The organism is Photobacterium profundum (assembly GCF_003026285.1).
Taxonomy (GTDB): Bacteria; Pseudomonadota; Gammaproteobacteria; order Enterobacterales; family Vibrionaceae; genus Photobacterium; species Photobacterium profundum.
Genome location: NZ_PYOD01000002.1, coordinates 346029 through 576714 on the forward strand (window position 1 = coordinate 346029; position 230686 = coordinate 576714).

General features: G+C 40.9%; 182 protein-coding genes, 6 tRNA genes and 5 pseudogenes (2 of these 193 only partly in view). 71 read left to right on the top strand and 122 right to left on the bottom strand.

Annotated features, from left to right (window positions below; all coding sequences use genetic code 11):
• From C9J48_RS06400 to C9J48_RS06440, 9 genes are all read right to left on the bottom strand, one after another.
• Nucleotides 1-698, bottom strand: partial view of an EH signature domain-containing protein gene (locus C9J48_RS06400; protein WP_006229060.1) — the beginning only. Its footprint begins 1360 nt before the window's first position; 698 of the gene's 2058 nt are visible here — the first part of the coding sequence; it begins with the start codon at nucleotides 696-698; the stop codon falls past the left edge of the window.
• Nucleotides 685-1344, bottom strand: coding sequence for an OmpA/MotB family protein (locus tag C9J48_RS06405; protein ID WP_006229059.1), 660 nt, complete (start codon nucleotides 1342-1344; stop codon nucleotides 685-687). The genes C9J48_RS06400 and C9J48_RS06405 overlap by 14 nt, the downstream gene beginning before the upstream one ends.
• A complete protein-coding gene (locus C9J48_RS06410) occupies nucleotides 1344-3419 on the bottom strand; it encodes a hypothetical protein (RefSeq protein ID WP_006229058.1) in 2076 nt (691 codons plus the stop codon). Before C9J48_RS06410 ends, C9J48_RS06405 begins: the two co-directional genes overlap by 1 nt.
• A gap of 7 nt (nucleotides 3420-3426) precedes the next feature.
• On the bottom strand, nucleotides 3427-3765 hold the full coding sequence (locus C9J48_RS06415) for a hypothetical protein (RefSeq protein WP_006229057.1): 339 nt from the start codon (nucleotides 3763-3765) through the stop codon (nucleotides 3427-3429).
• 21 nt (nucleotides 3766-3786) lie between these two features.
• Nucleotides 3787-4878, bottom strand: a complete 1092-nt coding sequence (locus tag C9J48_RS06420) for an HNH endonuclease signature motif containing protein (RefSeq protein ID WP_006229056.1) — start codon at nucleotides 4876-4878, stop codon at nucleotides 3787-3789.
• On the bottom strand, nucleotides 4878-5588 hold the full coding sequence (locus tag C9J48_RS06425) for an OmpA family protein (RefSeq protein ID WP_036802896.1): 711 nt from the start codon (nucleotides 5586-5588) through the stop codon (nucleotides 4878-4880). Before C9J48_RS06425 ends, C9J48_RS06420 begins: the two co-directional genes overlap by 1 nt.
• 2 nt (nucleotides 5589-5590) lie before the next feature.
• The gene (locus tag C9J48_RS06430; protein ID WP_006229054.1) at nucleotides 5591-7348 is read right to left on the bottom strand and encodes a hypothetical protein; all 1758 of its coding nucleotides are present in this window, start codon (nucleotides 7346-7348) and stop codon (nucleotides 5591-5593) included.
• A gap of 699 nt (nucleotides 7349-8047) precedes the next feature.
• Nucleotides 8048-8124: transfer RNA gene (locus C9J48_RS06435), tRNA-Asp, on the bottom strand.
• A 41-nt stretch (nucleotides 8125-8165) separates the two neighbouring features.
• Nucleotides 8166-8256, bottom strand: a tRNA-Ser gene (locus C9J48_RS06440).
• A gap of 535 nt (nucleotides 8257-8791) precedes the next feature.
• Here C9J48_RS06440 and C9J48_RS06445 point away from each other — a divergent pair.
• Nucleotides 8792-9514 (top strand): YebC/PmpR family DNA-binding transcriptional regulator, encoded by a 723-nt coding sequence (locus C9J48_RS06445; protein WP_006229052.1) that lies wholly within the window; start codon nucleotides 8792-8794, stop codon nucleotides 9512-9514.
• A gap of 88 nt (nucleotides 9515-9602) precedes the next feature.
• Here C9J48_RS06445 and C9J48_RS06450 read toward each other — a convergent pair whose 3' ends face one another.
• The 6 genes from C9J48_RS06450 to C9J48_RS06475 form a co-directional block, all read right to left on the bottom strand.
• Nucleotides 9603-10262, bottom strand: a complete 660-nt coding sequence (locus C9J48_RS06450) for a PAS and helix-turn-helix domain-containing protein (RefSeq protein ID WP_006229051.1) — start codon at nucleotides 10260-10262, stop codon at nucleotides 9603-9605.
• A gap of 103 nt (nucleotides 10263-10365) precedes the next feature.
• On the bottom strand, nucleotides 10366-10746 hold the full coding sequence (locus C9J48_RS06455) for a c-type cytochrome (RefSeq protein ID WP_006229050.1): 381 nt from the start codon (nucleotides 10744-10746) through the stop codon (nucleotides 10366-10368).
• On the bottom strand, nucleotides 10747-11235 hold the full coding sequence (locus tag C9J48_RS28190; protein ID WP_006229049.1) for a hypothetical protein: 489 nt from the start codon (nucleotides 11233-11235) through the stop codon (nucleotides 10747-10749). It lies immediately after the preceding gene.
• Nucleotides 11235-12455 (bottom strand): sulfite oxidase, encoded by a 1221-nt coding sequence (locus C9J48_RS06465; protein WP_006229048.1) that lies wholly within the window; start codon nucleotides 12453-12455, stop codon nucleotides 11235-11237. Before C9J48_RS06465 ends, C9J48_RS28190 begins: the two co-directional genes overlap by 1 nt.
• Nucleotides 12448-12849, bottom strand: coding sequence for a c-type cytochrome (locus tag C9J48_RS06470; protein ID WP_006229047.1), 402 nt, complete (start codon nucleotides 12847-12849; stop codon nucleotides 12448-12450). The genes C9J48_RS06465 and C9J48_RS06470 overlap by 8 nt, the downstream gene beginning before the upstream one ends.
• Nucleotides 12850-12995: 146 nt before the next feature.
• Nucleotides 12996-13169, bottom strand: coding sequence for a hypothetical protein (locus C9J48_RS06475; RefSeq protein WP_181320801.1), 174 nt, complete (start codon nucleotides 13167-13169; stop codon nucleotides 12996-12998).
• An 877-nt stretch (nucleotides 13170-14046) separates the two neighbouring features.
• On the opposite strand from C9J48_RS06475, the gene C9J48_RS06480 reads away from it, so the two are divergent.
• Together C9J48_RS06480 and C9J48_RS06490 are read left to right on the top strand one after the other, a co-directional pair.
• On the top strand, nucleotides 14047-14346 hold the full coding sequence (locus C9J48_RS06480) for a helix-turn-helix transcriptional regulator (RefSeq protein WP_006229045.1): 300 nt from the start codon (nucleotides 14047-14049) through the stop codon (nucleotides 14344-14346).
• Nucleotides 14347-15782: 1436 nt separating this feature from the next.
• Nucleotides 15783-16274, top strand: a complete 492-nt coding sequence (locus tag C9J48_RS06490; RefSeq protein WP_006229043.1) for an outer membrane beta-barrel protein — start codon at nucleotides 15783-15785, stop codon at nucleotides 16272-16274.
• Between the two features lie 546 nt (nucleotides 16275-16820).
• Here the strand turns inward: C9J48_RS06490 and C9J48_RS06495 are convergent.
• A complete protein-coding gene (locus tag C9J48_RS06495; RefSeq protein ID WP_006229042.1) occupies nucleotides 16821-17726 on the bottom strand; it encodes a DUF808 domain-containing protein in 906 nt (301 codons plus the stop codon).
• Between the two features lie 394 nt (nucleotides 17727-18120).
• On the opposite strand from C9J48_RS06495, the gene C9J48_RS06500 reads away from it, so the two are divergent.
• The gene (locus C9J48_RS06500; protein WP_006229040.1) at nucleotides 18121-19242 is read left to right on the top strand and encodes a helix-turn-helix transcriptional regulator; all 1122 of its coding nucleotides are present in this window, start codon (nucleotides 18121-18123) and stop codon (nucleotides 19240-19242) included.
• Nucleotides 19243-19555: 313 nt separating this feature from the next.
• On the opposite strand, the gene C9J48_RS06505 is transcribed toward C9J48_RS06500, so the two are convergent.
• A complete protein-coding gene (locus C9J48_RS06505) occupies nucleotides 19556-20974 on the bottom strand; it encodes an aminotransferase-like domain-containing protein (protein WP_006229039.1) in 1419 nt (472 codons plus the stop codon).
• Between the two features lie 399 nt (nucleotides 20975-21373).
• Nucleotides 21374-22630 carry a D-amino acid dehydrogenase gene (locus C9J48_RS06510; protein ID WP_006229038.1) on the bottom strand — a complete coding sequence of 419 codons (1257 nt, stop codon included), beginning with the start codon at nucleotides 22628-22630 and terminating at the stop codon, nucleotides 21374-21376.
• A 112-nt stretch (nucleotides 22631-22742) separates the two neighbouring features.
• Between C9J48_RS06510 and C9J48_RS06515 the strand changes: the two genes are divergently transcribed.
• The 4 genes from C9J48_RS06515 to C9J48_RS06530 all read left to right on the top strand — a co-directional run bounded on the left by C9J48_RS06515 (nucleotide 22743) and on the right by C9J48_RS06530 (nucleotide 28429).
• On the top strand, nucleotides 22743-23693 hold the full coding sequence (locus tag C9J48_RS06515; protein WP_006229037.1) for a LysR substrate-binding domain-containing protein: 951 nt from the start codon (nucleotides 22743-22745) through the stop codon (nucleotides 23691-23693).
• A 474-nt stretch (nucleotides 23694-24167) separates the two neighbouring features.
• Entirely contained in the window at nucleotides 24168-26090 is a 1923-nt protein-coding gene (gene speA / locus C9J48_RS06520; protein WP_006229036.1) for a biosynthetic arginine decarboxylase, read from the top strand.
• Between the two features lie 150 nt (nucleotides 26091-26240).
• Complete coding sequence (gene speB, locus C9J48_RS06525; RefSeq protein WP_006229035.1) at nucleotides 26241-27164, top strand: agmatinase; 924 nt, start codon at nucleotides 26241-26243, stop codon at nucleotides 27162-27164.
• Nucleotides 27165-27256: 92 nt separating this feature from the next.
• Nucleotides 27257-28429: a cation:proton antiporter domain-containing protein gene (locus tag C9J48_RS06530; protein ID WP_006229034.1), complete on the top strand. Its 1173-nt coding sequence runs from the start codon at nucleotides 27257-27259 to the stop codon at nucleotides 28427-28429.
• Nucleotides 28430-28590: 161 nt separating this feature from the next.
• Here the strand turns inward: C9J48_RS06530 and C9J48_RS06535 are convergent, their stop codons facing one another.
• From C9J48_RS06535 to C9J48_RS06555, 5 genes are all read right to left on the bottom strand, one after another.
• A complete protein-coding gene (locus tag C9J48_RS06535) occupies nucleotides 28591-31662 on the bottom strand; it encodes an efflux RND transporter permease subunit (protein ID WP_006229033.1) in 3072 nt (1023 codons plus the stop codon).
• Entirely contained in the window at nucleotides 31659-32744 is a 1086-nt protein-coding gene (locus C9J48_RS06540; protein ID WP_006229032.1) for an efflux RND transporter periplasmic adaptor subunit, read from the bottom strand. Before C9J48_RS06540 ends, C9J48_RS06535 begins: the two co-directional genes overlap by 4 nt.
• A gap of 2 nt (nucleotides 32745-32746) precedes the next feature.
• Nucleotides 32747-33700 (bottom strand): efflux RND transporter periplasmic adaptor subunit, encoded by a 954-nt coding sequence (locus C9J48_RS06545; protein ID WP_242610789.1) that lies wholly within the window; start codon nucleotides 33698-33700, stop codon nucleotides 32747-32749.
• A 727-nt stretch (nucleotides 33701-34427) separates the two neighbouring features.
• A complete protein-coding gene (locus C9J48_RS06550; RefSeq protein WP_006229030.1) occupies nucleotides 34428-35651 on the bottom strand; it encodes an HlyD family secretion protein in 1224 nt (407 codons plus the stop codon).
• The gene (locus C9J48_RS06555) at nucleotides 35644-36036 is read right to left on the bottom strand and encodes a hypothetical protein (protein ID WP_050764821.1); all 393 of its coding nucleotides are present in this window, start codon (nucleotides 36034-36036) and stop codon (nucleotides 35644-35646) included. Before C9J48_RS06555 ends, C9J48_RS06550 begins: the two co-directional genes overlap by 8 nt.
• Nucleotides 36037-36220: 184 nt before the next feature.
• Here C9J48_RS06555 and C9J48_RS06560 point away from each other — a divergent pair, with 184 nt between their 5' ends.
• Nucleotides 36221-37234 carry an AraC family transcriptional regulator gene (locus C9J48_RS06560; RefSeq protein WP_006229028.1) on the top strand — a complete coding sequence of 338 codons (1014 nt, stop codon included), beginning with the start codon at nucleotides 36221-36223 and terminating at the stop codon, nucleotides 37232-37234.
• 18 nt (nucleotides 37235-37252) lie between these two features.
• Here the strand turns inward: C9J48_RS06560 and C9J48_RS06565 are convergent, their stop codons facing one another.
• Nucleotides 37253-37747 carry a hypothetical protein gene (locus tag C9J48_RS06565; protein ID WP_006229027.1) on the bottom strand — a complete coding sequence of 165 codons (495 nt, stop codon included), beginning with the start codon at nucleotides 37745-37747 and terminating at the stop codon, nucleotides 37253-37255.
• Between the two features lie 286 nt (nucleotides 37748-38033).
• Here C9J48_RS06565 and C9J48_RS06570 point away from each other — a divergent pair, with 286 nt between their 5' ends.
• Nucleotides 38034-38969, top strand: coding sequence for a universal stress protein (locus C9J48_RS06570; RefSeq protein ID WP_006229026.1), 936 nt, complete (start codon nucleotides 38034-38036; stop codon nucleotides 38967-38969).
• 250 nt (nucleotides 38970-39219) lie between these two features.
• Here C9J48_RS06570 and C9J48_RS06575 read toward each other — a convergent pair.
• Nucleotides 39220-39375 (bottom strand): annotated as a pseudogene (locus tag C9J48_RS06575) (DDE-type integrase/transposase/recombinase); the annotation flags it as partial.
• 174 nt (nucleotides 39376-39549) lie between these two features.
• Entirely contained in the window at nucleotides 39550-41037 is a 1488-nt protein-coding gene (locus C9J48_RS06580) for a BCCT family transporter (RefSeq protein WP_006229024.1), read from the bottom strand.
• A 512-nt stretch (nucleotides 41038-41549) separates the two neighbouring features.
• On the opposite strand from C9J48_RS06580, the pseudogene C9J48_RS06585 reads away from it, so the two are divergent.
• Nucleotides 41550-42423 (top strand): annotated as a pseudogene (locus C9J48_RS06585) (alpha/beta fold hydrolase).
• 338 nt (nucleotides 42424-42761) lie between these two features.
• Here the strand turns inward: C9J48_RS06585 and C9J48_RS06590 are convergent.
• Nucleotides 42762-43805 (bottom strand): GMP reductase, encoded by a 1044-nt coding sequence (locus C9J48_RS06590; RefSeq protein WP_006229021.1) that lies wholly within the window; start codon nucleotides 43803-43805, stop codon nucleotides 42762-42764.
• A 349-nt stretch (nucleotides 43806-44154) separates the two neighbouring features.
• Here C9J48_RS06590 and C9J48_RS06595 point away from each other — a divergent pair, with 349 nt between their 5' ends.
• Nucleotides 44155-44502: a hypothetical protein gene (locus C9J48_RS06595; protein WP_006229020.1), complete on the top strand. Its 348-nt coding sequence runs from the start codon at nucleotides 44155-44157 to the stop codon at nucleotides 44500-44502.
• 129 nt (nucleotides 44503-44631) lie between these two features.
• Here the strand turns inward: C9J48_RS06595 and dcuC (C9J48_RS06600) are convergent, their stop codons facing one another.
• The 10 genes from dcuC (C9J48_RS06600) to C9J48_RS06645 form a co-directional block, all read right to left on the bottom strand.
• The gene (gene dcuC, locus C9J48_RS06600; RefSeq protein WP_006229019.1) at nucleotides 44632-46020 is read right to left on the bottom strand and encodes a C4-dicarboxylate transporter DcuC; all 1389 of its coding nucleotides are present in this window, start codon (nucleotides 46018-46020) and stop codon (nucleotides 44632-44634) included.
• 470 nt (nucleotides 46021-46490) lie between these two features.
• Nucleotides 46491-46673, bottom strand: a complete 183-nt coding sequence (locus C9J48_RS06605) for a winged helix-turn-helix transcriptional regulator (RefSeq protein WP_242610788.1) — start codon at nucleotides 46671-46673, stop codon at nucleotides 46491-46493.
• An 83-nt stretch (nucleotides 46674-46756) separates the two neighbouring features.
• Nucleotides 46757-48535: a choline/carnitine O-acyltransferase gene (locus C9J48_RS06610; RefSeq protein ID WP_006229018.1), complete on the bottom strand. Its 1779-nt coding sequence runs from the start codon at nucleotides 48533-48535 to the stop codon at nucleotides 46757-46759.
• A gap of 174 nt (nucleotides 48536-48709) precedes the next feature.
• Complete coding sequence (gene choV, locus C9J48_RS06615; RefSeq protein ID WP_006229017.1) at nucleotides 48710-49912, bottom strand: choline ABC transporter ATP-binding protein; 1203 nt, start codon at nucleotides 49910-49912, stop codon at nucleotides 48710-48712.
• A 2-nt stretch (nucleotides 49913-49914) separates the two neighbouring features.
• Complete coding sequence (gene choW / locus C9J48_RS06620) at nucleotides 49915-50763, bottom strand: choline ABC transporter permease subunit (RefSeq protein WP_006229016.1); 849 nt, start codon at nucleotides 50761-50763, stop codon at nucleotides 49915-49917.
• A gap of 120 nt (nucleotides 50764-50883) precedes the next feature.
• Nucleotides 50884-51834, bottom strand: coding sequence for a choline ABC transporter substrate-binding protein (locus C9J48_RS06625; protein WP_006229015.1), 951 nt, complete (start codon nucleotides 51832-51834; stop codon nucleotides 50884-50886).
• A 155-nt stretch (nucleotides 51835-51989) separates the two neighbouring features.
• Nucleotides 51990-53684, bottom strand: a complete 1695-nt coding sequence (gene betA, locus C9J48_RS06630; RefSeq protein WP_006229014.1) for a choline dehydrogenase — start codon at nucleotides 53682-53684, stop codon at nucleotides 51990-51992.
• A 99-nt stretch (nucleotides 53685-53783) separates the two neighbouring features.
• Nucleotides 53784-55244, bottom strand: coding sequence for a betaine-aldehyde dehydrogenase (gene betB, locus C9J48_RS06635; RefSeq protein WP_006229013.1), 1461 nt, complete (start codon nucleotides 55242-55244; stop codon nucleotides 53784-53786).
• A 51-nt stretch (nucleotides 55245-55295) separates the two neighbouring features.
• Nucleotides 55296-55880 carry a transcriptional regulator BetI gene (gene betI, locus C9J48_RS06640; RefSeq protein ID WP_006229012.1) on the bottom strand — a complete coding sequence of 195 codons (585 nt, stop codon included), beginning with the start codon at nucleotides 55878-55880 and terminating at the stop codon, nucleotides 55296-55298.
• 605 nt (nucleotides 55881-56485) lie between these two features.
• On the bottom strand, nucleotides 56486-57307 hold the full coding sequence (locus C9J48_RS06645) for a GNAT family N-acetyltransferase (RefSeq protein WP_006229011.1): 822 nt from the start codon (nucleotides 57305-57307) through the stop codon (nucleotides 56486-56488).
• A 638-nt stretch (nucleotides 57308-57945) separates the two neighbouring features.
• Here C9J48_RS06645 and C9J48_RS06650 point away from each other — a divergent pair.
• Complete coding sequence (locus C9J48_RS06650) at nucleotides 57946-59994, top strand: ATP-binding response regulator (RefSeq protein ID WP_006229009.1); 2049 nt, start codon at nucleotides 57946-57948, stop codon at nucleotides 59992-59994.
• Nucleotides 59995-60043: 49 nt separating this feature from the next.
• Here the strand turns inward: C9J48_RS06650 and cqsA are convergent, their stop codons facing one another.
• The 5 genes from cqsA to C9J48_RS06675 form a co-directional block, all read right to left on the bottom strand.
• On the bottom strand, nucleotides 60044-61225 hold the full coding sequence (cqsA, locus tag C9J48_RS06655) for an alpha-hydroxyketone-type quorum-sensing autoinducer synthase (RefSeq protein ID WP_036802880.1): 1182 nt from the start codon (nucleotides 61223-61225) through the stop codon (nucleotides 60044-60046).
• A 302-nt stretch (nucleotides 61226-61527) separates the two neighbouring features.
• Nucleotides 61528-63357 (bottom strand): methyl-accepting chemotaxis protein, encoded by a 1830-nt coding sequence (locus tag C9J48_RS06660; RefSeq protein ID WP_036802566.1) that lies wholly within the window; start codon nucleotides 63355-63357, stop codon nucleotides 61528-61530.
• Between the two features lie 396 nt (nucleotides 63358-63753).
• Nucleotides 63754-64125: a VanZ family protein gene (locus tag C9J48_RS06665; protein ID WP_006229006.1), complete on the bottom strand. Its 372-nt coding sequence runs from the start codon at nucleotides 64123-64125 to the stop codon at nucleotides 63754-63756.
• Nucleotides 64126-64137: 12 nt separating this feature from the next.
• Nucleotides 64138-64800 carry a hypothetical protein gene (locus tag C9J48_RS06670; protein WP_006229005.1) on the bottom strand — a complete coding sequence of 221 codons (663 nt, stop codon included), beginning with the start codon at nucleotides 64798-64800 and terminating at the stop codon, nucleotides 64138-64140.
• Between the two features lie 185 nt (nucleotides 64801-64985).
• Nucleotides 64986-72077, bottom strand: a complete 7092-nt coding sequence (locus C9J48_RS06675) for a tandem-95 repeat protein (RefSeq protein ID WP_006229003.1) — start codon at nucleotides 72075-72077, stop codon at nucleotides 64986-64988.
• A 309-nt stretch (nucleotides 72078-72386) separates the two neighbouring features.
• On the opposite strand from C9J48_RS06675, the gene C9J48_RS06685 reads away from it, so the two are divergent.
• Genes C9J48_RS06685 through C9J48_RS06710 form a run of 6 tightly spaced genes read left to right on the top strand, consistent with a single transcriptional unit; the run spans nucleotide 72387 to nucleotide 81480 of the window.
• A complete protein-coding gene (locus tag C9J48_RS06685; RefSeq protein WP_006229002.1) occupies nucleotides 72387-72713 on the top strand; it encodes an Hpt domain-containing protein in 327 nt (108 codons plus the stop codon).
• A gap of 31 nt (nucleotides 72714-72744) precedes the next feature.
• Nucleotides 72745-74082 carry an HlyD family type I secretion periplasmic adaptor subunit gene (locus C9J48_RS06690; RefSeq protein WP_006229001.1) on the top strand — a complete coding sequence of 446 codons (1338 nt, stop codon included), beginning with the start codon at nucleotides 72745-72747 and terminating at the stop codon, nucleotides 74080-74082.
• A 6-nt stretch (nucleotides 74083-74088) separates the two neighbouring features.
• A complete protein-coding gene (locus C9J48_RS06695; RefSeq protein WP_006229000.1) occupies nucleotides 74089-76338 on the top strand; it encodes an ATP-binding response regulator in 2250 nt (749 codons plus the stop codon).
• Nucleotides 76259-77719, top strand: coding sequence for a TolC family protein (locus C9J48_RS06700; RefSeq protein ID WP_006228998.1), 1461 nt, complete (start codon nucleotides 76259-76261; stop codon nucleotides 77717-77719). Before C9J48_RS06695 ends, C9J48_RS06700 begins: the two co-directional genes overlap by 80 nt.
• Before the next feature lie 12 nt (nucleotides 77720-77731).
• A complete protein-coding gene (locus tag C9J48_RS06705) occupies nucleotides 77732-79342 on the top strand; it encodes an ATP-binding cassette domain-containing protein (RefSeq protein ID WP_006228997.1) in 1611 nt (536 codons plus the stop codon).
• Nucleotides 79339-81480 (top strand): ATP-binding cassette domain-containing protein, encoded by a 2142-nt coding sequence (locus tag C9J48_RS06710; RefSeq protein WP_006228996.1) that lies wholly within the window; start codon nucleotides 79339-79341, stop codon nucleotides 81478-81480. Before C9J48_RS06705 ends, C9J48_RS06710 begins: the two co-directional genes overlap by 4 nt.
• Nucleotides 81481-81685: 205 nt before the next feature.
• On the opposite strand, the gene C9J48_RS06715 is transcribed toward C9J48_RS06710, so the two are convergent.
• From C9J48_RS06715 to C9J48_RS06730, 4 genes are all read right to left on the bottom strand, one after another.
• On the bottom strand, nucleotides 81686-82948 hold the full coding sequence (locus C9J48_RS06715) for a DEAD/DEAH box helicase (RefSeq protein ID WP_006228995.1): 1263 nt from the start codon (nucleotides 82946-82948) through the stop codon (nucleotides 81686-81688).
• Nucleotides 82949-83428: 480 nt separating this feature from the next.
• Nucleotides 83429-83519, bottom strand: a tRNA-Ser gene (locus C9J48_RS06720).
• A gap of 157 nt (nucleotides 83520-83676) precedes the next feature.
• Nucleotides 83677-84807 (bottom strand): ROK family transcriptional regulator, encoded by a 1131-nt coding sequence (locus C9J48_RS06725; RefSeq protein WP_006228994.1) that lies wholly within the window; start codon nucleotides 84805-84807, stop codon nucleotides 83677-83679.
• Nucleotides 84808-84884: 77 nt separating this feature from the next.
• Nucleotides 84885-85709, bottom strand: a complete 825-nt coding sequence (locus C9J48_RS06730; protein WP_006228993.1) for a glycerophosphodiester phosphodiesterase — start codon at nucleotides 85707-85709, stop codon at nucleotides 84885-84887.
• A 245-nt stretch (nucleotides 85710-85954) separates the two neighbouring features.
• Here C9J48_RS06730 and C9J48_RS06735 point away from each other — a divergent pair, with 245 nt between their 5' ends.
• The 5 genes from C9J48_RS06735 to C9J48_RS06755 all read left to right on the top strand — a co-directional run bounded on the left by C9J48_RS06735 (nucleotide 85955) and on the right by C9J48_RS06755 (nucleotide 90747).
• On the top strand, nucleotides 85955-87025 hold the full coding sequence (locus tag C9J48_RS06735; RefSeq protein WP_006228992.1) for an ABC transporter ATP-binding protein: 1071 nt from the start codon (nucleotides 85955-85957) through the stop codon (nucleotides 87023-87025).
• Entirely contained in the window at nucleotides 87022-87882 is an 861-nt protein-coding gene (locus C9J48_RS06740; RefSeq protein WP_006228991.1) for an ABC transporter permease, read from the top strand. Before C9J48_RS06735 ends, C9J48_RS06740 begins: the two co-directional genes overlap by 4 nt.
• Complete coding sequence (locus tag C9J48_RS06745; protein ID WP_006228990.1) at nucleotides 87879-88718, top strand: ABC transporter permease; 840 nt, start codon at nucleotides 87879-87881, stop codon at nucleotides 88716-88718. Before C9J48_RS06740 ends, C9J48_RS06745 begins: the two co-directional genes overlap by 4 nt.
• Before the next feature lie 23 nt (nucleotides 88719-88741).
• Complete coding sequence (locus C9J48_RS06750) at nucleotides 88742-89854, top strand: extracellular solute-binding protein (protein WP_006228989.1); 1113 nt, start codon at nucleotides 88742-88744, stop codon at nucleotides 89852-89854.
• A gap of 71 nt (nucleotides 89855-89925) precedes the next feature.
• On the top strand, nucleotides 89926-90747 hold the full coding sequence (locus C9J48_RS06755) for an inositol monophosphatase family protein (RefSeq protein WP_006228988.1): 822 nt from the start codon (nucleotides 89926-89928) through the stop codon (nucleotides 90745-90747).
• A gap of 30 nt (nucleotides 90748-90777) precedes the next feature.
• Here C9J48_RS06755 and C9J48_RS06760 read toward each other — a convergent pair whose 3' ends face one another.
• Both C9J48_RS06760 and C9J48_RS06765 read right to left on the bottom strand, forming a co-directional pair.
• Nucleotides 90778-91221: an NUDIX domain-containing protein gene (locus C9J48_RS06760; protein WP_006228987.1), complete on the bottom strand. Its 444-nt coding sequence runs from the start codon at nucleotides 91219-91221 to the stop codon at nucleotides 90778-90780.
• A gap of 241 nt (nucleotides 91222-91462) precedes the next feature.
• Nucleotides 91463-91553 (bottom strand) — tRNA-Ser (locus tag C9J48_RS06765).
• Nucleotides 91554-91949: 396 nt separating this feature from the next.
• Here C9J48_RS06765 and C9J48_RS06770 point away from each other — a divergent pair.
• On the top strand, nucleotides 91950-92147 hold the full coding sequence (locus C9J48_RS06770) for a hypothetical protein (RefSeq protein ID WP_006228986.1): 198 nt from the start codon (nucleotides 91950-91952) through the stop codon (nucleotides 92145-92147).
• Between the two features lie 63 nt (nucleotides 92148-92210).
• On the opposite strand, the gene C9J48_RS06775 is transcribed toward C9J48_RS06770, so the two are convergent.
• Together C9J48_RS06775 and C9J48_RS06780 are read right to left on the bottom strand one after the other, a co-directional pair.
• On the bottom strand, nucleotides 92211-93794 hold the full coding sequence (locus C9J48_RS06775; protein WP_006228985.1) for an SgrR family transcriptional regulator: 1584 nt from the start codon (nucleotides 93792-93794) through the stop codon (nucleotides 92211-92213).
• Entirely contained in the window at nucleotides 93784-93978 is a 195-nt protein-coding gene (locus tag C9J48_RS06780) for a hypothetical protein (protein ID WP_006228984.1), read from the bottom strand. Before C9J48_RS06780 ends, C9J48_RS06775 begins: the two co-directional genes overlap by 11 nt.
• Nucleotides 93979-94356: 378 nt before the next feature.
• Here C9J48_RS06780 and trxC point away from each other — a divergent pair, with 378 nt between their 5' ends.
• Complete coding sequence (gene trxC, locus C9J48_RS06785; RefSeq protein WP_006228983.1) at nucleotides 94357-94797, top strand: thioredoxin TrxC; 441 nt, start codon at nucleotides 94357-94359, stop codon at nucleotides 94795-94797.
• Between the two features lie 277 nt (nucleotides 94798-95074).
• Here trxC and C9J48_RS06790 read toward each other — a convergent pair whose 3' ends face one another.
• Nucleotides 95075-96310: a RidA family protein gene (locus C9J48_RS06790; RefSeq protein WP_006228982.1), complete on the bottom strand. Its 1236-nt coding sequence runs from the start codon at nucleotides 96308-96310 to the stop codon at nucleotides 95075-95077.
• Between the two features lie 778 nt (nucleotides 96311-97088).
• Here C9J48_RS06790 and C9J48_RS06795 point away from each other — a divergent pair.
• Nucleotides 97089-97946 carry a hypothetical protein gene (locus tag C9J48_RS06795; protein WP_006228981.1) on the top strand — a complete coding sequence of 286 codons (858 nt, stop codon included), beginning with the start codon at nucleotides 97089-97091 and terminating at the stop codon, nucleotides 97944-97946.
• Between the two features lie 14 nt (nucleotides 97947-97960).
• On the opposite strand, the gene C9J48_RS06800 is transcribed toward C9J48_RS06795, so the two are convergent.
• The 3 genes from C9J48_RS06800 to C9J48_RS06810 are packed head-to-tail and all read right to left on the bottom strand — an operon-like array spanning nucleotide 97961 to nucleotide 100289.
• Nucleotides 97961-98407 (bottom strand): GNAT family N-acetyltransferase, encoded by a 447-nt coding sequence (locus C9J48_RS06800; protein WP_006228980.1) that lies wholly within the window; start codon nucleotides 98405-98407, stop codon nucleotides 97961-97963.
• A gap of 53 nt (nucleotides 98408-98460) precedes the next feature.
• Nucleotides 98461-99600: a flavin monoamine oxidase family protein gene (locus C9J48_RS06805; protein WP_006228979.1), complete on the bottom strand. Its 1140-nt coding sequence runs from the start codon at nucleotides 99598-99600 to the stop codon at nucleotides 98461-98463.
• The gene (locus tag C9J48_RS06810) at nucleotides 99597-100289 is read right to left on the bottom strand and encodes a cupin domain-containing protein (RefSeq protein WP_006228978.1); all 693 of its coding nucleotides are present in this window, start codon (nucleotides 100287-100289) and stop codon (nucleotides 99597-99599) included. The genes C9J48_RS06805 and C9J48_RS06810 overlap by 4 nt, the downstream gene beginning before the upstream one ends.
• Before the next feature lie 246 nt (nucleotides 100290-100535).
• Between C9J48_RS06810 and gcvA the strand changes: the two genes are divergently transcribed.
• Nucleotides 100536-101447 carry a transcriptional regulator GcvA gene (gene gcvA / locus C9J48_RS06815; protein WP_006228977.1) on the top strand — a complete coding sequence of 304 codons (912 nt, stop codon included), beginning with the start codon at nucleotides 100536-100538 and terminating at the stop codon, nucleotides 101445-101447.
• A 108-nt stretch (nucleotides 101448-101555) separates the two neighbouring features.
• The gene (locus tag C9J48_RS06820; protein WP_036802559.1) at nucleotides 101556-102005 is read left to right on the top strand and encodes a DUF3429 domain-containing protein; all 450 of its coding nucleotides are present in this window, start codon (nucleotides 101556-101558) and stop codon (nucleotides 102003-102005) included.
• Nucleotides 102006-102467: 462 nt separating this feature from the next.
• On the opposite strand, the gene cspE is transcribed toward C9J48_RS06820, so the two are convergent.
• From cspE to C9J48_RS06835, 3 genes are all read right to left on the bottom strand, one after another.
• Nucleotides 102468-102677: a transcription antiterminator/RNA stability regulator CspE gene (gene cspE, locus C9J48_RS06825; protein ID WP_006228553.1), complete on the bottom strand. Its 210-nt coding sequence runs from the start codon at nucleotides 102675-102677 to the stop codon at nucleotides 102468-102470.
• Nucleotides 102678-103369: 692 nt separating this feature from the next.
• Entirely contained in the window at nucleotides 103370-104299 is a 930-nt protein-coding gene (locus tag C9J48_RS06830) for a carbamate kinase (protein WP_006228974.1), read from the bottom strand.
• A 576-nt stretch (nucleotides 104300-104875) separates the two neighbouring features.
• A complete protein-coding gene (locus C9J48_RS06835) occupies nucleotides 104876-106132 on the bottom strand; it encodes an adenylosuccinate synthetase (RefSeq protein WP_006228973.1) in 1257 nt (418 codons plus the stop codon).
• A gap of 137 nt (nucleotides 106133-106269) precedes the next feature.
• Here C9J48_RS06835 and C9J48_RS06840 point away from each other — a divergent pair, with 137 nt between their 5' ends.
• Nucleotides 106270-107181 (top strand): LysR family transcriptional regulator, encoded by a 912-nt coding sequence (locus C9J48_RS06840; protein WP_006228972.1) that lies wholly within the window; start codon nucleotides 106270-106272, stop codon nucleotides 107179-107181.
• Between the two features lie 98 nt (nucleotides 107182-107279).
• On the opposite strand, the gene C9J48_RS06845 is transcribed toward C9J48_RS06840, so the two are convergent.
• From C9J48_RS06845 to C9J48_RS06855, 3 genes are read right to left on the bottom strand one after another with little or no spacing between them, the layout of a single operon-like run.
• Complete coding sequence (locus tag C9J48_RS06845) at nucleotides 107280-108563, bottom strand: quaternary amine ABC transporter ATP-binding protein (RefSeq protein WP_006228971.1); 1284 nt, start codon at nucleotides 108561-108563, stop codon at nucleotides 107280-107282.
• A gap of 1 nt (nucleotide 108564) precedes the next feature.
• Nucleotides 108565-109455 carry an ABC transporter permease gene (locus C9J48_RS06850; protein ID WP_006228970.1) on the bottom strand — a complete coding sequence of 297 codons (891 nt, stop codon included), beginning with the start codon at nucleotides 109453-109455 and terminating at the stop codon, nucleotides 108565-108567.
• A 60-nt stretch (nucleotides 109456-109515) separates the two neighbouring features.
• Nucleotides 109516-110514: an ABC transporter substrate-binding protein gene (locus tag C9J48_RS06855; RefSeq protein WP_006228969.1), complete on the bottom strand. Its 999-nt coding sequence runs from the start codon at nucleotides 110512-110514 to the stop codon at nucleotides 109516-109518.
• 393 nt (nucleotides 110515-110907) lie between these two features.
• Here C9J48_RS06855 and yidA point away from each other — a divergent pair, with 393 nt between their 5' ends.
• The 3 genes from yidA to C9J48_RS06870 all read left to right on the top strand — a co-directional run bounded on the left by yidA (nucleotide 110908) and on the right by C9J48_RS06870 (nucleotide 114167).
• Complete coding sequence (gene yidA / locus C9J48_RS06860) at nucleotides 110908-111717, top strand: sugar-phosphatase (protein ID WP_006228968.1); 810 nt, start codon at nucleotides 110908-110910, stop codon at nucleotides 111715-111717.
• Nucleotides 111718-111937: 220 nt separating this feature from the next.
• Nucleotides 111938-113110, top strand: coding sequence for an HlyD family secretion protein (locus tag C9J48_RS06865; RefSeq protein ID WP_006228967.1), 1173 nt, complete (start codon nucleotides 111938-111940; stop codon nucleotides 113108-113110).
• Entirely contained in the window at nucleotides 113100-114167 is a 1068-nt protein-coding gene (locus tag C9J48_RS06870) for a DUF2955 domain-containing protein (protein WP_006228966.1), read from the top strand. Before C9J48_RS06865 ends, C9J48_RS06870 begins: the two co-directional genes overlap by 11 nt.
• Before the next feature lie 165 nt (nucleotides 114168-114332).
• On the opposite strand, the gene C9J48_RS06875 is transcribed toward C9J48_RS06870, so the two are convergent.
• From C9J48_RS06875 to C9J48_RS06900, 6 genes are read right to left on the bottom strand one after another with little or no spacing between them, the layout of a single operon-like run.
• Nucleotides 114333-115223 (bottom strand): helix-turn-helix transcriptional regulator, encoded by an 891-nt coding sequence (locus tag C9J48_RS06875; RefSeq protein WP_006228965.1) that lies wholly within the window; start codon nucleotides 115221-115223, stop codon nucleotides 114333-114335.
• A 59-nt stretch (nucleotides 115224-115282) separates the two neighbouring features.
• Nucleotides 115283-115492, bottom strand: coding sequence for a hypothetical protein (locus C9J48_RS06880; protein ID WP_006228964.1), 210 nt, complete (start codon nucleotides 115490-115492; stop codon nucleotides 115283-115285).
• Nucleotides 115492-116730, bottom strand: a complete 1239-nt coding sequence (locus C9J48_RS06885; protein WP_006228963.1) for a 4Fe-4S binding protein — start codon at nucleotides 116728-116730, stop codon at nucleotides 115492-115494. The genes C9J48_RS06880 and C9J48_RS06885 overlap by 1 nt, the downstream gene beginning before the upstream one ends.
• Nucleotides 116731-116770: 40 nt before the next feature.
• Nucleotides 116771-117097 carry a VcrB family reductive dehalogenase putative membrane anchor gene (locus C9J48_RS06890; RefSeq protein WP_006228962.1) on the bottom strand — a complete coding sequence of 109 codons (327 nt, stop codon included), beginning with the start codon at nucleotides 117095-117097 and terminating at the stop codon, nucleotides 116771-116773.
• Nucleotides 117097-118617, bottom strand: a complete 1521-nt coding sequence (locus C9J48_RS06895; RefSeq protein WP_006228961.1) for a 4Fe-4S dicluster domain-containing protein — start codon at nucleotides 118615-118617, stop codon at nucleotides 117097-117099. Before C9J48_RS06895 ends, C9J48_RS06890 begins: the two co-directional genes overlap by 1 nt.
• Before the next feature lie 15 nt (nucleotides 118618-118632).
• Complete coding sequence (locus C9J48_RS06900; protein ID WP_036802872.1) at nucleotides 118633-119742, bottom strand: tetratricopeptide repeat protein; 1110 nt, start codon at nucleotides 119740-119742, stop codon at nucleotides 118633-118635.
• A 416-nt stretch (nucleotides 119743-120158) separates the two neighbouring features.
• Here C9J48_RS06900 and C9J48_RS06905 point away from each other — a divergent pair.
• Nucleotides 120159-120520 (top strand): annotated as a pseudogene (locus C9J48_RS06905) (FadR/GntR family transcriptional regulator); the annotation flags it as partial.
• 707 nt (nucleotides 120521-121227) lie between these two features.
• On the opposite strand, the gene C9J48_RS06910 reads toward C9J48_RS06905, so the two are convergent.
• The 3 genes from C9J48_RS06910 to C9J48_RS06920 form a co-directional block, all read right to left on the bottom strand.
• Complete coding sequence (locus C9J48_RS06910; RefSeq protein WP_006228958.1) at nucleotides 121228-123486, bottom strand: SGBP N-terminal domain-containing protein; 2259 nt, start codon at nucleotides 123484-123486, stop codon at nucleotides 121228-121230.
• A gap of 117 nt (nucleotides 123487-123603) precedes the next feature.
• Nucleotides 123604-125031 carry a melibiose:sodium transporter MelB gene (gene melB / locus C9J48_RS06915; RefSeq protein ID WP_006228957.1) on the bottom strand — a complete coding sequence of 476 codons (1428 nt, stop codon included), beginning with the start codon at nucleotides 125029-125031 and terminating at the stop codon, nucleotides 123604-123606.
• Nucleotides 125032-125143: 112 nt separating this feature from the next.
• Complete coding sequence (locus tag C9J48_RS06920) at nucleotides 125144-126499, bottom strand: alpha-glucosidase/alpha-galactosidase (RefSeq protein ID WP_006228956.1); 1356 nt, start codon at nucleotides 126497-126499, stop codon at nucleotides 125144-125146.
• A 334-nt stretch (nucleotides 126500-126833) separates the two neighbouring features.
• On the opposite strand from C9J48_RS06920, the gene melR reads away from it, so the two are divergent.
• Both melR and C9J48_RS06930 read left to right on the top strand, forming a co-directional pair.
• Complete coding sequence (melR, locus tag C9J48_RS06925; RefSeq protein ID WP_006228955.1) at nucleotides 126834-127841, top strand: transcriptional regulator MelR; 1008 nt, start codon at nucleotides 126834-126836, stop codon at nucleotides 127839-127841.
• A 181-nt stretch (nucleotides 127842-128022) separates the two neighbouring features.
• Nucleotides 128023-129876 (top strand): ABC transporter ATP-binding protein, encoded by a 1854-nt coding sequence (locus tag C9J48_RS06930; protein ID WP_006228954.1) that lies wholly within the window; start codon nucleotides 128023-128025, stop codon nucleotides 129874-129876.
• Between the two features lie 479 nt (nucleotides 129877-130355).
• Here the strand turns inward: C9J48_RS06930 and C9J48_RS06935 are convergent, their stop codons facing one another.
• Complete coding sequence (locus tag C9J48_RS06935) at nucleotides 130356-131252, bottom strand: LysR family transcriptional regulator (protein ID WP_036802870.1); 897 nt, start codon at nucleotides 131250-131252, stop codon at nucleotides 130356-130358.
• Nucleotides 131253-131484: 232 nt separating this feature from the next.
• Here C9J48_RS06935 and C9J48_RS06940 point away from each other — a divergent pair, with 232 nt between their 5' ends.
• Both C9J48_RS06940 and C9J48_RS28195 read left to right on the top strand, forming a co-directional pair.
• Nucleotides 131485-132579, top strand: a complete 1095-nt coding sequence (locus C9J48_RS06940) for an alcohol dehydrogenase family protein (RefSeq protein WP_006228951.1) — start codon at nucleotides 131485-131487, stop codon at nucleotides 132577-132579.
• Nucleotides 132580-132694: 115 nt separating this feature from the next.
• A pseudogene (locus C9J48_RS28195) lies at nucleotides 132695-132909 on the top strand (hypothetical protein); the annotation flags it as partial.
• Nucleotides 132910-133146: 237 nt separating this feature from the next.
• On the opposite strand, the gene C9J48_RS06945 reads toward C9J48_RS28195, so the two are convergent.
• A tRNA-Ser gene (locus tag C9J48_RS06945) sits at nucleotides 133147-133237 on the bottom strand.
• Between the two features lie 479 nt (nucleotides 133238-133716).
• Here C9J48_RS06945 and C9J48_RS06950 point away from each other — a divergent pair.
• Nucleotides 133717-134910: a NupC/NupG family nucleoside CNT transporter gene (locus C9J48_RS06950; protein ID WP_006228950.1), complete on the top strand. Its 1194-nt coding sequence runs from the start codon at nucleotides 133717-133719 to the stop codon at nucleotides 134908-134910.
• 167 nt (nucleotides 134911-135077) lie between these two features.
• On the opposite strand, the gene C9J48_RS06955 is transcribed toward C9J48_RS06950, so the two are convergent.
• The 7 genes from C9J48_RS06955 to C9J48_RS28200 form a co-directional block, all read right to left on the bottom strand.
• Nucleotides 135078-135698 carry a response regulator transcription factor gene (locus C9J48_RS06955; protein WP_006228949.1) on the bottom strand — a complete coding sequence of 207 codons (621 nt, stop codon included), beginning with the start codon at nucleotides 135696-135698 and terminating at the stop codon, nucleotides 135078-135080.
• 4 nt (nucleotides 135699-135702) lie between these two features.
• Nucleotides 135703-137439, bottom strand: coding sequence for a sensor histidine kinase (locus C9J48_RS06960; RefSeq protein WP_006228948.1), 1737 nt, complete (start codon nucleotides 137437-137439; stop codon nucleotides 135703-135705).
• A gap of 17 nt (nucleotides 137440-137456) precedes the next feature.
• Entirely contained in the window at nucleotides 137457-138104 is a 648-nt protein-coding gene (locus tag C9J48_RS06965) for a TorD/DmsD family molecular chaperone (protein ID WP_006228947.1), read from the bottom strand.
• A 41-nt stretch (nucleotides 138105-138145) separates the two neighbouring features.
• Nucleotides 138146-140566: a DMSO/selenate family reductase complex A subunit gene (locus tag C9J48_RS06970; protein ID WP_006228946.1), complete on the bottom strand. Its 2421-nt coding sequence runs from the start codon at nucleotides 140564-140566 to the stop codon at nucleotides 138146-138148.
• A gap of 20 nt (nucleotides 140567-140586) precedes the next feature.
• Nucleotides 140587-141423, bottom strand: coding sequence for a dimethyl sulfoxide reductase anchor subunit family protein (locus tag C9J48_RS06975; protein WP_006228945.1), 837 nt, complete (start codon nucleotides 141421-141423; stop codon nucleotides 140587-140589).
• Between the two features lies 1 nt (nucleotide 141424).
• The gene (locus C9J48_RS06980; protein ID WP_006228944.1) at nucleotides 141425-142057 is read right to left on the bottom strand and encodes a DMSO/selenate family reductase complex B subunit; all 633 of its coding nucleotides are present in this window, start codon (nucleotides 142055-142057) and stop codon (nucleotides 141425-141427) included.
• A gap of 653 nt (nucleotides 142058-142710) precedes the next feature.
• On the bottom strand, nucleotides 142711-142965 hold the full coding sequence (locus C9J48_RS28200; protein WP_242610786.1) for a hypothetical protein: 255 nt from the start codon (nucleotides 142963-142965) through the stop codon (nucleotides 142711-142713).
• Between C9J48_RS28200 and C9J48_RS28405 the strand changes: the two genes are divergently transcribed.
• Complete coding sequence (locus C9J48_RS28405) at nucleotides 142943-143266, top strand: helix-turn-helix transcriptional regulator (protein ID WP_373456041.1); 324 nt, start codon at nucleotides 142943-142945, stop codon at nucleotides 143264-143266. The two genes, C9J48_RS28200 and C9J48_RS28405, sit on opposite strands and share 23 nt — an antisense overlap.
• Nucleotides 143267-143384: 118 nt before the next feature.
• On the opposite strand, the gene dcuC (C9J48_RS06990) is transcribed toward C9J48_RS28405, so the two are convergent.
• A complete protein-coding gene (gene dcuC / locus C9J48_RS06990) occupies nucleotides 143385-144848 on the bottom strand; it encodes a C4-dicarboxylate transporter DcuC (RefSeq protein ID WP_006228942.1) in 1464 nt (487 codons plus the stop codon).
• A 10-nt stretch (nucleotides 144849-144858) separates the two neighbouring features.
• On the bottom strand, nucleotides 144859-145995 hold the full coding sequence (iadA, locus tag C9J48_RS06995; protein ID WP_006228941.1) for a beta-aspartyl-peptidase: 1137 nt from the start codon (nucleotides 145993-145995) through the stop codon (nucleotides 144859-144861).
• Nucleotides 145996-146194: 199 nt separating this feature from the next.
• On the opposite strand from iadA, the gene C9J48_RS07000 reads away from it, so the two are divergent.
• Nucleotides 146195-147100, top strand: coding sequence for a LysR family transcriptional regulator (locus C9J48_RS07000; protein WP_006228940.1), 906 nt, complete (start codon nucleotides 146195-146197; stop codon nucleotides 147098-147100).
• A gap of 134 nt (nucleotides 147101-147234) precedes the next feature.
• On the opposite strand, the gene C9J48_RS07005 is transcribed toward C9J48_RS07000, so the two are convergent.
• Nucleotides 147235-147325, bottom strand: a tRNA-Ser gene (locus C9J48_RS07005).
• A 337-nt stretch (nucleotides 147326-147662) separates the two neighbouring features.
• Between C9J48_RS07005 and C9J48_RS07010 the strand changes: the two genes are divergently transcribed.
• Nucleotides 147663-148043, top strand: coding sequence for a YgiW/YdeI family stress tolerance OB fold protein (locus tag C9J48_RS07010; protein WP_006228938.1), 381 nt, complete (start codon nucleotides 147663-147665; stop codon nucleotides 148041-148043).
• 25 nt (nucleotides 148044-148068) lie between these two features.
• Here C9J48_RS07010 and C9J48_RS07015 read toward each other — a convergent pair whose 3' ends face one another.
• Nucleotides 148069-148962, bottom strand: a complete 894-nt coding sequence (locus tag C9J48_RS07015; protein ID WP_006228937.1) for a LysR family transcriptional regulator — start codon at nucleotides 148960-148962, stop codon at nucleotides 148069-148071.
• Between the two features lie 175 nt (nucleotides 148963-149137).
• Between C9J48_RS07015 and C9J48_RS07020 the strand changes: the two genes are divergently transcribed.
• From C9J48_RS07020 to C9J48_RS27840, 3 genes are all read left to right on the top strand, one after another.
• Nucleotides 149138-150010, top strand: coding sequence for a DMT family transporter (locus C9J48_RS07020; RefSeq protein WP_006228936.1), 873 nt, complete (start codon nucleotides 149138-149140; stop codon nucleotides 150008-150010).
• A gap of 15 nt (nucleotides 150011-150025) precedes the next feature.
• A complete protein-coding gene (locus tag C9J48_RS07025; RefSeq protein ID WP_006228935.1) occupies nucleotides 150026-150538 on the top strand; it encodes a YgjV family protein in 513 nt (170 codons plus the stop codon).
• Between the two features lie 170 nt (nucleotides 150539-150708).
• Nucleotides 150709-150882 (top strand): hypothetical protein, encoded by a 174-nt coding sequence (locus C9J48_RS27840; RefSeq protein ID WP_165481760.1) that lies wholly within the window; start codon nucleotides 150709-150711, stop codon nucleotides 150880-150882.
• A 79-nt stretch (nucleotides 150883-150961) separates the two neighbouring features.
• Here the strand turns inward: C9J48_RS27840 and C9J48_RS07030 are convergent, their stop codons facing one another.
• The 8 genes from C9J48_RS07030 to C9J48_RS07065 all read right to left on the bottom strand — a co-directional run bounded on the left by C9J48_RS07030 (nucleotide 150962) and on the right by C9J48_RS07065 (nucleotide 159168).
• A complete protein-coding gene (locus C9J48_RS07030) occupies nucleotides 150962-152095 on the bottom strand; it encodes an ABC transporter ATP-binding protein (RefSeq protein WP_006228933.1) in 1134 nt (377 codons plus the stop codon).
• 14 nt (nucleotides 152096-152109) lie between these two features.
• Entirely contained in the window at nucleotides 152110-152853 is a 744-nt protein-coding gene (locus C9J48_RS07035) for an HAD family hydrolase (protein ID WP_006228932.1), read from the bottom strand.
• Nucleotides 152843-154369, bottom strand: a complete 1527-nt coding sequence (locus C9J48_RS07040; protein WP_006228931.1) for a CehA/McbA family metallohydrolase — start codon at nucleotides 154367-154369, stop codon at nucleotides 152843-152845. Before C9J48_RS07040 ends, C9J48_RS07035 begins: the two co-directional genes overlap by 11 nt.
• Nucleotides 154370-154454: 85 nt before the next feature.
• Nucleotides 154455-155738, bottom strand: coding sequence for an extracellular solute-binding protein (locus C9J48_RS07045; protein WP_036802867.1), 1284 nt, complete (start codon nucleotides 155736-155738; stop codon nucleotides 154455-154457).
• 6 nt (nucleotides 155739-155744) lie between these two features.
• Complete coding sequence (locus C9J48_RS07050; protein ID WP_006228929.1) at nucleotides 155745-156662, bottom strand: carbohydrate ABC transporter permease; 918 nt, start codon at nucleotides 156660-156662, stop codon at nucleotides 155745-155747.
• A gap of 11 nt (nucleotides 156663-156673) precedes the next feature.
• Complete coding sequence (locus tag C9J48_RS07055) at nucleotides 156674-157537, bottom strand: carbohydrate ABC transporter permease (RefSeq protein WP_036802865.1); 864 nt, start codon at nucleotides 157535-157537, stop codon at nucleotides 156674-156676.
• A gap of 237 nt (nucleotides 157538-157774) precedes the next feature.
• Complete coding sequence (locus C9J48_RS07060; RefSeq protein ID WP_006228927.1) at nucleotides 157775-158650, bottom strand: LysR substrate-binding domain-containing protein; 876 nt, start codon at nucleotides 158648-158650, stop codon at nucleotides 157775-157777.
• A 173-nt stretch (nucleotides 158651-158823) separates the two neighbouring features.
• Nucleotides 158824-159168 carry a DMT family transporter gene (locus C9J48_RS07065; RefSeq protein ID WP_278044552.1) on the bottom strand — a complete coding sequence of 115 codons (345 nt, stop codon included), beginning with the start codon at nucleotides 159166-159168 and terminating at the stop codon, nucleotides 158824-158826.
• 370 nt (nucleotides 159169-159538) lie between these two features.
• Here C9J48_RS07065 and C9J48_RS27845 point away from each other — a divergent pair, with 370 nt between their 5' ends.
• Nucleotides 159539-159676 (top strand): hypothetical protein, encoded by a 138-nt coding sequence (locus tag C9J48_RS27845; protein ID WP_006228925.1) that lies wholly within the window; start codon nucleotides 159539-159541, stop codon nucleotides 159674-159676.
• 378 nt (nucleotides 159677-160054) lie between these two features.
• The gene (gene lplA, locus C9J48_RS07070) at nucleotides 160055-161071 is read left to right on the top strand and encodes a lipoate--protein ligase (protein WP_006228924.1); all 1017 of its coding nucleotides are present in this window, start codon (nucleotides 160055-160057) and stop codon (nucleotides 161069-161071) included.
• Nucleotides 161072-161101: 30 nt separating this feature from the next.
• Here lplA and C9J48_RS07075 read toward each other — a convergent pair whose 3' ends face one another.
• The 4 genes from C9J48_RS07075 to C9J48_RS07090 all read right to left on the bottom strand — a co-directional run bounded on the left by C9J48_RS07075 (nucleotide 161102) and on the right by C9J48_RS07090 (nucleotide 163770).
• Nucleotides 161102-161488 carry a hypothetical protein gene (locus tag C9J48_RS07075; protein ID WP_006228923.1) on the bottom strand — a complete coding sequence of 129 codons (387 nt, stop codon included), beginning with the start codon at nucleotides 161486-161488 and terminating at the stop codon, nucleotides 161102-161104.
• A 241-nt stretch (nucleotides 161489-161729) separates the two neighbouring features.
• Nucleotides 161730-162986 (bottom strand): PTS ascorbate transporter subunit IIC, encoded by a 1257-nt coding sequence (gene ulaA / locus C9J48_RS07080; protein ID WP_006228922.1) that lies wholly within the window; start codon nucleotides 162984-162986, stop codon nucleotides 161730-161732.
• Between the two features lie 9 nt (nucleotides 162987-162995).
• Nucleotides 162996-163283, bottom strand: a complete 288-nt coding sequence (locus C9J48_RS07085) for a PTS sugar transporter subunit IIB (RefSeq protein WP_006228921.1) — start codon at nucleotides 163281-163283, stop codon at nucleotides 162996-162998.
• 43 nt (nucleotides 163284-163326) lie between these two features.
• Nucleotides 163327-163770 (bottom strand): PTS sugar transporter subunit IIA, encoded by a 444-nt coding sequence (locus C9J48_RS07090; protein WP_006228920.1) that lies wholly within the window; start codon nucleotides 163768-163770, stop codon nucleotides 163327-163329.
• A 385-nt stretch (nucleotides 163771-164155) separates the two neighbouring features.
• On the opposite strand from C9J48_RS07090, the gene C9J48_RS07095 reads away from it, so the two are divergent.
• Nucleotides 164156-165181 carry a LacI family DNA-binding transcriptional regulator gene (locus tag C9J48_RS07095; RefSeq protein ID WP_006228919.1) on the top strand — a complete coding sequence of 342 codons (1026 nt, stop codon included), beginning with the start codon at nucleotides 164156-164158 and terminating at the stop codon, nucleotides 165179-165181.
• Nucleotides 165182-165279: 98 nt separating this feature from the next.
• On the opposite strand, the gene C9J48_RS07100 is transcribed toward C9J48_RS07095, so the two are convergent.
• The 3 genes from C9J48_RS07100 to C9J48_RS28335 all read right to left on the bottom strand — a co-directional run bounded on the left by C9J48_RS07100 (nucleotide 165280) and on the right by C9J48_RS28335 (nucleotide 167613).
• Nucleotides 165280-166221, bottom strand: coding sequence for a cation diffusion facilitator family transporter (locus C9J48_RS07100; protein WP_006228918.1), 942 nt, complete (start codon nucleotides 166219-166221; stop codon nucleotides 165280-165282).
• Nucleotides 166222-166343: 122 nt separating this feature from the next.
• The gene (locus C9J48_RS07105; RefSeq protein WP_006228917.1) at nucleotides 166344-166964 is read right to left on the bottom strand and encodes a DNA-3-methyladenine glycosylase I; all 621 of its coding nucleotides are present in this window, start codon (nucleotides 166962-166964) and stop codon (nucleotides 166344-166346) included.
• 220 nt (nucleotides 166965-167184) lie between these two features.
• Nucleotides 167185-167613 carry a hypothetical protein gene (locus C9J48_RS28335; RefSeq protein WP_036802546.1) on the bottom strand — a complete coding sequence of 143 codons (429 nt, stop codon included), beginning with the start codon at nucleotides 167611-167613 and terminating at the stop codon, nucleotides 167185-167187.
• Nucleotides 167614-167800: 187 nt separating this feature from the next.
• Here C9J48_RS28335 and nagE point away from each other — a divergent pair, with 187 nt between their 5' ends.
• The 5 genes and pseudogenes from nagE (at nucleotide 167801) to C9J48_RS07135 (ending at nucleotide 172811) form a co-directional block, all read left to right on the top strand.
• The gene (gene nagE, locus C9J48_RS07115; protein ID WP_006228915.1) at nucleotides 167801-169159 is read left to right on the top strand and encodes an N-acetylglucosamine-specific PTS transporter subunit IIBC; all 1359 of its coding nucleotides are present in this window, start codon (nucleotides 167801-167803) and stop codon (nucleotides 169157-169159) included.
• A 169-nt stretch (nucleotides 169160-169328) separates the two neighbouring features.
• Nucleotides 169329-170006 (top strand): response regulator, encoded by a 678-nt coding sequence (locus C9J48_RS07120; RefSeq protein ID WP_006228914.1) that lies wholly within the window; start codon nucleotides 169329-169331, stop codon nucleotides 170004-170006.
• Nucleotides 169987-171300 carry a sensor histidine kinase gene (locus tag C9J48_RS07125; protein WP_006228913.1) on the top strand — a complete coding sequence of 438 codons (1314 nt, stop codon included), beginning with the start codon at nucleotides 169987-169989 and terminating at the stop codon, nucleotides 171298-171300. Before C9J48_RS07120 ends, C9J48_RS07125 begins: the two co-directional genes overlap by 20 nt.
• A 79-nt stretch (nucleotides 171301-171379) precedes the next feature.
• Nucleotides 171380-171637: pseudogene (locus C9J48_RS07130) on the top strand (transposase domain-containing protein); the annotation flags it as partial.
• Nucleotides 171638-171935: 298 nt separating this feature from the next.
• Nucleotides 171936-172811, top strand: a complete 876-nt coding sequence (locus C9J48_RS07135) for a GGDEF domain-containing protein (RefSeq protein ID WP_006228912.1) — start codon at nucleotides 171936-171938, stop codon at nucleotides 172809-172811.
• A 73-nt stretch (nucleotides 172812-172884) separates the two neighbouring features.
• Here C9J48_RS07135 and C9J48_RS07140 read toward each other — a convergent pair whose 3' ends face one another.
• Both C9J48_RS07140 and eptA read right to left on the bottom strand, forming a co-directional pair.
• Nucleotides 172885-173241 carry a diacylglycerol kinase gene (locus C9J48_RS07140; RefSeq protein ID WP_006228911.1) on the bottom strand — a complete coding sequence of 119 codons (357 nt, stop codon included), beginning with the start codon at nucleotides 173239-173241 and terminating at the stop codon, nucleotides 172885-172887.
• Nucleotides 173242-173374: 133 nt separating this feature from the next.
• Entirely contained in the window at nucleotides 173375-174997 is a 1623-nt protein-coding gene (gene eptA / locus C9J48_RS07145; RefSeq protein WP_006228910.1) for a phosphoethanolamine transferase EptA, read from the bottom strand.
• A 433-nt stretch (nucleotides 174998-175430) separates the two neighbouring features.
• Here eptA and C9J48_RS07150 point away from each other — a divergent pair, with 433 nt between their 5' ends.
• A complete protein-coding gene (locus C9J48_RS07150; RefSeq protein ID WP_036802543.1) occupies nucleotides 175431-177281 on the top strand; it encodes a ricin-type beta-trefoil lectin domain protein in 1851 nt (616 codons plus the stop codon).
• 99 nt (nucleotides 177282-177380) lie between these two features.
• Nucleotides 177381-178655, top strand: coding sequence for an SGNH/GDSL hydrolase family protein (locus tag C9J48_RS07155; protein WP_006228907.1), 1275 nt, complete (start codon nucleotides 177381-177383; stop codon nucleotides 178653-178655).
• Nucleotides 178656-178793: 138 nt separating this feature from the next.
• Here the strand turns inward: C9J48_RS07155 and C9J48_RS07160 are convergent, their stop codons facing one another.
• The 3 genes from C9J48_RS07160 to C9J48_RS07170 all read right to left on the bottom strand — a co-directional run bounded on the left by C9J48_RS07160 (nucleotide 178794) and on the right by C9J48_RS07170 (nucleotide 182414).
• Nucleotides 178794-180125, bottom strand: a complete 1332-nt coding sequence (locus tag C9J48_RS07160) for an SLC5/6 family protein (RefSeq protein WP_006228906.1) — start codon at nucleotides 180123-180125, stop codon at nucleotides 178794-178796.
• A 546-nt stretch (nucleotides 180126-180671) separates the two neighbouring features.
• Nucleotides 180672-181049, bottom strand: a complete 378-nt coding sequence (locus C9J48_RS07165) for a RidA family protein (RefSeq protein WP_006228905.1) — start codon at nucleotides 181047-181049, stop codon at nucleotides 180672-180674.
• Between the two features lie 78 nt (nucleotides 181050-181127).
• Complete coding sequence (locus tag C9J48_RS07170) at nucleotides 181128-182414, bottom strand: L-cysteine desulfidase family protein (protein WP_006228904.1); 1287 nt, start codon at nucleotides 182412-182414, stop codon at nucleotides 181128-181130.
• Between the two features lie 275 nt (nucleotides 182415-182689).
• On the opposite strand from C9J48_RS07170, the gene C9J48_RS07175 reads away from it, so the two are divergent.
• On the top strand, nucleotides 182690-183097 hold the full coding sequence (locus C9J48_RS07175) for an ester cyclase (RefSeq protein ID WP_006228903.1): 408 nt from the start codon (nucleotides 182690-182692) through the stop codon (nucleotides 183095-183097).
• A gap of 143 nt (nucleotides 183098-183240) precedes the next feature.
• On the opposite strand, the gene C9J48_RS07180 is transcribed toward C9J48_RS07175, so the two are convergent.
• The 5 genes from C9J48_RS07180 to C9J48_RS07200 all read right to left on the bottom strand — a co-directional run bounded on the left by C9J48_RS07180 (nucleotide 183241) and on the right by C9J48_RS07200 (nucleotide 189737).
• Nucleotides 183241-185139, bottom strand: coding sequence for a propionyl-CoA synthetase (locus tag C9J48_RS07180; protein ID WP_107281072.1), 1899 nt, complete (start codon nucleotides 185137-185139; stop codon nucleotides 183241-183243).
• A 49-nt stretch (nucleotides 185140-185188) separates the two neighbouring features.
• On the bottom strand, nucleotides 185189-186640 hold the full coding sequence (locus C9J48_RS07185) for a bifunctional 2-methylcitrate dehydratase/aconitate hydratase (protein ID WP_006228901.1): 1452 nt from the start codon (nucleotides 186638-186640) through the stop codon (nucleotides 185189-185191).
• 44 nt (nucleotides 186641-186684) lie between these two features.
• A complete protein-coding gene (gene prpC / locus C9J48_RS07190; protein WP_006228900.1) occupies nucleotides 186685-187845 on the bottom strand; it encodes a bifunctional 2-methylcitrate synthase/citrate synthase in 1161 nt (386 codons plus the stop codon).
• Nucleotides 187846-188008: 163 nt separating this feature from the next.
• A complete protein-coding gene (gene prpB, locus C9J48_RS07195) occupies nucleotides 188009-188878 on the bottom strand; it encodes a methylisocitrate lyase (protein WP_006228899.1) in 870 nt (289 codons plus the stop codon).
• Nucleotides 188879-188975: 97 nt separating this feature from the next.
• Nucleotides 188976-189737 (bottom strand): GntR family transcriptional regulator, encoded by a 762-nt coding sequence (locus C9J48_RS07200; RefSeq protein WP_006228898.1) that lies wholly within the window; start codon nucleotides 189735-189737, stop codon nucleotides 188976-188978.
• 270 nt (nucleotides 189738-190007) lie between these two features.
• Between C9J48_RS07200 and C9J48_RS07205 the strand changes: the two genes are divergently transcribed.
• Nucleotides 190008-190937, top strand: coding sequence for an aromatic alcohol reductase (locus C9J48_RS07205; RefSeq protein WP_006228897.1), 930 nt, complete (start codon nucleotides 190008-190010; stop codon nucleotides 190935-190937).
• Nucleotides 190938-191107: 170 nt separating this feature from the next.
• Nucleotides 191108-192481, top strand: a complete 1374-nt coding sequence (locus tag C9J48_RS07210; protein ID WP_036802540.1) for a Na+/H+ antiporter NhaC family protein — start codon at nucleotides 191108-191110, stop codon at nucleotides 192479-192481.
• Between the two features lie 339 nt (nucleotides 192482-192820).
• Here C9J48_RS07210 and ygjK read toward each other — a convergent pair whose 3' ends face one another.
• The 6 genes from ygjK to C9J48_RS07240 all read right to left on the bottom strand — a co-directional run bounded on the left by ygjK (nucleotide 192821) and on the right by C9J48_RS07240 (nucleotide 203292).
• The gene (gene ygjK / locus C9J48_RS07215) at nucleotides 192821-195562 is read right to left on the bottom strand and encodes an alpha-glucosidase (protein ID WP_006228895.1); all 2742 of its coding nucleotides are present in this window, start codon (nucleotides 195560-195562) and stop codon (nucleotides 192821-192823) included.
• Nucleotides 195563-196102: 540 nt separating this feature from the next.
• Nucleotides 196103-198433 (bottom strand): putative bifunctional diguanylate cyclase/phosphodiesterase, encoded by a 2331-nt coding sequence (locus C9J48_RS07220; protein ID WP_006228894.1) that lies wholly within the window; start codon nucleotides 198431-198433, stop codon nucleotides 196103-196105.
• 29 nt (nucleotides 198434-198462) lie between these two features.
• Nucleotides 198463-199383 (bottom strand): transporter substrate-binding domain-containing protein, encoded by a 921-nt coding sequence (locus tag C9J48_RS07225; RefSeq protein ID WP_006228893.1) that lies wholly within the window; start codon nucleotides 199381-199383, stop codon nucleotides 198463-198465.
• 60 nt (nucleotides 199384-199443) lie between these two features.
• Complete coding sequence (locus C9J48_RS07230; RefSeq protein ID WP_006228892.1) at nucleotides 199444-200847, bottom strand: aminotransferase class V-fold PLP-dependent enzyme; 1404 nt, start codon at nucleotides 200845-200847, stop codon at nucleotides 199444-199446.
• 257 nt (nucleotides 200848-201104) lie between these two features.
• Nucleotides 201105-202148: a DUF2955 domain-containing protein gene (locus tag C9J48_RS07235; RefSeq protein WP_006228891.1), complete on the bottom strand. Its 1044-nt coding sequence runs from the start codon at nucleotides 202146-202148 to the stop codon at nucleotides 201105-201107.
• Nucleotides 202138-203292 (bottom strand): HlyD family secretion protein, encoded by a 1155-nt coding sequence (locus C9J48_RS07240; RefSeq protein WP_006228890.1) that lies wholly within the window; start codon nucleotides 203290-203292, stop codon nucleotides 202138-202140. Before C9J48_RS07240 ends, C9J48_RS07235 begins: the two co-directional genes overlap by 11 nt.
• Nucleotides 203293-203553: 261 nt before the next feature.
• Between C9J48_RS07240 and C9J48_RS07245 the strand changes: the two genes are divergently transcribed.
• Both C9J48_RS07245 and C9J48_RS07250 read left to right on the top strand, forming a co-directional pair.
• On the top strand, nucleotides 203554-203868 hold the full coding sequence (locus C9J48_RS07245; RefSeq protein ID WP_006228889.1) for a hypothetical protein: 315 nt from the start codon (nucleotides 203554-203556) through the stop codon (nucleotides 203866-203868).
• 139 nt (nucleotides 203869-204007) lie between these two features.
• On the top strand, nucleotides 204008-205015 hold the full coding sequence (locus C9J48_RS07250; protein WP_006228888.1) for a helix-turn-helix transcriptional regulator: 1008 nt from the start codon (nucleotides 204008-204010) through the stop codon (nucleotides 205013-205015).
• Nucleotides 205016-205569: 554 nt separating this feature from the next.
• Here C9J48_RS07250 and C9J48_RS07260 read toward each other — a convergent pair.
• Together C9J48_RS07260 and C9J48_RS07265 are read right to left on the bottom strand one after the other, a co-directional pair.
• The gene (locus tag C9J48_RS07260) at nucleotides 205570-207060 is read right to left on the bottom strand and encodes a SulP family inorganic anion transporter (RefSeq protein WP_006228885.1); all 1491 of its coding nucleotides are present in this window, start codon (nucleotides 207058-207060) and stop codon (nucleotides 205570-205572) included.
• 373 nt (nucleotides 207061-207433) lie between these two features.
• A complete protein-coding gene (locus C9J48_RS07265) occupies nucleotides 207434-208318 on the bottom strand; it encodes a LysR family transcriptional regulator (RefSeq protein ID WP_006228884.1) in 885 nt (294 codons plus the stop codon).
• 152 nt (nucleotides 208319-208470) lie between these two features.
• Between C9J48_RS07265 and C9J48_RS07270 the strand changes: the two genes are divergently transcribed.
• Nucleotides 208471-209451, top strand: a complete 981-nt coding sequence (locus C9J48_RS07270) for a zinc-dependent alcohol dehydrogenase family protein (RefSeq protein WP_006228883.1) — start codon at nucleotides 208471-208473, stop codon at nucleotides 209449-209451.
• A 178-nt stretch (nucleotides 209452-209629) separates the two neighbouring features.
• Nucleotides 209630-210637, top strand: a complete 1008-nt coding sequence (locus C9J48_RS07275; protein WP_006228882.1) for a substrate-binding domain-containing protein — start codon at nucleotides 209630-209632, stop codon at nucleotides 210635-210637.
• A 45-nt stretch (nucleotides 210638-210682) separates the two neighbouring features.
• On the opposite strand, the gene C9J48_RS07280 is transcribed toward C9J48_RS07275, so the two are convergent.
• The gene (locus C9J48_RS07280) at nucleotides 210683-212227 is read right to left on the bottom strand and encodes a methyl-accepting chemotaxis protein (protein WP_006228881.1); all 1545 of its coding nucleotides are present in this window, start codon (nucleotides 212225-212227) and stop codon (nucleotides 210683-210685) included.
• Nucleotides 212228-212788: 561 nt separating this feature from the next.
• On the opposite strand from C9J48_RS07280, the gene dhaK reads away from it, so the two are divergent.
• The 3 genes from dhaK to ptsP all read left to right on the top strand — a co-directional run bounded on the left by dhaK (nucleotide 212789) and on the right by ptsP (nucleotide 217070).
• Nucleotides 212789-213856 carry a dihydroxyacetone kinase subunit DhaK gene (gene dhaK / locus C9J48_RS07285; protein WP_006228879.1) on the top strand — a complete coding sequence of 356 codons (1068 nt, stop codon included), beginning with the start codon at nucleotides 212789-212791 and terminating at the stop codon, nucleotides 213854-213856.
• Nucleotides 213857-213873: 17 nt separating this feature from the next.
• Complete coding sequence (dhaL, locus tag C9J48_RS07290; protein ID WP_006228878.1) at nucleotides 213874-214500, top strand: dihydroxyacetone kinase subunit DhaL; 627 nt, start codon at nucleotides 213874-213876, stop codon at nucleotides 214498-214500.
• A 62-nt stretch (nucleotides 214501-214562) separates the two neighbouring features.
• Nucleotides 214563-217070 (top strand): phosphoenolpyruvate--protein phosphotransferase, encoded by a 2508-nt coding sequence (ptsP, locus tag C9J48_RS07295; protein ID WP_006228877.1) that lies wholly within the window; start codon nucleotides 214563-214565, stop codon nucleotides 217068-217070.
• A 67-nt stretch (nucleotides 217071-217137) separates the two neighbouring features.
• Here the strand turns inward: ptsP and dhaR are convergent, their stop codons facing one another.
• The 3 genes from dhaR to C9J48_RS07310 form a co-directional block, all read right to left on the bottom strand.
• Nucleotides 217138-219093 (bottom strand): dihydroxyacetone kinase operon transcriptional regulator DhaR, encoded by a 1956-nt coding sequence (gene dhaR / locus C9J48_RS07300; protein WP_006228876.1) that lies wholly within the window; start codon nucleotides 219091-219093, stop codon nucleotides 217138-217140.
• 182 nt (nucleotides 219094-219275) lie between these two features.
• Nucleotides 219276-221072: a phosphogluconate dehydratase gene (gene edd / locus C9J48_RS07305; RefSeq protein ID WP_006228875.1), complete on the bottom strand. Its 1797-nt coding sequence runs from the start codon at nucleotides 221070-221072 to the stop codon at nucleotides 219276-219278.
• Nucleotides 221069-221623, bottom strand: coding sequence for a gluconokinase (locus tag C9J48_RS07310; protein ID WP_006228874.1), 555 nt, complete (start codon nucleotides 221621-221623; stop codon nucleotides 221069-221071). Before C9J48_RS07310 ends, edd begins: the two co-directional genes overlap by 4 nt.
• 208 nt (nucleotides 221624-221831) lie before the next feature.
• Here C9J48_RS07310 and C9J48_RS07315 point away from each other — a divergent pair, with 208 nt between their 5' ends.
• The 3 genes from C9J48_RS07315 to C9J48_RS07325 all read left to right on the top strand — a co-directional run bounded on the left by C9J48_RS07315 (nucleotide 221832) and on the right by C9J48_RS07325 (nucleotide 225558).
• Nucleotides 221832-222449: a bifunctional 4-hydroxy-2-oxoglutarate aldolase/2-dehydro-3-deoxy-phosphogluconate aldolase gene (locus C9J48_RS07315; protein WP_006228873.1), complete on the top strand. Its 618-nt coding sequence runs from the start codon at nucleotides 221832-221834 to the stop codon at nucleotides 222447-222449.
• 122 nt (nucleotides 222450-222571) lie between these two features.
• Nucleotides 222572-224059 carry a PTS cellobiose/arbutin/salicin transporter subunit IIBC gene (ascF, locus tag C9J48_RS07320; protein WP_006228872.1) on the top strand — a complete coding sequence of 496 codons (1488 nt, stop codon included), beginning with the start codon at nucleotides 222572-222574 and terminating at the stop codon, nucleotides 224057-224059.
• Between the two features lie 68 nt (nucleotides 224060-224127).
• Complete coding sequence (locus C9J48_RS07325; RefSeq protein WP_006228871.1) at nucleotides 224128-225558, top strand: 6-phospho-beta-glucosidase; 1431 nt, start codon at nucleotides 224128-224130, stop codon at nucleotides 225556-225558.
• A 79-nt stretch (nucleotides 225559-225637) separates the two neighbouring features.
• On the opposite strand, the gene C9J48_RS07330 is transcribed toward C9J48_RS07325, so the two are convergent.
• Nucleotides 225638-227794: a metallophosphoesterase gene (locus tag C9J48_RS07330; RefSeq protein ID WP_006228870.1), complete on the bottom strand. Its 2157-nt coding sequence runs from the start codon at nucleotides 227792-227794 to the stop codon at nucleotides 225638-225640.
• 364 nt (nucleotides 227795-228158) lie between these two features.
• The gene (locus C9J48_RS07335; protein ID WP_006228869.1) at nucleotides 228159-228503 is read right to left on the bottom strand and encodes a winged helix-turn-helix transcriptional regulator; all 345 of its coding nucleotides are present in this window, start codon (nucleotides 228501-228503) and stop codon (nucleotides 228159-228161) included.
• A gap of 106 nt (nucleotides 228504-228609) precedes the next feature.
• Here C9J48_RS07335 and C9J48_RS07340 point away from each other — a divergent pair, with 106 nt between their 5' ends.
• Nucleotides 228610-229389, top strand: a complete 780-nt coding sequence (locus C9J48_RS07340; protein ID WP_006228868.1) for an SDR family NAD(P)-dependent oxidoreductase — start codon at nucleotides 228610-228612, stop codon at nucleotides 229387-229389.
• A gap of 140 nt (nucleotides 229390-229529) precedes the next feature.
• Here the strand turns inward: C9J48_RS07340 and C9J48_RS07345 are convergent, their stop codons facing one another.
• On the bottom strand, nucleotides 229530-230090 hold the full coding sequence (locus tag C9J48_RS07345; RefSeq protein ID WP_036802531.1) for a TetR/AcrR family transcriptional regulator: 561 nt from the start codon (nucleotides 230088-230090) through the stop codon (nucleotides 229530-229532).
• Between the two features lie 169 nt (nucleotides 230091-230259).
• On the opposite strand from C9J48_RS07345, the gene C9J48_RS07350 reads away from it, so the two are divergent.
• Both C9J48_RS07350 and C9J48_RS07355 read left to right on the top strand, forming a co-directional pair.
• Nucleotides 230260-230595: a hypothetical protein gene (locus tag C9J48_RS07350; protein ID WP_006228866.1), complete on the top strand. Its 336-nt coding sequence runs from the start codon at nucleotides 230260-230262 to the stop codon at nucleotides 230593-230595.
• A gap of 63 nt (nucleotides 230596-230658) precedes the next feature.
• Nucleotides 230659-230686, top strand: the start of a protein-coding gene (locus tag C9J48_RS07355; protein ID WP_006228865.1) for a hypothetical protein. It continues 308 nt past the right edge of the window; 28 of the gene's 336 nt are visible here — the first part of the coding sequence; its start codon is at nucleotides 230659-230661; its stop codon lies off the right edge, out of view.

Here is a 230686-nt window from a genome sequence, read left to right on the forward strand (position 1 = left end):
TATTGTGTAATTAGAGCATCGCAAAATACCACTTGCTGACGTGTCACTTTAAGGGAATGGAAGCATTGAGATAACCAACCTTCAATATTGTCATCAATACTGCGTGGTGCACAATTGACTAAGTATTCAGGTATGTGTTGAAGGTAGGTATTGGCGTTTGGCAGCATTAACTTTTTAACCAAAACTCTGGGTGGTAATAAGCGGTCAAAACACATCGCGGCTAACGCATTCCAATCTTTTCTTTTCACCGCATTTAGCCAATCAATTCTGCTTGCATCAAGCTCATTTAGCCCCGGAACACCTCTAACGATGTCCATGCTTTCCAGTAACGGTTTAACCACGGTGCTAGGCCGACCATCAATAGCTAAACCTGCTTTAAAGAACGCGATATTACCTAGCGTATCGTTGGTACAAATTGCTAACCAAATAGCGCGACAAGCATTCGCTACCTTTTGATCGTTAAATCCGATCCAATGTTGCTCATTTTCAACGACATCTAACCATTCGAGAATTGAAATTTCATGGCTACGCCCTTCATCGACCAAGGTAATTAATTGCTGTAATGACCGTGGTGGAAAAGCAGGTAATAAATCACCCGCGACAGACATCTCAAAAAAATCATCAAACGATAGCCTTTCGATGCTATTTTCAGTCGCAACTTTAGGTGCACTGAATGAAAACCCTTTATTTACCGACACTTTCCACCTCGGAGAAATTACCCAAGAATTCATCATCTTTAAACTGGAATCGGAATTTCACTTTACGATCAGCGGGATCGGTTTTGTCTGGGTTAGCTTCAATTGGTCCTCGACCGGAAATAGCGACTTTCTTAAAAAATGGTGATTTGTTCGCAAACATCATGCTACTTACGTATTTTGAAACGCTGTTTGCTCGAAGAACGCTCAGTTCCATATTGCGCGCGAATGCACCTTCTGAACTTGAATGGCCTTCTATAACAATTCGCGACACTTCTTCAGCTGTGGCTTCAGTTTGAAAAATAACATTAGAGTAAATGGGAATAAACTTATCTAAAAACACCTTACCTGATGCTTTCAATTTATAATCATTTAGATCAAACAAGATTGAATCCGTGATAGAAATATCACCCGTTGTTGCATCGGCGCTAACCTCAATGCCTGCTGTTTCAAGGGCATCATTAATACCTTTAATAATAACAATTCGAGTATTCTGGCTTTCTTCATGGGCTTGCGAAATTTGCACCAACGCACTGATCAACAGCAAGGCAAAAATCATTAAAAGCACCGACATTAAATCACCAACCGATAACCAAACACCCGACTCGTCAATGTCTGAATTACGTCTCACGGCTCTGAGGTTTCGCATTATGCTTCGGCCTTATCTGCTTCAAACTCACGACGTTGAACTTGTGAATTAATTAAGTAGCCCGCAGCTTGCGATAGTTTATTGTGGATATTACTTGCCGACTCATCGAAGCCTTTAAAGAAGGTTTCAAAGCTATCATTTGCACGGGTAAAGTAGTCATCCATTGCCTTTGGTAAACCTTCTGTTACATCATTGAAGGTAGAGGCTGCTTTTGAATATTCTCGCTTAAGGTGTGCAATCTCTTTACTCATTGTTTGCGCGACATCTTGAAGTTCTGCCATCTTAGAGGCTTCATTCAAGCCAATAGCTTTAGCTACACGTTCAATAGTTTCTGCTGATTTTTGCAGTTGTTGGTGCTGTATTGTAAGTTCTTCAAGCAAGCCATGGCGTGTTTTGTATTCGCTTTCGAATACTGTTTTAAAGTTATCAACAACGCCATTTAAACCATCACGTTGTTTGCCAAGGCTTGTTTCTAATAGGTTGTTTTGCTGCTCAAAGTAGTTGGTTAGATTATCTTGATATTGATTACGGAATGCATCCAATTCTTGCTGAACAGTTTGGGACATCGATAGCACTTTTTTATCAATATCGCCAAGCCCTGAAATTAGTTCCGATTTGGCATTGCTCATCAAGCTGCTTGCTTCTTCGCCCACGGTTTCAAGCACTTTAGTTTGCTTATCGAATATTTCTTGAGACTCTTTTAATAATGACCCGATGCGACTTTCAACGTTATTAAATAGGGCTTGTTCAGATGCTTGTCTTTCTTTAAGAGACTGATCCATTGATTCTTTAATTCCTTCAAAGGCAACAGCTGCACGCCCAGCGCTCTCTTCAAAAGCAACTTGCTGAGCCCCCATACCTTGAATACCTTTGTTTAGCATCTCATCGACTTGGGTTGCAATTGTAGACATTGCACCTTGAGTATCATCTTTAAAGCTAGAAAGAATACCTTTTAATGACTCTGCAAACTCTTGAAGCTTGGTCATTGTTTCTTTCTGGAATTGATTAATAGTCTCGACCGTTTCAGCAGTACTCGTTATGACTTTTCCAACATTTTCATTCAGTTGCTCAGAAACTTTGTTGTTTTCTAATACTGCCGCTGATGTTTTTTCTAACTCAACAACAACAGGAGTAATTAGCTCAGCCTTCATTTCGGCAATAATGGTTTGCAGTAATTCTTTTTGATTCTGCTCTTTGATGTCTTTTAGTAACGTTAGCTCATCACGTATTTGAAGCATGGCTGGCGTGAGTTGTTTTTCAATCGAATGGGTCACAGCAGAAGAAATGGTATTCGCCATTTTATCGCCATCAAACGACTGGCTTAATGCACCAAACTGACCGATGACTTCTTTAAAGTTACTACCCATAGATTCCATTGCGTTAGCAGATCGAAGCTGTGCCTCAATAGCCTCTTGTTGGCGATCACTCGATAAATTTTTCAGGTAATTAATAACATTGGCTTCCACATAATGGTTAGTAAGATGATTACCAAATGACGTGTAATATGAACCAATAAAATGCGACGACACTTTCATCCAAATCATAAAGATTGCAGAACATAGCAAACCAACCAACGAGGTATAGAATGCTGTATTCATACCTTCAAGCAACTTCATCGCGGTAGATAGCAATTCACTCGAGTCACCACTCATCGAAAAGCCACTTAAACCCAGCGTAATACCTATAAATGTACCTGTAATACCAAAGCTGGTTAAAATCGCAGGAATTAGCTTGTATTTCCCTTCATCAACCTCTGGTTTCATTTGGCTAATTGGCGATTTTGACAGCAAATGGTTGCCTTGCATTTCAACATAAAGTTCATCATCTTTACGCTCATACAGCAGGTGATCAGTTACCCAATTCTTTTGCTTTTGACTAAGGTCACTCACCTTTAATGTTTGGTTGTTAACTTTTCCCGCAATGGTTTCAAGGTTAGAGAAATCAGTGCGAACAGACAAAATCGATTGCACGCTCTTAATCATTGATATAATAAAGATAGCCAAAATTGCGATAACAATAACGTCGGTTGTAATAAAGCTTATAGCGCTTGTAATAAAAGCAAGTATTGGTGACATGGTATTCTCAACGATTAAGGAAGGATTGAATTTCTTCTGGGGTAAAAATATCTTGTGCTATACGCGCAGGTAAATGCTCTGCATCATTTCGGATTGCACCGTTGACGACGACTGACGATGTTAAGCGTACGCTATAAAGCAATTCACCATGTTCATCATTATCTGAAGCCACTTTTAAGGAGCTCTCGAAAGGAAACTCTCGAAGCAACGTTGCTTGAAGTGATGATTTAGTCCATCGCAATGATTTCGTAACAGCAAACTCATTAGAAAACTCATCTTTCGAAAGCTTCCATGCATGGTTCACGGTTATAATTCTTTCTAGAATTTCATCTAAACGTAATATCATTAATTTAACGTGTCCATTGGCTTACCAGCGTAAATTGCTTGCTTGTGATTTATAGTTAGCTAAAAATTCATCTGCACTAACAACATTCCAACCTTCATTATTAGCTTCTTCTCTATCATGATTAGAAACCGCAATTCCAAACTTGTGTTTTGGCCAGGCCAATTCAAGCTTTGCGACAAGTTCGCCAAACTCATCACCAACGTAATAACCTACATCTGGTAACTTCGTACCAAACTGCTGACAAGCATGAATAGCACCATGTAAACCAGGGTCTGCAACAGCAAGTAATGCATTCCACCCACTAAGCTGATTGAGTAAGCCTTGTTCTTGGCGTAAGTCATTAATCAATTGACGTATGTCATGCGCGACAAACATGTGATCGTGTTTTGCTTGCTTACTATGACAATCGACACATAGTACTTTTAGGTTAGAAGGCTTATTATCGGATTTAACACCATTAATATGATGTGTATGAAGATGAAGGCGATGCTTGCTCATGTCTACCAAGCATTCTTCACACTTAAATTCTTTTTCAACTTTATAATGTGATGAGACGCGCTGCCAATCATCGGTATAGCCAGTTTGTGCAGATGCAGCTTGACGCTGTGGCATGTGAGGAAAGAATGAGCTATATGTTGAAAAGAACTTATTAAGGTCAAAGTTTTGAACAATAGGGTAAATACTAGAGCCAGTATTACACCCTTTATAGTTCAATTGACGTAAACAGTTTTGGCATACCTTTAATCGAGCTTTTGTTTCTCCTCTGCCAGAGCCATTAGATACAATAAACTCTCCAGATGTATCATTCGTTACAACGTATCGTTCGAACCTACCACTCGATCTCATACTTTTGAGCGTACTACAATCTGAAACATGAAAACGAGCACTATTACCATTTGCTTTAATGTACAACAAGACCTGACGGCCTTTATAACTCAATAAACCTGAGTCAATTTCAACATCTTTTAACTCGACATCTTTACCTACGCTTAGCTCAAGGTCTAATTTATCGATATTTGTCGGCTCATACTCTAAGGAGAAACCACCTTTTTCTTCTGGTTCCATAAGCTGTACTGCAGCAAGCAGGCCTGAAAAATTAACTGATAACTTCATTAGCCCCCCAAAATCTTGCGAATTTGAGTTTCAGCATTAGTGATAACCCTAAATGATACGCGTCGAGATTTTTTCTCATCTTCGATGCCATCTGTATTTACAATTGTTTTCGAAGACGAATAGCCTACAGCAGCTACATGCCCTTTTACCCAGTCATAATGATTTATTTTTACGGGTTCTAACGCCATTACATAGCTTAAAACAGTTCGTGTTCGAGACTGTGATAAACGCATATTGTTGAAATAGGCTTCACTGTCTGTTGAGCCATTGTTCCAACGACTTGAGGTATGGCCTTCGATTCTGACTTCTTGAATACTTGGCTTATAGGTATTCAAAGCCTGTAAATACCGTGGGAAAAAATCATCTAAGATCACTTGAAATTGAGGCGTTAAAGATGCTCTTCCGTTAGCAAAAAGAACCTCTGGAGCAGTAAAGTTAAAGCTTAGACTTTCACGATCAATCTCTGCTCCCCATTTGTTTAAATCAGATTCAAATTCATCAAGCAACGCAAGATAAATTGCTTGCTGATTTTCTTCATAAGTCACCGCGACTTCTTTTATTTTATCGCGCTCAATCATTGCATCACGCATTAATGCCACAGAGATAAACAAGAAAACCATCATCAAACCAGCCATCAAATCAGATACTGACATCCAATGCTCACCAGTATCAGACTGCTGCTTCGATCTACTTCCAAAAACTTTCTTCATCATTAACTCGCCATACGAGATGAACTAACGACATTATTCATTTCGCGAACCAATTTCTGGTAATCACGTGTAAACTGTTGAGTAATAGTCGCAAGCGCTTGTCCCATTTCATTCATGGTACGGTTAATCTCTTGCTGCATTTGCGAATCAAGATACTCGACCTGTTTTTCAACAGCGCTGCCAGTTTGACCGACACTTGTCGTAATTTGCTCTTCAAGGCTATCGAACGTGCGCTTCACAGCTTGCGCTTGGATTTGGAATACTTCTTCTAATGAGGTTTCTAAACGTTGCTGCATCTGATTAATCGCTGCAACTGAAGCATCTTGGGCGGCTTTCGTGTCACGCGCGAGTTCATTATTTGCTGTTGTGAGTATCTTACCGGTTTCTGCTGAGTCTTCTTTAATGCCTGAAACTAATGCTCGTATTTCACCATTCAGTTCAACCATCATATCTTCTAGATTTTGGCGAACATTATCAGTGGTATCTGAAATATTATTTGCCATCTGATTAAGAGTGCCTGATGCACTGCCAACATTCGTTGTAATGTCTTGAGCACTTTCAGCTAGCTTGCCACTAATATCTTGAGCCCCACGCATCAGTTCTTCTGAAACCTTACTAGCGCCACCTTCGATTTCAGTTTTCATTGTATTGATACTGGTATCGGCTGTCTGACTAAAATTATCAATAACACGTTGAGATTCAACTAACATATCTTCGTAATGCTTTGACGCAGCTTGCACTGATTGACCAATCGTCGAAATTGTTTCATCCATGTGTTCACGGATTTGGGGCATAGCTTCTACTGCTTTATCACGCAGATCTTTGAAAGCTTCTAGGCGTACTTCCAGCTCGGTAACTTGACCATGGCCTAGCTCCATAACTGTATGAAGTTTTTCCATTGTTGCTGGAATCGCTTCTGCACGCTCATTAATACTTGCCACTGACTTTTCAGTTGAAGATATTGCATCAACACCCAGTTGATATTTATCAGCCATATCTTCAAGTTGATGGCGGTAGTTTTCCTGCCAATCAACCAGTTTTTTCACTGACTCATCAAGACGTTTAAAGTTCTCACCAAATTGCTCTGTCAACTTTTCATTAAAATCTACAATGACTTCCTTCAATGCATTAATGACTTGCTCTGTAGCTGACTTCGACAATAAGTCACCAAATTCATCCATTTTTTGCCATAGCTTAATTTGAAAATCATCATGACGGCGATCAACAGACTTAGCATGCTCAAGCATCACTTTATTTCCATCATTAAAATCTTGTCTCAATAACTTAATCTGTGATGATAATGAGGACTCTTCATCACCTTTTATTGATTTAATAATTTCTTCTGATGCTTCTAACTGCTTAGCCATAACGGTATGAATTTCTTCTGGCCCGATTTCACCGATATCATCCTCATTACCCTTTCGGCTGATAACACCAGATAATCCTTTGTAAACAATAGAGGTAGCCATACCCATCAAGCTCGTCAAAAATGCCGTTTTTAAGCCGTTAAGTAATAATTCAATACTTCCATCAATATTCTTAGGATCGAAATCCATTAAACCAACAACAATACCAGCGAATGTCCCTAAGATGCCTAACGATGTAAGTAAGTTGGGTGTATTGGCTGTAAAGTCATCAGCCACTCCTTTGAGACTCAATGCAATAGAAACAATAAAAACCAATAAAATCAGGTAAATAAAAGAATCTGATATGATATTAGCGTTTAACGTTGAAATAATTAATGATAGATATTCGGTCATGGTTGCTATGGCTTAATAATAATTGAAACAATTGTCAGTACAGCAGTAACTATCACTAGTCTGCTTTATAAAAATGGATTATAACTTTACAGTACGGCATACTCAATGTAAGTATTTAAAATAAAGATAATCAATAAGATATTCTTCTTTTACAAATATAATAAATCGTAAGCTTATGATTTATTATATTTGTAACAATGATCAAAGAGCGCATTCAGCTCTCATTATTATAGGTATGAATAAAAAATCAATGTTATTCATAAATACACAAAGAAGAATCATAAGTATAATAAAAACAAATAAAACCTACAATACATGAGACTTATCATTACCACTTGAATTATATGATTATTTTAAAAAACATAACAACTTAAGTTGCTTAATTGTTATATTTATTGATGAGTCGGTACTTGCAGAATTTAGCATGTAATAGCAGTGAGCATTATTTCAAAATACGTGCATTTTGATTAGAGACACAAATAATTTACAACACTGTGGCCCTCTAACTTTCCAAACAATGATTTACCTTTATTATTCAAGGGTAAATTTAATGTGGTCACCAGATGGTCACATTTTGGCCACAGTAGGCTTTTCATGCAATGAAGCGATAGAGTTTAATCATGAAACTCGTTAGTGATTACTTCCACCAAACTACAGATGCAAAAAAGCCCCAGCATTTCTGCTGAGGCTTCGTTGTGTTGGCGGAGCGGACGGGACTCGAACCCGCGACCCCCGGCGTGACAGGCCGGTATTCTAACCAACTGAACTACCGCTCCAATTCTGTATGATATTCGAAGTAAATCAAACATCTAGAATATGGCGGAGAGATAGGGATTTGAACCCTAGAAGGGCTATAAACCCTTGCCGGTTTTCAAGACCGGTGCTTTCGACCACTCAGCCATCTCTCCAGTGCGGTGAATAATACGCACTGCAGATTAAGCTGTAAACCCTAAATTGCATCAAGTGCTTATTTTTCAACCTAAATCGTCATATTTTTTTATTTCAAACAAAATCAGTGGTAAACAGGTGCTATTTATTAACCGACATGCTCATTATTCACCATAATCGCAGTCAGATTTACGTGTTAAAGAGTATGCTTTCCACATTGCCCTTTTTTGATTTATCACCACACCGACCAAGTAAGTGAATATCGAACGGTCATTTTACCAATATTCAGTAACTGATTTGTATTTAGTGGCACAATACGATGATTTCATAGAATCAATCCTTTACCGGCAAAGCTAGATTATTTACATAAAAGGTAAGATAGCGGTTAATAGAGTGGCTCAGAATGTCGTTATCGATGTTAAAAAAAGAAAATAAACCCATAAATGTCGAGTATTCAGACAAAAGACAACCAGATGACACTAGCCTACATACCCTGCTAACTGGTAAAATTCGGACCATCAAAGCCCCAAACACTGATTAAGAGAGTGATTCCTCATGGGAAGAAAATTCGAAGTACGCAAATTGTCTATGGCAAAAACGGCTGGCGCAAAGATCAAGGTTTACTCAAAATACGGTAAAGAGATCTACGTCTGTGCTAAGAATGGTAGTCTAGACCCAGACAGCAACCTTTCACTCAAGCGCTTGATCGAAAAAGCAAAAAAAGATCAGGTGCCAAGCCATGTCATCGAGAAAGCGATCGATAAGGCCAAAGGTGGTGCCGGTGAAGATTTTGCTACTGCGCGCTACGAAGGTTTTGGACCAGGTAACTGCATGGTTATCGTTGACTGCCTAACAGACAACAACAACCGTACTTTCATGGATGTTCGCCAAGCGTTTGTTAAGAACCATGCGAAAATCGGTGGACCAGGTACTGTTGGTCACATGTTCGAACACCAAGCTGTATTCCAGTTCGCTGGTGACGACGAAGATATGGTGCTTGAAAACCTAATGATGGAAGATGTTGATGTAAGCGACATCGAATGCGAAGACGGCGTTATCACCGTTTATGCTCCTCATACAGAATTCTTCAAAGTGAAAAATGCACTTGCAGCAACGATGCCAGATGTAACTGTCGACGTTGAAGAAATTTCTTTTGTTCCTCAAACAATGACTGAAATCAGCGGCGACGACGTAGCTGCATTCGAAAAATTCTTAGACGTGTTAAATGACTGTGATGACGTACAGAACATTTACCACAATGCGGAAATTGCTGAATAATCCATTTTATTCATTGCATTTAAAAGCCCTGAATCATTGCTGATTCAGGGCTTTTTGTTTTCTAGACTCAATATTTTTTTGCTCGTCGTTATTCATTAATCATAATCGAGACTGGTTGCTTCAATAGCTGAGCAGGAATAACTGATAACCATCCATTGCTACGGGCATAATCAATCAGCGATGCACGATTAGTGACACCAAATATGGCAAACCGGACGATTAGATTAGCAATTTGCTTTTCTACCGCTTTAGGTGTGCGGTGGATCATCAACGCAATTTGCTTTGTCTGGCGACCACGTAATAACCAAAACAGTACAATTTCCTGAGAAGGTGTAAGTTGCATTTCCCCCAGCCGTACAGAACTAAATGATTTATGGGATTTGTCGAACGTCATGATTTCAGCAAAAGCTTCGACACAAATCAGTTCTTTAAGATTAACTGCATTAAATTGCACTCCCCACGTTTCACCGTTAATGACAACTGGTCTCTTATTGAATGAAAATGCATCGTAACCATGCGCATAGTTATGAATATCTATGGTGCTAACTGTCTTATTACTTAGCATTACATGTCTATCTTGTTGGGCAAAGATGGATGCAAATTGGGCTGTGTCACATGGTAGGTCACAATCAAATAGCCCCTCTATCTCCTTCGGAGCATTGACCAACTGTCGATAGGCTTCATTCGCAAAAACAAATTGCCCACCTTTAGATTTAAGGCCTGCTGGAGTCGGGGTTGTGTCTAGCATGTGAATTAGGACGGATAAGTATGTAGTTTGATCTAAATTCACGCTAGCTATTTTAGCAAATAGTCATGCTAAAAAAGTAGTAGAAATTACCCCTTTTTAGGCGTTAGTTTAAATAAGCTTCCACTGTTTTTTTAAGATCTAACGGCTGTAATTGGCTGTAATAATAAGCTACGTCATATATATCCTTTTTAGACAAATGCTTAACTTGTGCCTGCATAAATAAGTCTTGGCGGGTATTGTGTTTAAACGCTGTTAGTTGTTTCACTAAATAAGTATATTTTTGCCCTTTAAGGTTCGGATAAATTTTGACATAAGGCACTACGTTATCACCATGGCAACCTGAACATTGATTATTAACGAGCTCAGCACCACGTTGCAAATTCGGTTGATACTCCGTAATTGCTGCTCTCTCAGCATCTTCCTGCGCCCAAGTACCAAACGACAATAAGAAACAGCCTAAGACAATATATTTTGATACGTGCATTCACCTACCCTCTTTAGGTGGCGGTGGTAATAATGTGGGATCCAGAGGTAATCGACGAAATTTTTCCATGTCCATTTTCACTTCACCGTAATTCGTACTCAGGTAATCCAGTACAGGATCCCATGTTTCGGATAAATCCCATAACCCTTGGGTGTCAACCATCCATTGAATAGTTTCGCGCCATACCTCTTTGGTGCCACTGTTTTGCGGAATAATCATACTGGTGTGGCACGCATTACACTGGTAGTTCACCACTTCCCAACCGGGTGCCATTATCAAGCCAGATTCAGGATCTACGGGGTACGTTTTCTTTGATATCACTTCCTTCGCGCTAATGTCTTTTGTATTGACCTCTTCGGCATAAGCTGTCGATATACTAATCAAGCTTGCGCTGAGCAGTAACACGCAACATATTGCCTTACCACGCGATAAATAAGCAGATACAAGCGACTGTTTCTGCTTCAATGCGTGCCTATCATTATGTTTCATTATGCAACCCTTACCGCAATGCGGTGGCATCCATTAAACATGTAGCCTTTAGGATTCCATTGAGGTTGAACAACAGGCTGTGCATCCCCTTGGTCATCAGTCGCTTTCGCCCAAATTTCGTAATACCCTTGCTGGGGTAAAGTCAGATTCAGAGACCACTGTTGCCATGCTGCCTTATTCACGGGCTTCGCTAGCGTTGCAGTGTGCCAATGGGCGCCATAGTCATAACTCACTTCAACTTTCATCACTTCACGAGTACCTGCCCATGCATGCCCTCGTATCTCGATAGGTTTACCTAGCACTAATTCGGTGCCAGTTTCTGGGAAAGTTATTAACGACTTTACGATCATCTCTTCAATGATTTTAAAATCTTTATTATCAACTTTTTCGCCTGGTGCAATCGGATGCTTAGGAATTTGATATGCAGGTGCTGCCATTTTATGACCATCATGCACTTGATTACGGACACTAATACCCACGGCACACTTTTGAGACACCGATGCAGGACGTCCACCAAACACCACTCTCAATGGATAACCGTGTAAATATGGGATTGCATCTCCATTCATTTCCCATGCAATCAATGCGTTATCACTCAATGCTGCTTTGATTGGTACACCGCGAGAAATCGCTTCACCTTTACCACTTAAATGCGTATCAAACCCTTTATTCCCGGTATAAACCGCATCATCTTTTATACCGCAATCTTTCAAAACGTCACTCAACAATACGCCAGTCCATTCTGAGCAATATACTGCCGAATTGTTCCATTGATTACCTTTCGCGCCAGGAAAGAAACCTTTTCGACTATTCCCCCCACACTCCAATGTGAGTTGTTGCGTATGGTGAGTAAATTTCGATTTTAGTTCAGCAATTGTATACGTTTTAGACGTTATTACCGATTCTCCATCCACCGTAAATGTCCATGTCTCAGGGTCAATACTATTGAAATCTGGCATGATGCCATTCCAACGGACAAAAGGAACATTAGCAGGTGTAATTGCAGGATCAAGCATATGTTCTGGTACAGTGGCATTCAGTGGGCTGGAATTCAGCACAGTGTAATAATCAGGTAAATCGCTGGCTTTATTCCATGTGAGGGCTGACGTCTCTAGAGGAGTCATACCTACTGGTAAATTCTCGGCAAATACCCATTTCGCAGGTAACAAAGAAGCGGCTGTTGTGGCAAGGGCGTTTTGAAGGAATGCACGTCTATTCATGTTGTTTTTCACTATTATTGTTATTGGTAGAAAGGGCTTGCGATGCCGTACCATGCTTGAACGAATAGAAATACTCAGCTAACTGCTGAATATCATCTTTCGACAAAAGCTGAGCGACTTTTGTCATGGTCATATCTTTACGCTGACCGTTTTTAAATTGCGTTAACTGCTGAACAAGGTACGCATTGTTTTGCCATTTCAAATCAGGAATGACGGTATATCCGTTTACTCCAGTTTTTCCATGGCACGCTTTACACATATTTTCTAAACGTTGATAATCTTGTGCGTCTGCTGTAGGGGTAAATACAAAGCCAAATAAAACAATAATAATGATGGGAACAATATTGACCTTATCTATCGATAGCCGTTGTTTTATATATCTCGACAGATACATTTAAAAACCCCTGATTAATTCTTTGTATTGACCTGAATCAATATTAAACAGGGTAGCAGGTGTAAATAGAATTCAAATATATCGAACAGCACGTTAAATATTTCTTAACCCTTACAGCCAACATCGTAAATTGGTCAACCTTAGACTCATTGCAATAAAACACCGTTAAACAAAGTGGGGGCTATTACATCTTCTGTCGGAATAGAAGCAACCGACTCTGTTATCGCATGCACTATATCGTGAGAATTAAGCACGCTACGAACAACAATACCTCCCCAGACTAAGAACATCGCTATCGTGCTAAGCACTACTAAAAACATATGGTGCTATACGTCAGGGATAACTGTGACCGAAATTTAATTTTAATATGAAACAACTAATATCACTTAATTATTTAGCACTGATCGTCCTATCAACTATCAGCGCCTATACTTTTTCGACTGAGATTTATGACTACTTCCAGTCTTACTACATACAAGCTATTTTTGCTGTTGTTGGGTGGTCCTTAAATTGGCTAAACACATATTTACGCTATACTTTACGAGTGGATACAAGGGAAAGGTTTCATTGCTTCTAGCTGGACACTATTTCTGGTGTGTCTTTTCATCAATTATCGTTTGTTTACACCGATAATTGACCCATTCGTTGTATTACAAAGCAAGCAAGTTGAATCATAATTTACACAAAGTCAGAGAATACGCTTAGCCATATAAATCATTTACGTGCTGAACTAGGCAGAATTAATAAAATAAATTTTGATAAAACTAGCCCGATTGCCACTTCTTTAGTGCTAGATTTATTAATGGGATTTACAAACTTATTACTGATTATTGCAACTAAAAATAAGAAAATGGAAGATATTTCATACATTAACATCAAGTAAAAACCGAATAATATAGAAGGCAATCAAAATCATTATTAAAAATATCGTTCATAATCAACACGTCATATTACCCATCAACGAAGTCATATTTAATAGCAATATCAAGCCTAGTTTTTCAGATATTTTCGTAAGAGATGTAAATTATAAAATCAAACATAAAACTGTAACAAAACACCGTACAAATATAGTCAAGCAAGATACTCAACAACTTAACGTCAAATGCTTGACGCATCACAAAAATAAAATAAAATCACCTTGCTCATAGAAAAATAGACAAAACTTACTTCGTTCACAAAAAATAAGACAAATGTATAATGAAATTATTGATAAGCGAGAAGATAAAGACAGCTAGAACTAGCCGAGATATAACGCAAGTAGATATGGCTAAGAAGCTTAATTTATCTAGGCAGACCTATTTAAATCTAGAGACGGGTAAAACGTCACCACGCTGTGACATGTTATTAGATATAGCTAACGTTACTGGGTATGAAATAGGTTTTTTCTATACACGTGAAGAAGGAAAAGAACATCCTGATTGTTATACCAACCAGCAGGTAATAGCAATAATAAGAGAAGCAGCAATTTACGCAGAAAGAAAATTAACAAATGTATGAGTCAGCTATGATTAATGTTATCACTAAAAATATGCGTTGATGATCAAATCAGTTTCTAAGCGGATCTAGCTCTAATTAACCGCATGTTATGCAATAGCTTTTCTTTCAGGTACACCAACTCTTATGGCTTTGTTTATAGCATTGGTAGGGCTTCGCCAACTTGAGCGTTGTAGCTACGGAGTGTCATTGTACCGTTGGTTAGTTCTTTGTATCTGACATGACAGTTTCTGAGAGCGATCTAAAATTATACCCAGAATGCACTTGAACCTCGTTGATCTAATGCTTTGTTGTATTATGTCCAATTATCAAAGCAATAACGCTATCTATTCTTGAAGTGTGAATATCGCGTATAACGTTGATGTTGCCATTTTGGACTATCTTTAATTAGCGCTTCAAGCTGTTTGGATGGTTCAAATAGAGTTAACGAGCCCTGCCTTACTTCAACCATTTCTCTGTCGTGGTCTGCTAAATCAATGGAAAGCTGTGCTGATGAATATGGGGCATAACCAACTTCTATAAGGTTGAATATCTTACAAAGGTTAATGCGCGTAAACTTCATCGACAAAGCAGAAAACTCAAGGATAATCCATCAAGGGTCTTCGCATCTGAGCTTGGTTGCTCAAATCTGCTACTAATGCTGGTACTTCAATCTTGTTTTTTGTAAGTTTTTTAATTTTTTATTAGCTGTCACTTTTTAGCTATTAAGTCAGCATCCCTGAATACAACCTTTGCCTGTTAGCGTGTCATGGCAGTGCTTACCACCAGCCCTGCAAACTCTTCATCGAAGTACAAACTGTATAAGCTCGCAGGCGACGCCATCAAAAATTTACCGTTCTTTTTTGCAACGAATATAACGAATGTTTTGACGTACCTAAAAAACCTACAAGTCACTTTGTCTTTTTGCTTAGACACCCGTTCAAAAAGGCAGTCAAAAGTCCAAACTTTCCAACCAGCTAATTCCAGTGGCTTCCCTTCTCATTCATCTGACATATGGCATATTGAATTGCAGAACTTAATAATTTTTTAGACATGCTCCAAGCATAAATTATATTCCCAGTCGCCGTCACTTCTTTCTATATATTTAAAGTGTCTTATGCATGCATTCTTTACATGGATACAAGAAGGTATTTCACAGTTAAAACTCGAAGTGGATAAACGTTTATCCAGTTACAATCTTACTCGTCTTAAAATAATGTCTTGTCGTATTTTTCGATTAAATATTCAATATCAAGCTCAGACATGAACCACCCTATTGGACGCATGCCATTGCCATCAATAAAACATTGATTTATATTTCTTCCGCGCTCTAAGGCAGCGTATTGTTTGCACTGAGTTACCTAATATTTATGACCTTTGAATTTCACTGGAAAAGGAATTCATTTTGCCCACAACTACAAGTGGGCTTTTTATTACTTAACACAAATAAGAGAATACAAATGAAAAAAGTACTTTTAGGAATGGCTATTATCGCGGCATCTGCATCAGTTCAAGCTGATAGCGCTGTTACTCTTGGTTACGCTCAATCTGCACTTAAAGAAGCATCAAACTCTAATGGTTTTGCTTTAGGTTATTCATATGTTCCAGCAGGTCAAAAGCTAGGTGTTATCACTTCAGTGCTTCACACAAGAGGCGATGACAACAGCAACGGCATCAAAACAAATTACACAATGACTTCATTATCTGTTGGTCCAATGTACTCAGTGACAGAATCACTTGATGTTTACAGCACATTAGGTTTCATGACTGGCAAGGCAGACATTAAAAGTGACTCAGTAAAAGGCACAGTGCGAGACACAGCAACAACGTTAGGTGCTGGTATTCAGTACAGCTTTGAAAATAACTTTGTTACTAAGCTTGGTATGGAAAAGACACTTAACAATGATATTGATGCAATCAACTTCATTATCGGTGGAGGCTACCGTTTCTAGGTTAATTATAGGCGCTGTTCTAGCGCTTTCTATGCTGACTGGCTGTGCAAGCACTCCTAAAAGTGCCGTTAAAGAGGTTGGCGGAATGATATTAACACCAATGTCTCACAGCCACCGCTAGAAATAAGCACATATGATAAAGCCCACTTAATCATGGGTTTTTATTGCCTGTAAATAAAGCAACTTTCATTTCACGCGAGTTCTCAAAGAAATTTATTCAGAGCTCCGTGTTTACTGAAAACCCTTGAGAATGTCGAATTGCATTCCTAAGCACCAAGGTCGAATAAACCATCTAGTTAATAAAAACGGTCTAACAATTAAAACAAAAAATAAGTAATAGGAACATTTAACGGTACAAAAAATGATATTAAAAATCATCGCAGGGTTCAAAAATAACGCTCTGGTTCATTGCTCTTCTGGGATATTTTTTTCAGAATATAACATTCTAATCAATCTCTCTGCAATTGGCTTGATTAGCTCGGTGACGAAATAGATGAATACTTATACGACCTATAGATAGAAAAAGCCCTCGTCATAAAACAAGGGCTATTTACCACGTACTTTCTGTACGGCAGTGACTACTGCTAAAACAATTATACCTGCTACTACCCCGACTACACCGTTAAACAAAGTGGGGGCTATTACATCAGCTGTCGGAATAGAGGTAACCGACTCTGTAATCGCATGCACTATATCGTGAGAATTAGGTACGCTATGAACAACAATACCTCCCCCGACTAAGAACATCGCTATCGTGCCAACTACTGCTAAAAATTTCATTAAATAAGGGGCGGCATTCACAAGGAAGGTACCAAATACACGCTTGATGGTTTTCTCTTCGCTGTTTCTTACCAAATACAAACCAGCATCATCTAATTTCACAATGCCGGCCACCAGCCCATACACACCCGCAGTCATTACTACCGCAATCAAACTGACCACCATTAATTGAGTAGGAAATGGGTGTGTTTGTACGGTACCTAAAGCGATAACAATAATTTCAGCAGAAAGAATAAAATCGGTTCGTATTGCCCCTTTTATTTTTTCTTGCTCAAACGCAACTAAATCAATGTTTTCATCTTCCGGTTGCTCTGATGTTTCTGATTCCTCTTTACCGTGTAAGAACTTATGAGTGATCTTTTCTACACCTTCAAAACACAAAAATAACCCACCGAGTAAAAGCATTGGGGTAATGAGCCAAGGCGCAATGGCACTGATTAATAACGCCGCAGGAACTAGAATTAGCTTATTCTTAAACGAGCCTTTTGCAACAGCCCACACCACAGGAATTTCACGTTCAGCCCGTACACCTGAGACTTGTTGTGCATTCAACGCTAGATCATCGCCAAGTACCCCTGCCGTTTTACGTGCCGCTACTTTTGTCATTAAAGCAACGTCATCTAAAACAGTTGCAATATCGTCTAGTAGGGTCAATAAACTTGCACCTGCCACTGGATCACTCCTTCTAAAAATTCACATTGAATAAATAATATTCTCTTTCCAGCATAGACCTTGATTCATAGCGTTAGTTTCAAGCTTATACATTTTTGACAAGAAACTCATACAAATAACGACTCAAAGACACCCAGCATCACTTTGCTAATACATTAGCAACAGAATTTTCACCAAAAGTATAACTACGCCTCGCACAACATTAGAGCATTTAATTACCATATTTGAATAACAAGCAAAAAGATGTATATTTTTTATATCAATATAACTGCGATATATAGTAGATTCGACTATAGCAAAACTACTACATTGGTACGTATGTCCAACTTAACAGACAATATTTAATCGAGCATCGTTTTTAACGATACTTATAATAAAATAATAACGGACAAGCATGACCAAATTTAATTTCGATGATTTAATAAAATCACTTTATAGCTCTTTGGTTGATCCTGATGGATTTAAACCTTTTTTATCAAAACTCATAGAACAATGTAATTTCCGCTCTGGTGCTTTAATCATGGCAAATATGGAGACAAGAGATGTCAATATCATCTGGATGGAAGGCCTAGAACTAGAAAACCTTCAATTATTCATGGAGCGTTTAGATCGTAAAGATCCACTAATAGAAGAACTAGTGAAAGCGGCGCCAGGATCGTTAATCATTGCAGGAGATGCAACGAGAGAGGTTGCAAGAATTAATGAACCCGAATTCTATCGTGATTGGATTTGTGACCTCGACATTCATTATGCTGCTGGTGCGGTCTTAACCATTGAAGGCAGCTGGGTTAGTCAAATGGTATTTCAACGACGCCATGATCAAGGCATGTTCTTACCTGATGAAATGGATATGCTGAAACAGCTTATTCCCCACATGCAGCATGCTATGCACTTACATCATATAAAGGTGGATCAAGATAAGCAGCGCTTACTTTCACAGCTGTTATTTGATCAAATACAGCAGCCCGTTATTCTGATAGATAGTACAAATAACGTCTGCCACTACAACCAAAAAGCAAGTGTTTTTCTATCTAAAAATTACCCGTTAAAAGTCGTTAATAGAAAACTTCAGTGCATTAAAGGCAATAAAAATACTGAGATCAACGTCGCTATTGATGAGTGCAGAAAAAATAACAACACCCAAACTGTCCATATTAAGACAGAAGATAACCACGTATTAGCACTTACTTTTGCTCCTTTGGTTAAAGAAAACAACAGTATTGAAAATGGTATCGCTATTTTTATTTACAATAGTGAACAAGCTCCTAACCTTGATTTGAAAATATTGCGTGATTTATTTAATTTATCTGACAAAGAAGGCAAAGTCTGTTGTGAATTAGTAAATGGACGATCTCCCGCCGAAATTGCTGATTTACACTACCTCTCATACGAGACAGTAAGAACTTATATTAAGCGTATAATGAAAAAAACGCAGACTAGCCGACAAAACGAATTGGTTGCTAAATTAATGTCCAGCCCTGCATTTTATCCTATCACTTCACCTTTAAATGTATAAAAAAGTATAAGCTAGTCTACAAAAGCATATTAATGTCCCCAAATGGGGACATTAATTTTCTGTTAATTCAATTAGTCTACAGCATATAAATTGAGTGACTTAAATTAGTCTCTATTTGACGTTACATTAAAATACAAACAACGCAACCTGGCTAGGTAGTTGATTTATTTGATATTGATTTATGACTATACATAGACTTAATGAATACGAAGAAAAGAAGCTAATACCATCTCAACATTTTTTAGTGACATCCGATAATTTCGCACGAGCCATGATTGGTGCGGATTTTATGGCCACGTAAAGTGGCCTTTTTTTATTTTTTAATGCAATTAGCGACAGTTTTCAAAGCCTGTTGAGTTCGTTCATCCCATGGATATGAGCAGTTAATTCGCATACAGTTTTTATACCTATCATCACTCGCAAATAATGACCCCGGTGCAATACTGATATTATGCACATCTAATAATCGTTGAAGTAGCTCTGACGTATTAATGTGCTTAGGCAGCACTACCCACAAAAAGTATCCACCTTCTGGTCGGGTAACCTGTGTTTCTCGTGGAAAATATTGCTCAATCGCATCTAACATTTGTTGTTGGCGCGCTTTCAATTGACGTCTTAATCGCCGTAAATGAATATCATAACCACCATGTAGAACATATTGTGCAAGTGCTAATTGATTAGGAACCGCAGTAGATAAGGTCGACATCAATTGAAGCTGCTCAATCTGCTTAGCATACCTCCCCGCGACTACCCAGCCCACTCGAAAACCTGGCGCTAAGCATTTAGAAAATGAACCACAATGCAGCACCATCCCGTTAGTGTCGTAAGCTTTAATCGGTGTTGGTTTCGACTCTGAAAAATACAGCTCGTTATACACATCATCTTCAATAAGCGGAATCATGTGCTTCATCAGCAGGCTATTAATCGCGATCTTATTTTCATCAGGCATTGAAGCTCCTAGCGGGTTTTGATATTTGCTCATCAACCAGCAAGCTTTAATGTCGTGGGTTTTGATCGCAGCTTCCAATGCGTTAACCGACATACCCGTTCGGGGGTGTGTCGCTATTTCTACCGCTTTTAAACGTAATCGTTCTACTGCTTGTAGGGCACCATAAAAAGCGGGGGATTCAATCGCCACAGTATCGCCAGGCTGTGTTACTGCCATTAAACTCAGTCCTAATGACTCCATGGCACCAGAAGTGATCACAATGTCATTGATTGATACATCAATACCATCTCGAATGTAACGTTTAGCTATCGCACGACGTAACGCAATATTACCCGGCGGCAAATCTGTCACAGTACTCTGTGCTGGCATTGTTTTCATGGTTTGTGCCAATGCACGACCAAGTTGTTTAAGAGGAAATAAATCAGGGTCAGGAAAAGCTGAACCAAATGGCATCACATCAGGTCGCTTACAAGCCGTTAGTACATCAAAGATATGCGCATTTATTTTAATTGAGCGATTCACAACTTGAGGCATGATTTGCAGTGGTTCAGCTAAACGATTTAAATGGGCAGTAACAAAGTAACCTGATTTGGGTTTGGCGTAAATCCACCCTTCGGTTTCTAACAACTCATAGGCTTTAAGCACAGTCATAGGGCTAATACTGTGTTTCTTACTCATGACTCGAATGGAAGGGATACGATCGCCAGGCAACCAAATTCGCTGTTCTATTTGCTGTTGTATTTCCGTTGCTACAGCGTGGTAGCGGGTCTGTTGGGGCGCCATTTTCCATCAACCTTAACGAATAGAAATATTATCTTGTCTGAAGAGATTATACCTATTCAGGTTAATGTTATGTTGTTTAAATAACGGCCTATCCTTGAAAAATAATATTGCTTGCCCAAAAGAAGATATAGCCCTCAATTCCCAATACCATACACACGGCAAAACTCAGGCACTTTTGATCTTCTGTTAATTGTTTGATATTCACTTTCCCACCTTATGTTCATCTTAATACGGTTTCACTAAGGCTTATTTGAACACAGCTCAAACACTTATAGGGTAATACAACCAACAGTGTTACAGGGTATAACAGTTGCTATAAGATATGAAAATTCTTAAATTGTTCTACCTCTACTCACTCATTAAGTAACCCCTGCCCTTCGAGCTGAGGCAACAGAAGCTTTAAAAATTGTAACGAGCGATGCTTAACCCATCAGGATCGATATCCGGTGTTACACCACTGATGACATCAGCGAGTAACCGTGCAGAGCCACAGGCCATTGTCCAGCCTAACGTGCCATGCCCAGTATTGGTGAATAAATTAGAAAAAGGGGTTTTGCCAATAATTGGCGTACCATCGGGCGTCATTGGACGCAACCCTGTCCAGTATTCCGCCTTGCTCATATCACCGCCATTTGGAAATAAATCTTGCACCACCATCGCGATAGTCGCTTTGCGTTGCTCACTTAAATCTAAATCATAACCAGCAAGCTCTGCGGTTCCTGCTACACGAATACGTTGCTCAAAGCGTGTCATAGCCACTTTATAGGTCTCATCCATCACAGTTGAAACAGGCGCTTGTGTCTCGTCGGTTACCGGTATCGTTAATGAATAGCCTTTTACTGGATAAACAGGAATAGCTAACCCCAATGGTGAGAGCAACGAAGAAGAATACGAGCCCATTGCCATTACATACGCATCAGCTTTCAACTCCCCCATGCTGGTTGATACAGAGTTAATCTTACCCTGCGTCTGGTTGAGCTTCTGCACGTCAACATTGAAATGAAATTTCACGCCTGCCTTTATCGCTAATTCAGTAAGTTGCTGGCAAAACTGATAACAATCACCCGTTTCATCATCAGGTAGTTGCAACCCGCCTACAAGCTTATCTTTTACACTTTCTAAACCCGGCTCGGCTGCAATACAACCTGCCACGTCTAGTTCTTCATACCGTGTACCACTTTCTGCTAGTACTTGAATATCTTTTACGACAGCTTCGATTTGTGCTGCATTTCGAAATACTTGTAATGTACCTTGCTGACGCCCTTCATAATTGATCGGCTGATGCTTTCTCAGATCAATTAAACAGTCACGGCTATAATTCGCCACGCGTAACATGCGTGCTTTATTAATTTGGTAACGTTCTTGATTGCAGTTCGCCAGCATTTTCGATGCCCATACATACAGATCGGGCGACAAACTTGGTTTAATCTTTAAAGGTGCGTGTTTTTGCGCCAGCCATTTTAATGCTTTAACTGGAATACCGGGGGCTGCCCATGGTGATGAATACCCGTATGATATCTGCCCTGCATTCGCAAAACTCGTTTCTTCTGCACTTTTTGACTGACGATCAATAACAGTAACATCATGACCTGCCTCAGCAAGATACCAAGCTGACGTTAATCCAATCACACCACAACCTAATACGATCACTTCCATACATACTGACTTTATTGATAACAAAATAATACATGCAGAATGTGCGATTTACATTTGATTAACAATCGATAAATATTAATATCTGTGTTTAGTATTTCTAAAGGCAGGTCAAATGAGCATGATTCGATTAAAAGGCAATGTGTTAGCAGGGTTAGCAACATTTGAAACAGTCGCGCGTTTTGGTAGCTTTACACAAGCCGCCGAACACCTGCACATTACGACAGGTGCGATCAGCCAACAAATCAGTCATTTAGAACAAGAGCTAAGCTTCGTACTGTTTGAAAGACACTCTCGAGGAATTCGTTTAACCAATGAGGGTAACCAGCTATACCTCGTGGTAAACCAAAGTTTGACCGATATTAGGGGTGTGATTAATCGAATCCAAAAAGCACATCATGCTGAAGGTGAAATACACCTTAAACTGACCCCCTCTTTTGCTTTTAAGTGGTTAGTGCCTCGCCTTCACGATTTCTATACTCAATACCCCGAGATTAAAATACATACCTTCGCTGAAGGAGCACTTGTCGATCACAACGATACCAATTTTGATTTAGCGATTGATTATGGGCAAACACCCTATCTACAAACACGTAATAAAAGCCAGGTATCGTTATTAATGGCAGAAAAACTCCTCCCCGTGATGAGCCCTGATTACATGAAAAAATTTGACTGGAATAACCCACAAGATACAAGTCAAAACATTTGGGAGAAAGTCAGATTACTTCACGATGCAATGCCATGGCAACATGCCGCTAAAGATGATGAATGGCGTTTTTGGTTTAAAGAAAATGGATTAACACCACTCAACGTAGATATCGGTCTTCAGCATGGGCATTATTTTAATCGTACCGACATGGCGATGGCTGCCGCAGCAGCAGGATTAGGGGTTGCTTTGGCTCGCTGTGCACTTGTAGAAGAAGACTTTTCGAAAGGCAGCCTAGTTTCACCTTTCGAGCCTTTGGATGCCAAAGCGGGTTATTACTTAATACAACACCATCACTCACCTGCCATTGAATGCTTTAAAGCATGGTTAAGACAGCAAATTAATTCATCTAATGCATAAAAAGAAACGTAACAGGCACAAGTAGCATATGAAAGTGATAAAACACCAACAATGCCAAATATCACTTTCACTATTATATTTCCAACAAGAAATACTTCACTTAACGATAAAACTTTTTTATTTGCAAAGGCGATTCATCAATTGTTTAATCCACCCAACACTTACTAAGTACGTTATCAGCCATAAAATCTTTACGTGCTTATATTCCATAAATAACACTAGGAATACCGTCGCTAATACTGCCCAGCGAGCTACGCATCTACGACCTTTCTTTATATCTTCCCGAGATAAAGAGAAAACCTTTTAAATCCGTGTATTACCAAGGTTGTCAGCTAATCATTTATGCTGCACAAAACGGTGTCTGCTCTAACGCAGATTAACGAAGTTGAATGTATTTTCAACGCCTTGGCCTATATAAAAGTGTTGCTGTGACCCCACAGTAATAGTCGTTATCATCAAAAGAGTGATGTGAAAATGAGTAATTGGTCAATTCATGATGCGCGTGAAATGTATAACACGCCCTACTGGAGCCAAGGTTACTTCGATATTAATGCGCAAGGTTCTGTTGTAGCTTGCCCTGATAAAAATGACCCAACGAATGCGATTGATCTGTCTAAACTAGCAGATGAATTAATTGCTGCAGGTGCTTCATTACCTGTACTGGTTCGATTCCCTGATATTCTGCAAAATCGCGTAGACAGCCTTTGCAGCGCATTTAATCAGTCAATCGAATCTTATGATTATCAAAATAGTTATCTTGCTGTTTATCCAATAAAAGTGAACCAGCAACAAGCCGTTGTCAGTGAAATTCTAAAAAGCCAATATGCAAAACAGCAGCGTCAACTGGGATTAGAAGCAGGCAGTAAGCCAGAACTTATGGCTGTATTAGCCATGGCGCAAGAAGCCAGCTCTGTGATTGTGTGTAATGGCTATAAAGACCGCGAATATATTCGCCTTGCGCTTATTGGTGAAAAGCTTGGGCACGAAGTGTATATCGTGCTTGAAAAAATGTCTGAGCTGAACATTATTCTTGAAGAAGCTAAGCAACTTGGTGTTACTCCTCGTTTAGGTTTGCGAGCGCGTTTAGCATCTCAAGGAAAGGGGAAGTGGCAATCAAGCGGTGGTGAAAAGTCCAAATTCGGCTTATGTGCTTCACAAGTCTTAACCGTAATCGACTTATTACGTGAACGCGATATGTTGGGGTGCCTGCAATTATTGCACTTCCACTTAGGTTCTCAGCTTGCCAACATTCGTGACGTAAGAAATGGCGTTGGTGAAGCAGGTCGTATCTATGCCGAGCTCAAAAAAATGGGGGTGGGTATTACAACGGTCGATGTAGGCGGTGGTTTAGCAATTGACTACGAGGGTACACGTAGCCAAAGCAGCTGCTCGATGAATTACAACCTGAGTGAATATGCTAATAATGTGGTTTACACCTTAGGCGATGTTTGTATCGAATACGATATTGCAATGCCGCGAATTATTTCAGAATCGGGACGAAACTTAACAGCCCACCATGCGGTACTAATTACCGATGTGATTGGTGTTGAAGGGTATAAAGCAGAAGATATCTCTGCACCTGCCGACGACGCACCACAGATTTTGCATAACATGTGGCGCTCTTGGAAAGAGCTATCAGAATCGACAAGTCACCGCTCGTTAGTGGAAATTTTCCATGATAGCCAAAGTGATTTATCTGAAGTGCATGCATCTTTCAGTATGGGATTAATCAACTTCATCGATCGCGCTTGGGCTGAACAAGTGAGCTTACGCCTGTGCTATCAATTAGAAAAACTATTATCAGCCAAGAACCGTGCACATCGTCCTTTATTAGATGAATTACATGAACGCTTAGCCGATAAATTATTTGTGAATTTTTCGCTTTTTCAATCATTACCTGATGCTTGGGGAATCGATCAGGTTTTCCCTGTATTGCCTCTATCGCAATTGGATAAAGCACCTGAAAGTCGCGCCGTGATTTTAGACATCACCTGTGATTCTGATGGTGCTATCGATCAATATGTTGAAGGGCAAGGCATCGAAAGTACGTTAGCCGTACCAAAATGGGATGATGAAAACCCCTATCGTGTAGGGTTCTTTTTAGTCGGTGCATATCAGGAAATTCTAGGTGATATGCATAATTTGTTTGGTGACACAGATACGGCAGTTGTACGATGTGATGGCGCTGGTCACTACGAAATCGAACACATTGAACGCGGTGATTCAGTCGGTGATGTATTACGCTATGTACATTTAGATGCTCGTGAATTCTTACGTCAGTATGAACTAATGGCAAAGGCGAACCTGCCTGAATCTGAGCACGCTGATATCCTTGGTGAATTGGCTGAAGGGCTAAACGGATACACCTACTTAGAAGATATGCGTAACAACAAATAGTCGTTACTCAATATCGTATTTTAATATCATATTTTGAAACCAAGATAGTTAGTCGTTATACCAATCTGAATAAGTAAATTTATGATCAGATACTTATTTAGGTTGGTATTATAATATCGGCTGACTATCTCGCATTGCCAGGAGACAACAGTGGCAACAATTGCAAATTACGCCGATTACTCATTATATTCCAATGCATTTGGGTTCTTACGACAGCCATTAAATTTCACACCACAGCAATCTGATGCCGATGTGATCATTACAGGTGTGCCTTTCGATCTTGCTACTACGGGACGTTCAGGAAGCCGAATGGGCCCCGGCGCTATTCGCCAAGCATCTATCAACCTTGCATGGGAAGGAAAGCGCTGGCCGTGGACGTTCAACTTAACCCAAGCCATTAAAATTGAAGATTGTGGTGATCTGGTTTTCGATTGTGGTGATCCTGCTCAAATGAGTGAGCGGCTTGAAATTCATGCCGATAGCTTAATACAGCAAGGAAAAACATTACTGAGTTTTGGTGGCGATCACTTCGTTACCTTGCCTTTATTGCGCGCACATGCAAAAAAATACGGTGAAATGGCATTAATCCATTTTGATGCGCATACCGATACTTACGATATGGGCAGTAAGTATGATCACGGTACAATGTTTTACCATGCACCGAATGAAGGGTTAATCGATCCTACCCATTCGGTTCAAATCGGTATTCGTACTGAACACAGTCATGCACTGGGTTTTAACGTTATTGATGCAGCGAATGCCAATGACCGCACGGTAGAATCCATTATTCAGCAAATTAAAGAGATAATCGGTACTCGCCCTGTTTACCTTACCTTTGATATTGACTGTTTAGATCCCGCTTACGCTCCGGGGACTGGTACACCAGTATGTGGCGGATTAAGTACCGATAAAGTACTGAAGATACTAAGAGGTCTTGTTGGTATTAATTTAATCGGAATGGATATAGTGGAAGTAGCACCAGCCTATGACCATGCAGAAATAACCGCACTTGCTGCGGCAACCATTGCGACTGATTTATTGCACCTTTGGGCAAGTAATCAAAACAAGAACTAACAATCACTTCTACGGGGAAGTCACCACTTCCCTGCTATTTAGCTCGATCAGTATTATCCTTTAAAGAGTCCGATTTCACGGATATGAGGGATATGCAGGTCAATCTCGATACAATCATCTTTGAATTATGTGCCATCGTGATAAGTACTGCGATATTAGGTACAGCATTTCTTTACGCCCGACAGCCGATCATTCTGGCTTATATTGCCGCGGGTATGCTAATTGGACCTCATGGGCTTGAGTGGATTCACAATGCTGGAAATGTGAGTCAAATCGGACACCTTGGCGTCATTTTACTGCTTTTCTTACTTGGGCTTAATCTTCAACCCAGAAAGTTAATTCGTCTATTTAAAGAAAGTGCCATGGTGACATTAGGTACGTGTAGTTTTTTCTTTTTATGCACTTTGGGTTTTGGTTTAGCCATTCAGCTCGCCCTGCATGATGCACTCGTTGCTGCTGCTGCTCTCATGTTTTCCAGTACGGTTATTGGATTAAAATTAATTCCGACCACAACACTGCATCACAAACGAATGGGTGAGATCATGACCAGTATCTTACTGGTGCAAGACATTCTCGCCATCACGGTTATTCTATTTCTCAATGTCGATAGTAATGACGGCATGATGCTCGCCTTTGGTATGCTCTTAGTAAAATTTAGCCTGATGTGTATTTGTGCTTATTTAGGTGTGAGATACGTTGTTCTACCCTTATTTAGTCGGTTTGATGTCATTCAAGAATACAGTTTCGTCACCACACTCGCGTGGTGTTTGCTGTGGGCAGAAACGGGGCATCAAGTTGGGCTATCTTATGAAAGTGGGGCATTCATTGCAGGGCTATCTATTGCTGTAAGCCGAGTATCTCAGGCTATTTCCATTCATTTAAAGCCTCTACGTGAGTTTTTCCTGATTCTCTTTTTCTTTTCCATTGGTGCACGTATGAATCTCACCACGGCCAATATCTACACATTATGGGGATGTTTATTCGGCGGTATATTAATCTTGATTAAAGCATGGGGATTTCGCTTCGCCCTACACGTCGCAAAAGAAAAAACCAGCATGAATAAGGAGCTCGGTGCGCGATTGAGTCAAGCCAGCGAATTTTCATTATTATTAGCCTATTCCGCCATGACAACTGAGCTCGTATCACAAGAAGGAATGATGTTTATACAAGCCGCAACACTAAGTACGTTTGTAATTTCAACCTATTGGGTTGTTAAATATTACCCTACCCCAATTTCAATGGCCAAAAATCTACGGCAAGATTAACGCAAGATAGTAATTAATAAATAGCTATAGTTTTAATTTTTTAAGTATTTACCACCGTATTGCTAGACTGGCTAGAACTTAAGCATAACTTTGAGATAAAACATAAAAATCCCCGAAGCATCAGATGCGTTCAGGGATTTGTATCTAGCAACGAGTCAGAATTAGAACTCTTTGTAACTACGGTACTTAATACTAAAGAAGATCGTATAGAGCACAGGCACGATGAGCAGCGTCAGAATAGTTGCAACACCTAAACCAAACATGATTACAGCAGCCATCGACTCGAAAAAAGCATCTGTAACCAGTGGCAACATACCTAAAATCGTCGTGATCGCCGCCATACAGACAGGACGTACACGGCTTACCGTAGATTCAAATACGGCCTTAAACGGTTCTTTTCCTTCTGAAATATCAAGATTGATCTGATCAAGTAGGACAATACCATTTTTAAGCAACATACCAGACAGACTTAGCATCGCAAGCAATGCCATAAAACCAAATGGCGTTCCCATTACCAGCAGACCCATAGTGATGCCTATCATGGCTAGAGGTACACAGCACCAAATAACCAAAGGCTTTCGTATCGAGTTAAACAAGAATACGGTAATAAGGAACATCACCATAAAACCCATTGGCAATGAAGCAAACAGCGCGGTACTTGCATCACCAGACGATTCATATTCACCTCCCCATTCTAGCTCATAACCAGGTGGTAGTTTTATAGCTTCTATCTGGGGGCGAACCTTGTTAAATAACTCGGCTGGTAAAATGTCATACTCAAAATCAGCATCAGCAAATATGGTTAAAGTACGTTTTCGATCGCGACGTTGAATAATTTGATCTTCAAATTTAACATCAAAACCATTTATTACCTGCTGCATGGGAACATAGACCGATAATGTCGGGCTCCAGATCAGCAAGCTATTGATAGACTCGATATTGACCCGCTCTTCATCTGGTAAACGCGCAACAATAGGCAAAAGATTAGTACCTTCACGATATAATCCTGTCTGTAGCCCCGCAAAGGCATAATTCAGGGTATGATCGACATCTTCCTTATTGATGCCTAAGCGACGAGCCTGAGTTTCATTAAACTTTGGTTCAATAAATTTAGTCCTTTCCCGCCAATCGTGACGTACGTTCACTGTCCCTGGGGTGGCATTAAATATTGCTATCACTTCAGTCGCAATATCACGCAGCACATCAGGATCGGAACCTTGGATCCTTGCCTCAATTTTTGCGTCTGTTGATGGACCTATCTCTAGTCGCTTAAACTTTAGCTGGGCTTGCGGGAACTCAGCCTCGATTTGTTTACGATATGTCGACATTACAGAATCAAGCATATCAAAGTCTGATGTCCGTATTGCTATTTGAGCAAAGGCTGCATAACTTTTTTGTGGTTCATAGGTCAGCATAAACCGTTGAAAACCTTTACCGATGGTGGATGATATAAATTCAACATTATCTAACTTACTTGCTATTTGCTCCATACCTGCAATGGCTTCACGAGTTTCACGAATATCTGTTCCCTCCGGCAACCAGACATCTACCAAAAAGATAGGTGTAGTTGAAGGTGGGAAAAAAGACTGTTTCACGTAACTGAAACCCATGATAGAGATGGCAAAAGCAACCACAACAGCCATTACCGATACCCAACGGAACCGCATACACACATCAAGCAAGGCTTTATAGCCGACAAAGAATGCACCTTTGTATGGATCGCTTTCTTCTTCACCGCTCGGCGCCACCGCTTCTTTACCAAAAAAGAGTTGAGCAAAAAATGGGGTTAAGGTAATTGCTGTAACCCAAGATAAGGTCAGTGAAAATAGCAAAACCCAGAACAAAGAGCCGGCAAATTCACCTGTAGAGTCAGGCGAAAGACCGATAGGCGCAAAAGCGGTAATAGCAACAATTGTTGCGCCCAACAGCGGCCACATCACCTGACCAACAATGGATTTAGCCGCCTCAAGCGTGGATTGACCACGTTGACGCCCCATCAGGATCCCTTCAACAACCACAATGGCATTATCAACCAGCATACCCAAGGCAATAATGAGAGCACCCAGAGATATTCGTTGCAGCTCTATCTCCGCCATTAACATCAGGATAAATGTGCCTAAACAAGTCAAAAAGAGAATTAATCCAATCAGGATTCCGCTCTTTACTCCCATGAATATCAGCAGCACAACAATAACAATCACGACAGCAGCTACTAGGTTCAAAATAAAATCCCGAACCGAGTTATCAACCTCCACAGGCTGGTTATACATAAACTCCGAAGTCATACCAGCAGGGCGGGCAAAATCAATATCTGCTAATTTATCATTAACTGCTTTACCTATCTCGACGACATTAACACCCTGACTGAAGGAGATACCTATATTGATCGCTTGGCTCTGGTCAAAAGTAACAAAGTGATCGGGTATTTCCTGAAATCCTCGATGGATCGTAGCGACATCTTTTAGATAAATGAGCTTATCTTTTGATGTGCCAGGAATAATTAAGTCACCTAACTCTTCGACAGATTGAAAAGCGCCTGTTGGACGTAAGCTTAAGTTTTCACCGGCAATACGAATATTACCGGAGTCGACGACCATATTCTGGGAGTTTAGCAAATTAGTAATAAGGGTTAGATCGATTTGGAACGAAGCCAGTTTACTTAATGATATTTCAATGAATACTTGCTCTTGCTGCTGTCCTTCCAGAGTGACTTTACTGACGCCCGAAACCAACTCCAATTCACGTTTCACATAATCGACATAATCTAACAGATCTTGGTAGCTATAATCATCGCCACGGACCATCATCATGACACCATACACATCACCAAAATCATCATTAACTAATGGCGTATGAACCCCAGGCGGCAATTGACCTGTCATGTCCCCCACTTTACGTCGCAGCTCATCCCAGATTTGAGGTAACTCATTTGGACCATAAGTATTTTTTATGGTCACTGTAATTTGGGACATGCCGGGAGTGCTAATGGAGACAATATCATCCACATACGACAAGGCCTGAATCGCCTTCTCTATAGGGTAAGTGACCTCTTCCTCTACCTCTGTAGCTGTGGCGCCTGGATAAACCGTTACGACAACTGCATCTTTAATAGTAAAAGGGGGGTCTTCCAATTGGCCTAAACCGAAGAATGACATTACACCGCCAATCAACAGGATCAGAGTAAACATCCAACTTATGATGCTGTTCTTAACAAAATAACTTGCAATATTCATCGTTCACCCTTCATCTGCTCAACTTTTTGGCCTTCGGTCAAACGTGAAGCTCCGTCAGATATGATCACTTCTCCATCCTTCAAACCCGCAGTGATTTCTATCATATCGCCCGAAAGAATACCTAAACGGACCTCTCGGAGCGTTACTGTCTGACTATCGCTTTGATATACCCAGACATTAGAAATTTGCTTATCCAATAACAATCCATCTTGCATCATCACTGCATTCACTGGCACCAGATACCCACGGCTATAGGTGTAAGTCATATTCTCTAAATCAACATTGACCTTAGCTTGCATGCCTTCAAGCACTTTATGCTCAGGATCAAAATCAACCGCCAAAGTGGCAATATAGCTGTGAGTCACAGGATCCTTGATCATGCTCACTTCCAAAGGTCGACCCTCAAACGTGATATCGGGATAAGCTTCAAAGGTCACATCAAAAAGATTATCATCTGTTCTATCCTCTTCCCGTATCGCAACAGAAATAATCATATCGGGTATTTGTACATCCACTTCGATCAAGTCCATTTTGTGCGTACTTAAAACAGAGACACCCGACTGGATATTTTCAAAAGCATCGAGGAATACATCACCAACTATGCCGTCAAACGGCGCCTTTAACTCGGTATACTCCAGCGTAAGCTCTGCCATACGAAACTCTGCCTTTGCCACTAAATACTCAGCGCGCATCTTGTCGAATTCAGCCTGCGACATCAGCTTTTTCTTTAACATTGACTTGCCACGTCGGTACTGGTTATAAGTCTGCTCTTTTTTGGCTCGGCGATCATTAAGCGCAATTTCGTAATCTCTCTTATCTAAAACCGCTAACAAGTCGCCTTTCTTAACCTGTGTTCCTTTCGAAACAGGGATCTCAGCAATTTTTCCATCAACACGAAAAGAGAGTTCCGCCAAATCATGTGCTTTAGCAACACCATTAAAGACTCGCCCGACTTCGTTCTTAGATTCCGGTAACTGGAATACCTCAACACGAGCTATTTTTTCTTCATATTCAATTTCGTCAACACAGCCCAACAAGGCGGTACTACTAAATAAAGTTATCGCTAAAATATTCCTTTTCATGGTTACAGCCCCCTCTCCTTAACCCAAGGCACTGCGGCTTGGCCATCTTGTAGTTCAATTGCACCGGTCGTCACTAGCCAGTCACCATCTTGTAAGCCATCTACCAGTCGGCCCTTATCAAGTTTTATTGCTACTTTTTCCAATTTAGCGCTCTCAGGTAACCAACGAAAAACAAAATTACTGCCATTATCCTGTACTAAAGCACCCGCAGGGATTTCAAGTAATTTATCATTGGCAGAACCAGGAATAGTGAGCTTCACCTTTGCATTCATGCCTGAAAGAACATTTACATGGTCGGGAGTCGGTAAAGTGAAAACAACGGTATAGCTTGCTGTTGATGGATCTGCGACTGTGCTCAGCTCTTTAAGGCTGGCTTCAAACCATTGTTCTTTTCCCTCAAAATTAATCTCGACTTTGAGTGCGTTTTCTTCTTGCTTTTGTACTCGTTGCAATGAGCCTATATATTGCTCAGCCAGCTGAAAGCTTACATCGACGAAGGATTCCGTTTGAATTCCCAACACCTGTTGTTTTTCTCTAACAAACTCAAATTCTTCCGAATAACGAGTTGAGATAGCCCCGTCATAAGGTGCCAGCAACTTAGTATAGTCACGATCGTTATTCGCCTTGTCTAAAGCTGATTTGGCGGTAGCTCGTTGGCTCTTAGACTTATCAAAATCATTTTTAGATATAAAGCCTTTACCCACCAACTGCTTAGATCTTTTATAAAGAACTCGCGCTAATTCATATTGTGATTTTGCAACCTGATATGCCTGCTCGTACATAGCAGGGTCTATCGTTGCCAATAGATCACCAGCCTTAACTTGAACCCCAGGTCTAACCAATATTTCGTTAATTTCACCAGCAACACGAAAAGAAAGTATTGCTTGGTCTGACGCCTGTACCTCCCCCGGTAAAATTCGTTCTTTTTGACCATCACCAATCTGGACCTGTATCATCTTCACTGGCCTAGGGTAATCAGGCTCACTCTCAATCTTTCTTTCATTACCGCAGGCAGTAAGAAAAGTTAGGCTAGTAATTAGCAAACAAGCCCTGAAGTAATGCAATTTCATACCTAAAAGATACCTTTTAGTGATATTTATAATATTTGCAAAAGTATAGTGTAAATATTAATCACAATTAGACTGAATTATATATGTGTAGTTAATTCCCCCTAATAATCCGACTTCTTAACTGTTGCTAATTTTAAATGTAGAACCACTACATCTATAAATAAGCGCCTTGCCTAGAGCCCAACCAATTCTCGCTGAAACGAGCATCTTGAGATAACTTGGGTATACACTTACATGGTAAGTTCATGCGAGAGAGATCATAGCAAGCAATGAAAGAGCGTGATGATAAAACGCTTATAGAAGGTTATGTGTAAGTGGAGGGTGCATATACGAATGCATTTAGCACTGTCGATGAATTTAAGAAGGTAGAACTTATACCAATCTAGATAAGTATCTGACCATTACTTATCCAGAATGGTATTATTCGCTGGACTAAAAATGATTGGTAATATTAAAAAAAAAGCTGTAACCCTTAAGCCTCAAAGAGTTACAGCGAACTACAGTCAGCATTTATACTGCAGAAAATGGTTAGCGGTTTTAACGCCTAAGTTTTTCACTTCGGTTTATTTTTCTAAGTGCATACCGAAGATGTTTATACGTTTTATCTGTCAACTTACATTGACCAAATGTAGAAGATTTGCGATTTCATTCGAATAATAATGCCTCGAATAACATCTAAGAATCCAAGGAAGCCAATGGGTTTATCTGCACTTATCCATGCCAAACCGACAGACCCAACTGGAATGTCATAACCATCGGTTTCATTAAGCTTTAATCGAACAAAATGGTGTTTATTCGCAACATTAGCACCTGTTACTTGTCGAACATTATCGTCTCGTGCTAATAAGCTACCCTGCGATTCACCCGTGGCCTCAATAATGCCTTCCACTTCTGCATTAAATACTTTTCCGGGATAAACAGCAGAAGTAAATTCAGCCATCTGCCCTGATTTTACATTACGAATAGCCTGGTGGTTAACTCGCATTAATACGTATTTTTCTTCGGTATACATCTGAATACGTGGCATAGCACCAACATATTGCCCTTCACGCATAATAAAATTCGTTAAATAACCATCAGCGGGGGCATGTACTTTCGTGTTATCTAAATTCCATTGTGCTTGCGCGACATTTTCTTGTTCGGTTACAACATCAACCTCATGGCTATTCACATTCAACTGCGATTTTTCAAAATCTAATTTAGCTTTGCTTACCGATAGTTTTGCTTTATCTAACTGAGATGCGAGTGTGATTTTCTTGGCTTTCGCCACTTCTACCGCCGTACTTTGTTCATCAAGCATGCTTTCAGTAATTGTATGATTAACAACTCTATTTTGCTCAATGTAACGATTATACGTTGTCTGTTTCCATCTCAAGTCTTCTTCAGCTGCATTAATTTCGTTCTTAGAAATTTCAATATCTTTCAATGACGCTTGGTATGACGATTCAAAAATACGGACATCTTCTTTAGAAATACTTAATGAAACTTCTGCTGAATTAAGTAATGACTCTGCTTTATTCTTCGCAATAACGTAAGGCTCATCATCAATTTCATATATTAATTGTCCTTCCTTCACCTTTTCATTAGGGCTAACGTAAATAGCTTTCACATTCCCCTTAATTTTGGTCGATGCGGGACGAAGTTGAATATGGGGGGATTGCACCAGTGAGCCACCAGACAGATCCATCGGAGCAAATGTGATAAGCCCAACCCATACAAACATCAACCAGCCTGTTCCACCTAAATAGGCAAAACTTTTCGAATACTTATTCCATGGCATACCCACTAAACGAAGTAAGTAAATAAACAAAGCCCAAACAGCTAAACCTTCAAGCATGCTCAGCCTCCTTATGTGTTGCGGTTACCGATGAAGCAGGTGTTGTTTCATGTTCATTTTTATATTCAGAAGGTGGGACACGTTCAAACTCATCATCTCCTTTCCAAATATCACGAATTCGACGCAATGCTTGCTCGCCATCTACAAAGGCAATAATGACAGCAACTACCCACACCCAGTGCCATAAGAAGCCAATCCATGTAAGGGCAGTAATCAATCCTATTTGGTGATGTTCTTTGCTTGCTGCTTTATGAATTGGTAATTCATGTATCTTCCAAAAACCAATACCAATAGCTGCCACAGTGCCGATCAAAACAACCGCGGCAACGACATGCAATGCTGTATCTACGCCAGTATCAACGAATGGCATACTAAAGAGGCTCATTTACAATCTCCAATTTCATGAGAGAAATTATTATTTCGTATTTTTATTTTCGAGCATTGTTATTGATATCACATAAGAAACACCAACAAAGGATAGAATAAATCAATACCAGCCAATTATTGATTTATTCTATCCACAATGTAATATTCAGAAACAGTTTAGTGTCATTCCAACGAGATAAAATATGATTGATATTCCATTTATCAGAACGGCTTTTTTACTGCCTCTCATTGCTGGTGTTGAAAAAAATTTTGGTCTTACTTCAAATGATTTAGGTATACCGAAGCGTATTATTGATGAGCCAATGTCATTAATTCCTCTCTCTGAAGTAATGACATGGTTAGAGAATATCGAACATAAAACAAACAACCCAGCCTATATGTTAGATATTTCCTCAGAGCTAAAATTTTCTAATATGGGATATATTGGAGAATGGTTTTTATCTTGCCCAGATCTCTCTTTAGCGTTTCGTCGTATAAACTATGGTACCTCGTGCTTACAGTCAGGTACGACATTCCACGGTGAGCAATCAGGGAAAATGATGAAGTGGTGCTATAACAGTAGCCAAACCAAAGGACGTGCTCGCTTACAAGACAGCTTGCGTGTCGCTATTATGTATATGCACGCGCTAAGATATTATATGGGAGAAAAATACTGCCCAATTTCAGTAGAGATAAGTGGCCCACCTTGCGGAAAAGGTAAAGCTGAAGCTTTCTTTGGTTGCAACATTCAATGGAATGCCCCCGAAACCAAGGTGTGGATCGATATGGCTATTTTAGTTACTGGCAATAAAAAGGAATTTTCGGTTACACGCCCAATCATAATGTCTAACTTACAACTTGATGATTTACTAAACATGCCTCAACCACAAGACACCGCAAAAGTAATATTTGAACTGGTCAATTACGCTCGATATTACGGTCGCCCAAATGTTGACTTTGTAGCCAAGCTTATTGGCTTATCACGCCAACAACTTCAACGCCGTTTACATGAATATGGTTGGAATTTTACTGTCATTACGAGCTACGTTCTGTGTAATTTAGCGATTAAATATATGATGGAAGGCATGAAAATAGCCGATATTGCTAAAGAACTCGGATATACCAACCCCCAGAGTTTTAGTAAGGCTTTTCAACAATATAGAGGGGTAACCCCCTATGAATACCAACAGAAACTACTCGAACGTAGTCGTTATTAAAACATATAACAAATAGAGTTAGGCGCGCTTTTGTTTTTCACACTGCATCGAAAAGTGATCTTCCGGTGTAATGTGATACCACATATCAAATTGCGCTTTTTCATCACCTTTCAATGTTGGCTTAAAGAAAATTCTGTAACCTGTAAGATCGCGGCGTTGATCATAATTGAAAGGGTCAAGATTATGTGGGTCAGAGATAATTTCACGTGTTAATTCTAAGGGTTTTAATACGTAATCATCCCCTTTCAACTCAAAACGATAATCAATAAATAATTTAAATTCTAACTGTGTTTTTCTCTCAGATTGATAACGCACCCATTCTTCAGACATCACCGTGCCATCATCACGAAAATCATACACTACCCAACTTTCTTCATTTGAGTCTGTCACTTCAGTCGGTTCACATTGCCATTTACCATTAAAAGAAAATTGCGATGAGGCTATTGCCGAAGATGAAATCAACATAAAAGGAAGTAATAACCCCAGCGTCGATACTTTTTGTTTAAATTGCATTATTGATCCTTCCTTGAGGCCGCTTCCTAAGGGTATTACATAACGGCAAACCTCAGTGTACAGTAAACCATGGATAATTTAATAACTCATCAACCCCAACTCATAAACACACGTAACAGTCTGCTATTACTTAAACGATTTCGAAGATGCTGTGGCATTAACCTCTTACATAATTTTTCATAGATTTTGATCTATGCTGTACATATTAATTATATTTTGACGTTATTCACTTCTGTGTGTGCCATTAAAATTGCTACTACCCCTTTAATTATTCTTGGGAGGCGTTATGAACTTCAATCAATTATTAATTCCCATTGCTCCAGAGCAGCCACTTGGCGACTCATTCCATCAAGCTTTGCGTTGTGCAAATAGCAATGCATCACAAGTAACACTACTAATGGTAATCGAAGAATTAGCCGAATTAAAAGAAATAGCTAATCACTCTGGCACGACATTAGACTTACTCGATAAAGCCACCGAGGTTTATCACGCCGAATTAAAACAACATGTACTCAATCTTAAGACTCTGTATTCCAATGTGAAATTCAACACCCAAATTCGAACAGGTATCCCTTTTATAGAGATCATCAAAAGCGCAAAAGAATTTCAATCCAAAGTCATCATTATTGATTCACATCGAAGCAACAAAGAGCGAGCTTGCCAATCGGGAAGTACAACTCGGCACTTAATGCGAAAATCCGAAATTCCAATTTGGTCAATTAGCCCCAATTCAACGCCGATTCGAAACGTCGTAGCCGCGATAGATTTTTCAAATCAAGATAACGAGGGTTTCACGGATAAAATCATTTCGTTAGCCATCGAATTTTGCACGTTAACTGGTGCAGATCTTACACTTTGCCATGCTTGGCGCCTCGAATCTGAAGGTTTTTTAAGAAAATGGAGTGGCTATACCGAACTCGATATTGCCCTTGTTGCCAAAAAAATGCGTGCCGATAGAGCAACGCGTCTGAAATCGCTTCTAATGCCCTATGAGAATAGTCTGGTCAATACAAAAGTGCGGCTACTGGAAGGTGATGCGAGAACCGTGCTTCCCCAGTTTGTAGACAATGAATCTGTCGATGTTGTTATTCTGGGCTCACTTTCCCGTTCAGGTGTTGCTGGCTTCCTTATGGGAAATACTGCAGAGTCGATGCTCAATCAGCTTAATTGCTCTGTTATCACCCTCAAACCTGATGCATTTCGCTCACCTGTACTTAGTTAGTAATGCCAGAGCAGTAAATAGAAATCTATTCTAAGGGCAATGAACAATGAGATGTGCGTGATATACCCAAGTCACCTCAATATGATGGGAAAAAAGCATGGGGTAACGCCTGCCACATGGGTCAAGCTCAGCTCACAATGATTACATTGACTCTTTGTTGGCACTTTAAAGCCGAACACTATAAGACTACTTGAAAAACGTTTCTTACAGCGAGGGCAAACCAATTTTAGTTGCCTGATAGAGATGAAAGTTAGAGTACCCCTCGGTCAGAATGGATAATGAGGTCTGGCTCAATCTCTCTTCGATTAAGCGCTATATTCAGTACGTCAGTGATCAACTGTTCAGTCATCGTTGCGTCTAATGACCAACCGACTATTGCCCTCGAATAAAGGTTCATTACTGTTGCTAGATAAAGCCACTATCAGATTTTCAATTATTCATGATCGCAACATATCACTTTATGCAAACAGAAAGATCTAACCCTACGTTCTTTAAGAATCTTTTTTGATAAACAGCCAGACAAGGACGCCGACGAATATAAAAACGTTAACATTAAGTAAGGTATCCACTAATTGCAGCGTCATTTGAAGGTCTCCTTTCTTAACTCTTTGATAAAACAGACTGCGATCAACAAAACAATGTAAACGAACGGCAAGGCACCCAAGGCGATGATGCTTTTGACGGCAGCGATGCTGTTGGAGAAAATCATCACCAACCCAAGCGCTCCCAGAATCCCCCCCCAAACAAGTTTAGTCTTCGTGGATGGATTGAGATCACCACCACTGGAAAACATGGAGAGTACAAACGCCGCACTGACCACGCTCGTCACCACGAAGAGGAAGGCTGCGATAACAGTGGCACCGATCGTCAGATCGGAAAAGGGTAACTTATCGAGGACAAAAAATGTGGTGCTATCGATGTGATTGTCAATCACATCCAGGATTGCCACATCCGTTTCCAATACCCCATAAAACCCGACACTACCAAAAACGCCGAACCAGAAGATCGAGAAAATTGACGGCACTAGAACCACTCCGAGGATAAATTCCTTGATGGTCCTACCCTTTGAAATACGAGCGATGAATACGCCCACGAACGGAGACCAGGCCAGCCACCATACCATGTAGGTGAGGGTCCAGGATTGAAACCAGTTGCCCGCAACCTCATCATAAAAGGTCAGAGTATGGAAACCCTGTGTCAGGACTCTTGAGAAGTATTCGCCAGCCCCTCCCATGATCCCACCCATAATGTAATGGGTGGGTCCGGCGAGGATGACGAAGAACATCAGACAGCCCGCGATGGCCATGGCGGTGTTAGAGAGCACTGCCATCCCCTTGCCAAGGTCAACCGTCAGCGGGCCGAGGTAAGCGATGATCAGCATCCCAAAAATGACCAAGCTGATGGTCATTCCCGATTTTTCCAACCCGAACAGAGACTCCACGCCGGCCTGAACCTGGAAAACGCCAATGGCGATGGAACCGCCCACACCGATGGCGATCGCGGTGATCGCCATAAGGTCACTGAAGCCGCCCACCCACTTCGGCCAGCCTCGATCGCCGAAGACATGCCGGATGGGAGCACTGATAAGATTAGGTGTTCCCTTACGGAAACTGAAATAGGCAATGATAAGGCCAACGGTGGCATAGATGGCCCAGGCATGGAACCCCCAATGGAAGTTCGTGGCAAAGAGTGCATTCTGTGCCGCATCTGGTTGGCTCATATTGGGTAGAAAGGATTTATAGTGGAACAGGGGTTCGGCACTACCAAAATAGAGAAGACCCACTCCCATACCTGCGGCAAAGAGCATCGTCAACCAGCTCACGGTGGAAAACTCTGGCCTGTCGTCATCCTTGCCCAGCCTTATGCTCCCGTACTTGGAAAAGGCTAACCAGATACACAGGTACACCAGCAGGCAGGCGGTCAGCATGATGAACCAACCTCGACTATTGAACATGATCCCGACCACCTTCGAAGAAAATTCCGCCAAACCAGCCGTGTCAGCGATACCCCACAGTGCAATCCCGCCAGTTAAAGACAATGAGAGCAGAAGAATTGGATTCTTGAACATGAGCATTCCTTTCGGTGCTGACCAATTAAAAAAGTTACCAGAGCTTCACAGGGTCAAGTCTTGCCTTTTGCATCAGGCTAATATCATGCTTTCTATAACCCATGCTCTACCAATTACTATATGAAAAAAGCGAGAGTTGCCCCCTTACTTTTGTTCTTAATCACGCAGGTACTCGCTTAACATGAACTCATAATGACTGTAGCATTGGACGCGGATTTTGCACTCCATTGCCTAAACTGGTTACATATAGCAAAGCACTACGAGGAATTACTTCCTCAGTTTGTTTGATAACTAACTTTGGGACAAAGGCGAGTCAGAGCAGAGCGCCCTGACTCGTCACTGGACAGAAACAATTTAGCAGAACCAAAAATGCCACTTCATTTGAGCTTCTACCTTTATCCTATTTTTATCAAAGCTAACCTTGACCTGTCTAAAGCTTCATAGTTTATAGTGCCTATATTGATTGAGAGGGGTATTTCCTGTGCTCCCTCAAAAGTAAATAGTGAGAAACTATGAAACGTTTAATTTTGACGATGACATTCTTAGTATTCATGTCATTAAATAGCGTGGGTGCTTTGGCGAGTAACACATATACTAAATACGGTGTTGCGATATCCAGCGATGGTGAACGAATCGCTTATGGTATCAGTGGGGGCGGAGAAACTGCGCTTATCTTCATTCACGGCTGGAGCTTAGACAGTAGGCTTTGGCAGAACCAGCTTGGTTACTTTTCACAGCAGTACCAAGTGATCACCATGGACTTAGCAGGACATGGGAACTCGTCCTTCACCCGAAAAGAATACACCATGGTCGCTTTCGCTAATGACATTAAAGCGGTAATCGAGAAAGAACAACTTGACTCTGTCATCTTGGTTGGACATTCGATGGCTGGTGGCATTATAGCAGAAGCAGCGAAACTCATGCCGAAGAAAGTGAAGGGGATTATTGGCGTTGATACATCGCAAAACGTGGCATTAGAGTTTCCACAAAGTGACCTTGATTTAATGACCAAGCCATTTGAAGAAGACTTTCAAGGTGGCATTTCGGTATTCGTTAAAGACTCACTGCCAAAAGAGGTAGATGCAGAATTGCTCCACTGGGTAACGCAAGAACATGGCGTCTGCTCCTCCAGCTATCGCGATCAACCAGTTCCGCCATTATCTAGGCCAATATGTGAGTGGTAAAGCGAGCCGTGTGTATGAGAGCGTTAATGTGCCAGTGGTACTAGTGAATGCTCGATTATGGCCAACCAACTCGGAAAAAAATAAGAAACACATCAAAGACTACAGCATCTACTACATTGAAGACTCTGGACACTTCCCGATGCTAGAGAAGCCGAATGAGTTCAATACAATCCTGATGGAAGCGGTTAAGTCAGTTAAATAGTTTTGTTCTAGTCGTTCACTAACAACTAATAATTAAGAACAAGGTCTCGCAATTGCGAGGTCTTTTTTATTGGGCGAAGGAAAACGGATTCGTCACTCTAGCTTGTTATGGGGCATAAACGCGTTAGAAAAAGGCTGGTGAAGGCACTTTCAAGTGCATCTAGAACCATTGGGGAGAGGAATAATAGCCATAAATATTGCCTCTTTCACCATATGTCGTAAACTTACAAAAGTATGGTACAGAAAGAAGCAATATCAAGTTATGGTTGTGATAAATATCAACTTATGGTGGTAAATATCACTTTATGGTTGTTTCAACAAAAAGAGGCAATATCGAGTTTATTCTTTACCGTATACGTTGTTTTCTTGCTCTTGTACGCGGATGAATGTAGTGCGCTTTGTTAGTTGCTTAAGCTGCGAAGCACCAACGTACGTGCAGGTAGAGCGGATGCCACCCATGATATCTTGGATAGTATTTTCAACAGGGCCACGGAAAGGCAATAGTACAGTTTTACCTTCAGCTGCACGGTACTTAGCCACACCACCTGAATGTTTAGCCATCGCTGACTCAGAAGACATTCCGTAGAATTTCATGAACATTTCGCCATCTTTCTCAATAACTTCGCCGTTGCTTTCTTCATGACCGGCAAGCATACCGCCAAGCATTACGAAATCAGCACCGCCGCCGAATGCTTTAGATACGTCACCCGCACAAGAACAACCGCCATCACCAATGATACGACCGCCTAGACCGTGAGCAGCATCAGCACACTCGATGATTGCAGAAAGCTGAGGGTAACCAACACCTGTTTTAACTCGTGTAGTACAAACAGAGCCTGGGCCAATACCTACTTTAACAATGTCTGCGCCAGCAAGGATGAGTTCTTCAACCATATCGCCAGTTACAACATTACCTGCACTAATTACTTTAGTTGGGAATTCAGCACGTACTTTTTGTACATACTCAACTAGGTGTTCTGAGTAACCGTTAGCAATATCAACACAGATAAAGATTAGATCATCAGTTAACGCCATGATGTCTTTCGTTTTTTGAAAGTCGGCTTCAGAAGTACCGGTTGAAACCATTGCGTTATTAAGAACGGAAGCATCGTTACTTTTAACGAAGCCAGCCCAATCTTCTACCGTGTAGTGTTTGTGGATTGCAGTCATCACATTATGCTTAGAAAGTGATGCTGCCATTTCAAAACTACCCACTGAATCCATATTAGCAGCAATGATTGGTACACCAGACCATTGACGACCACTATGTTTGAATGTAAAATCGCGGGTTAATTCAACTTGAGAACGGCTTTTTAACGTTGAACGTTTTGGACGAAACAGTACATCTTTAAAACCTAACTTCAAGTCTTGTTCGATACGCATGGTAATTCCTTAATCTTATCGGATATTGCTCAGCGAAGCGTTTACTGGCAGGTAATCGTTTTCGTCTTATGAGCAGGCACAAAAAAACCGGAGCGTTGGCAGACGCTCCGGTTTTCAGTATTATAGAGCCAGAAACTTTTTTAACAAGTCTAATAATACGATTTTTTTTATGATATCATCCGTTAGATTATATCTACAGAAAATGCGATTTCCCTCCTATTTTTATCTGAGTTTTCTTATTTTTTAATCAATCTCTTTCATTTTTCTCAAATCCTTGCATAATTCTTAATTCCTTCGTTTTTTCCGTCTATATTTCATACAGAAAGACGTTGGTTGTAAGCATTGCACAATGGATAGGTTAGTTGTTTTGAACAAAAGAAAAATAAAAAAAATATTCCCACTTGATTTTTTTGGGGAAGATGGCAGTTGGCGTTTTATTGTACGGGCAGAAAGCCCTGATGAAATTATTGATGCTATGTATTGGCGTGCATATATTTCGTGTCATCGTAAAGATTTTGATTTACTGCATTTAGCAACAGATAAGTTTAATTATAAGTACCATTACTCATCATCTGATTCTTCAGAGCTGCATTATGGTTTAGGTGGTGAACCAATGCGGGTGAATATGATGGGCCCTATAGTCCCAATTTCTGTGATTATTAAGAAATGGGGCAATGCTGTAAGTGTTGTTGCTTAATTTATTAATCTGATTAATCACCTCTACCGAGTATTAACAAAAAAGGCCTCTTTCAGTGGCCTTTTTTGTATCTAAAAATTAGCGTTGTACTTACCTACTATAAAATCATCTACTTGTGATTCGAAGGTATTAAAAGCTGGTTATGCTCACGAACACCGAAATCAAAATACCACCAAGCATAGGAACAGTTGTCCGTTTCGCCAATTCAAACGGTGACACATCTGCCACCCCTGCAATCGCCACCATGTTAGGGGCAATCGGTGAAATATTACGACTCATACCAGCAACAAACTGCATAGGTAGTAACATCATTACAGGGGCTATACCCATTTTACCTGCAATCTCTGGCACTAAATTGGCAAACGAGAAAAATGCAGCGTTACCCGACCCCATTAAAATTGCAGATACCATGATGATTGCCACCATCACGATAGTCATCAGTATCGGACCAAAACCTGCTGATTCAGCCGCATTCACGATCACATCAATCGCACCGATGGTTTTCAAACCTTGTGCAAAGGTTTGACCTGCGACGATAAATGTCACGACATTAGCAAACTGACGTCCCATACCATCAAAGAAGATTTGGATGGAATCGACAACCGCTTTAGCATTATCACGACGAACAAACTCAAAACCAAGTGTCAGTACAATCGATACCAGCATTGCTGTGGTCACGTCCATTTTAATGCTACTGATCATCAACTTGCTGAACGTAAAAATTAATACCAAAGGTATAACGGGTAAAATGGCATAAATCGTTGGTGCTGGTGCATTTCCCTCATATTGCTTCTCGTGCGTTTCTAATTTCTCATTCAAGTGACGATGCTCGCTGGCAATATGGCCACTTTGTACATCGAAATACTTCTGCACCACAATATGCAGCACAGCAATCACAAGTAACGCCGCAGTCGCTACCACCATTTGGTATTGCACGACGTAATCAACAACATCGATGCCAATAATTTCAGCAGCAAAATTTACATTACCTTGCCCAGGGCCCATTTCTACCGCCACTGCCGTTGCAATCGGCGCACATGCCGATAAACGACTTAAACCCACGCTACGCATTAACGGGTATAACGTCACCATTAGCAGCACACCCAAACCGGAAGCACTGGTAATAAAAATCGACAAAAATTCACCAATCACGAAACACATGGCCATGAATAAATACGGCATGTGTTTGATACGTGCCAACGGGCGGGTTAACACGCGAACCAATGCTTCTGATGCCCCGATTTCATGCATATAGAATGCGAAACCAGCGATAGCCATAATCTTTAAACCTAAGCCTGCACTTTGGCTCGAAAAGGTATTTTTAATAAACTGGAAAACATCAAGCCATTGCGATCCTGTCGAAGCACTTTCAGGCAAAGGTAAGTCCTGCCCTATCAACATGGCTGCGACCATTAACACAATACCACCAGCCATCAAAATGGCTTGAGCTTTATACCCTTTTAAAACAAATGTCGCGACAAAAGCCGTCACGATCAACGCTATAATAATAGATAACATACAATCCCTTAAGTACAGTCCTGCGAAGAATTCCGCCATAAATAAACCCGAATAAAATGAATAGCGCTCAGGGTTTTAACGATAAAGAACTTACCAACAAGCACCGTCATTTAGGATTATTCATGGAGAGGAAAATCAATCAATTTAATACGGGCGTAGTCTACAGCGGGAATTAAATAAATAGTGTGATTACACTAACGAACGCAAGGTAGAATAAACACACATGAAAAATGAAATAAAACACATAAGCCATTGAAAAACAATGGATACCCAAAAGGTAGCGTGCAACTCAATTTCTCAATATAATATTGACGATTTAACACTCGCATTTAATTTTAAAATAAAACTGCATCTATTGAAAATTTAACCTTCCGCATTGCCATCTTTTATTTAACAATCATATAACTATATTCTCATTAATTCAGGTAATCATAGAACTACAGAAAAAATACTATTACAGAGATCATTGATTACATACTGTTATCATTATTAGTACTTTTATTCCAAGAATCAGACTTAGCAATTATCTGATTAATGATTACCGCTAACTCTTTTCCTTTCGAGGTTAAACTATAATTAACCGTTACTGGAATCGTTTCTTGCTGCTCTCTGTAAAGACAATACAGATAAAAGCTGTTGGATGAATACCACAACAGCTTATTTATACATAAAAATGGTTCCCCATTAAGTACAACGCCATGCTATTTGTAAAAATAGTCTTTGGGGTACAGTTTTATCAGCTTCGCATCAAATCTGCCATTTCAAGCAGCGATTGCTCAATATAAACTCGCATCAAATCGAGTTTGTCCTGCATATCGGTTCGACTTGTTATATTGAAGCAGATGGAATCATTTCGCTTAAAGTATCTAATTCCGAAACCATCATCGACAAGCGGACCGTAACCAGCTAATTCGACACCATATTCTGAGGTGGTACTAGTACAAACCACACTGTGAGTCAGGGCCTGATATCCTTCGTTGGTAAAGATTTCTGGAAGCGTATCAATTCCGATGTCATGGCCAGCAACTTTATAGCGGTATTTAAGCGCGAGTAAATGGGTATAAATCCCATGGCCAAACCGACACTCATTTGCCCTTTCAACGTGCACTCGCGTCGCTTGAATCAGTGAATCAATCTTAGCCTGAATGCTACAATCGGGGGTGCGTATATTGTGAATAAACGCCATCGACTCGGGCGTAACGGTATATAGAACATCAAGACGCCCATCAAGAAAAGTTCTGGTCATTACAGCTTCATAAGCGCTGTAGCACTTTCCATAAAGCTTATGTTCCGCTAATTGTAACGCCAACTGAACGAATGCATCAGGACTCACACCAAATTGCTTGATCTGATTTTTGCCAAACGGCTTGAAATTCAACACCCTAATTTGGTTATTGGCCGAGTGCTGGACAAACAAATCAACGGCTGCACGAGTCGTCTGTGTTAGTACACTACCTAAATCAAACTCAACTTCTTTAACTCTTTGAGCCAAAGAGCCCTCGGTATCAGTAAAGGCATCCTTTTCATCAACAGAAACCTTATCAATCGTGTCATAGATATGTGCAACCAAACGAAGCATAACGGAACCATCCACCCCTGTATGCTCGAAATTGATCCCTGTTTTACCATTTTTAAAAACGATAAATTGCAGTGATTTATCGAAAAAACGATCGCTTCCATCTCCATGCAATAGCTGCTTTGATACTTCATTTATTTCATCTGGGGTATTTTCATCCAGACACAAGACAAAAGCAGCGTCTTCAATAACTGTCATCGATTCTCTGTTATTAATCGATATCTGAAGCAAATTTGCCCTGCTTTTTGCCCAAGTATCTCGCGGCATTGTTGTTAGCACGCCTACGTTTTGCCCTTCTCCTGAAATAGAAATAATGCAATCAAGATCGGATTCAATCGATGATGGCGATCTGACATTTCCTTTTTCATCAAGAATATCAACCTGAAATATACGCTGATTATGCATGGCAACAATGTGCTTTCTAGACGATGAGACTTTAAACTTATCCATCCCTTGTTGCGCTATTCTTATTGAGGAAAAAAGGTTTTTGTACTGGTTCATACAAAGCGGCATATCTTTTTGCATGTCAACCGTGAGCTCTTTTTTATCAATCAAAGAGATAAAATTATAAATGCTGACAATAAGCGCGGCGGCAATGTTAGCTTGTGAGCAGGTCTTTACATCAAGCTTACTTTTCAGGTAATAAAAAACATTACTGTTAATCGCCAAGGGACCACGTGATTCCAAATAAATATCTTGCCAAGCAGCAGCTGACCAGTTTGAAGGTGCATGTTTACTCCCCCATTTAATCAACTCATTTTGTAGTTTTTCGCCTTCTCCACCGGGTTGAAGAAATTGATCGATCACTTTTTTGGTTCTGGTTTGCTCTTTTTGTGTTAATAACGGCTCAGCCCACTCAATAAGCTTATGACAAGTTTTATTTAAGCTTGGCACTGGCATTATCGGCAACTCTTTTTGACAACTAAATGTATTTCCCATTAATTTTTAACTCCTTAGGGGTTTGTCTATTTTTAAAATGGGTTTTGTTGAGCGCGATTATTTCCACCGCTAAGCGGTAAATACAAAGTAACGCGCAGATTAAGCCTAAGCTCTAATAATGGCTTTTAAGGCATAATCCACGCTATGTAATATTGAAGGCTGGTATTGGTATATTTATGTGCAGGGTTCAGTTTCTAGGGAAATATGTTTGCCTAACAAAGCGTGATAGAAATTATTATCTTCCAATATGCCAATCAACGGACCATCCTCGGCCAACAAAACAGGTTGCCCCGTTCGATAACGGATTTCCAAACCTTCTCGCATGGATATATCCGGATTGGTTATCACTAGGCTATCTTGTTTCAACCCCTCAAAGCAGTCTCCCGCTTGCCATACATGCAATGGTAATGCCTTACCTTGACGGGTCACTGAAGTAACGTGCCCTTGAGGATCAGTACCGATGTAAGTTTCATCATGCTGGCTTAATACCAGTTGACTATTCTGCGATTCCAGTGCGGTTACCTCTGTCATCAAAGAACGACCACATAACACATTCAATGGATTCGTGTGAGCCACAAACTCCGCAACGTATTCTGAATTAGGGTTAAGAACGATCTCTTCCGGTTTACCGTGCTGGATCAAACGTCCCGACTCCATAATGGCAATTTTATTACCCAGTTTCAGTGCCTCATCCAAATCATGGCTGACGAATACAATCGTTTTATTCAGCGTACGCTGCAGTTCGATCAGTTCATCCTGAAGCTGACTTCTAATCAGAGGATCAAGCGCAGAAAATGGTTCATCCATAAGCAAGATATCGCTATCCATAGTAAAGGCTCTCGCTAAGCCTACTCGTTGCTGCATACCGCCTGATAGCTCGTGAGGATAATTATCTTTCCATTCAGCCAAGCCTACCATCTCCAACATTTCTTCCGCGCGGCGGCGACGCTCTGCTTTACTTATACCCTGCATCTCAAGACCAAAAGCAGCGTTGTCTAGCACTGACAACCAAGGCATTAAGGCAAATTTCTGAAAAACCATCGAAATACGATTTGTACGCAAGTGGCGTAGCGCTGCTTTATCGCAATTAGCAAGGTTAATTGGCTGGTCGCCATCCTGAATATTAAGAGAGCCGCGACTAACAATATTCAACCCATTAATTGCACGCAGTAAGCTCGACTTTCCTGAGCCAGATAAGCCCATCAATACACAGATTTCCCCCTTTTCTATATCAAGGCTAACATCATGCACGCCCACTACATCGCCGGTAGCATCAATGATTTCCTGACGGCTTTTGCCATCATCTAACATGGCTAATGATTTGGCTGTTTGCTTACCAAAGATGACATCCAGATTTTTAATACTAATAGCACTCATGGTTATCCCTCTCTACTCTGACTTGCTGGCGTTTTACACAAGCGATCCAAAATAATTGCAACCAACACGATAGCGAGTCCCGCTTCAAATCCCTGAGAAATATTCACAGTATTTAGAGCGCGGACAACTGGTTTTCCTAAACCATCAGCACCGACTAATGCAGAGATCACCACCATAGACAGCGACAACATAATACACTGCGTTATCCCTGCCATAATGTTTGGCATTGCCGCCGGAAGCTCAACTTTGAACAACAACTTCATTCGGCTGGCACCGAATGCTCTACCTGCCTCGACCAGTTCTTCTGGTACTCGGCTAATGCCTAAATAGGTCAGGCGAATTGGGGCGGCAATGGCAAAAATAATGGTAGAGATAAGGCCTGGCACAACGCCTAAACCAAATAACACCAAGGTTGGAATAAGGTAGACAAATGTCGGTATTGTCTGCATTAGATCAAGTATTGGTCGCATGATGGTGTACAGCCAGGGCTTATGTGCCGCGGCAATCCCTATAGGAACACCCACGATTACCGAAAACATTGTTGCACTTAATACCAGCACAAAAGTCTCTATCATCTCTTCCCAGTAACCAAGGTTCATGATCAGCAGCAGTGCTGCAACAACAAAGATAACTAATGAGAGGCTTCGGTGAAGGAACCATGCCAAAAGAGCAGTCATAACAATGGGAACTGCAGGCGGAAACCATTTAAATAAGTCGACCAATAGCATAATCATTGATTCGAGGGTGTATGAAAGCGAGTCAAAAAATCCTGAGGCATTATAGGTAAGCCAATCGACGAAAGTTGCCATCCACTCACCAAGCGGGATCTTATGCTCTGTAATAAAGTCCACTGTTACTCCTTAATGGTCTTAATTGTATTTGTATTTTTAAGTCGTTCTGTATGTAACGATAGCGCCGACTCACTGCCACGAATTACGGTGGCAGTAGAATCAGTCAATATTGGATTTATATTAGATATTCAGATAAGTCTTCACAGCTTCATCAGCATTGCTGCCATCACGTGCCGTTACTTTATCGAGCCATTGTTCTAATATTTGCGGGTTGGCTTTTAACCACGCTTTTGCTGCAGCATCTGGCTTGGCCTTGTCGTCTAAAATGTTCCCCATCAATTGGCTTTCCATTTCTAGGCTAAAGCTCAGATTTTGCAATAACTGACCAACATTCGAACACGTTTTCAGATAGCCTTGGCGAACATTAGTGTGAACACTTGCCCCACCATAGTTAGGTCCAAAAAAGTCATCACCACCATCTAGGTAAACCATGTCAAAGTTACTGTTCATTGGATGAGGTGCCCAGCCTAGAAAGGCGATCCACTGTTCGCGGTCAACCGCTCGTTTTACTTGCGACATCATGCCAGCTTCACTTGATTCAACTAAACGGAAGCTTTTCAGATCAAATGCATTCTGATCGAGCATGTCTTGAATCAGGCGATTACCATCGTTACCCGGTTCAATACCATAAATGCGACCACGGAATTCATCTTTGTGTTTTGCCAGATCGGCAAAGCTACGTACACCAGCATCGTAAACATATTTGGGTACAGCAAGGGTATACTTTGCCCCTTCTAAGTTAGCGCGAACAGTTTCAACTGAACCATCTTGGTGATATTTGGCAATATCTGCTTCCATGGTCGGCATCCAGTTACCTAAAAAAACATCGATATCTTTATTTGCCATGGCAGAATAAGTGACAGGTACAGACAACAGCTGCGTTGATGTTTCGTAACCAAGCCCTTTAAGTACTTCGCTAGTAACCGCAGTTGTTGCAGTAATATCTGTCCAGCCCACGTCAGAGAAACGTACCGTATCGCATTGAGCGGCAAAAGCTGTTGATGCAGAGAAACTTAATAATAAAGCGGTACTACTTATAATAGTGCGCTTAATGGCTGTATTCGTCTTCATGACTTTTCCTTTTATCCATATTTTTATGTTAAGGCTGCTTTATGCAACTATTAGTTTTTTTGATGTAACTATCAGTTTTTAGGTTGTAATAACCCATAGGAAACGTAAAACGTCCTCCTAGGGTTTTGTCGCTAGCTAGTTAATTATTGTCTTTGCTAAGGAAACGCTGGGCGTTGAGCGGTACCGTTACGTTGTTCTGTTTCCCATTTCGGCGCGATCCACGTCGGCGCGTTCGATGGTGAAAGTGGTGTATTTCCTAAGATGGTATCGGCTGCTTTTTCGGCGACCATAATGGTTGGAGCATTAAGGTTGCCATTAGGAATGGTTGGGAATACAGAAGAATCGATCACACGCAAAGACTCAATGCCTCTAACTTGACAATCTTTATTCAGTACTGTCATTGGATCATTATCTGATCCCATTTTGCAGGTACAAGACGGGTGGTAGGCACTTTCTACATTTTGGCGAACCCAAGCATCCATTGCTTCATCACTGGCAATATCTGCACCTGGTTGAATTTCTTCACCGCGATAATCATCCATCGCTGGCTGAGCCAGAATTTCACGGGTCAGACGGATGCAATCGCGCCAGTCCTGTTTATCTTGTTCGGTGCTGATATAGTTAAATTCAATGTTCGGCTTTTGGTGCGGATCAGCTGATGTTACCCAAATACGGCCACGGCTTTGCGGTTTATTCGGGCCGACATGGACTTGGAAACCATGACCATCAAAAGCTGCTTGGCCGTCATATCGCATGGCTGCAGGTAGGAAGTGATACTGAATGTTTGGCCATTTTAGACCTGCACGAGAGCGGATAAAGGCGCATGATTCAAAATGGTTGGTTGCCCCTAAACCATCTTTTTGCAGTATCCAACGCGTACCAATCAACCCTTTGCTAATCAACCCTAATTTACTGTTCAGGGTAATAGGCTGATGACAAGCATATTGGAAGTACACTTCAAGGTGATCTTGCAGATTTTCACCAACACCTGGTAAATCATGTTCAACAGCAATGCCTGCTTGTTCTAATACCGCTTTAGGACCAATACCTGATAATTGAAGAAGTTGCGGAGAACCGACTGAACCCGCCGATAGCAACACTTCGGTGTTAGCATAAACAGACTGCACTTTACCGCCAACTTCAATCTCAACACCTATCGCCTGTTTGTTTTTGATCAATACTTTACGAGTTACAACACCCTTTTTCACCGTCAGGTTGCTGCGTTTCATAGCGCGGCGAAGGTAAGCATTTGAAGTAGAGGCACGTACACCTTTATCAACGGTCATATGCATAGGGCCAAAACCTTCCTGCTGATAGCCATTATAGTCATCGGTTTTCGGGTAGCCTGCTTGTTGACCAGCATCGATAAATGCTTGATATAGCGGATTTAGCTTCATATCGTTACCATTGCAGGTGCCAACAGGACCATCACCTCCGCGGTAGGTATCTTCTCCATGAATCCATGATTCAGCACGACGAAAATACGGCAGGCATTCTTGGTAACTCCAGCCTGCAGCACCCTGCTCTACCCACTCATCATAATCGCAAGCATTACCACGCACATATACCATACCATTAATCGAAGAACTGCCACCCAGTACACGTCCTCTTGGACAATGCAGGCTGCGGCTATCAAGACCAGTCTCGGGTTGTGTTTCGAATTGCCATGCATATTTTTCACTGTTCATTGGGTATGACAATGCGGTTGGCATTTGAATAAAGATACTTCTGTCACTTCCCCCCGCTTCCAGCAGTAAGATGTGATGTTCGCCCGAAGCGCTTAAACGGTCGGCCAGCACACAGCCAGCAGATCCCGCACCAACAATGATGTAATCATACGTTGTGTTCATTTGATTTCCCTTTCGATTCTACAAATAAGATTGAAGCTTACTGCTGTTACCGATATCGACTGATTCTTTTGATACCAAACATTGCAGCTACCTGACGACTTAATCGTAAGGGCATTCAAGATCGCCAAGCTCAATCATCACGCTCTTGTTCTGGGTGTAATGGTTAAGTGTATCTATGCCATTTTCACGGCCAATCCCAGATTGTTTGTAACCTCCAACTGGCATTTGAGCTGGCGAACCACCCCAAGTGTTCACCCAACAAATTCCTGCTTCTATTTGAGCTATAACACGATGAGCGCAAGAAAGATTTTGGGTAAATAGACCAGCAGCTAGTCCGTACTGCGTCGAATTTGCTCGCTTGATGACTTCATCTTCATCAGTAAATCGTAGTATCGACATTACAGGACCAAAAATCTCTTCCTGAACCTGAGGCATATCATCGGTGCAATCGACAAAAATGGTCGGTTGAACAAAGTATCCCTTATCAAGCCCATTACTAGTTTCACGCTCCCCTCCACAAACAAGGCGCGCACCAGACTCTTTACCCACTTGAATAAAGCCGAGTACTTTTTCCAGATGCTCACCAGAGATAAGAGAACCGATTTGAGTCGACATATCGGCTGGGTCACCAATAACCAGTTTGTTGGTTCTGTGAACCAGTTGCTCAATGAAATCATCGTAAATTGCATCGTGTACAAATACACGGGTACCATTAGTACAGACTTCGCCTTGGGTGTAAAAATTAGCGAGCATTGCTGCGGAAACGGCGTTTTCCAGCTTGGCATCATCAAATACAATCAGTGGTGACTTACCACCAAGCTCCATCGTAATATCTTTGAGTGTACCGGCAGCATCGGCCATCACTTTTTTGCCAGTACCTGACTCACCAGTAAACGAAATCTTAGCAATATCTGGATGACGAGACAGCATTTGACCGACACGGTAATCACCTTGTACAACATTGAAAACGCCATCTGGCACTCCAGCTTCAGTGAAAATCTCGGCTAGTTTCAATACTGACAACGGCGTTTCTTCTGAAGGCTTAAATACCATGGCATTGCCCGCAGCCAATGCTGGAGCCGATTTCCACATTGCAATCTGAATGGGATAATTCCACGCACCGATCCCTGCGCAAACACCTAGTGGTTCACGACGAGTATAGAAAAATTGACTGTGGCCCAAATCTTGTTGCTGTCCTTGAATCGCAGCGGCAAGTCCTGCGTAGTACTCAATAACATCTGTACCTGTAACAATATCGACCTCGATTGCTTCTTGGATCGGTTTGCCCGTATCTTTAACTTCCAGTTCGGCCAGCTCATTATTACGCTCTCGAAGAATGGCCACCGCCCGCATCAAGATACGGCCGCGTTCAATACCACTCATTGCTGACCATACTTTGAAGCCTGCTTTCGCTGATGCAATAGCACGATCAACATCTTGAGCTGATGCTTGACCGATTTCAGCCAATTGTTCACCCGTTGCTGGGTTAGAGGTTATAAAAGTTTCGACTGATGAAACATCAGTTGCTTGACCATGGATGTAAAGGGACTTCATTTTCATCAAAATGCCTTGATAATTAGTTTTTTATTATGAGGTTGCGTGTCAGCTTGATTAAGGGACGAGTTGCTTTTCCAAATAATCAGAAATGATCTGCTGTGCTTTTTCGGGGCAAATCCCTTTAGGGTTCAGCGCGCCTCGCAGCCAGATCCCATCGATTAATGCAGCAATTCCCTGTGCGACAAAAAGGGCTTTTTCAGCAGGTAAAACTTGCTTGAGTTCATATCGAAGATGCGACAAAAGGCGACGCTCATTGACTCGCTGAAGTCGATGTAGATCGCCATCGTGCATTGACTGTGCCCAGAATGCTAACCATGTCTTAGTCACTTTGCTGTCGACTTGATAACCATCGAAATTAGCAGACACAATCGCCTTGATCCTCGCCGTAACATCGTTACTGTCAACAGCACGAAGATGCTCGATTGATGTGGCCGATAACTGACGTAACACCGTACGCATGGTTTCTTCCAATAAACCATGTTTACCACCAAAATAGTGATTAATGATCCCTGGAGATACACCGGCTTTTCGGCTAATCAAAGCTACGCTCGCATTCGATAATCCAACCTCATCAATAACGCTCATCGTTGCCTCGACAAGCTGCGGTCGACGTATTTCTGGCATCCCTACTTTTGGCATAAATGTTACTCAAATGTTTTTTAATTGAACGTTTAATTAAAAATAGACTTACATCTTCTCAAAAGGAAGTCAAAAAAATGTTTCGTGTAGTAATGAATTTTATACATTTAAAAACTCAAGATAAAACCATAAGATATTGAATAAAAAAGAAATATGGACAAAGCAAGAAAGAATCAATTTAATTGAAATGTTTTGTGTCGAAAGCAACTTACAATGATTTTGTTCAGCAAGGTTGCTGCGTTATTTCTTTTTAAATTGTCAAATTCCCCGTATTTACCTGACTCCATTAACATTGAGTAAGAGCCTGATCACTTGTTTCATTTTTCTCTATTGCACGAACCGACTAACGAGCTTTAGAGCGGCTGTATTCTCGCCACAAAAGAGATTAAGAAAACGTAAGGAAAAGCGGTGGTAGCGAACAGGCATTCTAGTCTAAAGAGCTGAAACTAAAAATCAGGGGGGAAGGAAATTAACGACTGTGGAGAATTGAGTAGTGGAAGTACTTTTAAAGTGAGTTTACTATGTGATTTCTGATTACATTATTGCTCTATAAATAAACAAAACAGGCCCATATCCGTTGTTGGTATGAACCTGTAAGCAAATAATTATGAACGATCAAAGTCAAACTGAATAATTCGATTTGAAGACACTAATCCCGCTCGTACCATTGCTTTTTGTGCACCAATATTACCACTTTCAGTTGAGCAGTTCGGTTTTAAACCTTGTTCCGTGGCTGTATTAATCAAGTGCTGCAGTACTCGAGTTGCAATGCCTTTCCCTCGCTCAGATTCTGCAACGATCATACCTAAATCTGCATAACCTGTTTGATAGTCATCAAATAAACGGCATTCACCTGAGGCTAATAGTTGACCATTTTTCCTGTAACTCCAAAGTTCTTGGCGTTGAATCAAATTTTCGTAATATCCCGATAACCATTGTTCAGGCGCTCCGATAGCTTTGGCTGCAAATTCTACAAAATCAGCAAGTTGCTTTTGCTCTGCTAATTTCATTTCTAATGGTTCTTTTACCTCAACGCTTCGCGCTGTGTTCTTCTGATACATTAAGGCATTTACCTTAAATAATGATGAAGAGTCTAACGATAACGAAAGGTAATCGGCTTCTGCTGTACTGACAAATGCACCATTAACTACACCAATTACAGAACTATTTTGTTGAGCAATCAAGGTAAACAGTTCTGTCGCTTGAGTTTTAGCTATTGGAGACAAATAAAATTGCAACATATAGCCTTCGCCGTTTATACAACAGTATCCAACAAGGCTATTGTTCTCGTAAAAACCAAAATGCTCAGACATGGGTACAAACCCGAAATGCCACATACCATCAAGTGGAGCTGAGGATAACGAAAAGTATTGTTTTTTCAGTTCACTGACTTCACTTAATGATTCAATTTTTTTTATTTCTAACATTGTTCTTTACCTACAAATAGATCTAAATATTACTGTACGCTGAACATCATCGTTCTAAGCTTAGCTTAACGGAATGCAATTCTTTGATGAGAGAAATAATAGAATATATGCTAATTGTAAGATTGAATAAAAACGACAGTCTGTAGAAGTAAATTCCGTTGATGCTAACTCAAAATGTCCCATCCCTGATTTTGAATGACAGAAAACACCTTCATTTTAAAAAGGACACCTACCCGTTAAATAACTATCGTGAGTATAATCAAGCGCTCAAGCGACGCGATAAGTTCGACATTAGGCTCTCTGAAGAGATCATCAATATTGGCAACATGATGAACGTGTTTATGGTGATACTCGGCTGATGTTTTAAGGTCAAAATGAAAAAATTTTGCGTGTATTGTCGCATGTTTGAGGAATGATTGAATATATCACCGTTTATTGTCTTGATTTTAATGCATTATATTCTTATTGACACTGGTTTTAATACGATCAGTGCTGTACTCATTTTTCAGTCGTGGAAATACTCGTTTCCCTGCGGCGATACTCATCAGTTTATTTATGGGTAATATCACGCCATGAGAGTCATGGTTACCTTGGTATGTTTAATGGTTAAGTTTTGTTAGTTGGGATGGTTGTCATTTATGAGCGTCAAAACAGCAATGCAAAAAGTTTATCAATATGCTGAACCCAACCTTTCTTTGGTTGGCTGGATGGGCTTTATTGGTTTTCCCCTCTACTATATTGTATGGGCATACATTTTTCCCCAACCCTATGAAAACCTGACGTTAAGGCTTGCCTGCTCGTTGCTTTTTTTGGGGATAGTTGTTCGTAAAAAGCTTAAACGTCAATGGCGTAATCGTATGCACCTCTACTATCAGCTGGTGATAACACTGTGCTTGCCATTCTTCTTTTTCTATATGTTGATAATGAATAATTGGTCGACTGTCTGGTTGATGTCATTTATGTCAGCCATTTTTCTGCATATCTTGCTAGTACACACCACCTGGGTGATGTGTACCCAGGCAATTATCGGAATAGCACTTGCCGTTGTCTGCGCGTGGATAGCACAAAGCTTCAGTCTAGATATTGCTCTTGATTGGAGTCACATGCCGATATTCCTCTTTACCTACATATTCGGGAACGCGTTCTATTTACGTAATCAAGTAGAGCATGAAACTAAAGTGTCGATAGCCAAAATGTTCGGTGCCGGCATTGCCCATGAAATGCGAAACCCACTGAGTGGTCTATGCTCCTCCATTAACGTCATCCAATCGCTTATTCCCAACCAAAAAGATGAGAAAAAAACAACATATCAGCTATCCGCAGAAGACGTTTCATTGTTGAATAATGTCAGCGATGCTGCAATGAAACTCATCCATGGCGGGAATGAGACCATCGATTTGCTTCTTGCCTCCGTTGATGAAAGCGCCGTGTCTCGCTCAACATTCAGGCATCATTCTGCTTTGGCTGTAGTAGAAAGTGCTATTGAAAGCTATAGCTACAAACAATCGAAAGATCAATTAGCCATTTCTTTGAATGTATGCAGCGATTTTGATTTTTTAGGTAACGATACATTGCTTCGATACGTCATGTTCAATTTATTTAAGAATGCTTTCCATCACCGTAATACTGAAGGTTTCTATATACATGTAAGACTTAAGACGGGGAAAGAGGAAAACCAAATAGTGGTGATAGACAACGGTCTTGGTATCACTCCAGATGTCATTGGAAAGATATTTCAAGATTTTTATACCACAGGCAAATCAGGTAATATTGGATTGGGATTGCCATTTTGTAAAAAGATGATGGTGTCATTTGGTGGGAGTATTCAGTGCAAATCAGAGCCTGGTGAAGGGTGCCAGTTTACGATGACATTCCCATCTGTTCAGTCAAAAATTGTCAAAGAGATTCGGGATGAGCTAATCAGTCAGAAATCCGTTGTTCTAGTGAGTGACAATGAGAGTCTGGTTGTCAGAACTCAAGATTTGAGCCGCTCTCTGGGTTTTGAGCTGATAGTGCTAGATGTAGCAGCCGTGTTGGATAAAAAGGAGCCTGAATATGATCTTCTTATTATTGATTTCGATAGCATGGACACACGGCACAATTATTTAGATCGTATCGAGTCATTACTGTCATTTACCGAATCCAACATTGTTTACTTGCTCCATCACCCAGTACAACGCTATAAAAAGCAGGGGGTCACCCCAGTCTGGATAGAAACAAAAACGTGGTTAAAGAATGCCGACTCAATCATTAATGGTTTGCTGTTTGACTCCCATGAAGATGTAAGTAAACCAGCTCAACCTCAAAATACAGTAGAACACACCAGACGCACTATCATGGTCGTTGATGACAGCGAGTCCTTACGTAAACTCACGGCCGTGTTATTGGAAAAGCAAGGGTTTGATGTCATCCAGTTTGGAGGAGGAAAGCAAGCCATTGAAGCTTTAAATACCGATCCTGTAGACCTAATCCTCATGGACATCGAGATGCCAGAGCTCGACGGTATAGAAGCTTCACGCCTTATCCGGGCATCAAATAAGAAGTTTTCGACAGTACCAATCATTGCTCATACTGGTGATGTCTCGCTAATCGCTCTAGATTCAATCAAGTTATCAGGTATATCAGACTATATCGTTAAGCCCGCAGACAAAGATCTGCTGTTAAAAAAGATCGCCGACTTGGTTTAATAGGGAGGGACCTGCGTTATGCAGGTCCCTTTTAGAGGCTATAGCTTAATCAAATAAATTCCAACGCCGTACTCTCAAAAGCTGCTTGGCATACCGTCAATACATGATCAACATCCTTTTCCGTCATATCAGCATTAACGGATAGTCGGATTATATTTCTGTTTTTGCCTGTAGCCGGACGACAAAATACAGCGCCAAATATATTGCGATCTTCAAGATAATCTCGGACCCGCTCGGTGTTTCTCTCGCTGCCACATTCCAGAGCAATAATTTGTGATTCGCTGCGAATACTAAAGCCAATTTGTTTAAGACCGACCCTTAATGCATTTGCCCGCTCAAACAACCGCTTGCGTTTTTCATCAGCGTGTTGAATTACCCTCAGTGTTGATTCCAGTCTGGCAACCTCTTGAGGTAGGACCGTTGAACTGAATATTGCAGGGTAAGCAATGAAGGGCAGAGTTTGAGCCAACTTTTCAGGTCCCAAAATCGCACCCGCGCGATAGGCGAATGTTTTTGCTAGGCTTACAGTTACAAAGTTAACGCGATCCCGTATTCCGAGTTCGTTGATTAACCCTGAACCATTGGGCCCATGTGTCCCAAGCGAGTGTGATTCGTCAACAACCAGCGCACAGCCATATTCTTCTGCTACTTCGTAGATAGCCTCTAGAGGGGCGATAGTTCCGATAGTGCTATAGACGGAATCGACTAAAATAATGCCGTCACCATACCGCTGGATCTGTTTGCGCAGGTGAGCGACATTGTTGTGCCTGAATGGGTGAATGTCTGCACCGGAAATACGCGCGCCTTCCCACAGAGACATATGGGCAAGGAAGTCGATATACACCGGAATCTTCGGAGCGCATATAGTTTGGAGTAGTCCCACATTGGCTGCCCAGCCAGACTGGGATAACAAGCAACTCCCCATTCCTAGGTATTGGGCCAGCTGCGTTTCAAATTCGGGTTTAGAGCTCTGATCTTGCTGGAATATCGCAGACATGACGACGTTATCATCATGTTCTGAGATCGCCTGCCGGTGGGCAGACTGAATATATTGGTTGTGAGACAAAGAAAGGTAATCGTTACTTTGCATAACCACTGCCCCTTCAGACGGCCTTTTTCCTAATACCAGATGCTTCTTGTTCTCATTCGGCTCAATTAGATCCTGAATGAAGGAATCTAGCCGTTTTTCGATAAAAAAAGGAAGATGTTTGTTTATTGATTTAGCGTTCATAGTCAGATCTCTTCTTAAATACTGAAAAAACGCCAGCGCTGACATCGCTTATCTTGCTGATTTTTTAGAAAGTAGTCACTAAAAAACGACTATAAGGGGACTAAAATCCCATTGAACGGAAAAATACGTTAACAACAATGCAGTACTTAAAACGACGAAATTAATTTACGATGAAGTGAATCAGTACGCCATGCATCTTTAATGCACAGAAGGTGGAAATCGAACAATACAAAAAAGGTCGCCTAGGGCGACCTTTTTGATGATTGCGTATTTGAAGTACTTTACCGAGGTAACGTCATCTCCTAAACATTAAAGCTAGCAATGGCTTTATCCAATTCCCTTGTCTGCTCTGCAATCGCACTGGCAGCCTGAGAGTTCTGATGTACAGCATTTGAATTATCTTCGGTAATATCACGAATAGACGTTACATTCTGGCTAATATCAGCAGCCACAATACTTTGCTGCTCTACTGCAGCAGCAATTTGGGTACTGTTATCCAATACCTGCTGCATATCATCCATGATTTGTTCAATCTTAATTTCAGCACTATTAGCCCGCTCAACACTCTGTTCACCTTGTGTGCGACAACTGGCAATTTGCTCAACAACAACCCCTGTTTGCTCTTGAACTGAGGTAATAATAGATGAAATCTCTTCCGTAGATTGCTGAGTTCGGGATGCAAGCGTACGAACTTCATCTGCCACAACAGCAAATCCTCTTCCCTGCTCACCAGCTCGTGCCGCTTCTATGGCTGCATTTAACGCCAATAAGTTGGTTTGTTCAGCAATACCACGGATCACTTCCAACACAGTACCAATATTGACTGAAAGCTCCGACAAATTAATAATCTCATCACTTGTTTTATCTAACTCGCCAGACAGTGAAGTAATATGCACTTTGGTTAGTTTGATCTCAGCTAAACCAGAATCCGCAGCTTGGCTGCTTCGATTAGCATTAGCTGCTGCACCTTCTGTTGTAGATGCGATCTCTTTTACAGTTTCTCCCATCTCAGTAACAGCCGTTGCCACCGAATCTGTCTCTAACTGCTGCTGAGCCAAAGCAGACTCTGTCGCCTGACTATTTTGCTGTAGCTGCTCAGAGGCTGCACCCAACTCGGTGATCGTAGACTGAACATTGCCAATCAGTTGTCGAACGCTCGCCAAAAGCCCATTAAAATTAGACGCCATGTCGGCCAACTCATCTTTACCGCTCTCATCAGCAACACGGGTTAAGTCATGACTACGAGAAATTTCCGACATTAATTTGGTTAGGTTGTTGATGCTACGTTGAATACCGTTACTGATATACAATGACAGCAAAGCCAACACAATAACCACTATCACAACAGATACTGTAATTATGGTCATTACGCGGCTTTTAGCTTCTGTAAGCTCACTTTCTAGCTGAGTTTCCAGATCTGAGAACATAGCTTCAACATGGTGAGATGCTGTACGGATTTGACCTCGTAAACCTTCATCGTGGGCAAAACCAATCAGCCTCTTCTGCTCACTCATCTGATTAAATGTATGATTGAACTGAACAAGCTCTTCTTTAAGTTCTAAATCTTGAATGCTACCAAGCTTCTTATATAAATCACGGTACTCATCAAGGTATTTACGCTCATTTGAAAACGCAAACAGCTCTGCTTTAAGGATAAGAGAATAAACAACACTCTCGATTGCACCTTCGTGAACAGCATGCTCCATCAGGCTATCAGACTGTTCGAACATTACTTTATACTGCCCCTCAGAATGCTTTAAACCAAGGTTTTGGTAGCTTCGAATCAGCTCAAGATAACTCGTTTTATAGTTTTGCATTTTGGGCATTAAGTTATTCAATTCCGGTACATTTACCGATAACTCATCCAGCTCGACATTCAGCGTTTGTGCCTTACTTTCAAAAATAGAATAGTTATCTAAAAATTTCTTTTGATATTTCAGATCTAAACGTGCCAAAAAATCTTTTTCATTTCGACGTAAATTAAGTAGTGAAACTTCTAACGATTTAACATCTGTAACCGTTTTGTCAATTTTCATTATACGTTCATTAGCAAGGTTCGTTACCGCTAATACTAATAACAAGGCAAGCACCGACAATCCAGTCAGGCAAAGTAATTTATGTTTTATCTTCATTTGGCACGCACTCTCAACTACACAATAAGGGCTGTAAAATAAATAAGCCGGATTTCTTGGTCATGCTTTAATAAGCTACTATTACACAAGCATTTTTTATTTTATAATGGTTAACACCTAACTTGGCTCTATTAATGTAACGGCAACACTAGTGAAAAATTTAGTAATAACTCGAAATTTTTATCATGAAAATAATTACCGACTATTAAATATGCAACTTATCATTTAATTTCATCATATTAAAGAAAGTATATAGAACCACCATAAGATTAATACTCAACACCTGGCAGTGCACGCACAGCCATAATAAATATATATTATCTCGAGTAATAGCTCTGTTTTAATATCCCTAGACAATAACCATATCGAAATAGGGGAGAACAACTCTATCGGAGACTATTTATTTACATTAGAAGTAAGCGGGAAGAACAGATTAATAATATTCGCCAATATAGCCCCACACATAAGACCACCTACATTGGCAGCTAAATCAAGCCACTCGCCATAACGGTTAACATAGGGTTGTATCAATTCTATTCCGCCACTCCAACAAATAAATAACACAGCAATAAATAGCCAATTTTTCGGTTTTCTTAGTGCAACCCCAAACATAAGTGCAGCATAAGCAATGAAATGATGTGTTTTATCCGTACCCGGAACATCAGGTAAACTAGGCTGTGGGCTGAGCGAAAGAAACGTAATAATAAATAGGAGAAAAAGCGTAATAACAATCCAATAATTGTAAACGAATCGAAAAAGAGAAGTCATCTAACCTAGCCCCTACTCATTCACTTTCGATTTAAGCTCTGTTCCTGCTTCACGAAGTATATTTATAGGTGATAAGATCACTCCTTTCACCGCGCCTTGTGTGGCTTGCTGTGTAAGTTGTTCACTTTTTTCAACGATTTCATCTACTTTTGCAACAACAACCGGAACTTCTTTACGCAACTGTTCAGATTCATTCAAAACGGCTGGAATTATATTTTGGCGATACGCTTTACTTTCAAGTAATACCATTGGAATCACATCTTTGCGATAGTTTTCTAGCTCCACTAATGTTTGCGGTATCGTTTTGTTACTGACCGTATCGACAACTTGTATCACAGCAGGCATTGTCTCAGATCTGATTACTTTAACTTCTTGTAATACTGATGGGATTTTTTGATCAACCGAAGCAACGGTTTGATTAACGTCATCGATAGTCGTTTTCAACTCAGCGACAAGTGTTAATGCCTGTGGCGTAATTTCTTCAAACGTCTTTGCTACCAGTAGCCACTGATCTATTTCCAGTTTTTCTGCAGTTTCATTTAAATCGCTCATTAATTGAGGATAGCTATCTACAACCGTCGTCACCGCACTGGTAAAAGAATAAATGGTGTAACCCAAATAGAATATTGATGTCGCTAATAGTGCTTGTATAACCATTCCTAATCGAGCCAACATATTCACATCCAATGTTTTATTTATGTCACCATACCTTAAGTAATTATAAAGAAACAATATATAATCACATCGTCAAGTATTGAGACATTCATATAATAAAAAAGCAAAAACAACTACACACTGTTAAGCGTATAGCTGTTTTTTAATTAACCTCGTCTAGTTACCTATACACAAGTAACGCGACACTATGAGTAATTGTCGTCCATCACGTTAGAATCATCTTGTTGAGCTGTATGTTCATCGTTTTCATACGATGCACTGTCATCCATAACATCAACGCCTTGGTCTCGGTTATCACCCTGCATCCAGTCTCCCTTTGAGTCGTCTTCATCATGCATACCGCGTGAATTATCATTGCCTCGATGTCCCGAGTGCATAGCATGGTCATCATCCACTTCAATCGTTACCGTGCCAGTCGCCCCTTCAATCGGTGTACCAATGTCTGATTGCCCTTCGAACGTAATTTCTTCTTTTCCTTCATTTTCATCGGCAAGTTCTATCTTCACTGGGCGCGATAAGTTACCACTGATCGTGTACGAACCATCATCATTCAAAATACCGTTTGAAATAGTTGCGCCCTCTGGCAGATTACTGATTTCAACTTGATCAACATCAGAGTTACTTGTGACATCATCAGGAATATCAATCCGTATAGTACTACCCGGTGCAGCTGTTATATCAGTCTCACTATCGTTAATAGAATCGTTATCTTGTTGCGCTGCTTGTGCATCTAACGTAACAGTCTGTGTATCATGGGTTTCTTGTGTAGAAGGTTCATTAGCTTGACGTGCTGCGGGTGAAGAAGCATCAGGATCTTCATACTCCGCCACATCAAGTTGCAACGAATGTATTGCTGCACTATTACCGTCTGTCGTGCTAACGTCGAGATCCAACTGACCATTAAAATCATCATCAGTCCAAAATACCCAATTATCTTCACCATTCTCGACCAAAGCACCGTCATCACCGTTGTAATCCATCGATGTAACATCCAATGATGAATCCAAGTTTAGCGCTACCAAAATATCGTTTTCAGCCAAATGTAAGGCACCAAATTCATCCAGTGTAAAATCGCTACCTTGTTTCGATGAGCCGTCTTCTGCTTCATTAATATTCACCGTAAAATGACTGCGAACACTTTCTTCACCATCAGTCGCAACGAAAGTAATATGCGCCTCACCGGTATACCCTTCAGCAGGGACAAACGTATATTCTCCTTCACTGTTGGTTTCTAACACACCTTGACCTGTAATTAATTGCACGGATTCAATACTCAGCGTATCCCCTTGTGCATCAGACAACTGTGCCAGCATGTCAACGTCATTAAACGTTAGCGTGTTTCCGGCTTCTATTTCTGTTGTTATAACTGCATCAACGCTTGGAGCTGTATTTACAGAATTTGTATTTAAATCAGCCTCTCCTGCTTCATTTACAGCAATAGAGCTTTGTACATCACTACTTTCACCGTCATGATTTATCTGATAAGCAAAATCAACGTTACCGCTTACCTCACCTGCTGGAGTAAATAGCCATGTGCCATCTCCGTTATCAACCAGCTCACCTTGGCTACGATCAATAAGATGTACACCGTGTACTTCATCTGAAGGTGATGTTTCAATATCATCAGCCATCGCTAAAAGATCGGCAGTAGTAAGAGTTAATGCCCCACTTTCAGCCACATCGAAGTCTGCATAGGTATCTGTCGGTTGGGTTATTTGGCTTGATGCGGTTTCACCATAATCTGCAGTCGTTGCCGACACAGTAATGAAGAAGTTACCAGAAAAGTCTTGTGGTGGAGTAATCGAAAGATCATTAAAACTCCATTCGGTAACATCAACAATTTGTCCTGGTTCTGTGATCATCACAGAATGTACACCATCAGAAACTTCAAATCCGACAGGGAAACCAGTAATAACTAAATGGCTTAACACTTCTGATGAGTCGATCATATCGACGTTCAACCCCAGTAAACCTGTGGTATCTTCATCAAAAACAAGTGGTCCATCATGATCTGTTGTTATCACGGCACCATCAGCAACAGGGCGGACAAAAACAGGCATGGTTAGCATTGTGGTTAACCCATCAGGGTCACTCACTTCTATTTGCAGTTCAGTTGTTCCTGCATAATCATCTGTTGGGGTAAATGTCCATGTTCCGTCTTCATTATCTTCAATCGTTCCACTTTCATCACCGTCAGTATTAATGATGCGAGAGATGACTAAATTATCTCCATCAATATCACCAAACAAATCCAACATATCATTGGCATTAAAGGTGAAAGCACCTTCTTCGTAAGTGGTTAAATGCGCATTACCGCCATTAAACGGTGCATCATTAACAGGTAACACATCGACTTTCATACCGCCATCGACCACATTGTTACCATCTGAAATTTGGTAATCTAACTCGATTAAACCATTAAAGTCAGGCGGTGTGATGAGGTGGTACATACCATCTTGTTGTAACTGTAGGCTGCCATTCTGGGGTTGTTTCAGCGACAAGCTTTCTAACGAGAGTTGATCGCCATCACCATCACTGGCTTGGCTTAAAATATAAGCAGGATCAATCACCAGTACCTGATCTTCATCAACATCAAAACTCAAGCTTGGTGCAACAGGAAGATCATCAGTTGGAGTCACGTTTACCGATACCGTTGCCGTATCGTAAGAGCCATTACCATCAGTTACGGTATAAGAAAAAGAAGCAGGTCCGTTATAATCAGAATCAGGGGTAAAGACTACATTACCATCGTCATCTAGTGATACTTCACCATGTGTGGCCTCTGTCGCTTCAACTACAGAGATAGACAAAGTGTCGCCATCGGCATCACTGTCGTTAAGCAGTAAGTCTGCAGCCTGAATAACAAGCTGACCGTCTTCTTCCACTTCAATAGCACGAGATGTAATCGCTTCGTTGACGTCAACTAACTGTTCGGTGATATCCAACGTTTGATCAGCAGTGCTGTGATTAAGGTCGAGGTTTAAGGAGTGACTGATTTCGCTACCGTCTGACTGAATCGTCGTCATCTGAATTTCTTCAGACATGGTGCGTGACACCGTCATGTTTTGAACAACGTACGTGCCGTTGCTGCCTGTTGTACCAAGGGTAAAGTGATGAACGGGTACATCTGTCGTAAACGCGTAAGTATCTTGGTATTCGCCAGAATCTCGATACCCGCCTTGCGCATCAATCAAATTGCCATCAGCATCAAACGCCTTGATTGTCACTTCTGTTGCATGGCTGCTGGTTTCATCAAAATACCCTCCCAAGCCATCAAGCTGGAAGGTGATCTGATTAACGTCTTCCCCTTCAACCGTTACTGTTAGCATTTCATTGGTATCTAAACCATTGCGGCTTTCGTTACCTATCCCGGCTCCTTTATGAGTTCCTGCACCATTCCACGCAGCAAGCTCTCCCGTATTCACTTGAGTCGTAATCGTAACGCCATCTTCAACATAGACCGCAGTATCACCATCAACGGTACCCCAATCTTCTACAGTAGCTTTACCATCAAAAATGCGCGTTGACGTATCACTGTCGAAGCTACCGACACGAATATCTCGCGTGTCAGCCTGAATTTCATCGGTATTAGGAGTGAACTGTACTTGAGTATCAGCTGGGTACGTTAAGCCCATAACCATATCAGCCCATTCACCGTCTTCATCCAAATACTGTACAGAACCATGATCTGGAGCTGCATCTAAGCGAATAAGCGGCTCCATACCATCAAGGCTATTGTCATCTTGTGCAACAACCGGATCATTAACCGGATTAACGGTTAAATCTAGCCCTGTAGACACCGTTTCTTGACCATCAGTCACATCGAATGTTAACTGTAAATCACCATTGAAGTTTTCTGCTGGCCTAATAGTAAACGAACCATCTTCATGGTTTTCAACTGAGCCGAAGGCTTCTAGCTCTAGGTTGATTGCTGTTAAATCATCACCGTCTACGTCTGATGCATGCATCAATAACTGTTCTTGCGTCAGCGTAATCGTGCCATCTTCATTTACGTTGTAAGCCACGTTTCCGGCTACGACTGGCGTATCGTTCACAGCAACAACATCAACCTCAGCAGTAGTTGTCGCGGTCGTACCCTCTTGATCTTTTACTGCGACATCAAAAGCGACATCACCATCAAAATTAGGGTTCGGAGCAAAAGAGTAATTACCATCACCATGATCAGTCAGTATCCCATCAGTGCCTGAATACGTAACAGCATCAATACTGACCTCGCCTTCCACATCACTTGAATTAGCAAGTAATTGGGCATCAGTAAAAGTGAGAATACCGTCTTCGTTAACAGAGTAAGAGGTAGAACCTGCGACAGGGGGATCGTTAACCGCCTCCACCTGAATATCAATATTCGCTGGGGTTAAGGCTGTGCCATCGCTAACAGTAAAACTGAGATCGACGTCACCATTGAAATTCTCATTCGGTGCAAAGGTATACGTGCCATCACCGTGATCAGTGAATACACCATCAGCTCCACCGTATGTCACAGAATCGACGGTTAAATCATCCTGATCGACATCCGAAGCATTCCGTAATAACTGATCATCGGTAAAAGTAATGGTGCCGTCTTCATTCATGGTGAAGGTTTGATCATCAACAACCGCAGCATCATTCACTGCCGCAACAGTCAATGTACCATCAGAAGATACAAGGCTACCGTTTTGATCGGATACATCGAACGTGATATTCAAATCACCGTTCACATCTTGGTTCGGGGTGACAATAAACGACTTATCACCGGTTTCACTGTCAATCACAGTTTTAAAGGTGGCGTTGTCGATAGCCAGATTGGTAATGATTATGTTATCACCGTCGACATCACTAGCATTCGTCAATAAAGCCGCTTCTGTAATAATGATTTCTGCATCTTCATCGGTATTAAATTGCGGTATGCTGTCAGCGTCGATCACAACCGCATCATTCACCGCTTGCACCTCAAAATCCAGCTTACTGGTCGTGGATGCTGTTTCTGGTGCCTCGCCCTCAGTGGTGCTGTTTTCGACAGTCGTAGAGGTTACTTCTAGTGACACCAAACCATTGAAATCCTCGGCACCTTGGAAGATCAAACTACTGAGATCCCAACCCAATACATCTGCACTGTTATCATCGCCGTTTGCGATAAAAGTGTTTACCCCATCCGTCAATGTGGCGCCATCAGGTAAGCCATCGATAATAATTGATTGTAGTGATTCAGATTCATCAGCATCCAATACTGCACTATCAATGACGATCGGCACGGACTGATCTTCAATAATATCTTTGACAACAGTGATGGCATCAAGCAGCCCACCGAGGCTGTTATCATCGGGGGAATCAAATTCTAAGCGTGGATTATCCGTTGTCGCGGTTAATTGATAGGTGTGGTTTTCCCAGCCCGCTTCTTCTGGGGACAAGGAATCAATCAATACCCCTTCAAAGTACACATCAACTTGCGAATCTGCCCCTTCATAATTCAGGCGCGCAGACATATCAAACGACAAGGTCACCACATCGCCAGCTTGCACATCAAGATTAGTGTACAGGTTAGACTCATCGCCACTATTGGCTTCAAGTTCGATCACGCCACCACGATCATCACCCACCCCGTAGACATAGTCTTGATGGATTTCGATATGGTTATTCTGGTTGTCAGTATGCCAACCTGTCAGTGTGCTGTCTTGACCGACACCGTACTCTGCTAAGGTCATGTCAGTCAGTGACACGCTTAATGACGGTACATCAGCATCGGGAGTAATCGTAACTGGGGCATTGAACATCGCATCAACTGTACCGTCATTCAATGTAATGGTTAAGTTAGCATCACCGCTGTAATCGGCATTAGGGGTATACACCCAATCACCATTATCGCTTTGAGTAACGGTTCCATGCTCATCCGAACTGATACTTGCTACTGATAACGCATCGTTATCCACGTCTGTCGCATTATCAATTAACGAGGCTTCAGTGATCACAATGCTGCCGTCTTCATTCACAATGTATGAAGTTTCTGCAAGTACGGGGGCATCATTAACGGCTGCAATATCAAGGCTACCAGAAGCGGGAGTCACTGCCCCATCGCTGTCATCGACATCGAAGGTGAAAGGCACATCTCCGTTATAATCGGCGGTTGGGGTGAAGGTAAATGTGCCATCGTCATTATCGATGACGGAGCCATATTGCGCATCAATACTCAGATTAATCGCGGTCAGATCATCACTGTCGACATCAGACGCATTTTGCAGCAGCATCTCTTGGGTGAAGGTGATGGCAGTATCTTCAGTGCCGTCAACCTCGGTGGGCGTAACAACGGCTGCATCATTAACGGCTGTAACATTCAGTGTTGCACCAGAGGCCACTTCGCTACCATTCTGATCTGATACATCAAACGTTACTTTCAACTCTCCATTTACATTTTCATTTGGCGTAACAACAAATGATTTTTCACCCGTTTCAGGATCAATCGCGATTTCAAACGTCGCATTCTCGATACTTAAATTTTCGACACTTAAATCATCACCATCAACATCACTAGCATTTGCCAATAACACATCTTCGGTAAGTACGATCTGTGTATCTTCGGCACCACCGAACATAGGTGCAATTTCATCATCAATAACGACTTCGTCGTTCACGTTATTAACTTGAATTTCTAACGTTTCTGAGGCGCTTTTAGTATCAAATTCATCTTCAACAGATAAACCAGCAGCAATAGCATCTGCAACATCAACCTCAAATGTTTCACTGGTTGTTACCGTGTCTACCTCTTGATTTCGAGCTTGTCCTCCTCGGCCACCTCCAGCACTTTGTTGCTCTGAGGTTATACCTTCTCTTGGTTTAGGCGTATCATTGCCACTACCAGAAGGTTGACCTTGTGGCGTATTTCCACCAACAGGCTGTGGTGCATTTCCACCAGCCACATCATTATTCTCATTATTATCGCGGCCATTATTTGTTGGTTCTTGTGCTGTTTTATTATCAACTCGACCTTGTGATTTATCCTCATTTGCATTGTGTTCTTCTGCACGGCGTTGCCCTCCTCGCCCTTCTCGACCTGCTCCTGAAGGGTTTTCACTCATTGCAGCATTAATTTCATCAGCTAAATCTGATGACTCAGCGCCGGTAGCTGTGGCTGCAGCAACGGTACTTTGCAAATTCTGTCTATCCTGACCGCGGTTTTCATCAGCCCCTTCATCTGGCGTGGCAATATTCTCAACAGCATCATTTAATTCATTGTCATCATCATTCTTTTTATCATGATGTTTACCGCCTTTATTTTTCGCCATTAGGAACCTCTATGAAATGCCGTCATTTGTATACAAAATAAACTTCCTTTATATACCTAAGAACAACAAAAAAGGTTTGGCAAATATATTGATGAGCGATTTGTTTTTAAATGAAAAAATAGTGATATTACGCACACTTAACGTCAAGAAAATGGCTGTATTACATATAAAATATCGTTCAAATAATGAATCTTCAATAATTTGCAGTTTGTCTTGATATATAGTCAAATCTAGACCATATATTACTTTTAGAAAACCATTTCATATTCTAAGTACGACGTGTCAACTGAAGAAAAAGGGAGAGTAATAATGATAAATTACACGGAATTCAGTAGCTCTATGGACAATGACGACGACATGATTTCGATGATCATCGATCTCTATAGTGAAGAACATGGTGATGATATACGTGTAATACAAAATAAATATGCAAATCAAGATATTGAAGGATTATTTCATACCATACATTCCCTTAGAGGCGTATTGCTCACTCTCTGTGAAGAGAAAGCCACACTACAACTAGAAACCATCGAAAACTTATGCAAACGTGGCGAAAAACCGGATGTACAACTTCTTAATGAAGCTTTAGAAGAAGTGGCTAGGGTTAACCAACAAATTTTAACGTTAACGGTATAGCAAATGGTCATTGTTTCAAGGAGTCGATGCAATGGGCATAGAAAAGCACATAAAAAAAGCGTTAATAGAATCTAAACACAATGACGACATAGAGATAGAAAATAATGTCTATATCAAGAGCGCAATGACAACCGTACATAAGTCGTTGCTCTTTTTGTTTGCCGCTTTTCTGTTACTCATCATACTAGCTTCGCAAGCCCAAATTGACATCGTCGTATCATCGCGTGGTGAAATACTACTCGATTCAGATATTGAGCGTGTACAACACTTAGAAGGTGGCATTCTCGACACGATCTTAGTCAAAACTGGCGATTACGTTTACGCAGGTCAACCCATTGCACGGCTTAAATCGGTTGATCGTAATACCCAGCTTAAATCTGCTACGTTAGATATCGTTGGATTAGAAATTGAAATTACCCGTTATTTGGGGCTAATTAACCAAACCCTTCCTGACTTCTCATCGTTTAGTGCTTATCCCTCACTGATCACACAAAACACTGAGTCATGGCAAAAAGAATTTCAGAAAAACACCTCAAACCAAGAACTAATGAGCCTTGATATTGAGCATAAAAAACGCCTTATCGCCTCAATGAAAAACCGTATTAACAGTTCTCGTAAGCAATTAGGGTTAATCAACAAGCAGCTCTCAATCAAAGAAACCCTCTATAAAGAAGAAATGGCGTCTTACATCGATGTACTCAATATGAAAGTACAAGAAACAAACATGTTACGAGAAATCGAAAACCTCGATGAAGCTCTAATGAACGAGCAGTTTCAATCTGCGCGGCTGGAAAAACAACTGAATGACACCATAGCTAGTCGTAATGCCGAATACCAAACACAAATAAACCAACTCGAAAAAGATCTTTCGTTGAAAAAAGCGCAACTACCACAGCATACCGACAAAGTAGATCGCTTAACGGTGTATTCACCCGTTGATGGCGTAGTCGACAAAGTACATTTCAACTTTAAATCAGCCGTTATACCTCCTAATGAGAGTATCGCTGACATTTCGCCAATCAAAAATACATTGCACGGCGAAGCTAAAATACCAAAGAAAGATATGGGATTTGTTGAGATAGGCCAAGAAGTGAAGTTGAAGTTTGATACCTATAACTTTGCCAAATATGGGTTCGTTTCAGGCACGATAAATTCGATTAGTCGTTCGTCATACGAAGAAGAGGAAAATGAATTCTATATTGCGAAGATCACTATTCAGCAGGATTTTCTTGAAAAATCTGGTGCAAAATACACGCTATCACCTTATATGGAATTCACTGCCGATATTAAGACAGGCTCACGCTACGCCATTGATTACGCATTAAAACCTGTAATGAGTGCCATGGAAGACGCATTTGATGAGAGGTAATTATTTGTGAACACATCAAAGAATAGAATCACTGGAATCTCATTCGTCTTACTTGTAGGGTTTATACTCGCGCAAACTCTAGTTGGTTGGCGTTGGCTGAATAATAACGTCGATTACACCAGCAGCCTACAATCTAACTTATTGCAAAGTTCAGCAGCACTGGTAAGTAAAACTGAAACGCTAATGCAAGCAGTCATTGGTTGTGAGAACACACAATGTGTACCTAGTTCCCTCCATATTGGTTTGCCAATTAGCGAACTACATCAACAACTCACTGACTTTGAACACCTTGCTTCCACCGAAAAGTCTAAAGTCAGCTTAGTTGGCAATGTTGTACATCCACAACTGCAAGTATCGATTGATAAATATCTGGCTAAGGGTGATATCACAGCCTTTCAACAATCGTTACTCAACAGCTATGTCGCACTACAAGCCGCTCATCAGAACCTCATTAATATTATTGAAGCCGATTATTACAACGCACAGCAACAGCTTTTTTATCAAGCTCTTCTGATTTTCGTACTCAGTATCTGCATGGCTATTGTTCTCATGTTAATGCAAACATCTCGTAGAAAGCAGATGAACAAGCACAATACTCACGCCCATCATGATGTTGAACAGCTTGCAACTCAGCTTGAAAACATCGATGCCAAGGGTATTCAGGCACGACTTAATAATCTCGAAACAACGCCGACAGAAAGGCGTATCTTCGCCAATCTGTCATCCATGTATCAAGATGTTGAATTTCAAAAGCGCAACGCCGATTTATACCGCCAACTTTACGCCCTTATTGGCTATGAAATTCGCGGTATGACAAACACTATTCAAGGTGGGGTACGCTTAATGGCACAAGATGCTGGCGAGAATGGTGCCGTAATGGCGCGTGATATTACGCTGGCAACAAATACCTTATCCGATCTTGCTGATAACTATAATCGATTAATTTCTGGTGGTAATAAGAGTCAAACAGGCAATGTGTCTTTTTTACCTTTCATGTCTGAATTGATTGTGCACTTAACCGCAAAAACACAGCAGTCACAACGTACCTTAGAATGCGACTTAGATGATAACTTACCAGAAGTCATTGAAGGGAATTCCACCAGCTTATTTTGGGTTCTATTCTTACAACTATCTAATGCTATATCGGCACAAAATGAAAAACACATATTATTGAGAATCCGCACTGAAGCGGCAGAAGACGTTGAACAAACCCGTTTGATCTTTGAAATATTATTCTTGCCAACCGATAACGTGGATCTTGCCAGAATCCAAGATACATCATGGGATCCTGTCGAAGAGAAAAGCGGCATTAATGATGAATGGTCTAAAGCGATTTTAACCAAGGTAAGTCGTTTTAAATCATTATGGTTTCAAGCCCCCAAAATACATCTCGACGGCTTACCAGTGCAATCTTTTCAGCAGCTGCATATTGCCATTGATATTACGCCAAAGAGCTTTTATCGCGTTGAACGTTCGCTTGAAAATAAACACATTATGATTTGTACCGATTCCCCACTACAAATCGATATCATGTCACGAATTTTAACTCAATATGGTGCAACGGTTGAGGTGATCCGCACCGCCAATGACATCTTCCAATCATTACCTGTTATTGGTAATTACGATGCCATTATTATCACCGATACGCTAAAAGGCATTCAGCTAAAATCTTTCTGTAAGACATTGCATTCACGTCTGAAAAAATCTGCTAAAACGAAATTATTTCTAGCAGCATCAGAATCAAGCACGGTGCAAGATACCCATTCATATGTTGATCGCGTGTTCTATACCCCGTTAATACCGTATGAGTTCATTCCTAACTTATCAGAAGCGCTTAAAGAAACTGAAGAAACCAATACACAAACACAAAGCACTTTCTTGATTGTTGAAGATGATCGCGTTCAGCAATTCTTATTGAAAAAGCTACTTAGCAAACAAGGCTATGACTCTCATACCGTTAGTGATGGTGCACAAGCTGTCGAATATATGAAAGAACATGGTGCCGACATTGTATTTATGGACTGCATTATGCCCGGTATGGGGGGGCTAGAAGCCACAAAATTAATTCGCCAGCGGGAAGAGGAAAAGGATATCAACCAACCCGCCACTATTATTGGCGCAACCGCACTCACCAGTGCAACAGAGCACAAGTCATGTATTGAAGCAGGGATGGACTATGTCATCAGCAAGCCGTATAAAAGTGATGAAATTATTAAAGTTATTAAAAAATACATGGCAATTAAGAAGATCTGTTAGCGTTTCAACCGCAGTGTCATGTGCTTTATTATTGGGGCTATCACCGCCCTTAACAGCCTCTGCTGCCAATTTATTGGACGTGGTCGATATAGCCTTACAAGAAAACTTGTCACTCAACAGTGCTGAAACTGGCTTACGATCATCACAATATGATCTCGATATTAACCGTGGAAAGTTTCTTCCTTCGTTAAATGTATCCGCTAATACCAATTGGAATGATGGTTCAACACATCAAACATCGGGGTCTAATACCGACAACAGTTATAATGACCACGGTGTTAACGTTACTTTGTCACAAACGTTATTTAACTTGGGTGATATTTATTCACACACCAACACACGTATTGATGTTGATATTGAAACCCTAAAAACCGAACAAACACGCCAAGCCATTATCCGAGATGCATCTACAACCTATTTTGAATACTTGAAAAGTAGCGCCCAAATTCGTGCGACCCAGGCAGAGTTGAACTCTTCAATCTCCCGTTTAAAATTAATAACGCGTAACGTCGAACTAGGGAATGTGGCAGGGACTGAAAAATACGAAGTATTAGCCCAAAAAGAAGGGACTGCAAACACACTACGTACTTTGAAAAAAGATCAAAAAGTCATACTGACTCAGCTTGAAACGATTGTTCAGCGCCCTTTGAATCCCGACTATGATCTGCAATCAACGATAGAATTCACCGAGATCCCTTTAGATCGAGAACGTCGCCTAAACGATATCTTGTATACCTCGGGTTATGACTTACTTATCGCTCAGCAGCAAGTCAAAAAAAGCAAACAAACCCTAAAAGAAACGGGGGCAACCTTTGCACCTTCACTAACGGGTAGTATCGGTTATACCTATGACGATACCAATGACGTCTCAGCCACTATATTTCCCGATAATGGGGTGACAGAAGAAGCCGTTTATACCCTAAAGCTCGATGTGCCGATTTTAAATGGCGGTCGTGATTACTACCGCTATGAACAAAACAAAGTCAACATAGAACGCACCGAAATTGATTTACAAGACAGTAAAAATCAAAGCCAACAGCAGTTCGATGAATTCATATATAACATTAACGATTATTCCGCGTCGCTAGCCAGCTTAAAAACCATCATTCAAGCCAATTACGCCTCTTATAATGGCATTCAAAAAGCCCATAAATTGGGTACACGTACAATCACCGATCTCCTTTCCGCTGAAAGTAAGCTGTATAGCAGCATCCGAGATTATGAAAGTGCCCGTTACGACTACATCATTAATTTGCTACAGCTTAACGAGCTGATTGGTAACTTGAACATGAATACAATAGGGAAAATAGCCGAACAAATGTCCCCCGTTAGCGATAGGAAAACCGACTCCCCTATTCCACTGCATCTCTTAATTCAATAAAAGGAGTAAACAATGAAAAGTCATTTATTTACTCGAAAGATCAACCCTATCGATAAAGTTTACTTGGTCTTTTCTACCGTCATGACCACGCTACTCGGTTTGGTATTACCTTTTTCTATTTTAATTATTTTTGACCGTATCTTACCGAATCAATCAACCAACTCGTTGATGTTATTATTTGCCGTTATTTTGACTGCCATCTTTATCGACTATCAGTTAAAACGCCAAGAAGAATACTTAGTATCAGTTATTATGAAACGGTTTGAAAGCCAGCTAACCAATAGTGTCTTTCTTGCTATTTGTGCCGCCAATATTGAACGTTTTAACCGTCTGGAAATGGGAGAATACCTCGAACGTATTTCGACGATCCCAGATATTAAACAGTTTTTCGGCGGGGAATCGATCAAAGCGCTGATCAACGGTGGTACTAGTGCTATAACCGTATTGATCATCTTTTTGATCAATATGTGGGCAGGCTTAGCCCTTATCATCGCTTCAAGCATTTTATTTGTGACTGCACGCTTTCTTGCTCAAAAGCGAGTCGATGTTTTATCACAACGATCTGATATCGAAGGGTTAACCAATTCCAAGATCATCGAGATCGTCTCTAATCCATTAGACATTAAAAGCCGTACCATGGAATATCGCGTAGAGAGCGTGATGGTCGAAATGATCGGAGAACGTGAAACCCAAAGCATTGAATACGAACGCCTTGAATCATCTTTCAATCTCACCTTAAACTTAATTCAACAACTCTCTGTCGCCTTAGTAGTCGTGCTTTGTGCGCGTGCGGTCATCAACTTGGAAATTAGCCAAGGGGTTATGGCAGCCGTAATTCTTCTCACCAATCGCTACTTTGCCCCTTACCAGCAAGTAATGAGAACCTTGAGCCGCTGGCGGGTAAACCAAATGCACATTGAGCGTATTTGTGAACTGCTGGAATTGGAAGCCACCGCCCATGAAGATGCTCCCTTACCGGCAGTAAATACCCTGTCGCTGCATACTCAACCAATAGATGGGATAAGCCTTCCACAAAATTTCGAGCTATCTAAAGGCAGTATTCACCTCTTCACGGGCCCGAGCGGCACGGGGAAAAGCCACCTTCTGCGCTGTCTAACACGGGATACTCACGATGATACGATCACGATTCACGTCAATGAACAGCCGCTAACTGATATTGAATATGCCACATGGCGTAATGACATCATCAAAGTCGACAAAAATACCACATTAGTCGAGGGGTCGATCATCGATAACCTCACATGTTTTCGTCCACACTTGAATAATGCCGCTTTTTCTTTGTGCGAAAACTTAGCAATAAAAAACAATATAGATGGTTTGAAAAATGGCTTTTATACCCAAATATCAAGCCACACTCAGTTACCATTTTCACGTCAGGTATTATTCGCATTATTGGTTGTTCGAGCCTTACTCAGTAGTAAACCAGTATTAATGATTGATGATATCGACATGGTGTATGACGAGCAGTTTGGACGTTTATTATTATCATGTATTGCACCAAAATCTAACAACTTCATCTGCATTATCGTCAGCAACAAATTGGGGCAGCTCGACACCCGTTTGGTTAAGCATAAATTAATGAAGAAGGTGGTTGTCGCATGAGCGTATTGATCGATTTCAGCAATACTGAAGAACGACTAGGCGACTTTGGATCCGCTAAATTCAAAGAGCGTTACCGTGACTCTCCAACCATATTAGGTATCGCTTATACTTTAGTCACGCTGCAGTGGGAAGGCACCCCCGAAATATTAACCGATGCCTTTATTCCTCAAGACAAAGACATCGACAGCTTTGCCAGTACCTTGTCACGGTTAGATTACGAATGTAAAAAACAACGCCACCAGAATATGCATCAGCTGGAGCATGTTTCTGTACCTGCTTTTATCGAATTCGATAATGTATGCACCATCTTTTTAGGTATTGAAAACGGCATGGCAAAGCTGTTCGACTACCGAAACAATGTACTGCTTGAACATGCGCTTACCAATGAAGCGTGTACGGTGTGTGAAATATCGGAATATTCGAAAATATTTCGAGAACCACCACCAGAATCCCAAGACAAATCTAACTGGATAAAATACGCGTTTTACCGTTATAACGATGAAATAAAAAGTTTAGTGCTACTGAGTTTGATCATCAATGTGCTTGGTGCCATGCAGCCATTTTTTATCATGGGAGTCTACAGCTTCGCGCTAACCTCAGGTTCTGAAACCACTCTATTCTGGCTAACAGCATTAGCGATATTTCTGGCGTTTGCTGAATATGGATTCAAACGTATTCGAATGAATATACTCGCAACATCAGGTAAAGATCTTGCTACTCATATATCCCAAAATGTCATTAGCAAACTGTTATGGCTACCCTATTCGATGACATCATCAGCAGGAGTATCATCACAATTAGCCCGTTTGAAAGACATCGACCAACTACGTAAATTGGTGACCGCAGAATCAACACTCAGCTACTTTGATATGCCGTTTGTCATCATCTTCATTTTGGCAATCACTATCATTTCAGGGACTGCCGCCCTTACCGTATTAGCAGGTATTGCTTTGATGTTAGTATTCTGCGTGTATTCACGCTATATCTACACCCAAGCAACAGCCAAAAGTTCGCGTGCCAATGCCATGGTGTCTTATCAATGGAATGAGCTATTACGCAGCATTAATACCATTCAGGGGTTACCATTACTGCGTGTTATTCGTTCACGTTTTCATGCCGCACATAACCAAAGTTTGGATGATGCTAAAAGTGTCTCGATAACCAACGGTAAAATCCAATCCATGGGGCAAGGGTTAATTCAAGCCATCGGTACAGCGAGTATCATCACTGCCGTCTTAGGCGTAATGGCGGGTGAAACAGAAGCAGGTGCAATGCTTGCCATCATCATCTTAGTGTGGAAAGCACTAGGGCCTATTATGGGGATTTATAACTCCATTACTAAGTTCAAAACCATTAAAGCTGCAAGTACGCAGATTAACGCGTTAATGTCGCTCAATGACGACCGTTATCATTTAGAAAAAAGCCCGCCAATTCGACATTTCAAAGGGAATATCGCCGTTAATGGCCTTAGTCACCGCTATCAAGGTGCACCGAATGGATTAACGAACCTAGCCTTTAACGTACAAGCTGGTGACAAAGTCTCGATATCGGGTATTTCAGGTTCAGGAAAAACGACTCTTCTCAGTATGTTGGCTGGATTGGAAGATCGCTATCAAGGCGGCATTTTACTGGATGGTTACAACATTAAGCAGTTTAATAATTTCCGCTATCGTAAAGCCATTAACTACATTCCCTTTGAACTGCACATTTTTGAAGGAACGCTGGAATCTAATTTCATCATTCATGACGGTGTAATTGCGAAACATCAGATGGAAGAAATTATCGACTTCTTTGACTTACACCCCTGGTTACCCGATGGGCTAGATACACATATGTCGTCAGATTATGTCGAGCAATTACCTAATGGCGTGCAGCAATCACTGCGGATGGCATTGGGTCTCGGTTGCTGTGATCAAGGGATCATTGTTATTGATGAGCCTTTTGTGGGCTGCGAAAAAGAATACGTGAAATACATCAATAAGTTATTTACTGAGAAACTGGCAGAAGCGACGGTCATTTTTACGACTAACGACAAGTCTTATATTGCAGCCTCAAATAACTGTTTATTACTTGATCATGATGGTGCGCAAAAATACTTTGGTTTCCCAGATAAAGTAATTCAGACGATTAAGAGTTAAGGCACTATTACACATTGCTATATCAAAGATGAAAGTACCATGACGGGTTTATGTGGTAATGCGCGGTATGAATAAGGAGGGAGAATAAACACCAACTCCCCTTAGCTTTACGGCTTAAAAAGGAATTGGTGGATAGTTCAATAGCCCTTTTTGATAAACCACTTATGCTTTATCTGGCTATCTGTATTCTGTCTTACTTTACGCTTTAGCGTCTGCCTTTAGGTATAGCATGGCTCGTTGGTTTATCTTGGCTATTTTGCTTGTTTTTAAAGTTCTTACGTCTTGCCGCAATTTTCGTTTCTGGCACGTAATTCAAAATAGAAACAGGCACTTCTTTTTGAGGAACAAAGCCTTCGATTTCTTTACGAACAATCAAATGACCAAGACGAGTTTCAATCGCACATAAGTGTCTGAAGTCATCACGTGATACAAATGAAATCGCCTCACCCGTTGCGCCAGCACGACCTGTACGACCAATACGGTGAACGTAATCATCAGCTTGATCAGGCAAGTCGTAGTTAATAACACGCGTAAGATCATCAATATCGATACCACGCGCAGCAATACCTGTCGCAACCAATAAACCAAGTTCGCCTGATTTAAAATCATTCAACAGTTTTTCACGCACTGCTTGGCTTCTACCGCCGTGAATAGCCTCTGCTACGATGCCACGCTTTTCAAGCTGGCCGACTAATTTAGCGGCACCATGCTTCGTTTGAATGAAAATAAGTGCTTGCTTCCACTCATTTTCTTTAATCATGTGGCTCAACAATGCTGATTTCTTATCTTTATCAACAGTGATCAACCATTGGTCAATTTTTGGTGTTGTTGTGTTTTCAGGTGAAACCGATATCTCAACTGGACGCTCAACTGCTGTTTTAGCTAAAACGCGTACTTGATCAGACAGTGTTGCTGAAAACAGCAGGTTTTGTCTTTCTTTTGGCAAACGTTCAAGGATTTTATTGATGTCTTCGATAAAGCCCATGTCGAGCATTCTATCGGCTTCATCCAGAACCAATACTTCTAACTCATCAAAATGTAACGCTCGTTGAGTATACATATCAAGAAGTCGTCCTGGTGTTGCAACCAGAATATCGACACCGTCAATCAGACGTTGCTTTTGATCTTTATAGTCAACACCACCGTACATCGCTAACGAAGTCAGCGATAGGTGCTTGCTATATTGAGTAATGTTCGCGTCAACCTGTACTGCTAATTCGCGAGTAGGTACAAGAATAAGGGCACGAATACGCTTTGCACGTATTGGCGGCATATCACTGAATTTTTCTAATAGAGGCAGTACAAAACTAGCCGTTTTACCTGTACCCGTCTGTGCGGCTGCAATCAGGTTTTTACCCGTCAAGATGACCGGAATCGCCTTCTCTTGAATCGGCGTAGGGGTCTCGTAGCCTAATTCGGCTACTGCTTTTAAAATCGGGTCGCTTAATCCAAGGTTGGAGAATGACATTTGGCGTCTCAGGTATATGAAAAATAAACAAACTGTTAGGCTAGGTGCACTTACAGCAGAACTTAGATCACATTATACATGAACCATGAGTAACAGGCATACCCTCATGTGTATTGCTTACCTTATATAGTTATACCTTGTTTATAGGGAAGAACTGTACTTTAAGCGAGGTAAACTCCAGACATAAAGAAGCCGCTAACAATGTAGCGGCTTCTTTGAATATGGTGGAGTGTTCTGGGTGAGGTGGATTTGGAACAAATCCCTCTTGCCACATGCGCTAGACGCAAAAAGGGCGGAGAGATAGGGATTTATTACTCGCAAGCTCGTACCCTTCGGGCTATTGCCTTTTCGCACCTTCGGTACGGGCAATGTGCTTTCGCTTCGCTCAGGTGAACCCTGTCTAGGATTCTGCATCCCTATCTTCTTGGGTAAAATCCAGACGTAAAAAAACCGCTAACAGAGTAGCGGTTTCTTTGAATGTGGCGGAGAGATAGGGATTTGAACCCTAGAAGGGCTATAAACCCTTGCCGGTTTTCAAGACCGGTGCTTTCGACCACTCAGCCATCTCTCCAACGCGGTGAATAGTACAGACGCTGAAGCTAACTGTAAACCCTTTCACTAACCAAGTGCACACGGCTTGAACAAAGAAAACAAAGTACAAACAAAACGTTTTAAATTACATCTAACAATAACGTTCAGAGAGCAAATATTGTTTTTCCTTTCATGTATTAAGCGATTTCCAAGGTCTGGAAGACCGGGTACATACATGCACCGAAAGAAGAAAGACTAGGTCCCACACGAGAAGGAGCGATGGTTGCCATCTCATAGTCCATACCGAACTGATCCCATAATTGATCGAGTCCAATTCTTCGAATCAGCTCAGTACTAATATGCTCGGGTGCCGAGCCCCCAAAAACTATACAGTCGGGATCAAACCAACCTAACGTCAGTAAAATAAGCGGCTTTAATTGCATTGCAGCATGATCAAGCCACTTTGACACAACAGGATGATCAATTGGGGGGATAGCTTGAATATTATCAACTAATGTTCCATTTTCAGCTAACAACTGCATTAGCTCACGCAATGATGGCCGACGAACTTCAGGTTCTTGAACTGAAAAATAAGTCCCTATTTCACCTGCATTTTGATGGCGACCTCTGAACAGCTTACCATCCATAATCACTCCACCACCGATGCCATGACCAATTTCAATCAATAACATATTAGTCACCTCGGGCCAATGACCCGAGAAGTACTCACCAACTGCCGACACGTTACAGTCATTATCAATCCAAACCGGCCATTCAAATACCTGCCCAAACAAAAGCGCAACGTCGACTTCGCGCCAATGAGAAAGCCATGGGATAGTATGTATAAACCGACCATTGCCCAGCTGCGGTCCCGGCATTGACACACCAAGCCCCAAAATACGTGATTGCTGAATACGGTGTTTTTCAATTAACCGTAATACTGCAGACTGAATCGCCTCCATGACATCTTCAATAGGACCCGATTCTTGATAATCGAAGCTCACTGTATCGACAAGGTGACCACAAAAGTTTGCCAGTGCTACTTCAATTTTATTTATATGAAAAGCCACTCCAAATGAAAAAGCAGCATACGGACTGAGCTGTAACGGTATAATCGGTTGCCCTCTGCCAGCTTTGATCCTCTCCCCTTCACTAATAAACTGCATCGAGAGTAACTCTTTGCAAATACTGGTAACGCTTCCGCTACGCATCCCCGATAGCTCGGTAATTTTAGCGCGCGAAACAGGCGCATGGTTACGAATAATGCTCAGTACTTTTTTTTGCCCAGGGGACAATTCAAGCTGGAGAGGCTTAATAGGAGAAAGCATATATTTAACTCATTTATTAGGCAGTTAGACTAGATAATTATCCCATATATAGCCTAACTTCCACAGTCTATTTTAATTTAAATCGCTTCTAAGCCAGCTTCATCAGCCAAGCGTTTAAGCATATCAATGTCATCATGACTAATCATGTCAATCAACCCTTCTTTCATCCAGCCAATGATTTCGCTATGAACATCATAACCAAAGTATTCATTAAACCACTGGGTAGTATCTTGATCTTTCGTTGGTAAATATAAGCGTGTTGTTAGACCTGCTTTCTTATACGCTCTCAAGTCATTAATGCTGGCATGAGGATATTCACAGCACACACAGCTCGCACGTGATTCCGTTACCGCTTTTAGCTGATCGTTATAGCGCGCAAGGGTGACCACTTGCAAATTGACTTCTGGCAGCAGGTCTTTCACCCGATTTACCAATGCATGATCAAAACCAAGCAGTTGAATATGCTCAATTGCATCAGGTACTGAACGCAAAATCTCGACCATCTGTTCAGAAAACTCTTGGTGACGCAAGCGTTGCTTGGCTTCAACAATCAAACCAACATTATTTTCAACCGCCCAGTTCAGCACATCAATAAAAATCGGCACCTTAGTACCTGCAAATTCAGGTGCAAACCAACCACCAAAATCGAGTGCCAATAACTCATCAAGCGTCATCTGCTCAACATACCCTTGACCGTCAGATGTTCTTGCAACACTTGGATCATGAGTAACCACAATGTGGTTATCCTTAGTCATTGCTACATCAATTTCAATGCAACTCGTATTCGCTTCAAGAGCCGCGATAAACGCAGGCATCGTATTCTCAGGGTTATTAAGGCACGAGCCGCGGTGGCTGTTAATCAGTACTTTACCTTTACTGGCAACATCAAAATCAAATGGCATGATTACAATCCTATTAATCTTTATTGAAAAGCTTAATCAAGACTACTTCATTTCAAACAAAAGTGTCAACACTAAATAACCACTGCGTAGAACTCAACACATAACACATTAATTGCAATATAAAACAACAAGATGTATAAATGCCCACAATCTAGATCACGTTTTTAAACTTTCTGACTTTTTTCTGAAACATTGAACACTTATCATCCACTGATAACAATTAAACTTTCAGGGAAAGGTTATTAATGACAATGCTTGAACTTCAAGGCGTTACCAAAAAATTCGGTAATTTCTATGCCTCAAAAGATATTTCATTCTCAGTTAAGACCGGAGAATTCGTCACCTTGCTGGGACCAAGTGGCTGTGGAAAGACCACGCTACTCAAAATGATTGGTGGTTTCCAACAACCTGACGGTGGGAACATCGCAATTGGTGGCGAAACAGTCAACAATGTACCCGCAGAAAAACGTAACACAGCCATGTGTTTCCAGTCTTATGCTCTTTTCCCTCACCTTAGTGTTTCTCACAACATTTGTTTTGGTATGGTGCAAAAGAAAGTGAGTCGAGCCGAGCAAGACAATCGCTTAGAGAATGCCTTGTCACAAATTGGTTTAATGGATCAAAAAGATAAGATGCCGGGACAACTCTCCGGAGGGCAGCAGCAACGAGTCGCATTAGCACGAGCGATGGTAACCCGCCCAGACCTCATTTTATTCGATGAACCACTGTCAAACCTTGACGCAAAAATGCGAGAAACCGTTCGTTTTGAAATAAAAGCATTGCAGAAACAGCATAACCTTACTTCCATTTACGTCACACATGATCAAGCTGAAGCACTTGCGATGAGTGACAAGATCATCGTTCTTAACGCAGGCAGTATTGAACAAATCGGCTCACCGCAAGATATTTACTACCGCCCGAGCAACCGCTTTGTTGCCGACTTTATTGGTGCAGCCAATATTCACCAAGCATTTGTCGAACCTACCGACCAAAATAATATCTACCGTGTTAGCTGCAACCTAGGCGAAATGACTATTGAATCGCAAGAGGCACCACAAGGCGAGCAGGTATATGTTTGCTGGCGTCCTGAAGATGCAGAGCTGTGCGATGCCAATTCAGAAAATAGCTTTGCAGTAGATGTGAGATCGATGGCATTCCAAGGTAATACCCTTGAAGTATTCGGCACAATCGGAACGCACTCTGAACAAGAAATCCGTCTCCAGCTCAGCGGCCGTGATCCTATCCAAGTGGGAGACCGTATTCATGCGTGCCTAACACGACAAGCGATTCGATTTTTGGAAGAGGTTACAGCATGAAGCCCTACCTACTTTTGATTCCTGGGCTGGGTGCTATCGTGTTACTTATGGGCAGTGCCTTGTATGTGGTTATAGCGCAAAGCTTTGGTATGTTTAGCTTCACTGGCGAAACATCAGCCACACTAGAGTACTGGCAGACCATGCTCACCGATCCTATTTTATGGCGCTCAGTAGAATACTCGATGCGTACCTCTTTCTTAGGTACATTAGGCGCAATCTGCCTAGCCTATCCCATTGCTCTATGGCTACAACAAAAATTGCCCGCAAAAAATATGGTTGTGGCCACCCTGCGTGCACCCATGTTTGTTCCTGGCTTAGTGGCGTCTTTCTTATTAATGAACGTGATTGCTTACCATGGCATCATCAACGAGACTCTACTGTCTCTGGGGATCATTGATGAACCGATGCGAATGGCCAATGATAAGTTCGGCTGGAGCATTATCATTCTACAAATCTGGAAAAACCTTCCTTTCGCCTTGATCTTATTAACGGGCTCTATTGCTAGCATCCGTACTGATATCCTTCATGCATCTCAAGACCTAGGAGCATCACGTTGGAAATCTTTTTGCCAAGTAATTTTCCCTCTGACTATCCCTGCGATGCAGGCATCTTCAATTCTAATTTTCATCGGTGCACTTGGTGATTTCTCGTTTGCCTCTGTGGCTGGATCACGTAGCAGCTACTCGCTAGCAATGCTGATGAACATTACTGCTACCCAATATTATGAATGGGAAAATGCGGCAGTGATCGCCATCATCATTATGCTGTTAGCAGCCCTTAGCGCAATGGTCATTACACTGGTTACCCAACCTTTTGCCACCAAAACAAAACCGCGACTACAGGAGGCTGTAGTATGAACACAATATCAGCGAATGGTAAAAAAATTGCCGTAATTTCTATTAGCTTCTTTTTTATCGTCAACATCATTTGGCTTGGAATGCCATTTGGGATGGCAATTATCTGGTCACTGGTTGATCCGGCGCATCCTTGGAGCTACCCCGACATATTCCCACAGGTATTGTCTTTTGGGCGTTGGATACAAGTATGGCAAACCACCTCGTTACCTGAAGCACTAGCTAACAGTTATATGGTTGCTCCAGCAGTTGCGTTGCTCACTCTTACCTTGGCGATGCCGACCGCTTACGCCTTCGGTCGATTAACCTTCCGCGGCAAGAAAATCGCTGAAATGGTCTCATTACTTCCAATGGTAATGCCATCCATGATTTTAGCGGTATTCTTCAGTTCTATGCTATTAGAGCTAGGGATGACCAATCCATACCTGAATATTGTGTTGGCACACACCGTATTGGCGTTGCCATATGCAATTCGTATTCTGTCGGCGGGCTTTAAGGCTATTCCACAAGATTTAATTGATGCTTGCGCCGATATGGGCACAGGTAAAGTAGGCATGTTCAAACATGCATTTTTACCTATGCTGAAGCCGAGTATTTTAGCCTCATTTATTTTTTGCTTAGTGATCAGTATTGAAGAATTCAATATGGCTTATGTATTAGGCGCACCTGATTTCATCACGATTCCAACGATTCTGTATTCATTTCTGGGCTATTCATTTATTCGCCCCGATGCGGCTGTAGTTTCACTGATCTTAGTGATACCTAACGTGCTTCTAATGTTGATCATCGAGCGGTTGCTAAAAGGGAACTACCTGTCTCAATCCACAGGTAAAGCATAATTTCTAGTGTAGAGGAAATACCTATGTCATTTAAAAAAGCAGTTTTAGGGACAGCACTGACTGTACTGGCAACCACTTCATTTTCGACGCTGGCGTACGACGTTAGCACGATGAGTTGGGATGAAATCGAGGTACAAGCAAAAAAAGAAGGCAACATCACTTTTGCCGTTTGGTACTTACAACCTCAATGGCGCTCGTTTATAAAAAACTTTGAACAAGAAACAGGTATCAAAGTACGAGTTCCAGAAGGCACCTCTGATGGTAACCGTAACAAACTAATGGCTGAAAGCCGCCGTGACAAAGGTAGCATCGATGTCATGGCTATCGGTGCTAGCGATATGACCATTATCAATAATGGCACAACACTGTTACCACTCGAGAAACTGCCAGAATATAGCAAGCTAACAACACGTAGCGAGGGGGTCGAATCTAATGGCTATGCCGTTACCTTCTGGGGAAATCAAACAGGTTTAGCGTATGATCCAACCCGTATAGATGAAAGTAAACTGCCGCAAACTTTCGAGCAAATGGAAACATTCATCAAAAACAACCCGATGGCGTTTGGTGTTAATGACCCCAATGGCGGCGGTGCAGGACAACGCTTTATTGAATCTGCGATCCGCCATGTTTCCGGTGAATCGTCAATGGGTGAAAAAGTTGACCGTAATATCGTAAAAAGCTGGAGCAAGACTTGGGATTGGTTCCAAAACAACAAAGAAGATATGCTGATCACAGCATCTAACGCCGACAGCCTCACCCGTATCAATGACGGTGAGATCTCCATAGCACCAGCTTGGGAAGACCACCTATCCGGATTACAAAATCAAGGCGCAATCACTGATCGTATCAAGTTCTATATTCCTGAATTCGGCATGTCTGGTGGTGGTAACTTTGTTGGCGCCCCATCTAATGGACAGAACAAAGCAGCATCACTGGTATTCATTAATTGGCTGACTTCTGCAAAAACCCAAGCTGCAATGAACAAAGCCTTTGGTATTGCTCCACAACACCCAGACTCAGACGCAAGTCACGCGATGATATCAGCGGAAATGCGACAAAATTCAACGGAGTCTTTCAATGCAAAATACGCAGCTGAGCTAAAAAAACAATTTACTCGTAATGTATTGATGCAGTAATAAACGACACGACAAACACAAGAGTAGAGGAAGCAAAAGCTTCCTCTACTCTTATATATCAAGGAAAAATAATGATCAGCCAATTTGTACTTGCCGAACTTATTAAGATTGTACGTGATGTAGCCCAAACTGAAATCATGCCACGATTTCGTAACCTCAGTAACGATGCTATTTCAGCCAAAGATTTTCACAGCGATTTAGTCACGATTGCCGACCAACAAGCCGAAGTCAAAATAACAGAAAGAGTCTCTCGACTTCTACCTGGTGCACTGATTATCGGTGAAGAAGCTGTTTCAGCCACCCCACAGTTGCTAGACAAATTAGCCACCGCAGAATTAGCCGTCATCATCGATCCTGTCGATGGCACATGGAATTTTGCCAATAATCTACCTGTTTTTGGCGTTATTCTTGCCGTTGTTATCAATGGTAATACCCAATTTGGCATGCTTTACGATCCTATGTCGGATGATTGGGTAATGGCAGAGCGTGGTAAAGGGGCCTTTTACCAACGTCCGGATGGATTCAGTCAACAACTCACCATCACAGCTGAAGCCGACTTCAATAAAATGACTGGATGTTTATCTTTATCAATGTTTGATGAAAACTTACGTCAACACGTTGCTAATCAAACTATTCACTTTGAACGCATCATGTCACTCGGTTGCTCATGTTTTGAATACCGCTTACTCGCCACCAGTAGCTTTTCCTTCGTACTGACCCCATCACTCAAACCTTGGGATCACGCAGCAGGACATCTTATTCATCAAGAAGCTGGAGGCTACTCTGCGCTAATGGATGGTCGTGTTTATCAACCCACTATTTATACCGGCAACCTTCTTCTTGCCCCAAACAAGCAAGTCTGGGAAAAACTTCATCAATATCTGTCGGAATGAAAGTAAAAACATTCAACAATACAGTAAAACTTACATTAGCGGCTCTGATGCCCAGAACGCTGATGTCAAAGTCGATGCATCAAGCTGACATACTAAATCACGTAAAATCTTAGGATATAATTGATGCATCTCGAGATCTTGAATGGGTACCCACAAGTATTCGAGGTGAGCTTCATTGCTTTGAATAGGGTCCGAACGGGATAGCGACGAGCAATTCAGTTCAAACAACATGCAGGATTCTACGTTAATTGTGCCCTTAGCATCCCATTGATTCTCCACTGCTCCAATAAAACGACCAGCTTTAACTGACAAACAAGCTTCTTCCATCAACTCACGCTCCAATGCTATTGGTGCTGGTTCTGCGTGATCGATATGTCCACCAGGCAGAAACGTTTTATCATCGCTAATCACGCGAACAAGCAGCACATGCCCATCACTGATCAAAATGCCACGAGCTGTATAATGAAAAGTCATTGCTACCCTTATATAAATGCTGTGGTGGCAGATTCTACCGGCTTTTCTAATGAATAGTAGAGCGCCTTAGGATTAACCTTCCTTTGGCACAAACTCCAGACGTAAAGAAGCCGCTAACAATGTAGCGGCTTCTTTGAATATGGTGGAATGTTCAGGGTGAGGTGGATTTGGAACAAACCCCTCTTGCCACATGCGCTAGACGCAAAAAGGGCGCTGATAAATCAGCGCCCTTTTCTAAATGTGGCGGAGAGATAGGGATTTGAACCCTAGAAGGGCTATAAACCCTTGCCGGTTTTCAAGACCGGTGCTTTCGACCACTCAGCCATCTCTCCTACGCGGTGAATAATACGTATAAGAGCTGAGGCTGTAAACCCCTAAATAGTCAATTGCTTGTGAATTAAACAATCACAATAAAAAAACCAATCAACTGCTTTAAAAACAATCAGTTCGAGCAGTTTGATTGCTGATATTTAAGCTTAGAATATACGATTAAAGCCGGTTGCATAATGGATGAATAAGCGAGAAAGAAAACTTGATCTAAAACCGTGTTTTTTACTGAGCATGAACGATCGAAGATACGCTCAAAAGCACCTTAGAAATAGTAAATTTTAGTGTTATTTTCACAAATACGAATTAGATCACAAACTCAATATTATGAGCTTAACGCATGCATTTTCATTTGATACACATATGTTGAATCCAACGCAGGGTTTCTTTCGGAGGTAATTGTGTCTATCAATTCTATCGACCACACAGAGATATCAGATGTATCTTCTAAGTGGGATTACAAAGATGAAACAGCTTCAAATCTTGCCTCAAAAAAGAAGCAGCAAGCTGAAGCAAGAAGACGTATCGAAGCATTAAAAGATATTCGAGAGAGCGGTTTAAGTATTGAAGAAGCTAGAGAACTAGGGCTTCTCCATTAAGTCACTTCTATCCCCTATTTCATTCAATCATGAACTAAAGCGCCATACGGCGCTTTGGTTATGTTAATGACTTTTAACCCATAGTTTTGAAAAATCACACCAACCAACATTGTTCACCCGTATACCTTGAATTTTTAGTGGTGCAGTTAATTTAAAACTTTCTTGCCTTATCACCGTTAAGATTCGATCATCAGATAACCAAGTCAGTATCGACCGTAATACACCTTCAGCTTGCTGTTTGTCTTGTGTCGCTTGTGCCTGATGAAGTAATGCCAATAATTTTTGATATAGCGGCTGTGATAAAATTTGTGACCACAAACTGTAGGTATAAAAAAATGCCAATAAACTGGTTAGGCTACAACCCTCAATCCGAATTCCCCCTAAACTGATATCAGCCTCTTTTTGTTGTTCACCAAAAGACACACAAGTAGAAGTAACATGCTGATGATTGGCTAATGCTTGATTCAATAACTGCGCATAGTAGCGACACTCATTATTATCATCGTAACTAAAGGTGATTGGGTAATAAATCTCGCCGAGAATAAGCCGCTTTTCTAGAAGAACATCGATAATAGCCTTGCTAACTACTCTCTCTCTCAACTGTGGGTTTTTAATCATCATATAAAAATAACCAACATCGTTACATGTCGTTATATAAGTTTGCTCAGGCTGATCCAAAAAAAATGAACCTTCACTACACAATTTATCTTTCGCCCAGTCAGGATGTATCCATAATTCAATATTCTCAATTAGGGCACTCTTCCCAGAATAATAGTTGTTTCTTTTTAATCGAAATAATCGAGATGATGCAATATCAATCATAAAAGAACCAGACCCAATGGGTGCTTCAGGGTTGATAATAAGGCGACCATACTGGCTTGGCATTATTGATGCCTCAGAACGCCCTAATAATGCAGCAAGATGCCAATCAGGTCTTGATAGAGAGACTCGAATAGATTCCGGTGACAACACATCAATACTTTCAATATGCTCGTATAAGGAACGCCAATAGGGATTATTAATTAACACCTGTAAGCTAATAACAATATCATCAACTTTCATTGGAGTTTGATCTTGGTATTGCACCCCTGACTGTAAATAAAATGTCCAATTCATCCCTTCTTCATCACTTTCCCAGTGGTGGGCAAGCGATGGCTTTATTTCACCAAAATCATCTTCTGTTAGACGCTGGAAAACATGCAATATTAAATGCCGTTCAGTTCTATCAAAGGCATAATGTGGGTGCAGTGTTTTTATTTCTCGATGAAAAGGAATACGAATCGCTTGGCTGTTATGTTGGGTCGATGAAATCAGGTATTTCTTAAGTTCAGACGATACATGCCGATCATTAAAGCCTGCTAGTTTAAATACTGACTCATGCTTTCCCGCTTCTAAGGCATCCTCCATCATTTGATAACAGGCATTGATGGGCTCTTGATTACACACTAATAATGAACGCTTCCCTCGCCCAGGTTCTGGTTGCCACACTAGCCATTCTAGTACCGACATTTGTTGCAACAAGGTACGCGCATGCCGGGAAGTGCACCCTAACGCAGCAGCAACATCAGCAAGTGTGGTTTCTGATTCACCGGGTCCAAAGTATTTAAATAACAGCTCATAGGTTTCTAGCTTCTTTTTATTGTTCATTTTTTTCTCTATGTAGTCGCTCTAACTCTGCCAGAGATAATGGTTTTCGCCGAATATCATAAATCTGTTCAAGACGATCCATTCTTTCTTCTAACGACATGTGAACGATTTTTGCGAGCAAACCGTTTTGTATTTCATCACACGCTGTTGCTTTAAAAAATACCGCTAAATGATGTCTCAACATAATAGTTACTTACCTCTTCAGAACAATGAGGTAACTGTAACGGTAGCTGATATAAGGAAACAGAGAACAAATTTTCCAACTGTTCCTCTTTTTAGCCTAAACACGGAGGTGACGCACATTAAAGTTACCACCGTATTCCCGTATAAATCTCAACTTACTTTTTTCTTAACCGTACCACTAGAGCCCAAACACCTATGCGCAACTCATAGATAAGGCCAATTGAATTAATAAGCATAGTCGTCTTTTTTTTCTGGGCGCAAGCCTGTAAATTACAGATATATACATGAGTTACCTTCATAGGCTGAATATAGAGCCTATGAAGACAACCTAGATAAAAATAATTCTAATAAGTAAACAGCCAGAAAACGGATAATAATTATGAATACAATGACAACACGTTGCCCACACTGTAAAGCGATGAATCGCATACCAACAGAGCGCCTTGAAGACACAGCAGCATGTGGTTCGTGCAAAGAGAAGCTATTAGATGGAAAGCCAATTGAAGGCACGACAAGCAACTTTTTATCGTTAATCCAGAGTGACACACCTGTTGTTGTCGATTTTTGGGCACCATGGTGTAACCCTTGTGTGGGCTTCGCACCCATTTTTGAAGATGTTGCTGCAGAGCGCTCTGGTAACGCTCGCTTTGTAAAAATTGATACTGAAACACAACAGGAACTTGCAGCCCAATATCGTATTCGTAGTATTCCAACCATTATGGTCTTCAAAAATGGTCAACTACTGAATAATTTGAACGGTGCGTTACCAAAATCGCAGTTTGATCAATGGCTTAATGAAACACTTGAACAAGCAAAATAACACAGACTAAGGCATCTATTACCCAAGCTGATTTTTTATATCTCGTCACGATGCTTCTGTAAGGGAGTGTCGGGCTGAAAAATGGATAGTGATGTGGTTACAATGAGTGAAATGCGGCCATAATCATAACTCATGGAGTGACTTTTCGATAAAGCCCAGTTAGTCATATGGTTAATCTATTGGTTTTAATAAGCAGGAAAGGACATCCAAAAGACCAAAGCGTACTTTGACTTTATGGATGCCCCGACCGACTTTATGTCTCGAAGACAAATGCCTGTTATGCTTGTGGAGGTGTACCTTCACAGTTAGAAACAACAGCATCAATTTGTACTAAAGCACCCATAGGGATAGCTGAAACACCCACAACTGTTCTTGCAGGAAGATCGCCTTTGAAGAAAGTCGTGTAAATTTCGTTTACAGCATCGATATCTTCAATATTTTTAAGTTGGATATTGATTTTAACTGTATCGTCCATCACATGGTCAACACTTTCAATAATTGCCTTAATATTGTTTAGACATTGTTCTGCTTGCGCTTTTACGTCACCAGCAACTAATTCATTTGTTTTCGGGTCTACAGGTAATTGGCCAGAAACATGATTGTAGTGAGAGAAAGCAACAGTGTGTGAGTATGTCGCTTTTGGTGCATTTTCCGTATTGCTTGCTTCGATTACAAGTAAGCTTGTGTCTTCAGGAAGTTGTGGTGGTGTACCATCACCATGTGATACAGATGTATCAATTTGTACTAAAGCACCCATAGGTAAAGCTGAAGCATTAACTATTGAGCGTACAGGGACATAGTTCGGGTAAAATTTTGCACAAACTTCGTTTACCGCTTCAACATCAGCGATATCTTTAAGGAAGATAGTTGTTTTAACTACATCATCCATTACGTGATCGATGCTTTCTAAGATTGCTTTAATGTTATTTAAGCACTGTTCAGTTTGCTCTTTAACACCACCAGCTACCAACGCACCTGTTTTTGGATCAATTGGTAATTGAGATGCAAGGTTATTATAGTGAGAGAACGCAACAGTCTGTGTGTATAGACCCTGTGGCGCATTTTCTGTGTTTCTTGATACTTTAACAAGAGCACAAGGTGCCTGTGGAGTTGTGCCTTCACCGTTTGAGATAAGCGCATCAATTTGTACCAAAGCATCACTCATCGGTAATGCTGCAACTGCAACTACCGTACGTGTAGGAAGAGCACTTTGGAAGAAAGCTGTGTAAATTTCATCGATAGCTTCAATGTCTGAAATATTCTTAACGAAGATATTCAATTTAACAACATCGTCCATTACATGGCCGATACTTTCTACAATTGCTTTAATATTGTTTAAGCACTGTGTTGCTTGGTCTTTTACAGAACCAACAACAATTTCGCCCGTTTTAGGATCAACAGGTAATTGAGCTGAAATATTATTATAATGAGAAAAAGCTACAGTTTGTGTAGATACAGAACTTTGTGGTGCATTCTCTGTGTTTCTTGAAAACTTAATGATATCGCCAGACATATAGATACTTCTCTTTAATAAATTTTATTTGAAGGAATAAACTAAGTGGCGCCATGGTAAGTGAAATTATTTAGGGGAAATGTGATAGGTATCAAAATATCATTTCACTAGAAATAGCTAATTGATAGAATGAATAGTCACTATACGATTAATTATCCGCGAGTATGCGAGTAATCTGGCTGTTATGTCATTTTTTTTACGAATGATTCGTTAATTATGAATATAATCTCAGTGATTTAAATGCTCTATTAGCTTATTTAAATCCAATTTTGATACGTTGTTCACAATAAACTCATGCAAACTCAAGAATAAGCGCCATTAGTGCATTATTTATGTCGTTATAAATGCATAAATTCCCTGAAGGGTTTCACTGAGTTCCTCTTCTTCGTAAGATAATAAGCCGACGAGATATAAATCGATGCAAAAACACAACAAGTCACTAACAAATACTTGATAAATTTAGTGATATAATCCCGTTTACACCACATGGTAAACGAGATAAAAAAGCGGATAGAGCCTTTCCGAAAAAGACCATTTACCGATACGAAAAGGTAGTGGTTGACTGCAATCACTCTAAACTCATCAGCACAGCACATACTGCCGAGCAAAACCACCGGAAAGTTGAAGGTAAGATTCTTCAGTGCGAGGGGGAATCTGATGAAGTAGCAAAGACCACATTACCTCACTTCTATATCTGTGCCTCAGATCTTTTCCAACGTATTTAAAATAGCCTTATATACTTAAAAATACTCCATGGGTCACTTTAAGGCGGAACGAAATGCTGAAACACTTTCACTTTCAATCTTCTATAGTGTTATTCATCTTATTCCTTGCCGGCTGTAGCTCAACCTCTGAGACAAGACCAGACCTACCTGAATACAGTTTTCTTGATTCCACCAAAAGCTTTCTCGAATTAAATAGCACCCGATCTAATGGAGCGGTGGTTGATAAAGGAAATTTTTATCCCAAAAGTGCGTATTCATTTAGCTACCGATATTGCGCTAATAGTGTGCAACAGGCGAAGAACGATATTGCCGAATACCTCGCTCTCGCCAAAAGAACCTGTGATGCCAACATTGGTACGTTAGTCCATCAAGAAACGGCATCATGGTGTGTTTACAATGCAAATACCGTTGAAGAACGCCCTATCTTTTCAGCGCGTATATCTAGCACAGAACTTTGGGCTGACTTGTGTTTAGATGGACCCTTTGTCACTTTACGAGTCATCGAAAATACCAATGCTCCTTCTAATGAATGGCTTGGTGCTGCTCAAATATTAGGTTATCAACCTTACTCAATACATCGTACACTTATTAGCGATAATGACGTTCTAGGCAGCACAGCGTATACATCACAACCCAACGTGACAGTACAGCCCCAAGTGTGGACAGAAGAAAGTCAGTTTATTTATACCAATAAAGGGCAAACAGTTTGCTTGTTTGAACAACCTAAAGGTTCGAGTTTAGGTCACACTTACCAAGGCACAGTAATGCAGGCCTACAAAGGACGGGTAAAAGTATTAGCAACAGCCAAGTTTAAAGGGGATATTCGGATCGCACCTGCGCTTGAAAGAGTCGATTGGTATAGTGAAGCGTACATAGATGCAGCGGCTAACTCTTGGTTCGTCTGTGGATGAGGTGGATTAACGTATTATAGAACACGCTTAAAAGGTATACATCCACCCGGTAAATCTTTTGAATTACCGATTTGTTCAAATCCCATCTTTTGATAGAAAGAGGCAGCATAGAACGAAGAGTTTAATTTAACCGTTGATTGAGGTGAACAACGCTTACATACAGCTAACGCATGTAAGATAAGCTGTTTTCCAATACCTTGATGATGAAAGTCAGGATCGACAAAAAGATTAGAGATATAACAAAAATCTTTAATTAATATCGTGCCAACAACTTTACCGTCAACACGATATATATAATGTGCTGTACTTTCTTGATGACACTTCCACCATAAGATTTCATCCACACTGCAGGCTATAAGCGAATCAGCCTCTGTATTTAATACATCGATACACGTTTTTATCGACTTACTAATTAACTTAATAATATCTGAAACATCTCTATCATTTACAGCTTCAATCAACGTTGTTTCTACTCATAATCCATAACTGAAAGGCTAGTATCCCCTCATTACCTTTAATTGTCCAAAACGGAAATACGAACAGCCTCTTCAGCAGCTTCTAATGCCCCTTCTATATAACCACCATTTTCAACGGCAGCTTCAGTGCCCGCGAAATACCAACCCAGATCATTCAATGCAGAGATATTCCTAGGTAACCCGTAGCTTGGGTGAGACGCTGGTGCCATTTGATCGGTCGTCGTTGCAGTGAATGCTTGCTGGCTCCAATCTACCAACTTTACATCTATAGGACTCGCTGCTTGTTCACCAAAAATTCGCGCTAACTGGCTGACTGCCATCGACTTAATAAGCTCGTCACCTGCCGATATTCTCGTAGTTGCATCAATCCCCACAAAACCAAACAGTACCCCGACACCTCCAAACGTCGATGCATCATGTATATCAACTAAAGGGCCGACTCTACTACTTGCAGAGCCTGATAAACCATTATTACGCCAAAAAGGTTTATCATACACCGCAAAAAATTTTGCATGAGCAGCCATCCAAGTAGGCGTCGAAGCAAATGCCTTTTCAATAGCAACAGGTAAAGCGGGTTGAAATTGAACACTCTCTGCAATTAGACGTAATGGCATCGCAAAAATAACGTTTTTGGCAATAATTTGCATATCGGTGGTATGCATTTCACCTACCTGCTTATCATCGTTCATCGCAAGAGTTACATGGGAATAAACACCCGTTTTAACGACATTTTTTACGGTCGACTGTAGATATACTTTATGCGCTGGCAGCTGTTTTTTTACACCATCAATCACTGTTTGCATTCCACCAGCAACACGCATTGATATTGGTGATCCTACAAGACCCGCCTCATAACGTGTTGCAGGCGTAGTTGGATCATTATCAAACATATAAGCCCCCTCCGCATATTGAGGGAATACCGGCAATAACAAATCATCGATTAACTGTGTAATTCGTGGATGCATTGACGGCCAAAACCATGATGGTCCCATATCAACACGATTTAAACTGGCATCATTGTGAGTGCTCTTCAATGTGGTAACAGACTCTGAGTAAATACGCCCACCAACACGATCACGCCCTTCAACAATGACATAATCTTTACCCAATTTCTCTAGTTGAAGTGCTGCATATAAACCACTTAACCCTGCGCCTACAATAATAAAGTCAGTTTTCATAGCGTATCCCCAGAGACAGCATGATTAAGCTGATGTAAATGGTGTCCCGTTTTTATCCACACGATACAACCTGTGTGCCCCACTTTCGCGTTTAATCTCTCCCCTATCGGTAAACGTAACCAATCATGCTTAGTATAATTTACGTCATCATGTTCACAGTCACCATCAATGATCAAGATTTCGATACCTCCAATGTTTTCTAGCATGATCGTTGAATGCTTATCCCAACGCTCTAAACGCACAACTTCATGCTTAAAGCTGTGTAATGATTGAATCGCAACACCCGTTCGCGCTTCATCTTTCACAAATAAGTGTTGTTGGGTGCCAATATGAACGGGTTGAATATCCCCTTCTTGAAACTGCCCTAGTTTCACAAAAATCATACAGCCAGGTTCAACGGAGGGCATATGAGATGTACCGGGAGGGTTTCTCATATACGTACCTATAGGATAACGGCCATGTTCATCGGCAAACTCACCATCTAACACTAAGAACTCCTCACCGCCATCATGAATATGGGATGAAAAGTAACTATTAGGTTCATAACGAACGATGGTCGTCGCAACAGCAATCTCACCACCATCACGCTCTAACATTTTTCGTTTTACTTCTTTTATAGGTGATAACGACCATTGTGACTGCTCAAAGAATGCATTCACTTTTTTCGTAAGATCGATATTGAGTTTCATGTGACTTCCTAGACTGGCTTCTCTTTATTTAGGTACATCATTTATGTGCACCCTATCTATACGTATACAATAAACATCTATACATAACGCATTCGGTATATAAGAAAGTTTGGCTTATTTTCGTATACTCAACAAATCATAACTTCTATACTTCCGTTAAAGATTTTCTTTACCGGAAGTATAATTAAAAGTCATTAATGGCTTTGGGTTAAGCAAGAGCTGATTAAAAAGTAGTGAGTATAAGCAATGAAAATTATCGCGCATTTGAACGGATTACGAGCTTTTGAAGCCTCTGCAAGGCATCTTAGTTTTTCTATGGCGGCAAAAGAATTGAACGTAACACCTGCGGCAATAGGTCAGCAAGTGCGGTTACTTGAAGAATGGTTAGACATAAAGCTGTTTAATCGCAGTGTAGTCGGATCAGCACGCTTAACACTTACCAAGCAGGCAGTTAAAGCGCTACCCGAAATCACACGAGGCTTTGAACACCTTTCAAGTGGGCTTTCCTTATTGCAAAAGCCTGCTAATAATCATCTTCTCACTGTTACCGTAAGTCCTGCATTTGCAGCAAAATGGCTCTTAATGCGTATTGATAGCTTCCAACTTCAACATCCTGAGTTTGATTTACGTTTAGATACGAACACACGTACTGTCGATTATTTTTCAGAGGGCATTGATATTGGTGTACGTTACGGAAAGGGGAATTGGGCTGGGCTATCAGCGGCATTGTTAATGAAAGAAAAAGTCTTTCCGGTATGCTCACCCGACTTGATTCAACAAGGGCTAAAGAAACCTAAAGATATACAACATTTTCCTCTATTGCATGATCAATCTTTACCCGAAGACAGTGGTTTTCCTACTTGGCAAGGGTGGTTAGAAAATCACAATATAATGGGGATAAACACCGACCGTGGACTTCGTATCAATAACTCTGCTTCTGTTATACAAGCAGCAGTAAGTGGGCAAGGCATTGCGTTAGGTCGCAGTGTATTAGTGAAAGACGATTTAGATTGTGGCCGGCTTATTCGTCCTTTTGCTGATTCACAATCCCCAGTCGAGCTTGCGTATTACGTAGTATGGAAGCCTGAACATGATAATACTGAGAAAGTACAAGCTTTTAGGTTATGGTTACAACAGCAGGCAAAAGAAATCACCTAGATCCCCACCATTTTAAATGGGTATATCTATAATTGCTGTTTTCTTTGTGCAAGTGCGTATAAGTGACTAATACTTAGTAATCGCTTACTCATTTTTCGAGCACACATAATGAAGACATCACCCGACAAAATAATGGTCATCCTAGGTTATATGGGACTTCTTCCTTTTGCGCTCAGTATTGCGTGTATTTGGTTGGATAAAACACTTTTTAGCCTTGCCCCTACAACGGTATTTATTGCTTACAGTGCTGTAATTTTAAGTTTTCTTTCAGGTGTGCTGTGGGGAAATGCGATTGATCACATGAAACACTCTCTAAGTCGCAATGCATTAATTTTAAGTCTCCTTTTCGCCTTGATTGCTTGGGGAACACTACTACATTCGCCTGAAGTGTATGTAATTTCAATTCTAGTACTATTGTTTGGTTTTGTGGCTGTATGGTTTTCTGAGATGAAAATAAGAGAAACAGAACATGAAGAAAATCCGAAGAATTACCAACAATTACGTAACCGCTTAACAGCATGTGTGGGCTTTATGCACCTTGTCGTACTGGTAAGTTAAACCTCATCATTTCAACACTCATAAATTCGCCGACTATCAAGGATAGAATAAATAGCCGTAAACGAAAAAAGGCTACCTATATAGGTAGCCTCTTAAAATTCTTTGATTCAGTTTTATGCTTTTTTAACAATAATCTGATCTGTTTCACGTGTTTGCTGAAACCAAAAACGCTTTCTGCCTGAAGATTTAGACATGCTAGTACCCTTTTAAATATAATTTTGCATCAATATGCGTGGAGCCTGAAACGATTTACTTATTTGATGTAATTATACGAAAGGAAACTTCTAGACATGAACTTATGAGGAAGATGTTGGAAATGTTTCTTATTGCACACGGTTGTATTACATTTAAATAGGTCTATTTTTAGGCCTGTTATTTACGATTGATCATTGCTTTACACTGAGCAATCGTAAATAAATGCTGGCTCGAAGCCAGCATTACTTCGAAGAATAAATCTTCTAATTATAAAGCTACAACGTTTGCAGCTTGAAGACCTTTCTGGCCTTGTTCAACTTCAAAAGAAACCTTTTGACCTTCAGCAAGAGTTTTGAAACCCTCTGAAGCGATAGCACGGAAGTGAACGAATACGTCAGCGCCGCCGTTGTCTTGAGTAATGAAACCGAAACCTTTCTCTTCGTTAAACCACTTTACGATACCAGTTGTGTTAGACATAATATGTCCCTTATAAAAATTCATTAAAAAATTCGCAGAGTTGCGATATTGCCAAGAAGTTGAATTATTAAATGTACGTGAAGCTAAGGGAAACACTGAGGACAAAAACTGAAAGCAAATGTATCTTAGGGTTTAACTTTTACTTATACTGCATTAATAACCCTGAACAACAGAGCGAGACGAATAATACCAGACTATTGGTTGCTGTAAAGCGTTTTTTTCATTAAACACAAAAAATATCTTAGGAGGGTTTTCCAACAAAGCTAACAATCTACATTGTTTGGCTAACTCATACTAAAGCAGCAAAGCCTGCCTTGATGATACCATTAACAACCTTTTCTTCGATGGGCGGAACCATTTCATTGCCGATGGGCTAAGGCGGCACGCATACCCAAACCGATACCACAGCCTGTAATCACAACAGAAGTCATAAGCAACACGGCGGAGGTTAATCATTACTGTATCTAAAATAAGTGCACGTCGCAGCCCTACACGGTCTTGTAAACGGTAGTTCAATTAATAATAAAGATTACAAAGCTAAAAATATGGCTGAAAAATTCACTTAATTTTTATTTTTATACTCAAGGTAACCTAGGTATATTTATACAGAGTAAATTAAAACTGCCTGCTTAACCTTTAAATAAAAGCTCAAGCAAGCAGTGTTTATTTTTCAAGCAGAAGATTATCTATTATTAATAATAGATAATACCTTCACCTTGAGTCACTAATGTACCAGCTTCATTCTTCAATATTTTATCTAAGTCAAATAGAGAACCAATGGCTGAATTGCCTCGTCCTGTTTCCACGAACTTACAAACAGCATCGATCTTTGGCCCCATAGAACCAGCAGGAAAAGTAAATTCAGATAAACCAGCAGGCGTTGCCTGTTTCATTTCAGCTTGATCTTCTTTTCCATAATTACGGTAGATTGAACCATCCGTTAAAATGATAAATAAATCAGCATCGAGTTTTTCTGCTAACAACTCTGCAGTCAGATCTTTATCGATAACACATTCAACTCCAGTGCTTTTTCTGTCTTCGATACTGACAGGAACTCCACCACCACCACAAGCGATAACTAAATTACCCGCTTTTAATAAGGTTTCAATCTGTTGTAATTCAACAATATCTTTTGGCATTGGTGATGGAACAACGCGACGATAGTATTCTCCATCAGGTTTGAACATCATTGGTGATGACGCCATGATCTCTTCAGCGCGCTCTGCTGTATATACAGGCCCAACAAACTTCGTTGGGTTTGCAAATGCAGGGTCTGATTTACTCACTTCTGTCTGTGTAACCAAAGTCGCTATCGCTAAAGAATCATCAACATTACGTAATTCTTGTTGCAGCATATAGCCAACCATACCGCATGTCTGCGAACCTAACACATCCATAGGATATGGTGTAGTTTCAGGCGAGTACTCTTGATATGCTGAGTTCTGCTCCATTAATAAACCTACCTGAGGTCCATTTCCGTGCACAACGACAATCTCATGCTCTTTAGCTATTGCTGCAATACTTGCTGCTGATTGTATAATATTCTTACGTTGATTCTCGGCAGTTAATGCTTGGCCTCTTGCCAATAAGGCATTGCCGCCTAATGCTAATACTATGCGCATATGATCGTATCTCTCTATATTTTAATTATTATATTTGAATGTTTATTCCATTAAATATTAACTTTAGTAATCACTGTCACTTTATAAGTTAATTATTTTTATAATGAATTTAACCTATCACAAAAACGTTGTTATTAATTATTTTGTAACCTTGCAGTTAAAAATCAATTAATCATTTTAAATGCTTGCGTAATTAATATATCGCTATAGTAGGGTAAAAGAAATGTCGGAAATGTGACAAATATCAAGATATATCATCACTAGAAACAGTCTGGGTTAATTAGAACTATTCATTATTCGATTAAATATCCAGCTTTTTTCACACAATCTCACTTAGGCGGTCTATTTTTTATGATTGATTCGTCACTAGTGAATATTATCTCAGCCACCTCCTTTTATATTCATTGGTATTTTGTTAAATATTGATAAGTTGATCACGATATTCATACCGTGTACCAATATCAGGTTAGCAGATCATCAACAATAGTGATTTTTATTGTGTAATTGTAAAAGCATGAATACAAAAAAGCCGTGAATATTCACAGCTTTTTTATATTTTTAAACAGTAATACCGATCTAGCGATTGATCATTTGATCACGCTCTGGTCCGACAGATACCATCTTCACAGGTACACCCATTAGCTCTTCAATACGTAATACATATTTCTGTGCGGCTAATGGCAAACTTTCAAATGTACGGCAGCCTGTAATATCTTCATCCCAAGCTTCTAATTGCTCGTAAATTGGCGCAAGAGTCGCAGTTTGAGGCCAAATTGGGTTTTCACAGTGTTCACCATCATAAGCAACACAAATTTTAAGATCTGTCATGCCACTTAGGCAGTCAATTTTAGTTAAAGCAACCTCTGTTGCAGCCTGCAGATCAACACCATTACGTGTTGCTACTGCATCAAAATAGCCCATATCACGTGGGCGACCAGTTACTGCACCATATTCGTTGGCAGCTTCACGGAAGTTATCTTGTTCAGCCATTGCTGTAATTAGCGTACCAGTACCCACTGATGAACTAAATGACTTGGCAACAGCAATAACACGCTCAGGACGTAACGCAGGCAAACCACTACCAATACCGGCATAAGCAGCAGTCACATTCGATGATGTTGTCCAAGGATATTCACCAAATACAAGGTCACGACCAGCACCAAGCTGGGCTTCGAACAATAACCCTTTATCTTGCGCTTGTAAGGCTTTTAGCGGCTCTGTAACGTTACAAATAGCATCTTGCCAAGGTGCTGACACTTCTAGTAACCACTCTGTCATTTCTTCTGCCGTTTGGCTAAATTCAAATGACGGGTACAAGGCTTTAAGTTGTGGCAATTTCCAATCTAACATGAACTTAATACGCTCAAGTAGTACTTCTGGTTGCTTAAGCCAACCGACCAAGATACCTTTCTTCATTACCCGGTCGCCATAAGCGGGTGCTATGCCCTGACGTGTTGAACCATATGCGCCATCACCTAAACGCTCTTCTTCTAGCGTATCTTCAATAGCATGGAGTGGAAGACAAAGTGTTGCACGGTCAGAAATGCACATTTTAACACTTACGCCGGCAGCTTTAACTTCTGCTAATTCTTCAGTTAAAGGCGCAGGGCTTATCACCATGCCTGGGCCTAGCACCGCAATACAGTCGGGATTGAACACGCCGCTTGGCAGTTGGTGTAATTTAAATGTTCCGAAGTCATTAACAACGGTATGGCCGGCATTGTTACCGCCTTGAAAGCGAATACTTGCAGATGCACCACCTGCCAAATAATCTACGATACGACCTTTACCTTCATCACCCCAGTTAGCACCAACAACAACAATAGACGACATGATTCATTCTCCTCAAAAGCGAAGTGCCTATCCTATGCCTTAAGGTTGAATATGAAAAATTAATTATAATTATCACCTTGATAAGAATTCCATATGGGATTATGGTGCAGATGTTCAAATAACAGATAGGTAGTCACATGCTAGACATCCATTGGTTAAACACATTTGTTACCCTGGCCAAGCTTGAACATTTTGGTAAAACAGCCATTAAACTTCATATGACTCAGCCTAATGTTAGCCTTCATATCAAACAGTTAGAAAAGAGTACGCATGTAAAACTGATTGAACGAAATCCATTTAGATTGACCCAAGCGGGCGAACGTTTACTGCAAAGTGCACAAAATACCTTAATGGAATTGCAGACTTGTCAGGCTGATTTAAATGCCCTCAATGATCTAAGCCAAGGCACATTGACCTTAGCCGCTAGTGATATCATTTCGCGTCTATTGTTGATCTCGCCTTTTCAATCTTTCAAAAAAGAATACCCAGGCATTGACCTATCGCTACTCAACACGACCTCAGCCCAAGCAGCCGACTTAGTGAAAAGTGCAAAAGCAGATCTTGGTTTTGTTATCGCACAAAAAGAAAGCCAGCCACTCCACTTCACTGAATTACATCAGGTGAAATGGTGTGCATTAGGTAATGGATTAAAAGAATGGCAACAAGGCAGTGTACAACAAACAGGGCAACAGCAAGCAGGGCAGCAACAAGAAGAGCCCACCCTAATTCTATTAGGGCACGATACCAGAACGCGTGACTTGATTGATTTGGCACTGCCAAGCCTGAAATTACCCAGCTATCGCGTCATGGAAGTTGGCAGTGTTGATGCACAAATCGACTGGGCAGAGGCTGGCTTTGGCGTTGCTATTATTCCTGCTTTTTCTCTGCACCCGAAGTTAAATCTTCAAACAACCATTACCCCACTACCCGACTTCCCAACCACCAGCTTGGGTTATATCGTTCGTCAAAACCAAGTTCTATCTCGTGCTATCAAACAACTATTGCATTGGGTCGATGAAGAGATACAACGTTCACAACATAGTACTTAAATTTGACGCTCAATAGATACGTTTAACACAAATACAAACGCCTCTGTCAGGGTAACCAACAGAGGCGCTTTAGTGTACTTCATTAAAAATTGATGTATTTATGCTGCTTTGCTGTTACCCGGTGTGGCATCTTTGCCATTAAGGGGCTTTTTTGTATCACTATCAGTCTCTTCGTCAGATGCAGTACTTTGTTCACTCAGAACGTCAGCTAAAGTTGAACGCGACAATCGCCCTTCCACTTCACCCTCTGCATTCAATACAGGTAACGGGTGATCGCTTTCTAATGTTTCAGGAATCACCGCTTCCAACAATGCATCCGTTTGGATTGAAGGCACGTCTTCCAACATAGATTCATCAATTGCATTGCCATAATCAGCTTTCTCTACATTTTCGAGAGTTTCTTGCGTGATAACCCCTTGGTAACCCTCATCGTTAATGTAATAACCGTAATCATCTTTAGCTTTACGCATTTCTGCGACAGCTTCACCAATCGTTTCAGCCGAAATTCTCACGACTTGTGGCTTCATCACCGTTTCTACAGTCAAGGCACGTGCACGGTTAACATCTTTAACAAATGCTTCGACATAATCATCGGCTGGGTTCAACAATATATCGACAGGCTCACCTTGTTGAACCAATACACCATCACGCAAAATGGCAATTTTATCACCCAAGCGCAGTGCTTCATCTAAATCATGAGTAATAAATACGATCGTTTTATGCAGCTTTTCTTGTAGCTCAATAAGCTGATCTTGCATCTCGCTACGAATCAATGGATCAAGCGCTGAAAAAGCTTCATCCATTAACAAAATGTCGGCATCAGTACATAAAGCACGGGCTAACCCCACACGCTGTTGCTGCCCACCGGATAACTGGGATGGATACTGGTTTGCATACCCAGCCAAGCCAACGGTTTCAAGCCATTCATTGGCACGAGCTTCCCAATCATTTTTACTCAAGCCTTGAATTTGCAAACCGTAACCGATGTTTTGCAACACAGTTCTGTGTGGCATCAAGCCAAATCGCTGGAATACCATCGACATTTTATTACGGCGAAAGTCTTGTAAGCCTTTTTCATTTAGGCTCATCACATCAGTACCCGCAATTTCAATCACACCTTCAGTGGGATCGATCAAACGGTTAAAGTGACGAATAAGAGTCGATTTACCTGAACCAGATAAACCCATCACGACAAAAATTTCACCTGGGTTTATATCCAAATTGATATCACAAAGCCCGACGGTGTGACCCGTTTCAGCCAAAATATCATCTTTCGATTTCCCTGCTTTCACTTGTTTCAACACGGCTTTCGCATTGGGCCCAAATACTTTATACAGATTTTTGACCCGAATAAGCGGTGTTGTTTGTGATTTATCCGTCATGTTAGCGACCTCCTAAATGCTGTTGGGTACGCTTTGCATAGCTCTGAGAAATACGGTCAAAAATGATGGCTAATGCCACAATTGCTAAACCGTTAAGTAAGCCTAGAGTAAAGTATTGGTTAGTAATGGATTTAAGTACAGGCTGCCCTAACCCTTTAACACCGATCATTGAAGCAATAACAACCATGGCGAGTGCCATCATGATAGTTTGGTTGATACCCGCCATGATATTCGGCATAGCCAACGGGATCTGCACGCCAAATAAACGTTGCATAGGGCTGGCTCCGTAAGCTGTAGCAGCTTCAAGCACTTCTTCATCCACTAAACGAATACCAAGGTTAGTCAAACGAATAACGGGCGGCACTGCATAGATCACCACGGCAATCACACCTGGTATTTTACCAATACCCAATAACATAACGACCGGAATCAAATACACAAATGCGGGCATAGTTTGCATAATATCGAGCATTGGCGTAACGACTGATTGCACCCTATTGGAGCGTGCCATCGCAATACCTATGGGTATTCCCACCCCGATAGCGACCATTGTTGAGACTAAAATAATGCTCATGGTACGCATGGTGTTATCCCACATCCCAAATACACCAATAAGTGAAAAGGCGACAACAACACCAACGGTTAATTTCCAAGAACGGCTCGCCATAAACGCAAAGCCGGCCAACACACCAATAACAATCCACCATGGCGTGCCTAATAATAATTTTTCAAACCAGATAAGGAACGATAACAGAGGGTCGAAGAAGGCTTCGATATTGTCACCGTATTCACGAGAAAAGGAGCGGTAAGCCCCATCGAGAGTTTTACGAATTTCGAGCAGTTGATAGCGATCAAGCTGCGGAATTTCCGTTAACCATGATTTATCTGACATAACAATTTCTTCCCTAAAAATGCAAAAGCCCGACAGTCAATTGTCGGGCTCTATAAAGGTTTACAGCTCAGCTAATGCTTTCTTTACTTTGTCCGCGGTTTCAGGACTTACCCATTTCATCCAAATATCTGAGTTTTCATTCAAAAACTCTTCCGCAGCAAGCTCACCATCAGCTTGGTTATCTTCCATCCACGCTAGTAATGCATTCATTTTCGCATTAGTAAAGGCACGTGAAGATAGGTATTCCATCGCTGCTGGAGCACGCTTCGCAAAGGTCTCAGTAACAACAGTATCGACGGGAGATGGTGGGTACATCGTCACTTTTGGATCTAAACAATCTTCGTTCGTCGTACAATCTTTGAATTGCTTTTCATCAACGCCAGAACCGAAATCGACTTTCACCATTTTGTATTTACCCAAAACAGCTGTCGGAGCCCAATAGTAACCAAACCATGCTTCTTCACGTTCATATGCTTTGGCAATCGAACCCGATAGACCAGCACCTGACCCCGGATCAATCAAATCAAAACCCGCTTTATCCAACTCTAAAGCATTGAATAAATTACCCGCAGAGATCTGACAATTCCAACCAGCAGGACATCCCATGAAAGCAGATTTATCTGGGTCTTCTGGATGTTCAAATAATTTTGCGTTGGCTTTCACACCTTCGATAGTGGCTAAGGTTGGGTCTTTTTTCACCATATATTCCGGCACCCAAAAACCTTCTTCACCACCTTCTGATAAGCTGGAACCCGCATAACGAATACGACCTTCATCAACGCCTTTGTCGAGAGCCGCTTTCATCGAGTTACTCCAGAACTCAGGTGCAACATCCGGCTGCCCTTTTTCGATCATCGATGCACCTGTTGGCATCGTATCGCCCGGCACCAATTCAGCATCACACCCATAACCGTGATCTAAGATAAAACGGTCTATATTGGCAATTAATGTTGCTGAATTCCAGTTCATGTCCGCAATGGTCACTTTGCCACACTCTTCAGCGGAAGCGGTGAACGAAACAGAGGCTAAAACAAGCGATGTCGCAAGAATTTTACGCATATAAATATCCTTATTTAAGGGTTTGATTCCTTACAAACCTTTCAATAGCTTACATGAATACAATCAAATTGCATCAAACATATTCTGTCATCTAATCAATTATTGGCGACAAATAAGAAATATCCAGTGCTTTAATGCGTTATTTCACAATAAACCAACAAAAAAATGTTTAGTGCTGTAATTATTACAGCTATCAACAATTATCTACCAAGTTCCTTCCTAACAGCCATCTCAACTAATCAACGAGTGCAAATTCACTTTCACTCTCTGGTATTCAATAAGAAAGTTAATGACGATTCTATCGTTAAAAAAACAAACGCATTTTTTGTCGAGTCTGTCACATTTATTGATTAGAATAGACGCGTTAGTATTTTCTTATAGTGGATGAACAACATGTATAAACTGGTTGCATTAGATATGGATGGCACCCTACTTAATAGTCAGGGGAAGATTTCTAAAAAAACAAAACAAACCATAGCGGCAGCACGTGAAAAAGGCGTAGTGGTGGTATTAGCGTCTGGCCGTCCGCTAGAAGGAATGACCGATGCACTCAATGAATTAGGCATGACCAGCAACGACGATTACGTTTTATGCTACAACGGTTCATTAGTTCAGCGTGTAGAAAGCCAAAGTGTTATTCGCAGCCAGCTATTATTAGGCAGTGATGCAAAAAACATCGCTAGCCTAAGCCATGATTTTGGTGTTCACGTACACGGGTTTTCTCGCCGCCAAGGTTTAATCACTCCAGAGAACAACCACTACACCCAACATGAAGCGACCATCAACGGTCTTGATATTACTGAAATTGATTTCGCTGAATTAGATAATAACGAAGAAATCTTAAAAGTGATGATGATTGATGAGCCAGAGCTATTATCAAAAGCTATCGCTCAATTACCTGCGGCACTATACGATCAATACACTATCGTACAAAGTGCACCATTTTTCTTAGAGTTTATGAACAAGAACAGCAACAAAGGTGCTGGCGTAAAAGCGTTGGCAGAGCATTTAGGCATTGATGCAAGTGAAGTCATTTGCATGGGCGATGCGGGAAATGATCATCACATGCTGGAATATGCAGGGCTCGGCATTGCAATGGGTAATGCAACCGACGATACCAAAGCGATTGCGAATTATATTACTGACAATAACAATGACGATGGTGTTGCTAAAGCAATAGAGAAATTTATTATTAACGCCTAAGTATGAATTGATTACAAAAGTGAAGGTCGTGACTCACAATAGTATTAACCTTCGCTTTTATTCTTCTTTATCACCTCAAAACAATTAATTTTAACCATTGTTAGAAAATGTATAACTCTGTATTTTCTATCATGAATCAATCTATTAACCATTTATTATTTTCTTTATTCCGCTATGCTTACTAAAGCATAAGATGACACTTAACGGAATGGAGTGAGAGATGTCTGACGAGAACATGCCTAAAGTGCAGGTCGAACCAAGGGAAAGGATCGCCTCAAAATCAGAAAAACCCAAACGTATAAAAAAAGTTCGTACCAAAAAAGAGAAATCCCCTCCCAATAAAGTAAAACGTTTAACAACGTTTGTACTTTCTTTATGTATTGGTTTATTTGTTTTCTATATTGCCGCCGATCGTATTATTCCCTCTACAGATATGGCACGTGTTCGTGGATTTGTTATTCCCATGACACCTTTAGTCTCAGGACGGTTGGCCGAAGTCGCGGTAGAACCCAACGAAATTGTTAATCCTGGCGATATTTTGGTGAAAATTGATTCTGCTGATTATGAGCTCGCAATTCAAGAAGCAGAGCAAGGGTTAGTCAATGCAGGGAAAAGTGTTGGTGTACAAACAGCGTCTATTGCTTCAGCCCAAGCCAAATTAACCGATGCAATAGCCAATCAAGCCCACTTACGTGCACAAGCCACACGTATTTTGACCATGGAAAAAAAAGGTATTGTTTCGAAATCTGATGCTGATAAAACACGCGCTTCACTTGCCAGTGCTAAAGCACAAGTAGAAACTGCGCAAGCTGGTATAGAACAAGCAAAGAAACAGCTTGGCTCAACCGGTAATGAAAATAGCGAAGTAAAATCAGCATTATTAAAGTTACAAAAAGCGCAGCTTGATTTAGACCGCACGGTTATTAGAGCGCCAGCGATTGGTGGCGTAACAAACTTCCGTTTAGATGAAGGTTTCTACGCCCAAGCAGGTCAACCTTTATTCACCTTTGTTTCGGGTGAAGACGTTTGGATTGATGCCTATTTTCGTGAGAATAGTATTGGCAATATGAAAATTGGTGATAGCGTAGACATCGTTTTGGATTATGCTCCCGGTCGTGTTTTTGCAGGGAAAATAGCGGGGATTGATTGGGGGATCAGCTGGGGTGAAAATGAACAAGCAGGCAAACTCGCGGCTGTTACATCTCAAACCGGTTGGCTACGACAGACCCAGCGTTTTCCAGTGACGATTCGATTTGACGATGAAACAGCCCGAGGCTTCCGTCGAGTGGGCGGACAAGCCGACATCATCGTATATACCGAACAATCTTCAGTCATGAATACGTTTGGTCGAGTATGGATTCGTATAATGAGCTGGTTATCTTATGTCCGATAACAGCCATGAACTAGTTGCTGATATACACACTCCTCCCACGGAACAAGCCATAGCTCAGCGTCGTATTTTTCGTTACGTTATAGGGCTTGTTGTCGCGTGTGCTTTGGCATTCGGCATTGGGTGGGGGCTGTCTTTTGTTGCGCCTGTCTTTCTCGCTAAATTTCTAGTTGATCACCAAAAGCCAACCTCTCATACAATCAGTCAATTACTCTTAGCAATGACGGTAACCGTACTTATTGGCTTATCTGTCAGTGCCGGCATCACTCAGTATCCGTTGCCTTTGTTATTGCTACTGAGCTTACTGATGTTCACAGCCTATTACCTATTCATGGATCCACAGTGGAATTTTTTCGCGACCATTTTAATGATCGCGGTAATGCTACTGCCTTTCATGGGCATAATATCACCAGGTTTGGCTGTTTACATAGGTGTGGGATTAGCTACGTCTGGAGTGGTCGCTGTATTGCTATTTGGCTTACTTCACCTCTTATTACCTGATATAGCCCCTATTAATAAAGAGCAACTACAACCCGCTCCCTCGCTAACACATGACCAACGTGTATTCGAATCATTAAAAGCCTTAACCATTTCTTTTCCAATTATTGCCTATTTTTATTATTTCCAAATAACAGGTGCAATACTCACCATGGCATTCATTGGTCTTTTATCATTGCAGACCGCGGGGCAGAAAAGTATAAAAGTGAGCATGTTTCTGCTGCTGACCAATATAATCGGTGGCTTAGTGGCGATTGTGTATTACGAGTTACTTGTTATGGTGCCGCATTTCTTATTCATGCTCAGCCTTATTGCGCTGATTGGTTTGGTATTAGGAACAAAAATTTTCAACGAACCCGCCAAAGCCCCTATCTGGGCTGGCGTAATGTCAGCATTACTGGTTTTACTTGGCTCAACTGTCGCGTCCGACAGCAAGTTGATGGACGATAACTTTTACATGCGTATCGCACAGATAATGATGGCAAGTATTTATATGATTGTGGTGTCGTTTATTCTAGATAAGTGGCAATACAAGCAGGAAGTGACAAAGGGCTCAGAGTAAAACTGATTTAGAGTAAACCCCTACCTTACTGGCAAACTCCAAACGTAAAAAGTCGCTAACAATATAGAGGCTTTTTTGTAAGTATTTAAGCTAAGACAAATTATTCGATAAACCCTGTACTTATGGTTGATGCTGACCGTTCTTGATTTTCATCTATACCACTGGTTAGCTAACCCTTTTTGCAACATTGGTTCGACAGAGGTCTCTAAAATCTTTCGGCGTCAAACTGGTATGGCGTCTGAAAAATTTGGTCATATTCGTTGCCTCTTTAAATCCGAGCTGCAGCGAGATATCCAGTATCGAATACTGGCTAAAGGCCAACAAGCGTTTTGCCTCAAGCAAGACTCTATCATCAATTAACTCTTTAACACTGCGACCTGAATAATCTTTCGCAATTTTATCAAGCTGTTTGATACTTTTTCCCATTATTTTTGCCACATCCCCGACGGAAGGACGTTGACTAAAGACTTTTTCGATATACTTTTTTAATGCGTGATAATTAATATTCTTTTGACACAGGCTGGTGTTATTACACAACGCTTGATAGTTAGGTACTATTTCTTTTAGCATAAGAGCACGCATTAAATTTCGAATAATTTCATCTTTATAGCTACTACCTTCACGATGGTACTCTTGGTCAATCTGGTCAAATAAAACACCAAGGTTATCTGCTGTTTCAGTAATACAATTAACTTCTTCAACCGCTGTTGCCATTACTTCTTGGTAAGGATCGTCGCCCCCCGAGTGTAAAAACTCATTACTAAAAGAAATGACGTATCCTTCAACGCTGCAATGTTCAGAAAAATGATGGACTTGATGTTTACCCAAAGTGAGCAGTGTACCAGGCTTCAATTGATACCTTTTGTAATCAATAAAATGATAGCCCTCCCCCTGAGTTATATAGATCAAGGCGCTAAACCGTAAACGGTGTGGTTTACCGATATAGAGCAGGTCTCGTTGCTGATAGAACGTCGCGATAGTGTTAAAAGAAAGCTCTAAATTAGCACTCACATCGTTGAGCAATACTGCGGGAATATCTTTATTTATCACGATCATCCTAATAAAAAAGAGGCAACCCATGCCTCTTAGGTATCCTTCTTAATGTCATCAATAACTTAATAGTTCAGTTCTGATAACTCTGCTGCGACTTTTTGGTAATCAATCTCGATATCAGGTTCGATGGTTGTTTCCACCTCAATACTGAAAATGTACAGCGGCTTATTTTGCTTGGCAACGGAATTTTGAGTCACAAAGCTGTCCCACAAGTGGGCAATAATCAATACCGTTGAAACGCAGTAAAAAACAAAAGTCAGGTTTTTTCTCATTACTCACGTCCTCCAGTCTTGCTCTGGCATTGACCATCTTCAGCTTGCTTTCGTTGTTGACGGTGTTGTTTTGCTCGTTTTTTTTGTACCTGTTTAAACCATGATTTATTGAACGTCAAAAAGTCAGTCATCGCATTAATTGGGCATAACGTCTGACACCACGGTCGACGAACCACCAATGATGTTAATAAAATAACAATTGTCAGAACAAAAAGGTACATCGTCCCAATCATGCCAAACATAATACCAAACGGTTCGTAAGAAAATGCGACCGGATTACGAAAATATGCGCCAAGACACAATGTAGTTAATAATAATACGCGAGGGAACCACAACAGAAATTCGTTTTTGATTGTGGAGGATTTTGCATTACCGACCTTCGCTAGGCATTGCTGCACCGCACCGAAAGGACAGATATTCTGACAATAGACATTTCGGTTGTAATACAATATGTATACGATGCTTAACAGGATCAAGATTAAAGGCGTGTAATTCACGAAACCATATAGCCAAGCACCAGAAATGACCATACCCATAGTGGATGCGGTATACAGCGTTGCTGAATAAAAACCGAATACCCCCATTGAGATAATAAGCACGACCCAGTTGATCATCACTTTCTTTTTATTTCGGGTTCTGCTTGCCCACACCGCGACACCAAAAAAGACGAATGCGACTAAGTCTAACCACTGCAGCGAAGAAAAAATACTTTTCGACTCAGACAAGGTATAGCCGTAGATTTGCTCACGAACAGGCTTCGCAGCATGCTCAACCGCATCCATTAAGGCAGTTGAAGTTAGGGTCGCGCCCGTCACGCTATCAAACGTGACGTTGGTATCAATGGGTTGACCTAAAATACGGTCAACAACCCCACTCTGCATGACTTTGTCTAAATAGGTTGAAGTCTCTTTTGAATCAATAATTGCCAGTGCTTGTAATGTGCCCGAGGGTGAGATATTAATGCCAGCGAGCATCTCGCCGCCATAGCCAATACCGCTTCCAACACTTATCCATTCAACTACGTTACTTTCATTATCACTTCGAACCACACCTTGGAAGGTATTCGATCCTGCTGGTTCAAGCTGCTCCGATTGAAGGGTTAAATAGGATAATTGAGCCTGTTGATTATGTTGACTCCGATCCCCCCCTAAATACAAAAAAACAGCAAACAGTAATATTGAAAGTACACTAATAAACTTATCAAATACTTTTGATTTCGAAGACGTTTTTTTCATCATATTTTATTATCCCCGTATTATGACAATACGGGGATATACCTTATTCACTAATGTTAATGCTTATATCCTTCGGTTTCATTGCAATCAAAAGCCGCAATAACAATGCACCCACAATGATTAGCAACGTTCCAGCAAAGCCGAGTAAATACCAGCCAGCTAAACCTTCATTCTCACCCAATAAGGTAAATGCACCAGCAATGGTCAGCATCATCGAGAACCACCAGCCACCAACTAAGCACCATTTCCACAGCTTCATTCCCAGCTGATATTCTTTAGCCCATTGATTTGCCCCAGCAAACACTAATATTTGCAGCGCGCCTAATCCCATCCAAAATAGCGGGTCTAATACCGTTGATTGTGGAAACATTAAAATCCCTCCCAGTTTCCGTCATATTCCCAAGTTTTGGTGACTTTTAAATAATTTTCACTACGCAACCATTCTGGTGGCTGGTGATAGCCAGCAAATCGTCCGCCATTCCAATCACCGTGATACGCTTCTGCATCGGGGTAATAAAAGAAGTTATGCTGCATCGCAAGCAGCGCTTTACGTGTAGCACCAGTAGGGTCTCGCGGATCCGCTTCTTTCACCAACGCGTGTATCCAGTTGTTTTTACGTGTATAAGGACAAACTGCGATACACACACGGCAACCCATCCCTGTTTCAGTTGGCCCTTGGCGCCATAACTTCCAACAGCCATCTTGGTTGAAGGCAAACTTACGATAACCACGAACCACTGCATCTGGTTTATCGGCATGGCTAATCGATCCACTTGGGCACGAATCAGCACAAATCTTACACTCTTCACAAAAGTGCTGAACTTTAGTATTGATAGGTTTATCGGCTTCAAGATCAAGATCGGTGATCACCGCCGCTAATCGAATATTTGGCCCCAGCTCTGGCGTTAGTAAAATACCATTGCGCGCTGCTTCCCCCATACCCGCTTGAATAGCAAGTGGTGGCACAATGATCTCGTAATCAGAACCGGGCCATTGTGGTCGCGCAGCATAGCCAAGCTCACCTAAATAAGCGGCCATCAAACCAGCTGCATTTTTGGCTCTAAAATAACCATCATACGAGGTAGAATAGCCAATCGCTGCATACATTGGATCCCAGTTCATCGGCGTACCAAAAACAATGACATTTTTCCAGTGCTTGGGAATCGACTCATCCCACTCAGGCATGCCGCGCATGGTATTTTTAAACACAAAATTAGGGTCCATTTTGGTGATCCCTACAATGCTCATACCAAATTTAAACGCCATTTTTTTGATCAGATCAGAGGCATGTTGGGGCGATTTAAATTCCTGCTGCTCCCTTCTAACCCATTGGAAATCCACTTCATCTGGATGGCCGTTTGGCTTTGGTGGGAAATCACTGTATACCCCACGCATAAACGCAGCTGAATGGGCCCAACCTAAGGCAAATTGATCACGGTGCTTCTCGACATTTTGATCATGCTTCACTTTTTCACTAAAAGATTGGTACATGTCATCCCAACGTTCTGGATAACGCGAGTAATACTCTCTTATTCGTGTATCTGGAATTGTTTTCCAATCGGTCGTGGGTACCCAGCCATCTTTCATTAATGTTGAAAGCACGCCAGTACGGTGAAATAAGAAATCACTCCACTCAGGACGTACCAATTTACCCGCCACTTCTAACGTTGGCGCGCTATTAACCCGGAAAGGTTCACGATTAAAGAACATGTCTTTACCCGCTTCCGTTCGGCCATACCCCACATTGGCATCGGGATCGCGGCCAAGAGCAAAACCAGCACCTGCCGATGCACCAACAGTAACTGCTGCAGCGGCTACGCCTCCCATCTTTAGAAAATTACGACGCGAAGGGTTATCTGCACCTTCTATTGTGCTATTTTTAGATTTCACTGTTGCTCCCCAATACTAGCTAATTACACTTACAGCAATACTATTTTGCTGTCTGATCTCATTAATTTGGTCGCGATAAATGCTGCTATAGTGCGTTGATAGTTTATTAAGCTCTGCCAGCACATACTCAGCATCTAACCACTGCTTGGTGTGGTAATAGGTAAGAAAAAGCTGCTCAAGCAGCTCACAGTCATGTGGGTCAAACGCCAATAGGCATTTCAAATCGGGCTCTAATACGGTCCACTGATGAGCACCAATTTGAGCTTTTATTCTTAAATGCAGCACATCGTAAGAATCAGGGGTATTACTGAGGTAATGGTTGAAGGCGGCAATGGCTTCTTCATAACGTTGACATTGAAATGCTGAAATACCACTTAATCGAACCAGTTCCATGGATGTGATTTCATTATCAATCGATAATTGGATCCAGCGCTCCGCTTGTTCTGTATTTTTAAGCGCTAAATACGCACTGATCGCTGTGATGTAAGTCGCGACAATCGTTTTGTCCAAGGTGAACACTTTTTCACAATAATTAGCCGCTTGTTTAAATTCACTATCTTGGTAATAGCAGCCCGCTAAATTTTGATAACCGCCAGATAATTCAGGTGCAAGCGCAATAACCTGTTCAAACATTTCGATTGCCGCCGCATTTTCACCGGTATAGATGTGATTAAAACCAAGGTGGTTAAAACACATGTAACTATTAGGGTTAGACTTTATCCCATCTTCAAACATTGCTCGGGCATGCTCATGATCCCCTAACTGCTGATAGATAAGTCCAGCCTTTAAACTAAATTCATCATTAGATAACTGAGTTCGAAAATGATTAATAACCGCTAGCGCAAGCTGACATAACTTAGCCGACATTAAGATGTTATAAGCGGTATCTAGTTGGTTTAGCGACAAACTTCCACGACGAATGATATCGCTAAAAAAAGCGGTGAATGCTTCATGTTCTAACCAGTCATTCTTATTTTTATCCTCACCGCTATATACAGTACTAAACTGACTTTTAATAAAGTTATATTTATAATTCAGGTTATCTTCGATATTTCCCTCATATAAAAAACCGCCAGTTTTTTCCTGAAGATATTGATAGAGTTCTAACCACTTTGTATCCATCATGTCGTTACGCCAAATCATTTTGAATAATGTTATGGTACGTACAAATAAAGTGGTCAAAAGGTCAAAAAATACCGTCAACCGATAGATAACCTCCCTTTCTTTTAATTATTGATAATGATCAAATTTTATCGAGCACTCTTATACCTATATATAAATCTGCATAATTGTTTTTTCTTATATTTTATTAAGTTGAACAATTATTAGTTTATAACGATATTGCTTGGCATATCTGCATTTACCTTTTCGATAGGCTAAATCTTTATATTTTGAAAACATTGATCAATAACACTCACAGACGGCTAAAAAAGCAGTGCCAACCTGCTTTTAAACTTGATAAAGGGTTACACTGTAGTCATATAGTCATACATAATAATTATTGTTCCAAGAATTTCCATGACTACGATTTTTACCGCGTTTGTGCCCTAGCAGCCCGTAACGCTACAGCTGAACAGCGAATGGAACTCTCCGAAACATTCCAACAAATGTGCGAAATCGCTGATAATTTTGACCAAAGCCGTTGGGCTGAAGTCGACATGAACTTTCATCGCCTGATCTTTTTCTCAACAGGCAACAATTTCTATCTGCCTTTTGGTAATGTACTTGCCACTATTTTCATGAGCCTTATTCACCATTCATCAAAAGATGGTGGCGTATATATTGGTGAGCACCGTGCAATTTACGATGCCATCTGGCAGGTAATGCGGAAAAAGCACGCCAAGCTTCACAACAATTGCTTCAAGAAGAAAAACACCGCTTACCAAACGAAGTGCCTGCTTAATTCTAAAAATGCTGATATTCCGCCAATATCAGCATTCTTTATTCCTTCTCCACTTTATCGACCTAACGTTTCATAATAAATAAAAAAAGAGCCCTTAGGCTCTCTTTAATTACTCGATGATATTAACTTTTATCGCTTGGAGTCAGTCGACAGTTAGGCCCAGCATCATCAGCCGTCAGTACTTTCAGTTTCGTCACATCTGCCCCTTCAAACTGATAAAAACCATTAACTATCTTATAATTTGGTTCTTCTGTCGAAATGCCATTTGGCAGTGAATCAAATGTTGCGTCAGTAATTCTACTATTGGTAAATTTGATATGGAGAGGTGAGTCTATCTGTGCTCTAACGCGTTATTGGCCAGATTCGCACCTTTGGTACGGGCAATGTGCTTTCGCTTCGCTCAGGTGAACCTGAGCTAGGGTTCTGCATCCCTATCTTATTTGCCAAACTCCAGACGTAAAAAAGCCGCTAACAATGTAGCTACAGCGCATGCGTGAGGATATAAAACATTTCATTTTACCGAGAAAAAGAAAACACCGAACGTTTCCACGTTCGGTGTTATATACCTTACCGTTATCCACTCAAATATAAACGCTAGTGCTTATCCGAATGGCATTACCCTACAATGACGTGTCAATAATCAGAGGAAATCAGTATAGATAAGCAGATACCTACTGAAGTCTAAAGGGGTACTCTAGGCTTTTTTTCTAGCGTTCAACAACCCGTGTTACATTGCTTCCAACAGGGATTTCTACATAACTTACGGTTTGACCATTTACAGATTTATGCTCAGCAGACATCGATACACCATCGACATTTAGCACCGCATAGTTACCGTAAAACCAAGCTTGCCAGTTCAGTGTTTTCTCTGATGTGTTAGTGAGCGTCGTTTTGGTTAATCCATCATGACGTATGGTGAGCTCATGCTCTCCCATTGGCAGATAATCTACCGACAGCCAATCGATATCTGTTGTTAGGTGAGAAGCAGTAACAACCGCATTGTTTGCCGCATCCGGTTTAATACCCATTAACCCTTCGACGGTATTTGATATGAAGGTAAAAGAAATTTCCGGGTAATCACCATTAGTACCTTGAGTCGGACGTTCATGGGGCAAATCTTTCTTATCCATGATGTATTGCATCCACTTCCAAGCTTCCTCATTGCGGTTATACGGGAAGTATGTTTCTGGAATGTAGGTATAAGCTTCAATATTATTAGGAGCTTCTGGAGTTGTACCAATACCATCACCTAGGTTCTGTGAGATAAAATCCAAATAATTGTTATTTCGCTCGCCCGGCTCGGTAATCAGTTTCATTGGCATAAACCAGCTATTTTCCTTACCAAAGTCGTTCAAACGTAAACCGTCTTTTTGAACAATATTGACGTAGTTAGCCAATGGTTTATCTGGATCGGCAATGCTCCAATCTTGATTGAAAAAGTCTTTGAGTTTCTGAGCTTTCTCCTGCCACAGTTTGGCATCACTGTAGTCACCACGCGCTTCAAGCATCGCTGCATACGCAACAGTCGCTTGATATTGTGATCCTATACCGTCACCAGCTTCAATCGGGAATTCCCCGCGTTCATTATAAGTTGCCGAGCCTTCAAAAATACCACCGTAACCCTCGGCAATACCGTTAGGATCCTGCAAGTCATGCAAGGTTATATAATCAGTTAACACTTTGGTGTAGAAACGCCAAAGATCTTCATCTTCGATATAACGTTTATCGCCAGTCCATTGATATTGCTCGTAGGCTTTTTCTAAAAACTCGAACTGAGCGGGTACTTCACGCACAAACCAGTCGTCGTCTTTATAGTCAATGGTATGCGGTGAACCATCAAAGTTAACGGCCCACAAGGTGTACCATTTTCTTGATTCCGTTGAATGGCGCGCAAAGGTTTTGAACATTGAAAAGTTTTCGTTATCCAGCCCTGCCAGCTTGGCACCCGCAGCCTGATGAAGAAAATCACGCGAGTAAAATGCGGTACGATCAAAGTAACCCGCCCAGTAAGAAGGGATATAATCGGCGGTTCCGCTGCCGTCATTATTGTTTTCATCTCGATTGACTAAATCGTGCTTACCTGTCATCACGAACTGGCGGGTTTTATCAATCGCCCATTCGAATGATGCTTCAAGTTTTTGGTTTGAAGAGGTTACGGTCACTTCTTTTTCTTTCTCTACAGCAGTTGCTACCCACTGTTCTATACGGCCTTTTTCATCAGTCAAAGTAATAGTCACTGGCTGACTAAAATCCACAACATCACCAGTGCGAAGCGATGCTGAAGTACCAGATGAAACCGTAATATCCCCTATCTGCACATTTTCTAAATCACTGCCAAATGGCAGATGAAACTCAATGGTTTTGCTGTTTTTATTGATAGCAGTTAAACCAGATTGTTCTGCCACATTGAAACCAATCACTTGGTTAAACGCTGGCGCTTTATTCTTAGGACTTTTACTCAACGTGACATTATCAACACTCACACTGCCTTTGTCTGAACCAGTAAAGAAAACGTTTAACTGCTCACCTTGTTCAAGTGGGATATGTTTAAGTGCTGTGCGTTTGTATTTTTTGCTTTTTTTAATTTCGGTACTGACTAAAACCTCGTTCGCCATATTAGTCAAAGATAGAATCGCATCGTTGCTTGGGCTAATGATATAAGCAGATAAATCGTAATAACCTGTTTCTGGGATCGTCACCATTTGGCTAATACTATGGCTAGAACCAGTGGCGATTCTTCCCCGATAACGGCCTACATATGCGTTATCATCTTTAAAATTTGCAAACCAGTAGCTCCAACCCAACCCTTTGTTTTCAAATGCAGGGTTCGTCAATAAGTTTTCAATCGTCGGCTTTTTATACGCCACTTCAGCCGCGTTCATGCTGCCGCTAGCCTGTAACGCAAAAGCGCTACTCGATAATACAAGTGTACCGGCAATAACTGGTACGAGTAGTTTTAGGTTCATTACTTCTCTTCCATTTGAATATGTCGTTATCAGATAAATTTATAATTAAATAAGCTGTTTTATAGTGGCTATTATTATTGTTTAAATAGGCCATTAAATAATGGCCTTAGGGTTAGATTAAACAGCTTGAATGGGTTTTCCTGTCTCAGATTGCTTACCATTTTCATCTGATTCAGTACTGATGTGATCGTATTTTTCTGTCAGATGATTCTGAATTTTCTGATGGTATGCACCATTCAGTTTGTAGAAGCGGAAATAGATGAACAGTGCAATAGCGAAGAAGAAGCTTGGTAGCCCGATCATGACGCACTGCATACCAAAGATGGTATCGGCACTTTGCTCAACATTTGGCACATAATTTACAACAGTAAGGGCAATACCAATAAAGAATGCCGCAAACGCAGAGCCAGCTTTTACCACTAGCGTCTGAACAGAGTAAGCAATACTTTCACAACGGATCCCAAGCTTATATTCACCATAATCAACGGTGTCAGCGACCATGATCACGTTCAGTACCCAGAATAACGCCGTACCAATTTGAAGTAGTACACCCGCAGTAGAGATTAATAGTATGCTTTGCTGATCGTACATACCGATGTAAATCAGAACGATACTGCCAATAATCGGAAAGCTTGATGCACACGCCCAAAGCACACGGCGAGAAAAAAGCTTCGCCAGTTTAGGAAACAGCACTAGAGTAATAAGGTTCGCGATACCCGCATAGGCCATGTAGTACGGGAACAGATCTTCATTACCAACCACGTAGGTGAAATAGTACACCGCGAACGCCATAATAATATTGGTCGCGAGATTGTACGATAACGCCATACACAACAAACTTGTAAGCTGGCTATTTTTGTAAATAAGCGCGAGCATTTTTTTCAGCGAAACTTTCTCTTCGGCTGCTGTGCTGTCTAGTTGATCGGTCGAGTAGCGTTCTTTTACATTGCGAAGGGTTATGAACGTCGATACTGCAAAACACACAATCAACAATAAGGTAAAGACTTGGAAGCCGAAGCCTTTGTCATCGCCCCCCACATAGTTGATAAATGGCATCGCAATCGCTGCTGTCACAATCCACGCTAGGCTGGCAAAAAAACGCGGGTAAGGCACTAATTCTTCGCGTTCGCGCTTATCTAACGTCAAAGTCGGAACCAAAGACCAAAAAGGAATATCCATTAAGGTGTAAGTCATACCCCATAAAATGTAGGTTACTGCGACATAAGCAATAAGCCACGGACCTTCAATGTAGTGAGCACTAAACAGCATAAACAACACGACAGAGTTGGTGATGGTGCCGATAAGAATCCAGGGTTTGAATTTTCCCCAGCGAGTACGGGTGTTGTTAACCAACCACCCCATAATCGGATCATTCACTGCATCCCAGATTCGAGCCACTAAGAAAAGCGTTCCGACGACGCCAGCAGAAATACCCACAACATCGGTGTAGTAAAACATTAGGTACATATAAACGATGGTAATCGCAAAATCTTTACCAAACGCGCCAAATCCATAACTCAGCTTGGTGTTCATTGAAACACTCATTGTGGCTCCTTTAGCCCCCTCATTCGAGAGGGCATCATTCCATTTAGTTTCACGTTATTGGTTAGTTATATTCTTTATTTATATTGATTATTCTTTGTTGTTTTATTCGCTATTAATGTTTGTGAACCCATGCAGGCAGCCAACCTTCATGTGCCTCAATAAGATCATCAACTAACGTATAAATCTCTTCTAGCCCTAATACTGCCGCAGTATGCGGATCCAGCATGGCAGCGTGATAAATGCGATCTCGGTTTTCAGTTAAAATAGCTTCAGTCAGTAGCGTTTGAACATTAATATTGGTTTGCATTAATGCCGCTAGATGGCTTGGTAAGCGACCTACTTTCGTCGGTTGAATACCGTTAGCATCAACCAGACAGGCAACTTCCACACAGCATTCCTGTGGTAGGTTCTCAATCAGACCGTCATTTCTTACGTTGCCGTAAATCACGCTCGGCGTACCCGTCCAGATTGCATTCATAATCGTACTTGCGTACTCATGCGATTCTTTCACATCGATACTATCTGCGTTTTTAAACGCTTCCAGATCTTGTTTCCAATCAGCTATTTGCTCAACACAACGTTTCGGATACTCATCTAGTGGCACTTTATAACGTTCAATCAAATCAGGGCGATTTGGTTTAATGAAGTACGGTGTATATTCAGAAAAATGCTCTGACGATTCAGTCACAAAGTAGCCCAGCTTTTTGAACATTTCATAACGAATGAGGTTTACGCAACGACCGTTATGATGTTGGCCAGGTTTAGGTGCTTGACCATTTTCAAAGGCTGCCAGCAAATCAGGGTAAATATCTACATACTCACCTTGCGCGTTTTTCTTCTCTAATGTGAGGTAATAAGCCATATGGTTAATACCGGCACAGGTATAACGTAAATCGTTATAATCCAACTCTAAGTCGCGCGCTAATTCTTCAGCGGTACCTTGCACTGAATGGCACAGACCAACCTGCTTAATGTTTGGGTATTTTGCATACATCGCCCAAGTATTCATCGCCATCGGATTCACATAATTAAGCATGGTTGCATCTGGGCAAACCTCGGTCATGTCTTCACAGATCTGCCATAAATGAGGAATAGTACGTAATGAACGCATAATGCCACCAGGGCCTAAGGTATCAGCAATAGTTTGCTCTAGACCGTGACGCTTACAGACCTCAAAATCAGTAACAGTACACGGCTCATAACCACCAATCTGAAATGCAACAACGACAAAATCGGCATCTTGCAGAGCATCTTTTTGATTCAGGTGACAGGTTATGTTGCCTGTTGCACCAGCAGATTCCATGAGCTTTCTAACGACAATCTGAGATTCTTCTAAACGAGTTTGGTCGATATCCATCAATGCGATATGAGCATGCTTCAGTGCTGGTTTATGAAAAACGTCGCCAAGAATGTTCTTAACGAAAATAGTCGAACCCGCACCGATGAAGGTGATTTGTGGAGTCTTCATGCGATTTATATCCTTAATCTCAATAAAACTAACGTAATGTGATGGTGAAACATTACACGCCTTCTATCACCTTAATCGTCTCGGTAAGTGCTATCACTGTCCTATTTGTTAAGATTTTCACTCCGTATTGGCAAAATATGAGAAAACAGGACAAAAATAGGTAATTAAGTGAGATTCTTAAATATTTCGCTAGCATAACTCTTTCATTTTGTAACCTCTGTTCCGTATTTAGTTATTTATCAATGAGTAATAACTGAGGTATGACAAGGATCTTGGTTTCATTTCGATGGTTTTGGGACAATAGCTCAATTGTGCTATTTCCTAAGGAGCAGACATGAAGCCACGTGACAAAGATGCGATGTTGGTAACCCCTCAAAAAAATTATTCGTCGGAAAGTGTCTCTGTCAGCCCTTTATCACTCTATTCTTCACACGAGAAAATTGATGTCGAATTAAGACCACCTCACGATATGCCAGGCTACCACTGGCACGGGCAGATTGAAGTCAACATTCCGTTTGGTGGTGATGTGGAATACATTATTAATGGCAGTCCGGTTGTATTAAAGAATGGTCACATTGGATTATTTTGGGCTTCTGTTCCGCACCGACTTACAAATCCTGGTGATAGCCATAATATGGGGATTATCAATATCCCTATCCATCATTTCTTATCATGGCCATTAAACAGAGAGTTAGTTAATCAGATCACCCACGGAGCAGTATTACAATCGACGGCACCATCTTTGGTGTGTGAATTTGAAATTGCCCGTTGGGAAGCGGAATCAACACACGTAGCAGAAAGTCGCCAACAATTGGCTTCCGATGAAATAGGTCTGATGCTGAAACGAGTTTGTCTCGATGGTTGGTCTCAAATGTTAACCAGCCGCACAGATAAAACAATCCAGAATGGGCTTTCGAAACATTCACAATTTTACGTTAGCCAGATGCTGGAATACATTGCCAGCCACCACGACACTCCACTGACGGTAAAACAGATTGCGGATCACGTCGGACTGCATGCCAATTATGCAATGGGGATTTTTCAGCGCATGATGCAGCTCACGATAAAACAGTACATAACAGCCATGCGAATCAACCATGCACGTGCCTTACTAAGCGATACAGAACGCACCATTCTTGATATCTCGTTGACGGTTGGGTTTAACTCTAGCAGCCGATTTTATCAAACATTCCAAAGCTATCTAGGCATAACGCCCACGCAGTATCGGAAACTGAGCCGTGACGATCACCGATGGGCATTACAAGGCAGCAGCCCCATTCACCAATTAGAGAAAGGCGCATGTGATGGGAAAAGACCAGTTGCCGTCACTAAAGCAAAGTAATAAAAAACGACGCTATCTCGATTTTTACGCCATTCTGGATTGATATTGCACAACGCTTTACCTTCAGTGTCGTACATTAGATAATCAACTTCATGCTTTTACACATTCAAATACAGCGCTGCAATCTTGCGTTACATTCTGCTAGCTGACAATCACACGCTTTTATTGGACACTCCATTTTATGTACAAACGCTTTGAAAAACTGACCTCAGCTTTTCCTAAACAGGATCCTGAACAGCCACCAGCAAGTCTGTTCGCTTTTTGCCGCCACTACACCAAAGGGTTTGAACTCCCACTCATTGCGATGTCATTACTCAGCGCTGTTATCGCAGTGATAGAAGTGTCTCTATTTGGTTTTATGGGACAACTGGTCGATTGGCTAACGCAGCATAATCCCGACACTTTTATTGCCGAAGAAGGTGGACAGCTCATTGTAATGAGCCTAGTCGTGCTGATTGTCGTACCCACATTGGTTTTTCTTCATTCATTATTATTGCATCAAACATTATTGGGTAACTACCCAATGGCTATTCGTTGGTTAGCACACCGCTACCTGCTAAAACAAAGCGTGTCATTTTATCAAAATGATTTTGCTGGTCGGATTGCCACTAAAGTCATGCAAACGTCATTATCGGTACGAGAAACGGTAATGAAGTTACTGGATGTATTGGTCTATATCACAGTGTATTTCACTGCGATGGTGGTGCTGATTGCCCAATCTGATTATCGTTTAATGATACCAATGCTGTTGTGGCTTGCGGCTTATGTAGGTATTCAGCTCTATTTCGTACCCAAGCTAAAGGCAGTTTCAACCGAACAGGCTGATGCTCGTTCTACTATGACAGGACGCATTGTCGACAGCTATACCAATATTCAAACCGTTAAATTATTTTCACATACTGATCGTGAAACCGAATACGCAGAACAAGGGATGAAAGGCTTTCTTGACACTGTACATCGCCAAATGCGCCTCGTTACAGGGTTAAATATCAGTGTAGAGATCATTAACTACCTGCTTGTGTTCTCTATTGCTGGTCTTGCTATTTGGCTATGGACTATCTCTGCCGTCACTATTGGGGCGATCGCTGTCGCTGTAAGTTTGGCATTACGTATCAATGGTATGTCTAAATGGATTATGTGGGAGATTGGTGGTCTGTTTGAAAATATCGGCACTGTCATTGATGGTATGCGTACGTTATCTAAGCCTGTTGATATTACCGATAAAAAAGACGCACCAATACTTACTGTAAACAATGGCGGTATTCACTTTGACGATGTTAATTTCCATTACGGTGAAAAATCAGGGGTGATTGAAAAGCTGAACCTCAATATTAAACCGGGCGAAAAAGTAGGATTAGTCGGACGCTCTGGCGCAGGTAAATCCACCATGGTTAACCTGTTAATGCGCTTTCACGATGTCGAATCTGGCTCTATCAGTATTGATGGTCAAAACATTGCACACGTGACGCAAGATTCACTCCGCGCACAAATTGGCATGGTCACGCAAGATACATCATTGTTGCACCGCTCTATTCGTGAAAACATTATGTATGGTAACCCTAATGCAACGGAAGAACAGTTACTCGCGGCAACCAAACAAGCCCATGCGCATGAGTTTATTGGCTCGCTATCAGACCCATACGGTAATACTGGGTATGATGCTCAAGTAGGTGAACGTGGTGTGAAGCTTTCAGGTGGTCAACGCCAACGTATTGCGATCTCTCGAGTACTATTGAAGAACGCCCCTATCCTACTGCTAGATGAAGCAACCTCAGCATTAGATTCAGAAGTTGAAGCTGCCATTCAAGAAAGTCTGTATGAACTGATGCAAGGTAAAACCGTGATTGCCATTGCCCACCGTTTATCAACCATTGCAGCAATGGACCGTCTAATTGTACTCGATAAAGGTGAAATTGCAGAGCAAGGGTCACATCAAGAACTGATTGCTCAAAAAGGTATTTATGCACAATTATGGGCGCATCAAACTGGTGGTTTTATTGGTGATGAGACTTCCAATTTAAAAACAACAGCATAGAAATACTTCACCAAGACAATGGCGATAAAATGGCGACAGATGAAAATGTATTATCTACAAGCTAGCCCTCAGAATGAACTAGTTCATGGCGACTAGTTTTGAAGGCTAAGTGCTATTACGTCTTGGTGAAGTTCTTTGGTTACTTCATTCTTATCAAGCTCTTTCTTGTATGACATCGAAGCGAAAGTGTTACGAAGATAATCAATTACATAAATATCATACCTTAGAACACTCACCATCAAAAATAGATTTAAAATCATAATGTTACAACATAAACACTAAGAATATGGTGGCACAATAACATCAGAGTATTCGGTACTTCTACGGAAAACTTAGCCTTAGACCTAACACTTAGCCGCCTGTCATTGCTGAGATCGCTTAACTCTTAATGCTTTTGTATTTAGGCTTTCCCGCCTCTGGATCGTGGTGTTTTTGCGCTTTCAGAAAAAGCGTGCAAGAGAATTTTTCTCGAAATTTCCCTAAACAGATGTCTTTCCTAACCGTTGGCTGGTGCTGGCTAGTCGCAAGCATTCTGCTATTTTAGTTAGTATTGGTTCGTCTATCATTGGTGAATTAATCATATTCATATTGAGCACTAAATTACTTTTTAAAATACTTGAAGATACCTCTTGGATTTTGCAAGCATCAAACATTGATTCTGGTAACAGCGATATGGCGAAACCGGAATGAACGGCGGTGGCGACATTTTCGAGTATTGAACTGCTAAATACCTGACGATATGAGATATTGGCTTTTTTCAATCCACTGATGCATAAATCGCTAACGATGCAGTTATCATCATAAATGGCGACGGGTACTTCTTTCAGTTCTTTCAAATTGATATGGGTAGAGGCAGACCATATCAATCGCTCACTCCAGAGCAATAGATCGTCGGTGTAGTCTGCTTCCCCTGCAACAATAGCAATATCCAATTCGCCAGCTTCCAGCTTCTCTCGTAAGTTTCTACTACGGTCACAGACTATTCTCGCTTCAAGGTTTGGAATCTCGCGGGTCAATACTGGCATAAAGTAATTTAAAAAATCTTGGGCATAGTCCGTCGGAACGCCAAAATTGAACTGACCGGACAGGTCTCGCTCATTTAATGCCGAAAAGGTTGCGTTATTGAGTTTCAGAAACTGTTCGCTATAACCGAGTAAGGTTTCTCCGGCATCGGTTAATTGTATCCCCCGGTTGCTGCGTTCCATCAGTGTGCAACCAACTAATTCCTCTAGTCTCTTCATCTGCATACTAACAGCTGCTTGAGAGCGGAAAATGGCTTCAGCTGCTTTCTTTAATTCTCCGGTCTTAGCGACCATGACAAAGGTACGCAATAACTCAAGATCGAGCAATAGATCTATTTTCAACCTTTTATCCATCTCTGCTATCTCTTCTGCTTTATAAATTAGACACTTACGGTTCAGTTCATAAATTCTGAACTGAAGGTTAACTATTATTCGTTTGGTTGAAGTATACGTTTTTTTTATAGTTATAGGTAGTTGAGCTGTTCCGGCTTTCAAGCGCTGATACGTGAAGAAAGGGTTGGAGTTGGAATAGCAATATGTAAACAAGTTTTTGTCGTTCAATGAGATCGAAGAGAGTGGTATTACAATGAACAAGCTACCTAAGAAAATGTCTGGCGTTATATTGACTGGTCACGGAGGTTTAGAAAAACTGGAGTATCGCACTGACTTGCCAGTACCAACTCCAGAAAAAGGTGAGGTACTTATCAAGGTTGGAGCTAGTGCGCTGAACAATACCGATATTAATACCCGTATCGGGTGGTATTCAAAATGCGTAATAGAACAAACCAATGCTGGTGCTTTCGATGGCTTTCAAACTATTAATGACAATGATGCCAGTTGGTCTGGTATTCCAGTTAAGTTTCCACGGATACAAGGTGCTGATTGTTGCGGTGAAATAGTAGAAGTCGGAGAACAAGTCAGCTCTGACCGAATTGGAGAACGGGTGCTGGTGCGAACTTTGCAGCAATCGGTAATGACAGAGGCTGAGTACAATTGTATTACTTATGGCTCTGAGTGTGATGGTGGCTTTGCCCAGTATACTAAGGTACTGGCAACGGAAGCGTTTCCGGTTCGAAGCTCGTTGAACGATGCTGAATTAGCTTCGTTTCCATGCGCGTACTCAACGGCTGAAAATATGATCGATCGAGCCAACGTTAAACCCAATGATACAGTTCTCATTACAGGTGCATCCGGCGGTGTTGGGTCAGCTGCGGTACAATTGGTCAAACGACGTCATGCTAAGGTCATTGCTATCTGTAGTGAAAATAAAATGGAGCAACTTACTGCGCTCGGGGCCGATAAAGTGATTCCACGTGGACGAAACCTGCTTGATTTTTTGAGGCAAGACTCAGTAGATGTTGTAATTGATCTCGTTGCAGGTAAGCAATGGCCAGAACTCCCCAACCTACTACGAAAAGGAGGCCGCTATACTGTTGCAGGTGCAATTGCGGGGCCAATAGTGGAACTCGATGTCAGAACATTATATTTAAAGGATTTGAGTTTTTTTGGCTGTACTTACCAACCTAGATCAGTATTCGAAAACCTGATTAAATATATTGAACGTAGTGAGCTTCACCCCTTAGTCGCTAAACAATATTCATTGAAAGAAATTAAAAGTGCACAACAAGATTTTATGGCTAAAAAATTCGTAGGGAAGCTGATATTACTGCCGCCTGAGTAATATTGATTAAATTCGTTGGCACCTTTGTTTATTGAATCTAGCCCCTAAGTAAAATTGATATTAGTCGAAATGGTCGTAGCTCAATGCTGACTCAAGCGCAGTCAAATCATTGTTAATTAGCTTCACAGCTACAATCAGCTTGATCGACTCTCAACTAAGAGTATTGGCAGTGTTGCCTGATGGCAATTTACCAAAGAAGCTACAGCGCATGCGTGAGGATATAAAACATTTCATTTTACCGAGGTAACGTTTCCACGTTCGGTGTTATATGTACCTTGCCGTATCTACTCAGATATAAATGCTAGTGCTTATCCGAATGGCATTAGCTAACAATGTAGCACCTTCGGTACGGGCAATGTGCTTTCGCTTCGCTCAGGTGAACCCTGTCTAGGCTTCTGCATCCCTATCGGGTTGGTAAACTACAGACGTAAAAAAGCCGCTAACAATGTAGCGGCTTCTTTGAATGTGGTGGAGTGTTCTGGGTGAGGTGGATTTGGAACAAATTCCTCTTGCCACATGCGCTAGACGCAAAAAGGGCGCTGATAAATCAGCACCCTTTTCTAAATGTGGCGGAGAGATAGGGATTTGAACCCTAGAAGGGCTATAAACCCTTGCCGGTTTTCAAGACCGGTGCTTTCGACCACTCAGCCATCTCTCCAACGCGGTGAATAGTACAGACGCTGAAGCTGACTGTAAACCCTTTCACGAACCAAGTGCACATTGTTTAAACAGTAAAAGTAAAGTGCAAACAAAACGCTTAAAATTGCACCTGACAATAACGTTAATACGACCTATTTATTTCCTTACACGTTCTAGGCAATTACCAAGATCTGAAATATCGGATACATACATCAACATCAGCATTCTTTACGCAGCACCATAACCGCTAAATACATACCGTAACCACGAAAAAAAACCACCATACTAAAAAGTCAGATTCCATAATTAACACTTGTACTATCTACCCCTCTAAGCACTTAAAAGACAAATGCATTTTCTTTCAACATATCTGGTTATTAGCCCTTTTATTGAATAGAAATAGAGTTGAAAGTGGGATTTGAGTCACCATTTGAAAGTAACAGCAGAGCTAGGATTCATAAATAGTTTGATAAAAATCACCATTGGTACACATCTATTATGCCTTACTTACACTTTATTTTTGGACTTGCTGTTGTTGCTGTCCTTGCTTTATTGGCCAGCAAAGATCGCAAGAGCATTAAACTTCGCTATATTATTCAGCTTCTCGTGATTGAAATGGGTGTTGCTTATTTCTTACTAAATTCTTCAACTGGAACAGGTATTATCGCCGAATTTGCAGGTGGTTTTAATGGCCTAATGGCGTTCGCAGCTGAAGGTACAAACTTTGTCTTTGGCGGATTAGTCAATGAAGGTGGCTTCGATTTCTTCCTGCAAGTATTAATGCCTATTGTCTTTATTTCGGCCCTTATTGGTATTTTACAGCACATTAAAGTGCTACCAGTGGTAATTAGTGCAATTGGCTACTTACTGTCTAAAGTCAACGGAATGGGTAGACTTGAGTCATTTAACGCCATCAGCGCATTAATGGTTGGTCAATCAGAGAACTTCATCACTTATAAAGACATTTTGGGCCGTATGTCAGAGCGCCGTATGTACACATTAGCAGCCACTGCTATGTCTACAGTATCTATGTCGATAGTCGGTTCATACATGCAGCTCATCGCTCCTAAATTTGTAGTAGCCGCATTATTTTTGAACATGTTCAGCACCTTTATTATTCTGTCGATCATTAACCCTTATGATCATGAGGCAGAAGTAAGCTTTGACGATATGATGGCCGATGAAGCAATTGAAAAGCTTACTTTTTTCGAAATGCTCGGCGAATATATTCTAACGGGATTTAAAGTCGCGGTAATTGTCGCTGCAATGTTGATTGGTTTTATCTCACTCATAGCCATGATCAACGCAGGTTTCACCTTTGCTTTCGGTATTAGCTTCCAAGATCTGATCGGTTATGCGTTCTACCCGATTGCATGGCTAATGGGAATTCCTGCCAACGAAGCCTTACAAGCCGGTAGCATCATGGCAACTAAGTTAGTCTCAAACGAGTTTGTGGCAATGATGGCATTACAAGATCAGTTGGGCAGCCTTTCTGCACATACAGTTGGTACAATTTCCATCTTCTTGGTGTCTTTCGCTAACTTCAGCTCAATTGGTATCATTGCGGGTGCTGTTAAAGGGGTCAACGAAGAGAAAGGTAATATGGTTGCCCGCTTCGGCTTACGCTTACTGTATGGCTCGACGTTGGTTAGCATTCTATCGGCTATGATTGCCAACATCATGCTAGCTTAATTGCTTCTCACAACATCAAAAGGCCAGCACCTCTGCTGGTCTTTTTGTATCTGGCGAAGTGCTCTGGGTAAGGCAGGTTTAAAACCAATAATTACACCTAAAAAAGATAAACACCTCAAATAAAGCACTGAAAAATGTATTTGTCACAAAGTTATGCTGATTTACGACTACAAGATGCTTTCCAAATTAAGTTTTGTGGTAGTGGCAACGAGTTCAGCAAGCGTGGACACATCAAGTTTTTTGAAGATTTTAGAACGATAGACTTCAATACTACGAATCGAAAGGTTTAGTTCGTCAGCTATTATTTTGTTTTTCATTCCATTTATAACTCGAATTAGGACCTGTTTTTCTTTGTCGGTTAGTTGTGAGATTTTGTGTCGATACATGGTGTTATATGATAGATTTTTTGAATGCTCTAATGAATCATGTAGTACCTTGTTTAGCTCATCTCTTTTTACTGGTTTTTGAAGAAAATCAAATGCGCCATTTTTTATCGAATTCACGGCCATGGGTACATCACCGTGACCAGTTAGAAAGATGATAGAGAAGGTGCAGCCTAGTTTTATTATTTCTTCGTGTACTTTTAGCCCATCCAAAATAGGCATGTTGATGTCGAGTATGACGGTACCTTCGGTGTAGATTTCATCTCTAAGTTTTCTGATGTGCTCTAAGAAGTTGATTCCTGATGTGAATACGATCGGTTTGAAGCCTTCAATTTCTAACGATAATTGTAGAGCATCGGCCATGCTGACATCGTCGTCGACGATGTAGATATGTTTTGTTGTCATAAATTTACCCGATAAGCGGAAGAGTTATGGTGACAATTGCACCTTTACTTGTGTCGTTCTTTAGACGGATAGTTCCTTTATGGGTGCTGATTATGTCTTGGCAAATGCTTAAGCCTAACCCTAGTCCACCATCATCTTTCTTGCTCGTATGAAATGGTTCAAATAATGTAGACTCGTTCTTTGTAAACCCAGTACCTGTGTCATGAATAACGAGAATCATTGTGTCATCACTTTTCTCTAGGCTAATGTTTATTTCGTTACCTTTCTCTTGGTAAGTCGCATCAATAGCATTTGTGATGATATTGATGAGTACTTGTTGTATTGCTGTTTTGTCACCTGAAAATACAATACTTTTGGTGTGTATTTTCACATTAATATTGATGTTCTTTTTTAAAACATACCAATCAATCATCTCAATTGTTGAAAGTAGTAGATCGTCGAAAATGAATGTTGTTCTATCTGGTGGGGCTAATTTAAGCATGGTGCGATAGCGATTAATGACATTTTCTGTTCGCTCTAGTTGCACTAATATTTTGCTTAAAATGCCCTCATAAAATTCATTATCATTCTCTTTTATTGCTATTCCGCTTTCAGCATATAGCCGCATAGCCCCGAGGGGTTGGTTCATTTCGTGAGCAAGGTTACCACCAAGCTTTCCTATTAATGCCCTTTTTTGTGATAGCTGAAGTGTGTGTTGTAGTTTTTGTTTTTGGTTTTGCGTATTACGAAATTTAATTGTTAGGTAGATGTGGTATGACGGCAATACTAAAAACAGTAAGAAAATAGTCCATGCTATATTTTGATACTTTAATACGTGGTTAGTGATTGTTTCTGATAATGTTTGTGCTTGTGGATGCATTCCTAAATCGTAGAAGAGGCTGTCAAGTTCTATCTGAGCTTCGGGAACACTCCAGCCAAGAGATTTGGCTGATTTTGCCTCGAGGCTTTGTGGCTCAATTGAAAAGAGAATAGATACAATCTTTTTTGCTAATACTCTGTCAGCGTGATCCAACATAGCAAAAGACCAGTTCGGGTATAAGCGAGAGCTTACTTTACATTGAAAGTTTGGTGGTGTTTTATCATTAATTAGTCTGAATTCGTTAATGTCGATATTATTGAGTTTGGTGTACTCCTCCATAAAGCACGTAGGGATGATTACTGCATCGGCTTTATTGTTTATTAACTGTGAAATCGCATCTTTATGGGGATATCCTGTAAAAATTACGTTTTGAAAGTATTCACTGTCATAATCATAATCTTTTACTTCACGTGCATACGCAAGGTATCCGCCAAATGCAAAGTGGCTAACTGACGCGATTTTTTGTTTATAGAGATCGTTCATCGAATGGAATGGGCTATCGTTGTGTACCCATACAGCTGATGCGATAGATTGCGTTGTGCCTTCTGATAAGGGGCTTATCAATGTGGCTAACCATGACAGTGTGTTTATTTTACCTACTCGTATCGATTCACCCGGATTAATAAAGACAAACGGAATTTCTTTATCAACAATCGCTTGGCGCATTTTGTTTTGCTTAATGGAATATAGCGAGAAATGGTAATCAGGAAGCCGTAAGTTGAGTAGATTTATGATGGCTGTCCATCGATTTTGACTTTCATTAAAGCCGTGATCAGAAAAAGCGCCAATCTTGATCTCTTGCTTATTTTCAGCTGCATGGCTTAGTATCGAGTAAAATTGGCAGAAAAACGTTACAACGATGGTAGCGATTATCTTTTTCATGAAACCATAACCTTTATTTAAAAGTAAATTTTTACATTTTCTGGGGCACTAGCATTAAGCGAAATAGCAAGATCGTTAATTAAGTTTTGGGTGATAAGACCAATTAAACGGTAAAAGCCTGTTTCAGCATTCGTTATCAGTAATGTTAAACAACAATTAATCCATGGTAAAAGATGTTGAGACAGAAAGATTCTTACATTTCGCTTAGGTGTTTCATTATGCTGATTTAGATCGACCCTCTCGAGCAGTAAAGCTAATATTTCAAGACAAAAACCAATATGATCGATTGGTTGACGTTCTAATGGTTTAAATTCCAGTTGATTTTCATCCACAAACGCCTTTAGAGCAAAAGTAGAGTCTTGAAGAAGTAAGTTTTCATCATGAAGATAAACTGATCCCCATGGTGGTGCTTTTGGCATTCCTAACCCAACAAATAATAATAAGTGATCGGCGGCTTGTTCTTTTATTTCATTTTCAAGCTTATCGGATAAAGCTAAATTTTTTAAGGTTGCGGTGAGTGTTTGCCAATCAGTAGCATAACTGCCTTCTGTTACATCAAAGCTATTTTCAATCAAGCAGTTAATTGCATCTATCAATGGTGGTGATAGGTAAAATTTTGCAAGAATGTTGAGTATAAGAATATCTTCTTGATAATTATCTTTCATAGCAATAAAGCTACGGGTTACCCCTTAGCTTTCCTTTAGTTTTATGATTTTTTAATTTCGACTAAATTGGTGTTTTGAGGGTTCGCTTTAGCTAAAGCTGTTGCGCGACATTTAGTCAGGGTATTTATGCACCCTCCCTTATCGATACCTTGTGCGTTAGGGGTGAACCACATGCCTTCAGGTATTACAACAACGCCAGGCATAACACGTGGAGTTACGCGTACGGATAGTTCAACCGTTCCTCTGTCGTTATATATATGTACGATGTCTCCATTGCTGATGTTGCGTTCTTTAGCATCTACAGGGTTTATAATGACAGCATCCTCTAGAACCTCACGTAACCAAGGAACATTTTGATAGACTGAGTGAGCACGACCTTTTGGTTTACAACCAATAAGTTGAAGTGGATATTTTTTCTTTAACTCGAAGTCTTCAAAACCTTCCCATGTTGCAACATAGCTTGGCAATGGTGTAATGACATCGCCTTCTGGCAAAGTCCACTCTTTCGCGTATTTTTCGAGGATATGGGAGTAGATTTCAATCTTGCCTGTTGATGTAGGTAAAGGGTGTTTTTCAGGAGCCTTTCGGAAATCCTTGAACACATAGCGATCTGCGTTAGGATCGAAAGGCATACGAATTGTCTTTGCTTTATCCAGTACCTCAAAAGGAGGGAATTCAGGATGTTTTTTTCGACTTAATTCGTAAAGGTGCTGTTGCCATTCGTCCCAGCTACGACCTTCCGTATACTGCTTGCGAACACCAAACTTACCCGCAAGTTCAGAGAATACATCGTAAGGATGACGGCATTCGTACATTGGATCGAGTACATGCTCTGTCTTAGTTAGGTGTGTTGAGAACTTAACAATACGTGAATTTTCTAGCCATGTAATGTCTGGTAATAGTATGTCAGCAAATTTTGCACTCGCTGTCATGAAATTATCCATCACAAAAATGAATTCAACGTTTTCTTCATCTTTAATGATCTTGGCTGTGCCGTTACAGTCAGAATGTTGGTTTATCAGCCAATTACCTTGATAAACAAAAATACATTTCACATCACTATCAAGTTTATCAACACCTTTAATGCCATCTGTTTTAGATGTCATTTCCTGTCCACGTTCAATCGCTTCCAGCCATTTGAAACATGGTAGTTTAGCTTTGACGTTATTTTCCCCAAGAGGCATCTTAGTAATGTCTGTTGATTTAAATAAATAGTCAGAGCCGCCATTACTTGTACCAGGTAATCCAACTTGTCCTAGTAGCATAGGAAGCATATATATAGAACGAACGGTTTGTTCACCGTTTGCTTGGCGTTGAGGCCCCCAGCCCTGAGCAATAAATGGTGCCTTTGCGTTACCAAGTTCGCGAGCTAATGTGTAAATAGCTTTAGCTTGAATACCACAAATCTTCTCGGCTCTTTCTGGCGTTTTTGCAGTGCAGTCTGCACCATGACCAAGAATATAAGCCTTATAACCCAAAGATGCATCAAGGGGCAGAATGTTTTTCTCTACGTTACCCTCTTCTTTGTCGTAGCCGTAACAATACGTCGCAAGAAATTCTTCATCAACGTAGTTTTCCGTAATAAGTATGTAAGCTAGTGCTTCTACTAGTGCTGCATCTGTTCCTGGATGGATTGGTATCCATTGATCTTCTCGACCGCAAGCCGTGTCAGTGTATTGGGGGTCAATAATGATCGTTCTTGGCGTTTTAACACGTTTGTTGACTTGATAATTGTAGGTGTCACTACCACCACTCATCCGCGTATTGGCAGGGTTATTACCAAAATATAGAATCAAATCTGAGTTTCTAAATTCAGTCGGAGCGCTGCCCATTGTGAATTTTTTGTCTCCATAGGTGACAGCACTCGCGGTATCAATTTGATAACTACTATAGTTACCATGTGCTGGTAAGTGTCCACCAATCGAGTTAAGAAACCTTGGAACAAAATGGTATGGTGCGTTTGGCTTACCATAACCGATACGAAAGAAGATAGAACTGTTTCCGTGTTTATCAATCACGCTAGAAAGACGTTTATGCACTTCGTTAAGTGCTTCATCCCACGAGATTCGCTCGAATTTACCTTCACCACGTTTACCAATACGGCGCATTGGGTATTTCAATCGATCTGGTGAAAATGTACGTTTATGAATGGCACGTCCGCGTAAACATGCGCGAACTTGTTGCTGACCATACTCATCATCACCTTGATCATCAGTTTCGATTCTTTTTATTCTTCCATTTTCGGTAACAACTATCAGTAAACAGCTAGAATGGCAGTGAGCCCAGCAGTTATGCCACTTCGTTATTTCTTCGTAATGTGTTTTGATTATGACTGATGCGATAGCATTTAGAGGTTGCGTTGATAGAAACGCGCTTGCTCCAAAGAAGGCGCCAAGTTTTAATAATGAGCGACGCTTCGGGTTTTCTAGTACGGTATTTTTGTCTTTAAATTTAGTATTCATAATAGTCACCAACTCTTCGCTTAAAGCTGTTTAATCAAAATAAGGTCGTAGAAACAGATTCTTCCGATCAGCTCTGAAACCAAAAGGCAGGAAAAAATACCCAAACCCACAAATCTGTTACTTGATGGACGACGCATCATAATTGCAGGTACTAATGCAATAGTTAGAAGTGTTACTTTTGCAGTCATCAGAAGTTCCGATGATGGTGAAAGTGTTGCGCCCATGGTGTGGAGTGTGCTTGTAAGCCATAGTGTGTAGTTGGTATTTGTGACTATTGTAATAATTAGTGCGGATAAGCATGCGAATCGGATCGCTTGAGATATGAAGTTATCGTGTTTATCTTTGTTTACTAAGTTCATTAGAAGAAACGTTAGCCCACAACCGAGATTAAGTGCAGTTATGTAAAAGTTAACTCGTGTCCAGCTTGAGTCCCATAGTGTGACGGTTGGTAATTTGTATACTGAGCTTATTAACCAAATCATACCAATACTTGCAATGCTTGCAGTTATAAATGAAACCAAGGTAATTGTGTAATTGGTGCGCTTCCATAGAATCCACGTGGCCAAAACGCCGAGCCCACCAAAGATTGAAACAGAGAAGATTTCAAGGCTGAGTGCTGATGAGTGTTTAAGACCATTAATTATATTTAGCGCACGTGTTGGCGTCCCCATATGACTAAGTGCTGCTAAACCACCAATGGCGAGTATTGGCCATAAAGCAAGTAGTGGCTTCATATATATATCTGTAATTTCATTTGTCTTTACTGGTCGACATAGCATGAATAACGTAAATAAAATAAAGAAGCCAGCGACGCCTTGTGTGATAACGGTGAAGAAAACAAGCGGTAATTCGTGCATATTATACCTCCTTAATGTTAATGACTTGTCCAGTCGTATCGCCAGATGGTTTTGCGTTTTTGTTTAGCTTTATTACAAGCGATGGCGAAGTTAGAGAGGATTTTGGTAAAGGTGCTATTTCAGCAATATTTCCGTGTGTTTTACGTAATTCTTCAATTGAGCCAAATTCAATAGCACGTAGTGGACATGATGCTACACAGGTTGGTGGCTTGCCTTGTTCAAGTAAGTCAAAACAACCGTCACATTTTGTCATATGACCTTTTTCTTTATTGAATTGAGGGGCACCATATGGGCAGGCCATCTCACAGTAGCGACAGCCAACACAAACATCTTCGTTAACTACAACAAGCCCATCTTTTTTACGTTTATGCATTGCGCCGCTTGGGCATGCTTTCGTACAGGCAGGGTCTGCACAGTGGTTACAACTAATTGAAACGTAGTAACCAAATACATTTTGTGTCCATGTGCCGTTTGTATCCTTGGCCCATTCTCCGCCAACATATTCGTAGACGCGACGAAAGCTAGAACCAGCAGGTAATTCATTTTTATCTTTACATGAAACTTGGCAGGTCTTGCACCCTGTACAACGGCTGGTATCTATAAAAAAACCGTATTGAGTATCAGGTACTACCATGGGGAGCCTATTTAATTGTCAAATAATGGCTACATGAATAACCTAGAAATATGACGATGTGTTATTGTGGCAAGCCACAATACCTCCTTAGTTGTGATGGTAGTCACGGTTTACCGCCTCGGTTTTAACATGATTTATACGCGGTAATAATTAAATTGAATAAAGCATTAACCAGTACGTTAAATTCTTGCGCTGCTAATAATTTGTAGTCTTATGTGTTATATCAAATCCATTAATTATCCATTGTAAATATAAGTTCGATAATCTGAGTTTTTAAACAGCACTTCTACTAATTAATGCAGTTTTACCCTTTCACACTGACATAGACGTCATTGAGCAGTCATGATGCGTTTGTCCGAATGAATTTATCATCATATTTATTCGTTATCTAAGAGCTTCAACAAATTCCCGCAATATTCCATTTCATTTAAATTATCGCCCTTTCACATGAGTTCTCATTATCAGAAGGCGATCACAAATCCATCATCTTTTGATTCCGAGTGTAGCTTTTGATACTTATTAAGCTCCATTGGGGGAGTTAATTTCTCAGGCTTTTGGTGAAGATAGTCATGAAAATTTGATAGAGAGAAAAATGACAAGGTTAAGAATTAATGGTGCAAGAGCTATTGGTAATAATATTTGTCTTACCCCTTTCATTGGTTGGAATAGTTGGTACTGCCAAAGAGAACGTTTGTCGTCGCTAAAATATCTTCGGGGCTGTCGATTGATACAATCAGCCAATGGCAGCATGAGATTAACAATGGTTTACCCGCTTTATCTAACATATCAAAAGAAGAGATCAGGCTTTTTCTAATGCGAATAGCGGTAAAAGAACTTAACGATAAAGTTGGAATTAAGAATGTTGACCACTCAGCTAATAATATTATGTCTGAAGTACTCTTGTACATATCAAGAAACTTTAGGTCAAACATTAAGACCAGAGATATAGCCGAGCATCTGGGGCTTAGCCCTAACTATGTCACAAATATTTTTACTAAGAACTTAGGCATAACAATACGCCAATACATACTTAACTTAAGAGTGTCATATGCAAAAACCTTATTAATTGATACTAGCCTAAACATAACTGAAATTATTTATTTATCAGGGTTCTTCTCAAAAAATAGTTTCTATCTCGATTTTAATCACATAGCGGGTTGTTCACCAAAAGACTATAGCAAAAGTGGATTTGTCGTAAAGTTATACTGAAGTATAAACTGTTGTGCGAAGGCAACTCGAAGGTTGCCTTGCTTGTCTGTTTTTTGGCCTATTATGGCCTCTTTATCTTAGTGCTTTCCTTGTGATTTTTTTCTTATTTTATTTAGCGTTACACTTCACTTGCAACTTGCGGATTGGCTCTTTTCTTTATGATAAAAGTAATAATCGCGAGCAGAGCGATAATGCCGACTAAGAATGGCAGTATCTGCATGATCTGTCCGCTTCGACTAAAGGTGATTGTTAGCATGATCAACCAGCCACTCAGCATAGGGATAACGGTTCGGCGAACGATATCAAAAGGTGATAGTCCCGACAGACCTGCGATCGCAATGATGACTCCTGCAATTGGCGAAATAGTCCGCCCCATACCTGCTGACAACTGAATAGGCAGGATCATATCGGCGACATTGGTACCTATTTTTTCAGCTATTTGCGGCAACATTGGCGCGAAGGAGAAGAAAGCAGCATTACCTGAACCCATAAGAGCTGAGATTGAGAAGGTCAGTACAGCCATAAACAGAACAATCACACTGGCCGTGAAGCCGGCACTGCTGGCTAGGTTTAACAGCGCCTCGATAGCTCCGATTGATTTCAGACCCATAGCAAAAGTCTGGCCTGCAATGATCAGGGTAACCACAGTGGCGAACACCTTACCCATATCATTGAAGATCACCTGCAACTTTACAAATACTGGCTTGGCTTGTTTATGGCGAATGTATTCACACACCAGACCTATAAAGATACTCAGTAAGATTGCGGTATCCATACCCACTCTAATCGTACCAACCCCCATTTTGCTGAAAGTCAGCATAAAAAACAGCGGCAACATCGGTAACAGCAAATAATAAAGAGGGGCGTCAGTGCCTGTCACGTCACTATCACTTTGCAATTGCGCAGGCTGTTCTTCCTGCTTCATTTTGCTATCAAAATAGCGCTGCACGAGAGCGTGAATGCCGGCAATAATAACAATTAGAATGCTGATCACAGGAAGCTGCTCGTTAACAAAAAAGTCTGTGATATCCATTCCGGCAGTTTGCGCTGCGAGGATGGAATTGCCCGACCCCGGGCCGAACTCAATTGCACAAGTGCTGGCAAGTACCGCCGCAACGGCTGCTTTGCTGCAACCTAAGCGTATCAATACCGGATAGAGTGTTGCCATCAACAACAGTCCCAGTCCAGTTGCACTGGAAATAAACAGCGACAGTGTTTGACCTAAGATCAAGGCTAATGCCAGCATCAAATAGGGAGAGTTCAGTTTCATCAGTGGCTTTGCTGCTACCTTAACCATCACCTGGCTGGCACCGATGGCTGACATAAACATCGCAAAGCCGCCGATTAGCATGATCTTAAGGCCAAGCCCCCCAGCGCGGCTACTAAACGTGTTCCGAATATATTCGAAAATATCAAAACCAAGCCACCCTGTTGATTTATCGACAAAAGTGGCATCGTTAGTAAACACCGCGATGACCATCATGGCAATACCGGTTAAAAACAGTACTGCCTGTGGGTTGTAGTTTTTTAAAATAAGTCGGCCCGCAAAAATGAGTCCGATCAATGCTATAAGTAAGCTCATGATTATTCCTTTATTCGAAGTTACCAGTGATCAGAAGGTTATTATCAGCCAGCATGGTTTTACCCTTAGCGATCACACTATGCAGAGTAAAGTCATCGTTAAATATACAAATATCAGCATCGTGACCAGTCTGAATACGTCCTTTGTTAATGCCAAGCGAGTCAGCTACATTAGATGTCAGCATGGCAAAGGTCTGCTCTGGTGAAATACCTTGATCGATAAGTTTTGGTAACAGCAAAAGGTTATTGTCTACACCGGCAGCGGTCAGTCCGATTAGTTCACCCTGAGGGTTGAACTGAGGTAAACTGCCGTTACCATCGGAACTAATGGTAATTTGTCTGGCCGTAATACCCGATTCTAACGCCAGTTTCACAGCATTCTCGGGCGGGGTGAAGCGGCTACCGCCGGAGGTAATATCAATACAACCGCCACGTAAAGCAAACCCAATAGCTTCATCAAACAACCCTTCGGTTCGGGCGACATGGGTCGGTGAGAAATGATGGATCGGTAGTCCCATATCAAGCAATTCATTAATCTGAGCAAATGGCTGCGGCAGGCTACCCATATGAGTATGTAATACTCCCCGCTTTCCCGATAACAGGCTGGCGATACGGAGGTCGGATACAATTCGTACCAGCTCTTGTGTGGTAGGAAACGAGCAGCGATGATCGGCTAGCGCGATTTTCACCCCGAGAATACGGGGAATGAAGGTAAGATCATCACGGATATTGCCAGTGATGGTTTTGGTCGGCACTTCATAAGATCCAGTGTGCATAAAGGCAGTAATGCCTTCTTCTGTTAGTGCTGCCGCTTTGGCATAAAGATCTTTAGGTGAACGAGATATACCGTCGGTGCCTAAAACACCAACAACAGTAGTTGTTCCTGCCTTGATCAATTTTGACAGTGTGACCTGTGGAGTTCTACTGGCAAACCCGGCTTCACCACCTCCTCCGGTAAGATGAATATGTTGATCTATCAGTCCCGGAGCGACCATCCTCCCCCCGCAATCGATGACAGTTACATCACTCAGTCCTTTAACATTGAGTGATTGTTCAATTGCCACAATCTTGTCATTGGCAAGCAGAACATCGGTTCTGCCAATATGAACCGGGCAATAGAGGTCAGTATTTTTCAGTAGGGTAAACATAATTTCCTTTTAATCTCATTTTGGATAAATATCTCAAACCACTTGATAAAACGTGGCGATAAATTACCGTTTTAAACGGCTTATATTTATTGTCAGGCAGCATACCCATACTTTGATTGTGAGTATTTTGTTTTCTATTGCTGATTTCGAATGATAGTATGCATTCAGATCATAAAGACCAAGACACAAGGAGGATTGCTTGGAATTCAAGTGGTTAGATGATTTCATGAGTCTACGAGAACTAGGTAACTTCTCGGCAGCGGCACAAGCCAGATATGTTACTCAGTCGGCTTTCAGCCGCCGTATTCAGGCTTTGGAGGTATGGGTTGGCGTAACATTATTTGATCGGACCTCCTACCCGATAGAGCTAACCGAGCACGGGAAGAAGTTTGTCCCTTATGTGGAAAGCTTGCTAGAAATGGTTAAAGTGACAAAGGACGATTTTTCCCAGGCATCACTGAAAACAGATAAGTCCGTGCGTATTGTCTGCCTGCACTCCTTTGCGGTTAATTTACTACCTCGCCTGTTTAACCAAGCAGAACCATTATTCGAAGGACTTAATTTCGCAGTCAACCCTTCAGTGCAAGGAATAGATAATCACTTTCAGGCGCTGCTCGACAACTCAAACGATATACTTTTTGCTTACAATACCAAGGGAATGCGCCCATCATTTTTAATCGAAAATAAACTCGATCGCTGTTTAGTCTGCAAAGAAAGTATTATTCCGGTTATTTCTCCACAGTTACTTAAACTGCACCCGGACGATCAGAACTATCCCTATCTCGCTTATTCTGAACATACTTTCTTGTTTAATGCTGTAGTACCATTAATCGAAAGGATCAAGCTTCCACTAGAACAGATTTTTGAAACAACACTTAGTGAATCACTAATTAAAATGGCCGTTAACGGAGCAGGCATTGCATGGGTACCAATGCATACAATTGAGTATGAGTTAGAGCAAGGTTTACTGATTCAAGCGTTTCCAGAGCAGCCCGAAACAGTAATTTCTCTTGACGTTGTCTGTTATCGTTCAAAAAAGCCGACACGTTCTGCTATTAATCAGTTTTGGCAGGGGCTCACTCAGATCGTAGCCCAACCAGACTGAGTGTAGTTGTTACATCTCACCACTGCATCTTTCGTTTCGCTCAGGTGAACCCAGTCTAGGCTTCTGCATCCCTATCGGATTGGTAAACTACAGACGTAAAAAAGCCGCTAACAATGTAGCGGCTTCTTTGAATGTGGCGGAGAGATAGGGATTTGAACCCTAGAAGGGCTATAAACCCTTGCCGGTTTTCAAGACCGGTGCTTTCGACCACTCAGCCATCTCTCCAACGCGGTGAATAATACGTATATCCACTAAGGCTGTAAATAGCGTTACTGACCAACCGTTCAAGAATTCAGCAATCACAGCATACTTTTACTCTACACTAACAAGGAATTCGATTTCTTTTGGCTAATAACGTAAAAATCTTACATTTAACAACAATTTATTAAGACGCATACTAGCAATAACTATCACTTAGAGACGCGTATCTAAAGCTGTATATCTTGATTGAAGTTTTAGTCTCACTATTTCCTATCAATATAGTACGTTCATCTATTGTTCACTTTTGATCCTTTATGCTTCATATCATCAACTCACCTATTTTGACTCAATAAGTATAAAAATGAAAAAAGCACTTTTACTGTCTAGCCTTCTTATTCTTTCTCCAATGACTTTCGCCAATACAACAGGCTTAAACGATCAAGGTTTCTTCGGGCCGAGTGAAACCTCCGTGAAAGTGGCAAAAGAAGGGACAGATGACCAGCCTGTTACCCTTACAGGCTATATCACAGCCTCTTTAGGTGACGAAATGTATACCTTCTCCGATGGTCAAGACAATATCTCGGTAGAAATCGACAACGACAAATGGCATGGCATTAAAGTAACCCCAGAAACAAAAGTAACCATTACAGGTGAAATCGATGAAGAGTGGTTCAACTCTCACATTAATGAATGGTTCAGTACAAAAATCGATGTTGAACGAATTCAATTAGCCATTCAATAATCTGTAGTACTGCTCAGCCACTTAATCAGTCATAGCATTGCAGTTTAAGCCATTGGCTCAGTATTTTAATTTCTAGTTGCTTGGCTCGGGATTTTTTATACACAAAATACAGACTATCGCCTGTCGGTAACTCATGCATTGGGATTCTAATCAAGTCCTGCAGCCGGTCTTGGTCTGTCATAAAGTAGTCATTAAGAAAGGCGATGCCTTGATGATATTTCGCCGCTTCAGCAGCTAAAATCATATGGCTAAAATGGCTTACTTTTACATTATCCGGTAGCTCAAACCCACCTAACTCGCACCACTGCCGCCAGTCTTTACATTCGGTTCCATCTTTAAATATTGAATGTACCGATAATAAAGGCTGCTCCCACAACGCTTCTGGTAACGACTTGCCTTGCATTTCATGCCACAGCTTATGGCTGCAAAAAGGATATAGCTGTTCTTTATAAAGAAACTCACTAACAAAATTCCTTGACGGAGGATAGGCAGTAACAAAGCAGTCAGCTACTTGATCGCTACATTCAGGCTCATCAGCCACCATATTCAACGTAAGATCAATTTCAGGGTGTAGTTGCCGTAAGTTATCTAATCGAGGCACCAGCCACTTTACCGCTAGCGTACTATAAATCGCTAAACGGATTTTACCATCCTCGCCTTCTCGCAACTTCTGACTCGCGTGCGAAATACTGATCAGCGCAGAATTGACTTCCTCTTGATAACGCTCACCAATAACGGTTAACGATAGCCTTCGCCCCTGACGAATAAAAAGGTCTTCACCTAGGTATTCTTCAAGTAATTTAACCTGATGACTAACCGCACTTTGGGTAACGTGTAATGCTTCAGCCGCTTTAGAAAAGCTATTAAATCGCGCAACAGATTCAAAGCATTGAACAGCACGTAACGGAGGTAATTTCACTATTAGCTCAACTAATACTAAGTTAATTTATATCATTATACTTCATCCTTAGGATTCTCTATCCTCCAAAAATCACTTTCTGTGATCTATCGGCTAATCGTAAATTTCAAAACAATTTATTCGTTATTTCCGTTTCTACATTAATGCCTCATGCCCCGAAAAAAGGAGTCATATTATGCCTAAAATATCTGTTGGTCTTGCCATGACGCTGCTTATTGTGGGGAATTTGGTAGCCGTTTTTTCTGATGCATTAATTAAAACACTGGATGCCGATACTGCTATTTTTCAGTTTGTCTTTTTTAGACAGCTGACTGCAGTTTTGATTCTTGTTCCATTTTGTTTATCTACATCGAAAAAGAGCTTTATTGATGGGCTGAAATGGCACGCATTACGGGCTCACATTTGGCTTTTTGGTGCCATTTTTATGGTTATAGCCATTAATTCAATGCCACTCGCGACAGCAAATGCCATTTTCTATGCTGCACCGTTAATCATGTTACCGATGGCGATGATGCTTTTTAGTGAAAAGCTCACTAAACATTCTGTTGCTGCAGGTATGCTCGGCTTTGCTGGCGTATTAGTCGTTATAAGGCCAACTGAACTTAATTGGGCAGCAATGGCAGCACTCGTTGTTGCGGTTACGTTAGCCGCTAATAATTTATTAATCCGAAAACTACCAACCCATCAAACCGTTGCTCAAACATTATTGTTAACAAACCTTGCGGGTATGCCAGCTTCATTAGGTTTAGCCGTATGGGAAGGACAACCTTGGGACTGGGCACCGTTGTTAACCGCTGCTGGCTCAAGTGCATTTATTTTGATTTATGCGGCAACCTGCGTGATCGCCTACCGATCGGCTGAGAGTAACAAAATTGCCAGTGCGGAATATAGCGGCTTATTAGGTGCGGTTGGTGTGGGTTTATTGTGGTTTGATGAAGTACCTGATTTAGCAATGCTAATTGGAACAGCAATGATTATATTGCCTCTGGTATGGCTTGCCCGTATTGAGAAAAAGAAGCAAAAACAACTTTTACAGACTGAATTATAAATAAGGATTATCTTCATGACTGCTTTTTTACTTTCTCAGATAATTATTGGGTTCGCAGCCTTTTTTGATCTTTTATCTTTTCAGTTTAAAGAAAGGAAAAAAATCATCATTTGTTTCGTTTTTGCAGTCATTTTAATTGCTATTCATTTTGCATTATTAGAACAATGGACAGCAGCAGGGTTAATGGCTCTTGCGGCGGTTCGATACATCACGAGCCTTTTTACGACATCTAGACAAATGGTCGTACTGTTCTCTATAAGCTCGCTTGTTGTGACATATTTTACTTATGCTGGCTTCATTAGTTTAATCAGTTGCGCTGCGTCTCTTTTTCAAAATGGAGCCGCCTTTTCTAAAGAAGATAAACAGTTGCGCCAGTTTATGATTCTCGCGACCAGTTGTTGGATTGTGCATAACATTATTATTGGTTCCCCTACTGCTGTTCTGCTTGAGTTGCTTTTTATTACCAGTAATTTTGTAGGCTATTACCGTTACTACATTAAAACCCCAAAAGAAGTAGCGGAAGCATAAAATTCAGCGTGTAACAGAAAAGAAATTGCACTTATTTATCTTTCAACATTACAGAAGAACTCTGCTATGGTTGTTTTCGTAAGGGTGAATTAAACATAAAATCAATCTGTTGATATAAAAATCATGATGACCCCTCAACGAAACTCGATAAGTTGCTCTTTAGGAATGGAATGATGAAGAAAGTATGTTCAATGCTTGCGGGAATACTAGTCAGTATTCTACTTGCAGGCTGTACAACGAATGAAAACTACAGACCACCAGATGATCTTGAAAGTAAAGTAAGAGCAGAGCAACGTAAAGAAGAAGCTAACTGCATGCTAAATGGCTCTGCTAACTGTTTTTAATTCAAAACAACAAAGATCCAAACATTAAAAAAGCCCTGATGAATATTCTTCATCAGGACCTTTTAACAATAGCAAATAGTTAAACTAATAACGACAGCTCGGTATCGATATCAAATAGATGACAATGCGACATATCAAAATGCATTGGCTTCATATCACCGTGTTTAATCATCTGATCTTGGCTAAATGGTACTCGCGCTACCAGCTTATCTTTGCCGATAGCTAAATATAAATATACTTCATTACCCATTGATTCAACGACATTGATTTGTAGTGTTTCAATATCTTGCAATACAGCTTCATTATCAAGGTCGTCAATAACAGTTATGTGTTCAGGTCGAATACCAAACCACACCTTTTGGCCGACTTTAGATATCACTTGTTCTGATTTATCACTTGGTAATAAAAACCGTGTCCCACAACCTAAAGTAACAAAACACTGGCTTCCTTCTAGTTCAATCTTACCCTTCATCAAATTCATTGCAGGCGAACCAATAAACCCAGCCACAAACTTATTAGCAGGCTTTTGGTACAAATTCATCGGTGTATCGACCTGCATAATACGCCCTTGGTTTAGCACGCAAATGCGATCGCCTAATGTCATTGCTTCAACCTGATCATGGGTTACATAAATCATGGTTGCATTCTGACCTTCGGCTTTTAAATCATTATGAAGCTGCGCAATACTCACCCGAGTTGATACGCGTAATTTAGCATCTAGGTTTGATAACGGCTCATCAAATAAAAATACATCTGGCTTTCGTACCATTGCACGGCCCAGCGCTACACGCTGTCGCTGCCCGCCCGACATTTCACCCGGTTTGTTATCTAATAAATGGGTAATTTCTAACGTTTCAGCTGCTTCACGAATTCGGCGATCAATCTTGTGCTTATCAAGCTTTTGTTGCTTTAAACCAAAAGCCATGTTGTCGTAAACAGACATGTGTGGATAAAGTGCATAGTTTTGGAAAACCATAGAAATACCACGATCTTTCGGCGGAAGATGATTAACCAGCTTATTGCCTATAATAATCTCACCACTACTGATCTCTTCTAAGCCTGCTATCATACGTAACGTTGTCGATTTTGCACAACCAGACGGCCCCACAAATACCATGAACTCACCTTCTTCAATAGTAAGATCAACACCGTGTACTGCTTTAAATCCGTTTGGATAGGTTTTCTCTACCTGTCGAAGTACTACTTCAGCCATTTGTATATCCGTTATTATAGGTTCGAGATGCCAGACTCACGACAAAATGTGAGTTCAAAATCAGCCACTGACGCTAAAACAACGTCAGCGTAAGGCAACAGTTCAGATTCTGTCGCAGTACCAGTTAATACACCCACTTTGCGTGCGCCCGCATTAGCACCAAATTCCATATCTGAAACGGTATCGCCAAACATCACAACCTGCTCAGGCTGTATGTTACATTGCTGACAAAAGCCCAGTAATAGTGCTGGTGCGGGTTTCGGTTCTATATCGCCATCTGAAAAGCCGATGTAATCAAAAAGTTCAGTTAAACCAGCTAACTTCAAACTGTATAAAGTAGAATCGCGTGTATCTGCCGTTGCTATGCCTAGTTTAAAACCTTTTTGTTTCAGTTTTATGAGCTTATCTTTTACGCCTGGTAAGGTTTGTACTAACTCGGGGTTATCTTCAACTTGTGCGTTAAAGCGAGATTTAACAACAGCTGTAAACTCACTTAAATCACATTGGGGCTGAAGCATTTCATACCAAGTTAATGCTGTATCTTCAACGGGGTTCGAAGCCAATAAACCATGATTATCGACGTATTCACCAAAAACACCAATCGCTTCAAGTAACTGAACTTCAGTGGTGTTAATCGTTTTATTGACCACATACATCGCTTTAATATCAGCTGCGACACCCTGTGCGACACGCAGCCACATCTGATGAAACTCTAATAATGTGCCATCTTTATCGAACAATAATCCTTTAATTTCCATTGTGTTCTACTTCCTTCATTAGCTCACCCCATGTTGCCAGTATTGGCGAAGAAAAGTGGGGATGATTGCCGTTGTATACAGGGTTGATCATTCCCTCAAACTCGCCTTTTTGTATCTGCTGCCTATGCGTAGATTCTGCCTCTAGTCCAACTTCATTGGCATCACAATTGCTGATACCATAATCGCTGAAAACACCGCGTCGAATATCAAATCTGACCCACATGTAGTGAGCCATATTTATATGAATATCTATACCTTCATTGGTAATAGGCAGTGTTAAAATGACCACACCATCGGCAATACATTCGGCGTAATAATGGTTATCTTTATCTGCTACTGCCAAGTGATAATCAACCGATTGCTCACCGACATTTTGGCCTGGCAGTAGATTTCCATCATTGATACTAAAAGCTAATCCACAGCGTCTTTCGATATACACCTGCCCTTGCTGTAGCCCGGTAAGTATTCCTTCACCGCTTAAGCCATGTGAAAAAACAAAAGTAGAAGGATCACCATAAATAGATGGTTCCGTTGCTTTAGGGTTGCGCTCATGAGGTTCAAGGTGGGAATCACTGCCGCCAACACCTGCAATACGGTGCCCAGCATTCCACATTGCACTTAATGTTGTTAAGGCCTTTTCAGTCGCCATTGGCGATGAAGACCAAGTAGGATCACAACAAATTTCCATGGTATTCACTGCAGATAATTGCAGGCTATCGAAATGCCAATGCCAAGGTTTCATCATCGGATGATTAATGCTGATACTGCCTTGTTGTTGCTCACCCACCAGTGAAAGACCTTGTTTAATCAATGCGTCACTCGAGTAAGCGGTATTAAACATATTCAAGCCACAACGTGGGCCATGAACATTAAAATGCCCTTGGTCAGTTGTTACTTCAATACCCGGTAAAATGAGGGTTGTATCAAAAATCGGCAAAGCAGGGTGACAAATATTGTGCTCAGTCAGAAAGAAGAAATCTAACCCTTGCCTCTCAACGATATTCGTTGCCGCTTCTAGCGTATTGTGCCCATCAGATAACAGAGTATGAGCATGAAGATCGCCCCGATACCATTTTGATGCTGAGTTTTTAATATTGCTGTAATCGAAAATAATCGAATTATCCGCAATCAGGTTCTTCGTGGTTGCAACGCTTAACAAGTTAGCATGCTCATCAGCTTTTGATACGCACTCAAAAGTAACATCAACTTGATATTGCATCGCTTTCGGTGCGCGATTTTCGCCTTCAAGGTTATATAAATGAAGTTGCCACTGACCAGCCATCACATTACCAGCAATACCGCCAAGAGATGCGTTATCCGCGGTAATGACCAACTTTTTATGCTCTTTCACCCACAATACATTGCCGCGTAACTGCTGCTCTGCATCGTATAAATAACCGTAAAGAAAACCGGTTTTAATGGTTGTTCCGGTAATTGATATCGTTTTTGTACCAGTAGGCACATCAACATTTAGTACCTGATGCCCAAAACTCAGCTCACCATCAAATCTCAACATGGTATGTCCGTTTATTGTTTTAATCAGCAAGAGAAATAGGCGAGTAATTAACTCGCCTGTTTAAAGAGTGCTATATCGAGGGTTGTTATGAACGGTTGGCTCGATCCAGAGCTCGCTGAGCTTTTTTTGCTGCTTGCTTTAGCGCTTTCTCTGCTGGAATATTTTCGATTTGAACTTGATCCGCAGCAATTGCTAGTGCATCGCTAATTTTGCCATTCGTTGGGTCTAAGAAATCTTTACTTGCAGTAGCCGCTTGCAACAATGGTATCAGTGCTTGCGGGTTGGCTTTTGTATATGATTGATAATCAGCAACATTTTTCACGCTTTCACGTACAGGAATGTAGCCAGTAAACATAGACCAACGAGCTGTATTTTCTGCACTGGTATAGAATTCCATGAATTCAAATGCACCTTTTGCAGCGGCTTCGTCTGTGCCTGTTGGCATCACGAAAATCTGGGCACCAGCTTGAGGTGCTGCAGCGTGATCTCCCCAACCAGGCTGGGTTGTTGCAGCCAGTTGCGTGAAATCTAAATCGCCCTGATCACCCGATGAACCGGTATAACCTAAAGCACGATTTTTCACGACATCATCAATGGTTTTGTACCAATATTCCCAGCCTTGACCGCCATGGTGAATACGCATAATTTTATCTTCATGTATCCACTGGCGGAAGCTATCCCATACTTCAACCCACTCAGGAGAATCAATTAATACCGTTTTACCATCATCACTAATAAACTTAGCGCCGTTTGATAGCGCAGCATCCATTAAGTTATGTCTGCCCCACATTGGCTCCCAGCCATAATAGGTCGTATTGCCCTTTGCATCTTTTTGAGTAACGGCTTGCGATACTTTGGCCACGCCTTGCCAGGTTTTCAGATCGTTTTCGGTAAAACCATTATCGGCTAACACTTGTTTATTATAATAAAAGATCTGTGTCGTACCGTAAGCCGGTAAGCCATAAACGGTGCCATTTGGATATGTAACTTGCTGACGAAATGCACTTAAGAAATCGTTGAAGTTAAAGTCATCGTCCATAAAAGTGCGTAAATCACGCACCAACTTACGTCCAGCCATCGATTCAGCTTGTGTCGAGTCGAGTAATACTACTTCAGGCGCAGTTCTTGACGCCATTCCCGCTTGCAGTTTCTGGAATGTCTCTTGATAATTGCCTTGAAGTGCACCTTTAATAACATACTCATCTTGGCTGTTATTAAATTCGTCCATCATTTTTATCATCATTTGCTGCGGCTTCGTGCCACCTGAATACCAAAAGTTAACTTCTGTAGCTGCCATCGAAGAGCCAACGAAAGCCATATTACCCAAAACTGTGGTCGAACATAAAATTGCGAGTGTTTTCAGTTTCATATCCATCTACTCTTTAACACCGTTATCGGCTATGCCGGACAAAATCGTTTTTTGACAAACAACGAACAATATAAGTAACGGCAGTACAGCTATCGTGCTCGCTGCCATAATTTCAGACCAGTTCAATCCATAATTGCCTTCAGCAATAAAGAACTGTCGAATACCTATTGCAATAAGATTTAGCTCTTGAGTCGTAATAACCAAACTTGGCCACATGTAGCTGTTGTAGTTGGTAATAAACGTAATCAAGAACAGTGTTGCTAATGCCGAACGGCATTGTGGTAATACAATGGCCCAGAGAATTTTCATTTCCCCAGCCCCATCAATTCGTGCTGCTTCAATTAATGACGGATGAATTTTTAAAAACACCTGACGTAAGTAAAACACGCCAAAAACACTGGCTGCATTTGAAACAACTAACCCGGTATGGCTATCTAATAAACCTAAATTTGCCAATGTGATGTAAGACGGTATATAAGTCACTGCGCCGGGCAACATGTAACACCCCATCACAACAAAATAGAGCACCGTTTTAGAACGAAACTTCAGTTGCGTTAACGCATAAGCAAACATCGCTGAGTTAATAATCACCAATAGCGTTGTAAATAACGCCACACTAAAACTGTTAAATATGTACAAGCCAAATGGCGCACTGTTAAACGTATCGATAAACGTTTCCCAGCGAATAGTTTCTGGTATTAAATTAAGAGGATTACTAAAGATTTCATCATTAGACTTCAATGATCCAGACAGCATCCAAATAAATGGAAAGACCATTAATAAACCGGATAAAACTAAAAAAGCATGCTTAGAAATAATGGGGAATCTCGGTATATTTCGAATTCCTCGTTGAAACAAATTTTCACCTGAGAGGCTCGAAGTCTCTGTATTGACCGGTATCTCGAGCGTTTGTGTTGAGTTCATAACATACTCCCTTAGTAATATACCCAGCGTTTACCCATTACAGTGTTGATGATTGTTAGCACCCCAGTAATCACTAAAATAATCATCGATGTTGCCGCTGCTGGCCCCATGTCATATTGCTCAAACGCCTGTTGATAGAACAAATACAACAAGGTACGAGTACTTCCACTTGGACCGCCCTGCGTTAAAATTTGGAATTGGTCAAAGGCTTGAATAGCCGTAATCATATTAACGATGACAAGAAAGAATGTGGTGGGTGAAATCAACGGCAGCGTAATTTTAAAAAAGCGCGTTAATGGGCTGCAGCCATCAATAAGAGAAGCTTCATATAAAGACGTTGGTATCTTATTTAATGCGCTAATGTAGAACAGCATTGTCCAACCGACAGCTTGCCAAACAGTCACAACCATTACGGCAATCATTGCTGTATCACCACTTTCAAGCCATGAAACAGGTGCAATGCCTATCTTCGCAAGTAGTAAATTAACCAAGCCAGATTTTGATTCAAACACCCAAGACCAAACAATAGAAATAGCCACTGTGGGCGTAATCCACGGTGAGAAAATCACCGCACGGTAAAACTGGCTACCTCGAAAGTTCTTATGCAATAACAAGGCAAAACCTAGCCCCAACATTACAGTAGGAATTACCACACCAAGAGAAAAGATAAACGTATTCATTAACGCTTGAATAAACGCGTAGTCTTCCAACATATATTGATAATTTTCAATACCAACATAGCTATAGTCAGGTGAAATATAATCCCAATCGGTGAAGCTAATATAAATACTCCACCCAAAAGGAATAATCCAAAATGTCAGTAATGGAATCATTAAAGGTGCAATAAAAAATAATACTTTCGCCTTTTCTTTCATATTCCATTTACTGAGTAACGTTGAGCTATTGGTATAAGTACTTTCGACACTCTGCTTATCACAGGTAGCACTTGCCATGGCCTTCACTGTTTGAGTCTTCATGTTTCAACTGCTTCCTTAACAATACAACGCTAGTTTAAAGGGACTCTGTGACAGACTTATTTGAGTCAACGTCAAATTTTCCACGGTTTAACATAAGAAAATGTTATGGCACTGAATCATTACTGCTAAAAATATTTATGCTTCGATTGATTGGTGGTGTAACCAATCACAAAAGAAATTTACTTTGGCACTTCGCTGATTTGAAGTAATTAAAAAGTGCCCTGATTCAGAAGGCATCGACCCATCTAATGCCAGAACAATCTTGCCATCCAATAACAATTGTTTGGCAACTAACGAACGAACAAGCATAACGCCAACACCATGCTTTACAGCTTCTAAACCATGTAATGAGTTGCTTATCTCTAGCTGTATATTGGGTAGCGACGCTGGATACTGATTATGACAAAGCCATTGCATCCAGCTCTCTTCATAGCCTTTCACTTGAATAGCAGGCAACAATGACAAGTTTTGATTAGACAGTGCTTCTTGATTATTTAATTTAAATGCAGGGCTGCATACCATTAGCCAATGCTCTTGAAACAAACGTTCTGCACGCGTGTTTTCACTTTCGACAAAGCCATTTGTAATTTCAACATCGGTATCAATACACGGCTCACGCGATGGCCAATCAATCAATGTAAGATCGAGTCGAATAAAGGGAAAGCGAGTTGCAAAATCAGACAGTTTGGGAATCAACCAATTATGCCCAATTGAGTGATTCACTTTGATACGCAGCACATCCGATTGCTGCTCACCAAATAATATCTGTGTTTGTAATTTTAAATGGCGCAATGAGCCCGTTACGATAGGTAAATATTGTTGAGCCGCAAGTGTAAGCGTTACACCTCGTTGGCTACGTTCAAATAAAGCGCAATTTAAAAACTGTTCAAGGCTTTTAAGCTGCTGGCTAACCGCAGCTTGCGTAACATGCAGTTCACGAGCGGCAGCACCGATAGATCCAACTCGGGCAACGGTTTCAAATGCGACTAATGCACGTAACGGAGGTAACATTCTCTGCCCTTCTAACTAAGAAAGAAGCAAAGTAATTCATACACATGACAGGGTCGTTACAGAACAAAGAAAGGAATGTGACACTAAGTTACCAATCACATGCTTGTGGCTCAATGAGCCTGTATCGGTAACTTAATATAGAACGACTTAATATATTAATAACCGTTTAATATTCAATGTACAGTCGTATTTGAAAATACATTGATAATAACAGTACCCGCTAGAATCAAAGATATGCCCAAAACAGCAAACATATCTAATTGTTGACCATGCCAGAGCCAGCTAACCATCGAAACCAACACAATGCCAGCCCCGCACCAAATAGCATACGCGATACCGATAGGTACCACCTTAACGGTGATTGCTAATAGATAAAAAGCCACTGCATAACCCATAAGTACAAAGATTGTTGGTATCGGTTGAGTAAACTGTTCTGTTTTAGGCAATAACGATGTCGCTACGACCTCACATAAAATGGCAATCACCAATGCAGACATAGGTGGTATAGCTGTTAACATTTGAAGCATAGCAGAACTCGAAACATCTAATATGAGGCGCGCAGTTTACGTATTCTCTATGAAGAAACAATATAAAAAGTAATTATTTTTTATATTCACTTACCTTAGTTTTATTTATTGGCCATTTCACTATCGCCATGATAAATAGCGTAGAAGATAAAGTTAAGATCTTCAGACAATATTCACTTATTAAGAAAACGAATAGTCACATATCAAGCAACCTTACGATATGGTACTCAGAGCTACCTTAGACAAGGTTGGAATATAACAGCATATTCATTCAACCTAACTTTGCATTATTGCCGTTTTTCACATCAACCATTGCCTGATACTGTATGTGTATTAGTTATCCAGTCTATTAGGGCACACCATGAAACCTTGGTTTAAATTCATCCCACTTATTATGCTTGTTAGTTACTTCTTTTATTACGATGTTATTGATCCAATGGATAAAAATGCACCTAGTACACAAACAACGATTTCAGCATCACAAAATACAGAACAATGATATTTACCTTCAATTACGCAGATAAACGAAATAAGAACTCAATAAATAGTAACAAATAATAACTCTTGGCTACATGCAGAGTTACAAACGCTTAATAACTCAGCATTACCAGGACAATCTTACGTTTCAATTTTGTCCATACCTGTAGCACATTGATAATGGTACGCTATACTCAAGAAATGATTCCAAAATCAAAATTCTAATACTCGCTGTATTGAAAACCTCTTCCAAATCACATACCTCCAGTGTAAACAGTATGTGATTTGGTTTTTTCACTTCCTTCCTTTGATTCAAACTCTCAGCTTCCAAATGAGAACTATGTGCATTTAAAAATAATGTACGTATAATCATCATACAAACTTGGTTAAGGTTATTATTATGTCAACCATTCGAGTATTACTTTCCACGTCAACAAATCCTTGGTTTAACTTAGCCGTTGAAGACAGCATCTTCAGGTCTATGTCTAACAAGCAACGTGTTCTCTTTCTATGGCGAAATGATGATAGTGTTGTTATAGGTCGTGCTCAAAACCCATGGAAAGAATGTAATACACGAAAGATGGAACAAAATGGCATTACACTTGCGCGCCGTCAAAGCGGTGGCGGTGCTGTTTTTCATGACTTAGGTAATACCAACTTTACATTCATGGCCGGTAAACCAGAATATGATAAAGCAGTGTCAACAAACATTGTATTAAATGCGTTGAAGACGTTGCATGTGAAGGGTAAATCAACCGGACGAAATGATCTGGTTATTGAAGATAGCGAAGGAGAGCGGAAGTTTTCTGGTTCAGCATACCGTGAAACGATGGATAGAGGCTTCCACCATGGTACGTTATTATTGAATGCAGATTTAGGACGTCTCGCCAACTATTTACGCCCTGATCCTAAAAAGCTTCAAGCAAAAGGCATCCAATCTGTACGTTCTCGCGTAGCTAATTTAAACGAGATTAATCCTGAAATTAACCACGACAATGTATGCACTGCCATCATAGATGCTTTCTTTCAGCATTATGGTGAAACGGTAAAGCCAGAATATATATCACCAGAGTCATTACCAGAACTACCCAATTTCACAGAGAAGTTTGAGCATCAAAGTAGCTGGCTATGGAACTTTGGGAACACCCCAGAATTTATGCATACATTAAGTGAACGCTTTACATGGGGTGGAATTGAATTACATCTTGATATAAAAAAGGCGCACATAGTCAAAGCAAAAATATTCACAGATAGCCTTAATCCAACCCCATTAGAAACGTTGCCTAAAGCGCTTATTGACCAACCATATAGTATTGATGCTTTTAACAAAATCATTAACGAAACAGCAAAGGCTTTTCCTGAAAGCGTCAATGAGTTAGCTGAACTACAAAAATGGCTTACAACCGCGATTGCGTAAGTAAATTATAAGAATATTCAGTACACATAGTTACATGTCCCACTCAACTATATGCCCTTCATCATAAACGCCATCACTGTATGCGGGCGTATAGTTGATAAAAATATTATTTTTCGCAACGGGTACGTGCTCTGCAATAGTATTGGCAATGAGTTCCAACATGGCCATTATCTGTTGTTCCGTATTGAAATTAGGGGCGATTAAATCAACGAGTAATGGATGCGTATTAATTCCTTGAACCTCTGCCACTTTTCCTGCATGAGAGTAATGCCCTTTCAATAAGTACTCCCACGACACCATAATATGATGACTCTCTATGCCTGTAGCATCAGCCACTGCTTGCGATAAATTACAAACGACTAGTGGAATATCAACGTCACCCTCAAATGGTAACGACTTTATTCTAATCAATGGCATAAAATTCACCCCTCTCGCATACCGTTTTAACATACGCTTAATAACAATATTAATTATAGAGAAGTGTAATAAAAGCTTGTCATTTTTTGCCGTATCAAAAACGAGAAAATCATAAAGAAGTGCAATATAAAAAACATAATAATAAAAAAGCCCATCTAGATTAACTCTAAATGGACTTTTAACAAGACTATGTTATGTGTCTATTTTCTACATTTATTCTATGAAAATATAACTAGAAAGATTAACGAACAATCAACCCAAGCAAGATACCCACAGCACCAAAATCGGCGTCACTGAATGTAGTATTAGCAAATCCTAAATCCCCAAGTACAGGCATAAGGAATACAGGCAAGAACGTAATCAATAGACCTTGAGCAAATGCGCCTAACATTGCACCACGGCGCCCACCAGTCGCATTACCAAATACACCCGCTGCTGCACCAACGAAGAAGTGAGGTACAACGCCTGGAATAATAACGGTAAGCCCCATGATATAGAGTAAGAACATACCCAGTAAACCAGCCGCAAAACTTGATAAGAAACCCACTAACACTGCATTCGGTGCGTAAGGAAATACTACTGGGCAATCCAATGCTGGTTTTGCATTCGGCACCAACTTGTCGGAGATCCCTTTAAATGCCGGTACGATTTCTGCGATAACCATACGCACACCTTGCAAGATAACATACACACCCGCCGCGAAGCTGATAGATTGCATTAAGGCAAACATGAACCAGTGTTTGCCACCGCTCACTTCACGAACAAAGTCACCGCCAGCGAACAAGCACGTGACGATAAAGATGATCCCCATAGTAAACGAAATAGCCACAGGGGTATCACGCAAGAACAATAAGCTCTTAGGTACATCCATATCTTCTGTTGAATGTTCTTTATTACCGAACTTGCTACCAATAAAGCCAGCTAGCACGTAAGACAACGTCGAGAAGTGACCAATTGCCACATCATCAGAACCCGTTACTTGCTTCATATATTTATGAGCAATAGCAGGGAAGAATACCATTACAGAGCCGACAACCACCGAGCCCAGCGCAATCAGAGGTACACCCGACATACCGCTAGATGATAAAATTGCAGCAACCATCATTGACATGAACAAAGTGTGGTGGCCCGTTAAGAAAATGAATTTCCATGGTGTAAGACGGGCTATCAGTATATTCACCAGCATCGCAAAGAACATGATCATCGCCATTTCTTTACCGAATGCTTCTTGTGCTATCGACACAATGGCTTCGTTATTTGGCACAACACCAGTAATGCCGAAAGCTTGCTGGAAAATAGTGGCAAAATCACCTAACGAGTTTACAACCAGACCAGCACCAGCGCCTAGTATCACAAAACCCATTATCGTTTTAACAGTGCCTTTAATACACTCAGTTACCGGCTTTTTCTGAGCAATCAAGCCAATAAGAGCAATAAGACCAACAAGGACGGCTGGCTCTGCCAACACGTCATTCATTAGAAAGCTAAAAAATTCCATAACAGCCTCTTACAGTGCGCCAAGGTCTTGTAAGGCAACCGACAGACGTTCTTTCATCGCCACTTTATCGATCATGTTGTCTAATGAAACAATCTTGCCATCTACACCTTGTGCAGTAAGCTGCTCAGTTATATCTTTAGTACCGATGAAAATCTCACATGGTGTACCTTTTGCTGATCCCAAATCAATGTGATCCACCTCAGCCACAACGTTAAGCTCTTTGATAATTGACTTAATGCTCATTTCCATCATTAAGCTAGTACCCAGACCGTGACCACAAACAACCATAATTTTCATAATGTTCTACCTTTCTACCGTTTTATTTTTATAAGATGTGAGATTAATATTTCTCGATAATTTCACGAATTGTTTCAACACTTTGTGCATTACAAATCATTTGAATATGTTCTTCATTCATAAACAATTCAACAAGTTGAGCTATGGCTTCAACATGGCTATTGCTATCTGTTGCTGCCAGTGTCACTAATAGTTTCACGGGGTCATTTTCATCAGCGTCAAAATTCACACCCTGCTTGATAACCGTTAACCCTAAAGAAAGCTGGTTTACCCCGTCTTCTGGACGAGCATGCGGCATCGCAATACCTGGACCGACAACGTAATAAGGCCCCATTTCCGCATGTGAACGGAAAATAGCTTCAACATAGCTTGGCTCTACAGCCCCTTTCTCAATCAACGCTTGGCATGACAATTCTATTGCTTGCTGCCAGTTATCAGCACTTTCGTGAATACGTATTACATCAGTGGTAAGCAGTTCTTTAAGCATGGTTCTACTCTTTATTGTTAACGTTCCCTCGATGGGATAGCGCAACTTTAAACATCTTCGAGGTTTAATAAAGCGATCAAAATCACATTTGGTAGCGCTACCTGATAGCGCTACCAAAATTTGTGATAGCGCTACCATTTTTACCATCACACTTAGCAAGATCAGATTGGCAGCAGGGAATAAACAAGGTTAAAATGCCTAGCTCACTATCAGATTAATCAACATCCTTTATCTAATTTCATATAAAACATATAGATATAGTCAGTATATAGGGATTCAGAGTAAGCTCAGCGAGTAGGCAGAGGTAGCTTAGGATGAAGATTTAGGCTGTATTGCTAAACAAGCAGAATGTTTACCAATGCACTTTTAACACTCAGGAGATTCGATGGCAGAGCCTCGAAAACGCCGCGGTACAGGCCGAGTAACATTGGCAGACGTGGCAAAACTGGCAGGCGTAGGATCGATGACCGTATCTCGCGCATTAAGAACGCCTGACCAAGTATCAGATAAATTAAGAGATAAAATTCAACAAGTTGTTGACGAGTTAGGGTATATCCCCAACAAAGCAGCTGGTGCTTTGGCATCAGGGCAAAGCTATTCGATTGCTGTTATTCTTCCCTCGTTGGCTGAAAAAGCATGCACCTCTTTTATTCCTTCTTTTCAGCAGGTATTGAATCAGGCCGGCTATCAATTAGTGCTGGGCTACAGTAACTATTCGATGGAGCAAGAGGAAGATTTGCTCTCAACTTTACTTGCGAGCAGCCCTGCTGCGGTTGTTTTATTCGGTAGTGAACGGTCAGTAAAATCTAAAAACATCCTTGAAAATGCCAAGCTGCCCGTGCTTGAGGTTGCAGAATTAAACCCGCTTGCAATTGATATGAATATCGGTGTCGATCATTACGAGGCAGGTAAAGCAATGACTCGCCATTTAATCGGTCAAGGCTATAAGAACATTGGTTTTGTTGGCGCTCATGGCGAGCAAGCTATTTTAAGAAAACAGCTAAGAGGCTGGCAAGCTGGAATGATCGAAGGTTATTTAACACCCGATCATTTTTTAACGACCCACGAAAGCCCTAGCATTAATCTTGGCTGCGAAGGTGTGGCTAAATTATTACTGCGTCAGCGGGATCTAGATGCGCTTATTTGTAGTCATGAAGAGATAGCAATGGGAGCACTATTCGAGTGCCAAAGACGTGTATTGCCCGTACCGAAAGGTCTCGCAGTTGCGTGCTTAGATGGCTCTCAATTCAGCGAGCAATGCTACCCTAGGCTAACGGCCATACATATTGATTACCCCAAAATGGGGGAAGAAGCGGCGAGAAAATTACTAAATACATTAGATGACAATAATGAAAGCAATATTAAGCAATTAAACATAGGCTTTACACTCCAAGAGCGAGCAAGCAGCTAAGCGTTAAAACCATATAAAAACACCAGAAATGACTTAATTAAAAGCTTCTTTCTGGTGTTTTATACAGAACACGCTATAAAAATTGAATCGTTAACATTCTAATCTTTAGGCTTTTCATCGTGGCATTCATCTTCGCCACAACACGGGTTAATCACCCTTTCAGCACAGTTATACGGTTCAATGTGAATAATCACATCAACCACTTCATCAAGCTGTTTAAGGATATGGCTCTTAAAATTCTCCGTAATTTCGTGGGCCTTATCAACACTCATATCGGGATCAACTAACAGGTGAAAGTCGAGTAAAATACTGCTACCAGTGCGACGACTTCTAATAGCATGAACTTCACGGATGTCGCTGTTTTCAGATGCGTATTGTTGAATTTTTTTCTCAATATCACTATCTGCTTCAGCTTCTGTGATTTCCATAATCGCTGGCCATAAGATTTCAAAAGCCGCTTTTAAAATCATTGCCGTTACTAATAAAGCGGCTACTTGGTCAAGATAATGCAAATCAGGCACAAAGTAGTTTGCAATAACCGCAATAGCAACAGGAAGTGAACTCAATGCATCCGAACGGTGATGCCAAGCATTGGCATGCAGGGCACGACTATTAATTTTCTTCGCTTGAACAACTGTCCAACGGTACAGTATTTCTTTCACTAAAATAGAAGCAACTGCAGCACCAAAAGCAAGCATACCTGGATTGGTTTTTGCTTCATTTCCGATAGAGTTAATTGAATCCCAACCTATACCGATACCAACAATAGCGAGAATAACGCCAATGAAAATATTGGTGAGGGTTTCAAAGCGCCCATGCCCATAAGGGTGTTCTTTATCTGCTGGAGCAGTCCAATACCTTGAACCAATTAAGATTGCGGTGTCTGTTACTAAGTCAGAAAAACTATGAACACCATCGGCAATCAAAGCTTGGCTACCTGTAATCTTACCTATAGTGATTTTTAACAAGGCTAACGCAACGTTAGCTATCGAACCGACCCATGTGGCTTTACGGATCAATTTTAGTGGCACATCAGACATACTATTAACTCAAAACTACTTATATAAAAGGCCTATACCCAAATTACTTCAAGGTACTCGTTTCAGCGAGAATATTGAGATAATTTGGGAATACGTAAATTTATCATATCTGATTTACAATTTTATTTCTCACTAAGAATAGGCTTTGATACTTCGTAGCAATCACATGAAACTAAATGATCGTTGACCATGCCAGTTGCTTGCATTAACGCATAACAGATAGTCTCACCAATAAACTTAAAGCCTTTTTTCTTCAAGAACTTGCTCATTGCTTTCGATTGTTCTGTTATAGCTGGCACTTGTTCTGGTGTAGCCCATGTATTGACTACTGGCTTGTCATCTACAAACTGCCACAATGCCGCTGATAAACTGCCGTATTCTTGTTGTAGTGCAAGTGCTGCTTCTGCATTACTGAATACTGAGCGAATCTTGTTACGATGTTTAATGACATCATACTGATTAATAACCTCATCGATATGGGACTCATCATCAAGGTTTTCTGCCTGTTGTTTTACGGCAATTAATGTTTTTAAATCATATTGCTTAAATGCTTCACGGTATGCCTCTCGACGTTTGAGTATGGTGTACCAACTCAAGCCAGCTTGCGCCCCCTCTAAAGTAATAAATTCAAATAAGTACTGATCATTAAAATTGGGTCTACCCCATTCTTTGTCATGGTATTCACGCTCAATAGAGTGATTTAACGCCCAAGCGCACGTACGCTTATCCAAAATATTATCCATCTATATTTCCATCTATTTATTTAAATTTTAACGAAAATGACATTACAACGCGACTTGCTATTAAGCATAAACCCACGACACAAACATCCACCATGCAAATGGAGTCAAGTTAACAATAACTGCTCGTGATTCTTCTTTGACCTTTGTTGTTCTTATGTACAAATTCAGATGATAATAGTTTTCATTACGATCAACGGGAGCAAGGATACTCATGCCGCCATCAGTGCAATGATTGAAGACATGCCAGCTGATAGTGACGGTCATAAGGCGACGCAGTCGATGCGATGAAACAAGCTGAATCAAGCCCTGCATTTAAACAACTCAGCGCAATCCAAACTAAACGTTTTGAGGCCGTTGATGGGTCATTGTGGACCTCTGTAGGTGGACCACTCGCCGCATTGAACGTCATGCAAGACATCGTCAAACTGGTTAATAAACCGGATGCCGAATCACTTCCAACAATAATCCACAATAAAAATCTGGCAGCAGAGTAGTTCAATAATGGCACTACAAACCGTGCTGAATAGCACGCTTTGTAGTGTATGGTTTTAATAAAATAGAAAGTGAACAAATCTTGTAAAATCATGAGGTGATAAAGCGAACGAATACGAAATGCAATAACCCCAAAAGCAGCAAATAATTCGCGCAAATTATTATCTTTCCAATTGTGTGATTGGAATCACATTGAAAATGCCATTTATGCCAAAACATTAAGGATCCTTAATGTTCCGATAAATCTTACTTTAGATGCCAACCTGTATTGTTATACCTAAGTTATATTTTTCGACAACACAGTTGTTGTCGTCATTTTTTAATTAGACGATATGGAGAGGGAAATGAACATACTTGGTTATTTCCAGAAACTTGGTAATGCATTGATGTTCCCAATTGCAGTACTACCGGTTGCTGGTATGTTGTTACGCTTTGGTCAACCAGACTTATTAGATATTCCTTTTATAGCCGCTGGCGGACAAGCGATATTTACCAACTTAGCACTGTTATTTGCAATGGGGGTTGCAGGTGGCTTTTCAAAAGATAATTCAGCCGCTGCTGCAATTGCAGCCTGTGTAGGTTACTTCATTATGACCGCCGCTATCGGCTCGCTAAACCCTAATGTCGACCCAGGGGTTGCTGGCGGTATCGTTATTGGTTTAACTGCTGGGCACCTGTATAACCGCTTCCACAACATTAAATTACCTGAGTTCCTAGGTTTCTTTGCCGGTAAGCGATTCGTACCTATTATTACGGGCCTTGCAGCATTAATCTTAGCGTATGGTTTTTCTGTTATTTGGCCACCGATCCAATCTGTGATCAATGACCTTGGTCATTGGATTTTAAGCAGTGGTACACCTGGTGAGTTTGCTTATGGTGTTGCTAACCGCTTACTTATTCCTATTGGGCTTCATCACATTTTGAACACCATGGTGTGGTTCGTCTTTGGTGAATACAACGGTGCGACAGGCGAAATTGCACGCTTTATGGCTGGCGATCCAAACGCAGGATTAATTCTTGGTGGCTTCTTCCCTGTAATCATGTTCGGCCTACCTGCAGCGGCAGCGGCTTTTTATGTAACAGCCAAAAAAGAAAATAAAGCGCGTGTTGGCGGTATGCTATTAAGTGTTGCATTTACAGCATTCTTAACAGGTATTACTGAACCTATCGAATTCATGTTCATGTTCCTAGCTCCTGCATTGTATTTAGTTCACGCAATCCTAATGGGCGTGAGCTTAGTACTAGCATCAATGTTGGATATTCACTTAGCCTTTAGTTTCTCTTCTGGCTTAATTGATTACTTGATCAACTTTAATGCGCCTGCGGCTAAAAATGCTTGGATGGTTATTCCATTAGGTCTTGGCTTAGGTGTTGTTTACTTCGTTACTTTTGTCACTGTTATCCGTGTATTCAACTTGAAAACTCCAGGTCGTGAAGACGCACCGAAAACAGACAATAAAGAAGTTGATGCGGGTGACCTTGCAAAAGAATACTTAGCGGCACTTGGTGGCAAAGATAATCTAACCGATATTTCTTCATGTATTACTCGTTTACGCTTAGGCATTGTTGACCGCAGTATTATTGATGACGATAAACTGAAAAACTTAGGTGCTAAAGCTGTCGTTAATGTTGGTTCTGCCAACCTACAAGTTATCTTAGGTCCTCAAGCGGAGTCTATTGCGACACAAATGAAGTCGCTATAAGAAAGAGAATACAAAATAGCAACTTTACCCCCTAGAGTTGCTCTACGGCCTGCCCTTGGTAGGCCGTTTTTTATTATAATAGTATGACTTCTGCATCTATAATGGCGACAAAACGATGCGATATACCATCACCTAGCATTTAGCATTTAGCATTTAAAATAGGTCTCAAATGAAAATACTGGTTATCGAAGATGATCTAACCACTCGTGAATTTATCGCGAAAGGTTTACGTGAGCATGGCTTTGTTGTTGACGAAGCAGACGATGGTCATAAAGGCTTAATGATGGCGACCAGTTGCGAATATCAACTGGTCATTTTAGACCGAATGCTGCCTATTTTAGATGGAATAAAGGTCTTGGCGGCTATACGGGCAACTGAAAATCAAACACCTATATTAATCCTCAGTGCAATGGATAGCGTGGAAGATCGTGTTACAGGCCTAACAGCGGGTAGCGATGATTACTTAACCAAACCTTTTGCCTTAGCAGAGTTGATTGCTCGCGCTCAAATATTAGTAAAACGCCACCACTCTTCAACAAAAATCGTGACTGAATATGTTTACGATGATCTACGATTAGACATGAAATCACACCGAGTATGGCGAGGTGAACGTTTACTTAATTTACAACAGAAAGAGTTTTTATTGCTGCAATACTTACTGGAGCACGCTGAAAATGTAGTCTCTAGAATGAGTTTATTTGAATCGGTGTGGAGTTATCACTTTGACCCTAAAACCAATGTGATCGATGTACATATTGCAAACCTGCGTAAAAAATTAGAAGAAAATGGTGAGTTAAGTTTAATCCATACAATCCGAGGTGCAGGCTATGTCCTTCGCAGGTCCTGATAACCTTTCACGCTCTTCAATATTCAAAGTATTACTGTACTTCATTGCCTGTGTTGCACTGATTTTTATTCTATTTATCCACCAAGTCTTCGTGAGTTCTGAAACGTTTTACCATAAACAGCTAAAACGTGAACTCAATAGTGAAACAAGTACTTTCTCAATGCTGGCCGACACCGGCAATATTGAAAGCATCCATCAATCTGTCGCAAACAGAAGTAAACAAAATAACGCATTTACCTATCGCATTAGTAGTGCCTCGTATCCAACGACAAGTATTTCGTACCCAGCTGTATTAGCAGGCAATAGCGTCAACGTACAAAATATTGGCCAGCCGGAAAGCATTATTTTATTACCCAATAAAGAACAATTGGTGATTGGAATTAACCCCGAATTATTGCAAGAATACCGTGACACCGTCACCCCAATGTTGCTTACAGGTATCGCTATTCCGGTTATTTTAATGCTAGCAGGGGCAACATTATTTGCGGTTTCAATACTCAATAAACTCAGCCAAGTAAACCAAGGGATGAATCGGGTTATCTATGGTGAAAAAGGGGTCAAACTGCCTGTTAGCCGTAATGATGATGAATTTGATATCTTAGCCATCCACTTAAATTTTCTTATCGAACAAGTTGAAAAAAAAGAAAATTCACTCAAATCATTATCAGTCGGTATGGCGCATGACTTGCGAACCCCTATTGCCCGTATGAAATTACGTTTAGAGAGCTTGCTGACTACTGGTAATTCCCCTCACCAAAATGAATTAGAAGCCTGTCACGACGATCTTGAAGTCTTACTTGGCATGTTCAACGGCATGTTGGAAATCGCAAATTTAAACAGTGGTAAGCAGAACTTAGAAAAAGAATACGTTGATCTCAGTAAAATTAGCCAGGACGTGATTGAGTTCTTACTGCCAATTTCTGACGAGAAAAAACAAAATTTATACTTGCGCCAAGATGCCCCTTATCACTTACAAGGTGAGCCCAGCTTATTGTTTCGTGCCATTTATAATTTGGTTGAAAATGCGATTAAATATACCCCTGAGCGTGGAGAAATTATCATCATTGTCGATAACTTTGGATTAGTTGTAATAGACAACGGCTATGGGGTTTCAGATGAGGATAAAGAACGTATTCGTGAGCCGATGTTTCGCGTTGATCGTAGCCGAACACACCAAGGTTTTGGGCTGGGATTATCGTTAGTAGAAGCGGTTATTGTCTGTCATGGTGGCAAGCTTGCTTTTAGCGATAATAATCCTGGACTACGTGCACGTCTATTACTCCCTCCCTCTTAATTAGGCTAAAAAAGCCCCCAACAATGATGTAATGCCGATCGTTTAAAAAGACTTGAATGATCCTGTGGCTGATAGATAAGCCCTTCTTGCAATAGGCAAAGTCAGTATTCGGCGACGCCGGTTGCCAGCCCAGCAAGCAGTTGGGCTTGTCATCCTCATGGGCTTGATGTGTAATCAATCGATTAAAGAAGTCTGCGGTTTAATGGATTTTTCATTGCAGTCAACAGGAAGTAATACCTGGTCTCATGTTGCGCCGAGTGTTCTGACTGACTGCCGAAAACGCCTTGGTGAAGCGCCAATATCTTATTTATTCAAGACGTCCAGCGTAGCCTGGAGGAACCGACATTATCCCAGCAGGAGCCGCTTGGGCTACATACCCTCGCTATTGATGAGAGACTGTGCTCTATGAGCTTTGACATTTTACACTTGTCTTAACAACAAAATGTACAAATCAATCATATGAGATATAACCATTGCAAATGCAACAGCTCGAATATATGCCTCTGAAGGATAACATAAGATAAAATAAACATCGCAAGTATGATCAGCATCCCAATCTTTTGTTACATTTATACTTACTTGCAGTAAGTGCGTGATATTATTAAAAAAAATAAACCCACTCAGGTAACAAACACATGGGAACGTTTCGTCAGATATTGGATACACATCCAAATCCTTGTGTCGTTCATATCAATTTTGTTCCAAAATATGCCAATGATGCTTTCGCTGTTTTTAGTGGTCTTGAAACCGCCGAAGATGTATTGAATTTAGAAACGATTAAAGTCTTATTTGAAAAATCCCATTGGGCTGAAGCTGATCAGCGTTACCACAACGTGATTGAATTGGGTCTCCCTAGTCCGCGTCAAACCATTAATCATACAAATATGAACGGCAACCCAATGATCGCAGAAATCACAGACAATGTGGTTGACTGGGAAGGTCAAAAAGCACTCTGCACGTTTATTAGTGTCGTCACAGATCGCATTCAACGAGAAAAGCAGCTCATTAACCTCGCTGCTCGTGATGAATTAACGGGGTTATTTAACCGTCGCTACTTCATTGAAACATACAATACTCTTATCAAATCTGGGAGTATTCATGAGTATTCAATGGCGATTGTTGATATTGATTTATTCAAAAATGTTAACGACAGTTACGGTCATTTAGCGGGTGACAAAATGCTTACCCACATCGCAAATACTGTTTCAGAGTCTATGAATGAAGATGAGCATATTGCACGATTAGGAGGAGAAGAGTTCGTATTATTACTAAAAGAAGGCTCTCATGTTAAATTAGTTTCTCGCCTTGAAACACTAAGAGATACGATTCAAAATCAAAAAGTATCCGTTTTATCAACACATAACGTCCCTTCTGTAATTTCATGTACCGTCTCCATTGGACTAACTAAAATAATGAAAAATACCACCTTTAAATCAAGTTATTTCAAAGCAGATCGTGCACTTTACCAAGCAAAAAGAAATGGTCGCAATCAAGTCGTATTTGACCTGTGATAATTCAAACCATTTTATTGAGATGTAGAACTATAAGGTTATTTAACTGTATAAAAACACGGTTAAACAATCTTTAGAGTAAAATAACCAACCATGTAATGGCGACAAAACACATTGAAACAAAAACCGCAGCAGAGCCAATATCTTTTGCTCGCCCGCTCAATTCATGATGCTCAGAACCAATACGATCAACGACGGCTTCTATGGCAGAATTAATTAGCTCGACTATCACCACAAGAAACATGCTTGCAATCATTGCCAGCTGCTCAAATTTAGTCACCGGAAGAAAGCAAGTGACGATAGTCAATACAACTAATAGTACCGATTCTTGACGAAATGCTGCTTCATTTATCCATGCTGCTTTCAATCCCTGAATGGAATACCCTGCTGCATCAATAACGCGTTTTATCCCTGTAGCGCCAGGTTTCATTATTACACTCTCTATTATGAATAATACCAATCTATAATGGTATAAATGCTCATTAAAACCAACGAGCATTTTTTGTTAACTATCAAATACGGTTCGATATATAATCATCGAACCGTGTAAATATATACCCAAGTTACTTCGCCAACTGTTCGCATGTTAAAAATATATCGAGGTCAGGTTTATATTCTGCAGTCTTCACATCCATCATACCAAGAACAGAATGGAATAAATTATCTTGTGAATATCCCCCCACTTCAGCTTCTTTACTGAGACATTCGCGGTCAATATGTCGGTCTTGTTGGAACGGTGGCGATAACCACATAATCATAGGTACTGTGGTTTGCTCTTTAGGGGCGATATTATAAGGAAGACCATGCAGGTACACCCCCTCTTCACCAAGAGATTCACCATGATCAGCGAGGTAGAACATGGCGGTATTATGGCTACTTTCGTCATTTTTTAAAATAGTAATAACGCTATTTAAAATATGGTCGGTGTAGAGAATCGAATTATCATAAGTATTTAATAATTCTTCTTTTGAGCAACCTTGGATTTCGCTTGTATTACATGTGGGTTTGAAGACTTTAAATTCATCAGGATAACGATCATTATAGGTCGGTCCATGGCTACCAATTAAATGCAATACAACGACCGAATCTTGTTCTAAAGATCCGATATATTCTTTGAGTTGCTCAAGTAAAATGCCGTCATAACACGAACCTGAATGACATAAACTAGGGTCAATTTCGGCAGACATCTCGATATGCTTTACACGATCACAAGCGCCTTTACACCCACCATCATTATCTTTCCACAATACATTGATGCCAGAATGCTGTAATACGTCTAATAACCCTTCTTGATGACGGGCAGTGGTGGCATTGTAAGTGGCCTTCGTCATATCAGAAAACATACATGGCAGTGAAACTGCCGTCGCAGTACCGCAAGAACTGACATTTTTAAAACTAATCACATCTTGTTGCGCTAATTGAGGGTTCGTTTGGCGGCTATAACCATTCAGTGAATAGTTCATTGAGCGCGATGCTTCGCCAACAACTAATACTAAGACATTCTTTTTATCGTTCTTGTTGTGCTCATCGGTAGCATCATTACCAATTTCAATAAAGGGCATATCAGCTTCTACGAGTTGGTATTTACCATACCGAAAGCCAGATGTTAGATAATTAGTTGGATTGATTAGGGCTTTTATTTCATTGTGATTCCTGACTAAAGAGGCATAGTCTTTGTAGTAAATCATCGCAATAAAAACGATGACAATCAAAGACACTAAAATACTCACAACCTTTACAGCCACTTCTTTAAAAACTGATGATTGAAACACAAGCCTAAAACGGCTCAGCAAAAATATAGGTATAGCGGCTAGTGTGATTACCCAAAGCAGCAATGTGACAGAGAAGTAACTGCCCGCCTCGCCAGAATTAGTTTCAAACACATTCACTATCATCCCATAGTTAAAATATGCCCCGTAGTTATACATCGCGTAAGTTGCTAGGGTCGATAATATAATGACGAAAGCAACTATCACACGATGAACATAAGGCCAAACTAGCAGGGTAAAAATAGCATTCATTATTGCTAAAATAACAATAGGAATAGAAATGACAAAACCAGTACTCGCTGCAGGTGTAATTGCAAATAAATCTTTAAGATGTACCCATAACGCTAAGTTCTGTAATAGTGTAAAAAACACCGCAATAATCAATGTATAGATAATACTGTTAACGCGTAATTTCATATTTATTCCAATTTGACGGTTCTATTCTTTAGCTATCTAAGTCAGTTAATCATGACATATAAAACAAAACTCATAAGTTTTATGAATACTTTCCAGTCCGGATTATGAACAGCGTGCAGTAGAATGGGAATCGATAAATATCAGAAATCACAATACATAAAAACAATCTTAGTTTACTAATGTGAGAACAGTATGCATAAATACAAAAAAACATGCATCAAAGCGAGTAAACCTATAGATATAGTCTGTTGATTTGTAAGTTTATTTTTTCTAATCTCAATGAAGAACCAGTAATCCAATACCATGCTGTTGAAATTGGCATTATTTCTAGGCTCAATAACACATATCCATACATTCAGTGTGGATATGTATACATTTCACTTTTACACTCCTCCCGTTACTTACCTTTTCACCACTACAATTAGGAATACCCATGAAATGCTTCCCACGCTCATTGATCAGTTTGGGGATCATGACTTGTTGCGCAGCCAGCAATGCCATGCCTCTTTCCTCATCACAAACCGACAGTATTGCGGATCGCCTGCAATCATCTACCCCGTACTTCCAAGCTCAGTGCCACTTAACTGACACAAACAGTGCCATTCCAACCGATTGCCAATACGCCCTTTTAAATCTGACTCACCTTGATCCTGCGGCAAGAAGTACATATACGATAGCATTACTAGGAATGGGGGTAGAAAGCCCTTACCTCTTGATTACTAGACCGCACGACCTTAATAAACGAGAGATTTATTTACTTGATGCGCCACTGAATAATGGTGAATTAGCCGACAGTGAATTGGATTATATTGAATCCCGAGTGATGAATGACCTCAGCAAAAATGCACGAGTACGTCGTTCCGCTACAGCAGGCAATGCACCAAAAATCATGGAATTTGTGCTCCACCGACGTTTCAATGTAGAACGCCAAGATAAAGGTAACGTGACGCTAAAATACAAAGTTCGTTACTACAGTCACTCGCCTTTTTATGCAACATCGGGTGATAAAGACAAATATGTCGAGATCGTATTGGCTGAAGGATCGGGCGTTGATATGGGAATGGCTGGCAGTTGGTCTGATATCTACCGCCGCTGGAACAGCAATAGCAACACCAGCTATGTATATAACGAGTACTTGGATACCATTGATGTCGATATTCAAGTTAACGACAAAGCCAAATTGCAGTCAGGGCAAATTTACTTAAACGATTTATACCCTAGAATGCAGGATCAGGTTGAATCCAAAGTTGATAAAGAGACCAGCACAAACATCAAAATTGGTCTTGGTGCAATATCACCTAAATTTCCAATTAAAGATATTGAATACAGTTTCACCGACAAATACAGTATCACCAATAAAAAGCAATTTGGTTTAGTGACTAAAACCCGGCCAGACGGTTACAACATACGTTACGAAAATAATAAATACGGGTCACAACTCGATCCGGAAAATGGCTTTTGTAACCTTGGTACAGCAGATGGATGGTGCTGGGATTATGACGAACGTCGTGGCAACCCGTGGAATTTCGACAAGCTTAAAAATAATAACTCCTTAGCCTTGAGTGGTCTTCGTCCTGACTTTGTTGCCAAAATCGCAGCTAAACCATCAACGTCAGGTATCTCAACCATCGATCTAACCACCACAGTAAAAAGCTTGGCTTTATTTGGTCATAACCGTTTCATTATTGGTCGTCGTTACAGCTCAGGCAGTGAGCTCTGGACATCCAATACCTCTGCTAATTCTAATTGGAAAGAAGACCGTAATTACGAGCAGCTAACGTACCAAGATAGCTTCCCTATTACCGTTGATTGGAACAGCCCATGGTTCCTCGGTGCCGATTCTGTCACGATTCAATCGACATATTTAAGCCAAGAGTCTCCGAAATGCCTTTCCGTAGTAAATAACGTTGAAGAACAAAGTGATAGCCTCGCATTTACTGATTGTATAAAAGGGGCGAAGTCTCAATCTTTTGTATTTGATGCAGCACACCGCTATCGCAGCGTCGCCAACACCGAACAATGTTTGGATACAACAAACGGTGTGCTTACACTTAGCAACGACTGTTCAGCGTATTATGCGAAAAACACTCAGATATGGTCGTGGCAAGAACCTAATAATTTTGCCAATGATGTGCTGTTTACCATTAACAATGATCGCACTATCAATGCTATCGACGCCTCAACGACTCCTCCGAGTATCCTGACAGTCAATGACAACAGCAACATGCCAAACAGTACGATTTATACCAGTCAATTTTCAGATTTCAGCCAAGTAAACCCATAACGATTCGATTCATTTCCACCATAAACCACCTCGACCATTCTTGAGTTCAGCGGGAATGGTCGTCTTTTATCATTACGTTCAACAGAAGCGGACAACTCTATGAAAAAAACACTCTTGTTATTCACCTTCTTTTTCTCTACGTTAGCCATGAGCGCCGATAATCAACCGCTCGACGCTCCTGTAATAGAGAATCTGTCACCCAATATGCTCACTCCTGCCGCCATGACGGCAAAGCAAGGCTCACCAACTTATACTTACGTGCGTTGCTGGTATCGTCCCGATTATACCCATGACGATCCGTCTACAGATTGGGAATGGGCAAAGCAGCCAAATGGGGATTACTTTACTGTTGAAGGGTATTGGTATTCTTCTATTTCTCTGAAAAACATGTTCTTTACGACCACCCCACAAACAGATATTGCAGAACGCTGTCAGGATACCCTAGGGGTAACGCATGATACGGCAGATATTACCTATTTCGCGTCAGACACCCGATTCTCGTATAACCACTCAATCTGGACGCAAGATACGATCTCACCATCAACAGCTATCAATAAGATCATCAGTTTTGGAGACAGTATTTCCGACACTGGTAACTTATTTAATGGCTCACAATGGATCTTCCCTAACAGTAATTCGTGGTTTCTTGGGCACTTCAGCAACGGTTTTGTATGGACAGAGTACCTCGCCAAGGCCAAACAACTCCCCTTATATACCTGGGCTGTAGGTGGTGCTGCTGGTGACACCCAATATGTGGTGTTATCCGGTATTCATGACCAAGTAAACTCTTATCTCACGTATATGAAATACACCAAAAACTATCAGCCAAAAAGCAGCTTATTTACTATTGAGTTCGGTCTAAATGATTTTGTTAATTACGATCGTTCTGTTGCAGACGTCAGCGAAGATTTTCGTCGCGCGATGGAAACACTCACCAGTAACGGCGCTGAGAATATCTTGGTATTGAATTTACCTGATGCCACCAAAGCACCACAGTTTAAGTACAGCGATCCTCAAGAAGCCGTGATCATTAAACAGAAGATTGAAGCGTTTAATCAATTTGTGGCTGCACAAGTCGCTATGTACAAGCAACAAGGTGTCAATATTGCACTATATGACACGTTTGCCTTGTTTGATGCGATGACCAGTAATCCAGAGCAATACGGATTCCGTAATGCATCTGATGCGTGTTTAAACATCAACCGAAGTTCATCTAAAGACTATTTAATGAGCCATGCGCTCACTAACGATTGTGCGAGCTATGGCTCTGACAGCTATGTGTTCTGGGGAGTCACCCACCCGACTACGCAAACCCATAAAGTCATCGCAGAACAAATATTGAAAGGCACACTCGATATATTTTCTTTCCAATAACGTTATACGCCAATCTAGATAAGGAAATAACCAGATACTTGTCTAGATTGGTATAAGCGAACCATCGAATAAATAAGATGCACAAAAAAAAGCCTGTATCTACAGGCTTTTTCTTACTAGAGATATCAATCTAATACGTTAGATAAAAGCAAGCAATGGCGAAATGCATAGCAAGATACCCGTAATGATAATCATATTTGTTGCAGCACCTTTATACTTCGCCAAATGCGGTACTTTATAGACTAAATAAGCAGGAATTAAACAGCCAACCAAACCAAACACAGGGCTACAGATCGAAGTAAAAGATAAAATAGGTGCATTTATCGCGATAGCTCCCCATGCTAATAAGATAATGAATACTGTTACCATCTTATTCACTAGTGCTTTATTTACCTGCGACTCTTTATATTTACGTAACAATATATTCATCGCCAAACCACGACATGCTTCTTGAAAAGCTAAGAACACGCCAAAAAATGAAGTAACAACAGCAAATATATTGATCACAATACCCGCAATAGTTGCCCAACTACCAGGGAAGTAATGCGCGATAATGGCTAAAGCTGAAATGTTTTTTTGCATTGCTTCAGCTGCTTGTCCTTGACTAATTGCCAAGGTGAATGATACCGCAAAGAAAAACACAATGACAAACAAAATACTAAAGGCAATTTTCATTGCACGTGACGCTTTGTAACGTGCTACTTCAATGGATTTTTCATGAGAACGGTATGAAATAACCATTGGACTTAAAGATTGAATAAAAAGAATAGAGGTTAACGTAAAAGGTAAGGTAATAATCGCATCTTTAAGCATGGTACCCCAAGTGCCCATTTGTGGAATATTCGCCATATCCCAACGAGCAATCAACAGCACACCCATTACCGCAACTAACGAAAGTACTGTTACCGCCATAAAGCCGGATAACTTAAACAGCAACTTTTCACCTTTCGAACCGATAAATGCCAAGATACAAATTAATGCTAGTCCGTAAAAAATATTATCATTTAGATGCCCATGTGTGACACCAAAAGAGTGGAGGTATGAAGCACTATCATTCGTTACCGCTAAAGAGTACACCAGCACCCAAATAACCAACATAATGAAATAAAGCGCACCTAATGCTATCCCCCAGTTTTTCCCTAAATAACCGGTAATAACACCAGGGTAATCCGTACATTCTTTAGACTCAGCCAATGTATTAATAAAAAGCTTCTGAAATAAGTACATTGCTGGGTAGCCAATCACAGAAGATAATAGGAATACCCACAACCCCATAACGCCAACTTGCACGGGTAAAAATACAATACCAGCACCAATTGCCATACCTATGCTCATCACAATCCAACCGACATCAACACTGTCGAATTTAATTGCTTTCTTCCATTCACTTTCTGTCATGTTTGCTTTTTCGTGTAAAGCAGATTGTTTTGTTATTGTTGCTGAATGCTCAGCACTGCTTATATCAGCCATTATATATTCCCAGTCTATTTGTAGAGTTGATGAGGTTATTTTTATTATTGATAATTTTACTATTTATCTTCTTTCTGAATAAATCATACGCTTCGCTTTAGAGAAAAACATTTCATTTATTTCAATCTACCAACCAAAAATAGAAATTATTACTTACATTTACGGTAATACACAAAAAGAGTTTCTCCTTTTGATTCGAATCAAACCTGAATTACTGAGCAACTACTAAATACATGATCCAACTCTAATTTATCGACTTTATATTCATCATTAAACCTACGCACATAATATTAACATCAAGATAAGGCTCACATATTTGTCATTTAAATAAGAGTGTGGATTATAATTACATATAACCAAAAATAACCATTTGTGAACATGAAAATAAATTTAATATTTATCTATAAATTAAGGAACAATATTATTCCGCAAGATTATAAGGTGGGAGAATTCTAGTTATTAAATGACTTTTTTATCTAAGATATAAAAAAACCCGCAAAGTGCGGGCTTATTCGGCAGTTACCTGACTGTTGCTGAAATAACAGTCTATTGAGAGACTGCAATCACTTCAATTTCTACTTTTGCATCAAGCGGTAATCGTGCAACTTCTACACAACTACGAGCTGGGCAATTTTCGCCAAAGAATGCGGCATACACTTCATTCACTGTACCAAAATCATTTAAGTCTTTTACAAATACCGTTGCTTTCACGATATCTGCTTTTGTTAAACCTGCTTCATTCACAATTGCTTCAACATTTGCCAATGATTGCTTTGCTTGTTCCGCCACATCTTCAGGCATTTTACCTGTTTCAGGGTTTAACGGTAATTGACCTGATGTATATAGCATATTACCGAATTTCTTTGCTTGAACGTAAGGTCCAACAGCTGCTGGTGCGTTATTTGTATTAATTGTTTCTACCATCATGTTCTACTTACCTTCTATATCATTTAAACGAGAATACATAGCGTTAGAATCGCTATCTTACATAGTGTTGCTATTTTATTTGTTTACCATGATATCTAAAATCTGTACGTCAGTCTGAGTCATTGAGCCATTTGCTAACGCAGAAAGGTTACGAATAGATGCATCGGCATTATCAGCAACAATGCCTTCATTTCCTGTTACATGAATACCATCAAGTGCCATTAATGCAGATTTAACCGCAGAGCCAGCTGAAGATGATACCTTCATGGCACAACTGGTTTTAGCGCCGTCACAAATGATGCCTGCAATATCGCCAATCATGCTGCAAATAGCATTATTGATTTTGTTAAGGTCGCCACCCAGTAACCAAGTCATTCCTGCAACGGCCCCCATAGATGCAGTTGTTGCGCCACATAAAGCCGATAATTTATTTTGATGACTCTTGATATAAATAGCCGTTAAATGGGACAGCATTAGCGCACGAATGGTTTTTTCTTTATCTACTTTTAAGAAATCAGCCACAACAACCACAGGCATCGTAGCGGCAATTCCTTGGTTACCTGATCCAGAATTACTCATAGCGGGTTTCATTGCACCATCCATACGAGCATCAGATGCAGCTGCCGTTCGACGTAATACGTCTGTTAGCAAACCACCAGAAAGCAAACCACGGTCAACATTGCGTTGAAAGGTTGCGCCAATCTGCAAGCCATATTTTCCCGTTAATCCTTCTTCAGATAAGGCATCATTAAGTTCTGAAGCATGTTCAATAAAGCGAATGTCTTCAAGAGGTGCATTTAAGGCAAAATCATAAATATCTTCTAGTAACGCACCTTCAAACGGATTAACTTTCTTCGTTGTCGTCGCCGTGTTCGCGGGTTCGGCAATATAGGTTGTGATACCATTTTCTTCAATAGCCATTACATGGGTATGGCTATCTGCAATAGTCACGGCTATAAACTCATCCCCACTGATAACAGTCACTTTAGCGTATAAAATGTTATTTACATCCGCCACACCAACATGAACATTGCCTGCATCGATCAATGTTTTGGCATGAGCAACATCTTCTGGAGTAATATTCTTTAACACTTCAAGTTGGGCTTTAGCCTCTCCAGCTATGGCACCAACAGCGGCAGCAATTGGCAGACCAACCATTCCAGTACCCGGAACGCCTACGCCCATGCCATTTTTCATCAAATTAGGTGAAACCAATGCAGTAATCTTTTCTACCGTACCATTAAGTTTTTCAACAGCAATTGCAGCAGCTAAAGCGACAGATACTGGCTCGGTACAACCTAAAGCCGGTACGACTTCACGTTTAACGACATCAATAAAACCATTCCATAAATTCGTTTTCATTCTATTCACCTTAATGCGCACGATACCAAGATAACTAACCAGCTGTTAACCACTCGCTTAATATGGGATTAGAATAAGCCTTCTTTCAGGGAAAATTTTCGCTTTAATTACTACTAAACAAAGAAAATAGAGAATAAATTTCCCCGAATAAGATACTAAGTAGGATTTTTGCGGTTAGATCACACTTCTAAATTGGAAAATAAACCCAAACACCTGCGCCCTACTTTATAGATCGTCTATATTTTCATATGAATTCCTCTGTAGAGAAAAGAGCGATGAGTTTAACAATAACTAAATATGAACAAATATGGGTCGATGGTCTGAATCGGGGTGATGTATCTGGGGCAGATGAAGCGTTCGCAGCAAACTGCATTATCCACATGGCCGGCGCACCAGATCCAAACCTTTCAGTCTCAGAATTCAAAGAGTTGGTCAGTGGCTTATTAACGGCTTTTCCAGACTTACACATAGCAATAAATGACCAGATTGTATCTGGCGACAAAGTCGCAACACGGTGGACTGCGATAGGCACTCATACAGGTCCTTTAGGGGCTTCACCGCCATCAGGAAATAAAGCGAAATTCGAAGGGTTAATCTTAGATCGTGTCGTGGAAGGTCAAGTTGTTGAACGTTGGGAGCAATGGGATCAAATGGGTATGCTACAACAGATAGGCGTGGTCTAAATTTCATTAACTCAAAAAATTATACAAAGATAACCATTCCACTTAATACTGCGATAAACAACCATAACCAGCTAAAAATACACACTATATACTGTCATCATTGTAGATAGTGTGTATTTAAATTATCTCGAGCTGAGGTTAAATTAGTAAAGTGCCCTTTCTATTTCATTCAAGCTTGATGGATCATCGATAGTCGATGGCACAACATATTGTTCTCCATCTGCGATTTGGCGAATAACACGGCGCAGTATTTTACCCGAACGGGTTTTCGGTAAGCGCTCAACAATTAACGCACGTTTAAAGCACGCCACCGCACCTATTTTTGCACGAACTTGTTGCAATAATTCTGCCTCAATAGCGCCATTTTCAGAGACATAACCGTCTTTCAATACCACCAAGCCTAATGGTAGCTGCCCTTTTAGATCATCGTGTATACCAATAACAGCACACTCGGCAACAGCTTCATGGGCACCTACTACTTCTTCCATTTCTCCAGTCGATAAGCGGTGACCAGCGACATTAATCACATCATCAATACGTCCCATCACAAACAGATAACCGTCTTCATCGATATAACCACCATCACCCGATACATAATAACCAGGAAACTGACTTAAATACCCTGATTCAAAGCGATCATGGTTACGCCATACGGTCGGTAAACAACTTGGCGGTAGTGGGCGCTTTATCGCAATATAGCCTTGCTCATTCATTGCTTGTCGCTCGCCTAATTCATTAAGCACTTCAACTTGATAGCCCGGTATCGCTTTGGTCGCTGAGCCCGGTTTTAAGTCAAATGTTTCTAGCCCCAAAGGATTGCCAGCAATAGCCCACCCCGTTTCAGTTTGCCACCAATGATCAACAACAGGACGTTGGGTTTTAGTCTCTACCCATTCAAGGGTTGGTGGATCTAACCGCTCGCCAGCCATAAAAATAGTCCGCAGTTTTTTCATCGGAAATGCAGCCAGCAATGCACCGTCTGGATCTTCTTTCTTGATCGCACGAAATGCCGTTGGGGCAGAAAATAAGATACTCACGTCGTACTCTTCACACACTCGCCAGAATGCAGCGGGATCCGGTGTTTTTACCGGCTTCCCTTCATACATGATCGTGGTACAACCATGAATAAGCGGCGCATAAATAATGTAAGAGTGCCCAACAACCCACCCTATATCAGATGCAGCCCAATACACTTCACCCGGTTTTACATTGTAAATCGATTCCATGCTGTATTTCATTGCAACAGCATGTCCGCCGTTATCACGCACCACGCCTTTAGGTTTTCCGGTTGTGCCTGATGTATATAAAATATATAGAGGATCTGTCGCTTTTACTGACACACAATCATGAGGTGCAGAACGGTTGAATAACGCTACCCAATCGATATCTCTGGCTTGATTTAAATCTGCAAGGCATTCTTTTCTTTGAAATACCACGACACTGTCTGGTTTCCAACGGCTATCCATTACCGCTTGATCCACCAGCGGTTTATAAGGAATAACTTTACTAACTTCAACTCCGCATGATGCTGTTAATACGATTTTCGGCTCAGCATCTTCGATACGAACGGCGAGTTCACTGGGTGCAAACCCACCAAATACAACAGAGTGAATCGCCCCTAATCGAGCACACGCTAACATTGCCATGGCCGCTTCAGGGATCATCGGCATATAGATTACAACTCGATCGCCTTTTTCAACCCCTAAACTTGCAAGCATACCGGCGGTTTTCGCGACTTGATCCCGTAATACACGGTAGCTGTAGCGCGCTTTTTTCCCCGTTACGGGTGAGTCATAGATAAGGGCGGTTTGATCACCTCGACCATTATCGACATGATAATCGAGCGCCAAATACGCAGTATTAAGTTCGCCATCGGCAAACCATCGCTCTATACCGTTCTCATCATTACTTAATATTGTTTCAGGAAATCGAAACCAAGAAATAGACTGTGCTTGTTGTTTCCAAAAGAGTTCTGGCTCGCTGGCGGCAAAATCAAATGCATCCTGATAGGCTGACATAGTGGTCTCCTTTCGCCTATTCAAGTGAATTGGTAGGCAGTATCTACATACCTACCAGCAGTATTAAGGCTCGTTAATTAATCACGAACAATTCCATGAATTCATTAACTGAGGTTGATTCCAATTTATTTTGATCGCTACATAGATCAAATATCTTTTGGCTAGTTCCGACAGGGAAACGGGTTTGTAGGTTACGTAGGAATTTATTCTCTAATACGGGAATACCTTCCTCACGGCGACGACGGTGGCCAATTGGATATTCCACCGCAATATTTTCAGTTGAAGAACCATCGTTAAAGTACACTTGGATCGCATTCGCAATAGAACGCTTGTCGGCTTCTAAATATTCCGCGCTGTATCGAGGATCTTCTTTGATCACCATTTTGTCGCGTAATACATCGATACGTGCATCGCCTTTATGGAAATCATCTTCATAATGCTCTGCAATTAAATCACCATGTAAAAGCGGCACCGCAATCATATATTGTAAGCAATGATCACGGTCGGCAGGGTTAGCAAGATTGCCCGACTTAGAAATAATACGAATGGCAGATTCATGCGTAGTAACAACAATGCGCTCAATGTCATCAATTCGATCTTTCACCTGATCATGCAGCGTTACTGCACATTCAACGGCAGTTTGCGCATGGAATTCAGCAGGGAAAGAGATTTTAAACAATACATTTTCCATTACATAGCTATCAAACGGCTGATTGACTTTAAATTGCTCCCCGTTAAATAACACATCGTAATATCCCCACTGCGGAGCAGTCAGAACCGATGGTAGACCCATCTCTCCTTTCATGGTGATCATCGCGAGGCGCACAGCACGTGATGTTGCATCGCCCGCAGCCCATGATTTACGAGATCCCGCATTAGGTGCATGACGATATGTGCGTAATGAACAACCGTCTACCCACGCTTGCGATACCGCATCAATAATTTGATCGCGATTACCACCCAGCATTTTAGTGACAACAGCCGTCGATGCGACTCGTACCAATAACACATGATCTAACCCAACGCGGTTATAACTATTCTCAAGCGCTAACACTCCTTGGATCTCGTGTGCTTTGATCATTGCCGTTAACACATCACGCATGGTAAGTGCCGGTTTGCCTTGAGATACTGCAACACGGCTTAAGTAATCAGCGGTTGCCAAAATACCGCCAAGGTTATCGGAAGGGTGCCCCCACTCTGCAGCTAGCCAAGTATCATTAAAATCGAGCCAACGAATAATACAACCAATATTAAATGCGGCCATAACCGGATCTAATTCGTGCGAGGTGCCCGGTACACGCGCACCATGCTGTACTGTAGTACCCGGCACAATAGGGCCAAGGTGCTTGGTACACTCAGGAAAGCGTAATGCTAATAGGCCACAACCTAAGGTATCGATTAAGCAGTTACGGGCAGTATTGTAGGCTTCTGCTGATTCAATCTGTGTGTTGGCAACATAATCGGCAATCTGTACTAATAACTCGTCAGGTGCTGGGCGTTCATTCACTTCTACGTTCGTACTCATGGGTTTTGTCCTTTTAAATTCATTAATCCGTTGGTATATCCAATCTAAATACGTTGTTCTATCGGTAACCAATCTTGATGTTCAGGGCCTTGATAATCGGCACTTGGGCGAATAATCCGGTTATTTTCACGCTGCTCAAAAACATGTGCAGCCCATCCTGTTACACGGCTAATTACAAAAATCGGTGTAAACAGTTTGGTAGGAATGCCCATGAAGTGATAAGCCGATGCATGGAAAAAATCAGCGTTAGGAAACAGTCCTTTTTCACGTTTCATAATTTGCTCGACCTTTTTTGACACCTCAAATAAGTGAGTATCATTAACGTCTTTAGATAACTTGCGCGACCACTCTTTAATCAAGGCATTTCGGGGATCGGATTCACGGTAAATGGCATGGCCAAAACCCATGATTTTGTCTTTATTCGCGAGCATTTCCATTGTGCCAGCTTCCGCTTGTTCTGCGCTTTGCCATTGTTCGATCATTGCCATCGCCGCTTCGTTGGCTCCGCCATGCAGCGGACCTCGCAAACTACCGATTGCCGCCGTAATACAAGAATGCAAATCAGACAAAGTGGACGCACACACACGCGCTGTAAATGTCGATGCATTAAATTCGTGCTCGGCATATAAAACCAACGAGCAATGCATCACCTTTTTATGTAATTCCGATGGCGCTTCGTCTGTCAGCATTTCTAAGAAGTAGCCGCCAATGCTGTCTTGCGTGCTATTTGCAGTATTAATTCGTACGCCATGGTGACTGTAGCGATACCAATAACAAATAATGGCGGGCAATAATGCTAATAAGGTGTCCGTTTTCTCGCCTTGTTCTGAAAAGTCGTGCTCTTGATCAAGATTACCGAGCATTGAACAGCCTGTTCGCATCACATCCATTGGGTGTGCATTGGCTGGAATCGCTTCTAATACTAAGCATAATGCTGGGGGTAAACCGCGAGCACTTTGTAATGCTTGTTTATAATTATCCAGTTCACTTTGTGTGGGTAGCTGACCTTTTAACAGCAGATAAGCCACTTCTTCAAATTCAGCATGATGAGCAAGATCGGTGATGTCATAACCCCGATAGGTTAAACCTGTGCCCGATTGGCCAACAGTACACAACGAGGTTGTACCTGCACTCTGGCCACGTAACCCAGCACCGTTCAGGGCTTTCTTATCCTTTTGACTATCAGTTACGGCTATTACAGACATAACGGACTCCTTTATATTTCACATTATTGGATTAGGTTGATTACTTTTTATTCGATGACAATATAAGGATGTCAAAGCACATAAAGAGCATCGTAATAAATCACTACTTAATTCGTTATTTGTTGTATTTAATTATTATTTTTATTGGTTCAGTTATTACTGTTTATTCTTTTTTAAACAGATGATCTAGTTTTTGCTCGTAATCGTGATATCCCAAATAATGGTATAACTGCTCACGCGTTTGCATTTGATCAACCACATTACGCTGATGACCATCTGACTTAAGGTGCTGATAAACATTCAGAGCCGCTTGGTTCATGGCGCGAAAAGCAGACAGTGGATAAAGCACCATATCGACACCGCATTCCGCTAACTCTTCGCCTGAAAATAAGGGCGTTTGTCCGAACTCTGTAATGTTGGCTAAAATTGGGACATTCACAGCATCTGAAAATTGCTGGTATTGCTCGAGGGAATTAATCGCTTCAGGGAAAATCATATCAGCTCCAGCTTCAACACAGGCAATTGCGCGTTCAATGGCTGAATCCATCCCTTCAACGGCTAATGCGTCTGTTCTCGCCATGATAACGAAATCACTGTCTACCCGCGCATCGGCAGCGGCTTTAATCCGATCAGCCATTTCACTTTGGCTAACAATGGCTTTATTGGGACGATGCCCACAGCGCTTTTGTGCCACTTGATCTTCCATGTGAATGGCTGCAGCACCTGCGCGCTCCATCTCTTTCACTGTGCGCGCAATATTAAACGCGCCCCCAAAACCGGTATCAATATCAACCAATAGTGGTAATTGAGTGGCGGCAGTTATACGACGAACATCTTCCAGTACATCATTTAACGTTGTGATCCCTAAATCAGGTAAGCCGTACGATGCATTGGCAATCCCTCCACCCGATAAATAAATGGCTTGATGACCAACTTGTTCAGCCATCATTGCGCAATAAGGGTTAACGGTGCCAACAATTTGCAATGGGTTATTTTGGACAACCGCTTGGCGGAAGCGTTTTCCTGGGCTCATGGTGCTATCTCCTTATGATTTTATTCCTATTCGATATATCTTCTTCCGGAATTCGTTTCTTCATACGTTATATTGTGTTTCATCCCACACTAAAAAATCACTTCTTTATATCTTCTGTAAGCTGATTTTCAATCAGTTGGCGGCTGCGCATAATATGGCGGCGCATTAATAGTTCTGCGAGCTCACCATCTCGCTCTCTAATAGCAGCCAGAATGTGAATATGTTCACTCAATGCAGTAGTAGGCCTCGAATGCTTGCGTGGTGATTGAAAGCGGTACATGCGTAACAAATGGTAAAGCTCGTCACACAATAAACTGATTAACTTGGTGTTTCGGCTGGCTTTTATAATTCGGTAATGAAAGTCAAAGTCCCCTTGCTGGTGAAAATAAGAGGCACCGTCGACTTGTTCAATATGGCGTTGATGTTGTTCTAATAGATCTTGTAGGGCATCAATTTCTTTATCGGTAATATTAATACAGGCAAGCCTTGCTGCCATGCCTTCTAGTGCTTCACGTACCGCATAAATTTCGATGAGCTTTGCTTGGCTTAATTCAACAACCCGTGCGCCGACATGTGGCACTCGCTCTACCAAACCCAAGGCTTCTACCCGCATAATTGCTTCACGTAGTGGTCCGCGGCTAACACCAAAACTACGAGCTAATTCAGGTTCGGAAATTTTACTGCCAGCTTGGTATTCACCGCTAACAATAAGCTCAATCAGTTGCTCGGTCAGGTTTTCAGATTTGGTCAGCTCTTTTACACCTGATTCACACTCTGTCGTGATAGGCGTTAGCTGTATATCTTTCGAAGGCACCGAGGTAGTGTCGACAGCTTGTAGTGCTGCATCGTTCTTTTTCATTTACATTGTCAACAATTGGTCAGTTAATAATCAAAATTTAGCGTTAAAATCGCACAATTACAAGCCAATTGTTAACAATATGTATTAGACTTTGGTCTGAACTGTCGACAGATTGGTGTTTTAATGGCTTGAAAAGCATTATGCTATTCTCTCATTACGACAATACGATAAGTTCGATATTCACCATTTTTTGGCCTACCTACACCGTGTGTGTATGGTCTATTCACTCTAGACTGATTTGGTCATTAGGAATGAATTGAGAGAGCATTTATGTATACCTTCAGAAAGCAAGTTGTCGCGGTTATTGGTGCAACAGGTCAGGTGGGAACACCACTCACCAATAATTTATTGGCACTAGGTCACGAGGTTCGTGTCTTCACGCGAGATTCAAAGAACGAAAAAGTTGCTACTTTTGAAAAACAAGGTGCCAGCGTGGTTGAGGTCAAAAACATGACGAATGTTGATCTGATGGCCCAAAAACTTGAAGGCGTTGATGTACTACTTTGTGCTGTTCCTGGCTCAAAACAAATTGTCACTGAAGTTGAACCGATATGGCTAGATGCCGCGGTTAAAGCCGGAGTTAAACGGTTTATTCCCACTGAGTTTGGCTCACATACTCGTGCAATTAATTGGGGGGATGGTGTTGTTTTTGACCATAAAAAAGAACTTCATCAAAAAATCTTCGATTCAGGTATTGGGTGGACACTGATTTATACTGGTGGAATTTTTGATTACTTCTTGCCTAACTTACGCTTTTTCAGAAGTATCGTAACCTTTGGTGATTGTGAGCTACCGATCCATACCCATCATATTAATGACATTGGGGCGTTAGCTGCCTTCGCTATAACAGACGATCGGACTTTAAACCACTGTGTACAACTTGATTTCAATGTACTAACACAAAATGAAATGGTTGCCCAAATAAAAACCAACTTCCCTGATCATAAATTCGAGTATGAGCATTATTCTTCTGAGTTTATTACTGATGCCCGCAATACTGCCGGCGATGAGGTCAACGCGAAAAAAGGGGCAGAAACCGATCGTGAACGCTGGGGTATTAATTATGTTAACTATGTTGTCGGTAAATTGGCCGCATTTACGGATGAAACCCTGCGAGCCACCAAACTATATCCCGATTACCAAGTCACAATGACACCACAGCAAGCTTTGGCTGATGCTGATTTTATCTTTGATAAATAGCCTTAACGGTGTATGCGTTCACTTTTGACCTGTTCATATATGAACAGGTCATTTTTACGCTAACATAAATTCCATTAGGTTCGATATCTACCATTATTCGACCCATCCTAACCATGCTCAATAGCAACATATCATTAAAATAGCCTCATTAGATTATTGAGGTATTTACCATGAATTCTTGGGTTTCTTTATTACCCCCGATCATCGCCATTATTCTGGCAATAACAACTCGACAAGCCTATTTATCGATATTTTCAGGAATAGTCATGGGCGCGGTTTTATTAGAAGGTGAAGTGTTTGCTGGTATCACCATGAGTTTTGATGCGGTGGCTGTTACCTTTACGTCAATCAGTATGGTTAAAAGCCTTATTTTTATTTTGATGATTGGTGCAATCATCAATATCCTCCAACAATCTGGTGCAATTAACGAGGCAATTATATTGCTTACCGAGCAGAAAAAGTGGATTAAATCACCACGAGGAGCGCAACTATTAACATTTATAATGGGGACTCTAATGTGTCTAGAAGGTGTCGGCTCAATGATGATGGTTGGTTTAGTTGGACAACCGTTATTTGCCAAGCACCAACTATCAAAAGAAAAGTTAGCCTATATAGCAAACAGCACCGGATCACCTTTAGCTTGGTTATTACCAATTAGTGGAGCAGGGGTATTTCTTACAAGCTTACTGAATGCACAAATTGATCAAGGCGTGTTGCCTGGTCAGCCTATGTCCTATGTGTTTAACGCGATTCATTATCAATTTTATACCATCTTGGTTTTACTCTCAGTACCTGTTTTAGCTTTGATGAAACATGATTTTCCTTCAAAATCGCCCATGACGATGACCAAGGATAGCGTTCAAACGAAGGACTTATCGAACTCAAAAGCGATCACTGTTTTTATTCTAATGCTACCGATTGTGATACTGCTTATCTCCATCTTTTTCATTATCGTTATTACTGGCGATGGTAACCCACTTAAAGGCAATATCAGTGATGCTATTTACTGGGGGGGCTTTATTGCATTGATAGGGTCAGGTCTAGTTTACCGTCTAGTCGGCATTGCTTTTAGCCATTACATGAATTGGGTTATTGCTGGTTTTAAACAAATCTTACCTGCTGTCATTATCTTAGTTCTGGCTTTTACGCTGAGTAATATTATCGGCCAATTAGGTACGGGGACGTATTTGGCTAGCTTACTCGCAGCCAATCTACCTAGTGAGTTTGTACCTGCTATTATCTTCGTTCTGGGGATGACGATTTCTTTTTCTACTGGGAGTTCTGGTGCAACAGTGAGTATTCTTACGCCAATTGCTATTCCAATGGCGATCAGTCTGGGGTTAGATGTCGCGTTAGTTATTGGCGCTGTGATTTCTGGTGCTGTTTTTGGTGATCAAAGCTCACCAATTTCCGACTCGGTGATCGTGGCATCATCAGCGGCTAATTGTCAGCCAGAGCAACATTTTCGCACTCAGCTTCCTTTTACTTTAGGTTTCGCTGCACTCTCATTCATTGGATATATCATTGTGGGCTCAATGAGTTAATAACTTGATAGTCATGACCATGATCCACAGTCGCCTCACCTTAATCAACAGCATAGCCATTTTTACTGTTGGATACCCAGAACCAACAACGCGCTCATACGCTCATTGAAGAAATGATAATTCTAGCTCAGCAATTTTGCTACAGCTTGCTATTCAGCACTAACGATAAGCTCAATCATGATAGACGTTACTTTTGTTTCTGTTGAAAGCACTTAATATAGATAATGATAAAGCCGACCCTTGTGGAATAAATTCAAGGGTCGGCTTAGGTAATCACTACACTTATCGGTATGTACTCATAACAACAACAGCGTAATGAAGGGGGATGTTACCTCATGCTTACTTAAAGAAACCACGATAAAGCATGTATGTGTGTGCCGAGCTCCACGAGAAGTTACTTGCACCCTGTACCGCACCTGTTTCTGGGTTGTAATTCTCACGAATCGCCCCATCGCCGGTCATGCCTTCCGCGTTATTGAACAAGTCATTGGCAATACGAACCGCATCATCTGCGCGGCCATATTTATCTAGCGACGATACGCCAAAATAGAATTGGTCTAGCCATACACGACCACGCCAGTAAATATTGGCTTCATAGGCAGGGTTATCCATTGATGCCGTTGGGAAGCTAATTCCTTTGGCTTGGTATTTGGTAGAAGCATCAAACTTATCAGCATCTAGCATCACATCCATAACACGATCGGCGTACTCTTGCGTTGCAGCACCGTTGAACAATGGGCTCCAACCGTCTGGTGCTTGACCGCGCTCAACCAATGGTTTACCCGCACACATAATGCCATTCTTTTCGTAAGCAGAATCTTGACCGTGTTTGTCCACCATACGGATGTCGTAGTAGAAGTTCGTACCTTCGTCGAACATACAGGTATTGATGTAGTCCTTAATGAATGTAGCATGTTCCGTGAAACGTTTTACATCACCTTCAGCTGAAACACCCGGCGATACCAACTTAGCCATCTGCGCAAGATAGGTATTATCGGAATACATGTACGATGCCTGATCGACCGATTCTTGCAGCATCGAGAAACCTAACAAAGTACCTGACGGTGCATTATCGTTTGTACGGTTTTCAGCAAAACGGACTTCCCAGTCCAAACGTGCATCAAGCAGTTTCGCTAAGTTAACGGCACTACTATCAGTATAAGCGTATACCTCGCCATTTTGAGTCAAGGTGTTATCAAAACCATAATGCTCATTGGCGTAGCGACCCAGCTGATCCATTTCGGGATCACCCGAGCTATTAACACGAGAAAGATCGTAAATTTCACCAAAGCGAGCGGCATGATCCATACCAGATTCCCACGATGTCGCAGTCTTCGCTCCGTTGCTCACAGCCCCAACATCAAAGCCTTCTTTGTTGTCTAACAGCGTGTTGTAGTTAGCCATCGAGATAATCTTGTAGCGAGACTGACCAGCAGCATTAGGGGCATCGGGTAAAAGCTCAACTTTAGACACATCAAAGCCGAAACTCGGATCTGTTAAATTACTCGCAGACCAAACACGGACATAAATTTCATTACCTTCAGCTTTGCTGGTGTTGTGGGCAGGATCAACGGCAGCACCGTACTCTGGAATAGAGTTACCATTATGGTCACGGTTGTTTAACCACCAATTATGGTAAGCCACCAGCTGAGGGTACATTTCGTCGATAAATGCTTGTGCATCATCTTTGCGATCGAATTCACTGATGAGGGCGTTATACACTTCCATCACCGCCCAAGATGCGAGTGATGGTTTTGTATTGCGTTCATTCCAGTTCTCTGATCCTGCACCACCACGACTTTCCGGCTTGGTGTAAGTCACGACATCAAGCAAGTAGCCTTCATCTTGCGGGCGAATTTCATCATCTGCTTGCACTTGGAATTGGAACACAGTACGAATATTATCCATCGCCACATCTGGATTAAAGTGTGCCATTGCATACGCTTGCTTCCATGTATCCCACGGCCAAGTCAAGTTGCCCGAGAACCAGCGTGCTGTAACAGAAGGGGTCACTGTTGATTGCGTAATATCACCCGCAGCTGAACGCCAGTTACCATTCAAAGTCATCATGGCTTTTACACCGACACGTGCTTGCTCTGGTGTGGCTTCTGCATTCGTTAGACCTTTGGCTAAATACTCATCCCATCGAGCTTGAGATTTATTCATATAGCTTGAAGGGTTAGCTAAAATCGCTTGGACTTTTTGAGTTTCAGATTGTACTTCTTTTGCATTATGCAGGTTGGAATACGCGGTATAGAAAGTCATGCTTTCATGTTCGTCAATTTCAGCAGCAGTTACCGATTTAAATGTTAAACCGCTTGCTGCTGTTATTGTCGGTATAGAACGAGTAACACGGAATTCAGCGTCGCTATCATTTCGAATAGCCCAGTTGTCTTTCATGTCACTGAAGTTAATTTTAATTCCATTATCTGTCGCACTGATCGTGCGCTTATACTCTGGGTACATTTCAGCAATAGTTTGCGTCGTTACTCCACCACTATCATTAGGCTTTTCGTAAGCATTTTGCAGTAATTCACCATCCCAACTTAGTTCCAAATCTAAATCATTCGAAGTCAGGTTAGTGATTTTAGTTTCAACCAAAGATGTACGGTCAGTCACAAAGCGCAAGAACATCTGCACTTCAACTTGATCTGTTTTTAGAATTTGAACCAACGCGCCAGGGGTGCTGTAAATATTGGCTGTAGCATTGGCAAGATCAATCACATTACCCGATGTTTTATCAAGCAGATGCAATTTATCGAATGTTTGCCCAGACATGAAGTTCGCATATTCTTGGGTAACTTGCATGATGCCACCAAAAGCACCATAACCATTAGTATCAGCAGGTAAAAGATGGCCATGCCACGCGCCATTATCGACAAAAGCATTGTATTTTAAATTGTCGTATTCGTCATAATCACGCAGTGCATCGGGGTTACCTGCCCGATCAATAATATTGGTGTAATCGCTCGTAGGTAGTGTTGTTGTTTTATCATCCACATCGTTACTGCTGCTATTACAACCCGCCAGTGCAGCCACCGAACCAATAAGAACTGCTAAAAGTGTCTTACGAAAAACCATCATTATTCCCCCGATTATTTATCTATACCTACATGCTGTCTTTGTTATAGCTCTGTAAGTTCTTGGTACTAAAAGTAAAAATCGGGAGTATGATAATTAGTAAATATTTAAGTAAAATAGATCGAGATCACAGTTCATTTTTTACTTAAATAAGCATCTATTTTCCTATGTAACAAAAATATACTCAAAAAGCATAGTGGCATTTTCATACTTATAATAAATGACGAAAACTTACAGCCAAGCAATACAAACAGCACAGAATGATCAGTTAAGTTGGAGAGAATCACTAATGAAATGTCTTTATTCGTTACTAATAAGAATAAAAAATGGCAGTAAGGTCTCTATAGATTTTCTACTCTTTGCATAGAGGTCTAAATTACTAGCAAAAAAAGACGTCTGTATTAACGATTAAAATTTTAACTAAAACATAATTAACCGTAGTGTAAGTTATGTAACAGAGGGGTAAGGATAACTAGATATTAAAAACCAAATAAAAAGACATTTATTTTTCACCAACGTTATTGACTGCTCAAAAAACACTCAGACATTCAATTGCTCGCACAACACCGGGTTCAACTTATGCGACAACAAATGTTCAAACTCTTTCGCGGGTACAGGTTTGCTGTATAGATAACCTTGCCCATATTCACAGTTAATGAATCTCAGATAATCCGCATTCCATTGCTCTTCAATTCCTTCTGCCACCACTTTTAAATTGAGTGCTTTCGCCATCGCAATAATTGCATTTACAAGTTCACGGTCAGCATCATTAGCATGCATGTTTAGCAAAAATGTTCGATCTATTTTCAGCCTATTGAACGGGAATTTCTGTAAGTAGCTCAGCGATGAATAGCCAGTACCAAAATCGTCAATGGTAAGTTGTGCCCCCATGGATTGCAGTTTATGAAGTAATGTAACAACCTCTTCACTGTGATCAATCAATAAACTTTCTGTTACTTCAATATCTAATTTATCAACAGGTAAACCTGATCTGGCTAACCCATTACATATTTGCTTAAAGAGTTTATCGCAGTACCTAAACTGAACGCTCGAAAAGTTAATTGATATTTGTAGTGGTGATATTTTTTGCCACTCTGCGGCTTGCATACAGGCTTTATTAATGGCTAACTCACCAAGCTGGTGTATTAGTCCATTTTTCTCGGCAAGAGGAATAAACTCTTCAGGCGAAACAAAGCCAAACTTTGCATCATTCCAACGCATAAGTGCTTCAGCCCCAACAATCTGGTTGGATTCTAATTCAATAATAGGCTGATAGTAGAGTTCCAAGCTATCATTCGCAATCGCCTGCCGTAACCGTCCATCTAATTCTAATGTACGTTGCACATCCTTATTCATGTCTGTGCTATAGAAGCTAAATGCATTGCGGCCATCTTGCTTTACTCGATACATAGCAGTATCGGCACTCGCGAGCAACTGTGGAGCATTATCGCCATCTTGAGGAAATACCGATAAGCCAATACTGGTAGATACGAAAAACTCCTGTTTTTGCCAAAAAAACGGTTTATTAAATAACGAGACAATCGTTGTCGCTAATAGTTTGGCTGAGTTCAAATCTTTCAGATCAGGAATAACTAATAAGAATTCATCACCACCTAATCGCGCCAGAATATCAGAGTGACGCACAGATCCTAGCAACCTTGAAGTGCTTAATTTCAAGATTTGATCACCTGCTAAGTGTCCTAAGGTGTCATTAATTTGTTTGAAATTATCAAGGTCAATATACATGACTAATACGTTCGTCTTATTTCTTTTCGCTCTGAATAACTCTTGTTCTAATCGTTCATTACCATACTTTCGATTAGGTAAACCTGTTAATGCATCATGCGATGCTTGGTAAGCCAATTTTTCTTCAGATATTTTTCTTTTATCAATCTCTTCCGTTAAACGTACATTTTTATCTGATAGAGCCCTATGTTGTTTATTACTTTCTTCAAATTTAGTCCTCAAAATAATATTAGCGCTATTAATTTTAAAGATATATAACAGTCCAAAAATAACTGGAAAGGAAAGAAATGAAAGACCTGCGATAAACCACCCTGAAGTAAAAATATCTTTTTCATTTACCGGCTCAAACCAACTCCTTAACTTAAACGGTGTATTTCTAATCTGCATTTCAAAATAAAGGTTATTGACTAACGTACTTGTACCTTCAGCTTCTTGGCTCGCTGTTAACGAATCCCAAATAAAAATATTTCCACTATCCGCGACTAAATCCACCCGGCTTCGACTTTCAGCATATTCCTGCACGGTAAGCTGGTCGATGATAACTTGCTTATTAATATCAGCAACCAATAAAGCAACCGCCTTCCCCCCATATTTAACAGGTTTGATCAATTGAATACTGATATCACCAGACTTTTTAACCGTACGGATCATCATGTCTGGGCTTTTCATATTTTTGTATTGAGTTATATCAAAAGAAATATCTTGATGTGGCGTGCTGTTTGAAATGATTGTTTCATCATAACCTACAAGCATCAAGCGTCGATAAACTGGTTTTTGATTTATTGTAGCCGACTGTTTTAGTGCTATCAGATCTCTATCAAGATTGATCAAGCTCGCACCGAGACCGTATTTCATTGACATACCTGATGCTAAATTAGCGAAAAATGTCTGCATTTCTTTATCACTGGCGAGGTTTGTTATCTCATCATTCGTGACATAAAAGAAATACTCCAGCATGCTGGTATAGCTTTGTACCTTGAGATTAAGCTCTCGGTGCTGAGACTCTTTTAGCCGTGTCTGACCAAGATTAGTGACAGCCAAAATCAACACCAAGTATGCTGCAAGCAATACCGCAGCAATAATGATTAAACGACTACTTGATAGTTTCTGCTTCCGTTTTTTCATAAATCCTTTTATTACTATCTTTATCAATTCTACTGATTACTTTTCTTAAAGTAATCACCATAGAAATAAAATACCGACGGATAATATTTTTCAACCAACTTTTGGTAAGTCCCATCTTCTTTAATCGTAGCCAAATATTGATTAAATGCCTTACGAAGTTCTGGAGAACTCTTTCTAAATGCCACTGCCATTCTTTGATCTTGTGAAATAGGGCCTATCACCTTTATTTCTCCAGGCCATTTTTCAAGTGCAATTAAGGTGTCAGCAACATCAAGCAACGTACTTTCAGCATCCTTGTTGAGGATTGCAGGTACCATCTCATTTAATTTTCGGCTACGCTCTGGCTCTATGATATTTGCCCCTGTTTCATAGAGGTTGTATAAGTTAGGGTCTAAACAAGATTGCTCCATCGTCAGTACATCTCTTCCCTTAATAAGTTTTTTTACTTTTTCTATATCTTTGTCAATCGAGCCAGTTGGTTGAATAGGTTCCAAATCAGAGTCGGCACGCGCGACCAGCCAAACAGCAGAAGGAAAATAATCGTCAGAAAAATCAGCAAGTTCAGCTCGCCAATCCAAAATTGTCACACCATTGGCGATAATATCGCCTTCAATTAGGCTTTTTTTGCCTAATACAATTTGGTCATTTTTAAATTGAGCATTTTGACCGATTAATTTACCTATAACGTTATTCCACTCTGCCGGAACATATTGATACTCAACCCCTATAGACTCAGAAAAACCTTTTACAATATCGACATCCAAGCCGCTTAGTAATTGAAAATCATCTCTATTAATATAAGAGATAAAGTTTGCGTAAGGTACACCAATATGGCGTAAGACACCTTTCTCTTTAATTTCGTTTAGATCAGTTGCCAAGGCATTTTGGCTGAAAATGATCGCAACAAACACAATATGGCTTATCGTTTTTCTTAGTTTATTTACAGTCATCAACACACTCGATACATATTCTCTGTCATCAAGAAAACGCTGTTATAGAGCGCTCAAACATCAACTCATATATTCATACAATTCCTGGATTGCATTGACTAACCCTTTCACATCCTCTTCATCATGAAAAAGGTGTGTAGAAATTCTTAGTGCATGTGTTTCAACGGTATCATCTTTATATAATCTAAAATCAGTCGTACGAATAATATAACCGTAGTCATTACGTAACCGATCCCTAAATTCTGTAAGCAACTCACTGCTTTCAAATCCAAAAGGATTAAATGTAGTAAGACCACTCATTAACCCTTTCACGTTCGGTGAGAAGAATTTCGCGTTTGGTAAAGCTTCGGCTAATAACGATTTACACAACGCGCCTAAATGTAATACGCGATCTTCAATTCGATGCCTACCTATCTCATCCCACATTTTGCAGCTATCTGCCAGTGCTTGTTTAGCAGGGTAATTATCATTACCGATATACTGCATTTGCAATTGAGTACCAAGATACCCTGCATGAGACAACGAAGAGTTAATAAGCCAAAGTGGGTTAACACGATCATTCCAATATTCATCTAAGCGTGTTGCATTATCACGAACATATAAAATACCAGTAGCACCAGGTCCACATTGCCATTTATGACCTGAACCAGCATAGAAATCACAATCAATATCATGGAAATCTAAATCAAACATACCCACAGTATGCGCACCATCAACAAGAGTGGGCACTGCATATTGATTTGCCAATGCACAAATACGCTTTGCAGGTAATGTTGTACCGGTTTTGTATGTGATATGAGAAAATACGATCAGGCGAACATTATCATTATCATTAAGAGCATCAGCAAATGCCTTAACATAATGATCTTCAGACACGGGTTCTGAGCCGGTATAGACAGGAAGTTGTACTTCAACAATATTGACGCCAAAACGTTGTTTAATAATATTCATTGGAGATGTAGCAGCAACATGCTCATGATGAGTAGTAAGAATAACGTCGCCTTCTTCAAAATGAAGACCGTTAATTATAGAGCACATACCGTCAGTAGTATTACGGCTCAGTATTATCTCATGAGGATCTGCCCCAAAACCCGATGCAATATCACTCACCATATCTGAAACATATGGCCAAGAACCAAATTTTCCGTCCATGTCCCATGGATATTTCGCAACCGTTTTATTATTATCATTAAATTCAGCAAGTACATGCTTTGGCATAGAACCTGTCGTACCAACGTTCATGTATGTTGTTCTTTTATCAAGAACAAATTGTTTTTGTACTTTCTGCCAAAACTTCTTGTCGTTTTTACTCTGACTAACCGCCTGCCAATCGGTCTGTAAAGTGGATGCATTAACCGTATTTGCAAACATTGAAGTACTGAGCCCTGCGACAGCAACACTTGCCGTTCCTTTAATAAACTGACGGCGGTTTACGTTTTTGAGTTCTTTGTCCGTGTTACTCATTTACTTTCATCCCTGTAAATAACGTTATTATAAAAGTCATTAATAACGATACTAGTAAACGAAATCCATCGTTACAACTGGAAGCATTCGCTTTTAAATGAATTTTTTTTGCTTATTTATGAAGGAATGATCTTCATCTCAACTATTGTTTAATAAACCTATTAATTAATTCAGAATCATTAATCAGAGAGATGTGCCAAATATTGTGATGTTAGTTCAGGGATTGTGCGAAAATTGAATTAATAAACAATTAAACATTAACTATCGTGTTTGGATTTATTACAACTATCCAATAAAAAAGAAATGAATATCATGTATATTCCCGCTAAAAATATCTGAGTAATTCGAGTATAAAAACCAACATCAATTTCTTTGGATTCACTCGACAGTGCCGTTCCCAACACCACTAACAATGCTGTTAAAGCACCACTCCAGATAGGCGATTTAAATGGGTTACTGTAGATTTTATTCGCAAATATACACGTAAATAACGCAATTAGTGCCACCAAAAATGGAAACCAAGGTACTGTTACTAAAAGCTCATAGGCAATAACCGCTAATATGCCACCAATACTGTTAGTCAGTAACAAGAAAGCACTGAGTTTCACACTTTTTTGTCCTGTTATTTGCAGCGACAATATACCAATAAAGGCGAGTGTGAGCAGTGCACCGTTTATCTGAAAATAATAAAAGAAAGCAATAACGGGAAAACTGATCATCAACGCACGTAATGCCTCTTTCGTGCGTTGGGAAGATGAGGGTAATACGGGCTTAAGTTTAGCTTTTACTGATTGTGGCGCTTTATCGGGAAATAAACAGTGCATCAAAACAAACATGACGACGGCCCCAACCCCCGAAATCATCAACGCTTTCCCTAGAAATAAAGACGCAGCAGGGTTAATAATGCCCATATAAGGAATGAGTAAGGCTGAAATAATAAGAATAGTGGCAAATAAATTCCATTCAGGATCCATGAATAAATAATATGCCCCAAACATTAATAGCCCAACGAGTAACAACAGCACTAATGGGTAATGGGTCACGCCATTACTAATGCTTAAACCAATTAATACTGTTACGACCATGGCCAAAAACAATTCATCAAAGATCTGGCGAGTTAATACAGGCTTATCAACTAAAAATTTTGCCAAGAAAACGGGCATGACAAAAGACAATCCCCAATTTATGCCATAAGCAAGTGCTGCGGCAACGGTGACTCCCAACACAAAACGGGTAATACGGCGATCAACCGAAGGTTGTATTGCATTAACACTCACTAAAGACATCGAATTATCGGACATACGACATCCAACTTAATAGTCGAATCCACACACGGCCAAATATGTTCATAGTGGATTGTTCTTTGGTATACACCATCACATCAGCTTGTCCGCCTACACGTAATAGCCCCTTAGCAGACTCATTATCAAAACGGATCATCACTGGAAAACGCTGAGTTTGACGCAACCAACCCGTTTGAGCCCCAACAGAGGCAAGCTGACCGGCCTGACTGCTTTCTCCCCAATTAACTCCATAATCGATGCTAATAACTTGTCCTTTAAACACATCACCAGGTGCATAGTCTAAGGCAACCTCAACGTTATTACCGGCTTGCACATTACCTAAACTGTTTTCACGAAAATACGCTTCTAACCAAATATCTTCACCAGACACAAATGTTAATAATGGTTGCCCTTCTCGCGCATAATACCCTTCATCTAAGCGAAAATTAGACACACCACCAAATGCAGGTGCACGAACGACTGTACGCTCTACATTTAACTGCGCTTTTTGTAATGCTAATAATGCCGACTGTATATCGATATTATCGCTACCAGTTTGTCCTAACTGCTCTTTGGCTTGCTCTAAATTCGCTGAAGCCGATGCAACTTGCGCTTTAGCACTCGCCAGACTAGCTCGGGTTTTATCCGCATCCGCTTTAGTAACAATGCCTTTATCAACCATAGCCAAAACCCGCGATGCTTGGCTTCTCACATTTTCTTGATGGGCAAGTGCATCTGATAATTTAGCTTGAGCAACCGCAACTGAAGCCGTTTGCACACCAATCTGTTTTCCAGCTCGCTTTAAGCCTTGTTCTGCTTCTTTTAGCGCAATTTCATAATTACTCGGATCAATACGAATAAGTGCATCGCCAGCTTCTACAACATCATTGGGCTTAACTAATACATCAATAATTGAACCAGAGACTAATGGCGTAACAGGAATCACATGGCTGCGTACTCGCGCCATATCAGTATTAGGAATAAAGCGATCGGCGACTAAATAGAAAACAAATAGCCCAATACACAGGCATAAAACACTCTGCGTAATAGCTTGAATACTGACTTGTTTTTTAGAGGGCAGAGAACTAGATGCTAAAGGCTGCTCAGTTAACTGTGGGGCTTGTGGCTTTTCAGAATGAGACGATTGTTTATTTTGGTTCATGTCTATCCTCTTCGATTATTCTCGTAGTAAACAAAACAGAATTTTGATCTACGTATGCAACGTAATAAATCGAACTAATGATTGAAATCATTCTAATACTAATCGTCTTCTCTCTTCATTTGTTACCATTTAACGCCACCAAAGACATTTAGGAACAACAGCAAGTCTTGGCGCTAAATGATCAAAAATACCCCCCTCAATTCGTAAACTTAATCTCGTTCAACAAGCACAAACCATAATAGTCAGAGCGAGGAGATATTAATGAAAAGTATGTGGAATAAAGTAAAGCAGTTTCTTCTAACACCTTACGGTAAGGCATATCTCGTGCTAATTACGCTCACCAAGCTCTACCTTGTCTATAAATGGGCGCTAACCTATGTGAAAGAATTTGGTGGAGAAGCATTCAACATCGTAGGGGCATCGATTCAATCTGGTGAATATTTTAGTGCTACAATATTTACAGTGATATGCGCTTACTTCACCATAAAAGCGATTATTAATATTTTTAAACCATCCCAAAAATCAGAGGCAACACCTCTTATAAAGAAAGCTGACATAGAGCATGTACAATCATAACCAAGCAACATTATTCCTGCTGCATGGAAGCAGCCGTTACCTTTTCCTTTTTTCTGAAGATAATCCCATCATTTTATTATTAACAAAACCTGTATAATAGAACTCATACCAATGACGGTGATAAGGATATTTCTCTATTATGGCAGCCAACCAACTCACACCTCTAATCAAAACCGTGCATGCCGCCACATTGGTTGAATTGCTGACGCATTTTGAAAAAGATATTTACCCATTGCTCAAGACTGCGGGATTACCTGAGGATATATTGCGTTCGAAAAGTGAATTTATGCCAGAAGAGCCCATTAAACACTTACTGGCGCTAATGGCAGAAAAAGCGGATCCAGAACATTATGGTAATTTATTACGCATAGTCATTCGGGAGTATTTCATCCCAAAATTATTGCACCATATCCATGCTCCAAAAAATCTTGAAGAGGCTTTTAATTCTCTTGCAACGGCCATTATTCACGATTCACCGTCAGCAAAAATCTCTATCGAGCATTTTAAAGGAACACCTTGGTTTTGCCGCTATAAAACGAAAGAAGATACCAAGGGATTTTTTTGGGCTGAAGTATTTGCGATATTATTTACCATCGAATTTATCAACGTTATGGCAAAGACTCACTGGTTACCCACCTCGGTTGCCGTTCAGTCTTCAAACATCGAACCTATGCTTGAGATATTTAAAGGGCAATCTATTCAGTTTGTTTCAGATCGCAATGTAACTGCCATTGAGCTATCAGATTCTATTCTTAATACTCCCGTTATACTGCCTGCAAGCTTTAAAGAAAAAAAAGCCTCTAGCGCCCCAAAAAAACGAACATATATAGAAACCGTCTATCTTGCATTAACCCCCTATCTTGGCCAGCCATCAATGAATGTCAATGAAGCAGCTAAAGTATTGAATACCTCAGCGCGTACATTGCAACGCCGCTTGGCTAAAGAAAATACCACGTTCAAGATAATACGAGAGAACATCATGCTAGCTACATCTTGTCGACTAATGGAAGATGCTCGTTACTCCCTTACCGATATTTCAGCCAAGTTAGGTTATGCTGATATTGCTCATTTCTCGCGAGCTTTTAAAAAATTAACCGGATTCCCTCCGAAGGATTATCGAAATCGCTTTTTAGATAGATCTACATAATGAAAGCTCTCACCTTTAAATTAAGCCAGATACCTAATCTGGCCACATATTTTCTAATCTCTTAATGCCCTTACCTATTTGCTGTACCCCACCATCTACAATGACTTGTGCAATCACATAGTAAAGTAACGTGCAAATATCAAAATCAGATTGAATGACATTATATTTACTTCTCATACTACTAACTAAAAAGAAGATTTAACTAAAATATATCTTGTTCTTATTTGAAAAGAACTGATTAGATTTTTTACTTATCTCGAAGTATCTAATCAAATCTTCTTCATAAACATAACGGTTTGGACTTACCTTTAACGAATACTCTTTATTAATACCATGAACGTTATACTTCTTTGCAATTAACGTTCTTCTATCAATCACCCACGAATGTGGCTCTTTATTTCTTGCTATTTTAGAAGGGTAGTAAAAATGTGCTGTAGCAACAATTGATGGTTCATGTGTTATAAGTGGCCGCATAGAACCCCTAGTTATATTTTTAACATTATTAAATAAAGCATTAAAAGCATCCAATAAAGGATGCTTTTTTAATGGTATATCTAGTGACCGTGCGTCATTAATGCCAGCTTTTCAGGCTTATTATAAATTGCATGTTTTTCTATTATTTTCATTGTGTTGTCATTCATTCCAGTGACTTTAACATCACATCCTGCATTCATGAATTTCATAATCACTTTATCAAGCGCACCCACAGCGGTTATATCCCAAAAATGACAACTGGTTAAATCAATGGTCACGTACTTTGAAGGGCTATTGAAATTAAACATGTCAATGAAGGTATAAGCAGACGCAAAGAATATCTGACCATGTACCTTATGGATTGTGTGGTCATAACGAATGATAATATCATCAGTGACTTTCATGATTAACCTGCTCTGATTCGTGTAGAACACAGAAGCAATAACAACACCAACAACAACACCGATTGCTAAGTTATCGGTTAAGACAACAGAAACAACCGTTGCAATCATGATCACGTTAGAGTTTAGCGGCATGTGCCTCATCGCTGGTATTGATTTCCATGAAAACGTGCTTATAGAAACCATAATCATCACGGCAACAAGCGCAGCCATTGGAATTATCTTTAGATAGTCACCAAGGAAAACAACCATTATCAAAAGGAAAACACCTGATGATAATGTGGATAATCGAGTTCTACCACCCGATTTAATGTTAATCATTGATTGTCCAATCATGGCACAGCCAGCCATGCCACCGAACAATGATGAAACCATATTTGCTAAACCCTGACCTTTACATTCACTGTTAGTGTCACTATCTGTATCAGTAATATCATCAATGATTTTTGCAGTCATAAGCGACTCAAGAACACCAACAACGGCAAGTGCTAACGAGTAAGGGAAGATTATATTTAATGTTTCTAATGAGAATGGAATATCAGGGAACATGAATACAGGTAACGAATCAGGTAATGATCCCATATCGCCAACAGTACGAATATCTATGTTATACATCACACTGAATATAGTAATTGCAATAATACAAACTAATGGTGATGGCAATATTTTCCCAACCTTAGGAATATAAGGAAATAAATAGATAATCCCTAACCCGGCAGCAGTTAACGCATAAACCTGCCACGTTACATTGGTTAATTCTGGTAATTGAGCCATGAAAATCAATATTGCTAGAGCATTAACAAACCCGGTAACAATTGAGCGTGAAACAAACCTCATTAAATTACCAAGTTTTAAAAGCCCTATTACATATTGAATAACACCGGTAAGAAATGAAGCAGCTAAAAGATATTGTAAACCATGGTCTTTAACTAACGTCGTCATTAACAAAGCCATTGCGCCGGTTGATGCTGAAATCATTGCAGAACGTGAACCGGTGAAAGCTATAACAACACAGATTGAAAATGAAGCGTATAAACCGACCTTTGGATCAAGTCCGGCGATTATTGAAAATGCAATAGCTTCCGGTATTAACGCTAATGCTACAACTATTCCTGATAATAAATCACCTTTAATATTGTCAAACCAACTTTCTTTATAAAAACTTAACATGAAAAACCTCTTTATTAATTAATGAGACATAAATTGATAAGAGATTTATTTCTAAGGCGGACTATTAATGATGTATTCCCTTTGCTTTTGTATTTTCGGCATATAATACAGCTATTGTATAAACCTACCAATCACAACTATTACTCATAATTGAATCTTAACATTCCAACTATATTCATTGATAAATTAAGTGGATTACATTTAATAGTACGAGTACCCATAAAGTATTTTTTTGCCATTAACGGTTGTAATGACTTTTATTAGTGAGGAGTTTTGTTGTGAGAAGTAAATTTTCATATTGATGCAAATAAAAAACATCCTGATTCCTCAGCCACCAGCAAGACTGAAAAATCATTATGCTTTACTACTATGGCTACATATTTTCTCGCAAAAAATCTAAAAATACCCTCATCTTTGAAGAGACTAGATTTCTATTTTGATAAATCGCATAAGTTGAACTTAAATGGAGACACGGGCTAAATTGATGTTCTGGTAACACCTGAATTAACCGACCAGAGTCTAGTTCATCTTTAACTGCCCAATAAGGGATAAGTGCAATACCACCACCATGAAGAATAAGTTGTTTTTGTCCATTCACTGAATCAACAGTCATATAGTGTTTGATGGCTAATTTTTGAAAATTGTTTTTTACCAAATACCAATCTTTCCAACCATGGTAGCCATACACCACGCAATCATGGTTGATCAATTGCTCTGGTGAATCTGGTAGTCCATTCTCGTCCATATACTCAGGGCTTGAGCATAAAAGAAAATGATTATCTACCAGCTTTCTCGCAATCAAACTAGAGTCGGGTAAACGACCACTGCGAATCGCGATATCAACATTCTCTTCGATTAAATCCACAATCCGTTCAGTCAGCTCAACTTCGATGCGAATATCAGGATAAGCCTTCCTAAATTTAGGCAATAGGGGCAGAATGCGGCTTTCACCAAACCCCACTGTAGTGCTAATTTTTAGGTTACCTATTGGGCTAAGCTGCAGATCACCCACCGCACGTTTGGCTTCTTCAAGTTCAGAGATAATACGCTTTGAATAGTCATAATACGTTTTACCCGCTTCCGTTAAGCCGACATTTCGCGTTGTTCGCTCTAACAGGCGAATGCCGAGTTCACTCTCTAATGACGCTAATTGACGTGATATCGATGATGGCTGTACATCAAAAACTTTACTGGCTTTTGAAATGCTGCCCGTTTCTACAACACAATTGAAATAATGCAATTTATTAAATGTGGCCATATCTTTTGTCACCTCGTTACACGCCTCTCTCTTATTTTCACTATAACGCAGTTGCTTTTGCCTTAAAAGCAAAGCTATCTTGTTTTTCAGCATATTGTTGTTTATCTAGCAATGGCTAAAATGGCCGCATAAACCAAACCGGAGCGTAAGAAATGAAAGCAATGACAATTAGCAATATCGGCGGCTACGATGCATTTAACCTTACAGAACAACCAATGCCTGAACTGCAACTTGGTCATATGATTGTTGAAGTGAAAGCCACTAGTGTTAATCCGTTAGATACCATGCTTCGCTCTGCAGAGACGCCATGGTCTGAAAACCTACCAAGCATTCTTCATGGTGATGTAGCGGGTGTTGTAACAGCAGTTTGTGACTCTATTAGCAACTTCAAAGTCGGTGATGAAGTGTATGGTTGTGCTGGCGGTATTGCTGGTATTAACGGTGCACTGGCAGATTACATGTTGGTTGATGCCAACCTAATGGCACACAAACCTACCTCGCTGACTATGAAGCAAGCAGCAGCATTACCGCTTGTCTCTATCACGGCATGGGAAGCTCTGTGCGAAAAAATGGACGTTAAAGCGGGTGACAACCTACTTGTTCATGGTGCAACTGGCGGTGTTGGTCATATCGCGGTACAACTTGGTAAACATCTTGGTGCTACTGTTACAACAACAACACGATCTAAAAATGAAGCTGTAGCCAAAACACTTAACGCCAACAACGTGGTTAATGTAGAAAAGCAAAATGTTGCTGAATACGTTGCCCAATACACTGATGGCCATGGATTCGACGCCATCTTCGATACGATTGCAGGCGAGAATATCCAACGCAGTTTTGAAGCTGTTAAGTTCAATGGACGTGTGGCAACAACATTACCCATTGCCGATCCACTTCAGATTGCATTGAAAGGGCTTAGCTTCCACAGTGTATTAATGCTGATTCCTATGATTGAAAACATCAATCGTGCCCGCCATGGCAAGATTTTAGCCGCAGTAGCAGATTTAGTAGATCAAGGGAAAATCACCCCATTAATTGATGAGTCAGCATTCACTATCTGGCAAGTGGCTGAAGCGCATGCGCATCTAGAAGCAGGGAAAGCCGTAGGTAAAGTTGTACTTACGCACGATTAATAACAAATAAAAATAGTTGTCGTTAATCTTAAGCATTACCTCTGACGATTAACCATCATTGATTTTAAGCAGTGCTTACTATTTCGGACAATAACCGAATGAGTAAGTACTGCTTTTTTATTGAAACCACAGTCGCTTAGATGATAATGTTACAGTAACATTTGATGAGAACATTAGCATGAGCACAGAAAACCGTAAATCTCGCCCTACTCTACAAGATATTGCCGATCGTATTGGTATCACCAAAATGACGGTTAGCCGTTATATGAGAAACCCTGAATCGGTAGCCGTTGCCACTCGCGAAAAAATCGCGAAAATCGTAGAAGAATTGGGATATATCCAAAATCGTGCACCTGCAATGCTTTCAAAATCATCCAGCAAAGCGATTGGTGTTTTGTTGCCCTCTTTATCTAACCAAGTATTTGCTAATTTTGCACAAGGCATTGAAACCGTAACCAAAGCCAATGGTTATGAAACCTTGATCGCCCACTTCAGCTATAGCGAAGAGGAAGAAGAGAGCAAAATTGCTGCCCTGTTGTCATACCAAGTTGATGGATTAATTTTAACGAGCACAAATCACACTACTCGCACTCTTCAAATGATTAAAACAGCGGGTATTCCGATTATTGAAGCAATGGAATTACCTGACAACCCGATAGATATGGCGGTAGGGTTAAATCACGAGCTTGCAGCGTATACCGTTGTAAAAGAAATGATTGAAGCAGATAAATACAACACGGTGTACTTTGGTGCTCGTCTTGATACACGAACACAATTGCGAATGAACGGCTACGATCGTGCAATGCAAGAAGCCAACCTTGAGCCTGTGCATATTTTAACTGAAGAACACTCTAGTTTTACTTTAGGTCGACATTTACTTGATCGTGCCTTAACCGAACAACCAAACCTTAACGGGGTCTTTTGTACCAACGATGATATCGCTATCGGTACGATTATGGCTTGCCAAGCACGTGGTATTTCAGTGCCGAATCAAATCAGTGTTGTCGGCTATAACGCATTAGATATTGGTCAAGCGATGTCACCTAAACTGACAAGTATTGATACACCGCGCTTTGAAATTGGAGAAAAAAGTGCACAGCTCTTACTTTCAGCGCTAGCTGGTGATGTGATCGAACAAAAGGTTTTTGATATGGGTTTTACGGTAACGGAAGGTGAGAGTCTTTAATCCAATATATTTATGAGGAGTAGGCTACTCCTCATAAATCAGCGGCTAACCAAACGATTTCCCTAAAGCATCAAGTGAGGCTACGTTGTCTCGTACTCGATTTGATGAGATTTTCATCGCTTCAATTTGTTCTATATTTTTTGCGGAAGAATCGGATATTTGATGGACATTATTGCTAATTTCAGCAGCGACCGTGCCTTGCTCTTCAGCCGCTGTTGCAATCTGTGTTGAAATTTCTGCAATTTCGTCCACCATCGCAACGACATCTTTAATGTTCTGTGCTGTCAAGCTTGTATTCTCAACACATTGCTGAGTTTTTCGGATGCTATGAGTCGTTCGTGACTGCCAGTCGCCCAGAGATTTATTGATCTCATCAATACTGGATTGAATTTTCTCGGTTGCCCCATGTGTTCGTTGAGACAATGCACGAACTTCATCAGCAACAACGGCAAACCCTCGACCTTGTTCACCCGCCCTCGCCGCTTCGATTGCCGCATTAAGTGCAAGTAAATTTGTTTGCTGCGCAATACCCTGAATTTCGACCATCATGGCTTCTATTTGGTCAGACACTCTGGCTAAAGACTGTGCTGTTTCAGCCGTATTTTCCGTTTCAATCGCAAGTTCATTGATATTATCTTGGGTCGTGTTGAGGATCATTGTTGTTTTGGCGCACTGATCTTGAGCAAGTAAAGCCTTATCGGATGTTAGTTGTGTGTTTTGTGCAATTTCACTGGCAACTGCAGACATCTGAGTGATCGAAGTAGCAATGTGCTGAGTATCTTGATCTTGTACTGTAATTGACTGCTTGGTTGTCACAACCGCTTGCTGTAAATCTCCACTTACCATTTTTAATGTCGAAGAGGCATCATCAACACGCCCGAGAACCGTTTTAATCCGTGCATCACAAAGCTGTAAATGAAAATCAGCAATGGATTCAACTGAATCACCACTGTAAATAATGCGAGTTAAGCTATCATAATCATCTTTGAGCTTTTTAAAATACTGTGGTTGTTTAAACAACTCATTGCGATAAAAAAGAATAAACAGCACTAATGGGATTAAAGCACTGAATTCAGCAAACTCATGTAATGAGAAATGAGCGCTACTAATGGTAATCAGTGTGATGGCTGTGACTAATAAAAATTTTTGAAGTATTGAAAGCTGAAATGAATATGGGTTTTTCTTTAAATTAAGTTGCTCATAAATATGAGTCGCTGAAGTGATCATTGCGGGTGTCGGCTTGCGTCGAACTGATTGGTAACCACAGACCCGGTCATTTTTATATATTGGTGTAACATATGCGTCGACCCAATAGAAGCTGCCATCTTTACAACGGTTTTTCACTATTCCTCGCCAAGGCTTATTTTCTTTCAAATGTTTCCATAAATCGCCAAAAGCTTGAGGAGGCATGTCCGGATGGCGAATAATATTATGATGCTGACCCACCAATTCTTCGCTGGTGTACCCGCTTATTTTAATAAAGTCATCATTCGCGTAAGAGATCACGCCTTGTAAATCTGTGGTTGTCACGAGTTGGGCATTATGCTCTAAAGGAAGTTCTCTATCGACAGTATACTGATTGCTTTTCATTGTTCACCCTCTTCCATAAGCTGACGATATAAGCAGCCTTCCATTTTCAGCTGCAACATGCCATCACAAATAATCACTATCTTCACATTAGATTTATTTTATATATATCAAATGTAGCCCATATGCTTAAGAGTGCTTATATTTTTGGATAAACCTGACTCTTTACTGCTTCCTGTCACCTAGTTATTTGTGATCCGAGCTGCAAAGTTACACATCCATTCCCCCCAATAAGCTTAGTGCCGACTAACTATCATCACTCTCTATTCCAGATAACAAGCCCAAAGTATGCTTTAGCTCAAGAATCTGGCACCTGAACTCAATGTGTGTTTCATTGCGAAACATAAGCACCTCCAAACAGTTCCATATTGAAACATAACAACCGGAGTAACACCTCTTCTCTTATTGGCATACCATCAGCTTTAACATTACAGGTAAATTTATAAACATCGGCGAAACACAACCGCTGGATTGTGCCTACTGCGCAACTCAACAGCGATTTGCTACGACTTCCTTTTACCCCATAAATAAACTGCTCCAACGCAGAATAATAAGGATAGAACGATGAAAAAGATGATTAATCAAATTGATCAAGTGGTTAAAGAGCAACTTCAAGGTATTGCGAAGGCTCATTCTGAACTCGACGTACACTTAGATCCGATGTATATCGTGCGAAAAGAGCGGGAAAAAACCAAGGTTGCACTGATCTCTGGGGGGGGAAGCGGTCATGAACCGATGCACGGTGGTTATGTAGGAAAAGGCATGCTTGATGGTGCTTGTCCTGGTGAAATGTTTACATCACCTACACCCGATCAAATGTATGAATGTGCACAGAAGGTCGACACAGGTGAAGGTGTTCTCTTTCTTATTAAAAACTATACCGGCGATGTACTAAATTTTGAAACAGCCGTTGAACTTCTTCACGGTGAGGGCATAAAAGTACAAGCGACGCTGATTGATGATGATGTTGCAGTGAAAGATAGTCTATATACCGCTGGGCGACGCGGCGTTGCGACCACAGTGCTGGCAGAGAAAATTCTAGGGGCAGCTGCCGAAGAGGGATACGACCTCGATAAAATGAGTGCTTTAGCTAAACATATTGCTAACCGTGGACGTTCATTTGGTGTTGCACTTTCTGCTTGTACTGTTCCTGCCGCTGGTAAACCAAGTTTTGAGTTAGCTGATAATGAAATTGAATTTGGTGTTGGTATCCATGGGGAACCCGGTATCGAACGTCGCGCCTTTACTGATGGCGACACTATCACTAACGATATGATGAGTGAGATATTAGATAACACTCCCTATGAACGTATTGTTCACCGCTGGGATAATAATTTAGGTGAATGGCAAGACGAATCTTGGGTCACAGAATCTCTCAATTCTGGCGATAAGGTTATTGTACTCGTGAACAACCTAGGGGCAACACCACAATCTGAGCTCTACATGGTATATCGAAAAGTTGCTGAAATACTGGAAAACCATGAGATACAAATTGAACGAAACCTTATTGGTAGCTATTGCACATCACTAGATATGCAAGGGATGTCTATCTCAGTGCTAAAAGTCGATGATGAAATGTTATCTCTGTACGATATGCCCGTTAACACACCAGCAATGCGCTGGGGCTGCTAAACGTTAAGGAACAACTGATGACAATTACCAAACAACAAATCGTTCAGTGGCTTGAAGGTTCAGCTGACGTATTCCAAAACGAGCAAGATTTCTTAACGGAGTTAGACCGAGAAATTGGTGATTCAGATCATGGGCTCAATATGAACCGTGGTTTTCAAAAAGTAAAAGAGAAATTACCAAGTGTTGCAGATAAAGACATTGGCACTATTTTGAAAACCACTGGTATGACACTGCTATCAAGCATAGGTGGAGCCAGTGGTCCACTATATGGCACTTTCTTTATACGCGCAGCAACCAGCGCAATGTCTAAAGAAGAACTCAACCTTATTGAACTCACCAAAATGCTTCAAGACGGTATGGATGGGATTGTTCAACGCGGAAGAGCAGAGGTGGGTGATAAAACCATGATTGATACCTGGAACGGTATTATGACAAGCCTAAAGCAAAACCAAAATATCAGTGTTTACGATGCACTAAATACAGCAGTTACCAATGCTGAAGTCGCAATGAAAAGCACAATTCCAATGCAAGCAAAAAAAGGACGAGCAAGCTATTTAGGGGAGCGTTCTATTGGTCATCAAGACCCAGGAGCGACATCCACTTACCTACTTTTTACTGCACTACGGAACGCTTCAGCGCAATAATCTTCTCCCCTTTTTTTTTCTGTTCGAGGTGGTATTACACCACCTCACTTTAAGGTCTAATTATGGTCAGTATTGTAATTGTTTCCCACAGCCCAGATTTAGCCAAAGGCGTTCATGCGCTGGCTGAACAGATGACACAAGGTAAAGTCCAAATCGCTGTCGCTGCTGGCGTCGATGATCCTGAAAATCCAATTGGTACCGATGCGATAGCCATCATGATGGCTATTGAAGAGGTATATTCACCCGACGGTGTTTTGGTTCTCGTGGATATGGGTAGCGCAATATTAAGTACTGACATGGCCTTAGAACTTATAGGCAGCGAACAAGCTGCACATGTGCACATCTGTGCTGCACCGCTCATTGAAGGAGCGATGTCGGCAAGTGTTGCCGCAGCTACTGGTATGTCTCTCGAAGACGTCACCAATGAAGCACACAATGCATTACTCGCAAAATATCAACTGTTGAACCAAAGAGCGAAGCTACCAAGTGGTATACCAACAGATCTGCTACCCACTCCAGCAGATAGTGAAAACGAAATAGAAATCGAATGGCTGGTGCAAAACCCCCATGGCATTCATGCCAGACCAGCTTCTGCAATTGTCGGTGCTATCAGCACATTTGATGCTCAAATATGGCTACGTTGCCATAACAGACGCGTTAGCGCCAAGAGCATTAACAGTATTGCGCTATTAGATGTAAAACAAGGCGACACCTTAGCGTGTATAGCCAGTGGTAAAGAAGCACAACAGGCATTACAAGCATTTCAATTGCTCGCACATAACCATTTCAATGAATCGATAGATGAGCAAATCGATATCATTAATAATCAAAATAGCGTTAATACAATTGCTCAAGTCACCGATATCATTGAAGATGAACATGGATGCTTAAGAGCCATAGGTATATCTGAAGGAATCGCTATCGCTCCAATCTGGCACTACCGCGCAACAATGCCTAAAGCACGAGATCGTCGCTATCTAAGTTATGAGCAAGAATGGACGTTATACACTCAAGCCTGTGATGCCGCTCAGCAAGAACTCGCCCAATTAGCGCACCGAACTGCTCTCGCGGGCTCAAAATCAGAAAGTGATATTTTTACAGCTCATAGCGCTATGTTGGCAGATCCTGATCTTAGCAATCAAATTGCACAACAGCTCAGCAATAAAATCAATGTGGAAAATGCTTGGTCATCAATTATTGAGCAGACAGCGCAAGCTTACAAAGACATTTCTAGTGAATATATGCAGGCACGTGCCAAAGATATTTACGATATTGGTCGCCGCGTAATGAGATTACTCATAGGGGAAGCTGAACAAAAAATCGTGCTAACTGAGCCAGTAATTTTAGCTGCTGTTGACTTATCACCATCAGATACCGCACAACTTGATCCCGCGATGATCAAAGGGATTATCCTAGAGCAAGGAGGAAATACATCACACTCCGCTATTCTTGCTCGGGCATTAGGTATTCCGGCGATTACAGGACTCAATAAATTAATGTCTCGTAGCCAAGAAGGCAGCGTTGCAGTCATTAATGGGTGCAGCGGAGAAGTGTGGTTATCACCTACGTCACTGCAACTTGAAAGCGCACAAAAAGAACTTGAAAAACAGCAGTTCCAGAAAGAGCAAGCCCAAGCGACAATGATAGAAAAAGCGTATACACAAGATGGTATTTCAGTAGATGTTTTTGCTAATCTAGCCACTTTAGATGATGCGGAACAAGCACTGAATAGCGGTGCAGAAGGTGTTGGATTAGTCCGTAGCGAATTTCTTTTTATGGAACGCGAACAAGCACCGTCCGAACAATACCAATATGAATTCTATTCCCAAATAGCTAATTCATTTGGTAATAAACAGGTGATCATACGTACACTCGATATTGGTGGCGATAAGCCTTTAGCCTATTTGCAACAAGGGCATGAAGATAACCCATTCCTTGGTTGCCGAGGTCTGCGATTATGTTTGCAAAATGAAAAGTTGTTCAAAGTACAGCTAAGTGCCTTGCTTCGAGCAAGAGCTAAGCATCCGAATTTGCATGTGATGTTTCCAATGGTTTCTACTCCAGAGGAATTACACCAAGCGAAATCTCTACTAAATGACTGCCATAACGCATTACAACGTGACGGTATATCGAGTGCCATTCCCGACATTGGTATTATGATTGAAGTACCAGCAGCGGTAGTCAATGCCAAGCAGTTAGCTAAAGAAGTCAGTTTTTTCAGTGTCGGTACCAACGATCTCACTCAGTATGTGATGGCTGCAGACAGAGGCAATAATGCGGTTTCGTATTTAGTCTCTGCCACACAACCTGCTGTACTACGTATGATTGAACTCGCAGTTAAAGCTGCCCATGATGCTGGCATCACTATTGGGATATGCGGTGAAATGGCTGGCGATCCAAAGCTAACCGAGACGCTGATAGGAATGGGGGTTGATAAATTGAGTATGAGCCCAATCCGTATTGCAGCGGTTAAACAGGCGGTACGAGCAACCCACCACCAACAAGCTGAACGGAAAGCGAAAGAGCTCCTGAATGCCGAGACCTTACCGCAAATATTGGCCATGCTCTAAGTCTCCATGATCTAAGTGGCCACTATCAACTAACACACCGCGCATAATGTGCGGTTTTTATTTCTAATTATTTATAATCATTCACGTCAATATCGTAATTTTTGAGCTTGCGCCACAACGTCGTACGACCCACCTTTAAATCTTCACACATAGAGCCGATTTTCCCTCTGCAATCTAAGGCAGAACGAATAATTGTCACCTTTTCTGAATCAGCTAAATTGTTTGAGTGCAAAGGCTTATTACCTGTCTGGCCATGATCTGTTGCGGTAATAATATTGTCTGGTAAGTCTTTCACTCTAATGACACTACCATCCGAAAAATTGGCAGAACGCTCAATCACATTACGCAATTCTCGATGATTTCCAGGCCAGCGGTATCGCATTAAAAATGACAATGCTTCTTGACTAAGGGCCAGTAATGTTTTCTTTTCAGCTTCCAAGTGAGTCAGTTTTCGTTCAACAAGAATGGGAACATCCTCAATTCGGTCACGAAGTGGAGATACGTGAATATCAAACGTTTGCAACTCCAAAAGAAGCTGCCTACGAAAATGTTTTTCCACTACATACTGATCTAAATCGACGTTCGATGTGGCAACAATACGCACATCCACAGAAACAATATTACCGTTCATACGATTGATTAGGCCTGTCTTGAGTAAGTGAAGCAAGGCAGCCTGTACCTCAGAAGACAAACATTCCACTTGATCGAGAAATAAAGTACCGCCATTCGCCAGTTCAAACTTCGAAACAGAAGAGTGCTCACTTTCAAGTGCTGAACCTAAAAATTCACTCGCCATAAGCTCTTTGGGAATAGCTTGACAGTTTATGGCAATGAACGGCTGACCATGCCTATCACTGCCATTATGAATAGCTTGGGCAAGGTGACTTTTCCCAATCCCATCTTCACCATGAAGCAAAACAGGGCCTCGACCTTTTGCTGCATGGCGCGCTTGCCGAACCACACGCAGCATAGCATCCGACCCCCCGACAATATCGTCAAAGGTCAATCTCGCCCGATTGCCAACATGCTGATGCACTAAGTCGCGAATATGCTTAATAGGGTAAAGCAGAGCTATATAGCAATGGGTAGTATTTTGAGCATTTTTCACAATTTTTAGCGACATGACTAAAGAAATAAGCCGACCTTTGCTTTCAATGGTCGTATCGACCATATCTAGCCCAACACCACGTTTGATTGCTTGGTGAATACACTGAGGCATAGTGAGTATCGAACTGATTTCTCTCCCTAACTCACTGACTGTGAGGCTCAAAAGGTCACAACCTTTTTGATTCAAATAATGAATGTTTCCATTGGGATACCATGCAAGTACACCTTCCTCAACACCTTCAAGTAAAACATGTACCTCAGATAGATGCTGATTGGACTCGGTAAGCATACTCTCAGCCTGCATCTGGCTAGCTATATCACGGGAAGCAGAATGGATTAAGCCCAATGCTGAAACACTGGCTTTTTCGACAGGCAGAACCAACGCGACGCAGCCTAACGCAGTGCCTGTATCACCAAATACTGGTGCGGCATATACCGCAAAACTATGTAGTGCTTGCTTGAAATGCTCAAAGCCAACAGCTTGAGTCGCTTTCGCTAAATGCATAGCACTTGAAATTGCATTATTACCCATAATACCTTCTCGCCAGTAAACCCCCTCTTGAATCCCAAGCGTATCAAGTTTTACTTTCATCGCATTGTCTGCGCATAAATACAGAGTACAACCAGCTTCATCGCTAATTACAAAAGCACAGCTTTCGCTTTCTAGATATTCATAAATATCTTCAATAGCAGGTATGGCAATATTTAAAAACGAAGCTTTACTTTTCTGTATCGAGGCATAGGTTACCCCTTTAGCTCGGTGAGGCATCGCCCAATGATCATGACACTGCTGTCGACGACATCTGGCCCAGACTTGTTGCAAGTACGGTTCAATATTAGGAAGTTCAGCTTCTGCTGACGATTGGGATACAAAAGCGTTCCAAACCTCTTTGGTCAATACTTGATTAGGTTGCATAAGAAACATAATTGCTTATTCAATTCAGCGGTTATCTTAGCGTGTTAGATCAAATAAAAATAATACCCAGATTGGAAAACTGCATTTTAGAAAAGGCTTTTATCAAAAAGCCTTTCCATAACAACACGACCATTATCGCGAAGTAGATCGTCTGGTATTAACTACGATTGTTAAACAACCACTTAATAAAGAAATGATGCACCTTGTTCAGCGCTCGATACGTTTTCACGCATTATTTTGAAGATGTCACGTCCCCACGTCATTTGGCGAGATTCAGTATCGATATTATCTACAGTTCGATGCTGCATATCAGCTAAAACATCCAACTGACCCGTTACGCAATCTAGTCGCACTATATCGCCGTCTTGAATCAATCCAATGACACCACCACGCAGTGCTTCTGGTGAGACATGGATCGCTGCTGGAATTTTGCCCGAAGCACCGGATAGTCGACCATCAGTCACTAATGCCACTTTGAAGCCAGCTTTTTGAATATTGCCAAGGATTGGCATCAATTTGTGCAATTCCGGCATTCCGTTCGCCGCAGGGCCATTATGCGTCACAACAATAATACCATCTTGGTTCAGCTCACCAGATTTATACGCCGTTTCTACATCATGTTGCGAAGTAAACACTTTTGCTGGCGCTTCAACCACACGGTATTCTTCTGCAACCGCTGACACCTTGATCACTGCACGCCCTAAATTACCGTTTAAAACTTTCGTGCCGCCCGTATTTTGGAAGACTTCGCCACTAACAGCAACAACCTCAGGGTTTGTCGTTTCACCGCGTGCTTGCCAGATAACGTCTTCCCCCTCGAGGCTTGGTGACATCAATTGCTGCTCAAACGATCCAAAGGCTGGGGTGACATCAGTATGTAACAAACCACTCTCATGCAAACGCTTCATCAATGCAGGCACACCACCAGCAGCTTCAAATGCATTAATGTCGGCAGGCCCGTTCGGGTATACCTTCACCAATAATGGCACCACATCAGACAAGTCACTGAGATCTTCCCACGTCAGAATAATACCTGCAGCACGTGCAATGGCGATCATATGAATACTGTGATTAGTACTGCCACCTGATGCTAATAATGCCACCAGCCCGTTGACTAAACTTTTCTCAGTGAATACATCGCGTAGTGGACGGTAAGAAGGTGTATCTGCCGTCATCGCTGCAATACGTGTTGCGGCATAATCCGTTAATGCAGTACGCAATGGTGATAATGGATGTACAAAAGCAGAGCCAGGGAGCATTAGCCCCATAGCTTCAAACACCAACTGATTCGTATTTGCGGTGCCATAGAAGGTACACGTACCAGATGAGTGATAGGCATTACACTCCATTTTTTGCAGTGCATCTTTACCGACTTTGCCTGCTACAAATTTTTGGCGAACATCCACTTTCTCTTCATTCGTAATACCCGTAGACATCGGCCCTGCAGGAATAAAGGCTGTTGGTAAATGTGCATAAGTAAGCGCACCCATTAACTGCCCCGGTGCAATTTTGTCACAAATACCGAGTAACAACGTGGCATCAAACACATTATGACTAAGAGAAAAAGCTGTCGATTGGGCAATAAGATCACGAGAGAACAGTGACATATCCATGCCAGCTTGCCCTTGCGTAACACCATCGCACATCGCAGGTACACCACCCGCAACTTGCGCAGTATGGCCTTGAACATTTAAGACCGCTTTGATTTGATCTGGGTAATCTTTATAGGTTTGATGCGCACTCAACATATCGTTGTACGCAGTTACAATACCGACATTGGCATGAGTAAAATTCAGAATTGCTGTTTTTTCACTGTTACATGAAGCCGCTACTGCGTGGGCTAAGTTACCGCATGATAACTGCGCTCGCCCTTTACCTTCAGCGGCTTGCTCATCAATTTTGGCAAGAAAAGCCGTGCGTGTTACTTGGCTTCGTTCAATAATGCGTTGGGTAACGTCGAGAAGAACAGAATGCGTCATACTAGTGCCTCTTTACTGTGATCAAAAATAGCTTTGCGTGAAATATCAAGAGCTTCTAATGCAGAAATAGCATTGTTCAATACGCCGTCCATCGAATTATTGATATCAACAGTAATAACTTGATGCTCATTAGTTGGGCGCTCTAATACATCAAATTGGCTTCTCACCATATTCTCTTTCATGAAATGACCTGTCCGTGAACGCATTCGCTCTAAAATCAGCTCAAAATCACCATCTAAAAACAAGAACGTCACATTACTATTACCCTCTCGAATCTGGTCTCGATAGCTCTTCTTCAATGCAGAGCAGACCAAAACACCCGTCTCATTTTTACTTTCAAGACTAAAGGCTGCATCACGAATCCGCTCTAGCCATGGTTCACGATCTTTATCATCTAGAGGCTCACCACGAGACATTTTCAAGATATTGGCTTTCGGGTGCAAATCATCACCATCAATAAATTTCGCGCCAATTCGATTAGCTAATAGTTGCCCTACAGTACTCTTTCCACAGGCTGATACACCCATGACAATAATGCTTTTCCCCGCCATTCAAGCTCCTTAATCACTTTCTGATCTAGATCTCATTTTTTTAATACATTCGATATTTAGGTTTATTTTATCAAAGTTACTGGTAACATGTTACCCGTAACTTGAGTGGTTGTGAACCTCTCAAAAAAGAATTCATAAAAAACTACGTTTAGCGCTACCAGTATTGCTCAATGTTTGCTGCGTGAAATGTCATGGAGAGGGGATATAAATGGGACAAACAATCGAAAGCAAATTGAAGACACTAAAAATAGTGCCTGTAATTGCTATCAAAAATGCAGAAAGTGCTCAGCCGTTAGCAAAAGTGCTAGTGGATAATGGGTTGCCTTGTGCTGAAATTACATTCCGTACAGATGCCGCGGCAGAGTCTATTCGTCTTATGCGTGACGCATATCCAGATATGCTGATTGGTGCTGGCACTGTGCTGACAATAGAGCAAGTCGACCAAGCTATTTTGGCCGGTGCTGACTTTATTGTGAGCCCAGGCCTTAACCCCACCACAGTTAAGTATTGTTTAACGAAAAATATTCCTGTTATCCCTGGGGTTAACAACCCTAGCTTGGTTGAACAAGCCATGTCATTAGGGTTGAAAACAGTGAAATTTTTTCCAGCAGAACCATCGGGTGGTATTAGCATGCTTAAAGCACTATCAGCTGTATACCCAGTGGAGTTCATGCCTACTGGTGGTATTAGCCCTGCGAATGCCAATGACTACCTTGCTCTTGAAAAAGTAGTGGCATGTGGCGGTACATGGATGGTTCCAAATAATTTAATTGAGCAAGGTGATTGGCAGGCAATTGGTCTGTTAGTTAGTGAAATCAATAAGTAAAAAGAAACTAAATTTCTGTCATCAGTACTTACATTTTTACTGATGACATTTTAAGCCAAATATAAGGGAATAGGCGGCAATTCTACCCGCAAATATTCTCCGTTTAAGCAGGAGTTGAGAAAATGTCGAAAGATCACAGCACCGTTGCCCGCTCGATAGTCGAGCAATTGGGTGGTGCAGACAACGTTGTAGCACTGACCCACTGTATGACGCGTTTGCGCTTTGTACTAAAAGATGAAGCAAAGGTTGATGCTTCTGCACTAAAAGCACTTAAAGGCGTCATGGGCGTTGTACATAATGGTGACCAATGTCAGGTGATCATTGGTAATAATGTTTCTCATGCTTATAAAGAAGTAATGAAGATATGCCGCTTAGATGGCAATACTGATGATGCACCTGCAGCAAAGAAAGTGAAGTTAACACCGAAAGTTATCGGTGCAAAAATGCTTGATGCACTTGTTGGCACCATGTCACCACTGATCCCAGCGATTATCGGTGGCTCTATGGTTAAACTTGCCGCCATGCTTCTACTCATGTTTAACATTTATGAAGCCGACGATTCAACGGTTATCCTACTAAACACAATTGGTGATGGTGCCTTCTACTTCCTACCACTAATGGTGGCAGCATCCGCTGCAATTAAATTCAAAACAAACATGTCGATAGCTATCGGTATCGCCGGTGTATTGGTTCACCCTAATTTTGCCGACTTGATGGCACAAGCTGCTGATGGGCGCCACGTTGATTTATTTGGTATTCCAATCACTTCAGTACGTTATACCTATACTGTTATTCCTGTATTGATCATGACTTGGATCTTGTCGTACATCGAACGTTGGGTTGATAGCATTACACCTGTTGTGACGAAGAACTTCTTGAAGCCAATGCTTATTGTGCTAATTGCAGCACCAGTAGGTATCGTGCTGGTTGGCCCTATGGGTATTTGGATCGGTACTGCGCTTTCTACGCTGGTATACACGATTCACGATGCACTGGGTTGGTTAGCTGTCGCAATTATGGGTGCACTATGGCCGCTATTGGTTCTAACGGGGATGCACCGCGTATTCACACCCACTATCATTCAAACTATCGCTGAAACAGGTACTGAGGCTATGGTAATGCCAGCTGAAATCGGTGCAAACATCGGCATGGGTGGTGCTTGTTTGGCTGTTGCTTGGAAAACCAAAAACATCGCACTGAAACAAACATCGATGGCGGCTGGTGCATCAGCATTGATGGCAGGTATCTCCGAACCAGCATTGTACGGTGTATTACTGCGCTTGAAGCGTCCACTGATTGCTGCTCTGATTACAGGTTTCATTGTTGGTGGACTGGCAGGTATGGCGGGTATTGCAAGCCACTCAATGGCGGCACCAAGCCTATTTACCAGTGTACAGTTCATTGACGTGAACGACCCGATGAGCCTCGTGTGGGTTCTAGGTCTGATGGCTCTATCTGTTGTTCTGTCTTTCGTACTAACCTTACTGCTTGGTTTTGAAGATATTCCTGAAGACGAGGATGAATCAAACCCTACGGCTGCAAAAGAAACAGCAGATAAAGACGTTGAAGCAAATAAAACACCTATATCAACAAAACCCGCAATTGCCTAGTGTGGTTGTTTAACTAATGAATTTAAGCCACCTCTCGTCGAGGTGGTTTTGTTACAAAGAGGTATAACATGGCTGATGTTAAATTCCCGGAAGGCTTTTTGTGGGGTGGCGCAATCGCCGCTAACCAGTCTGAAGGTGCCCACCTTGCTGGTGGAAAGGGGCTGACCACAGTTGATATGATCCCTTATGGTGAAAACCGTATGCCGATTAAATTAGGTCTACGAAATTCAGTTGAGCTTGACCAAACTGAATATTACCCAAGCCACCAAGCGATTGATTTTTATCACCGTTATAAAGAAGACATTGCCATGCTGGCAGAAATGGGCTTTAAAGTATTTCGCATGTCGATTGCTTGGAGCCGCATCTTTCCTAACGGTGATGAAGAAACTCCAAACCAAGCAGGGATTGATTTTTACCGTTCTATATTCGAAGAATGTAAGAAATACGACATTGAGCCATTAGTAACCCTTTGCCATTTTGATGTACCGATGCATTTGGTGAACGAATACGGTTCTTGGCGTAACCGCAAGATGATCAGCTTCTTTGAACGTTATGCGCGTACCTGTTTTGAAGCCTTTGACGGTTTGGTGAAGTACTGGCTTACCTTTAACGAAATTAATATTTTACTGGCTAGCCCATTCTCTGGTGCCGGCTTGATGTTCCAAGAAGGTGAGAATAAAGATCAAATTAAGTATCAAGCCGCTCACCATGAATTGGTTGCAAGTGCACTTGTGACGAAAATAGCTCATGAAATAAACCCTAACAATCAAGTTGGTTGTATGTTGGCTGGTGGTAATTTCTATCCATATTCTTGTAAGCCGGAAGATGTATTTACTGCTATGCAAAAAGATCGTGAAAATCTGTTTTTCATTGATGTTCAATCGCGTGGCTATTACCCCTCTTATGCCCAAAAAGTCTTTAATGATAAGAATGTCGTACTCGATATTCATGAAGAAGATCATGAAATTCTTAAGCATACTGTCGATTTCATTTCATTTAGTTACTACGCATCTCGCTGTGCTTCTGCCGATATGAATGAAGGTAACACTAGCGAAGCCAATGTAGTAAAGTCGATTAAGAACCCGCACCTACCTGCAAGTGATTGGGGCTGGGTGATCGACCCACAAGGTCTGCGTATTACCATGAATACACTGTATGACCGCTACCAGAAACCCCTTTTCTTGGTTGAAAATGGCTTGGGTGCAAAAGATGTTATTGAGGCAAATGGTGAAATCAACGACAACTATCGAATCGACTATCTGCGTGAGCATGTTGAGGCAATGAAAGATGCGATCGGTGACGGCATTCCGCTAATGGGTTATACGCCATGGGGTTGTATTGACTTGGTGGCAGCTTCAACCGGAGAAATGAGCAAGCGATACGGCTTCATTTATGTTGATCGGGATGATCTTGGTAATGGCACACTAAACAGAATGAGAAAGAAATCGTTCTACTGGTATAAAAAAGTGATTGCCAGCAATGGAGAATGTTTAGATTAATAAAAGCAGTAATTTATCTAAACAGTAATTGATAAAATAATAGATAAAAAATCGCTGCCAATTGGCAGCGCTTTCAATTTTATTTCATAACATCTCGATCTGCAGTATCTTTCAGATCGATCAATGTTTGATTTTCAGTATCAATAAGAAAGTGATCACTTGCTTGTCCAGTCGCAAATTTATCTAGAATGATAAACAAACTACTAAAACGAGATTTAAACACATCACCTACCGTATGATCCCCTAACTCTCCAACCTCAGAGCCGATCGGGGTATTAAATTCCGCAAGCTCTTCACTCAACAATTTATATTGTGGTAAAACATTTGGATCAATATCGCGGAATGCAAGTTCATCAGCATTTCTCAGTCGATAGAAGTCAACAGCCAGTTGCTCACCATCCCAGCCTCGGAAATCAGCCAGTGTAAGGCTATTAGCCATCGCCAACTCTTCCGCTTTGATCCGTGCTACACGCCAATCTTGTAGGAACTGAAGAAGGTCGTTGTTATTAAGCTTGGCTGTACAAGACGGAATCATTACAGATAACGCATCAGCAAGCTGGCAAACAGTAAATTCGGTCTCGAGTTGAGACATAATCAGCATCTGCTCACCATCCATATTCATGATCATTACACGTATATCAACAGGCCAATCACCAGGAAGGAAGCGAAGACGTGTCAACTCTCTGATGTGCCAATCAGTCAGTTCATAATAAGTTTCAGACTTTAGAATATCACCATTCCATATCTTCGCTTTGGCTTCTTCATCATTACCGGCTTGCGCTGTTAGGTATTCCTGCTCCTCTTGGTAGTGCTCAAACAGTTCATTGAAACGCGGTACGTTTTCAATAATGACCGTTTCAACTTCTATTTGATTATCAGGCATGATATTCAGTACTTTATAAGCCGGAATATAGCCAGCCAATGAAGGTGCCTGAATATTGAAAAGTGTGTGTTGCTCACCATCAATATTGTATGACTTCATACCGGTATCATTAAAATGCATATGACCACCAACATGCACACTCAGCCCTGTTGCTGCAAGGGCTTTACTGGTGTCGTCTTCTGGCATACGAGCTAGCTGGAACTTACCTTCACCAAATAAATCTTCTATATCTTCTGATGCACCATTATAGAAATCTGTCATCGGGAAGTGACTGAAAGATACAAGCGTCTTATTTTGCTCTTTAGCTGCTTTCACAACATCGCTGATCCAGTCTACAACATGGGCTTTGTGGGTCAGCATCATGTTGTAGCCGGCATTACCCGAGCCTTCGTAATCATCCGGTCGCATTACGCCACCGGTTGAATTTTCTTTTGGTTGATAAACGTTGGCATCGATTGCCAACAGCCATAAGCCTTCTACTGGCTCAACAAGGTAGCTGGTATCTGGCACTGTAGAGCAGCTGGTATAATTGTCTTGTTTATAATCGCCACCAGTACCTTCACGACAAATTTCATATTGACGATTCTCGTAACTAGCTTCTTTTAAAGCGATGTCATAAGTGTAATTAGTACGAGCTTCATTGCTACTATAAGGTGTTTCATAATAGAGATAGTTTTTAGCAGGATAAAAGCCATGAGGCCCCAGAATATTCATGATGTCTTGATAGCCCCAATGTACGACTTCTTGCGTACATACGGTATCTAACGCACCATTTTCGCCGGGAATAGTGCCCCACTCACCATCATAATCTACGCACTCTTCTTTACCACGGCTGTAAATTCGTTGGTTTTGACCACCTTCACCAAGGTAATCACTTTTACCGGCAGGTTGGGTAAACGGTCGGTTTGGATCATGATTGCCAGGAGCCGCAAAAAACTCAAGGCCATATTTTTCGCGATAGGTATCAAATACCTTCACTAAGCCGCGCATATGAACAGGCTGACCATCATCACTAAAGTCTCCAGGAAGGGCGACATATTTTATTCCGCGGTCTACAACATCATCAAGCGCTGCTATCAGGGCAAAATAGTTTTCATTGAATAAACGTGTGGAGTTCATTTGAGACTCCATCGTACGTATTGTTGCTCTATCACCACTTAGTGAATTAGGCAGCCCATCAAATGAACCATCTTGAAAATCACCATAAACATCATGGAAGTGAATGTCAGGCATAAAAGCGACTTGTAAAGACGTTTCAAGCCCGCCTTTACCATCTTCATGTGATGAGTCAGAGTTGCAACCTAGCAATGTTGCTGCCAGCAGGGAAATCGCAGGCAGTTTCCAATTATTCATTATTGTGTAGTCCTAATTATTATTGGCTATGCGCCAAAGCAGCAAGAAGGCTAGAGATTCAACATGACAGAAATTGGATTATTTAATGACAGTGCGGTTACAGGATTATCGTTCTGTTAACTTGCCCCAAACTATTGATGTATATCATTATAGTGACATTTATCCAATTAATTCATCAACTAAGAACTATAGGGTTAAATGATGGAAGGCTTAAGCGTAGATAGAGCAAATATTACCTGCTCCATTCCGTTTTTAATACTCGGGGTTCATTGCACAGTACTATAGCTTTCGATACCGCCCTATAAATACAAAGGCTATAACGGCTCAATATTGCACATCCTTTTTTAAGCCTTTATGTAATGGCTTATTCATCGGCCTCTGAAATTTCATTTTGCAGCACTTCGAGCTGATCAAGAATACGGATAAATTTATCGCCAAAAGGCGTCACTTCATATTCAACTCTTGGTGGTACTTCGTTAAATGAGACTCGATTTAAAATACCAAACTGCACATTTTTACGTAAACATTCATTCAATACTTTCGTTGAAAGCCCTTCTACATTTCGCACCATTTCACCCGGTCGATTTATATCATGCGCAAGCAATTGATAAACAGTAAGTGACCACTTACAACCATAAATGGTTTCGACCATACGCGCAGATCGCTCTGGTGCTGATTTTCTCGAAAATATTTTTTCCTGACTTTTCATAAAGATGTACCAATAAGTACTTACCTTACCGATTTGTACTTACTATTCAGATGGCTAGTAATGGCACTAACATTAGCACATCGCCAATACACAAGAGAGTATAAAAATGAACTTCAAACACACTGGTATCGCATTGATCGTAGGTGGCTCTAGCGGCATGGGCTTAGCGACAGCAAAGCAATTAGCAATGAATAACCTTGATGTGGTTATCGTAGGAAACAATGCAGAAAAGTTAAACCGTGCAGTTAATGAAGTACAAGCGGTAGCATCTGGTTCTGCTCAAGTATCTGGCTTACAAGCCAATCTTTACAAGGCTGATGATATCCAGAAAATTGTCGATTTTATTCATCAGCCTTCAAACCAAATCAGCTATTTAGTCAATGCTGCTGGCTATTTTAATCCGAAAGCTTTTGTGGAGCATACTGCTAGTGATTACGACATCTATATGGATTTAAACAAAGCGACCTTTACCCTCTCGCAAGCGGTTGCTACCAATATGATCCAAAGCGGTGGCGGGAACATTGTGAATATTGGCTCAATGTGGGGCAAACAAGCGATTAAAGCTACGCCATCATCCGCTTATTCAATGGCAAAAGCGGGATTACATGCATTAACCCAACATATGGCAATGGAACTTGCAGACAGCGGAATTAGAGTAAACGCCGTGTCACCAGCAGTAGTGAAAACGCCCATTTATGAATCATTTATTGACCCCAAAGAGGTTGATGAAGCATTAGAAGGGTTCAATGCTTTCCACCCTATTGGACGAGTTGGTACAGCCCAAGATATAGCTAATACCATCACCTTCTTATTATCAGACGAAACAAGTTGGGTGACAGGGGCTATTTGGGATATTGATGGCGGGGTAATTGCTGGCCGTAACTAAGATGTATTCGTTTATCAACTATGTCGTTTACTGTATAAAGATAACGACATAATTGAATACCGAGAGTCGTTAATGAATAATCATCAACGACTCTCGGTATTTCATTAACCAGCAAAGCTGATAGCTCACCCTTAACAACGTTAGCGGTTTATCACATCCATATACATATCACGTGCAATATCGATAAGAGTAGGATCTTTTGAAATCTGTAATGTTGCAATCAAGCCATTAAAAATAAGCTCTGCTCTCACCGCTTTTTCTTGGGCATTTTCTACGTTATGCGTTTCAAGAAGATTACAAACCATACTGACACGTCGTTGTTTATAAAGCGTACATATGTCGGTAATATTTTCTTCTGCGTTGCAAAATTCACTGTAGGCAAGTTGAAAATAACAGCCATTAAAAGCATCCACAGCTAGAGATTGACGCAAGGTTTCAAAACGTTCACTTAACTTTTCTTCTAAAGATAATGAATCATCATTCATCACCTCAGTTAAGTGCTCAATCGCACTCTTTCCGTAAGCATCAAGTGCTTGAGCAATCAGGTTTTCTTTAGATAAAAAATACTTATAAATCGTCGCTTTTGACAAGCCTGTTGCAGCAGTGATTTTATCCATACTCGTTCCATGGAAGCCATACTGAGAGCACAACTCGACGGTCTTGTTTATAGCATTTTGTTTTTTCTCTTCACATCGACTCATCCGCTTTTCCTCACTACGGTTCAATACAACCACCTTAACAAACTAAACTGTTTAGTTCAAAAAAGATTGACAGACCTGTGACTAGAGGTCTATTCTAAAAATGAACTAAACGGTTCAGTTCAAAAATTAGATTTAAATAACTAAACATAAAAACAAAAGGAAGAACATTATGAAAACATCAACTGCCCTACTTAGCCTAGCCTTACTACTTCCAGCATTGTCAGCGACGGCTGCCCAGAATGATCACGATGAAAGCCTATCGAGTATGCATGCTGAACAACTTCGAATTAGCGCATTAGACGCTTCGCCTAGCTCTGCGCCTTCTATTGTTTATGCCGATCGCGATGAAAACACAGGCACCTTATATGCTGAGTCATTACGTCAAAAAGCATTAACGCCGAGCACACAAAATGTCGAGTCTTATACCGTGATTGACCACGATGAAAAAGCCTCTACCCGTTATGCCACGCAATTACGTATCGATGCGTTAAATAAGAAAAGTTAATCGAACTATATGTATTAAAAATACGCATTAAAACCTAACAATTTATTTTAAAAGGAAATCACTATGAAAATTTCAACTGCCCTATTCAGCT

Coding starts and splice junctions, on each gene's coding strand:
- C9J48_RS07225 (WP_006228893.1), bottom strand. CDS start 199,383: ATGACTGTAAATAAACTAAGAAAAACGATAAGCCATATTGTGTTTGTT.
- C9J48_RS06530 (WP_006229034.1), top strand. CDS start 27,257: ATGCAGGTCAATCTCGATACAATCATCTTTGAATTATGTGCCATCGTG.
- ascF (WP_006228872.1), top strand. CDS start 222,572: ATGTCGAAAGATCACAGCACCGTTGCCCGCTCGATAGTCGAGCAATTG.
- C9J48_RS06645 (WP_006229011.1), bottom strand. CDS start 57,307: ATGTTAGAAATAAAAAAAATTGAATCATTAAGTGAAGTCAGTGAACTG.
- eptA (WP_006228910.1), bottom strand. CDS start 174,997: ATGAAATTACGCGTTAACAGTATTATCTATACATTGATTATTGCGGTG.
- C9J48_RS06555 (WP_050764821.1), bottom strand. CDS start 36,036: ATGAGCCTCTTTAGTATGCCATTCGTTGATACTGGCGTAGATACAGCA.
- yidA (WP_006228968.1), top strand. CDS start 110,908: ATGTATAAACTGGTTGCATTAGATATGGATGGCACCCTACTTAATAGT.
- C9J48_RS06965 (WP_006228947.1), bottom strand. CDS start 138,104: ATGAAAGATAATTATCAAGAAGATATTCTTATACTCAACATTCTTGCA.
- nagE (WP_006228915.1), top strand. CDS start 167,801: ATGAACATACTTGGTTATTTCCAGAAACTTGGTAATGCATTGATGTTC.
- C9J48_RS07120 (WP_006228914.1), top strand. CDS start 169,329: ATGAAAATACTGGTTATCGAAGATGATCTAACCACTCGTGAATTTATC.
- C9J48_RS06665 (WP_006229006.1), bottom strand. CDS start 64,125: ATGACTTCTCTTTTTCGATTCGTTTACAATTATTGGATTGTTATTACG.
- melR (WP_006228955.1), top strand. CDS start 126,834: ATGAAGCCACGTGACAAAGATGCGATGTTGGTAACCCCTCAAAAAAAT.
- C9J48_RS06475 (WP_181320801.1), bottom strand. CDS start 13,169: ATGTTTTTAGTAGTGCTTAGCACGATAGCGATGTTCTTAGTCTGGGGA.
- C9J48_RS27840 (WP_165481760.1), top strand. CDS start 150,709: ATGATGAAGAAAGTATGTTCAATGCTTGCGGGAATACTAGTCAGTATT.
- C9J48_RS07040 (WP_006228931.1), bottom strand. CDS start 154,369: ATGTTGAGATTTGATGGTGAGCTGAGTTTTGGGCATCAGGTACTAAAT.
- prpC (WP_006228900.1), bottom strand. CDS start 187,845: ATGTCTGTAATAGCCGTAACTGATAGTCAAAAGGATAAGAAAGCCCTG.
- C9J48_RS06955 (WP_006228949.1), bottom strand. CDS start 135,698: ATGACAACAAAACATATCTACATCGTCGACGACGATGTCAGCATGGCC.
- C9J48_RS06890 (WP_006228962.1), bottom strand. CDS start 117,097: ATGTTTCCACAATCAACGGTATTAGACCCGCTATTTTGGATGGGATTA.
- C9J48_RS07260 (WP_006228885.1), bottom strand. CDS start 207,060: ATGTTAAGTTTTTATAAAGAAAGTTGGTTTGACAATATTAAAGGTGAT.
- C9J48_RS07010 (WP_006228938.1), top strand. CDS start 147,663: ATGAAAAAAGCACTTTTACTGTCTAGCCTTCTTATTCTTTCTCCAATG.
- C9J48_RS06875 (WP_006228965.1), bottom strand. CDS start 115,223: ATGATCGTGATAAATAAAGATATTCCCGCAGTATTGCTCAACGATGTG.
- C9J48_RS07340 (WP_006228868.1), top strand. CDS start 228,610: ATGAACTTCAAACACACTGGTATCGCATTGATCGTAGGTGGCTCTAGC.
- C9J48_RS06450 (WP_006229051.1), bottom strand. CDS start 10,262: ATGCTAGACACAACCCCGACTCCAGCAGGCCTTAAATCTAAAGGTGGG.
- dhaR (WP_006228876.1), bottom strand. CDS start 219,093: ATGCAACCTAATCAAGTATTGACCAAAGAGGTTTGGAACGCTTTTGTA.
- C9J48_RS06705 (WP_006228997.1), top strand. CDS start 77,732: ATGAAAAGTCATTTATTTACTCGAAAGATCAACCCTATCGATAAAGTT.
- betB (WP_006229013.1), bottom strand. CDS start 55,244: ATGAAAATGAAGTCCCTTTACATCCATGGTCAAGCAACTGATGTTTCA.
- C9J48_RS07105 (WP_006228917.1), bottom strand. CDS start 166,964: ATGGATAATATTTTGGATAAGCGTACGTGCGCTTGGGCGTTAAATCAC.
- C9J48_RS07095 (WP_006228919.1), top strand. CDS start 164,156: ATGGCAGAGCCTCGAAAACGCCGCGGTACAGGCCGAGTAACATTGGCA.
- C9J48_RS06700 (WP_006228998.1), top strand. CDS start 76,259: ATGTCATCAGCAAGCCGTATAAAAGTGATGAAATTATTAAAGTTATTA.
- C9J48_RS06550 (WP_006229030.1), bottom strand. CDS start 35,651: ATGCTTGAAGGTTTAGCTGTTTGGGCTTTGTTTATTTACTTACTTCGT.
- trxC (WP_006228983.1), top strand. CDS start 94,357: ATGAATACAATGACAACACGTTGCCCACACTGTAAAGCGATGAATCGC.
- C9J48_RS06570 (WP_006229026.1), top strand. CDS start 38,034: ATGAACTTCAATCAATTATTAATTCCCATTGCTCCAGAGCAGCCACTT.
- prpB (WP_006228899.1), bottom strand. CDS start 188,878: ATGAGCCCAGGAAAACGCTTCCGCCAAGCGGTTGTCCAAAATAACCCA.
- C9J48_RS06715 (WP_006228995.1), bottom strand. CDS start 82,948: ATGTCATTCTCCAACCTTGGATTAAGCGACCCGATTTTAAAAGCAGTA.
- C9J48_RS07090 (WP_006228920.1), bottom strand. CDS start 163,770: ATGCTTAAAGAACTGCTTACCACTGATGTAATACGTATTCACGAAAGT.
- C9J48_RS06540 (WP_006229032.1), bottom strand. CDS start 32,744: ATGAAAAGGAATATTTTAGCGATAACTTTATTTAGTAGTACCGCCTTG.
- C9J48_RS07345 (WP_036802531.1), bottom strand. CDS start 230,090: ATGAGTCGATGTGAAGAGAAAAAACAAAATGCTATAAACAAGACCGTC.
- cspE (WP_006228553.1), bottom strand. CDS start 102,677: ATGTCTAACACAACTGGTATCGTAAAGTGGTTTAACGAAGAGAAAGGT.
- C9J48_RS06885 (WP_006228963.1), bottom strand. CDS start 116,730: ATGATGAAAAAAACGTCTTCGAAATCAAAAGTATTTGATAAGTTTATT.
- C9J48_RS07220 (WP_006228894.1), bottom strand. CDS start 198,433: ATGAAAAAACGGAAGCAGAAACTATCAAGTAGTCGTTTAATCATTATT.
- C9J48_RS07155 (WP_006228907.1), top strand. CDS start 177,381: ATGAAAAAAACACTCTTGTTATTCACCTTCTTTTTCTCTACGTTAGCC.
- C9J48_RS07325 (WP_006228871.1), top strand. CDS start 224,128: ATGGCTGATGTTAAATTCCCGGAAGGCTTTTTGTGGGGTGGCGCAATC.
- C9J48_RS06935 (WP_036802870.1), bottom strand. CDS start 131,252: ATGGATAAAAGGTTGAAAATAGATCTATTGCTCGATCTTGAGTTATTG.
- C9J48_RS06970 (WP_006228946.1), bottom strand. CDS start 140,566: ATGAATACTAAATTTAAAGACAAAAATACCGTACTAGAAAACCCGAAG.
- C9J48_RS06845 (WP_006228971.1), bottom strand. CDS start 108,563: ATGACGGATAAATCACAAACAACACCGCTTATTCGGGTCAAAAATCTG.
- C9J48_RS28190 (WP_006229049.1), bottom strand. CDS start 11,235: ATGAAACATAATGATAGGCACGCATTGAAGCAGAAACAGTCGCTTGTA.
- C9J48_RS06960 (WP_006228948.1), bottom strand. CDS start 137,439: ATGAAAAAGATAATCGCTACCATCGTTGTAACGTTTTTCTGCCAATTT.
- C9J48_RS06790 (WP_006228982.1), bottom strand. CDS start 96,310: ATGTCTGGCGATATCATTAAGTTTTCAAGAAACACAGAGAATGCACCA.
- C9J48_RS06725 (WP_006228994.1), bottom strand. CDS start 84,807: ATGCTTTCTCCTATTAAGCCTCTCCAGCTTGAATTGTCCCCTGGGCAA.
- C9J48_RS07150 (WP_036802543.1), top strand. CDS start 175,431: ATGAAATGCTTCCCACGCTCATTGATCAGTTTGGGGATCATGACTTGT.
- C9J48_RS06880 (WP_006228964.1), bottom strand. CDS start 115,492: ATGAGAAAAAACCTGACTTTTGTTTTTTACTGCGTTTCAACGGTATTG.
- C9J48_RS06505 (WP_006229039.1), bottom strand. CDS start 20,974: ATGGCGCCCCAACAGACCCGCTACCACGCTGTAGCAACGGAAATACAA.
- C9J48_RS07160 (WP_006228906.1), bottom strand. CDS start 180,125: ATGGCTGATATAAGCAGTGCTGAGCATTCAGCAACAATAACAAAACAA.
- ptsP (WP_006228877.1), top strand. CDS start 214,563: ATGGTCAGTATTGTAATTGTTTCCCACAGCCCAGATTTAGCCAAAGGC.
- C9J48_RS07230 (WP_006228892.1), bottom strand. CDS start 200,847: ATGAGTAACACGGACAAAGAACTCAAAAACGTAAACCGCCGTCAGTTT.
- C9J48_RS07165 (WP_006228905.1), bottom strand. CDS start 181,049: ATGGTAGAAACAATTAATACAAATAACGCACCAGCAGCTGTTGGACCT.
- C9J48_RS07140 (WP_006228911.1), bottom strand. CDS start 173,241: ATGAAACCTGGCGCTACAGGGATAAAACGCGTTATTGATGCAGCAGGG.
- C9J48_RS06900 (WP_036802872.1), bottom strand. CDS start 119,742: ATGATGGATACAAAGTGGTTAGAACTCTATCAATATCTTCAGGAAAAA.
- C9J48_RS06760 (WP_006228987.1), bottom strand. CDS start 91,221: ATGACTTTTCATTATACAGCTCGTGGCATTTTGATCAGTGATGGGCAT.
- C9J48_RS07075 (WP_006228923.1), bottom strand. CDS start 161,488: ATGCCATTGATTAGAATAAAGTCGTTACCATTTGAGGGTGACGTTGAT.
- C9J48_RS06545 (WP_242610789.1), bottom strand. CDS start 33,700: ATGATACAGGTCCAGATTGGTGATGGTCAAAAAGAACGAATTTTACCG.
- dhaL (WP_006228878.1), top strand. CDS start 213,874: ATGACAATTACCAAACAACAAATCGTTCAGTGGCTTGAAGGTTCAGCT.
- C9J48_RS06940 (WP_006228951.1), top strand. CDS start 131,485: ATGAACAAGCTACCTAAGAAAATGTCTGGCGTTATATTGACTGGTCAC.
- C9J48_RS07055 (WP_036802865.1), bottom strand. CDS start 157,537: ATGAAAGAAAAGGCGAAAGTATTATTTTTTATTGCACCTTTAATGATT.
- C9J48_RS07125 (WP_006228913.1), top strand. CDS start 169,987: ATGTCCTTCGCAGGTCCTGATAACCTTTCACGCTCTTCAATATTCAAA.
- C9J48_RS06840 (WP_006228972.1), top strand. CDS start 106,270: ATGCTAGACATCCATTGGTTAAACACATTTGTTACCCTGGCCAAGCTT.
- C9J48_RS06445 (WP_006229052.1), top strand. CDS start 8,792: ATGGGAAGAAAATTCGAAGTACGCAAATTGTCTATGGCAAAAACGGCT.
- C9J48_RS06930 (WP_006228954.1), top strand. CDS start 128,023: ATGTACAAACGCTTTGAAAAACTGACCTCAGCTTTTCCTAAACAGGAT.
- C9J48_RS06610 (WP_006229018.1), bottom strand. CDS start 48,535: ATGGGAAATACATTTAGTTGTCAAAAAGAGTTGCCGATAATGCCAGTG.
- C9J48_RS06515 (WP_006229037.1), top strand. CDS start 22,743: ATGAGCATGATTCGATTAAAAGGCAATGTGTTAGCAGGGTTAGCAACA.
- C9J48_RS06410 (WP_006229058.1), bottom strand. CDS start 3,419: ATGTCACCAATACTTGCTTTTATTACAAGCGCTATAAGCTTTATTACA.
- melB (WP_006228957.1), bottom strand. CDS start 125,031: ATGAGTGTTTCAATGAACACCAAGCTGAGTTATGGATTTGGCGCGTTT.
- C9J48_RS06420 (WP_006229056.1), bottom strand. CDS start 4,878: ATGAAGTTATCAGTTAATTTTTCAGGCCTGCTTGCTGCAGTACAGCTT.
- C9J48_RS07315 (WP_006228873.1), top strand. CDS start 221,832: ATGGGACAAACAATCGAAAGCAAATTGAAGACACTAAAAATAGTGCCT.
- C9J48_RS06735 (WP_006228992.1), top strand. CDS start 85,955: ATGACAATGCTTGAACTTCAAGGCGTTACCAAAAAATTCGGTAATTTC.
- C9J48_RS06455 (WP_006229050.1), bottom strand. CDS start 10,746: ATGCACGTATCAAAATATATTGTCTTAGGCTGTTTCTTATTGTCGTTT.
- C9J48_RS06780 (WP_006228984.1), bottom strand. CDS start 93,978: ATGTTGAGACATCATTTAGCGGTATTTTTTAAAGCAACAGCGTGTGAT.
- C9J48_RS07335 (WP_006228869.1), bottom strand. CDS start 228,503: ATGAAAAGTCAGGAAAAAATATTTTCGAGAAAATCAGCACCAGAGCGA.
- C9J48_RS06510 (WP_006229038.1), bottom strand. CDS start 22,630: ATGGAAGTGATCGTATTAGGTTGTGGTGTGATTGGATTAACGTCAGCT.
- ulaA (WP_006228922.1), bottom strand. CDS start 162,986: ATGGAATTTTTTAGCTTTCTAATGAATGACGTGTTGGCAGAGCCAGCC.
- C9J48_RS06950 (WP_006228950.1), top strand. CDS start 133,717: ATGCCTTACTTACACTTTATTTTTGGACTTGCTGTTGTTGCTGTCCTT.
- C9J48_RS06560 (WP_006229028.1), top strand. CDS start 36,221: ATGATTGATATTCCATTTATCAGAACGGCTTTTTTACTGCCTCTCATT.
- C9J48_RS06835 (WP_006228973.1), bottom strand. CDS start 106,132: ATGTCGTCTATTGTTGTTGTTGGTGCTAACTGGGGTGATGAAGGTAAA.
- C9J48_RS07200 (WP_006228898.1), bottom strand. CDS start 189,737: ATGAAAAAGAACGATGCAGCACTACAAGCTGTCGACACTACCTCGGTG.
- C9J48_RS06565 (WP_006229027.1), bottom strand. CDS start 37,747: ATGCAATTTAAACAAAAAGTATCGACGCTGGGGTTATTACTTCCTTTT.
- C9J48_RS06590 (WP_006229021.1), bottom strand. CDS start 43,805: ATGCGTATCGAACAAGACTTGAAGTTAGGTTTTAAAGATGTACTGTTT.
- C9J48_RS06415 (WP_006229057.1), bottom strand. CDS start 3,765: ATGATATTACGTTTAGATGAAATTCTAGAAAGAATTATAACCGTGAAC.
- C9J48_RS06710 (WP_006228996.1), top strand. CDS start 79,339: ATGAGCGTATTGATCGATTTCAGCAATACTGAAGAACGACTAGGCGAC.
- C9J48_RS06820 (WP_036802559.1), top strand. CDS start 101,556: ATGAAGACATCACCCGACAAAATAATGGTCATCCTAGGTTATATGGGA.
- speA (WP_006229036.1), top strand. CDS start 24,168: ATGAGTAATTGGTCAATTCATGATGCGCGTGAAATGTATAACACGCCC.
- C9J48_RS07210 (WP_036802540.1), top strand. CDS start 191,108: ATGAATTCTTGGGTTTCTTTATTACCCCCGATCATCGCCATTATTCTG.
- C9J48_RS07050 (WP_006228929.1), bottom strand. CDS start 156,662: ATGAACTCAACACAAACGCTCGAGATACCGGTCAATACAGAGACTTCG.
- C9J48_RS06425 (WP_036802896.1), bottom strand. CDS start 5,588: ATGAAGAAAGTTTTTGGAAGTAGATCGAAGCAGCAGTCTGATACTGGT.
- C9J48_RS06480 (WP_006229045.1), top strand. CDS start 14,047: ATGAAATTATTGATAAGCGAGAAGATAAAGACAGCTAGAACTAGCCGA.
- C9J48_RS06470 (WP_006229047.1), bottom strand. CDS start 12,849: ATGTATCTGTCGAGATATATAAAACAACGGCTATCGATAGATAAGGTC.
- C9J48_RS06795 (WP_006228981.1), top strand. CDS start 97,089: ATGCTGAAACACTTTCACTTTCAATCTTCTATAGTGTTATTCATCTTA.
- C9J48_RS06465 (WP_006229048.1), bottom strand. CDS start 12,455: ATGAATAGACGTGCATTCCTTCAAAACGCCCTTGCCACAACAGCCGCT.
- C9J48_RS06660 (WP_036802566.1), bottom strand. CDS start 63,357: ATGAAGATAAAACATAAATTACTTTGCCTGACTGGATTGTCGGTGCTT.
- C9J48_RS06920 (WP_006228956.1), bottom strand. CDS start 126,499: ATGAAGACTCCACAAATCACCTTCATCGGTGCGGGTTCGACTATTTTC.
- C9J48_RS07240 (WP_006228890.1), bottom strand. CDS start 203,292: ATGAACCAAAATAAACAATCGTCTCATTCTGAAAAGCCACAAGCCCCA.
- C9J48_RS06755 (WP_006228988.1), top strand. CDS start 89,926: ATGATCAGCCAATTTGTACTTGCCGAACTTATTAAGATTGTACGTGAT.
- C9J48_RS07025 (WP_006228935.1), top strand. CDS start 150,026: ATGACTGCTTTTTTACTTTCTCAGATAATTATTGGGTTCGCAGCCTTT.
- C9J48_RS07065 (WP_278044552.1), bottom strand. CDS start 159,168: ATGTTAACAGCTATACCACCTATGTCTGCATTGGTGATTGCCATTTTA.
- C9J48_RS06625 (WP_006229015.1), bottom strand. CDS start 51,834: ATGAAGACGAATACAGCCATTAAGCGCACTATTATAAGTAGTACCGCT.
- C9J48_RS07085 (WP_006228921.1), bottom strand. CDS start 163,283: ATGAAAATTATGGTTGTTTGTGGTCACGGTCTGGGTACTAGCTTAATG.
- betI (WP_006229012.1), bottom strand. CDS start 55,880: ATGCCAAAAGTAGGGATGCCAGAAATACGTCGACCGCAGCTTGTCGAG.
- C9J48_RS07235 (WP_006228891.1), bottom strand. CDS start 202,148: ATGTCCGATAATTCGATGTCTTTAGTGAGTGTTAATGCAATACAACCT.
- C9J48_RS07270 (WP_006228883.1), top strand. CDS start 208,471: ATGAAAGCAATGACAATTAGCAATATCGGCGGCTACGATGCATTTAAC.
- C9J48_RS06850 (WP_006228970.1), bottom strand. CDS start 109,455: ATGTCAGATAAATCATGGTTAACGGAAATTCCGCAGCTTGATCGCTAT.
- C9J48_RS07035 (WP_006228932.1), bottom strand. CDS start 152,853: ATGGAAATTAAAGGATTATTGTTCGATAAAGATGGCACATTATTAGAG.
- C9J48_RS06535 (WP_006229033.1), bottom strand. CDS start 31,662: ATGAATATTGCAAGTTATTTTGTTAAGAACAGCATCATAAGTTGGATG.
- cqsA (WP_036802880.1), bottom strand. CDS start 61,225: ATGAACGCTAAATCAATAAACAAACATCTTCCTTTTTTTATCGAAAAA.
- C9J48_RS06810 (WP_006228978.1), bottom strand. CDS start 100,289: ATGAAACTCAATATCGATCTTACGAAAAAAGTGAATGCATTCTTTGAG.
- C9J48_RS06580 (WP_006229024.1), bottom strand. CDS start 41,037: ATGTTCAAGAATCCAATTCTTCTGCTCTCATTGTCTTTAACTGGCGGG.
- gcvA (WP_006228977.1), top strand. CDS start 100,536: ATGAAAATTATCGCGCATTTGAACGGATTACGAGCTTTTGAAGCCTCT.
- C9J48_RS06685 (WP_006229002.1), top strand. CDS start 72,387: ATGATAAATTACACGGAATTCAGTAGCTCTATGGACAATGACGACGAC.
- C9J48_RS07045 (WP_036802867.1), bottom strand. CDS start 155,738: ATGAAACTGAAAACACTCGCAATTTTATGTTCGACCACAGTTTTGGGT.
- C9J48_RS07205 (WP_006228897.1), top strand. CDS start 190,008: ATGTATACCTTCAGAAAGCAAGTTGTCGCGGTTATTGGTGCAACAGGT.
- C9J48_RS06830 (WP_006228974.1), bottom strand. CDS start 104,299: ATGCGCATAGTATTAGCATTAGGCGGCAATGCCTTATTGGCAAGAGGC.
- C9J48_RS06750 (WP_006228989.1), top strand. CDS start 88,742: ATGTCATTTAAAAAAGCAGTTTTAGGGACAGCACTGACTGTACTGGCA.
- C9J48_RS07060 (WP_006228927.1), bottom strand. CDS start 158,650: ATGTTACCTCCGTTACGTGCATTAGTCGCATTTGAAACCGTTGCCCGA.
- C9J48_RS06775 (WP_006228985.1), bottom strand. CDS start 93,794: ATGAACAATAAAAAGAAGCTAGAAACCTATGAGCTGTTATTTAAATAC.
- C9J48_RS07350 (WP_006228866.1), top strand. CDS start 230,260: ATGAAAACATCAACTGCCCTACTTAGCCTAGCCTTACTACTTCCAGCA.
- C9J48_RS07245 (WP_006228889.1), top strand. CDS start 203,554: ATGAAAAGTATGTGGAATAAAGTAAAGCAGTTTCTTCTAACACCTTAC.
- C9J48_RS06740 (WP_006228991.1), top strand. CDS start 87,022: ATGAAGCCCTACCTACTTTTGATTCCTGGGCTGGGTGCTATCGTGTTA.
- C9J48_RS06870 (WP_006228966.1), top strand. CDS start 113,100: ATGTCCGATAACAGCCATGAACTAGTTGCTGATATACACACTCCTCCC.
- C9J48_RS06805 (WP_006228979.1), bottom strand. CDS start 99,600: ATGAAAACTGACTTTATTATTGTAGGCGCAGGGTTAAGTGGTTTATAT.
- betA (WP_006229014.1), bottom strand. CDS start 53,684: ATGAACACAACGTATGATTACATCATTGTTGGTGCGGGATCTGCTGGC.
- C9J48_RS06430 (WP_006229054.1), bottom strand. CDS start 7,348: ATGACCGAATATCTATCATTAATTATTTCAACGTTAAACGCTAATATC.
- C9J48_RS07135 (WP_006228912.1), top strand. CDS start 171,936: ATGGGAACGTTTCGTCAGATATTGGATACACATCCAAATCCTTGTGTC.
- C9J48_RS07275 (WP_006228882.1), top strand. CDS start 209,630: ATGAGCACAGAAAACCGTAAATCTCGCCCTACTCTACAAGATATTGCC.
- C9J48_RS07310 (WP_006228874.1), bottom strand. CDS start 221,623: ATGGCGGGGAAAAGCATTATTGTCATGGGTGTATCAGCCTGTGGAAAG.
- C9J48_RS06405 (WP_006229059.1), bottom strand. CDS start 1,344: ATGCGAAACCTCAGAGCCGTGAGACGTAATTCAGACATTGACGAGTCG.
- C9J48_RS06670 (WP_006229005.1), bottom strand. CDS start 64,800: ATGTTGGCTCGATTAGGAATGGTTATACAAGCACTATTAGCGACATCA.
- dcuC (WP_006228942.1), bottom strand. CDS start 144,848: ATGAGCTTACTTATAGCATTGATCGGACTCATTTTTGCGGGCCGACTT.
- C9J48_RS07185 (WP_006228901.1), bottom strand. CDS start 186,640: ATGAGTACGAACGTAGAAGTGAATGAACGCCCAGCACCTGACGAGTTA.
- C9J48_RS06975 (WP_006228945.1), bottom strand. CDS start 141,423: ATGCACGAATTACCGCTTGTTTTCTTCACCGTTATCACACAAGGCGTC.
- lplA (WP_006228924.1), top strand. CDS start 160,055: ATGTCAACCATTCGAGTATTACTTTCCACGTCAACAAATCCTTGGTTT.
- C9J48_RS06675 (WP_006229003.1), bottom strand. CDS start 72,077: ATGGCGAAAAATAAAGGCGGTAAACATCATGATAAAAAGAATGATGAT.
- C9J48_RS07100 (WP_006228918.1), bottom strand. CDS start 166,221: ATGTCTGATGTGCCACTAAAATTGATCCGTAAAGCCACATGGGTCGGT.
- C9J48_RS06730 (WP_006228993.1), bottom strand. CDS start 85,709: ATGCCATTTGATTTTGATGTTGCCAGTAAAGGTAAAGTACTGATTAAC.
- dcuC (WP_006229019.1), bottom strand. CDS start 46,020: ATGTTATCTATTATTATAGCGTTGATCGTGACGGCTTTTGTCGCGACA.
- C9J48_RS07280 (WP_006228881.1), bottom strand. CDS start 212,227: ATGAAAAGCAATCAGTATACTGTCGATAGAGAACTTCCTTTAGAGCAT.
- C9J48_RS28200 (WP_242610786.1), bottom strand. CDS start 142,965: ATGTACAAGAGTACTTCAGACATAATATTATTAGCTGAGTGGTCAACA.
- ygjK (WP_006228895.1), bottom strand. CDS start 195,562: ATGGTTTTTCGTAAGACACTTTTAGCAGTTCTTATTGGTTCGGTGGCT.
- dhaK (WP_006228879.1), top strand. CDS start 212,789: ATGAAAAAGATGATTAATCAAATTGATCAAGTGGTTAAAGAGCAACTT.
- edd (WP_006228875.1), bottom strand. CDS start 221,072: ATGACGCATTCTGTTCTTCTCGACGTTACCCAACGCATTATTGAACGA.
- C9J48_RS07175 (WP_006228903.1), top strand. CDS start 182,690: ATGAGTTTAACAATAACTAAATATGAACAAATATGGGTCGATGGTCTG.
- iadA (WP_006228941.1), bottom strand. CDS start 145,995: ATGTTTACCCTACTGAAAAATACTGACCTCTATTGCCCGGTTCATATT.
- C9J48_RS07330 (WP_006228870.1), bottom strand. CDS start 227,794: ATGAATAATTGGAAACTGCCTGCGATTTCCCTGCTGGCAGCAACATTG.
- C9J48_RS06865 (WP_006228967.1), top strand. CDS start 111,938: ATGTCTGACGAGAACATGCCTAAAGTGCAGGTCGAACCAAGGGAAAGG.
- C9J48_RS07250 (WP_006228888.1), top strand. CDS start 204,008: ATGGCAGCCAACCAACTCACACCTCTAATCAAAACCGTGCATGCCGCC.
- C9J48_RS06855 (WP_006228969.1), bottom strand. CDS start 110,514: ATGCGTAAAATTCTTGCGACATCGCTTGTTTTAGCCTCTGTTTCGTTC.
- C9J48_RS06690 (WP_006229001.1), top strand. CDS start 72,745: ATGGGCATAGAAAAGCACATAAAAAAAGCGTTAATAGAATCTAAACAC.
- choV (WP_006229017.1), bottom strand. CDS start 49,912: ATGAGTGCTATTAGTATTAAAAATCTGGATGTCATCTTTGGTAAGCAA.
- C9J48_RS06745 (WP_006228990.1), top strand. CDS start 87,879: ATGAACACAATATCAGCGAATGGTAAAAAAATTGCCGTAATTTCTATT.
- C9J48_RS07265 (WP_006228884.1), bottom strand. CDS start 208,318: ATGGCCACATTTAATAAATTGCATTATTTCAATTGTGTTGTAGAAACG.
- C9J48_RS07030 (WP_006228933.1), bottom strand. CDS start 152,095: ATGGCTGAAGTAGTACTTCGACAGGTAGAGAAAACCTATCCAAACGGA.
- C9J48_RS06910 (WP_006228958.1), bottom strand. CDS start 123,486: ATGAACCTAAAACTACTCGTACCAGTTATTGCCGGTACACTTGTATTA.
- C9J48_RS07170 (WP_006228904.1), bottom strand. CDS start 182,414: ATGAAAACGAATTTATGGAATGGTTTTATTGATGTCGTTAAACGTGAA.
- C9J48_RS06650 (WP_006229009.1), top strand. CDS start 57,946: ATGAGCGTCAAAACAGCAATGCAAAAAGTTTATCAATATGCTGAACCC.
- C9J48_RS07020 (WP_006228936.1), top strand. CDS start 149,138: ATGCCTAAAATATCTGTTGGTCTTGCCATGACGCTGCTTATTGTGGGG.
- C9J48_RS06500 (WP_006229040.1), top strand. CDS start 18,121: ATGACCAAATTTAATTTCGATGATTTAATAAAATCACTTTATAGCTCT.
- C9J48_RS27845 (WP_006228925.1), top strand. CDS start 159,539: ATGAAACCTTGGTTTAAATTCATCCCACTTATTATGCTTGTTAGTTAC.
- C9J48_RS06595 (WP_006229020.1), top strand. CDS start 44,155: ATGGATAGGTTAGTTGTTTTGAACAAAAGAAAAATAAAAAAAATATTC.
- C9J48_RS28405 (WP_373456041.1), top strand. CDS start 142,943: ATGTCTGAAGTACTCTTGTACATATCAAGAAACTTTAGGTCAAACATT.
- C9J48_RS06980 (WP_006228944.1), bottom strand. CDS start 142,057: ATGGTAGTACCTGATACTCAATACGGTTTTTTTATAGATACCAGCCGT.
- C9J48_RS06490 (WP_006229043.1), top strand. CDS start 15,783: ATGAAAAAAGTACTTTTAGGAATGGCTATTATCGCGGCATCTGCATCA.